Origin of the sequence: Labrys sp. LIt4, assembly GCF_017813775.1 — a bacterium.
Taxonomy (GTDB): domain Bacteria; phylum Pseudomonadota; class Alphaproteobacteria; order Rhizobiales; family Labraceae; genus Labrys; species Labrys okinawensis_A.
In genome coordinates this window covers 170000-397961 of record NZ_JAGIPY010000004.1, presented here as the reverse complement: position 1 = coordinate 397961, position 227962 = coordinate 170000, and the positions used below count along the sequence as shown (strand labels likewise).

Here is a 227962-nt window from a genome sequence, read left to right as displayed (position 1 = left end):
GGGTGGTGACGGCGATGTCGGCGATGGCATGCTCGGCGCCGGCCTTGCGCAGCCCTTCCATCAGGAAGCGCCAGATCGCCTCGACATCGGCATGCGGATAGGGCGGGCCGGCCAGTGTCCGGTTCGGCATCGAAGCCTGCCAGAGGCTGGCAGCGCCGTCGAACAGGACCAGCTTCACATTGGTCTTGCCGACATCGAGCACGGCGGTGACGGACATGGTCGGCTCGCAGGATTACGTCTCACCAAAGCATTTTCCAAAGAAGCCGGCAGACTTCTCGATTAAGAAAATGCGCCAAAACAAAGAGTTAGAGCAAAGCGCGATTCGAAGGAATCGCGCTTTGCTCTAGAGATCGGCATATTTGTCGAAATTCCTGGCGTCGACGATGAAAGGACGCAGGGTGAGGACGCCGTTCTCGCCGAGGGCGATCTGGCCGAGGCGGCCGGCGGTGACCAGGCTGCCCGTGCCGGTGGTCATGGTGTTTCTGGCCAGCGCCGCGGCAATCTGCATGGCGGCATAGCCGATATCCACCGGATTGGAGGCGGCGAAGCCTTCCACCGCCTTGGCCGACATGGCGGCCTTCAGCGCGGCCGGCCGGCCGAAACCGGTTACGAAGACCTTGCCGGCGAGACCTCTGTCGGAAACGCATTGCGCCGCGCCCACCAGGGCCGCCGGGTTGAAGACCAGCAATCCCTTGAGATTGGGGTGCTGCCTCAGCACGAAATCCGCGCTGGCGTAGCCGGCCTTCTCGTTGTCGTTGTCATAGAGCGTGTCGGCGAGCTTGAGCTTGCCATAGCCTGGTTTGAGCCATTGCTGCATGGTCTCCGAAACCAGCCCCTGCCCGTCCGCGCCGCTGCGCCCACCGGCCAGGATGGCGATGTCGCCGCCATCTTTGGCGTCGTCGGCCAGCATCGTCAGGAAGCTTTCCGCCTTGCCCCGGTTACCGACGGGATCGACATGGGCCGAGCGCGAATTGGCCGGAAGGGCCTGTTCGAAAGAGACCACCTTGATGCCCCGGATCATGGCGCGCTTGCACAGCGGCGCCAGGAGGCCGGCATCGACGGGGCTGATCAGGATGGCATCCACCTTCTGCTTCACGAAACCGTTGAGGAACAGGGCCTGTTCGCGCACCTGGCGCTTTTCCGGCGCAGCAACGGCCATGTCGAGATTGCCGATCTGCGTCGCCGCTTCCTGGGCCCCGTCGGCGCACGCCTTGTAGAAGGGATCGTCCTTGACCGGCACGATCACCCCGACGCGCAATCTGCCTTCGGTCACCGGCAGCACGGGCGTCGGATCGGCCTTGGGCTTGGGTTTGGGATTGGGCGCCGAAAGGGCCGATGACGACATGCCGGCCAACCCCAGGCCCCCCAGCAGCGTGACGATCTGGCGGCGGCTGAAGGTATCGGTCATGGGAACTCCGTCCGGGGGTGGTACGAGAAAAGCAAGAACGCCGCAGGCCCGATCGAACGGCCGGACCGGCAGCGAGAGCGGCCGAATCACGGCCGCGCCCATCTCATCACATGCCATGATCTTTGCAATCACGGCGTTACCGCGAGGTCGGTTAGAGCAGCCCCGGAACCTTCTCAGGCCATCAGTTCGCGGGCTTGCCGCCCGGCCGCCTGCAGCACTTCGTAGACCTTGAACTTCTTCTCGTGGAAGGCGCGGATCTCGCCTTGGCCGGGCGCGTAGGTGGCGCCGAGCGCGGACATGCCGCTCATCGCCTCGGCCAGCGCTGGGTAGGCCTTGCCGGCCACCGCGCCGAGCATGGCCGCGCCGAGCAGGACGGGTTCCGGCGTCTCCGCGACCGCCACCTCGATGCCCGTGGCGTCGGCGATGATCTGGCGCACCAGCGGGCTCTGGGCTGCCCCGCCCGAGATGATGATCTGCTGGAGCACAATGCCCTTGGCCGCCATCGCCTCGACGATCTGCCGCGCGCCATAGGCCAGGCCGCACAGACCGGCGACATAGAGCCTGACCAGGCTGTCGAGATCGTCCTCCAGGTCCAGGCCCGCAATCACGGCCCGGGCATCGGGATCGGCATGGGGCGCGCGATTGCCAAGGAACTCGGGCACGACATGGATGCTGCGTGCCAAAGTGGCATCGCCGGCGAGATTGGCCTGCGCCTCCAGCCAGGCCAGCAGGGGGCGCCCCGCGGTCTCGGCCCGTTCCACGGCCTGGGCATAGGCCGGATGCAGGGTGAGGAGATGGTCGAGCGCCGCGCCGGCCGCCGATTGCCCGCCCTCGTTCAGCCAGAGGCCGGGCACCATCGCCGAGAAATAGGGACCCCACACGCCTGGCACGAAAGCGGCCTCGCGCGTGCTCGCCATGGTGCAGGCCGAGGTACCGAAGACATAGGCGAGGCGCGCCGTCACGTCGGCCCCCTCGCCGTCCTTGCCAGCCGCGCCGACGGTGCCGATGCCGCCGGCATGGGCATCGATCAGCGAAGCCCCGACGGGGATGCCGGCCGCCAGCCCAAGATCGGCGGCGGCCGCCTCCGTCAGGCCCGAGCCCAGCGGCGTGCCGACATCCACGATGGTGTCGCCGATGCGGGCGAAGCCTTCGTCGGCAAGCGCGCCGAGGCCGATCTTGTGGAAATAGCCGGCGTCCCAGCGCTTCTCATGCGCGAGATAGGTCCATTTGCAGGTGACGGTGCAGACCGAGCGCGACAGCGAGCCTGTGGCGCGCCAGCTCAGATAGTCGGGCAGGTCGAAGAAATAGCCGGCCGCCGCGAAGATCTCGGGCTTGTGCTCCCTCAGCCAGAGCAGCTTGGGCGTCTCCATCTCCGGCGAGATCACGCCGCCGACATAGCGCAGCACCTCCTCGCCCGTCTCATTGATGCGCCGGGTCTGGTCGAGCGAGCGATGATCCATCCACACGATGACGTTGCGATTGGGATCGTCAGACGGACCGACCGAAAGCGGCTCGCCCTGCTTGCCGACCACCACCAGCGAGCAGGTCGCATCGAAACCGACGCCGGCGATGGCGCCCGGCTCGACCGCAGCCTCTGCCAGCGCTCCCTTCACGGCCGTGCAGACCGCCTGCCAGATGTTCTCGGAGGATTGTTCGACGATGTCGCCCGGCTCGTGCCAGATCGTGATCGCCTGCTTGGCCGAGCCGAGCAGCTTGCCCTTGCTATCGAAGACGCCGGCCCGCGCCGAGCCCGTACCCACGTCGACCCCGATGAAATATTGATCGCCCATCGCTATTGACCATCCATGTCGCGGTTCGCTCCCAGATATTCTACAGCTTTCCGCTGCTCTGAGCCCTTAGCTTAAAGGGGTGCCCCAGCTTGGCAACCTCGATTGGCGGGCAGAGCTGATAGGAATTTCACCGGCACAATGGCCTTCGGTGCGGAACGCTATGCAGACATGTCCGTCCGAACTTCTCACACGCCGCGACTACGCCCCACCGCATTCGGGGGCGGCGGCGGCTCAGATCCAGGCATACGACCAAACAGGCGAATGCATAGTCTCGAATGGCTCGCTGCTGACGATTGCCTTTGAATCAGCCAAGAGCGTCCCGGCCACACCGCAGGCATTTAGCAGCCGGCTCTACGCCGAACTGCGGCGTACCACTTCAAAACCGATATCGACGATCCGCACCGGAACCGTCTCGTTGCGTATGCGCGCCAGCACCAATTCACCGGCGCGCGTTCCAATATCACGCCCGGCGATGCGCACAGTGGTAAGGTCGAGGCCGCTAGGCTGGGCGATCGCAAAATCACCAAAGCCGGCGACGGCGAGCTCTTGCGGTGTCGCGATGCCGCGCCGCTGCGCGGCCAGCAGCACACCCGCAGCGATGGCATCGAGCGAGCAAAACACCGCATCGGTATCGGGAAAACGGGCCAGCAGCTCATCCAGCAGTGCCGGGCCGCTTTCCATGCCGGCGACCACTGCGGCTACGGCGACTTCGCGCGGTGCCATGCCCAGAGCCGCCAGCGCCGTGCGATAGCCCTCGCGCCGCTGCAGGCCGCGCTGATCCTTCTCGTCACCCGGACCGATGAAGCCGATGCGTCGATAACCATAGCCATGCAGAGCCATCGTCATCGCGCGACCCGCAGCCGGATTGTCGAAGCCGACGGCCATGTCGACCGGCTCGGCCGGCAGTTCCCAGGTCTCGACGACAGGCACGCCGGCCATGCTCAGCAGGCGGCGTGCGCGGGGCGTATGCAGCGTGCCGGTCAGCACGACTCCATCCGGGCGGCGGCCGAGAATCGCACGCAGCAAACGCTCCTCGTCGGTCGCCGAATAGTCCGACGAGCCCAGCAGAATGGAAAAACCAGCCGCTTCGACGCAGCGCGTGAGCCCGGCAATGGTCTGTGAGAAGATCGCGTTCTCGAACGTCGAGACCACCGCCGCGATCAATCCGCTCCGCCGTGCAGCAAGACTGCCGGCCAGCAGGTCCGGCACATAGTCCAGTTCGGCCATGGCCGCTTCGATGCGGGCCCGCGTTGCCACGGCAACAAGCTCCGGCGTGCGCAGCGCGCGCGACACGGTCATCTGCGAAACGCCGGCGCGTTCCGCCACATCGTCCATACGGAGCCTGCGGTCCGTTTTGGGCTGTGATTTGGGGGCTGCCATGCGCTTTTTTCGTTCCATCCGGCTCTGCGCATCGTCGCGCAAAAGACCGCCTTCGCCTCGTATTATTTTTTTCCGCACAACTCAATGCGCTTGACTCGAGGTGATGTTATCGCAAACATGTTTGCGCAATCATGTTTACGCAAACAGATGCTGGCCCGTTCACGAAGAAACGCCGCGCCTGAAGGAGGAAAAATGCTCAGCGAAGCCCAGATCCAGGCTTATCACGACGACGGCTACATCCTTGTCGAGGATGTCGTCACGGGTCAGGAGCTCGAAGAACTGCGACGGTTGACCTACGAAAAGATCGATCAATCGCGGGCCGTATCCGTAAGCGACGAGGTGTTCGACCTCGACGAAGGACACTCGAAAGACAATCCGAAGTTGACGCGCATCAAGATGCCGCACATTCAGATGCCGGCGTTCTGGGACGTGTTGAAATCCAGCAAATTCCGCTCGGTGCTGGAAGCCCTTCTCGGCCCAGCCGTGCGCTTGCAGACCTCGAAGCTCAATACGAAGGCACCAGGCGGCGGAGCCGCCGTCGAATGGCACCAGGACTGGGCGTTCTATCCGCACACCAATGATGACGTGCTCGCGATCGGCCTCATGCTTGAGGACGTCGAGGAGGAAAGCGGTCCGCTGCTCGTCATACCAGGCACACACAAGGGCCCGGTGCTCAGTCACTTCGTCAACGGTGTATTCGCCGGCGCGATCGATCCAAGTGATCCGCTGTTCGAGAAGGACAAGATCGTCACGCTGACCGGCAAGGCCGGTTCGATGACAGTACATCATTGCCGCACATTGCACGGGTCAGCGCCGAACGTGTCGAACCGGGCGCGTCTCATTTGTTTCTATGAGATGTGCGCAGCAGATGCCTGGCCACTTGCGGGCGGCGCCGGCGCCTTCCTCAACATGAATCAGCGCCAGGTCTATGACACTGTACAAAGCCGGATCATCTTCGGTGAGCAGACGATGCGCCCGCGCCTGAAAGACGTGCCGGTGCTCCTGCCGTTGCCGCCGGCGCCTGACGCGACCTCGATCTTCAAGACACAAAAGAGCGCGGGCGCGGTCAGTGCCTTCGCCAAGGCCGATCAGAAGGCCGGGCGCGCGGCCTAGCCGCGCCGCTTGCGAGTGCGCAAAGCGCAGCCGGCGTCCAACGAGGCGCCGGTCATTCGATACAAAACAAATGCCTCCGGGAGGATCCTCTATGCCAAAAGCTGCGATGGAAATGCATCCGCGCAAGGTCATTGTCGCGTCTTGCGTCGGCTCTGCGCTCGAATGGTACGACTTCTTCATCTATGCGACGGCCGCCGGACTGGTGTTCGGCAAGCTGTTTTTTGCCGATTTCGGCGGCAAGGGCACGCTGATAGCCCTCGCAACGTTCGGCGTCGGCTTCATCGCTCGCCCTTTCGGCGGCCTGTTCTTCGGCTATCTCGGCGATCGCATCGGCCGAAAACCGGTGCTGCTGATCACCTTGATGATGGTCGGCATCGGCACAGTTTTCATCGGCCTGCTGCCGACTTACGAACAGATCGGCATCTGGGCGCCAATCCTGCTCGTCACCATGCGTCTGATGCAGGGTTTCGGTGCAGGCGCCGAATATACGGGCGCCGTCATCCTGCTCGCCGAGTATGCGCCGGTCGGCAAGCGCGGCTTTTGGTGCTCATTTGCGCCCGCCGGAGTCGGCCTCGGAATGATGTTGGCATCGAGCGCGTTCTGGCTCGTCTCGCAACTGCCGCAAGAGCAATTCATGGACTGGGGCTGGCGCCTGCCATTCCTGGCCAGCATCGTCATCATCGCGTTCGGCTTGTTCGTGCGCTACCGTATCGATGAAACACCGGTGTTCGAAAAGATTGCGGCCGAGCCGGAAAAGAAATCGAAAAATCCCATCATCGAGTCGCTGACGAAGCAGCCGCGCAATTTCTTGGTCGTTCTCGGCGCGCGTCTTGCTGAGAACGGCTTTGGCTATTTATTTCCGGTATTCGGACTTAGCTACGCGGTGAACACGCTCGAATTCCCAAAGGATCAGTCATTGTTCGTGCTGATGACGAGCTATGTCGTACAGATAGCTTGCGTGATCGGCTTTGCGGCGCTGTCGGATCGCATCGGCCGACGGCCGGTCTACATGGCGGGCGCGTTGTTTGGGTGTCTCATTGCGTTTCCATTCTTCTGGCTGCTCGAGTCGAAATCGTTCCTGGCCTCGATCGCAGCGTTCTGGTTGGCGCAGATATCGGTCGGCATGATGTTCGGCGTACAGGCTGCATATTTCTCAGAACTTTTCGGGCCGGCGCGTCGCTTCTCGGGTTTCGCTTTCGCGCGCGAGCTCGGATCGCTTCTCGCCGGCGGCCCGGCACCCGCATTGGCAACCTTGATGGTGTCGTGGGCTTCGGGCTCGTCGTGGCCGGTAGCGCTTTATTCCGTCTTCCTCGGTCTCTGCACGGCTTATGCCGTATGGATGGGTCCGGAAACCTATCGTGATGATATCGCAGCCGACCAGCTTGAGACTGACGCCACAACTTTGCGGGCGCGGGCGCAAGTTGCGTAGCGGAAAATAGGAGCGAAAAGCATGACAAAAACCCGGGTTTGCGAGCCTCGTTAGGCCCGGGCGTCCGCGGCGGCTTCGCTTGGACTTGGCGCTTGGCCTTGGTGCTTGGACTTGGTGCTCGGCCATGCGGTCGAGTTCGCCACTGCCGTCATGCCCCATTGCTCCCGATGCTGCAGCCTTCCTCTGCTGCCATCCAGCGGCGCGAAGAAGCTCTCATTTGGCATCTTCGACCAGCACATAGAACTGGACCGAATGACGGAGAACTTCTTCATCAGCCTGCCACGGTGACCACCTCGACCTCCACCCCGGCCTCCGCCAGCATGTCGCGCGCGGCGGGTGGAATGCCGTCATCGGTGATCAGCCGGCGGATACGCGACAGCGGCGCCACCGCCATCGAGCCGCGCGGCTCGAACTTCGAGGAGTCCGCCAGGACGATGAGATCGGCCGCGCGCGTGAGCAGCTTGGCTTCCGCCCGCGCGATCAGCGGATCGCTCTCGATCAGGCCGAGCGGTCCGATCGAGGCCGCGCTCATGAACATTTTCGAGGCCGTGTAGTGCTGGATCGAGTCCTGGTCGAAGGGCGAGAGGATCAGGCTCTGGTCGCGATAGATTTCGCCGCCCGGCAGGATGATGCGATTGTCGCTGTCCTGCATCAGCGCCGCGGCGATCGGGAAGGAATTGGTCAGGATCTGCAGGCGCGAGGTCCGCAGGAACTCGACCATGTGGAAGGTGGTCGATCCGCCGTTGATGATGATGGATTCGCCATCGCGGCACAGCGCCGCCGCCCGCTCGGCGACCGCTCTCTTGCGCTCGGCATTGAGGGCCTGGCTGACCCCGAAGCGCCGCGCCTCGAGCGTGCTCCCTTCCGGCGAGGCCAGCGCCCGGACGCCGCCATGCATGCGCCGGACCATGCCCTGTGCGGCAAGATGGGTGAGGTCGCGGCGGATGGTTGCCGGCGAGGCCCTGGTGACGGCCGCAAGCTCCCGCGCCGAGATCACCGAGCGTTCCTGTACAAGCCTGACGATGGCCTGCCAGCGTTCCTGTTCGTGCATGCCCCCTCCAATTCGCTCATAGCCTTGCCCATTCGCTCATTCATGTCAACAAAACGCGCATTTTGCTGCACTGCACGACAAATTATGCGCATGTGATGAGCGATATTGATTGACCATGAGCGAGAGCGTTCATAAGCTCTGGAAACAATGACACAGGAAACGCACGCCATGGCCTCAGCACGACTCACAGATCTCTGGGACGACGCGGTCGCCGCCTCCCTCGACGAGCCGGGCAAGCTGCTCTATCGCTCCAACCTGCTGGGCTCGGACCTGCGCATCACCAATTTCGGCGGCGGCAACACTTCCGCCAAGGTCAAGGCGGCCGATCCGCTGACGCGTCAGGAGGTCACCGTGCTCTGGGTCAAGGGCTCGGGCGGTGACATCGGTTCGATGAAACTCGACGGCTTCTCGACCCTCTATCTCGACAAGCTCGAAGCGCTGAAGGGGCTCTATCGCGGCCTCGCGCATGAGGACGAGATGGTCGGTTATCTGCCGCACTGCACCTTCGACCTCAATCCCCGGGCGGCCTCCATCGACACGCCGCTGCACGCCTTCGTGCCGAAGATCCATGTCGATCACGTCCATCCCGACGCCGTGATCGCCATTGCCGCCTCGCAGAACGCCGAGAAGCTGACAAAGGAGATCTTCGGCGGCGAGATCGGATTCCTGCCCTGGCAGCGCCCAGGCTTCGACCTCGGCCTGAAGCTCTCCAAGCTGGCCACGGAGAACCCCCATCTCACCGGCGTGGTGCTCGGCGGCCATGGCCTGTTCACCTGGCATGACGATGCCAAGGCCTGCTACCAGCTCACTTTGCGCATCATTCAGAAGGCCGCGGACTGGCTGGAATCCAAGGCAAGCAAGCCCGCCTTCGAGGGCGAAAAAGTCACCTCCCTGCCCGCTCCCGAGCGCGCCGCCATCGCCACCCGCCTGATGCCGGCCATCCGCGGCCGCATCGGCAAGGCCCAGGCCAAGTCGGGCCATTTCACCGACGCCCCGGAAGTGCTGGAATTCGTCAATTCGAACGCGCTCGCCAAGCTCGCGCCGCTCGGCACCTCCTGCCCCGACCATTTCCTGCGCACCAAGATCCGCCCGCTGGTGATCCCCTTCGCCGGCGATATCGAGGCCACCATCGCCTCGCTCGATACGCTGATCGAGGCCTATCGCGCCGACTACGCCGCCTATTACGAACGTTGCAAGCATCCTGACTCCCCGGCCATGCGCGACCCCAATGCCGTGATCTATCTGGTGCCGGGTGTAGGCATGCTCTCCTTCGCCGCCGACAAGGCGACGGCCCGCATCGCTGCCGAATTCTACGTCAACGCCATCAATGTGATGCGCGGCGCCAGCGGCGTCGACACCTATGTCGGCTTGCCCGAACAGGAAGCCTTCAACATCGAATATTGGCTGCTCGAGGAAGCCAAGCTCCAGCGCATGCCCAAGCCCAAGGGCCTCGCCGGCCGCACGGCCCTGGTTACCGGCGGCGCCGGCGGCATCGGCCGGGCGATCGCCGCCCGCCTGATGCAGGAAGGCGCCAATGCCGTGCTGGCTGATATCGACCAGGCCTCGCTCGACGCGGCCGTCGCCGATTTCGGCAAGCTGTTCGGCAAGGACAGGGTGCGTGGCATCGCGATGGACGTCACCGACGAGGCCAGCGTGATCGCCGCCTTCGAGGAAACGGCGCGCAGCTACGGCGGCATCGACATCGTGGTCAACAATGCCGGCATTTCCTCGGCGGCTGCGGTCGAGGACACTTCACTGGAACTGTGGAACCGCAACATCTCCATCCTCGCCACCGGCTATTTCCTGGTGGCGCGCGAGGGCTATCGCCTGATGAAGACCGAAGGCAATGGCGGTTCCCTGGTGTTCATCGCCTCCAAGAACGGCGTCTCCGCCTCGGCCGGCGCCTCGGCCTACTGCACCGCCAAGGCGGCGGAGATCCATCTCGCCCGTTGCATGGCCCTGGAAGGGGCCCCGCACGGCATCCGCGTCAACGTCGTCAATCCCGACGCCGTGCTGCGCGGCTCCAAGATCTGGCAGGGCGAATGGCGCCAGCAGCGCGCCGCCTCCAACAAGATCGGCGAGGACGACCTGGAGGAGTTCTACCGCAAGCGTTCCCTGCTGCAGCGTTCGGTCTATCCTGAGGACATCGCCGAGGCCGTCTACTTCTTCGCCTCGGACCTCTCGGCCAAGTCCACCGGCAACTTCCTCAATGTCGATGCCGGCAATGTGGTGAGCTTCACGCGCTGAAGCGAGCGCTTTGCCAGCCTGGTTGCTCGACAACCAACCCGGCCCTATATTAGGGGCCGAGTTGGAGGCATCCATGAGACAGGATTGGACGACGGCCCAGGCTGCCTTTCTCCTGAACAAGCCTATCGAGGCCATAAAGAAGGCAATCGAGCGTGGCCCAGTCAAGCCGCGCGTGGCACGCGCGGGCGGCGTACGCACGCGCCGCCTTGCGCTCGGTGATCTCGTCTTTCTGCATGCAGAAGACACTCTGAAGGCCGAACTCACCCCCAGGGGACGGGCCGAACTTTACAGTGCGCTGGTGAAGGACCGGCGAACCATTCGCTCGGAAGTCAGTTTCGGTGACGTCACCATCAAGCTATTTCGACATATCCACGAAATCGAGGCGCGGCTGCGTGAACTCGAGCAGCTTTCCAGCGAGATTGAGATTCGCACCGGCAAGGCGCTGATCAAGGGTACGCAGATTGAAGCCTATCGCATCGCCGCCCTGCTTGAAGCAGGTATGAGCGTCGAAGCCGTTCTGCAAGACTATCCGTCACTAGGTGAGAATCAACTCCGGGCCGCCCGGGCCTACGCAGTGATCAATCCTAAGATCGGCCGACCCTACCCCAAGATGACGGCCAAGGCGGCCCTCCGCAACAGTGGGCTCGACGTCTTGGATGACGAGGTGTGAAATATCTGCTCGATACCAATCTATTGAAGGAGATAGGCAAGGCTGTTCCCCACGCCAACGTCCAGTCATGGCTCGACATGGTGGACGACTCAGACCTCGCCATATCGGTGGTCAGCATTCGCGAAATCTGGAAAGGCATTGAACGAAAACGAGCGGGTAACCCCGAACTGGCAACGCGGCTCGAAGCAGCCGTCCTTAGTATCCAGGCTGCGTTTACAGGCCGCATTCTGGCTGTAGACGAAAACGTCGCGCGGCAATGGGGTATCATGCTCGGACAAAGCGACAAGCATGTCGATGATACCGGTCTGGCCGCGACCGCCAAGGTTCATTAATTGATCCTGGTTACACGCAACGTATCGGATGTCACCAGCCGCGGCATCAATATCCTCGATCCCTTCAAGAGCCCACCGAAAATGTTTGGCGCATGAGCGTTCTTCTTTGAGCTTGCAGATCGATGGTTTTCTACTCCCTGCGACAGCCGAGCCATCACGTGGGATTGTATGCCGGCGAGTGGCAAGATAGAGCCCACTGTGAATCATGCCACACATTGCCTTTTACGCCCCGCTCAAGCCCCCTGACCACCCGACACCCTCGGGCGATCGGGAAACGGCGCGCCTCTTCCTCGCCGCGTTGCAGGGCGCCGGCTTCGAGGCCGATGTCGCTTCGACGCTGAGGACGGCGGATTCGGCCGGGGGGTGGGATTTTTCGGAGCCGGCACAGGCGGAAGCGAGCCGCCTGCTTGCCCTCTATCGCGAGCAGCCGCAGGAACGGCCCGCCCTGTGGTTCACCTACCACGTCTATTACAAGGCGCCCGACCTCGTCGGTCCGGCGATCGCCCGCGCCCTCGGCATCCCCTATGTGATCGCGGAGGGATCACGGGCTCCCAAGCGGGCCCAGGGAGCCTGGTCAAGGGGCCATGCCCAGGCGGAGGCCGCGCTCGACGCAGCCACCCTCATCCTCATCCTCAACCCGAATGACCGCGCCATGCTGGAAGCGGCAAGGCCCGATGGACAGGCGCTGGTCGACCTGCCCCCCTTCATCGATGCGGCGGGCTGGCCGTTGCTGGAGCGAAGCCGGCCCGCGCCCGGCTTCTGCCGCCTTCTCAGCGTCGCCATGATGCGCGAGCGCGACAAGCTGGCGTCCTATGAAATCCTGGCGGCAGCCCTTGCCGGGCTCGGCGGCGATCATCCCTGGCATCTCGACATCGTCGGCGATGGCCCTGCCCGGCCCCACGTCGAGGCGCTGTTCGCCCCCTTCGGCGAGCGGGTCGCCCTGCATGGCCGCATCGACGACCGCGCCAGACTGGCCTTGCTTTACGCCCAGGCCGATCTGCTGGCCTGGCCAGCCGTCAACGAAGCCTTCGGCATGGTCTTCCTGGAGGCGGCCCTGCAGGGCTGCCCCGCGGTCGCCGGCGCTTTCGGCGGCGTCGGCTCGGTGGTTCGCGATGGCCATACGGGCCTGCTGACCAAGCCCGGCGACATCGCCGATTTCAGCGCCGCTTTGGCCAGGCTGATGCGCGACACCGCGCTGCGGCAGCTTTTCTCCGGCCAGTCCCTCGCCTTTGCCCGGCAGGAGCGCTCGCTCGCCTCCGCCTCCGGCCGCCTGCGCGAGCTCTTGCTGCCGCTTGTCCAACCGGGAAAGCCCGCCGCATGAGCCGCTCGGTCCTTATCCTCGTTACTCATCTGCTCGGCGTCGGCCACCTCGCCCGTGCGGCCGCCCTGGCGCGCGGGCTGGTCGCCGCCGGCCATCGCGTCACCCTGGTCAGCGGCGGCCGGCCTGCTCCCCTGATCCGGGTCGAGGGGGCAACCTTCGTGCAATTGCCGCCCGTCCATTGCGTCGGCGTCGATTTCCGCACCCTGCTCGACGCGGATGGCAAGGAAATCGGCGATGATGTCCGGCAAGCCCGCATCGAGGCGATCCTGGCGGCACTCGCCTCTGCCGACCCCGACGTGGTCGTGACCGAAACCTACCCCTTCGGCCGGCGCCAGCTCGCCGCCGAATTCCGAGCCCTGCTCGAGGCGGCGCGCGATCGGCCCAGACCGGTGGCCATCCTCTCCTCCATCCGCGACATCCTCAACCCGCCGGCCAAGCCGAGCCGGGTGGAGGAGACGGAGGCCGTCCTCGCCCGCTTCTATGACGGCGTGCTGGTGCATGGCGATGCCGTGGTCACGCCGCTGTCGGCGTCCTGGCCCACCAGCCCGGGGCTGGAGCGCATCCTGACCTATACCGGCTACATCGCCGACACGGCCGAACCCGTAAAAGGCGTCCCCTCCGGCGAAATCCTGGTCTCGGGCGGCGGCAGTGCCGCCAGCCTGCCGCTCTACCGCGCCTCCATCGAAGCCGCGGCGCTTGCCGACACGCCCGCGCGCTGGCGCCTGCTGGTCGGGCACGGCGTCACCGAGGCCGATTTCGAGGCACTGGCGGCCAATGCCGGGCCACGGGTCATCGTCGAGCGCGCCAGGCCGGACTTTCCAGCCCTGCTGGCAGGGGCGGCCGCTTCGGTGAGCCAGGCGGGCTACAACACCATGATCGACCTCGCCCGCGCGGGCGTACCGGCGGTGGTGGTGCCGTTCGAGCAGGGCAAGGAGGCCGAACAGCGCCTGCGCGCCGAGCGTTTCCATGCTCTCGGCCTCGCCGGCATCGTCGGCGAGGCCGATCTCTCCGGTCCCGCCCTCGCGGCAGCCGTCAAGGCCGCCCTGGCGCGCACGCCCGGTGAGGCGCCGGTCCTTGCCCTCGACGGCATTGCCGCCAGCGTGCGGGCGGTGGAGGCGGCGGCGCAGCGTGCCGAAGAGCTGACCCAGGCCTGGACGCGCCTCGACGAGGCCCTCGCTGCCCGCCGCGAAATTCGCCTGTGGTGGCGCGACGACGACGCCGTCGCCGCCACGCCGGCGCTCGACCGCCTGCTCGCCCTGGCGCATCGGCACGCCCTGCCGCTGTCGCTGGCCGTCATTCCGGCCGCCGCCTCACCCAACCTCGCCGGGGCGATCGCCGAAGAACGGCATGTCGATGTGCTGGTGCATGGCTATGCCCATGCCAATCATGCCCCACCCGGCGCCAAGAAGCAGGAACTCGGCCACCGTGCCGTCGCCGAAATGCTGGCGGAACTCGGCCGGGGCCTCTCGACATTACGCTCCCGCTTCGGGGAGCGCTGCCTGCCCGTCCTCGTGCCGCCCTGGAACCGCATCGATCCGGCACTGATCGGCGGCCTCGCCGCCCTCGGCTTTCGCGGCCTGTCCGTCGCCGGCCCGCGGCTCGCCGCCCGCCTGCATGATCTTACCGCCGTCAATATTCACGTCGATCCGATCGCCTGGAAACAAGGTGGCGGCCTCCTCGATCCTGTTTTGGTATTGTCACAATGCATCCGCGCCCTTGAACATGACGAACCCTTGGGCATACTGACCCATCACCTCGTACACGACGCCTGGATTTGGAGTTTCCTGGATAGATTGTTCGACAGGCTCAAGAAGCACGCGAATATACGCTTCATGCCAGCATGCGCGTTATTTGCATGAAGCACTGGATCGAAAAACGATACACACGCCAGATAGCAGTGGCGCGCGATTGCGCGTGGGAATAGTCTGGCAACCGACAAGCACCGGAAAACGGGCATCGGAGAGACTGCGGAGCGGGAATGATCAACCAGCCGTTGCTGAGCGTGCGCGATCTCAGCGTAGACTTCCAGGGCGACACCGGTCTGGTTCACGCGGTGAAGAACGTGTCTTTCGACGTCTTCGAAGGGCAGACGCTGGCGGTGGTTGGTGAGTCCGGATCCGGCAAGTCGGTGACGGCCCAGGCCATCATGGGCCTGCTGTCCAAGACGGCGCGGATCACGGGCGGCAGTTGTCTGTTCAGAGACCCTGCCACCGGCACGACGACGGATCTCGTCAAGCTCAGTCCGAACGGGCCTGAAATGCGCGCCATCCGGGGTGCGCGCATCGCCATGATCTTCCAGGAGCCGATGACCTCGCTGTCGCCGGTGCACACCATCGGGGACCAGGTTACCGAAGCGCTGATGGTGCATACGAGCTGTTCCCGGCGCGAGGCGAATGAACGGGCGCTCGATCTCTTCGCCAAGATCCATTTCCGCAATCCCAAGCGCATGCTCACCACCTATCCCTTCGAGCTGTCGGGCGGCATGCGCCAGCGCGCCATGATCGCCATGGCCCTGATCTGCCGGCCCGCCTTGCTGGTCGCGGACGAGCCAACCACGGCGCTCGACGTCACCACGCAGGCGCAGATCCTCGCCCTCATCAAGGAAATCCAGGACGCCAAGAGCGCCGTGAACCAGAGCATGGCGGTGATCTTCATCACCCACGATCTCGGCGTGGTCGCCAACATGGCGGACGAGGTGGTGGTGATGTATCGCGGCGAGGTGATGGAACTCGGCGGCCGCGACGCCATCTTCCAGAACCCGCAGCATGACTACCTCAAGGCTTTGATGCGGGCCGTGCCCCATTTCAATATGAAGCCGGGCGAAAGACTGAAGCCCCTGCGGGAAATCGCCGTTCCGCCCCGCGGAGCGGCGGCGCCCGCCCCGGCGTCGGCAGGCGGCGGCCCGGTGCTTCAGGTCGAGAATGTCTCCAAGACGTTCACGATGCGATCGGGCATGTGGTCGGGCCGCAGCGAGACGATCCAGGCGCTGACCAACGTCTCGCTCTCGCTCGAACGCGGCACCACGCTGGGCCTCGTCGGCGAATCCGGCTCGGGCAAGACCACCCTGTCGCGCATGATCATGCGCGCCCCCGGCAGCGCCCCGGATAGCGGCGAGGTTCGCTTCGATGACGGCGATGGCCCGCGCGACGTGTTCACGCTGGAAGGCGAAGCGCTCAAGGCCTACCGCCGCTCCGTCCAGTTCGTGTTCCAAGATCCCTTCTCCAGTCTCAACCCGCGCATGACGGTGTTCGACATCCTGTCGGAACCCCTGCGGATCCACGGCATCGGCACCTCCGACGAACGCCATGAACGGGTCAAGTCCCTGCTCGAACTGGTCGGGCTGGAGCCCCAATATATGCGCCGCTACCCGCATTCCTTCTCGGGCGGCCAGCGCCAGCGCATCGGCCTAGCCCGTGCCCTGGCGCTGGAACCCAAGGTGATCCTGTGTGACGAGCCGACCTCGGCTCTCGACGTCTCGGTCCAGGCCCAGATCCTCAACCTGCTCAAGGATTTGCAGGCGGCACTCGGCGTCTCCTACCTGTTCGTGTCCCACAACCTGGCCGTGGTCGAATACATGGCCCGCGATATCGCCGTGATGTGCCGCGGCCATATCGTGGAGCAGGCCCCGCGCGAGGTGCTGTTCCGTTCGCCCCAGCACCCCTATACCAAGGCCCTGCTGCAGGCCATTCCGGACGTCGACCTCGCCAGCCCGCTCGACTTCGCCAAGCTGAAGACCGGCGGCGCCTCCCAGCCCGAGCACTGGCCCGCTCCCTTCACCATCGCACCGAATGCACCGCCGCCTGTCATGGTGGAGGTCGAGCCCCGCCATTTCGTCCGCCTCGGCGCCACGGCGGCCGACCAGCGCAGGGGAGAAGCGGCGTGAACACCCTCCTGAAGCGACTTGCGGCCGCACTGGGCCTCGCCTTCCTCCTGGCCGGCCCGGCCGTCGCGGATCCGCCGCCGGCGCCCGCCGAGCCGCCCTCCCTGGTGGCCAAGATCGCCAGCGGCGCCCTGCCGCCGCTGCTCGACCGCATGCCGAAGGTGCCGCTGGTGGCCGACATGCTCGCCCGCAACCGCAGCCTCGGCGACTATGGCGGCGAAATCCGCACCCTGGCCGCCAAGGCCCGGGACCTGCGCTACATCAACGTCATCAGCTATACTCGGCTGGTCGGCTACGACGAACACCTCAACCTCGAGCCGGATATCCTGCAGGCCGTCGACAGCAAGGACGACAAGGTCTTCACCTTCACGCTGCGCGAGGGTCATCGCTGGTCTGACGGCGCGCCCTTCACCACCGAGGACTTCCGCTTCTACTGGGAGGACGTCGCCCTCAATTCGAAGCTCAATCCCACCGGCCCGCCCGCCTTCATGCTGGTGGACGGCGAGAAGCCGAAGGTCGAGGTGCTCGACGCCACCCATATCCGCTACACCTGGTCCAAGCCCAATCCGGGCTTCCTGCCGTCATTGGCCGGACCACGGCCGATCTGGATCTATGCGCCGGCGCATTATCTCAAGCAGTTCCACAAGAAATATGGGGATGCCGACAAGCTCGCCCAGATGACCGCGGACCGGCAGATGACCTCCTGGGCTGCGCTCTACAACAAGCTCGACGATCCCTATGAGAACTCCAACCCCGACATGCCGACGCTCGACCCCTGGCATGTGGTGACCAAGGCGCCGGCCCAGCAATATGTGTTCGAGCGCAACCCCTATTTCCACCGGGTCGACCCGCGCGGGCGACAGCTGCCCTATATCGACCGTATCGTGGTCTCGATCTCGTCCGGCGGCCTGTTCGCCGCCAAGGCCAATGCGGGCGAGGTCGATCTGCTGGCCTGGGGACTGAGCACCAGCGACATCCCCACGCTCAAGGAAGGCGAGGCCAGCCACGCCTATCGCACACTGGCCTGGCCGATCGCGCGCGGTTCCGCCTTCGCCTTGTTTCCCAACCTCACCTGCAATGACCCGGTCTGGCGCGGCGTGCTCAGGGACGTGCGCTTCCGCCGGGCTTTGTCGCTGGCCATCGACCGGCACACGCTCAACAATTCCCTGTGGTTCCGGCTCGGCATCGAGGGCAACAACACGGTGATGCCTGAAAGCGCGCTCTACAGCGAGGACGACCGCAAGCGCTGGGCCACCTACGACCCGGCGCTGGCCAAGAAGCTGCTGGACGAAGCCGGCCTCAACAAGCGCAATGCCGCCGGCTTCCGCCTGCTGCCCGACGGCCGGGAAGCGGAACTGATCGTCGAGGTCGCCGGCACCGCCCGCGACATCGCCGATGCGCTCGAGATCACCAGCGAGTTCTGGCAGGATGTCGGCCTCAAAGTGGTGGTGAAGGCCGAGGACAGCAACGACCTCAACAAGCGCTCCTTCTCGGGCGTCACGCTGATGGTGGCGAGCGAGGGCCTGGAGAACGCCATTCCGACCGCACTGATGCCGCCCAGCGGCCTGGCTCCCCTGCGCCAGGACAATTATTCCTGGCCCAAATGGGGCCAATATGCCGAAACCGGCGGCATGGCCGGCGAAAAGCCCGACATGCCCGAAGCGATCGAGCTGATGTCCCTGTGGGAGCAATGGATGAATGCAACCACCCTGAACACTCAGGCGGCGATCTGGCGCAACATGCTCTCCCTCCATGCCGACCAGCAATTCAGCATCGGCACCGTGCAGGGCGCGCTCAAGCCCATCGTCGTCAACAAGGCCATCCGCAACATTCCCAAGAAGGCGGTGTTTTCGTGGGAGCCGACGGCGCTGCTAGGTGTCTATCGCGTCGATGAATTCTACTATGACAACATCGTCGTGACGGGGAACGCGCCATGATGCGCTACGTGCTGCGGCGCTTCGCCACCATGGTGGTGACGCTGCTCTTGATTTCGCTTCTGATCTTCATCGTGATCAAGCTGCCCCCCGGCGACTTCCTGACCAACAAGATCAACGAACTCAGGGCCCAGGGCGAGGCTGCCAGCGTGGCCAAGGCCGAGGCGATGCGGGCGCAATACGGCCTCGACAAGCCGCTGCTCCACCAATACGCCACCTGGCTCGGCATATTGCCCGGCCCCAACGGCTTCAAGGGCCTCATCCAGGGCTATTGGGGCTGGTCGTTCGAATATGAGCAGCCGGTGAAGGCGGTGGTGGGTGACGCCCTGCTGCTAACCGTCCTGCTCAACCTGGCGGTGATCGTCTTCATCCACCTGGTGGCCATCCCGATCGCCATCTATTCGGCCACCCGCCGCAATTCCGTCGGTGCCCATCTGGTGACGTTCCTGGGTTATATCGGCCTGGCGACGCCCAGTTTCCTGCTCGCCCTCGCGCTGCTGTTCTATCTCAACCGCTGGTTCGGCATCTCGATCGGCGGCATGTTCGGCCCCGATTATACCGACGCGCCCTGGTCGTTCGGCAAGCTCGGCTCCTTCCTCAGCCACATGATCGTGCCGGTGGTGGTGATCGGCCTCGCCGGCACTGCCGGCATGATAAGGCGGCTGCGCGCCAACCTGCTCGACGAGCTCGCCAAGCAATATACGGTCACCGCCAAGGCCAAGGGGCTGCCGCCCGGCCGGGCTCTGCTGAAGTACCCGTTCCGCATCGCGCTCAATCCCTTCGTGGCCGATATCGGCAATCTCCTGCCCAGCATCGTCTCGGGCTCGGCCATCGTCTCCATCGTGCTGAGCCTGCCGACGATCGGCCCCATCCTGGTGCAGGCCCTGCGCATCCAGGACCAGTATCTGGCCGGCTTCATCCTGCTCTTCGTTGCCTTCCTCACCGTGGTCGGCATGTTCATCGCTGATCTCGCCCTTGCCGTGCTCGATCCGCGCATTCGTATCGGCACCGGCAAATAGGACGATCCATGACCGAACTGCGATCGCCCCATTACGTCAATCCCGCTCCCTTCGACCCCTATGTCGCCAAGAAGATGACGGCCGAGGAGGAGCGGTTCTATCGCGCTTCCTCGGCCACGCTGATCTGGTGGAAATTCCGGCGCAATCGGCCGGCCCTATTCGCCGGCATCTTTCTGGCGCTGATCTATCTGTCGCTGCCTTTCGTGGAAGTCATCGCTCCCTATTCCCTGAACCAGCGCAATGCCGACTATCTCTATACGCCGCCGCAGAGCGTGCATCTGTTCCATGACGGGCAGTTCGTCGGCCCCTTCGTCTATCCCGTGAGCTTCGCCATCCGGGATATCGAAAGCCCGCAATTTCCCGGCATCTATCAGGTCGACAAGACCAAACCCCAGCCGCTGCGCTTCTTCTGCCATGGCGAGCGCTACAAGATGTGGGGTCTGTTCGAAGGCAACTTCCACCTGGTCTGCCCGCCTGAAAACGGCACCGCCTTCCTGCTCGGGACGGACCGGCTTGGCCGGGACATGCTCTCGCGCATCATTTACGGCGCCCGCATCTCTCTGACCGTGGGCCTGATCGGCATCGCGGTCTCCTTCACGATCGGCCTGACGCTGGGGGGCCTCGCCGGCTATGTCGGCGGCATCGTCGATGCCCTGGTGATGCGCCTGATCGAGGTGCTGCGCTCGCTGCCCGAACTGCCGCTTTGGCTCGCTTTGTCCGCGGCCCTGCCGGCCAATTGGAGCCCGGTGATCGTCTTTCTCGGCATCACCATCATCCTCGGCCTGCTCGACTGGCCGGGCCTGGCTTTGGCAGTGCGCTCGAAGGTGAAATCGCTGCGCAACGAGGATTTCGTGCATGCCGCCGAGATGATGGGAGCCTCGCGCGCCCGCATCATCGGCCGCCACCTCCTGCCCAATTTCATGAGCCATCTGATCGCCAGCGCCACCCTATCGATCCCGGCGATGATCCTGGGCGAGACGGCGCTGTCCTTCCTCGGGCTCGGCCTGCGCCCGCCCGTGGTGAGCTGGGGCGTGCTGCTCAACTCCGCCCAGAATCTGGGCGCCATCAACCTCTATCCCTGGCTGCTGATCCCGATGATCCCGGTGATGCTGGTCGTGCTCGCCTTCAATTTCTTCGGCGACGGCCTCAGGGACGCGGCCGACCCCTATCATTGAGCCGGAGAACGGTCAGTCAGGATCGGAAAGGCTGATGCGGGACGGAGAGCCCCGCCGCGTCGTTTTGACATTATTATCAGTTTATACTAATCATAAGTCATGGCTGTTGATAGCGTGCAACTGGCCGCATTGGGCGACCAGACCCGTCGAACGATCTTCGAGTTGATCGCAGAGCATCCGCGCTCCGTTGCCGAGATCACCCGGCATGTTTCCGTCTCCCAGTCGGCTGTCTCGCAGCATCTGAAGATATTGCGTGAATCGCGGCTCGTGCGTTCGGAGCCAAAGGGGGCGAGCAACGTCTACCACATCGATCCGCATGGGCTTGGCCAGATGCGCGCCTGGCTCGACCGTTTCTGGAGCGATACCCTCGCGGCCTACAAGATTGCCGCCGAGCAACCGGCAGAGGAACAGTAATGAGCTCTCATGTAACACCCTCAACCGTGAAGCAATCCATCGTGGTCGAGGCGCCGATCGAGCGCGCCTTCAAGGTCTTCACCGAGCAATTCGGCAGCTTCAAGCCCCGTGAGCATAACCTGCTCGGCGTCGACATCGCCGAAACCGTGTTTGAGCCACGGGTCGGCGGCAATATCTATGACCGTGGCATCGACGGCAGCGAATGCCGCTGGGCACGCGTGCTGGCTTATGAGCCACCTCATCGGGTGCTGTTGAGCTGGGACATCAGCCCGCGATGGCAGATCGAGACCGATCCGGAAAAGACCAGCGAATGGGAGGTGCAGTTCATTGCCGAAACGGCGAGCCGCACCCGAGTCGAGCTCGAGCACCGGAAGCTCGAACGCCATGGCCAGGGTTGGGAAGGCGAGCGCGACGCCGTTGCCGGCGACCAGGGCTGGCCGCTCTATCTGCGTCGCTTCGCAGAATTGGTGGCCGCACAGGCCTGATACCCGCCGCCGGTTGGATGGCGATCGTTCGGCCGCCTGCCTGCTTCATCCCCGCGCTCACCATGGCTCTAATCCGTGGAGATCACATGGCAGCCTACACCTTCAGCATCATCGGAGTGCTCGTGCTCTGCCTGGTCTCCGTCGTCTTGGCCGTCACTTCAGGATATTCCAAGGGCAGGGCCGGAGCGCTCTCCGGCCCGGTGCTGCCGGCGGATGACGAGAACCTGCTCTACCGCATCGATCGTGTGCATCTGAACTCGGTAGAGGCGATTGCCCCTTTCGTCGTGCCGGCCGTACTGGCGATGATGGTGGGCGTCGGGCCGACCTTGCTCGCCGTTTTGGTATGGCTCCACGTAGCGATCCGGCTGGCTCATGTTGCAGTCTACCTGCGAGGCGGCAACGCGGCAAAAGGCGGCAGCGTGCGAACCGTTCTCTATGTCTCAGGCGCTGCGATTACCATGATCCTCATCGTGGTGATTGGATGGGCCGCCATCGTCTGAGGAACCGGTGCCGGACCATTCCTGGCCTCCGGTCCCGCACAGTCTCAGGCCGCATCCAGACCGGGAAGGAGTGAGATAGCGGCAGGCTTTCGGATCGAAAGGCTGCCGCCCCGGTAGAGGAAGCTCTGAATCCCTTGTTCCTCGGTTTCCGGCACATCCTCGGCCTGCTCGACTGGCCGGGCCTGTCGCTGGCGGTGCGCTCGAAAGTGAAATCGCTGCGCAACGAGGATTTCGTGCATGTCGCCGAGATGATGGGTGCCTGCGCCCGCCGGTGGTGAGCTGGGGCGTGCTGCTCAATTCCGCGCAGAATCTGGGCGCCATCAACCTCTATCCTGGCTGCTGATGCCGATGATCCCGGTGATGCTGGTCGTGCTCGCCTTCAATTTCTTCGGCGACGGCCTCAGGGACGCGGCCGCCTCGTAACCGATGCTCGGGAAACTTTTCGAATCGGTGATCCTAATTGTTCCGCCGTCACGGATGCGCTAGGATTTGTGATTATGGCCGCGATGAGAGCGGGATCCCATGGCCTTGCAATCCAAGCTCTTTCGCGGCGATCCCAAGCTGGAAGCAGCCGCGCAACTTGATGCCGCGCATATCATGCCCGGCTCCCGCGGCCCCCATGTCGGCAAGATCCAGCAAGCCCTGACCGAGCTCGACAGCGCCAGGCTGGCGCGGGACGAGATTTATGGACCGGCGACGGCTGCGGCCGTGCTGTCCTACAAGCAGAAGCGCAACATCATCAATCGCGCCTATCAGACTCAGGCCGACAATATCGTCGGCAAAATGACCATCGCGAGCCTGGATAGCGAAATGCTGGCAAGGGAAAACGGGCCTGCTCCTGTCCCTCCATCCCCTCCGTTTCCGCCTGATCCTCCCGAGCCGCCGCCGCACCCGATACTCAATTTCGCGATGACCGACCCTTCGATCTATGTGACCGTCGAAGGCTCGGTTACGCCGGGAACGGCGCCCTCCAGGAAAGCCATCGATCCAGGATCCTTCCTCGGGAGTGGCAAGACCAGATGGATCGATCTGCCCCAGATCAGTGGGAAAACGGCACGTCTCAAGGTCGAAAAGAAAGGGGCTATCTTCTGGGTCGTCGCCTTCGTGCCCGATGGCACCATCGTTTCCCACAAGCTTCACGTCTTCTTCCACCCCACACCGGTTCAGGTCTATCCGGATAAGCCGGGGGGAAAGCCCGTCGCCCACATCATCGCCGACGATCGAAATTATGACAGCTGGGGAAGCGACTGGAAGGATCTTGCGCAGAGATATCTCAATATAACGGCCCCGCAATTGGGGGCGGCACGGAAGTTCCCATTGCTCATTGCGATGATGCGCAACGCGGCCGCTAACCATCCGACAGCCGCCAACGATGTCTTCGCGGACCGGCCGCTCGATACGCTGTATGAAATCCTGACGGTGGTCCGTGACAAGGTGATCAATCCGCCGGCGGACGCGCCGGCGCTTCCCCTGTCGATGAATCACGTGGAGATCGGCTCGACCAGTTTCAGCTCCGGCATCGCCTACCATGCCAATTTCTACAACCGGATCTCGACCCACGGCAGCTATCTCGAGGCCATCGATCTCGACAGCACGTATATCAGGAGCGCGCACGCCGACATCTCGCCCCAAAAGGGCGGCCCGACGATCAAGAGACATACGCAGAAAGAGGGTCTGCCGAGCACGCTCACCGAGGTGCATTTTCCGCCCTCCCCCTGGGATGGGAACGCCTCCAACGCACCAACGGGCGCGGACAAAATTGCGGTGCCCCCTCCGACCGGCCACGTCCATCACCTCATCATGGACTACACATATCATGGCGCCATGAAAAACAGCCGGCTCGCGCCATAACACCTCTGCGCGGCGGCATGGCGGCCAGCGTCGGCGTGAAACGCGGATGCATCCGCATTGCACATCGGCTATGTCGAGCCGCGCTTTCGTCGAGGCCGTCGAACCCGCCTCAGTGACGCTCGAACCTCCCGCAGGCGCAACGCCCGCTTGCCTTCCGCCCGGCCCTGGCGGATATGCAGGACATGCAGTCTCCGCTCGCCTCCGCCCTCCTCGCCCGCATCCAGGCCAGACAGGCCGTGATCGGCATCATCGGCCTCGGCTATGTCGGCCTGCCACTCGCCATCGCTATCGCGCGCGCGGGCTTCAAGGTGCTCGGCTTCGACATCGATACCAGGCGGGTGGCGGCGCTGAACCAGGGCGACGGGCTGATCAAGCACATCTCCAATGCGCCGATCCGCGAAGCCATCGCCATGGGCCTGTTCTCGGCCACCGCCGATTTCGTCCGGCTCGACGAGCCGGACGCCATCCTGATCTGCGTGCCGACGCCACTGACGCGCCAGCGCGAGCCCGACATGTCCTATGTCGCCAACTCGACCGCCTCGATTGCGGCCAGGCTCCGGCGCGGCCAGCTCGTCATCCTGGAATCCTCGACCTGGCCCGGCACCACCGAGGAACTGATGAAACCGGTACTGGAGGCCGACGGCCTCGTCTCGGGCCGGGACTTCTTCCTCGCCTTCTCGCCCGAGCGCGAGGATCCGGGCAATCCCGTCTATGGCACCCAGAACATTCCCAAGGTGGTGGGCGGCGACGGCGCCGACGCGCTCGCCCTGGCAAAAACCCTCTATGACGCCTTCGTCAGCGCCACCGTGCCGGTCTCCTCCCCTGCGGCGGCGGAGGCGGTCAAGCTCACCGAGAATATCTTCCGCTCGGTGAACATCGCCCTCGTCAACGAATTGAAGGTGATCTACGACGCCATGGGCCTCGACGTCTGGGAGATCATCGAGGCCGCCAGGACCAAGCCCTTCGGCTACATGCCCTTCTATCCCGGCCCCGGGCTCGGTGGGCATTGCATTCCGATCGACCCCTTCTACCTGACCTGGAAGGCGCGGGAGTTCGACATCGCCACGCGCTTCATCGAGCTGGCCGGCCAGATCAACGCCGCCATGCCGCGCCATGTCGTCGACCGGCTGGCCGAGGCCCTCGACAAGCGCTTCAGGCGCGGGCTCAACGGTGCCCGCATCCTGCTGATCGGCATCGCCTACAAGAAGAATGTCGACGACACCAGGGAGAGCGCCTCGTTCAAGCTGATCGAGATTCTCGAGGAACGCGGCGCCGAGACCGACTTCCACGATCCCCATGCCCAGGTGATCCCGAAAACGCGCGAGCATGCCGCTCTTGCCGGCCGGCGCTCCGTGGCCCTCACGCCTGAAACGCTCGCCGGCTACGACGCCGTACTGATCGCCACCGACCATGACGACATCGACTACGCCCTCGTCGCCAGTGCGGCCCGGCTGGTGGTCGACACCCGTAATGCCTGTGCCAAGGCGGGCGCCGACATGGCGAAGGTGGTCAAGGCCTAGAGCAAAGCGCGTTCAAGCGTGAACGCTAATTTGCTCTAACTCATTGTTCTGACGCGTCTTTGCGATTCTAGGTGACTCCGTCTAATCGCAAAACGCTATAGCATCGGGAGCGATACATCCTTGCATGCGGCACCGCGTGCGGGTGGACCAAATCGACGTTCATCCGATTGCCCCATCTTGGTTCTTGACGAAGCGTCTGGCGATCTCTATAAATGAGCATGTACTCACTCAAATGAAGTTGAACCGTGGCACGGCCCCTCAGCGAAGCGAAGCGTCAGGCGATCCTGGAATCCGCCACAAGGTTGGTGGCGGCCATGGGGATCGGCGCGCCGACGGCGAAGATCGCCCAGGGCGCAGAGATCGCCGAGGGCACGCTGTTCAAATATTTCGCCAACAAGGACGAGTTGCTCAACCAGCTTTATCTGACCCTCAAGACCGAACTTGGCGGAGCCATCATGCAGGGCTTCATCCCCGATGCCAGCATCAGGGAGCGCGCCTGGCACATCTGGAGCCACTGGATCAACTGGGGCGCGAAATATCCGGTGAAACGCAAGGCCATGCGCCAGCTCGGCGTCTCCGAGCGCATCACCCCGGCCACCAGGCAGGCTGGCAGCTCGGCATTTCGTGATGTCAGTGCCGCTTTCGAACAGGCCCACGCGCTGGGTCCGCTCCGGGACCAGCCCATGGCGTTCCTGAGCGCCTCCTTCGAGGCGCTCGCAGAGACGACCCTGGAATTCACGGCGCGCGATCCGGAAAGGCGGGATGCCTACAAGCAGGCCGGCTTCCAGATCTTCTGGGGCGGCCTGGGAAGCTGACGCCACCTCGGGAAACCGAGTTCTCTTGCACGTTAGATGAGTGAGCGCACACTCTTTATTCACCAAAATGGGAAGTGAACCATGTCTAAGATCTGGCTGATCACGGGTGCCGGCCGCGGGCTGGGACGTTCGATCCTCGAGGCGGCGCTCGCCGCCGGCAACAAGGTGGTGGCGACGGCGCGCGATCCGGAACGCCTTGCCGACCTCAAGCAGCGTTACGGCGACAGCCTGCTCAATCCGGCGCTCGACGTTACCAATCCGGCCATGGCCCGGCGTGCCGTCGACGTTGCCGTCGCCGCCTATGGCCGCCTCGACGTGCTCGTCAACAATGCCGGCTTCGGCCATCTCAGTCCTTTCGAGCAGACCGAGGAGGAGGATTTCCGCGCCCAGGTCGAGACCAATTTCTTCGGCGTGGTCAATTTGATCCGGGCGGCCCTGCCGGTGATGCGCAGCCAGCGGTCCGGCCACATCATCAACATTTCCTCCGTCGGCGGGCGCGTCGCCACGCCCGGCCTCAGCGCCTATCAGGCCGCCAAATGGGCGGTGGGCGGCTTCACCGAGGTGCTGGCCCAGGAAGTCGCGCCCTTCGGCGTCAAGGTCATCGCCCTCGAGCCCGGCGGCATGCGCACGGATTGGGGCTACACCGCCCGTGACGCCGCCAGCGACATCCTGCCCGACTACGAACCCAGCGTCGGCGCGGTCCTCAACCGCATGAAGGCCTATGTCGGCAACGAAGTCGGCGACCCCGAAAAGATCGCCCGGCTTGTGGTTGATCTCTCCACCCGTGAGACGCTGCCGGCCCACCTGCTCCTCGGCAGCGATGCCCTTCACGTCTTCCGCCAGGCGGAGGCGGCCAGGCAGAAGGCGGCGGCCGAATGGGCCGAGGTCAGCGCCTCCACCGATTTCGACGGCGCCGAACTCCCGGCCTTGCTGAGGGCCTAGCCATCATGAGCGGTGCCGATAGACCCTGGACCACTCGCGACATGCCGCCCCAGCGGGGGCGGCGTGTCCTGATCACCGGCGCGGCCGGCGGTCTGGGCTATGAGACGGCGCTGGCGCATTGCCGACTCTATTCGCAGCGACATCGCCCGAGGCCAGGCCATCGGGCTATTACGGGCCGCAGGCCATGTTCGAACTCAAGGGGCCGGTCGGGGACGCCAGGGTCGGCGAAAAGGCCCGCGATCCCGCCCTCGCAGCCCGCCTCTGGGGCATCTCCGAAGAACTGACAGGTGTGACATGGCCGAACCATCAGCCGAGCTTCGTTTGACCGATCCCGGCACGTCCTGTGCCGATTTCTCCCGCTTCTTGCGGGCCTGGGTGACCAACCCGCTGCGCGTGGCCGCGGTGGCGCCCTCCAGCGGCGCGCTCGCCCGGGTGATGACTCACGAGATCTCGCCGGCACTCGGTCCCGTGCTGGAACTCGGACCCGGCACCGGCGTCTTCACCCGGGCCCTGCTGGCGCGCGGCATCGCCGAAAGCGACCTGACCTTGATCGAGTTCAGCGCCGACTTTGCCCGCATGCTGGAAAGCCGCTTTCCGCGGGCCCGCATCCTGTCGATGGATGCCGCCCGTCTCGCCCGGCACGAGCTCTATGAGGGCAGCCCCGTCGGAGCCGTGGTCAGCGGCCTGCCGCTGCTGTCGATGCCGCCGGACAAGGTCGCCGACATCGTGGCGGGCGCCTTCCACTATCTGCGCCCGGACGGCGCCTTCTACCAGTTCACCTATGGGCCGCGCTGCCCCGTCCCCCGCGCCATTCTCTCCGGCCTCGGCCTCCAGGCGGCGCGCATCGGCGGCACTTTCTGGAACCTACCGCCCGCCGCGGTCTACCGGATCAGCCGGGTTCGCCAGAGCGGCTGATGCCGCGTCGCGAGAAAGCCGGCTGACGAAATATCGGCGGCCGGCGGCCGGTCCCGCCCGGGATCACCGCTGTCCGCAGGCCGCCGGCGAAGTGTTTAGACGGGATCGTCGAGAAGAGTTTGTTTGCCTGGCGCGCTCAACGGGCCATAGCGTCCTTTTGAAATCGCGGACGATATTCGACCCGACGTGATCGACTATCGTCCTAGAGTGTTTTGCGATTAGACGGGGTCACCTAGAATCGCAAAGACGCGTCAGAACAATGAGTTAGAGCAAATAAGCGTTCACGCTTGAACGCGTTTTGCTCTAGGCCAAGCGCCGATAGAGAAAATAGCGCCCGGCGGGCACGCCAGGCGGCAGGTCGAGATGCCGGAGCGCGGAATGCTGCAAGGGAAGCCCGCTGGCCACGATGCCGCCGGGCTGCAGCAGGTCGGCCGCCAGGGACGGCAGCCAGAGCACCGTCTCCGCATCGACTTCCGCATAATTGGTCTCGATGTCGGCATGCACCAGCGCGGCGCCGATGCCGGCAAAGCGTGCGGCGGTTTCCCGGATTTCGCCGAGCACGAGGTCTTCCTCAGGGGGGATCGAGCTCTTATGCGCCCCGAGAACCCGGTCGAAGGCGACGATGCGGCGGCCCGGCAGCCTCTCGCGCAGATGATCGAAGGTCCGCCCATTGCCGAGCCCCAGTTCGAGCACCGGGCCGGGCAGGCCGGCGATCAGGCTGCAGACATGGTCGAGCACGTCGCGTTGGGCGCTGACCCGGCGGATGAAGCTGTCGAGACGGCTCACGAGCCCTGCCCCGCCAGCGCCGGTGCCGGCGCGGCGGCCGCGTGTGGTCCGGCCAGCACCGCGTCGAACTTGCCGGCCAGCACCGCAATGCCGGCCTCGAAGGAGAAGGCTTCGCGCACCCGCCGATAGGCGCCCGCTCCCAGGCGCTGGCGCAAGGCGGGATCCGTGGCCAGGGTCCACAGCCCTCCGGCAAGGGCCGCCGGATCGCTCGGCGGCACCAGCAGCCCCTCCTCGCCTTCGCGCACGAATTCCGGCACGCCGGCAAAGCGCGTGGAAAGGATGGGCAGGGCCTGCGTCGACGCTTCCATGATCACATTGGGCAGCCCGTCACGGTCGCCGCCTTCGCCTTCCTTGCAGGGCAGCACGAACAGGTCGGCCGCGCGCAGCGCTTCGATCACCTCGCCTTGGGCCAGCGCCCCCCGCCAGGCGATGCGATCGGCCAGGCCCAGTCGCTCGGCCTGGGCCTGCAGCGCCTTGCGCAACTCGCCCCCGCCGATATGGGTGAGGCGCCAGGAGAGGCTCGGGGGCAGCTGCGCCAGGGCCGTGAGCAGATCGTCGAAGCCCTTCTTGGCCACGGCGCGCCCCACGGTGACGAATTCGACCGGCGCTTCGGCGGTGCTGCCGTCGCGCCACGGCCGTTCGGCCGGCGGCGCGGGAAAGCGGCCGAGATCGAGGCCGTGGTAAACGAGGCTGACCCGATCGGGATCATCCGCCGGCGCTAGGCGCTGCAGGGCCTCGACCCCGTCGCGCGTGCAGGTGACCCCCCATTGGCTGTCGGCGATCTTTTCGCGCTTCTCCCAATCGGTGGTGGTCCAGATGTCCTTGGCGTGCGCGGAGAAGCTGAAGGTCCGCCCTGTGAGCAAGGCGGCATAGCGTGCCACCGAGGCCGGCGTATGCAGGAAATGCACATGGATGTGACGAATGGCCGGATCGAGCTCACGCGCCATCACCAGGGCCTGGCCGAGGCGACGGCCGCGGCTGGCGCTGAAATCGCGCCGGAGATCGCGCAGGAACAGTCTGATCAGCTTGAACAGCCCGGGGCGCCTGCAGGCGCTGAGCGCCCCCGCCAGCACCCGCAGCGGGGCCTGATGCAGATATTCGGGCAGATAGACCGGCCGCGCCTTGATCTGCCGGTTCAGCATGTGCACGGCCCCGTCGGTCGGCTGGCGCAGCGACCAGATCTCGAAGGCAAAGCCCGCCTGTTCCAGCGCCAGGATCTCCTGGGCGATAAAGGTCTCGGACAGGCGGGGATAGCCCTTGACGACGATGGCGATGGGAGATCGGGTGGAAGGCATCAAGATCCGTTGGAGAGAAGCTGGGTCGGGGGACAACCCGTGTCGAAGGGATTTTCCGGGTGCGCGGGCATCCTGCCCGTTCTCCCTATCCTGCAAAAGCCGAGCATCCAAGAGAACGGGCATCGCAACATGCAAGCATGTTGCTGTGATGCCCGCGCACCCGGAGAAAGGTCAGCTCCCGGCAACACGCCCCAGTGGAACCGCGCCCAGCTTGGCCTCGAACCAGGGCGTGGCCAATTGCTCGATACGATCGAGGCCGTCGAGCAGATGGGGCAGGAAGGCCTTGGACGGCAGGGGCTGGTTGGGCAGGTTGCGGATCGCCTGCGCCATCTCCAGCGGATCGCGGCGGGCGCCGGGATTGAGGTTGTTGCCGTCGAGCATGGAGACCAGCCCGAGGCGGGTGGCGTGCTCGGCCCGGATCGACTGCTCGCGCCGGGGCGTGGTGCGCGGCACGATCAGCGCCCGTTTGTCGAGCGAAAGGATCTCGCAGAAAGTGTTGTAGCCGCCCATGGAGACGATGCCCTGTGCCTTCACCATCAGATGCTCGATCTTGGCGTCGAAGGTGATGGCGTCCACATGCGGCAGCCGGGCGATGCGCTCCATGAAGGGGCCGCGCCGGTCGCGTGCGACGAAAGGCCCGAACACCAGCAGGGCCGGCGTCGGGATGCCGGGGTCCCGCTCATAGGCGGAGAGCACCCAGTCGACCAGTTCATGCCCGTCGCCGCCGCCGCCGGTGGTGACCAGCACGAAGGGGCCCTTGGTCAGCTTGGGATAGCGGATCAATTGCGGCTGGGGCGGCAGTTCGCGGCGCAGGAAGCCGGTATAGACGATGCGCCGGCGGACATGGTCGGGCAAATCGAGCCCGGCCAGCGGCTCGTAGATCTCGCTCAGGCCGTAGACCCAGATGTCGTCGTAATAGCGCACGAGCGCGTCGACGGCGCCCTTGCGCTCCCATTCGGGCGCCAGCACCGAGGGTTCGTCCATCACGTCGCGCACACCGAGCACGATGCGCGCCCCGGCCCGGCGCAGTTCCTCGAGCGACGGCAGCAACTCGCCGCGGAAACCCGTCGGCTCCTTGTCGACGATCACCAGATCCGGCTTCAGCGTGCGCGCCGTCTGCAGGATGATGCCCTCGCGCATCGCCACCGCTTCGTCGAGCGTGAGATTGAGGCTGAGAGTGGTGTAGTTGCCGTCGGCATGTTTGACCACGCCCGGCACGCGCACGTAATCGACCCCATCGCCGAATTCGAAGCTGCCGATCACCGGCGAGCCGGAGATGATGATGATCGAGGCGTCCGGATGGCGTTCGACCAGGCGGTTGGCAATGGCGCGCGAACGCCTGAGATGGCCGAGGCCGAACGTATCATGGCTGTAGATCATCACGCGCGGGCCGCCGGAGCTGCGTTGCGCGCGTCGGGATAGTCCCGGCCCGGGCTGATGCAACATGACGACTAGCCCCCCGAGCCTGTGCTGGATGCTCTACGCATGAATACCGAATTCAGTTCTGATCGATGCGGCCGACTGGCGGCCGAAACCAAGCGTAGCAGCCGGAGGCCGATACCACTCTGGGTTCATCATAAACATACCGTGCCACAGCGACAACGGGCGATGACGGCTTTCCTAGCGCCGCCGAAGCCGCGCCGCAATGCCGACAAGCCACGTCATTTTCACGCTGCTCTATCGCGGCGTGGACATTGATTCTAGGCACGATTTCGTGACAGGCTTTTGTCGATCCGGCCGCTCGCCTCGTTGACGGACGGCCTGCAAGCTCTTAACTGCACGACACTGGAAACAGGTGTCACCCGTTGGACCCTAGCCTTTTTCGATATGTCTGGCGGCATTCGCGAGGCGAGCAGATCTTTCTGCTGCTGGTGATTCTTGCGTCGCTGCCCTTCTATTGGATATCGCTGGAAGTTCCCAAGCACATCGTCAACCAGGCGATCCAGGGCGGCGCCTTCGAGGGCGGCAAGCAGACGGCGCGCCTGTTCGAGATGTCGCTCTCCCTGCCCGATTTCCTCGGCGGCGCCACCTGGCGAATCTACGAGGGCATCGAACTCACGCGGGTCCCCTTCCTGTTCGCCCTCAGCCTGTGGTTCCTGGTGCTGGTGCTGATCAACGGCGCCTTCAAATATGTCATCAACATCCGCAAGGGCATATTGGGCGAGCGCATGCTGCGGCGGCTGCGCTTCGATCTGTTCTCGATCCTGATGCGCTTCCGGCCCGAGGACATCGCGCCGCTGAAGCCGGCCGAGGTGGCGGGGATGATCAAGGACGAGGTCGATCCGATCGGCGGCTTCATCGGCGACGCCTTCATCCAGCCGATCTTCCTGGTCACGCAGGCCGGCACCGCCCTGCTCTTCATCATGATGCAGAGCCCGAGCCTGGGCCTGGCCGCCCTCGTGGTGGTGCTGGCCCAGGCGATCATCATCCCGATCCTGCGGCGCGAACAGATCCGCCTTGGCCGCGAACGCCAGTTGGCGTCACGCCAGCTCGCGGGGCGAATCGGCGAGGCGATCGAGACGGCACCCGCCCTGCACACTTTCGGCGCAACGCGCTATGTCGAGGCCGAGATCGGCGACCGGCTCGGTGGCCTCTACAGGATCCGCGCCGACCTGTTCCGCCGCAAATTCGCGGTCAAGTTCCTCAACAATCTCCTGGCCCAGCTCACGCCCTTCATCTTCTATGCCGCGGGCGGCTATTTCGCCTTGATCGGCACCGTGAGCATCGGTTCCCTGGTCGCCGTGATCAACGCCTACAAGGACCTCCCGGCGCCCATCAACGACCTCATCACCTGGGACCAGCAGCGCCAGGACGTGCAGGTCAAATATGAGCAGGTCTCGGCGCAATTCTCACCGGAGCGCCTGCTGCCGCCCGCCAACGGCAAGACCGCGGCGATTCCGCCCGCCGATACGCCGATCCAGCTCACCTCGGTGAGCGTGCAGGATGCCCGCGGCGTCTCGCTGCTCGACCGGCTCTCCCTCACCTTGGAACGGCCGAGCCATATCGCACTGGTCGGACCGGCAGGAGCCGGCCGCGACATCCTGGCCCGCATTCTCGGGCGCCAGTTCCTGGCCTTCCAGGGCAGCGTGAAGATCGGCGAAGCCGAGATTTCCTCCTTCTCCGACCTCGAACTCAGCCAGATTCTGTCCTTCGTCGGCCCCGATCCCCTGCTCTCGCCCGGCTCCATCCGCGACAACATCCTGTTCGCCGCCCAGCGCCGCCCGCCCTCCCTCGGCGACATCTCGGTGCTGGTGTCCGACAATGCGCAGTACAAGGCCTTCCTGGAAGCGCGGCGCTCCGGCAATCCGCTGGTCTCCGCCGATGCCGACTGGACAGACTACCAGGCGCTCGGCGTAGCCGGCCCCCAGGAGGTCGACGAGGCGATTCGCAGGGCGCTCGACGCTGCCGGCGCCTTCGCGGACATCAACCGCTTCGGCGTGCGCGGCCGCTTCGACGACAGCCATAGCGACGCCTTCCTCGAGCGTTTCGTGCGGGCACGCCAGGTCGTCCGCGAGCGCCTGGCGAACAAGGGCATGTCCCACCTGGTCGATCCCTTCGACCCGCAGCTCTACAATGCCGGCGCATCGGTCGGCGAAAACCTGCTCTTCGGCGTGCCAAAGGGCAAGAGACTGCATATGGACAGCCTGCAGCGCGACAGTTTCATGCGCTCCATCCTCGAGGCCGAAGCCCTGCTGGAGCCCCTGATCGATTTCGGCCTGCGCGTGGCGGAGATGGCGGTGGAGACCTTCGCCGGCCTGCCGCCCGAACATCCCGTGTTTGAGCGCTATTCGGCGATTCGCCCCGAAGACCTGCCGCGCTTCCAGGAAATCGTCGATTCCGTGCATGCGCGCGGCACCACGCGGGCGCTCTCGTCCTCGGCCCGCACGCGGCTGCTCGGCGCGGGCCTTGCCTATATCGAACCGCGCCATCGCCTGGGCCTGGTGACCGAGGCCTTCACGGCACGGGTGCTCAGGGCGCGGCACAGCTTCCGGAGCCATCTGCCCTCGCATTACAGCGACGAGATCGAGTTCTATGATCCCGCCCGCTACATGCGCGCGGCGCCGGTGGGCGACAACATCCTGTTTGGACGCATCAGCTACGGCATCGCCAACGCCCCGGAACGCGTCTATGCGCTGGCGCGCAGCGTCGTCGAGGAACTCGGCCTCGACAAGGACATCTTCGCCCTCGGGCTGAATTTCGAAGTCGGCAAGAATGGCTGGCAGCTGCAGCCGGCCCAGCGCGCCCGCATCGCCATCGCCAGGGCGCTGGTCGCCAATCCCCAGATTCTGGTGATGGAGAATGCGCTTCTGGCTTTTTCCAGCTCCGAAGCCGAGGAACTTCTGCACGGCGTGCGCAACGCCATGCAGGGCCGCACCCTGATTGCAACTCTGGCGAGCAGCACCCAGGCCGAGGGATTCGACCGGGTCATCGAATTCGAGGGACCAAGAATCGTCACTCGCGATATTGTTACTCTTGCGCAGAGCGCCTAAATGATGCTTGGATTGCATCTGGATTTTGCCTCGATTGCTCAACGAGGGGTTGCTAAAGCGTTTTGCGATATGAGGGAGTCACCTCGAATCGCAAAGACGCGTCGGAACAAGGAGCTAGAGCAAACGGGCGTTCACACCTGGACGCGCTTTGCTCCAGGGTTGAGCGGGGAGAGGGACCTTGGATCTCGATCTGGAAGTCAAAACCATTAGGAACGCGCCGATCTTCACGGGCATAGATCCGTGCAAGATGCGGCTGCTCGCCTGCATGAGCGAGCAGTTGACCTTCGAGAAGGGCGACTATCTCTTCAAGGTCGGGGAGATTCCCGATGCCGCCTACGTCATCCTCAAGGGCGACGTCGAACTTCTCGGCCAGAACGGCGAGAATCTCATTTCCATCGGCACCGAAGGGCCGGGCGCCATGATCGGCGAAGTGGCGGTGCTTTGCGATGCACGCCGCTTCACCTCGGCGCGGGCCCATACCGACATTTCGGTGATGCGCATCAACAAGGACTGCCTGCTGCGCATGATGCAGGATAATCCGCAATTCTCGATGTCGATCGCCAAGGAACTGGCGCGCCGCGTCATGCAGATCGCCACGCAGGACGCGAACATCCTGACGCATTGAGGTCGTTCGCACAGCTGCCGGCTCGCGCCCCGGACCCGCTGCGCGAGCAACGGGCTTGGTCATACCGCCCAATCAAGACGGCTCGGGCTATCGGGTACTGCGTCCGAGGCCGCACTCACAAGGAAGTCCGGCGATCGGCTTACGCCCCGCTTTCGTCATCCCTTCGGTTGATTTGCAGACCGGATAACCGCCATTCGCAAAATGGCCGAGGCTACCCGGTCTGTACCGATCCTCTCGCTAAGCGGCTAATTGCTGCGGGACGAGGTGAGGTTTGCGCCGATCCACGCCGTCACATCGGTGACGGGGATGGCATTCCTCTGATTGAACGTCCCGGCCTTGTCCCAAGCGACTCCGCGCCCTTGGGCAAACGCTGCACGATACTTGCGCATCATGTTCTGGGGGGCGCGTGCCAGCTCTTCCATCAGGAAAGGTTCGGTCCATTCCGATCTGCTGAAGGGACGACCAAGGGCGGCTTCCAGCTTGTCTGCGACTTCACCGTAGGTAATGGTATCACCCGCCAGAAATACGATCTCATTTCGGATGGTCGGTTCAAAGAACACAATCTCGGCGGTTAACACCCCGATGTCATCCGGCGTCGTCAGCGTCACGGCAGTGTCGAGGCTGCCAAGGGCATGAACCGCGCTGTTGTTCAGATCGACAACGCCGAACTCCGGTTCGAATAAATAGCTCATGAACATGCCGGTCGAAATGATGACCCACTCAGTCTTGCTCTGTGAGCGCAGCAGTTCGCGTACGTCGAGCTGCGCGTCGAAGATATCCTGCGGTCCGCCACGACCGATCGCTTCGAAATCGACGCCGAACTGCCACGGAAAATAGCGTGGAACACCGGACCGCAACGCGGCCTCGGCCAGTTTCATAGGCGTGTCGATCCCGGCGGCATAGCCGGTGCATCCGATCACGGTGTCATATTGCTGGAAAACCGACGCAAGCTCGTCGACCGAGCTCTTCACTAGATCGCCTACGACGATCTCTATCCCGAGGTCGCGGATCTCGCTGATATCGCGCCTCTTGGTCGGCTCGTCGGACGCGACGGCGCTGGCGCGTAACAGCACGCTAATCCGGGCTCCCTCCACGTTCTTTGCACGACGCGCCAGGTTGCGCAGTACCGGCATGCCAAGTTCGCCGGCACCCAGCACGAGAATGTTCCGTGACTTCACTGCGGAGACTACATCGTTCATAGTTCTGACCTATTCAAGATTGGTTGCCGCCCTGATCTGGCAATCCATAGACAGGCGCGAAAGAAGGCACATGCGTGATACTGGGGGCAGATCGCTAAACCGGGACGACGTTCTCAGATACTCCCAGACGGTCTGCGACGGTCTTCGGGACGACGACGACGGGTTGCGGCGAGAGGTGCTGGCTCATGCTGGCAATCGCTGGTCGCTCGGTGTCATCCACGCCCTCGGCGTGTACGGCCAGCTACGTCATGCGGAGATCGGCCGGCGCATGCACGGTATTACCCAGCGGATGCTGACGCGCACCCTTCGCCTATTGGAGCGTGACGGATTGGTGATCCGCCATGACTTCGAGGAGGTGCCCCCTCACGTCGAGTATCGGCTGTCCGACTCCGGCTTGGAGCTACTTGTCCGGATGGTTCCTCTATGGACCTGGATCGTCGAAAATGCGGACAGCTTCCGGGCGGCAAGGGAGGCATTTGATACAAACCACCTTAGTGAAGCGTCATAGCCGACGCGAAGTGGGTCCGCTTGCGCAGGTCACCGCGCCCGAAGCGGACAGTCCGACAACCGCCACTTCCGGTCATTGTTCGGCCGATTGGCCTTGATCCAAGGGGTCCGCGGCGGCGAGCTTCCTGCCCAAGACCTCGCGCGGGATACGACAGTCGAGGCACTTGCGGGGCGTGTCGTTGAGCCGATCTGCCTGCTTTGCAGCTGACGCTTGCAGAGCGCTGAGATGTCGGTGTCGAAGGGCAGAATGCGCCGAATCCGCCCGTTGGTGTTTTCGACGTTGCCCTTCTGCCCAGGCGCCGAGGGCCGGCAGAAATATGGGACGAAGTCGCGTCGAAACAAAGAGCTAGAGTAAAGCTGCGTTTTCGCTAAAACGGGCTTTGCTGCAAAGCCCGCATGGGCTCCCGATTTGATAAACGCCGCATCCCGGCACCCATCTTCACGAGTTCGACCGCATGAGCGACACCGAGAGCGCACCCGGGCAAATCGAATGGCGATTGCCGCGGGAGCGCGAATTGCGGCTATGGGCCGGCGTCGTGCTGTTCGCCTTCGTGACCACCCATCTGCTCAATCACGCCCTCGGCGTGTTCGGCGTGGCGACCATGGAGGCCGTGCAGCGCTGGCGCATCTGGGCCTGGCAATCCTATGGCGGCACCGCGCTCCTCTATGGAGCGCTGCTCACCCATGCGACACTCGCGCTCAAGCGCCTGACCACCCGGCGCATTTCGCGCATGCCGCTCGAGGAGCTGGTGCAGATCGCGCTCGGCCTGGCCATTCCCTATTTCCTGATCTCCCATGTAATGGGCACCCGCATCACCTCGCTCTATGGCTACAGCGAAAGCTATGGCGAGGTGCTCGCGCGGATCTGGCAGGGCGGGCCAGCCAAGCAGATCCTGCTGCTGCTCTGTGCCTGGACGCATGGCTGCATCGGCATCGGACAGGTGCTGCGCAGCCGCTCCTTCTATGCACGCTGGCGCGATTTGCTGATTCTGGGGACGGGCATGCTGCCTACGCTCGCTCTGGCGGGCTTCTTCTCCGCCAGCCGCGAGCTCGAGGCGGCCGGACGCACGCCTTCGCCCATCGCGGCCGACCACACCATGGCCCTGCTCGTCGCCGGCCAATGGCTGCTGCTCGGCCTGGCCGCCGTCATCGCCTTCGTGGCGCTGGTGATGATTCTCAGGGTGTTGCTGCGGCTGCGTTCCGGCACCGTCGCCATCCGCTATGTCGGCCACGGCACCTTCAAGATCCCGCGCGGCACCACCGTGCTCGAAGCCAGCCGCGCCAACGCCATCCCCCACCCCGCCCAGTGCGGCGGGCGCGGGCGCTGCTCGACCTGCCGGGTGGCCGTCACTTCGGATGCGAGCGCGCTGCCCTCCCCGAGCAAGGCCGAGCGCACCATGCTGGAGCGAATCTCGGCGCCCGCCAATGTCCGCCTCGCCTGCCAGCTTCGTCCCGATCACGACATCTCCGTGCAGATCCTGCTGCCGATCGTGCCGACGGGCATGCGCGGGCGCAGCGGCGACGATCTCTATCGCTGGGGCGCCGAACGCGAGATCACGGCGCTCTTCGTCGACATCCGCGCCTTCAATGCGATGACGAGGCTGCAGATTCCCTACGACATCGTGTTGTTGATGAACCGCTTCGTGCAGGAAATGACCCAGGCTGCCGAGGCCCATGGCGGGCGGGTCGACGCTTTCGCGGCTGATGGGCTGATCGCGATTTTCGGCCTGGGCGACGAGCCCTCCCGCGGCGCCGCCGATGCCATCAGGGCCGCCAGGGGCATGCTCAAGAGCGTGGAAGGCCTCAATACCGAATTCGGCGCGGCGCTCTCGATCCCCCTCAGGGTGGGCATCGGCATTCATTCCGGCCCCGCCATCATCGCCCGTGTCGGCGACAGCGAACGCGGCATGCGCCTCGTCGCGCTGGGCGACACCGTCACCATCGCCGGCCGGCTGGAGGCCGCCACCAAGGATTACCTCACCGACTGCCTGATCTCGGAAGAGGCGATGCAGCGTTCGGGCATGTCGCTGCGGCGCCAGAACGGCAAGCATCTGCACATCGTCGGCCGCGACAAGCCGATCACGCTCTACACCCTGGAGGAAACGCCCGTGCCGGCGGAGTGAGGCGGGACTGCAGACGCCATGGGAGACGGGTCTTCGGAGCCGTCCGGCACGGCGCCTTCTGCCGGGTCGGCCATCACTCGAATTTGAGCGCCGCCTGTCGCACTCCCGCCAAATCTGCGCTACACACGGGCTCAAGCCACCGGCCTTGACCCGGTGCGCCGACAGGAGAAAACCGTGCTTGACCTGACTGCGATTGGAACCAAATCCGCCGCCCCCAAACTGCTGCACCGCGTGCGCGACAGGGTGACGGACCAGATCCAGAAATCGCCCTTGGCGCGCAAGGCGTTCACCTACGCCGCCAGCCGCATTCCGCTTCGATATTTCAAGAAATTGCCGACGATCATCGTCGTCGACGTCACCAATTCGTGCAATCTGCGCTGTCCCGTCTGCCCGGTCACCTTCGCCATGACCCGTCCGCGCGGCCTGATGAAAATGGAAATCTTCCGGCAGATCGTCGACGATTTCGTCGACGAGAAGCAAAAGCCGGCGATGTATTTCAACTTCTCCGGCGAGCCGACCATGAACAAGGCGCTGCCCGAGATGATCGCCTACGCCAATGAGCGCGGGCACGACACCTTCGTCTCGACCAACGCCACCAAGCTCTCGTCCGAACTGATCGAGAAGATGCTCCAGGCCGGGCTCGGCCGCATCAATCTGTGCATCGACGGCTTCGATGCCGAGGCGCAGGAATCCTATCGCGTCGGTTCGAAATTCGAACAGGTGAAGGCCAATATCGAGAACTTCCTCGCGATCAAGCAGCGCCTCGGCAACACCAAGACGGTGACCGTGCTGCAGACCCTGCTGACCTCCTATTCGGAAAAGCAGATCGACGCGATGGTCGAATGGGCCGACAATATCGGCTTCGACCAGGTGCGCTTCAAGACCTTCAGCCTCGGCTCCTATACCGACGACGACCAGCAGACGAAATATGGTCACCTCGTACCGAAGAATCACGATCTTCAGCGCCATCAGAACGAAAAGATCAGCCTGCTCTGCGACGTGCCGCTCTACCAGACCGTGGTCTTCTGGGAGGGGGACCTGGGCCTGTGCTGCATCGACTATGACCGCATGATCAAGCTGCCCAATGTCGACAAGGTCGGCTTCAAGCAAGCCTATCTGTCGGACGAGGCCGCCAAGGCCCGGCGCCACGGCTACACTAAACAGTTCGACATCTGCCAGAGCTGTTCCTACTCCAATGCCGACAATATGGGCTTCAAGATCAAGCTCAACAAATTGCGCCGGCAGAGGGCCGCCGAACTGCAAAGCAAAGCGGCGTGAACGCCCGGGTGCGCAATGTCGCCGGCGCGAGCTTTGCCGTCGCCGACGACAAGGACGGTTTCTGGGACAAGGCGGAGAGCGGCGCCTGGGAGCCGGAGACGCTGGCGAGCGTGCATGCCCTCGCCGGTCCCGGCACGCTGTTCATCGATATCGGCGGCTGGATCGGACCGATCACCCTGACGGCAGCCGCCCTCGGCGCCGAGGTTCTCGCCTTCGAACCCGATCCGCGCGCCTTCGAGCTCATCAGTGCCAATGTCGCCGCCAATCCGGCCCTGGCACCACGCATCCGCCTTCACCATGCCGCGGTGTCGCCGACCCCGGGGCGTGTCAGGCTGGGCTCGCCCAAGAAGCCCGGCGACAGCATGGGCAGCATCCTGGCCGCCGACAGCGGCGTCGCGTTGTGGGAGGCGCAGGCCATCCTGCCGGCCGAGATCGCCGCGATGGCGGGGGACGCCGGGCGCATCGTGCTCAAGATGGACGTGGAAGGGGCCGAGTATCAGCTCCTGCCGCACCTGGCCCCTCTCCTCGGCCCGCGCACCGCGGCGGCGCTGATCGCCTTCCACCCCCGCCTGCTCGCCAAGGCCGGCCGCTCGGCGGCGGAGATCGAAGCCCTGACGGCGACGGCCCGGTCGGCGCTTGCCGACTACACGCTGCGCAACCTCGATTGCGAGGAACAGCCAATATCCCGGCAGGCGAATTCGACCGTGCTGGCCACGCGAAAATAGCGATTTGCCGACACAGAGCCATTGACCGGCCCTCCTGGCTGTGTCGTGAATTGGCTGACCTTCGGCGAGGAACGCAGACCCATGCGCGCCAGCCGGCGGCAATTGGCGCAAAGCGTGTTCATGACCGAATGCCCTTTGCCCTCACTCTTTGTTTCGATGCGTCCTTGCGATTCTCGCCGCAACCGGCAAATCGCAGAACGCTTGGGGGGCGTTCGTGTTGAGACTGCCTGGCGCCTTGCGTTGGCTCTTCCTGGTTTTCGCCCTGGCCAGTTCGCCGTGCCGGGCACAGGGAACGCCTACGCCGCCCGCCGCTGCCCCGCCCCCTGCCGCCATGAGCCAGCAGCAGATGGATACGATGGTGGAAGCCATCAGCCAGTCCGTCATGAAAAAGCTGCAGGCGCAGGGTGCCCAGGGCGCCCAACCCGCACCGCCCAGCCCCGACAGCAGCGGCATGCAGATGGCGAGTGCCCAGCAGACAGAAATGTTCATGCATGTCGGCAGCCTCGTCACCGGCCTGCCGGCTCTGTGGGCCGAATTCGGCAAGCTGGCCGCCAGGCTCGATGCCGATTTCAACAATGGCAGGGGCCTCGGCCGCTATTTCCTGCTGCTGATCGGCGCGCTGGCTGCGGCCCTCGCGGCAGAATGGGTGGTCAGGTGGCTGCTTGCGCCTCTGCGGCGGCGCCTGGTGACCCGGATGCACGGGCTGCATGGCATCCGGGCCCTGCTCGGTCTCGGAGCCCTGGAACTGCCACCCCTGATCGCGCTGTGGATCGTCGGCAATGCCAGCGAGGCCGCCCGCTTCATGGGTGATCTGCCGCAGACCCGCTTCTCCATCGCCATGCTCAAGACCATGCTGATCTGGCGCCTGCTCCAGGCGGTGTTCCGTTTCACCCTGCAGCCCCGCCTGCCCGAGGCCCGTCTGCCCGATCTCGGGGATGCCGATGCGCGGGCCATCTATCGCGGCGCCTCCTTCGCGATCCTGCTGCTCTTGTTCAACGCTGTGCTGGCCGATGTGCTGCGCGCGCTGCAATCCCCGCCTCTGGCCGTCGGAACCGCCCAGCTCTACGGTGCCGTGATCATGATGCTGGGCATGACGGCCGTCTGCATCCGCCTGAACGGTCCGATCGGCCGCTGGTTCATCGGCGTCGCCAATCCCGCCCATGCCAGCCCGGTCAAGACCGCGATCGCCAAGCACTGGCTTCTAGGCGCCATGCTGCTGTTCGCGCTGTTCGTCACCGCCGACATCTATGCGGCCGTGGCCGGCCAGACGCGCATCTCCGGCGCCCTGATGCTGACGCTGGCGATCCTGGTCGCCCTGCTGGTCATCGAATCCCTGGTGCACCGCATCCGCATCATGCTCCAGCACCAGTCCGACGGCGTCCATCTGATTCACCCCAGGGGCGCCGAAGCGCTGGCGCGCTGCGCCCGCTTCGGTGTCCTGATCCTGGCGATCGGAGCTCTGGGCCGCACCTGGGCCGTCGACGTCAGCGGCGTCATGGCGGGTGATGATTTCAACACGGTGGCGCGCAACCTCTTCTCCGCGGGGCTGACGGCTTTCGCCGCCTATTGCGCCTGGGAGCTGGTGCGCTACGTCACCGACCGCTATTCCGCAGGCCGCAGCGGTCCCTCCCTGCCGGGTACCGGCGAGAACGAGGACGAAGCACCGGTTTCCACCGCCTCGCGCATCGCCACCATGATGCCGGTCTTCCGCATCGGACTGGCCATCGCCATCTCCATCCTGGCCGTGCTGACCGTCCTGTCTCAGCTCGGTGTCAACGTGACGCCGCTGATCGCCGGCGCCTCGATCTTCGGTCTCGCCATCTCCTTCGGGTCGCAGACCCTGGTGAAGGACGTGGTGTCGGGCGTCTTCTTCCTCATCGACGATGCCTTCCGGGTCGGCGAATATATCGATGTCGGCAAGGCCAAGGGCACAGTCGAGGGCTTCACCCTGCGCTCGCTGCGCCTGCGCCATCAGAATGGACCGGTGCACACCATCCCCTACGGCCAGCTCGGTCAGGTCACCAATTACAGCCGCGACTGGGCGACCATCAAATTCACGCTGCGCTTCGCGCGCGAGACCGATCTGGAAAAGCTGCGCAAGGCCGTCAAGAAGATCGGCCAGGAGATGCTCGAGGACCCCGAGATGAAGGAGGAATTCCTCACCCCGCTGAAGATGCAGGGCGTGTTCGACATCACCGACAACGCCATCGTCGTCCGCTTCAAATTCACGGTCAAGCCGAACAAGCCGACCTTCATCCAGCGCGAGGCGCTCAAGCGCCTGGTCCGCATCCTCCCCGAACAGGGCATCGAGTTCTCCACCGGCACCGTGGCGGTGCGCACGCTCGACGGCGAGGGTCGCGCCGGCCTCGGTGCCGCCGTCGCCGCCAATGCGGCCCTGACCCTGCCTCCCGCCGCGACCGGATAGGCCCGTTGGGACAGAGGGGCGACGTTGCCGCCGAACCCTTCCCCAAACACCGATCTCAGTGTAGCAGACACAGACCCAGCATGTGCCGGCGGAGTCGCGATGACCTTTCTACCCGACCTCCATACACTCGCCCTCTATTCGGCAGCCTGCGTATTCCTGTTCATCACGCCCGGCCCCGACATGAGCCTGTGGCTGGCCAAGACCATCTCGGGCGGCCGGCGCGGCGGCACCGCCGCCATGCTGGGCACGCAGGCGGGCTGCCTGTTCCACACCTTCTTCGCCGCGGTCGGCCTGTCGGCCGTGCTGGCGGCCTCGGCCACCGCCTTCACCGCATTGAAGATCGTCGGCGCGCTTTATCTGCTCTGGCTCGCCTATGGCGCCATCCGTTCTGGCTCGGCCCTGAACCTGCGCGACGAGGCCAGGTCGGAGGCGGGTTTCTGGCCCACTTTCATGGTCGGCCTCGGCATCAACCTCACCAATCCCAAGGTGGTCCTGTTCTTCCTCACCTTCCTGCCGCAATTCGTCGACGCCGCCGACCCGCATGCCTCCCAAAAACTTTTCTTTCTGGGACTCTATTTCATTGCCATCAATCTGCCGTTTGCGTTTCTATTGATTCTCGGGGCTGAGAAAGTGGTGTCGTGGCTGAAGGCCCGCCCGCGGGTCTTGCGCGGCATCGATTTCACCTTCGCCGGTGTCTTCGGGCTTTTCGCCTTCAAGATTCTGACCACGCAGACCCGCTGAAGGGGCTTCGCCTGAAGCGGTTTCGGATTTGACCGAATCGGTTCAAGTCTCGAAATCGCAGTGAATCGGAGAGTTGGAGTAAAATCGTTTCCGTTGAAGACACGCTTTGCTCTGGGGAGTTGTTGCTTGCCGTCGTTTCTGCGCCGGACCCTGCTGGGCCTGGCAATTATCGCCGCCCTGATCGGATCGGCCGTCGCGGCCGAGGCTGCCTGCGAGGACACGACCTCGAAGGGGCGCAGCTACATCGTGTGCCGCTTCGATCTGTCGAACGACAGCCTCGCCCTCTATTGGCGCGGCGCCGACGGTACGCCGCTCGGCAGCCCCAGCCGGCTTGCCCAGGAACTGGGCGCCCAAGGCAAGAAGCTGATCTTCGCCATGAATGCCGGCATGTATGACAAGGCGCTCGGCCCGGTCGGCCTCTATGTCGAGAATGGCCGCATCCTGCACAATGCCAATACGCGCAACGGCTTCGGCAATTTTCACCTCAAGCCGAACGGCGTGTTCTATTTCGGCGACGGCAAGGCAGGCGTGATGGAAACGAGCCGTTTTCTGAAAGCCCGCATCAATGCCCGCTTCGCCACGCAATCGGGACCGATGCTGGTGATCGACGGCCAGATTCATCCCAAGATCCAGCCGGACGGGCCGTCGGAGAAGATCCGCAATGGCGTGGGCGTGCGCGACGGCAAGATCGTGATCTTCGCCATTTCGGCCGAGCCGGTCAGTTTCCACGATTTCGCCGAGCTGTTTCGGGATCGCCTGGGCACTCAGAACGCCCTCTTCCTCGACGGTTCGATCTCCACCCTCTACGCGCCCCCCATGCCGGCCATCGGCGGCTGGACCACGCTGGGGCCGATGGTGGGTGTGACGGAAGGGCCGTAGCGTTTATTCGAGAACGATCTCGCGATAGATCTCGGCCAACGATAGTTCCGCACCGATCTCCGGCAACCCTACGATTGCCCTGGCGCCGACGAGTTCCTCCCCAGGCTGCCAAGCCTGCTCGTTACGGCGATGCACCAACACCCGAGCCTCGTCTTGCCAGAATATCAAATAGGCGGCGATATCCGGCACTGATTGATAGTCCCGCAACTTGATGAGGAAGTCCGTGGCTTTGGTCGAATCCGAAAGAACTTCGATGACAATGCGAGGTTCGCTTGCGAGCAGGTCCCTCGGACGATAGGGGCCGCAATGCACTGCCACATCCGGATAGCGAACATTGCCGTTTGGGCAGGCGATCTTGACATCGAGCGCGAGGCGACAAGGTTTACCCTGCAACTGGTTACCGAGAGCGAGTGCGATTCTCGAACGCACATAATCATGCGCCACCGTGCCGCCGGTCATCATCACGGCCTGGCCGTCTACGAGTTCGTAGCGCAGTTCCTGCTCGTTTTCCCAGGCAAGGAACTCATCCAGCGACATCGGCTGGTGCCGCACTTCAGCCATTTGCAACCTCATCGAGGGAAGCGCAACCTACCACACGAGGCTGTTAGTTTTTACACTCTTTTCCAGGCGGGCATTTTTGACTACATCAGCCGTCAAATCGACATTCTAGGAAAATCCAATGGCTCCCCGCACGCTCTACGACAAGATCTGGGACGACCACGTCGTCGAAACTTCCGCCGACGGGACGAGCCTGCTCTATATCGACCGCCACCTGGTGCATGAAGTGACGAGCCCGCAGGCTTTCGAGGGCCTGCGCGTTTCGGGCCGCCGGGTCCATTCGCCCCAGCGCACTCTGGCCGTGGTCGACCACAATGTGCCGACCTCCGACCGCTCCAAGGGCATCGACGATCCCGAAAGCGCCATGCAGGTCTCGACGCTCGCCCAGAACGCCAAGGATTTCGGCGTCGAATACTATTCCGAACTCGACAAGCGTCAGGGTATCGTCCACATCGTCGGCCCCGAGCAGGGCTTCACCTTGCCCGGCACGACCATCGTGTGCGGTGACAGCCACACCTCCACGCATGGCGCCTTCGGCGCCCTCGCCCATGGCATCGGCACGTCCGAGGTCGAGCATGTGCTCGCCACGCAGACGCTGATCCAGAAGAAAGCGAAGAACATGCGCGTCACCGTCGACGGCGTGTTGCCGGAGGGCGTGACCGCCAAGGATATCATCCTGGCCATCATCGGCGAGATCGGCACCGCGGGTGGAACCGGCCATGTGCTGGAATATGCCGGCGAAGCCGTCCGCGCCCTCTCGATGGAGGGCCGCATGACCATCTGCAACATGTCGATCGAGGGCGGCGCCCGCGCCGGCCTGATCGCGCCCGACGAGAAGACCTACGCCTATCTGAAGGATCGCCCCAAGGCGCCCAAGGGCGAGGCCTGGGACCGGGCTTTGGCCTATTGGAACACGCTGTATACCGAGGAAGGCGCGCATTTCGACCGCGAGGTGAAGCTCGACGCCGCCGCGCTGCCGCCGATCGTCACCTGGGGCACCAGCCCCGAGGACGTCGCTTCGATCACCGGTTCCGTGCCGCGCCCCGAGGATGCGCCCAACGAGCACAAGAAGTCCGCCATCGAGCGCGCCTTGGCCTATATGGGCCTGAAGGGTGGCGAACGTATCCAGGACCTCAAGCTCGATCGCGTCTTCATCGGCTCCTGCACCAATGGCCGTATCGAGGATCTCAGGGCCGTCGCCAAGGTCGTCGCCGGCCATCATGTGAATGCCAAGGTCAACGCCATGATCGTGCCGGGTTCGGGCCTGGTCAAGATGCAGGCCGAGGCCGAGGGCCTCGACAAGATCTTCCGGGCCGCCGGCTTCGACTGGCGCGAGCCGGGCTGCTCGATGTGTCTGGCCATGAACGCCGACAAACTCAAGCCGGGCGAGCGCTGCGCCTCGACCTCGAACCGCAATTTCGAGGGTCGCCAGGGCTATAAGGGACGGACCCATCTGGTCTCGCCGCAAATGGCCGCCGCTGCCGCGATCGCCGGCCATTTCGTCGATATCCGCGAATGGGAAAAGATCGCGGCCAACGCCTAAGAGGGCAGCGCCCTCGGGCGCTTTTCTCATCTGCGGGAAGAGAGTAAGGGTGAGGGGCGGCGCGACCGTGCACGAACAAGTCCCTATGCCCGAACTCTCGCCCGCCGATGCCCGCCGCCTGCCGGCCTTTGCCCCGGGCATGACCATCGGGCTGTTCGGCGGCAGCTTCAACCCGCCCCATGAGGGCCATCGCCACGCCAGCCTGGTGGCGCTGACGCGGCTTGGACTGGACCGGGTCTGGTGGCTGGTGACACCGGGCAATCCCCTCAAGGACAACCGCGCCCTTCCCTCGCTCGAACTCAGGGTAGCGGCCGCCCGCCGGCTCGCCGGCCACCCCCGCATCGAGGTGACCGGCATCGAGGCCGACATCCACACCCGCTATACCTACGACACCATCGCCTGGCTGCAGCGCCGCTGCCCGGGCGTGACCTTCGTCTGGATCATGGGGGCCGACAATCTCGCCGGCTTCCACCGCTGGCAGCAATGGCAGGCCATCGCCTCGCGGGTGGCCATCGCCGTGGTGGCCCGCCCCGGCGCCACCACCAAGGGCCCGCTCGCCAAGGCCGCTCGCGTGCTTGCCGCCTATCGCGTTCCCGAGCACCAGGCCGCGACGCTGAAATATCGCCGCCCTCCCGCCTGGACCTTCCTGCACGCGCCGCTCGACGCCAATTCCTCCACGGCGTTGCGGGCCAGCGGCCGCGGCTTGCCCATAAGGTAAAAATTAACCGCTTATTAACCATGTCGGCGCAGGCTTAATTTCATCGACGTCATTGAATCGACGCGATGGCTTGCTAATATTGTGGAGCGAGTGGAATTCGCGGAGGTCCGCGAATCAATGAGCAAGAGGGTGTGCCCCTGACCACGTTGGTGAGACGCGAAGCGGACGTGATTCCGCTTCATCCCGTGAGCCGAGCGATCCGCCCGGACGTTGAAGCTACGGTTCGCCTGATCCTCAATGGCCTCGACGACATGAAGGCCGAGGAGATTGTGGAGATCGATCTGCGCGGCAAGAGTGCAATCGCCGACGTCATGATCATCGCGACAGGCCGGGTGGCCCGGCATGTTGCCGCGATCAGCGATCGCATCGCCAAGGATCTCAAGGAAAACGGACACGGCAATCCCCGCATCGAAGGCGTCCCGGTCTGCGACTGGGTGCTGATCGACACCGGGGACGTCATTGTGCACGTGTTCCGCCCCGAGGTCCGCGCCTTCTACAATCTCGAGAAGATGTGGTCTTCGGGCCGCCCGAACGAACTGCTTCCGAGCTGATCTGAATGCGCCTGATGATCTGCGCCGTCGGCCGGCTCAAAGCCGGCCCGGAACGCGATCTCGTGGCCCGCTACGCCGAGCGGCTGAATGCGAGCGGCCGCAGCCTCGCCCTCGGCCCGCTCGACATCGTGGAAATCGACGAAAGCCGCGCCCGGCGGCCTGAGGACCGCAAGGCCGAAGAGGCCGACAAGCTGCTCGCTGCCGCCGGCCAAGCCGCCATCATTGCCCTGGACGAAACCGGCAACTCGCCCGGCAGCGAGGCCTTCGCCGCAAAAATCGCCGGCTGGCGCGATAATGGAACCCAATCACTGGCCTTCCTGATCGGCGGCGCCGACGGCCATGGCGACGCGGTCCGGTCGCGCGCGATCCTCTCGCTTTCCTTCGGCAAGATGACCTGGCCGCACCAGATCGTGCGTATCCTCCTGGCCGAGCAGCTCTATCGCGCCGCCACCATCATCGCCGGCCACCCCTATCATCGGGTGTGAAGACCGGGGCGTTTCGCAGAAAAGCAGGATTTGAGGTTCCCTACGACCCGATCGCCGCCTTGATCAGCGCCTTGGCATCCTCGCTGGCCCATTCGGCCGGGCCCGCCATGGCGCCGATGCGGCAGCCCTGCTTGTCGATCAGCACCGAAGTCGGCAGGCCCTGGCCGAGGCCTTCGTTGCGCAGGCTCTGCAGGATGCCGGTCGAGGGATCGGCGTAACGGTGCAGCTTGTCGATCTTGATCTCGTTCAGGAAGGCGTCGACCCGCTCGGGGCCCTGCGTGTCGATATTGACGGCCACCACCTCGAAATCCTTGCCACCCAGATCGGCCTGCAGCTGGTTGAGGGCCGGCATTTCCTTGCGGCAGGGCACGCACCAGGTCGCCCACAAATTGAGCAGCACGGTCTTGCCCTTGAAATCGGCCAGGGTCGTCTTGCTGCCATCCGCCTTCTGGAAGCTGATCGGCACCAGCGGCTGCGGCACCTTGGAAACGGCGAGGGCCGCCACTTCCCCCTTGGCCAGCGGGTCGACGCGGGCGGCAATCGCCGCGGAAGCAGGGCAGGACGCGCTTTCCTGATTGCCCGAGCCGCCCTTTGTCCCGTATACCGCGCCGACACCCACCACGGCTCCCGCCAGGATTGCCGCGCCGATCAGCCAGCGCCGGTTCGATCCTTGTGGTGGCTGAGCCTGCGAATGTTCCTGCCGACTATTCTCGTTCACTGAAAGCCTATCCGGATGAGCAACAAAATGTGGGGCGGCCGGTTCCAGTCGGGACCGGACGCGATCATGGAAGAGATCAACGCCTCGATCGACTTTGACAAGCGCCTGTGGGCCCAGGACATCCGCGGCTCTCTGGCGCATCTTGCCATGCTGGAGAAGCAGGGGATCGTCGCCGCCGCCGATGCCAAGGCCATCGCGGACGGTCTAGAGGTGGTCCGCGGCGAAATCGAGAGCGGATCGTTCACTTTTTCGCGCGCGCTCGAAGACATCCATATGAATGTCGAGTCGCGGCTTGCGGCCATCGCCGGGCCGGCAGCCGGCCGCCTGCATACCGCCCGCTCGCGCAACGACCAGGTCGCCACCGATTTCAAGCTGTGGGTGCGCGACACCATCGACGATCTCGACGCCCAGCTGAAAGACCTGATGACAGCGCTCGCCGAAAGGGCACTCGCCTTTTCCGGCGCGGTGATGCCGGGCTTCACCCATCTGCAATCGGCCCAGCCGGTCACTTTCGGCCATCATCTGCTCGCCTATGTCGAGATGCTCGGCCGCGACCGCGGCCGCTTCGCCGATGCGCGCAGACGCCTCAACGAATGCCCGCTCGGCGCTGCGGCGCTCGCCGGCACCTCCTTCCCGATCGACCGCCATGCCACGGCAAAGGCACTCGGCTTCGACCGTCCCACCGCCAATTCGCTCGATTCGGTCTCCGATCGCGACTTCGTGCTGGAGGCGCTCGCCGCCGCCTCGATCACCGCCATGCACCTCTCCCGCTTCGCCGAGGAGATCGTGATCTGGACAACGCCGCAATTCGCCTTTGTGGCGCTGTCGGACAAGTTCACCACCGGCTCGTCCATCATGCCGCAGAAGCGCAATCCCGATGCGGCCGAGCTGGTTCGCGGCAAGGCCGGCCGGGTCGTCGGGGCGCTGGTCGGCCTCATCACCATGATGAAGGGCCTGCCGCTCGCCTATGGCAAGGACATGCAGGAGGACAAGGAGCCGGCCTTCGACGCGCTGCAGACCCTGTCGCTGTGCACGGCGGCGATGGCCGGCATGGTCAGGGACATGGTGCCCGATCTCAAGCGCATGAAGGCTGCCGCGGGCTCGGGCTATGCCACGGCCACCGACCTCGCCGACTGGCTGGTGCGCGAGCTCAACCTGCCTTTCCGCGAGGCCCATCACGTCACCGGCCGCCTGGTCGGCATCGCCGCCGATGCCAAGCTGCCGCTGGAGAAGCTGTCGCTGGCCGAAATGCAGGCGGTGGAGCCGCGCATCCATCAGGGCCTGTTCGCCGTGCTCGGCGTGGAGAAGTCGGTCCGCAGCCGCACCTCCTATGGCGGGACGGCGCCGGCCAACGTCAAGGCCCAGGCCAGGAAGTGGCTGAAGGCGTTGGCGAAGTAGTCGGAGCGCTGCCTCTCAACAAGCCCGCATGGTGCCGAGATGTTCGCGTTCCCAAATCGAAATTCGTGCTACACAGCGTCAAACACTGGAGTTCCCCATGGCTGGTAATGCGTTCCGCATCGCGCTTGCTTTGACGCTGGTCACGACCCTCGGCCTCGCCGGTTGCGGCCGCAAGGGCAAGCTCGAGCCTCCGCCCGAGCAGCATGTCACGGATGGCGATGGCAATGGCTACAGCAAGAAAAAGGATCCGGGCTATGTGAAACCGGACCGCAAGCTGCCGATGGACTTCCTGTTGAACTGATTTCGAACCGGCCTGACCATGCATTACTTTACCTATCGCGACGGCGTGCTTCACGCCGAAGATGTCGCCCTGCCGGCGATCGCCGCCGCCGTCGGCACGCCCTTCTACTGTTATTCGGCCGCTACGCTGCGCCGGCACTACAAGGTGTTCGCCGGCGCTTTCGCCGACGTGCCCTCGCTGGTCTGCTTTGCGGTGAAGGCCAATTCCAATCTCGCCGTGCTGCGCCTGCTCGCCAAGCTCGGTGCCGGCATGGACGTGGTCTCGGAAGGTGAGCTGCGGCGCGCGCGCGCCGCCGGCGTGCCCGCCAGCAAGATCATGTTCTCGGGCGTCGGCAAGCTCGTGCGCGAGATCGACTATGCGCTCGACGAGGACATCCTGTGCTTCAACGTCGAGTCCGAGCCGGAACTGGAGCTCTTGTCGCAGCGCGCCAGCGCCAAGGGCCGGACAGCCCGGGTGTCGCTGCGCATCAATCCGGACGTCGATGCCAAGACCCACAAGAAGATCTCCACCGGCAAGTCCGAGAACAAGTTCGGCATCCCGATCGCCCAGGCCCGAGCCATCTATGACCGCGCGGCCAAGCTGCCGGGTGTCCTGGTCACCGGCGTCGACATGCATATCGGCAGCCAGATCACCGCACTGGAACCCTATGACGCCTCGATCGAGCGCCTGGTCGGGCTGGTCAGGGACCTCAGGGCCGACGGCCATGTCATCGACCATATCGATTTCGGAGGCGGCCTGGGCATTCCCTATCGCGACGACAACGAGCCGCCGCCCCACCCAGACGACTATGCCGCGGTGGTCAAGCGCTATGCCAAGGATCTCGGCGCCACTTTGGTGTTCGAGCCCGGGCGCCTGATTGCCGGCAATGCCGGCATCCTGGTGAGCGAGGTCGCCTTCGTGAAGGAAGGCGAGGGCAAGACCTTCGTCATCGTCGACGCCGGCATGAACGACCTGATCCGCCCGACGCTCTATGAAGCCTATCATGCGATCTGGCCGATCAAGGAACGCCCCCTCGGCGGCGCCATGGTGACGGCCGACGTGGTCGGCCCGGTCTGCGAGACCGGCGACTATCTCGCCCTCGACCGCGACATCCCGGTGGTGGAGCGCGGCGACCTGGTGGCGGTGATGTCCGCGGGCGCTTACGGCGCCGTGCAGTCAGGTACCTACAACACCCGCCCCCTCATCCCGGAGGTGCTGGTGGACGGCGACAAGTTCGCGGTAATCCGGCCCCGCCCGAGCTATGACGAACTGCTCGGGCTCGACAAGGTGCCGGACTGGCTGTAACCGGTGGAACAGGCGGGTTCGCGGCGCCGCGCTAAAGCATTTTGCGATTTGGCGGAATCGCCAGGAATCGTAAAGACGCGTCTAATCAAAGAGTTAGAGCAATGCCGCGTTTCCGTCTAAATGCGCTTTGCGCTAGAATGAAACGCGATGTCTTCGAATTGCGGTTTCTCTCCAACTCATTGCTTTGATGCGTTTTCTGGTCGAATAGCCGAGCGGCTTTTCGGGAAGGTGTTTTAGCGGCGGGGTGCGGGCATGGGGCAGATGAGAGGCATAAGCGTGGCCTTGCTCGGCGTATTGCTGTGCGTCGGGCCGGCGCGAGCCGCCGAGAGACAGTGGCAGGTCCGCCAATTTCCTGAAAGCGGTTCGGTGACGCTAGTCTATGACACACCCGGCGGCGGCGAAGAGCTGCTCGGCTTCTATTGCAACGAGCATGGCAAGCAGTTCTCCATCGCCTATTACGTCAGCGCCAAGCGGTTTCGGGACAATGAGAAGACAAAGATGACGCTGTCTTCCGAAGCAGGGACTCTATCCTGGCCGATGACCGCCGGCTCCAGCCAGACAGGCAATGATCTCGGCCTCTCGGCCGAAACCACGCTCACCCCGGCACTCATCTCCCTGCTCTCGGCCGGGAGCCAGCTCACCATCGCCGCCAAGGGGCGCAAGCAGCAAATCCCGCTCGCCGGCATAGAGTCGGGCCTCGCGGACCTCAAATCAGTTTGCAAATCCTGACATTCCGACCGTTGGAGACATTATGCCGGCCCCCCTCGTTCTGTCCCTGCTCGCCTCCCTGGCCCTAGCCGGCCCTGCCCTGGCGGACGCCTATAGCTGGCAGCTGCGCCAGTCGCCGGAATCGGTAGTGCTGGCCTATGAAGTGCCCGACACAGACGACCAGCCGCTCGGCCTTTTTTGTGAACCCGAGGGCAAGGCCTTCTCGATCACCTATCGGCCTGGCGCCGACAAGATCCGCAAAGGCTGGAGCGGCGTGGTCAGTTTCAGTTCCGACGGCGGACAGGTCGATGTGCCCATGCAGGCGGTCGATGACGAGCTGAGCGGGCTCACCTTGGAAGCCAAGACTGCCTTCGACCCGGATTGGACCGTCGTCCTCGGCAAGGGCCGCACCCTCAAGATCGCCTTCAGCGGCCAGAGCGAGAGGATCAAGCTGGCCGGCATCGCCAAGGGCGCCGCCGCGCTGGCCAAGGCCTGTGGCCACTGAGACCAAGCTAGAAATACCCACCTGTCATGGGGGCATAGCTTCCTGGGAGCGCGGGCGTCCTCGTTCGTTCTCGGAAGCGTACTTTAGCGGCATTGATGCTTGACCGATCAAGCACTGTCGTTGCGAGCGTAGCGAAGCAATCCAGGGCTAGTAGACGCGGTGGCCATGGCTCCTGGATTGCTTCGCTACGCTCGCAACGACCCATGGGTTAAACTCGCGGGCACGGGTATGAACCCTGGAGATGGCAAGGGCGGACGAGGATGTCCACGCTCCCAGGAAGAGCCGAGTTTCTAGAAGCTTAGTTTGAGGCAATGCCGAAGCACTTGGCCAGTCTGGCGGCTACGGCGTCATAGGTCGCCGCTTCCTTGGCCGGATAGGTCAGGCGGAAGGCGCGGATGGTCTCGATCGTGCCTTTGGCGTCCTTCTCCAGCAAGAGCTTGGCATAGAAGCTCTCACCGCCCTTCCGGCCGGAGACCACCACCCAATCCTTGGTGGCGCTGCGATAGGTGATCTTGCCGTCATCGGCGACACCGGCGACGATCGCATCGATGTCTTCTTCCGCAGCATTGTAGGAACCCCAGACCCGCAGGCTGGCGCCGGAAGGGGCCGAGAAGACGCGCCCGTCGCCATTGTCGGCCTCGGGCTGCGCCGTCATGAGATCGGCGGGGTAGCAGATGCGGTAGCCGAAACGCGCATTGGCATAGTCGCTCCAGTCCCGCGCGGCCGCCGGGCCGGTGAGAACAGCCAGGCCCATAAGCGAGACGAGCATGGCCCAGGAACCGATCAGGCGGCGCATCGGCCTCTCCCTGTCTATGAAAACACCGGCGATGTGCCGAACCCCTCGGGGCAAACGCTTTGAGGCGTTCGGCGCGTCACCGGTCATTCTCTAGGCTGCCGCCGCCCGGAGAGCTGTTCTGCAAGGAACGCACCGGCAGCGCGCCTCTATGCCGTCGCCCGGGTCAGGTCCGGGCGTGACAAGGGTCAGCTCTCAATGCCGGCGCCGGCGCCGCGCCTCTTCGCCGCCGCCGGCCTTGGGCGGGGCGACCAACGGGCCGATTTCGGCGATCACCTTGGCCGCGTCCGGGCGCTCGGCGCGGACATGGCCGTCGATGGCCTGGCGCATGGCGGCAAGATGGGCCGGCGAGGTGCCGCAGCAGCCGCCGATGATGCGGGCACCCGCGTCGATGGCAAGGCGCGCATAGTTCGCCATCAGCTCCGGCGTTCCGGAATAGTGGATATGGTCGCCATGGAACTGCGGAATGCCGGCATTGGCCTTGGCGATCACGACCGCTCCGGGATTGGCCTCGGTCATCGACAGCACGGAGACCAGCAGGTCCGAAGCGCCGACGCCGCAATTGGCGCCCACCGCAACGGGATGGGGATCGACGCCGTCGGCAACCTCCGGCATGGCCGAAGGCGGGATGCCCATCATGGTCTTGCCGGCCGTGTCGAAGCTCGCCGTCACCGTATAGGGCATGCCGGCCTTGACCGCTGCCTTGGCGGCGGCGCGCATTTCCTCGGCAGCCGACATCGTCTCGATCCAGATCACATCGACGCCGCCTTCCTTGAGCCCTTCGATCTGCTCGACGAAGATCTCCACGGCCTCGTCCTCGGTCAGCGGGCCGAGCGGCTGGAAGAGATCGCCGGTCGGGCCGACGGACCCGGCCACCACGACGGGGCGGCCCGCGCCGTCGGCGACCTCACGGGCGTTGCGCGCGGCGGCGGCATTGAGCTCCTTCACGCGCCCGTCGAGCTTGTGCAGCGCCAGCCGCCGGCGATTGCCGCCGAAGGAATTGGTGAGGATGATGTCGGCCCCGGCATCGACGAAAGACTGGTGCAGCGCGTGGATGCGGTCGGGATGGTCGAGGTTCCACATCTCCGGCGGATCGCCCGACATCAGGCCCATCTCGAACAGATTGGTCCCGGTGGCCCCGTCCGCGAGCAGCACGGGCTTTTGAGCCAGAAGTTCGGTCAGGCGCATGGCGTGTCCTTCATGAAGAAACCATGTTTCCACATAGGCCTTTGCGGAAACGATTCAAGCGGGAATTTCCGGGTGCGCGGAGGTCACGGCGACATGGTTGCAGGTGGCGATGTCCGCTCTTCCGTTCCGCCGGCACCGTGTTTCCAAGTGCGGACGAGACGTCCTCCACCCGGAAAACAGCAACGCCGGGACAAGCCCGGCGTTGCAGAAGCATGGAGCGGACGAGACGGCCTCAGTTCGGCACGCCGGCCTTCGGATCCGGCGGGAAATAGGCGCTCTTCTGCACGCCATGCAGCAGGTCGATCGCCTTGTTGAGCTGGGTATCGTCCTTCTCGTTGGCCGGCACATAGGCCGAGGAGCCACCTTCTTCGGTCTTGTCGGCATCCGGATTGGCCAGATGCCCCTTGAGGCCGGACTCGCCCTTGGTCTGGTCCTTGCCCTTGAGATCGTCGGGCACGTTCTCCTGCACCACGATCTCCGGATCGATGCCCTTGGCCTGGATCGAGCGCCCGGACGGGGTGTAGTAGCGCGCCGTGGTCAGGCGCAGCGCGCCATTGCCCTGCAGCGGGATGATGGTCTGCACCGAGCCCTTGCCGAAGGAGCGCGTTCCCAGGATGGTGGCGCGCTTGTGATCCTGCAGGGCGCCGGCGACGATCTCCGAAGCCGAAGCCGAGCCGCCATTGACCAGCACGATCACCGGCTTGCCGCCGGTCAGGTCGCCGCCGCGGGCGGAATAGCGCTGCACGTCGTCGGCCTGGCGGCCGCGGGTGGACACGATCTCGCCGCGCTCGAGGAAGGCATCGGAGACCTGGATCGCCTGATCGAGCAGGCCGCCCGGATTGTTCCTGAGGTCGATGATGTAGCCCTTGAGCTTGTCCGGGCCGATTTCCTTGCTCAGCTTGTCGATGTTCTTCTTCAGGCCATCGAAGGTCTGCTCGTTGAACTGGGTGATGCGGATATAGCCGATGTCATCGCCCATCTTCTTGGCCTTGACCGACTGCACCTTGATGATGTCGCGCACCACCTTGATGTCGATCGGCTCGCCCTTGTTGCGCAGGATCTTCAGGGTGATCGGGGTGTTGACCGGCCCGCGCATCTTGTCGACGGCCTGCTGCAGCGTCATGCCCTGAGTCGCTTCGCCGTCGATGCCGGTGATCAGGTCGCCCGCGAGGACGCCCGCCTTGGAAGCCGGCGAGTCATCGATCGGCGAGACCACCTTGATGGCACCGTCCTCCTGGGTCACCTCGATGCCGAGACCGCCGAACTCGCCCTTGGTCTGCACCTGCATGTCCTGGAAGCTCTTGGCATCCATGTAGCTGGAATGCGGATCGAGCGAGGTCAGCATGCCATTGATGGCCGCTTCGACCAGCTTGCCGTCCTCGGGCTGCTCGACATAGTCCGAACGCACCCGCTCGAACACGTCGCCGAACAGGTTGAGCTGCTTGTAGGTGTCGGTGACGGCGGCATTGGCACCGCCCATCAGCAGCAGGTGGGGCTGCGTTACCGCGATCGTCGCGATCGCGCCCATGGCCACGCCGCAGAACAGAATGGGAAGCTTGCGAATCATCCGCGTGCCTTTTCGCCTTGATTGGCCCACCACGGGGTGGGGTCTATGGAAACACCGTCTTTCCGAAACTCGATATATAGGGCGGCTTGGCCGGCACTTGAAGCACCGCCGAATGCCGCAGCCGTCGCCTGCATTCCCGAATCTGTCTTGCCCGAATCTGTCTTGCCCAAGCCCGCCTGTGATCCCGGACCGGCATCCGATCCCAGAGACGGACCTGAACCCATGGCGGCAACAGGCTCGCCCGTCAAGACAAACTGGCCCAGCCCCACATTGATCTTGTCCATGCCGGCCATCACAACATGATACCCGCCACCGGCATTGATGATCAAGAGTTGGCCGTAGGAGCGGAACTTGCCGGCAAAGACGACCCAGCCGTCGCAGGGCGCGGTGACGCTCGCGCCGGGCGCCGCCGCCAGGGTCATGCCCTTGGTTGCGCCGCCATTGCCGTCGTCGGCACCGAAGCCGCGCAGCATCGTGCCGGTCACCGGCAGGCGCAGCAGGCCCTTGGCCTGGTCGAAGGGCATGGCGGGCGTCAGGCGGCTCGGATCCTGCAAGGCGGCGAGGGACGGCCGGGCTTGGCCGTTCGCCGCATCGGCAGCCCGCTTGGCCGGCGCCACTTCGCGTTCCATGCGGGCGATCAGGTCCTTCAGATTGGCCGCTTCCTGCGCCAAGGCGGTGGCGTGGGCCTGTTCGCTGGCGAGGGTATTCTGCTCCTGTGCCAGCACCTTCTGGCGCTCCTCGACCAGGAGCTGGGTGCGGGTGCGCTGCTCGGCAAGGGTGATCAGGGCCTGTTTGAGCGTGTCGCGTTCGACGGTGATCTCGCCTCGAACCCGCGCCAGTTCCTTGAGATCGGCCGCCAGCGCCTGCATTTCCTGGCGCATTTCCGGCAGCACCGCCCCCAGCAGCATCGCCGTGCGCACCGCCTCCAGCGCATCGTCGGGGCTGACCAGCAGAGCCGGCGGCGGGTTGCGCCCCATGCGCTGCAGGGAGGCCAGCACCTCGATCAGCAGGCCGCGCTTGCTGTCGAGCGAGACGTGGATATTGTCCTCGTTGCTGTCCAGCGAAGCCAGTCTTGCCTCGGCCCCCAGCACTTTGGCCTCGGTCTCATGGGTCTGGTTGCCGGTATCGACCAGTTGCTGGCGCAGCTTCTCGCTGTCGGCCCCGATGGCCTGGATCTCCTTGCGCAGGCGTGCCAGCGTCTCGTCGGACAGCTTGATCTCGCCCTGGATGCGGGCGAGGTCCTGACGCATCGTTTCCTGACGCTTGGCAGCCGCCTCGTCGACGGCGGGCGGGCCCGCGGCCGGCGTCTCGGCTCCTGCTGCCGGCCAGGCCACGCACAGCGCCAGCAACGCCCCGGCAAGGACGGAGCCGATGATCGAGTTTGCGCTGTCGTGGGTCATTCCAGATTGATGCGGCCAATATGGTTAACGAAGTTTCAATCGTTAACGATTCTTCATTGTTGTCGAGGGATAGTGGCGCGCCATCCCGTCTTTTCTGGGGCACGCCGGCCATAGCCGACGGAAATTGCTCACCCGATTCGCGTTAGCTGAGGCCCGTCCGGCTCCTGCCAATCGCGATTTTTTCCCAATTTGGCGCTTTGACGCATTTTCTCAACCGAAAATGCTGTAAGGGGCCTCATCCCGCCGCGAACATGCCGCAATCGCACTGCCGTCATGCGCGCCTGCCATTCAACCGTGCAGCCTCTTCGACGGCTGCATCGAACAAAGCGCGATTTCCTCGAATCAAACTTTGTTCAAACTACTTGTTTTGACGCGCTTTCTTAATCGAAAAGTCTGCCGGCTTTTCTGGAATGCGCTTTAGGGACGATCATGCTGCGCCGCTTCTACGACTGGATGATCCGCATTTCGGAAAGTCCCCGGGCCGTCTGGGCCCTCGGCATCGTTTCCTTTGCCGAAAGCTCCTTCTTCCCGTTTCCGCCCGACGTCATGCTGTTGCCGATGGCGGTCGCCAAACCGAAGAAGGCCTGGTTCTACGCCGCCGTCTGCACCGTCACCTCGGTGCTCGGCGGCGTGTTCGGCTACATGATCGGCTGGCTGCTCTACGACACCGTCGGCTCCTGGCTGATCAGGGCCTATGGCTATGAGCACGGCGTCGAGCAGTTCCGCTGCCTCTACGCCCAGTATGGCAGCTGGATCATCCTGATCAAAGGCCTGACGCCGATCCCCTACAAGATCGTCACCATCACCTCGGGCTTCGCCGGCTACAGCCTGTTCTGGTTCGTCCTGCTGTCGCTGCTCACGCGGGGGGCGCGCTTCTTCATCCTGGCGGGGATCCTCAATCTCCTCGGCGAGCGCATCCGAACCTTCATCGAGAAGAACCTGACGCTGGTGGCCATCGGCTTCGTGGTTGTGCTGGTGGGCGGGTTCTTCGTCGTCGAACATCTCATGCCGTCGAGTGGAACTGCCACATGCCAATGAATTTGAGCTCCCGCGCCGCGTTGGCGGCGGGATTGATCGGCCTGGTCGTCATCGTCAGCGCGCTGGTGCTGCAGCACGGCTTCGGCTACGCCCCCTGTCCGCTCTGCCTCGAGCAGCGCTGGCCCTATTATATCGGCGTGCCCATCGCCTTCATTCTTGCTTTCACCGGCGACAGGCTGCCGGCGAAGGCCATGGCTGCGGCGTTGCTGCTGCTGGCCATCCTGTTCGCCTATGGCTGCGGGCTCGGCATCTACCAGGCGGGCGCGGAGTGGGAATACTGGCTCGGCCCCGCCAATTGCGCCGCCGGCAATATCGGCGCCAACCCGGCCGATGTCGGCGGGCTCTTCGATGCGATCGACAGCTCCACCGTGGTGTCCTGCACCAATCCGAGTCTGCGCATCCTCGGCCTCTCGCTGGCCGGCTGGAACGCCATCGTCATGGCCGTGATGGTGCTGATCACGCTGAAGGGGGCTTTGAGCGCGGCCAGGTCGCGGTGAGGACACGGCGAGAGCTTATCCGCGTTTGGATTGGCTCGAGCTTTGTCATTGCCGGGCTCGACCCGGCAATCCAGCCTCTGCCGGTGGTGACGAGGCCCCTCTGGATGCCCGGGTCAAGCCCGGGCATGACAAGAGTCCGCGTGTCCAACTCTCGGGTCAGACAGGCCAGAGCTCGCAACGTTGGCGCTTCACATCGCCCCGCCCTCAAATCACATTCAGCTCGAACACCGGCTTGTTCTCGATCACGCGCTGATAATCGAACACCGAGAGGTCGAGCGTCTGGAAGCGGCCCGTCGTGATCAGTTCGGCGACGGCGCGCCCGGCAGCCGGGGCCTGCTGCAGGCCGTGGCCGGAAAAGCCGTTGAGAAAGAAGAAGTTGGGCATGGAGGGATGGGGGCCGATCACCGCATTCTGGTCGAGCGTGTTGTATTCGTAATGGCCGGCCCAGGCGCGCACGAGCTTGAGCTCCTCCAGCGCCGGGACATGGGTCGCGAGCGCCGGCCAGACCGCCTCCTCGAACAGGTTGTAATCGACCTCGAAATCGCCGTCTGCCCGCTTCTCGCCGCGTTCGTCCTCGGCGCCGCCGCAGATATAGACCTCGCCTTCCGGCCGGATGTAGATGCCGCCTGGTTCGACCAGCAGCGGCATGCGCGGCAGCTCGGTGCGGCAGCGCACCACGAAGACGGAACGCTTGCGCGGCTCGACCGGCAGGTGGAGGCCGGCGAGGGCAGCAACGTCGCCGCCCTGCGGCCCCGCCGCGTTGACGAGCGCGCCGCAGGCAATGCGCCCGCCCGATTTCAGCCTGACCGCCTCGATCTCGCCGGCCCGGTGATCGATGCCCACCACCTCGTCCTTCACATAGACGGCTCCGGCATCCCGGGCAGCCTTGCGGAAGAGATCGAGCAGGGAATGGGCGTCGAACCAGCCCTCGCCCCGCCGGCCATAGGCACCGGCGGCGATGCCCTCGACATTCAGCCAGGGAAACTCTTGGCTGAGGGCCTCGGGGCCGAGCAGTTCGATCGCCGTGCCCTCGGCTTTCTGGACTTGCCAGTTCTGCTCCAGGATCGCCTTGCCGCCCTCGCTCGCCAGCAGGAGATAGCCGCCCTCGTGGAAGCCGATATCGGCGCCCGGCCCGAAACGCTCCTCGAGGCCGCGCATGATCTCCAGTCCGAACAGGCTCATGCGGATGTTCTCGGGCGTGGAGAATTGCTGCCGGATCGAGGCGGCCGACAAGGTGGTCGAGGAATGGGTGTAGGTGGGATCGCGCTCGATCACCGTGACGGAGCCGGCAAAGCCGAGCTGGACCTTGAGGAAATAGGCGGCGGCCGAGCCCATGGCGGCGCCGCCGACGATGACGATGTCTGAAAAGGAGGGGGTCACGAGAAACTCGCTGGCAGAAGGGGCGATTGCGCCCGGGGGTCAGCCTTTCTATGATCGGAGGCACGAGATGCGCAATATCCCCGGGTGCCCTCGCAAGATCGCGGGAGAATTTTCGTGAGCGGATGGCGGCCACAGCCGGCGGGCGATCTTCCCGATGGGCTAATCCTGTTCGACGGGGTCTGCGTCCTGTGCTCGGGCATGGTCGCCTTCGTCATTCCCCGTGACGCCGCCGGCCGTTTCCGCTTCGTCACCATTCAGAGCGAGGCGGGCGCCATGCTCGCCCGCCGCTTCGGCATCCGGCCCGACGATCCCGAGGCCGTCGCGGTCGTTTCCGGCGGGATGGCCTATTTCAAGGCGGACGCCGCCATCGCCATCGGCCGGGGCCTGCCGGGCTGGCGCTGGGTGATCCTGCTGAAGGCCATACCCCGGCCTGTCAGGGACTTCCTCTATGACTGCATCGCCCGCAACCGCTATCGCCTGTTCGGCAAGCACGAGAGCTGCCTGATGCCGACCCCGGAGATTCGCTCGCGCTTCATCGCCACCCTGCCCGATCTTGCGAGCGCGGCATGATCGAGGCCGACATCACCGTCCGGCGCGCCGGCTTCACGCTCGAATCGGCCTTCACCTCCGACGGTGGCATCACCGCCTTGTTCGGGCGCTCGGGTTCGGGCAAGACCACGCTGCTCAATGCCATGGCCGGGCTGATCCGGCCCGACAGCGGCCACATCCGCCTGGATGGGCAGACGCTGTTCGAGGCCTCCACGCGCATCTTCCTGGCTCCGCATCGCCGCCGGATCGGCCTCGTCTTCCAGGACGCCCAGCTTTTCCCGCACCTGACCGCCCGGCAGAATCTTCTGTATGGCCGCTTCTTCAACCGCAGCTCAAGCCCGAAACTCGACTTCGACGCGGTGGTCGGCGTGCTCGGCATCGAAAAACTGCTGGGGCGCCGTCCGAACGCGCTGTCGGGCGGGGAGAAGCAGCGCATCGCCATCGGCCGCGCCCTGCTGGCCTCGCCGCGCCTCCTGCTGATGGATGAGCCGCTCGCCGCCCTCGACACCCCGCGCAAGCTCGAAATCCTGCCGCTGATCGAACGCGTACGCGACGAGATGAAGGTGCCGATTCTCTATGTCTCGCATGCGGTGGAGGAGGTGGCGCGCCTCGCCGCCCGCGTCGTGGTCCTGGAAGCCGGCAAGGTCAGCCGCATCGGCACGCCGCAGGAAGTGCTGGCGCCGGCACCGGATTCGCTCTTTGGCCCGCTCTCGAGGCAACGCTTCGAGACGGTCTCGCTGCTGGAGGCGCGGGTGCGCGGCTATGACGAGCATTACGGCCTCTCGACCCTGGATCACCCCGCCGGCCCGATCAGCATTCCCGGCCGCGCCGGCCTGCCCGGCGCCAGGGTGCGCGTGGTGGTGCGCGGCTCCGACGTGTCGCTCGCCATGAAGCGCCCGGGCAGCGTTTCGATCCGTACCATGCTGGGAGCGCGAGTGAAGGCGATCGAGACCGACGACGGCCCGGTCGCCCGCATCGACCTCACCCTGACCGGCGGCGACATGCTGTCAGCCTTCATCACCCGCAACGCCGTGGATGAACTGGGCCTAGGCGAGGGCGACACCGTGCTGGCCATGATCAAGGCGGCCTCGATCGACGCGCGATAGAATAGCCGCGACCCCTCATCCCCCTGCCGGGACCTTCTCCCGCAAGGGGAGAAGGGAATAATTCGTCGAGCGTTCGGAATCCCTCAATCGACCCAATTTCAGCACCTTCTCCCCTTGCGGGAGAAGGTCCCGGCAGGGGGATGAGGGTTGGACACGTCTTTGCGATTCTTGGCGTGACCGCCAAATCGCAAAACGCTCTAGCGCTTCCCCTTCACCTCATCGAGCCAGCGGCGGGCCGCGTCGTGATGGCGTGGCTGGATGGCGCCGGATACCATGCGGATGGCGGCATAGAGAATGGCGGCATCATCGGTGAAGCCGAGCCCGGCGACGAAGTCGGGAACGACGTCGAAGGGCAGCACGAAATAGGCGAGCGCCCCCGCCAGCGTCGCCCGCACCTTGAAGGGCGTGTCGCGGTCGAGCACCGCGTAATAGGCGGCCAGCAGATCGGAAGCGAAGGGAACATGGGCGAGCGCCAGCTTCAGCTTGGGCAGGAAATCGGCCTTGAGCTGCTCCTTGCGCCGCTCGAAACGGCGACCGGCATCGTCATACATGCGGGACTGTGTGACCATGGTACCCTCCTCAACGCGAGAGCATGTGGCCCTGCCTGTGGCGGTTTCAAGCATTGCATGCCCTTGCGTCACTAAAATATTTCATTCTGCATGGCTGGTCTGCGCCCAAAATCCGCCAGGATCTCCGGATTCGCGTTCTAATCCATTGCACTGCGCCCGCCGACAGGATATCGCATCGCAGCAAGATTATAACGGGTCGAAACTGGAGGTCCTTCCGATGGCCGATCCAAACGCGTCCGCCGGCAAATCTGGCTTGGCTGATTCGCGTCCCTTGTCGCCGCATCTGCAGATCTATCGCTGGCCCATCACCATGACGATGTCGATCCTGCACCGCGTGACCGGCGGGGCTCTCTATGTCGGCACATTGCTGCTCGCCTGGTGGCTTCTGGCCGCGGCGACCAGCCCTTCGGCCTTCGCCTGGGTACAATGGTTCCTCGGCAGCCCGCTCGGCCTCCTGATCCTGTTCGGCTATACCTGGGCGCTGATGCATCACATGCTCGGCGGCATCCGCCACTTCATCTGGGACTTCGGTCACGGCCTGGGGCCGGGCGAGCGCAACACCTATGCCTGGGCCAACATCATCGGGTCGGTGGTAACAACCGTGCTGATCTGGATCGTCGGCCTGCTGGCCTTCAGCGGCGCCAACTGAGGACCCGACATGAGCAAGAGCCTAAAAACCCCTCTCGGCCGCGTGCGCGGCCTCGGTTCGGCCAAGTCCGGGACCCATCATTTCTGGCTGCAGCGGCTCACCGGCGCGGCCATGGTGCCGCTCACCATCGCGTTCGTGCTGACGGTGATCTGCCTGGCCGGCGCCAGCCAGGCCACGGCGATCGCCACCCTCTCCTCGCCGCTCGTCGCCATCCTGCTGTTCCTGTTCATCGTCGCCGGCATCGTGCACATGCGGGTCGGCATGCAGGTGATCATCGAGGATTATGTGGAGACGGAAAGCCTGAAGATCCTGGCCGTTCTCGCCAACACCTTCTTCTCGCTCCTGTTGGGGGCTGCCTGCCTCTACGCTCTGCTGAAATTGAATTTCGGGATGTAACCCAGTTTCGGGGTATAATTTATGGCCGAAGGCACCGTTAACCAACCCTCCGCTCTGGGCACCGCCTATCCCATCACCGACCACACCTATGACGTCGTGGTGGTCGGCGCCGGCGGTGCGGGCCTGCGCGCCGTGGTCGGCTGTTCCGAGGCCGGACTGCGCACAGCCTGCATCACCAAGGTCTTCCCCACCCGCTCCCACACGGTGGCCGCCCAGGGCGGCATCGCCGCCTCGCTCGGCAATATGGGCCGCGACGACTGGCGTTTCCACATGTACGACACCGTCAAGGGATCGGACTGGCTGGGCGACCAGGATGCCATCGAATATCTGGTGCGCAACGCGCCGGCCGCCGTCTACGAGCTCGAACATTGGGGCGTGCCCTTCTCGCGCACCGAGGACGGCCGCATCTACCAGCGCCCCTTCGGCGGCATGACCACCGATTTCGGCAAGGGCATCGCCCAGCGCACCTGCGCGGCCGCCGACCGCACCGGCCACGCCATGCTGCACACGCTCTATGGTGCGGCGCTCAAGCACCAGGCCGAGTTCTTCGTCGAATATTTCGCCCTCGACCTGATCATGGACGAGGAAGGCCGCTGCCGCGGCATCGTGGCGCTGAAGATGGACGACGGCACCATCCATCGCTTCCGCGCCCACCGCACCATCCTGGCCACCGGCGGCTATGGCCGTGCCTATTTCACCGCAACCTCGGCCCATACCTGCACGGGCGACGGCAATGCCATGGTGCTCAGGGCCGGCCTGCCGCTGCAGGACATGGAATTCGTGCAGTTCCATCCCACCGGCATCTATGGCGCCGGCTGCCTGATCACCGAGGGCGCCCGCGGCGAGGGCGGCTATCTCACCAATTCGGAAGGCGAGCGCTTCATGGAGCGCTATGCTCCCTCGGTGAAGGACCTCGCCCCGCGCGACATGGTCTCGCGCGCCATGACCATGGAAATCCGCGAAGGCCGCGGCGTCGGCAAGCGCAAGGACCACATCTTCCTGCACCTCGACCATCTCGACCCCAAGATCCTGGCCGAGCGCCTGCCGGGCATCTCGGAATCGGCCCGCATCTTCGCCGGCGTCGACCTCACCAAGGAACCGATCCCGGTGCTGCCGACGGTGCACTACAACATGGGCGGCATCCCCACCAATTATCACGGCGAGGTGCTGACCAAGAAGGGCAACGATCCCGACGCGATCGTCCCCGGCCTGATGGCCCTGGGCGAGGCGGCGTGCGTGTCCGTGCATGGCGCCAACCGCCTCGGCTCCAATTCGCTGATCGATCTCGTGGTCTTCGGCCGCGCGGCGGGTTTGCGCTGCGCCGAAATGCTCAAGCCCGGGGAGAAGCATGCCGATTTGCCGGCCGATTCGGCTGAGCGGGCCCTCTCCCGCCTCGATCGCCTGCGCTACGCCAAGGGTTCGACCCCGACGGCCGAGCTGCGCCTGTCCATGCAGCGTGTGATGCAGAGCGACTGCGCCGTCTACCGCACCAGCGCCTCGCTCGCCGAAGGCAAGGAGAAGATCCACAAGGTCTGGCAGAGCGCCGACGATGTGCGCGTCACCGACCGCTCGCTGATCTGGAACTCGGACCTGATCGAGACGCTGGAATTCGACAATCTGATCGGCCAGGCCGTGGTCACCATGGATGGCGCGGAAAACCGCAAGGAAAGCCGCGGCGCCCACGCCCATGAGGACTTCCCCAACCGTGACGACCAGAACTGGATGAAGCACACGCTGGCCTGGGCCGACACGGAGAAGAAGTCTGTCACGATCGATTACCGGCCGGTGCACACCTACACCATGTCGAACGACGTCCAGTATATCGAGCCGAAGGCGCGCGTTTATTGAGAAAGGCAGCTCGCTGAAGCGAGCTGTCGCCAGCCTGACATCCATCGACTTATCCGGGCGCCTTGCCGCAGCCCACGAGAGACCCGAAAATGGTTCAGCTCACACTTCCCAAGAACTCCCGCATCGTCAGCGGCAAGGTCTGGCCGAAGCCGGAGAACCAGAAGAATCTGCGCGAATTCAAGATCTACCGCTACGATCCGGACGGCGAGACCAACCCGCGCACCGACACCTATTTCGTCGATCTCGACGATTGCGGCCCGATGGTGCTGGACGCCATCATCTGGATCAAGAACACCATCGATCCGACGCTGACCTTCCGCCGCTCCTGCCGCGAAGGTATCTGCGGCTCCTGCGCCATGAACATCGACGGCGCCAACACGCTGGCCTGCACCAAGGCGATGAGCGACATCAAGGGCGTGATCAAGATCTATCCGCTGCCGCATATGCCGGTGGTGAAGGACCTGGTGCCCGACCTCACCCGCTTCTACGCCCAGCATGCCTCGATCGAGCCCTGGCTGAAGACCGATACGCCCAAGCCCGAGAAGGAATGGCGCCAGAGCCATGGCGACCGTGAGAAGCTGGACGGGCTTTACGAATGCATCCTGTGCGCCTGCTGCTCCACCTCCTGCCCGAGCTATTGGTGGAACGGCGACCGCTATCTCGGCCCCGCCGCGCTGCTGCAGGCCTATCGCTGGCTGATCGACAGCCGCGATGAGCGCACCGGCGAGCGCCTGGACGAGCTGGAGGACCCCTTCAAGCTCTATCGCTGCCATACCATCATGAACTGCGCCCAGACCTGCCCGAAGGGCCTGAACCCGGCCAAGGCGATCGCCGAAATCAAGAAGATGATGGTGGCAAGGCAGGTCTAGAGGCGGAGCCACCACCCCTCATTTCCCTGCCGGGGCCTCAAGCCAACGCCAAAGGCGTTAGCGACACTCGCACGGGGAGAAGGGGCCTTATCCGGTCCGATCGCCGAACGCTCTCACCGCACCGGGCCGGTGACATCGACGTCTTCCACCGGCGGCTGCTTGCCGAGTTCGTTGCGATCGAGCCGGGGCGAGGCCGCGGCCGGAACGGTGGCGGGTGCGTGAAGCGTGAGCTTGGGCAATTCGAGATTGCTGTCGACGCGGCCGATCGGAGCGGCTGCTGACGTCATCGTCGACAGGGCAACCAGCACTGCAACGGCGCTTGGGGCAGCCATGGGTTCTCTCCGGGACGTGTGACGTTCAGGCCACACCTTGGCGGAATTGATTTAAGCAAGCCTTAAGATCATCGGGCCTATCAAAGAATCGACACAGAACCAGCTCAACACGGGAGTGCGTTCTCGCAATCCGATTTACCCTACGGTATGCGGGATCGTTCGCCCGATATCGCCTGCGGCATCGCGCTTCTTGCTGTCGCCGCCTGCCTCGATCTGATATTGGCAGTACCGAGCAACTCTGACTGGGACCGGATGGACCGATGAGATTTTCCGCGCTGGCAATTCTACCCTGTGCCCTGCTGCTGGCGTCGTGCGCGTCATCGACTCGTCTTGGCGACGCCTTCGATTTCGGCAGTTCCCGCCGTCCTCCGCCGGATGCCGGCCGGCCCGTGCCGGCGCCGGAGCCGCTGATGGCGGCGCCGACGGAGGACGTGACCTCCCAGCCCCTGCCGCCTGCCGGCAGCGAGGCTACGCCCGGCGGAACCGCCGCTGCGCCTTCCAGCTCGCTCGCGCCGCCCGGCAACCAGGTCGCGGCCCTGCCGGCCACGCCACGCCCGCCTTCCACCGGCGGCATTGCCGGAAGCTGGAAGATTTCCGACGCCGCCCGCGGCAGCTGCAACATCTCGCTGACGCGCCAGGCCCTGCTCGACGTCTACCGCGCCTCCCCCTCGGGCTGCCAGGCCGGCTCGCTCGCAAGGGTCAATGCGTGGCAGCAGCGCGGCCAGGAGATCGACCTGCTCGAGCCGGGCGGCCGTACGGCCGTGCGCCTGTTCCCGACGGGCGACGGCGCCTATGAAGGCGCGGCCACGCTGTCGGGCGCCAAGATCCGGATGACCCGATAGGCCCGCTGGACGGTGATTGCCGTTGACGGGAGAGGTCGCTTGGCGCGTTCGGCCGGTGCATGAGCGGTTGCGCTGCGCCGGCGCCGCTTCGTGCCGAAAGCCTTCCATCTCGCCCACCCGTTGGGCGAGATGAACGGACTGTGCATCAACTACAACGCCTGTGCCTCTTCGCATCGTTCTTACGGGGAGAGCCGCGGTGAGGGCCGCGCGGCTCCGGCGGGGCATGGCGAGCCAGGACCGGCGCCGTTTCCGTCTATCTATCCTTCGCGCGCCAGCGGCGCCCGCCCATAGGGGTGGATCAGCGTGTCGTGCTCGGTGATGAAATAGCGCCGGGCCACGTCCCAATAGCCGTCATAGACTAGGCCGCCATTTTCGCGAATCACTCGCTCGCGATTGGCGCGGTACCAGGCCGGGATCTCGTACCAGGGCATCATTGGGTTGTCGTGATGCACGACATGCAGATTGTTGTAGAGGAAGAGCAGCCCGAAGATCGGTGCGTTCTCGACGATGGCCGTACGCTCCTCCACCTCGTTCTCGGCGCGGTGCTCGGCAAAGGAGCGCACCAGCATCAGCGCCGTGCCGGGATAGACGATAGCCACGAAATAGACGAGCGGATTGAGGCCGCAGACCAGCACCAGCCAGGCCAGGACCGCCAGCAGCTGCAGGGCGTGGCTGGTCCAGATGCGCCGATGCATCGGTTCGTTGCGCCACACTGCGCGGGCTTCCCGCGCCAGGAAGGTCGACATGGCCCGCGCCGGACCGATGGTCATCCGGCCGAGAAAGGTGGAATTGGCGCGGATGGTCCAGGCATGGAAGCTGCCGAGCCGGTCCCACTGCTCCTGTGTCCAGTAGTGTGATTCGGGATCGTCGAGCGGGTCGGTCAGCCTCTCGTCCCGGTGATGCAGCAGGTGGCTGATGCGATAGGACTCATAGGGCAGCCACAAAAGCAGCGGCCAGCAGCCGATCCAGCGGTTGAGAGTGCGATTCGCCGTCGGGTGGCCATGAATGACTTCGTGCTGGAGCGAAGCGTGCCAGGCGACCGTCCAGGCGCCGAGCGGGATCCAGATCCAGAGCGGAATCACCGCATGGAAATAAGTCAATAACCCCCAAAGACTATAGATTATAGACGCAAGAGCGACAGTCGGCCATTCGACTGCCTTCCGTCTCCGCTGCGCCCGAATCTCGGCCTTACGCATTCAAATCACTCCATAATTACAGTGATGATGCGGCGAAAGCCTAAATCACACAAGGATTGTGTTGTCGCATAACATTGACATTTGTCGTCTAATAATCTCTCCTGTAGATAATTTCATTATATGTTGACTATTATAAACAATCCTGGTGAAAAATGGCACATCCTAGCGCGGCACAGAGCTTTCGCGACCGGCTCGAACGGGTCATCGCTCAGACGGGCCTCAACCAGGCCGGCTTTGCCCGCCATGTCGGCATCGATCGTTCCACCCTGTCGCAATTGCTGTCGGCGGAGAACGACCGCCTGCCCCGGGCCGAGACCCTGGCCGCCATCGCCAAGGGGTGCCGCATCTCGATCGACTGGCTGCTCGGCCTCAGCCAGCGCGAACAGATCGGCGCCGAACTGGTGGAAGCGGTGCTGACCATCGAAACCCAGGCCCACGCCCCTTTCAACGAACGTTTCCTGCGCTGGCATGCCGAGGCGGCCGGGCGCAAGCTGCGCACCGTGCCGATGAGCTTTCCCGACTTCCTGAAGACGGACGAGGTCATGCAATTCGAATATGCGGCGGCGCTCGGCCTGGACACCAGCCCGGCCCTGGCCGAACGCAGAAGGCTGATCATCGCCTCGATCCGCGATGGCGGCGAGATGGAAGCCTGTGTCTCCGTTCAGGCACTGGAGCTCTTCGCGCGGGGCCAGGCCCAATGGGAGGGTTTCGATGCCGCCGGCCGCCGGGCCCAGTTCAACACCATGGCCGCCCTGGTGGATGAGCTCTATCCGACGCTTCGGCTCAACCTCTACGATCTCCGGCAGACCTATTCGGCACCCTTCACCATCTACGGCAATTCGCGTGCCGCCGTTTATCTCGGGCCGACCTATCTGGTCCTCAATGCCAGCGAGCATATCCGCATGCTGACGCGCCGTTTCGAGGATATCGTGCGCACCGCCACGGTACAGCCCCATGTCGCGGCGGCCTATCTGCGCGACCTCGGCGCCTCTCTCGACTGAGCGGAATTGGCGCGGGCCGCAGCCGGACCGGCGGCAGGTCCGGGCCAGCACGACGACAGCCGCATTCTCCCGCGCAAGATGAACGCCACGTGAACAGCGGCTTGCAGGATTGTTCACACAAATCCAGTTATGGTCCCCCGCAACAAACGCCTCATGACTGAATGCCCGTCTGCGCCAACTTTTGTTTCGATCCCTCGTTGCGGGGCGTGGGGACGGGTCGCAAAACGTTCTAGGATCCGGTCTGGAGAAGCTTCATGCCCTGCCGAACCCTTTTCGGGGTTATTGCCGGTCTGGCCTTCCTGACCCTGGGCCTTCAGACCGATGTGAATGCCGCCTTCGCCCAAAACTCGCTGAATAATTACGCCCAGACGCCGCAGCAAGCGCCGATGCTGGGAAATGATCGAAGCCTTCCGCTTGCACCCGAGGAAGTCGGCCAGGGCCCGGACGAGGCGGGGAATCCGCGCCTGCTGCCACCGCGGGCCATCGTTTCCAGCCTGGCCGGACGGGGATATCGCAATGTCGTCATCAAGCGGGTGCGCGGCGACAGCTATATCGCCGAGGCGGAGGGTTCGGAAGGCGGGCGCGTGCTCATCGTCATCGACGGCCATACCACCGAAATTACGGGATTGCGGCAATTGGGCTGGGCCAGGCCTCCCCGGCAATGGGACAATGACGGCTGGGTCCCGCCGCGTCCCTGGAGTGGTCCACGCTGGTAGGCTCGAGCCACAGTTCAGTTCCCGACTCGATAGCTCGGCGTGCTCCGGAGCGGTCCGGCAGCCCGCCTGCGCCCCTGGCGCTGGCGGGCTCGTTATTTGACGCTGCCGTCGCAAAAGATGCTAAGGAGCACGTCATGCTCCAGCCCACAGGCCCCCGTCTCCACGACAGCCCCGACAATCCCTGCCCGGCCGGCGCCATCGTCGAGGCGCTCACCACCCGGGACGGCATCACGCTGCGCACGGCACGCTGGCCTTCGCTGTCGCCATATCCCAAGGGAACCATCTGCCTGTTCCAGGGGCGCTCCGAATTCATCGAGAAATATTTCGAGGTGATCCGCGACTTGCGGGCCCGGGGCTTTGCGGTGGCGACGCTGGACTGGCGGGGGCAAGGCGGATCCGACCGCCTTCTGCGGGACGGGCGCCTCGGCCATATCGACGATTTCGCTGATTTCGGACCCGATCTCGACGCTTTCATGCGCAAGATCGCCTTGCCCGAATGCCCGGGCCCCTTTTACGCGCTGGCCCATTCGATGGGCGGCGCCATCCTGTTCGCCAATCTGCCGCCCGGCTCGATCTGGTTCGACCGCCTCGTGGTTACCGCGCCGATGATCGAGATCGACCGCAAGCCTCCCGGCGCCCGCTGGCTCGCCCGTGTCCTCGGCGGGCTTGGGCTGGGACGGCTGATCGTGCCGGGCTGGTCGCCGCGCCCGGTCGGGCTCAAGCCTTTCGACGGCAATCCGGTGACCTCTGACAAGGCTCGCTATGAGCGCGCCGCGCGCATCGCCCGCGACGCGCCAGAACTGGCCATCGGCGGGCCGACGATCGGCTGGGTCCGCGCGGCCTTTCGGGTGATGGACCGGCTGGCCGATCCGCGCTTCGGGGCTGATTGGCGGATCCCGACCCTGATCCTGCTGGCGGGCGACGATCATGTCGTCTCCTCCCCGGCGGCCCGGCATTTCGCGGCCAAGCTCTATGCCACGCGGACATTGACCCTGCCCGGCTCGCGTCACGAGATCACCCAGGAACGCGACGCCATCCGCGAAGCCTTCTGGGCCGCCTTCGACGCCTTCATCCCCGGCACGCAGGCTTAGGCCCGGCGGCACAGCTTTGCGGATGAGATGCGAAGACACGGAGGCCGATCTCCAGATCGACCGTCTTCGCTCTCTGTCGCACTCAACGTTTCCAAGGTGGTCGATCTGGAGATCGACCCTCCTCCTCAGCCGGCCTGCAGCAGGGAGAGGGCCGCCGCATGCACGCGCGCATCGCCCGCCGCGACGACACGGCCGCCCGCCTGGGCGGGGCCGCCGTCCCAGGTGGTGATGACGCCGCCGGCGCCTTCCACGATCGGGATCAGAGCCGTGATGTCGTAGGGCTGGAGATTGGCTTCGATCACCAGATCGACCAGGCCCATCGCCAGCATGGCATAGGCATAGCAGTCGCCGCCGTAACGCGAGAGCTTCACCTTCTCTTCCACCGTCGAGAACAGCGCCCGGTCGGGCTCGGCCATCAGGCGGGGGCTGGTGGTATAGAGCACGGCGTCCGCCAGGCCCGCACAGGAGCGGGTGCGCATGGTGCGCTCGCCGCCGGGGCCGCGATATTTCGCCGAGCCGCCATCGCCCGAGAAACGCTCGCGCGTGAAGGGTTGGTGCATCATGCCATAGCAGGGCTGGCCGTTGCGCAGGAGGCCGATCAGCGTGCCCCAGCCGACCATGCCGGAGATGAAGGATTTGGTGCCGTCGATCGGATCGAGCACCCAGACGAATTCGGCATCGAGGCGTTCGGAGCCATATTCCTCGCCCATCACACCGTGGCTCGGAAACATCGCCCGGATCTTCTGGCGAATCACCGCTTCGGCGCCCCGGTCGGCCTCGGTGACGGGATCGAAATTGCCGCCGCCGGACTTGTCTTCCGTGGCCAGCGCCGACCGGAAGAAAGGCAGGATCGTGGTGCCCGAAACATTGGCGAGCTCGTCCACGAAGGCTTCGAAATCCACCGGTGCCATCTTTTTCTCCGCGCGGCCAGAGCGCTTCGTCTGCGCCGGTCTCCCCTAGAGCATAAGCGTTCAGGCGTGAACGCTTTTTTCTCTAGCTTGATCCGACGCGTCTTTGCGATTCTTGGCGATTCCACCAAATCGCAAGACGCTTTAGAGTCTTTTGCGCTCCGGCGAAATCGCTGGGGAACGCAAAGGCACGTCAACCAGGAGTTGGAGCAAAGCGCGTCTCGGTCTGAACGGGCTCTGCTCTAGAGCAGATTCCCGCCGGAGCAAACCGGTTTTTGAAAATGAAAACCCCGCCTTGCGGCGGGGTTCCGGGGGCCCTGCTGCCAGCCGCCTGTCGGGGCCGGTGCCGGGACGCTACCGTGAAATTCGATCAGCGGCAGACGCGCACGCGCTCGATGTGATAGCCGTAATCGTACTGGTTCGGCACGCGCTGGCGCTCGAACCAGCAGCGGGGCTGCACATAGACCGGAGCGGGCTCTTCGTAATAGCCGTCGTCATAATAGCGATCGCGGTTGGTCAGCGCGCCGCCCAGGAGCAGGCCGCCGACAAGGCCGGCTGCCGCACCGCCGGCAAAGGCGCCGCCACGGCCATAACGAGCTTCCGCGGTACCGGTGGTCGCCATCGAGGCACCGGCAACGGTGGCAACAACCAGGGCCGATGCGAGAATTTTCTTCAACATGATCAATTCCTCACGTGGGGCGCTCCAGAAGCGCCACCATCGGTAGCTGCTTTGTGCCCTTGAACTCATGGGATGCACTTTAGGGGGTACAAGCTGAATGGACAATGAACGCTTCCGTCAGCTTTCCGGAGGGTTTTGCGGGTCCAGTGTGACGATGTCGACGGCCGGTCCCAGGCGTTCGCGAGCGATCTCCATCACATGCCGATGATGGGTGAACAGGATCTTCTGCAGCCCCGACCCCTTGAGCGCCAGCACCTGCAGAGCGGCGGCGACGCGCTCCTCGTCGAAGGTCATCACCAGATCGTCGCCGACGAAGGGCGGTACCTCGCGCCGCGCCGCCATGGCTTCGAGATGGGCAAGGCGAAGCGACAGGTAAAGCTGGTCCCTTGTGCCTTCGCTCAGGCCGCTAATGTCGGTGGTGCCGCCATCGGGCCGGCGCGCGGCGAGGCGCAGCCTGTCGGCCTCGTCATAGAGGGTGGCGATGCCGGAAAAGCCGCCGGCGGTAATGGTGGCGAACAGGCCGCCGGCCCGCGCGATCAACGGCCCCTGCTCGGAGCGGAGCTGGCGCTCCAGCCCCGCCTCGAGCAGCAGGGAAGCGGTCTTCAGCACCAGATAGTCGCGCGTAATGCGGGCAAGATCGCTGCGGGCGTCCTCCAGTGCCTGGGCGGCCCCGGCCGCGCCGGCCTCCCGCTCGATCGCCTCGCGGCGCCGGCGCAAATCCCCGAGGGCCAGGGCCGCCTGCTTGTCCGCTTCGATCAGGCCGTTGAGCTCGGCCTGCACGGCCTCGCTCTCGCCCGCGGCCTCGTCGACGCCGATCTCGGCGGCTTCGGCCCGCAGCGCCGCCTCTTCTAGACCGTCGCCCTGCCCGCTCAGTTCCGCCCTCGCTGCGGCAAGTTCACGCTCGAGGCCGGCGCGCAGCGTGAGATCGGCGGCAAGTGCGGCCAGGTCCGCCGTTTCGCAGCCGGCCTTGGCGGCCAGGCCGGCAACGGCTTCGTCATGGCCGCGCTCGGCTGCCTCCGCCTTGGCCAGCGCATCGCGGTAGCGATCGAGACTTTCCCGTGCGGTGCGCCGGCGGATCGCGGCGTCGCGGGCCGCCGTCAGGGCCGCCATCAGGTCGAGAGCGGTCTCCGCCGGCTCGCCGCTCGCCTCGGAAGGAAGCCTGTCGACGAGGCTGGCGGCCCGTTGCGCGAAGGTGGTGCGATCGTCGAGAATGCTGGCGATCCGGTGCTCCAGACTCCCGAGCTGGGCCAGCTTGCCCTGCACGGCGATCCACAGCTCGCTCGCCTTGGCGGCTTCCTGGGGGCTCGCTCCCGGCGCCAGCCCGAGAACGGCGAGTGCGGCTGCCCAGTCCGACTGGGTGGCGGCGCGGGCGGTCTCGGCCGCTTCCCGGGATTTTTCCGCCCGGGCCAGCTCGGCCCGGCTCGCCTCGAGCTGGTCGGCGAGCGAGCGGGCCTCGCGAGCCCCCAGTTCGAGCGCGGCGAGGCCATCCTCGATCAGCCGCACCAGGCTGGGCAGGCTTTGCGCCGACGCGCCCGCAATGCCGATTTCGGCGGCAAGGGCCTCCAGGCCGGGCCGCTCCCCGGCCAGACGCCGCTGGCCGCGCTCGATCTTGAGCTCCAGGTCCCGCAGCGCCTGGCGCTCCTCACGCAGCCGCGCGAGCTCCACCAGAAAGCGGCGCATCGCCGCCGGCGCCTCCGCCGTGCAGCCGAGCGGGGCGAACAGGGCCTGCCAGGCCTGCCAGGCCTGCTCGCTTTCGTGCAAGCGCGCCGCGATCCCGGCCTCGGCCCGCGCAAGAGCCGCAGCATCCCTGTCGCGCGTGCGGCGCGCCACCTCGCGGCGCGCCAGATGCTCGGCCTGTGCCAGCCTGCGGTCGGCGAGATCGTCCACGGCAGCGACGATCTTGCGATAGGCCCTCGCCGCCGCCGCGGAGGGTTCGCTGACGACAGCCTCGAACAGGGCATCGCGCTCCGCGCGTTCGCGTGCCAGCATGGCATCGTCGATCAGCCCATCCCTGCCTCCGCCCTCAGCCAGGAGCGCGTCGGCTTCCGCCAAGGCTTCCCGCAGGCGCCGGACTTCGGCTTCCTGTTCGCGGGCCGTGTTCTCCAGTGCCGCCAGCGACCGCTCGGCCCGGCCGATCTCCTCCTCGGAGGGCTCGCGCCAGGCCCAGAGCTTGTGCTCGTCCTTGACGGCCGGCGACAGCCGCGCCAGCCTCTCCTGCTGCAGCGCGCGGCGGCGCGTCAGTTCGCCTTCCTGCTCCTCGATGGCGCCGGCTTCCGCCAAGGCCGGCTGCATGGCTTTCAGCCGCTGGCGCAGGGGGCTGGGATCGGCGCTGGCCCGGACGGCGGCCATCTTGCGCTGCAGTCCCTCGATGGTTTCGCGGGCCCGTTCGGCGGCACGGGCGCTTTCGCCCGCCTCCCGCTCGATCTCGCGTCGACGTTCGGCCAGCACGCGGATGCGTTCGAGGGCGAGATCGTCCGGGCTCAGTGCCGAAAGGGCGGCCCGGTCCTTCTGGCCGAGCCGCCGGGCGAGATCATCGAGATCATCGGCGATTTCCCGCGCCTCCGCCTCCCGGCGCGGCAGGTCCAGCATCGCCTTGGCCAGGGCGGCACGTTCTTCGTTGAGGGCGGTGATCGCCTCGCCCGCGGCCAGCACATCGTCGTCGACGGAGATCGCGGCCAGAGCCCGCTCGGCATCCTCCACCTCCCGCGCCAGGCGGGCCATGGTCTCCCGTCCCGTCTCGGCCCGGGCCAGTGCGGTCTCGATCTCGGCGGCAAAGCCATCGGGCAGGTCCGGCCGGGCCTCGACGGCGGCCAGGGCCGTCTCGGCCTTGCCGATCCGGGCGAGCAGGGGGGCCACGCGGCGGACGCGATCGATGCGGGCGCGCCGGATGCCGGCCTGGCGCAACTGTTCGGCCAGGGCGCGCGCCCGCGCCTCGCCAGCTTCGATCTCGGTTTCGAGAGCGCGCACGTCGTCGGCCCGCAGCGATTGCTCGCGCAGCGCCCGGCGGGCCTGGTCGTAACGCTCCTGCGCCTCATAGAAGGCGCGCTTGTTCGACCTGCGCGCCCCGAATAGCGCGTCCGCCTCGCTCTCCAACCCGGCGCGGACCGAAACCAGGGTCTTCAGGCCGGAGGCGGCGGCGAACAGGCTTTCGCCCACCTCGCCCTCGGCAGCCAGCATCTGGCGGGCGCCCTCGCGCAGGCCGCCCTGGTCGAGCCCGAAGGCGGCCAGGAAGACCTCGCGCGAAATGCCGCTCAATAGAGGTTCGAGCAGTCCATCGTCGAGCGGCGCGTCTTCGGCATCGGTAAGGGAATTCTTCAGCCGCTTGCGGCGCCAGAACCGCAAGGAGCCGCCATTGGCGCGCTGCATCTCGGCACCGATCTTCAGATCCTCGTAGCGATGCCTGAAATTGGCGGGGCTGCGCGGCTCGAAGCCATAGAGCAGGTCGGTGATCGCCGACAGCGCCGAGCTTTTTCCCGCTTCGTTCGGGCCGTAGACGATGTGCAGATCGGCATCGGGGCGGAAATCGAGACGTGCCCCGGTAAAAGGGCCGTAGCGGTCGAGATCGAGGCGGGTGAGTTTCATGCCGCCTCCCCGGCGCCGGCCTTGCCGCCGCGGCGCAGCCGCGCCAGGGCGACGGCGCGCGCCTCGTCTACCAACGCAGCGCCGATCTCCTCGCCGCGCACGGCCTGGCGGACCTCGTCCGGCAATTTGGCGAGAATGTCCTCGACGATACCGGCAAGCGCCTCGCTGAATTCCGGTTCCGCCTCCAGCCCGGCCAGCAGGCCCTGGGGGTCGGCAAAGCCGACGGTCTCGTCCAGCGCGCTCCGCGGCGCGGTGGTGGCAAGTTCGACGCGCTCGATATAGAGCCGTTCGCTCACCCTGTCGGCCGCCGCCTGGATCTCGGCCCGCAAATGCTGGGCGTCGGCGGCAAGCCCGTCATGAACAGGCGTCTCGCCCGTCAGCGTCAGGCGCAGGGCGAGCGGACGCTCGCCCGCCGCGTCGATTTCCTCCCGCAAAGCCGGCTCGACCAGGGCCAGCACCTCGGCCAGCGTCGCCGCCTCGCCGATTGCGATACGGCGATGGCCCCAGCGGGCCTTGTCGAGCACCAAAGGCGTGAGCGAGGCGACGGCCCCGTCCTCGACTTCCACCAGCATGGCGCCTTTCGGCCCGCTCTCGCGCACATGGCGGCCCTGGATATTGCCGGGAAAAACGACAGGGGGATCCGTGGCGACGATTTCGGCCGCATGGATATGGCCGAGCGCCCAGTAGTCGTAGTTGCGCGCCTTGAGATCGGCGAGGGTGCAGGGCGCGTAGGAGGCATGACCGGCCCGGCCGTCAAGCGAGGTGTGAAGCAGGCCGAGATTGAACCAGCCCGCGCGCGCCGGAGGAAAATCGCGCACGATATTATCGCTCAAGGAGCGCTCCGCGAAGCTCCGGCCATGCAGGGCGACCTTCAGCTCGGGCAGTTCCATGGTCTCGGCCTTGCGGGTGCCGAAGGAATGCACCAGCGAGGGCAGCGTCACCTTGCGCGAGATCTGGCTTTCGGCGTCGTGATTGCCCTGGATCAGGAAGGTGGGAATGCCGGCGCGCGACAGCCGGGCCAGCTGGGCGGCGAAGAACAGGCCGGTGTGATAATCGCGCCAGTCGCCGTCATAGACGTCGCCCGAGATCACCAGGAAGGCTGCCTGCCGGGCCAGCACCTCGTCGATCAGTGCTTCGAAGGCTTCGCGTGTCGCCCGCCCGAACAGCGCCGCCAGCTCGGGCTGGCGGGCCGTCAGTCCATGCATGGGGCTGTCGAGATGCAGATCGGCGGCGTGGACGAAACGAAAGCGCATCAGCGCTTTTAGGATCGATTGCAGCGCTTTGTCGAGGCGCTCCTGGGACCGCCTTCAGCCGGTTCCTGGAACCGCTGCTCTTGCGGATGGGAAGAGCCGGCTGAAAGCCGGTGGTCCCACGGACGCTTCAGTCGAACAGCGGGCCGAGATAGTCCTTCTTGCTGAGTTCCACGCCGTTGGCGCGCAGGATCGCGTAGGCGGTGGTGGCGTGGAAGAAGAAATTCGGCAGGGCATAGAAGTTGAGATAGTCGTCGGGCTTCAACTCGCGCTGCGCGCCGGCGATCTTCAGGCTGATCACGCGCCCGCCGCCGGCCTCGACAGCAGCCTGGGGGACGGAGCGGATGAATTCCAGCGTCCTTGCGATGCGCGAGCGCAATTCGGCGAAATCCTTCTCGTCGTCGTTGAATTTCGGCGCCTCGACCCCGGAAAGCCGCGCCACGCACAGCTTGGCGAAATCGCAGGCCGTGCTGACCTGGCGCGAGAGCGGCAGCATGTCGGCGGTGAGTCTGAGCCCGCACATCACGGTCGGTTCGACCTTCTTGGCCTCGGCAAAGGCGGCTGCCTTGTCGAGGATGGCCGAAAGCGCCTCCAAGGTGTGCACGAAAACCGGCACGGTTGCCTGGTAGTATGAAAGCGACATGATTTCCTCCGGGCCTGTCTGGGCGATGGGGCTGTTTTTACTTGGCTCGAGGCCCGATGGCCACGGGTTCTTCGCCTCACGCCCCGAAGATCGACCAGCCCATGCGGCGGGTGAGAGCCTCGAGGGCGATGCGGCCGAGATGGGAATTGCCGTTGGCGTCGAGGCCCGGCGCCCACACCGCGATGGAGGCCTTGCCCGGTGCCACCGCCAGGATGCCGCCGCCCACGCCGCTCTTGCCGGGCAGGCCGACGCGGTAGGCGAATTCGCCGGAGCCGTCATAATGGCCGCAGGTCAGCATGATCGCGTTGATGCGGCGGGCGCGCTCGGGTTGCACCACACGATGGCCGGTCGAGGGATTGCGGCCCTGCGAGGCGAGAAAACGCCCCGCCATCGCCAGTTGCCGGCAGGACATGGCGATGGCGCAGTGATGGAAATAGACGCCAAGCGTGTAGTCGACCGGGTTGTCGAGCACGCCGAAGGATTTCATGTAGTTGGCGAGAGCCGCGTTGCGGAAGCCGGTGCGCTGCTCGGAGGCGGCCACCGCCTCGTCGATGGCGATCGAGGGATCGTCGGCGAGGAAGCGCATGAAATGCAGGATCTCGCCGAGCGCCTCGCGCGGCTGGTGGCCGGACAGAATCAAATCGGTGACGGCGATGGCGCCGGCATTGATGAAGGGGTTGCGCGGAATGCCCTTCTCGTTCTCCAGGAGCACGATGGAGTTGAAGGCGCTGCCGGAGGGCTCGCGTCCCACCCGGCGCCACAGCCGGTCGCCAGCCTTGCCGAGGGCGAGGGTCAAGGTGAAGACCTTGGAGATGCTCTGGATCGAGAAGGGCATGTCGGCATCGCCGCCGACATGGGCATTGCCGTCGGCATCGATGACGGCGATGCCGAAATGCCTGGGGTCGACGCGGGCAAGTTCGGGAATATAGCTCGCCACCTCGCCACGTTCGCTATAGGAGGCCATCTCCTCGGCGATTTCGGCGACGATCTCATCAAGCAGGGGCAAGGCGGGCCTCGGGTTTGGATGGTGGTCTTCTCCCTTAGCGCAAATCGGCGGCGGTTTGGGAAGAGGTGTCGACGAACGAGCGCTGTGCTTCACCCCTCATCCGGCTGCCGCCACCTTCTCCCGCAAGGGGAGAAGGGGTTTTATTGGGCTTGAGATAGAGCATCTATCGTAGGGCACCAAATGAGCCGAGCTAATCTCCTTCTCCCCTTGCGGGTGTCGTCAACTCTCTTGAGTTGACTAGAGGTCCCGGCAGGGGGATGAGGGGTGAAACACCCGCTTTCCTTGACTCTCGCCCCCATATCCCCTACATCCCGCCCCGTTCTTACATGGGTAAGACGCCCTTCCGCCGACCATCCCGAGAGGATGGAGGCCAACGCCCGTCAGCGCGATGCGCCCACGGGCGTGTTTTGCGTTGTGCGCCTTGCCTTGCGGGACGATGGCTCCGATATCTGCATCCAAGATGCAGATATCGGCGTGTTTTGCGATACTTGACGATGGCGTCAAATCGCAAAACGCCATGGCCAAACAGGAAAAGACGAATGTTCGATGGTCTCTCCGCACGTCTGTCCGATGTGCTCGACAAGCTCACCCGGCGTGGCGCCCTCACCGAGGCGGATGTCGGCGAAGCCATGCGCGAGATCCGCCGTGCGCTGATCGAGGCGGACGTCGCGCTCGACGTCGTGCGCTCCTTCACCGACAAGGTCCGCACCCGCGCCGTCGGCGCCGAGGTGCTGAAATCGGTGACGCCGGGGCAGATGGTCGTCAAGATCGTCAACGACGTCCTGATCGAGACGCTCGGCGGCGAAGGCCAGGCCATCGACCTGCAGGCGGTGCCGCCGGTGCCGATCCTGATGGTGGGCCTGCAGGGCTCCGGCAAGACCACCACCACCGCCAAGATCGCCAAGCGCCTGACCGACAAGTTCGGCAAGAAGGTGCTGCTCGCCTCGCTCGATACCCGCCGGCCCGCCGCCATGGAACAGCTCGCCGTGCTCGGCAAGCAGGTGGGCGTCTCCGTGCTGCCGATCGTCGCGGGCCAGTCCGCCGTGCAGATCGCCAAGCGGGCCATGGATGCCGCCCGCTTCGGCGGCTACGACGTCGTCATGCTCGACACCGCCGGCCGCACCACGGTCGACGAGGCGCTGATGGCCGAGGCGGCCGAGGTCAAGGCCGTCACCGAGCCGCATGAAGTGCTGCTGGTCGCCGACGCGCTCACCGGCCAGGACGCCGTCAACACCGCGCGCGCCTTCGACGGGCGCCTCGGCATCACCGGCATCGTGCTCACCCGCCTCGACGGCGATGGCCGCGGCGGCGCCGCCCTGTCGATGCGCGCCGTCACCGGCAAGCCGATCAAGCTGGTCGGCACCGGCGAAAAGGTCGACGCGCTCGACGATTTCCATCCCGCCCGCATCGCCAACCGCATCCTCGGCATGGGCGACATCGTCTCGCTGGTCGAGAAGGCCGCCGAGACGATCGACGCCGAGAAGGCCGCCAAGATCGCCGCCAAGATGCAGAAGGGCGCCTTCGATCTGGAGGATCTGCGCGACCAGCTGATCCAGATGGAGAAGATCGGCGGCATGTCCGGCGTGCTCGGCCTGCTGCCCGGCATGGGCAAGATCAAGGACCAGCTCGCCGGCGCCAATCTCGACGAGAAGGTGTTCAAGCGCCAGCGCGCCATCATCGATTCGATGACCCCCGAAGAGCGCCGCAAGCCCGAGATCCTCAAGGCCTCGCGCAAGCGCCGCATCGCCGCCGGCTCCGGCACCACGCCCGAACAGATCAACCGCCTGCTGAAGATGCATATGCAGATGGCGGACATGATGAAGAAGATGGGCGGGGCCAAGAAGGGCGCGCTCGGCAAGATGGCCTCGATGTTCGGCCTGGGCGGCGGCATGCCGCAATTGCCGCCCGGCGCCCTGGACGCCATCGCCAAGGGCCAGATGCCGCCGGGAATGCCCTCCGAAATGCCGAAACTGCCGCCGCAGATGCCGAATTTCGGCCCGGGCGGCCCTAAATTGCCAGGCTTTCCCGGCCTTGGCGGACCGAAATTGCCGGGCGGCCTGCCGCCGGGCTTCCCCTTCGGCGGCAAGAAGAAATAGCCGCCCGAAACCCTTTCACCTCACCGACGAACAAACTGACAAACGGAGTTACCCATGTCCCTCAAGATCCGTCTCGCCCGTCGCGGCGCCAAGAAGCGCCCGTTCTACGCGGTCGTCGTTGCCGATTCGCGCTCTCCGCGCGATGGCCGCTTCATCGAGAAGCTCGGCACCTATGACCCGATGATCGCCAAGGATTCGGGCAAGTCGCGCTGGACCGTCGATCTGGAAGCCGCCAAGACCTGGATCGCCAAGGGCGCCCAGCCGACCGACCGCGTGCTGCGTCACTTCGCCGAGGCCGGCCTGCTGACCCGCGAGACCCGCAACAACCCGGTCAAGGCCGTTCCCGGCAAGAAGGCGCAGGACCGCGCCGCCGAGAAGGCCAAGAAGGCCGAGGCCGCGGCCAGCGAAGCGGCCGAGTAAGGCGATCCTGCTCCCCTCTCCCCGCTGGGGAGAGGGGTTCCCGCGCTCTTCGCCAAAGGCTCCCCATGCCCCCTGCCCCGCAAAACCTCGTTGTCCTCGGCGTTTTCGGCGCGGCCCATGGACTCAAGGGCGAGATCCGGCTGAAATCCTATACCGAGGAACCGCTGGCCATTGCCAATTACGGCCCCCTCCTCACCAAATCCGGCCGCCAGATCAAGCTCGCCAGCCTGCGCCAGGCCAAGGACGTGCTGATCGCCCGGGTCGAAGGTGTCAGCGACCGCACGGGCGCCGAACAACTCGTCAATCTTCAGCTTTTCGTCGCGCGCGACGCGCTGGGCATGCCCGAGGACGAGGACGAATTCTTCCACGCCGATCTCATCGGCCTCGTCGCGCGCGATGAGGACGGCAACAGGATCGGCACGGTCACCGGCCTGTTCGATTTCGGCGCCGGCGACATCATCGAAGTGACGCCGGATGACGCCAAGAAGGCACCGGAGGGCGCCAAGGAAGCATCCGGCAGCGCCAAGCCCCTGCTGCTGCCCTTCACCAAGGCCGTCATTCCCGTGATCGACATCAAGGCCGGACATATTGTCGTCGTGCTGCCCGAAGAGACTGGCGCGGCTGATGAGAACGAGGAGACAGGCGACGATGAGCGCTGACCACATTTTGAGCGGCAGCCTGGATGGCGATTTCAGGAGTCTCGCCGGGATGCCGGTCGCCGGCCTGATCTTCGACATGGACGGTACGCTGGTCGACAACATGCATGTGCACAACGACGCCTGGGAAACCTGGCATCAGCGCCATGGCCTGGCCTTCGACCGCGAGCGCTTCTTCCGCGATACCGCCGGCCGCGCCAATCGCGAAGTGGTCGGGCTGGTCAAGCCCGATGCGAGCGAGCACGAACTCGACACGCTGGGCCTGGAGAAGGAAGCGATCTACCGCGAGATCTATCGCAGCCAGATGGTGCCGATGCCGGGCCTGATGGCATTGATCGCGGCCTGCGAAGTCCGCGGGCAGAAGATGTCGGTCGCCACCGCCGCCACGCCGGAGAACGCCGCTCTGGTGCTCGACGGCCTCGATTTGCGCCGCCATTTCGTCACCGTGGTCTCGCCCTCCATGGGCTATCGCGGCAAGCCCCATCCCGACCTCTTCCTCGCCGCCGCCGACGCCATGGGCCTGGCGCCCGGCCAATGCGTGGTGTTCGAGGACGCGCCGCTGGGCATCGAGGCCGCCCGCAACGCCGGCATGCGCGCCGTGGGTGTGAAGACCATGCTCGACGACGCGGCCCTCGACGGCCCGAACACCGTGTTCTCGATCAAGGACTTCACGGACGACAGGCTCAAGGGGCTGTTGGGATGAGGGCTATTTCTTGCCCTTGTGCATCTCCCCTCATCCGGCTGCCGCCACCTTCTCCCGCAAGGGGAGAAGGGAATTCATCTGGCCAAGCTGGCACCTTCTGCACCATTCCGATTTCGTTCGCCCCCTCCCATTCGAACCCCTTGGGTATCGCCAACTCCCTCGTGTTGGCTGGGTCCCGGCAGGGGGGCGAGGGGTGGAGCACCTAACACATGTGGCGCGCCTCCATCCTCACCCTCTATCCGGAAATGTTCCCGGGGCCGCTCGGCGTCTCGCTGTCGGGTGAAGCCCTGGCGAACGGCAGCTGGGCGCTGGAGACACGCAATATCCGCGATTTCGGCCAGGGGCGTCATCGTTCGGTCGACGACACGCCGGCCGGCGGTGGCCCGGGCATGGTGATTCGCGCCGACGTCCTGGCCGATGCCATCGATGCCCTCGGCGACGACGGCCGCCCGCGCCTCCTGATGTCGCCGCGCGGCCTGCCCCTGCAGCAGGCGCATGTGCGCGCGCTGGCGGCCGGAGAGGGCGCGGTGATCGTGTGCGGTCGCTTCGAGGGCGTCGACCAGCGGGTAATCGAGGCGCGGGGCCTCACCGAGGTCTCGATCGGGGACTATGTGCTCTCCGGCGGCGAACTCGGAGCCATGGTGCTGATCGATGCCTGCGTCAGACTGCTGCCGGGCGTGATGGGCGGCGCCACCTCCGGCGACGAGGAGAGCTTCGAGAACGGCCTGCTCGAATATCCGCATTATACCAGGCCCCTCCTCTTCGAGGATCGCGCAATTCCCGACATCCTGCGCTCGGGCCATCACAAGAACATCGCAGCCTGGCGCCGCAGCGAGGCCGAGGCCCTGACGCGTGAGCGCCGGCCGGACCTGTGGGCGGCCTATCAGGCGCGCCAGCCGCCGCAGAAGAAGAGAAAGTAGTCATCCCGGGCGCGTCGCAGCATGCAGTGACGCGATGCAGATCCGGGAGTGGGAGAGGAAAAGGCGCCTTGTCCTGATCGCTGTCCCGGATCTGCGACGCATCGCTTCGCGCTGCATCGCGTCCGCGATGACCATCCCTACCGAATTCGGTGGACTCGCCTTGCGTAATGGCGTATTGGCACGCCTCCACTTCAAGCAAGAGCAAGATGCGTCCTTCGGGTACGCGCGGAGATCGATCATGAACCTGATTCAGACTATCGAGCAGGAAGAAATTGCCCGCCTTTCGGCCGGCAAGGACATTCCTGAATTTCAGCCCGGCGACACGGTCATCGTGAACGTCAAGGTGAAGGAAGGCGAGCGCACCCGCGTTCAGGCCTATGAAGGCGTCTGCATCGCCCGCGACGGCGGCGGCCTGCAGGAGAGCTTCACCGTCCGCAAGATTTCCTACGGCGAAGGTGTCGAGCGCGTGTTCCCGCTCTACTCGCCGATGATCGATTCCATCAAGCTGGTCCGCCGCGGCAAGGTCCGCCGCGCCAAGCTCTATTACCTGCGCGATCGCCGCGGCAAGTCTGCCCGCATCGCCGAGCGCGTCGACTACAAGAAGTAAGTCCGGCGCTTCTGACGGATTTCGACGCCGGCCTGGCAACGGGCCGGCGTTTTGCGTTTCCTGGGACTGACGGCTTCCGGCGGGCGATCCCAGGATCTACCCCTTCCTCTTCGGCCACCATAGATCGGGGATGCCGCGGTCGTAGATCACACCGGGATCGCCATGTTCGAACTCGTCCCAATAGGCCAGCCAGTGGTTCGGGCGGTTGTACATCGGCACCCAGTAATAACCCGAGCGCAGCACGCGGTCGAAGGCGCGGCACGCCGCGACGAGCGCGGCCCGGCTGTCGGCGGCGACGATGGCGTCGATCAGTGCGTCGAGCACCGGATCGGCGATGCCGGAAATATTGGTCGAGCCAGGCACGGCGGCCGTCCGGCTGGAAAAGGGCCCGCGCATGTCTTCGCCCGGGGTCAGGCCGTAAGTGGCACGGCGGGAGATGACGTCATAGTCGAACGCGTCGGTGCGGCGCTGATATTGCGAGGAATCGACGGCGCGAAAACTCGCCGCGATGCCGAGCCGGCCGAGATTCTGGATGAAGGGAGCCGTGATCTTGTAGAGGAAGTCGCTCTCCTCCAGGAACTCGATGGTGAAGACCTCGCCCTTGGCGTTCTTGAGGACGCGGTTGTCGAGGCTCCAGCCAGCCTCCTTGAGGAGCCCCAGCGCCGTGCGCAGATTGGCGCGGTCGAAGCCGCTCCCATCCGAGACCGGCGGCAGCAGGGCTTCGCCGAAGACGGCGTCGGGCACCTTGCCGCGATGCGGTTCCAGCAAGGCGAGTTCGTCCGGCCCGGGCTTGCCCTCGGCCTTCAGCGGCGAATTCTCGAAGATCGAGGCCGTGCGCTGGTAGGACGAGTACATCACGTTTCGGTTCACCCATTCGAAATCGAAGACGAAACCGAGGGCCTGGCGCACGCGGGGATCGGAAAACTTGGCGCGGCGCGTGTTGAAATACCAGCCCTGGGCGCCCGAGGGCGTGTGGTCGGGCACCGTTTCGCGCTTGATGCGGCCTTCGCGCACGGGCGGAATGTCATAGCCCTTGGCCCAGTTCTCGGAGCTCGATTCCTCGCGGAAACGGTAATTGCCGGCGCCGAAGGCGATGAAGGACACCGAGGGATCGCGGTAATATTGCCAGGTCAGGCGGTCGAAATTGTTGGTGCCGATCTGGGTCGGCAATTTCTCGCCCCACCAGTTCGCCACGCGCTCATAGCTGATCGCTTCGCCCACATCGACCTTGCCCACCTTGTAGGGCCCGCTGCCGAGCGGGGCTTCCAAGGTGGATTTGGTGAAATCGCGGCTCGACCACCAGGCCTTCGAGAAGATCGGCAAGCCGGCGACGATCAGGGGCAGCGAGCGCCCGCGCCCGGGCAGCAGCGTGACGCGCACGATGTCGGGGGCTTCCGCCACCGCCTCCTTGAAGAAGCGCAGCGGTTCGGTGATGAAGGGATGTCCCTTCTCCTTCAGCGTGTTGAACGACCAGGCGCAGTCCTCCGCCGTCAGTGCCGAGCCGTCATGGAAGCTGAGGCCGGGGCGTAGACGGAAACGATAGGTCTGCCTGTCGGCCGAGACGGCCACCGATTGGGCCGCATAGCCATACACCGCATCCGGCTCGTCCAGAGCCCGCGCCATCAACGTGGCGAAGGTGGCGTCCATCCCCACCGCGCCCGTGCCCTTGAGGACGTAGATGTGCAGGCTGTCGAAAGAGTTGAAGGATTGGTTGTAGCCGGTCTGGTAGACCAGCTGCGAGAAGGCGCCCCCCTTGGGTGCATCCGCGCGCACATAGTCGAATTTTTGGAAGCCGGGCCCGTATTTGAGATCGCCGAAGGTCGACAGGCCGTGGCTCTCGATCTCCTGCCCCCGCGCTCCCGCTGGCAGGAGGGCGCAGGCGGCGCCGAGAAAGCCGGTCTTGAGGAGCATACGGCGGTCGAGGTCGGCCATCGGCGGGGTCCTTGATACACGGGTCATCCCGGACGCGCTGCAGCACGAAGCGATGCGGCGCTGATCCGGGATCGCAAGACGAAAAGAGCCCCCTATCCGGAGCCCGCTCCCGTGTCTGCGTCGCACCGCTTCGCGCTGCGCCGCGCACGGGATGACGATGTCTACTTCGCCGCCCCCGTCTTGGCGGCCAGGGCCGAGTCATACCACCAGACGGTCGGAAAGCCGCCCGTCGGGCTCTGGCTCGGCAGCACGGCCGGCTGGCCGAAGCGGTTCCAGCGCAAAGTGTGCCAGACATCGGAATAGAACATCGGCACCACATAATTGCCGGCAAGCAGCACCCGGTCCAGCGCCTTGGTGGTGGCGACCAGCTCGGCCCGGTCCTTGGCGTAGACGATACGGTCGGCCAGCGCATCCACCGCCGGATCCTTGATGCCGATGATGTTGCGCGAGGTCAACTTGTCGGCGGCGGCAGAGCCCCAATAATCGCGTTGTTCATTGCCGGGCGACTGGGTCTGGCCCACGCCGAACAGAATCATGTCGAAATCGCGATTGTTCTCGCGCTGGTTGAACTGCGTCTCGTCGACCACGCGCACCGAGGCCTCGATGCCGAGGCGCTTGAGATTCTCGACATAGGGCAGGGTGATCTTGGTGAAGGTGTCGCTGGAGAGAAGGATCTCCACCTTCATCACCTCGCCGTTCCCGACATTGGTGAGCTTGCGGTCCTTGAACTCCCAGCCGGCTTCCTTCAGGAGGCCGATGGCCGCGCGGATGTTGGCGCGCTGGGCCTCGTCGCTGCCATTGACGGGATTGGCATAGGGCGTGGTGAACACCTCAGGCGGCAGCTTGTCCTTGATCGCTTCGAGGATGTCGCGCTCCTGGCCCTGCGGCAACCCGCTGGACGAGAGTTCGTCGAGCCCGGCGAAATAGGAGCCGATGCGCTTGTACTTGTTGAAGAAGATCGTGCGGTTCAGCGTCTCGAAATCGAAGACCAGGTTGAAAGCCTTGCGAACCCTGACATCCTGGAATTTCGGCCGCCTGATATTGAAGGCGAAGGCCTGCATGCGCCCGATGGTGTTGGACGGGAAATCCTGCTTGACGATGCGTCCTTCCGTCACCGCCGGGATGTTGTAGAGCGTCATCCAGTTGGCGATGACGTTCTCCAGCCGGAAATCGTAGGAATCGCTCTTGAACAGTTCCGGCAGTTGCTGGGCATTGGTGTAGTAGTCGTAACGGATCTCATCGAAATTATAGTGGCCCTTGGCGGTGGGCAGGTCGGCGCCCCACCAGTCCTTCACGCGCTCATAGACGGCCCCGCGCCCGGCCTCGAAGCTCTTGAGGCGGTAGGGGCCGGAGCCGAGCGGCGGCTCGAGCGTGGTGTTGGCGACGTTGCGCGGCTTGCCGTCCGGTCCGTTGGCCAGCCACCAATGCTTGGGCATGACATAGAGCTGGCCGAGGATCTGCGGCAGCTCGCGATTGCCCTTGCTGGAGAAGGAGAACGTCACCTGGTCAGGCGCGCTGACCTCGGCCTTGGTGACGTCGTGATAATATTGCGCGGTCTGCAGGTTGTTGGCCTTCTGCACCTCGAAGGACCACACCACGTCCTCCGGCGTCAGCTTGGTGCCGTCGTTCCAGCGCGCCTTGGGATTGATGCGGAAGGTCACCGAGGAGATGTCGTCGGGAAAGCGCACGGCATCGGCGATCTCGCCATATTCGGTGGAAGCCTCGTCCTGCGCCGATGTCATCAGGTTCTGATAGACATTGGTGACGCCGGCCTCGATGTTGCCCTTCACCGAGACGCCGTTGATCGCCATCAGCGCGATGTTGAAATTGTCGAAGGTGCCGCTGATCGCCAGCCGCACCCGGCCGCCCTTGGGCGCATCGGGATTGACATAGTCGAAATGGTCGAAAGCCTCCTTGTGCTTGGGCTCGCCCAGCAGGGACAAGCCGATGCGCCAGGGGGGCGTCGCGCCCGCCGCCGCGCCGGCAGGGGCTTGGGCCGGCTTGGCTGCCTCCTGCGCCAAAACCTGCTGAGGCGCGAGCAGGGCCAGGGTCGCGAAGGCGGCGAGGGCGGCCGAGGCGAGAGGGGAACGGACGGGGCGCATGGGATCTCCGTGGGTTTCCCTTGCCATCGGCAGGGAGACGGGGCCGGGGGCGGCCGGGACTTGTAGGGCACGGCCTGCAGGCGCCGCTGGCGGGCAGCGGCGGCAAACCATCGAGGATAGGAGCCAATGCGGCGGAAATGCAGCTGATTCGGCAAGATGACATCGTGTTCACCTTGCAGGGCATTCGGCGATTGGATCACCCGCACCCAACCGTAAGAGGTGCCGAATCCGCCGGGAGAGCACAAAGCGTTCGCGGCTGGACGCGCTTTGCGCCCGCCACGGGCCTCAAAAGCGCGTGCCAACACGTCCGGCCGGGCTTATCCTCATGGACGCATCCTGCATCGCATGGCGGCGCCCCCCGGCGCGGGCCGGTGCGGCGGGACTGCAAGAGGCGCGATCCGGAGGCACCGCCATGCTGGGAGCAAAGCTCGCCGTCGCCACCCTGCCCGTGCGCGATCTCGCCACGACCCGGCGCTTCTACGAGGATCTGGTCGGGCTGGAGGTCGCCTTCGAGCACGAGGGCAGCGCCATCGCCTACAAGGCCGGCCCCTCGATCGTGCTCGTCTATGTCTCCGCCAATGCCGGCACCAACCACGCCACCGCCGTGACCTGGGTGGTGGGCGACGACATGCCCCGCCTGGTCGAGGCCCTCAAAGCCAAGGGCGTTGCCTTCGAGCATTACGAGATCCCCGGCACCACGCTCGACGGCGACATCCACCGCACCGGCGACCTCGAACTCGCCTGGTTCCGCGACCCCGACGGCAACATCCACGGCCTGACGAGCGGGTGAAGAGGTCTTGTCATCCCGTGCGCGTTGCGGCACGCAGTGCTGCAGCGCAGATACGGGATCGTTTGCCGGAAAAAGCGCCTCATTCGTCTTGCGATCCCCGGACCAAACCTCTGGTTTGGCCTGACTGCGCAGCGTCATTTCATGATGCAACCCGCACGGGATGACATATTCCTTTCCACGCGATTGCACGGAGAGAGCCCGCAATCGCGGATTGACGCCGCTCCATCCCTCGCTATAGTGCCGCCCGCGTTGCCCCTATGGCGGAACTGGTAGACGCGTCCGACTCAAAATCGGATTCCGCAAGGAGTGCTGGTTCGATTCCGGCTAGGGGCACCACTTCCACTTTCGACGATGTTCGCGGAAGTTCAAAATCCTCCAAAAATCAAAGACTTAAGCACAAAAACCGTTCGCTGCGGTTCGTTTCCGTGCGCCTACAGCCGGACTGCGTGGTGGTACGGATGGTGGTATCACCCTCGGAATCTGCTAGGATGTGGTGGTACGCGATACCACCATTCGGGCGCCGCCATGCCGCTGACAGACATCGAATGCCGAACCGCCAAGCCGACAGAATCGGTGCGCAAGCTCTCGGATGGCCAGGGTTTGCAGCTCTGGATCATGCCGAACGGCTCGAAACTTTGGCGGCAGGACTATCGCTTCGCCGGCAAGCGCAAGCTTCTGGCGATCGGCCCCTATCCCGCGATCACGCTGGTGGCGGCTCGCAAAGCCCGCGGCGAAGCCCGTGCGCTGGTCGCTGGTGGTATCGACCCCTCTGATGCCAAGCAGGAAGCCAAGGCGGCCCGCATCGCTCAGGAAGCCGCCGCAGACAGCTTCAAGGCGGTAGCGGAAGGCTATGTTGCCAAGCTCAAGCGCGAAGGCCGGGCGCCCGCCACTATGAAGAAAATAGAGTGGCTGCTCGACTTCGCCTTGCCTGACCTCGGCAAGCTCAAGATCGGCGAGATCAGTTCGGCCAAGGTGCTCGCCGTGCTGCGCAAGGTGGAAGCACGCGAGGCCTATGAAAGTGCCCACCGCCTCCGCTCCACCATCGGCGCCGTGTTTCGGTATGGCATTGCCAGCGCCCTTTGCGAGAATGATCCGACACAGGCCCTAAAGGGCGCGCTGACAACACCGACCGTGACTCCCCGCGCCGCGTTGCTCAAGCCGACCGCCTTCGGTGCACTGCTACGCTCGATCGAAGATTTCGACGGCCAGCCCACGACGCAAGCCGCCTTGCGATTGATGGCCTATCTGTTTCCCCGGCCGGGCGAACTGCGCATGGCGGAATGGGCCGAGTTCGACCTTGCGGCGGCTGCCTGGGAGATTCCGACAAGCCGCATGAAAATGCGCCGGCCCCATCGCATCCCATTGTCTCAGCAGGCCGTCGCGATCCTCAAAGATTTGCAGGCGCTAAGCGGCAAGGGGAGGCTGGTGCTGCCCTGCGTGCGCACATTCGCTCGCCCAATCAGCGAGAACACGCTCAACGCCGCCCTGCGCCGGCTCGGCTATGCGAAGGAGGAAGCAACTGCGCATGGCTTCCGCGCCACTGCCTCTACCCTGCTCAACGAAAGCGGCAAATGGCGCCCGGACGTGATCGAGGCCGCTCTCGCCCATATTGGCGCCGACGAAATCCGCCGCGCCTATCTGCGCTCCGATTTTTGGGAAGAGCGCAAGGCGATGATGCAGTGGTGGGCCGATTACATTGATCGGCTTCGTGAAGGCGGCAAGGTCCTGGCGATCGTCAGAGGAAGCTAGATGCAATTCGCTAGTGCTGCTTCGAAGCTGACGCCCTACTGTCAGAATACCGCCGCAGCACAAAATCCCACACCGCGCCACCTTCGCGTCCGCACCTCATGTCCGATTTGCGTTCGGGCGAGAGCTTGATACATTGAGAACAACCGGAGAACTTCGATAGTGGACATCGTTGACAAGGCGACGAGGTCGCGAATGATGAGCCGGATAAAGGGAAAGGACACCCGCCCGGAGCTGGCGGTGCGCCGTGCGGCCCACACGCTCGGCTACCGGTTTCGGCTGCATCGCCGCGATCTGCCCGGCAGCCCCGACTTGGTGTTTCCTGGACGTCGCAAGGTAATCTTCGTCCACGGCTGCTACTGGCATCGCCATCCGGGCTGCCGGTTCGCCACTACTCCTGGAAGCAACGTGGAATTCTGGACCGACAAATTCAATCGTAACATCGCGCGCGATGCCGCGGCCATTGCTGCGCTCGAAGGGCAGGGCTGGCGGCCGCTGGTATTGTGGGAATGTGAGACGTTTGATTCCGAGGTGCTGGCCGCGCGCCTCTCGGCACATCTGGAGAGCGGACGGGAACAGGAATGAAGAGGCTGCCGGAAGTCCGTCTGCAAAAACTTGAGCGACTGCGTGGAGGCCACGCGCCTCGCGCGCTTGAGCTGTGTTCGGGCTGTGGCGGCCTCTCCCTGGGAATGGAAGCCGCTGGTATCGAGCTACTCGCCCACGTCGAGTTCGACTCGACGGCGGCCGCCAGCTACGCGCTCAACTTCAGGCCACCGCACGAGGACAGCGCCGAGGCCTGGGCCAGGGCGCGAGATATGGTTGCCTCGGACCCAGCGACTATCGCCGAGGAGATAGGACTCAAAGGCAAGGTCGAGGACCATTTCGACATTCTCGCGGCCGGACTGCCCTGTCAGGCTTTCGCACGCATTGGTCGCTCCAAGCTGCGCTCGGTCCGAAAGGACGAGGAAGCTTTCAAGAACGATCCCAGGGCCCAGCTTTATCAACGGTTTCTACAATATGTTGAGGCGGTCCAGCCAGTCGCCCTCATCATTGAGAACGTTCCCGACATCCTCAACTTCGGCGGCCACAACGTCCCCGAGGAGATTTGCGAGCACCTGGAGGAAATGGGATACCGCGTCCGCTATACCTTGCTCAACGCCGCCTACTACGGCGTGCCGCAAATGCGGGAACGGCTTTTCTTGGTGGCGATCGACGAGTCGCTCGGGTTCGATCCATCATTTCCCCAGCCCACTCACGCCGCCAAGCTGCCGTCAGGATACGAGAGCGCTCGATCGACGGCGCTCAAGCACGTGCCGGCGGAGGGATCGCGTTTCCATCCGATTCCGCAAGCGGTGCCCGGTCTGCCCCCGGCCGTGACGGTGAAGCAGGCACTCTCGGACCTGCCTGTCATCACCGAGCACTTCGCCGAACCAGCGATTATGCGCCGTCGGAAGACATCGGACGTCCTGCCATATGCCGCCTACGACGGCCTGGAGTCCTACGCCAAGCTTATGCGCCACTGGCTAGGGCATGACCGCGTGATCCTTGGCACCAGCGGCCATGTGGTGCGCATAACACCACGCGACTTCGAGACCTTTGCGCGCATGAAATCCAATGGCGAGTATCCGCACGCCTTCAAGGTCGCCCACGAGCTCTTTGAGGAGCATCTTTCCAGCTTGGCTGCTAGTGAGAAGCCACGCAACAATTCCGCGGCCTGGAAGAGTCTCCGCGCCACCTTCGTGCCGCCTTACGACCCCGGAAAGTTCCCGAACAAGTGGTGGAAGCTGGATCCAAAGATGCCTTCGCGCACGCTCACGGCACACATGGGCAAGGACACGTATTCGCATATCCATTGGGATGCGACCCAGAAACGGACCATCTCGGTACGTGAGGCCGCGAGACTTCAGTCGTTCCCGGATAGCTTCCGGTTTGCTGGCGCCATGAATGCGGCGTTCCGGCAGATCGGCAACGCGGTGCCACCGCTGCTCGGATTGGCCATTGCCGAGCGTCTGTGCAAGGACCTCGTGCGCAAGCCGGTGGCGGCACCCGTCGTGACAATCAAACTCGAGGCGACCGCCAAGGTCGCCTGATCAGGCTGGCTCGACGACGGGCGCGAGCCCCTCGCTCTCAAGGCGGGCTTTGATCTGCAGTAGACGCAGGCTCTGCTTGTCGGTCGGCAGCCCCTGTACGAGCCCGGCGGCGACCTTAACTAGCCGCTCCTCATCGGGGGCGAGTAGCCGGCGCGCCAGGGCCCATTCGCGCACTCCGGACCAGTAGGGGCGGCCAAGACGCACCACAGTAGCCTGGGCGGAGATGCCCGAGTCCACCCTCTGTTGGGATCTAGCAGTGCGATCCGTCGCCTGGACCTCGCTGACATCGAGCAGCTCGGTCAGGAATTCAGGCTTGATCTCGACTGACACTTGCTTGGCGCGTTCCCAGCATAGATCGCGCTTGCACCACTCGGTGACGTTCTGCACGCCGGCTGGCGGCTCGACGATCACCCCATGCATTGCGCATGCGATGCGCTCGATCTGGCCACTGAGCGCTGCGGTCAGCCCCTGCCGCTGCCAGACGCCGAGGAGGTCCACCGCCTTGCCGTCGGCACTGGCGACAAGCTGCGCTAGACGCGCGACCGTGTAAGCCACGACGTTGGCGCGGTACCCGCCCGAATACCAGGGCTGGGTCGAGACCAGTCGCTCCGTGGCACGGAAGATCATCACCCGGGCCACTGCGACGCGGAAATAGTCCTCGTGGAACTTGTCCGGCGCCACCTCCCACCTTTCTGTGATGAAGGTCGCGAACTCTATGAAGTTCTTCTGGGCGCCCCGGCTCACGATCTGGGGCAACTGCCGCCAAGCATTCTCGCTCTTCGCCAGATCGGTCTTGGTGATCACTTGCTCGCGCGGGTTCATCTCCAGGAAGCGCTTGCGTTCGGCGGGGCCGAGAACCGCCTGCTCGTTGAGGTACTGGCCTCGGGCGCGTTCATAGAACCAGTGGGTCTCGTGTTGAGCCCCTGTCAGGGCGGGCGCCCAGATCCGCCGGGAAATCTGTTCCAAACGACGGTGATAATCGTGGTTGGAGAAGAAGTCGGCGTCACTGACCTTGTTCTGGCTGTTGGCGTACCGGGCGATGAGCGGGATCATCTCCCCCGACTTCTCGGGACTCACCACCGACAGCTTCATCGGCACGAAAATGCCCTGAAGCGACACCTTGTCGGCGCGTCGCGTGGCGGCCAGCGACGCCGTCGTCTGGCCGCCATTGACGATCTGCAAGTCGGTGACACTGGTGATCCTGTCACCGTCGGCTGTACGTGTGACAATCACCGCTGAGGCCGTGGCGGCGATCCCGTTGTTGTAGGCGAAGAACATCTCGGGCTGCTGGACTGCGGTGTTGCGGATCCCCTTGTTGATCCGGCCCTTGGCGCTAAGGAACGAGCGAACATTGCCCTCCAGCAGCCGGCTGCCATGGTTGTCGTATATCTGGGCCAGGACCTCTCCGGGCACGATGCATAAATAGGCGGTGTACTGGTTGCCGCCCGTCCCAGCCTTGACGCAAGGCAACCCGCCGCCTGACACCCTCCCGAAGTCGACCACGAGCTCGTCGCGGCCGCTGCGCGAGGCATGAACGCGGTGGAGGCGGGCGATGTCCCAGATATGGAATTCCACCGGCACGTTGGCGATCTCACCCTCAGGCCAGTCTCGGGCCCTGGTGCTCAGCGTCGCATCGGTCAGAATGTAGGCTCGGATGCGGGCCAAATGGGGCGCTCGGCGGCGCAGCTCCGAGGCGAGGCCATGCGCGGGGTGGCTCTCGTCGATGTCGGCCTCGAGCCGTCCGGCGATTGCCTCCTCGACGAAAGCGCGAAGACGTCCGAAGGCCGCTCGGGCGTCGGTCTGGGTTAGGGTGGTGATCTCGGTGCCGAGTATAGGTTCTGCTAGCAGAAGGCGGACAGAGCCGTCGGCGTCGTCGAACGCATAGCCGTCGACCGCCAGGTTGCGGCGCTTGGCTCCCATTCCTCGGAAGAAGCAGGGTTCGAAGTCGGCGATCTCGCCCGCTTCCTCGAGATAGTGGACAGCGACTTCAACGAATGCCGAATGTCGGAAGTTGGCGTCGGCCGTCGCCCAGATTGCCACTTGGTTGATCAGGTCTTGCCGAAAGTCGTCAATCTCCATGGTCAGGCCTCAATGTGACGAGATGGGGATGGCAGCGGGCCAGCTCGATATCGTAGGCGGCCTCGTCGATTCCAGCGGGCGTCAACCCGCGGACAAGGCGTGGGAAGTCTCCCTCGACCTGGAAATACCGGATGCCGTCGAGGCGATAGAAGCGTTCGTCGTAGCCTGTTGCGCCGTCGTAGCCACCTCGCTGCAGTCTCGCCTCCAGCTCAAGAAGCGCCCCATGGGCCTCCCGCGTCAAAAGATCCTGCCGCAGATCGTCCACAAGACGAGCCGCCGATCGCCCGTCGACATCGTCGGAAGGCGCCAACGTCACGACGGCCAGGAGCAGTCGGGTGTCTACGACGTCCAGCTGATCGAGAGAATTGATCCGGGTGGTCGACGCACCAGGACGGATCGTCTTCACCTCGATTCGCAGTCCGGGAAGCACCACATCCTGGTGACCGCCCATCGGACCGGCCCATCCGAGAAGGACAGTCGCCGGCGGCCAGTGCGCGAGACATTCTCGAAGCACAAGTATCTCGCCCAGAAGACCGCGCAGCTCATGTTCGTCCAGCAGGCCGGACCCGCCCGAGAGCAGACGTCGCCAACGTAGTAGGTGAGCCAGCAGATATCCTGACGCGCCGCCCGGGCCGATCGCGCGCAATGCCGCGATCACATCATCGCACAGACTCGCGAAGGGACCGCGCAGCGCAGGCTCGGTTAGCCAAACCCCCGTCGACCAGCGTTCGTCGAGGCGCTGTCCGATCTCGACGGCCACAACCTCGAACACGGGTGACTGTGGAGGGCGTTCGTGGGTGAGCAGAACGAGCCCCGGACGCCCGACGCCGTCTAACGCCGCGTAGAGATCGCAAGCATGGACGGCGTCGACCCGACGTGCACCACCCACGCCGCGGTCCCGAGCCAGGGTGTCCCAGAGATCACCGATCGACATCGCCGTTGCCAAGATCGTCGTCGCCGTCCTCGGGCTCAAACATGGAGCGCCATTCCACCAAGTTGACCTTGTAGATCACCTTACCGCGGACCTCGGCGTCATCGAAGCTGGGGAAACTGAGTCCGAGCGCGACGAGGGGCGGTCCCTCTGGGTTCAGAGGCTTCTGCTCGTCCCGAGGCGCTCCCTTCGGCCTCGTGAACCCGCGTAGGAGGTGCAGGAGAAGCAGCGGGCGTTCACGGACCGCCCTCCAGGCGCTATCGGGAATGTTGGCGTCGACGGCCTCAGCCTCCACCGCGGCGATCTGTTCCTCGCTCAAGCCCTCGCGCTCCGCGCCGCGCGATCCGACGCGGGCGCTCGATCCCGAGACTAGCAGCGATGGCGGATCGGACTTGACGACGACGTTGCGCTTCTGCGGCCGAATCTTGAGGCCGCCGAACGTTACCTCATCCAGACTGCCGTTCGGGATGACGACGTCCCAGGTCTGAAGGCTCGGCTCGTCGGTCTCGTCGAGAAACTCGGCGAGCTGCCCGGACTGGAAGTCGTGGTTGAGCGGGTGGGTCTCGAAGTCGGCCAGGAGCGCGGCGACCTCATCTTTAGAAATCCGGCACCAGAGATGGTTGCCGTACGGCGAGACCTCGGGATCGCCATGGCGTTCAATCATGCGGCGGATGAAACGATCCGCAGTCTCGGCGTTGGCGTGAATGACCGGCGCCGCGCTGCGCAGGCGAGCGGTCTCGATGCCCTCGCCGTCGAGCGCGACTTCTCGGATAATGGTCCTGGCGGTGCGCATCTTGTTGCGCGCCGTAACCAGCAGGGAATCGGGGTGGCCGCGGACCTTTAAGCCGAAGTCCCGCGGCACAAGCCGCAGGCGCTTCATGCGCTTGAGTTCTCGGCGCAGCTCCTCAGAGGCTACGGTAATGTGCTCGTACCAGAGGGCGGCTTCCTCCGTCAGCCACAGTCGGCAGAGATCGAGATAGCCGTCGCGATAGCCGAACCAGCGTCCCATTTGCAGCAGAGTGTCGTACATCTGGGTACTGCGGAAGAAATAGCTGTGGCTCAGTCCCTCGAGCGTCAGTCCTCGCGCTAAGCTGTTGCCACCGACGGCGATGACTCGCAGGCCTTTCTCCTTATGTGAGAGGAAGTCGAGACTGCCAGAACGCTGGTTGACCGACTTCACGACTATTGGGAGCGCGCCCTCGAGCAGGGCCTTCTGGACTGTTGCCCACTCGAAGCCGAGGTCGGCGTACTCCTTGTCGAACGTCGCCTTGAGGCCCGCCAAACGCGGGATTTCCAGCGCTTCATTCGGCGGCAGCTGGCTGTAGTTGCGGATGTCGCGTTGTAGGTCGCGGATCTCGACGTCAATCAGGTCGCGCGTGACGTCCTGGACATTGGTCCAGGCGCTGACGTTGACCAGCATCGACCGGTGCGTGGGACCCTCGCTGCGAAGATCGCGCAGCGTGCTGGCCACGACGAACTGCCGAATCGCCTCCACCAGGCTCTCGGGCAGGGCCGTCACCGAATGATGCGACTTGTGCTTGGGCGGGTAGTGCGCCTCGGCGTCGTCGATCCAGCGCACTATTTCGGAGATACCGCTACCGAAGAGCTTCCTGGCACCCACATAGTTGGTGGGTGGCTCCAGTGCGTAGATGAAGTCGCGCGGAAACAGATCCTCCAGCATCGCCTCGGGCGTGTCGGGATTGATGAACACGTTCGCGAAAGGAGTCGCCGTGAAACCGACGTAAGAGGAACGCTGGAAGAGAGCCAGTAGGGATCGGATCCGTAGGTTGATCTTCGTCGGGTCGTTGTCGGGATCGTTGGTATTGACCGACGCGGCGTCGGCCTCGTCGTCGATCAACAGAACCGGGCCCCGAATGTGTCCGTCAGGCCCGGCGTTCTTGGCCCTGAGCCACCCTTCGAGGTTCTCGAGGATCTTCTTGTTCTTCTTCAGCACCAGGAGCACGGGCTCCTTGAAGGCGTCAAGACGGAAGTTATGCACTGTCATTATCTGTCGACTAAAGTCGCGTGACCGCGACGTGAAGACCCCGGCCATCCGGCGCTGATCGATCGCGCCGACCCCGACCACCTTTGACGTTGAGATCTGAGCACCTTGGAGGAAGTCGGAACTGTCCAGACCGACGAAGCCCTCATCCAGGCGTTCCTGGGTCTGGCGGCGCAGGCTCTCCAGCGTGCCGGTGAGAAGGATGATTAGCCGAAAACCGGCGTCAGCCGCCTTAGCGCAGAGCGCGGTATAGGTCGCCGTCTTGCCCGACTGCACGTCCCCGACCACCATTCCGAGACGGTTCCAGGATCCCGGTCTGGCGGGGTCGCCGACATAGTCGAGGATTTCGTCGGTCACCGAATCGAGTGTGGTGACCACGTTCTTGGGCCAGGAGCGCAGGAGCAGTCGTCGATAGCGCTCCCAGTAGAAGGGGTCGATCGAGGCCTTCCGATCGAGAAGCCAGGGAACGTGATCGCCAGCGTCGATGGCCGTGCCCGACTCCATGGTAATGGCGAGATTTGCATGAAGGCTGCGGATCAGTTGGTCGAACTCTGAGTCCTCGACCGGCATGGCCAGCCGGAAGCTCTTGGCAAGACAAAGCAGCTCATCCTCAGTCGGCCGTCGGTCGTCGGGCAACACCGCCACGATCGCCAGCTCGAGTTTCTTCAGGTTGTCAGTCGACATCGGCGAGGCCTTGCAGAATTCGTTCGGTCTGGGTGGGATTGGTTGAGAATGGTTCGAGGGTGGGGAGGGCCTTCAGGATGTCGGACCGTCGAGCCGGATCTCCTCCGGCCGCGTCGAGCATCCGCCCTGCCAGATCTTGCAGGAACGCTTCGGACTCGCCAGCGTCTGTCGAAGGCGGCACTCGTCGTTCCGACGCAAGGTCGGCGTAGAGCGCGTCCGTCGGCAGTGACATCTCCACGGTGCGGAGCATTTGGTCGACAAGTCCCTGATCGGCCGGATCGAGGGCGCGTCGTAAGGCTTCGACGATGGGGTGATCACGATTGACGGTGTAGTCGACGCCACCTCTAACAACGAGGCGGTGCCAAACATGGATGACCGAGCCACCTGCCGCGCGACGCCCTCGGAATCGATAGACATGGCGACTGGTCTCGGCGATCCGTTCCACCACGCGCTTGAGCCCCGTACGGATCACCTCCGGTGGATTGGCGGCCGACTTCTTCACGTCCAGCGCCCACAGGTGATCGAGAGAGTTGGGAATGTCGACGCGGACGCGGGCCAGCTTGGTCAGCTCCTCCTGCCGCACGAGCCTGAACCAAGTCCCGGACGTGATGAGGCGGCGATTGCGGTAGACATAGAATCCCTGCCCACGTCGGAGCCCTTCCTCCCCGCCGGCGAGCGCGAGATCGGCGGCAGTCAGCTTGCTGATATGCGGCAGGACGTAGGGCGTGAAAACTACATCGACGCCCTCTACCGACAGACGCTCCTCCGGCAGCTGCTGGGTGGCCCTGTTGGCGCGCAGGAACGGGTCGAGGGGTTTGAGCACCAAATTGTTGACGCTAAGCGCTAGCCGGCCGGCGCCCTCGTCGCCGGCGATGTAGCGGTGGAACACCAGTCCAAGATGTTCTCGTCCTCGATCGACGAGCTCGTCGAGAGCTCTAGTTTCAGACGCCTCGCCAGCTGTGGCGCGATCGAATTTCTCCCAGATCACCACCGTACCGCTCGCGAGATCGGCCAGTGGCGCTGCCTGCGGGATCTGGCTGGCCTCCTCCTCCCCGAGCACGTCGAGGGCCCAGTCGCCGGACCGCTCTACTTCGTCCAGGTCCCATCGCGCCGCGCACCAGCCAGCGCCGGTCTTGCTTACGACGGTCAGACGGCGGCATTGCGAAAGCGTAGCGGTCTTCAGGCCGAGGCCAAAGCGGCCGAGATCTCCTGGTCGCCGTTCCCGATCAGGGCCGACCCCGCCGTGGCGCATGGCCTCGACCAGCTGATCCTCCGTCATCCCATCTCCATCGTCGATGAAGGCAAGGTAGGGGCTTGGCAACGTGCGAAACTGGATGCCCACCCTTTTCGCGCGAGCGGCCACGCTATTGTCTACGATGTCGGCGAGCGCAGCCTCGAATGAATAGCCGATCGCCCGCAGGGAGTTCATCATCGCCGGTGCCGACGGTGGATGGATAAGCCGTCTCATGTTCTCTTCGAGCCGGACGGCCGCCGCCTCCGAAATGCTCCCCCAACTACAGAGGCCAGTAGATCAGAAGTTGAACCTTGGCCGCAAGTGCGTTTTGCGCGAGATAGTTCTCGATATCACCTTATATCACCTTTGCCGTCCAGATCGTCTGATCCTTGTAGGACGCACCCGAATGTCGCGTTCCTGGAGCTGACCGATGTCGGTTGATGTAATGCCTCACGACACCATGAAAACCAAACAGAACACATAGAGAACATTTTCTTGCTATCGGCCTGCGACATTCGCCATAATCCGCCGATATTCAGAGACGAGGCAAGGCGATGGAACTTCCGCCGAACGTAACTCCCACCGGCAAGAACGGCAGCATTCCGACCAGTCTGGATCTATGGCGTCTGTGTGACGCGCTCACCGTAGTGCAGGCAGCGCTGCTCATAATCGGTCAAGATCCAAGCGAAGATGGCCTCGAAGAGCTGGTCGAGGAGTGGGAAGCATATCGGCAACCGACCCGTTACAGGACTGCCAAAATTGCTTTGGAGCATGCCATTCGGCGTTATGAATTGGATGCGAACATCGTTTACATTGGCGAACCCGAAAAGAAATTTAATGGGCATCAACGGGAGGTCGATTTTATCATTTTCTCCCGGACAACAATCGAGGTCTCCGATCTTCGCTCTTGGTTGTTTTCGAAAGGCTTCACCACCGGGTTTTTCTTCCCCGACAGGCGACAGGAGGCGGATTATCTCGATCCGGACCATCCCCGCTTCGCACCGAAGCTTGCGGCGGCCGTCCATGCTTGGCAAGCGGTCGAGAACCCCGGAAGCAAATCGCCCAAATCGGCGCTGGAAAAATGGTTGCGCGAAAATGCAGCGAAACATCGGCTGACGGATGCGGACGGCAACGTGAATGAAACCGGCGTTCTGGAATGCGCGAAGGTGGCGAACTGGGAGCCCAAGGGCGGGGCACCGAAAACACCGACCCAGGCGCTCATTCCCGCACCGCTCGTGAAACCCTCTCCTCGGTTGGCGGTGGTCGCCAAAAGCAAGTTCTCTTCGGCCGATATGGATGACGATATCCCGTTTTGACGGGTTGGGGCGAAACATTGGGGAGGGTTCGGTCGAAACCCTGCCAGGTTCCGCGTCGTTCGTCCCAAGATCGGTCGAAATGCGACGAGGGTTTTCTGAAACCCGTCTACCTATTCGCCAGCCAGTGCTTTCGCCAATGTTTCCTGACACCCGGCACGACCCGGGCAACCATCAGGAAACACAGATGAACGCGAACGACCGGACTTCATCACAACCCGCCTTGCTCCATCGCATCCACGACGTGGTGCGCATGACCAATGTCGGCCGTACCACCATCTATGGCGAGATCGCCAGCGGACGACTTCGCATCGTCAAGCTCGGCCGTGCCACCTTGATCCGGGACGACGATTTACGGACTTGGCTCGATAGCCTGTCGTCGAGCGAGCGCCATGCAGCTTAACCTTCATGGCGCTCGCGACCAAGCAGCGGGACCGGCCGCATGCCCGGCTCTATGCCGAATGGCTACACCTGCCGGCCTGGGACGCCTTGAGCCCGGAAGCCATCACCTTGCTCGTCACGCTGATGGCGCGCTTCCGCCCCTTCGATGGCAATTGCATCGCCCTGTCGGACCGGCAGGCGGCCGCACTGGCGCATTGCTCCCGCCCGACGGCAGTGAAGGCAATCGCGAGCCTGGTGGAACTGGGCTGGCTCGAAATCGAGGCCATCGGCTCATTCCGGGGCGCCCGCGACAAGCGTGTCTCGCGCTATTCGCTCACCTGTCAGCCGCGCTATGCCGGCGAGCCCGCAAAGATGACTTTTCTCCATTGGCGGCCATTGGCGAGCGGCCAAAAGGAAAACCGCAAACGGCCTCAATCTGTACCACCGAGGGCCAAGGAACAGACCAATGACAGCAAACTCCACACGACAACGCTCGACGCGCAAATCGTTGATATCGCGAGCACTTCGTCCAGCTCCGGCCGGCCCGTGCATTAGGTTCGACATAGCTAGTATTGCGGCTGCCCCGCTGAGGATCGAAAGCCGTCGCCCAATTATGTCGGGCCGTAAAAGGAGCGCGGCATGAGCACGAAGACAAAAACGGCTCCGCACAAGGCGCCGAAGGTCGAAGACGACGTCGCAAAGAGCCAGGCGATCCTCATGACGCATGCCGGCGTCAATGCCGCCGCGATCATCGAGAAATTCAGCGCTTCCGCCATGGGCGAGCCCGGTATCGAGTTGATCGCCGCAGCGGTGGGCGGCAACATCGATAAAGTACAGTCCGGCAGCATGAGCGGTTGCGAGGCCATGCTTATGGGGCAAGCTGTAGCACTGCAATCCCTATTCATGAGCCTGTCGCGGCGCGCAGCCGCGCAGGACTACCTCAAGCAATACGAGACTTATCTTCGCCTTGCCTTGAAAGCCCAAAGCCAATGCCGCGCCGCGCTGGAAACGCTGGCGGCCATCAAGAACCCGCCGGTGGTTTTCGCCCGGCAGGCTAATATCGCCAATGGCCCTCAGCAGGTGAACAACGGCCTTGCCAACCCGCACGCGAGCAAAACTTTATCTGATCGAAACGAACTATTGGAGCATGGCAATGAGCAGCCCATGGACCTTGGAAAGACGGGCGAAACAATCGGCGACGATCCGGCAACACCGCCCCTGGTTGAAGTCTACAGGCCCACGTAGTGCCGAAGGCAAAGCCAGAGCCGCCCGCAACGCCTTTAAGGGGGCGACGTGGCACGCCTTACGTGAAGAGGTGCGAGAGATGCGGCAGATCTTGCGTGAGCAGGCCGATTTCCGGAGAGAATATCGGTGCGAATGAAGAGAGCGGGCGCTGGCTATTTCTTCATTCCTCGCTAGTGTCCGCTCCTATGGTGATTGTTCATATTGCGTCCTGGAGATGAGATGACATTGTGGTTGGTGCGTGCAGGCAAAAACGGTGAACGTGAAGCCCTCGCATTGGAAAAGGATGTTGCTGTAATTGGATGGGAGCAGCTTCCTGATCTTAGCAAACCAGCTACCCGCGACGAACTCACCGCCCTTCTTGCCTGGACATATCCAAATGAGAAGCCAAAAACGCTATCAAACTGGGAAAGTCAGGTTTGGCCCTTCGCAAGGGTGATTGTCGAAGGCGATCTTGTCGTTTTGCCGCTTAAGACCAGGTCAACCATTGCTATCGGACGCGTGACCGGGCCTTACCAATATCGGTCCGGCCTAACCAGTGATGGATCTTTGCACACGCGGCCGGTTAAGTGGCTTGGTGAGTTCCCTCGTAGCGCCTTCGACCAAGACTTGTTGTACTCCCTTGGCGCATTCATGACGGTTTGCCGAATTCAACGGAATAAGGCTGAAGAACGCGTCAATGCCATTATTGCTGGAAAGTCAATTAAACCCACCCTGCAGGATGCTCCAAGGGATAAAGAGACATCAGCCGAAGACGCGATACCAGACATTGAGCAGTATGCGAGCGATCAGATCCGCAACTTCATTGCACGGCGCTTCAAGGGGCACGCACTGTCGAAGTTGGTCGCGGCAATTTTGACTGCTGAAGGCTACCACGTTCAGATTTCACCCGAAGGGCCAGACGGCGGCGTAGACATTATCGCAGGCAAAGGGGCACTCGGCTTCGACGCGCCACGACTGGCCGTGCAGGTAAAATCAAGCGAGAGTCCAATAGACGTGAAAATCCTCCGTGAGCTTCAGGGTTCCATGAAGAGTTTCGGTGCGGATCAAGGTTTGATTGTCACTTGGGGTGGCTATGGTAGGGCCGTCGCAAAAGAAGCCAGCCGACTTTTCTTTCAGATCAGGCTCTGGGATTCCGGCGATCTGGTCCGCATGATCCAAACTCACTATGACGCGATCTCTGATGATATTCAGGCGGATCTACCACTACAACGAATCTGGACGCTCGTACCAAGCGACGAATAGAAGCTTCGAAAACGGCTCCTATCCTGTGGCGGGTCGCCTGCGTTTGCTCACGACCGCCTTCAGACAGGCCTTTTGGTGGTACTATTGGTGGTATCGTTGCACTCAACAATATTTATTAACTAGCAATAACAATACATTAAGCACCAAATTCGATGACGGCTAGGGCACCAATCTCACTTCATGCTGAAGGACGTGCCGCCGCGATCAGCCACGCGCTGCGATCCTCGCCCTTCCATCCTCCGCCCACCCGTGACACTCTCCCGGTCCAGCCACACCAGGGAGCCATGCCATGTCCTCGTCCCCCGCCATCATCGTCACCGGCGCGGCCGGCAATCTTGGGGCCGCAGTGGTGCGCGAGCTTGCCAAAGGCAGCACTCCGCTCGTGCTGATGGAGCGCTCGGCGGAGAAACTCGAAGCCCTCGTCGCCTCGCTGCCGTCGGGCAGTGAGGTGCTGTCGATCGCCGGCACGGACATGACCTCGCAGGAGGCCTGCGAGGCGGCGGTGGCCGAGGCGGTGGAGCGGTTCGGGGCGGTGGGCGGGCTCGCCAATACCGTGGGCGGCTTCGCGATGGCGCCGGTCGCCAAGGCGCTTTCTCAATGGGATGCCATGCTCACCGGCAATGCCCGCACGGCGCTCGCCATCAGCGCCGCGGTGCTGCCGGCGATGCAGGCCGCGCGCCAGGGCCGCATCGTGCATGTGGCGGCGCTGGCCGGGCAGAAGGCGTCGGCCGGGATGGCCGCCTATGCCGCCTCCAAGGCGGCGCTGCTGCGGCTCACCGAGGCCATTGCCGAGGAATATCGCAAGGATGGCATCACGGCCAATTGCGTGCTGCCCGGCGTGATCGACACGCCGCAGAACCGCGCCGCCATGCCCAAGGCCGATACCAGCTCCTGGGTGGCGCCGGAGGCGATCGCGCGGTTGATCGCCTTCCTGCTCTCGCCGGAAGGCGGCGTGGTGACGGGCGGAGCGATTCCGGCCACGGGCGTGCCGGCGGTTTCCACGTAAAGCAGCGGGTTCCTTCCTGGGAGCGCGCATATCACGGTGACATGCCTGCCTGTCGCGATCTCGGCGGCCGGAAACACCGAACTGGCCAAAAGAACAGCGGACGAGGACGTCCGCGCTCCCGGGATGTTGTGCCACGGCCGATGTCGCCCCCCGGGCCATTGCCGCGCAATCTTCCGGCGCTATAGTTCCGCCCAAAAGCCCTGCCGGAGGAGGAACCGCATGCCGAAGCCTTTCATCCGTCTTGCCAAGGCGGCCATGCTCGCCCTGCCGCTCGCGCTCGGCCTCGCAATGGGCGCCGCCCCCGCCAGCGCCAAGGGCTGCGAGGATCTGGCGGCCGGGCGCTGCAAGGTGAAGCTGCCCGGCGGCATCACCATGGCCTATGTCGAGACCGGGCCGAAGGACGGGCCGGCGGTGCTGCTCATCCACGGCCTCACCGACAATATCCGCTCCTGGTCGACCACCATGGCGGCGCTGCACAAGCGCGATCCCGGCCTGCATATCCTCGCCATGGACCTGCGCGGCCATGGCCAGACCTCGATGCCGCCCCGAGCGACCTGTTCGCCCGCACCGGAGAAATGCTTCCGAACCAGCGATTTCGCCGGCGACATCGTCGCCTTCATGAAGGCCAAGAAGATCGCCAAGGCGACGCTGGCCGGCCATTCGCTCGGCAGCTTCGTCGTACAGGAAGTCGCCCTCACCCACCCCGAACTGGTGGAGCGTGCCGTGCTGGTGGCGAGTTCCACCAAGGGCGCCGACAATGTCGCCCTGCGCGACTACGTGCTGAAGGAGCCGGTGGAAGGCTCCTGGAAGAAGGCCCTGGAGGCCAAGGGCTGGAAATATCCCGCCGGCTTCTACATGCTCACCCCGCTCAAGGCCGATCCCAAGGCCGAGGACTGGATCGCCAAGAACTGGGTGGTGGATCCGGCGGCCGATCCCGCCTTCCTCAAACCCTATGTGCCGGAGACCGCCAATGTCCGGCTCGGCACCTGGATCGGCGCCAGCAAGGCCCTGCTGGCCACCGACAACACCGAGCGGCTGAAGGGCTTTTCGGTGCCCGTGCTGGTGATCTGGGCGACGCAGGACAGCATCTTCCTGGAGGCCGACCAGACCTGGCTGAAGCAGTCCCTCGGCGAAGCGGCCAGGGACAAAGGCATTCCCGCTTTCTGGAAGCGTTACGGCGTGCTCCCGCTGCCGGCCTCCGGGGCGCAGGTCAGCGATATCGGCCATAACGTGCAATGGGGCGCGCCGGACGCTGTCGCCGCCGACATCGAGGCCTTCATCAAGACGGGCGCGCCCACCAGCGATCTCCTGCACAGCGACAAGCCGCCGGCGCTCGACCACATCGTCACCGAGCCGGGCAAGGCCGAGGTGATAAAGCTCGACCAGCCGGCTGCGGGGAATTGAGGGAGCGGGACCGGCAGGTTCGGTGAGAAGCGTAACGGTTCCGGGCCGACCTGGAGAGACTGACTCAGCAATCGTAACGAGGCCGGGAAAAGCTCAATTTTGTCATGCCCGGGCCTGTCCCGGGCATCCAGCTTCCTCTGTTCGTTGAGACTGCGGCCCTGGATTGCCGGGACAGGCCCCGCAATGACAAAAGTCGAGTTCCGTCGATCTTCGGTCGGTCTCTTCAGACCGGCCTATCGAAACGCGTCTTCGCGCATTCACTTTAAGGCTTGTTAAGTACGGCAATTCACTTTATGACTTGTTAAGTGAACCTGCCGAGGCCGTGATGAAGCGTGCGGACGATCACAATGCCGACAGCGGCGCTGCGCCCAATCTGGAAGCGCGGCGCTCCAGCATCCTGGGCCAGCGCGTCAAGGCCTTCCGCACCGCGCGCCGCCTGACCCTGCGCGAACTCGGCGACCTCACCGGCACCACCGCCAGCTTCCTCTCCCAGCTCGAGCGCGGGCTTTCCGGCGCCAACACCTCCACGCTGATGGGGATCGCCAACGCGCTCGGCATCAATGTCGCCGACCTCTTCGACGAGGGCGAGGCTTCGCCGCACAAGGTCGTCTCCCGTTCCGAGCGCCCGGCCCTGCCGGCCAGCGGCGGCTGCCACAAGACCTTGCTGTCCCGGCGCCCGCTTCGCGACCTCGAAGTCTATTCCGGCGAGTTCGACGTCGGCGGCTCCACCGGCGACCAGCCCTATACCCACGGCAATTCCCACGAAATGTTCCTGGTGCTGCGCGGGCGCCTGCAGCTGACGCTCGGCCAGGAGAGCTTCATCCTCGAGGAGGGTGACAGCATCGAATATTCGTCCTCGACGCCGCACAAGACGGCGAACATCGGCGACACGCCGGCCGAGGTGGTGTGGATCATCTCCCCGCCGACCAGCGGCGCCGCCGACCTCGATCAATATGTGATCCGGAAATCGCTCGCATCCGGATCGCCAGAACAGACAAGCGAGTCTTCAGAGGGATAATGGGATGACAACTGCAACGGCATTTGCCCAACGATCTTGCGCAAAAGCGTTTTGTGCCGGCCTGGCCGGCGCTGCCTTTACCCTGCTCGCGGCCTTCCCGGCCCTGGCCCAGAGCGCGCCGCCGGCCGGCACCATCGCCGAGGGGTCGCTGAAGGACAAGACGCTGACCTTCGTCTCCTATGGCGGCATCTACCAGGACGGGCAGAACGCGGCGCTGAAGGAATTCGCCGAAAAGTCCGGCGTCAAGCTCCTGAACGACGGTCCGACGGAGCTCGCCAAGCTCCAGGCCCAGATCGAATCGGGCAACGTCACCTGGGACGTCGTCGACACCGGCGACCTCGCCCCCTTCGCCTATTGCGGCAAATATTTCCAGAAGCTCGACTTCACCAAGATCGACGTCTCGCACATCCCGCCCGGCCAGGTCGGCCCCTGCAGCGTGCCGGCCATGAATTACGGCATCGTGCTGATGTACAAGACCGACAAGTTCAAGGACAATCCGCCCAAGAACTGGAAGGACTTCTTCGACACCAAGAATTTCCCCGGCACGCGCGGCATCGACGGCAGCGGTGACCCGCCGGTCGGCCTGCTCGAACAGGCGCTCCTGGCCGACGGCAATCCGGTGGACAAGATGACGCCGGCGGATATCGACAAGGCCATCGCCCGCATCAAGGCCCTCGGCCCCGACACCGTGTTCTGGAAGACCGGCGCCGAATCCCAGCAGCTCGCCGAGTCCGGCGAGATCGACATGCTCCTGATGTGGACCGGCCGCGCCATGACCGCCGTCAAGAACGGCGCCAAATACACCCCCGTCTGGCAGGACTGGCTGGTGGTCAAGGACCAGCTCGCCATTCCGGTCGGCGTCAAGGATCCCGCCGCCGCCCATGCGCTGATCAATGCCTATCTCGGCAAGAGCGCGCAGGAGGCCCTGACCCAGAAGACCTCCTACTCCCCGGTCAACAGCGAGGCCAAGCCCGAGGTCGACGCGCAGGTGGCGGCCTTCCTCACCAACACCCCCGAACGCGTCAAGCAGGGCTACGGCTTCAACACGGCCTTCTGGACCGAGAACTTCGAGGCCCTGAACGAAAAATGGGGCTCCCTGCTGGCGGGCAACTGAGACGGAGCAGAAAGAGGCGAGCCTCCCTTCTCCCCTTGCGGGTATCGTCCACTCCACTTGGAGTGGACTGGGTGCCCCGAAGGGGTGGATGAGGGGGACACGCAACCTTGATGGTTGTCCGCCAACACCCCTCATCCGTCATTGCTTCGCAATGCCACCTTCTCCCGCAAGGGGAGAAGATTAGTCGTGCCTTGCTCGTCCCGGCCGAACCGTTTGAACTCAGGAGCCGCGCGTGACCGACACCATGCAATCCTCCATGGCCATTGGCCGGCAGCGCAGGTTGAGGCCGCTTTCGGCCTATCCGTCGCTGCTGACGGTGCCGGCCGTGCTGCTGCTGATTCTCGCCATGGGCTATCCGCTCGCCACCGTGGTGGTGCGCAGCTTCGCCGAGCCGGGCTGGGGCCTGCAGAACTATGTCTGGTTCTTCTCCACCCCGGCCAACCTCACCGTGCTGGCCCGCACCTTCTCCATCGCCGCGTGGGTCACGCTGGTCTGCGTGATCGCGGCCTATCCCTATGCCTATCTGATGACGGCGGTCGGGCCGAAATGGCGGCTGGTGCTCATTCTGTGCGTGCTGGTGCCCTTCTGGGTCAGCGGCGTGGTGCGCACGCTCGCCTGGGTCGTGCTCCTGCAGGATTCCGGCGTGATCAACAGCGCGCTCCAGGCGCTCGGCTTCGACGGCATCAAGCTGATCCGCACCCCCCTCGGCGTGGTCATCGGCATGGCGCAAGTGCTGCTGCCCTTCATGATCCTGCCGCTCTATTCGGTGATGCGCAGCATCGACCTGCGCCTGATCCAGGCGGCCCGCAGCCTAGGCGCCAGCCCTGTCAGGGCCTTCTGGCAGATCTACCTGCCCCTGTCGCTGCCCGGCGTCTTCGCCGGCGCCATCATCGTCTTCATCCTCTCGCTCGGCTTCTACATCACCCCGGCACTGCTGGGCGGGCCGCGCAGCACCATGCTCTCCACCCTGGTACAGAACCAGGTGCTGAGCCTGCTGGCCTGGGGCCGTGGCGGCGCCATGGGGGTCATCCTGCTGGTGGCCACCTTCCTGCTGCTCGCCATCGCCGCGCCCTTGATGCGCCAGCGCCACAAGCAGGCCTCGAGGAGCTGACGATGAAGCCTGTTTGCTCACGAAGTCATCCCGGACGCGCTGCAGCACGCAGTGATGCGGTACAGCTCCGGGATTGCAACCCGGATAAAGCGTGTTCTCGTCTCGCGATCCCGTGTCTGCGACACAGCATTTCATGCTGCATCGCGCACGGGATGCCCCAATGAGGAACTGACGATGAAACCGCTGCGTCTCTTCCTCGCTTTGTTCTGCCTGCTGGTCGCGATCTGGCTGGTGCTGCCGACATTGGTGATCATCCCGATGTCGTTCAACCAGAACAAGTCGCTGGCCTTCCCGCCCTCCGGCTTTTCCTGGCAATGGTACGAGAACTTCCTCACCAATCCGGACTGGTCGTCCAGCTTCTTCAATTCGCTGCGCATCGCCACCATCGTCGCCCTCGTCGCCACGCTGATCGGCACGCTCGCCGCCCTCGGCCTCAGCCGCATGAAGCATGCCGGCGGCGGCATCCTGCGCGCCCTGCTGATCACGCCCATGGTGGTGCCGGGCGTGGTGCTGGCGGTGGGGATCTATTCGGTCTACCTCACCTATAAGCTGGTCGGCACGGATCTCGGCTTCGTCATCGCCCATACCATGCTGGCCGTCCCCTTCGTGCTGATCGCCGTCTCGGCCAGCCTGGAGATGTTCGACGTCAGGCTCGAAAAGGCCGCCGCCAGCCTCGGCGCCAACCGTTTCACCGCCTTCCGCACCATCACGCTGCCGCTGATCGCGCCCGGCATCCTCTCGGGCCTGCTCTTTGCCTTCGTGACGTCCTTCGACGAGATCATCGTCGCGCTGTTCATCACCAATCCCTACCTGAAGACGCTGCCGGTGCAGATCTTCACCTCCATCACCCGCGACGCCGATCCCACGGTCGCCGCGGTGGGAACCATCGTCTTCCTTGCCACGACATTGCTGATCGCCGCCGGCCTCCTCCTCGGCGCGCGCTCGAAGAGGAGCTGAGATGTCCAACGCAGCCGCCATCTCCACCCCCGCCTCATCCGCCCAGGGCGCGGCCGGCGCCGCCATCGACATCTGCAATGCCAGCAAGCGCTATGGCAGCTTCACCGCGCTCGACGATGTCAGCCTTCATATCGAGCCCGGCGAGTTCATGACGCTGCTCGGCCCTAGCGGCTCGGGCAAGACCACCACGCTCAATGTGGTGGCCGGCTTCACCGAGCTCTCCAGCGGCGCCCTCGCCGTCGGCGGCGAGGACATTGGCGGCCTGCCGGCGCATAAGCGTAATATCGGCGTGGTCTTCCAGCATTATGCCCTGTTCCCGCATATGACGGTCGGCAAGAACGTTGCCTATCCCCTCGCCTTGCGCGGCATTCCCAAGGGCGAACGCGAGGTCCGTGTCCGCCGGGCTCTCGACATGGTCAAGATGGCAGATTTCGCCCACCGCTATCCCAGCGAGCTTTCGGGCGGCCAGCAGCAGCGCGTGGCGCTGGCCCGCGCCATCGTGTTCGACCCGCCGCTTCTGCTGATGGACGAACCGCTCGGCGCGCTCGACAAGAAGCTGCGCGAATGGCTGCAGCTCGAGATCAAGCGTATCCACCGCGAGCTCGGCACCACCTTCGTCTATGTCACCCACGACCAGGAAGAGGCGCTGGTGCTGTCCGATCGCATCGCCGTGTTCAACCATGGCCGCATCGAGCAGGTCGGGACCGGGCGCGAGCTCTATGACGAGCCGGCCACTTTGTTCGTCGGCAAGTTCATCGGCGAATCCACCACCCTGCGCGGGGCGGTGGAGACCTCCGGCAGCGAGACCTGCCTCACCATCGCCGGGCAGAAGGTCGTCTCGCGGGACAGGCTCGCCGATGGCCGGCAGCCGGTGATGCTCCTGCGGCCTGAGAAGCTCTCGCTCGCACCGGCCGCCACGGGCGCGCGCGACGGCCACAACAGCCTGTCCGGCCAGGTCAGCGAGGCGATCTATCTCGGCTCCAGCTCTAAATACCAGGTGGTGCTGGCCGACGGCTCGGTCGCCATCGTGCGGGCCCCGCTGGAAAGCCGGCCCTTCGCCATCGGCGAGGCCGTCGACCTCTGCTGGGCAACCGGCGATGCCAAGCTATTGGCCGACGACGAGCGTGCCGACCTGACCCTGACCTAAACGAACGGCGTTAACCTCTGCCCTCCCCTTGATGGGGAGGGTAAGCGCCACCTTCACACCGCATATTGCATCTCTTTTACGCGAGTCCCCCCATCATGGACGTCAAAGTCAACGGCAACATCTCGTTCTGGTACGCCGACATCGGCGGCGTGCCCGGCTATCGCCCGGCGCTGCCGGGCGACCGCAGCGCCGATGTCTGCATCGTCGGCGGCGGTTTCACCGGGCTGTGGACGTCCTATTATCTGAAGAAAGCCAATCCCGGCCTCAACATCATCGTGGTCGAGAAGGAATTCGCCGGTTTCGGCGCTTCCGGGCGCAATGGCGGCTGGCTCTCCGGCGGCTTTGGCTGGTCGCGCGAGAAATATCTGAAGACCTCCTCGCGCGGCGCGGTGGTCGACATGGAAGCGGCGATGCATGGCTCGGTGAACGAGGTGATCGCCGTCACCGAGCGCGAGGGCATCGACGCCGATGTCCGCCGCAACGACGCGCTGACGGTGGCCGTCAACCAGGCCCAGCTTGGCCGCATCCGCGAGTCCTACGCCTATGAGAAAAGCTGGAGCGTGCCGGATGCGCGCGTCAGCCTGATCGGCCGCGAGGAGATGCGCAAGCGCATCGAGATCCACAATGTCGAGGGCGCCTTGGTGCATCACGACACCGCCCGCGTGCAGCCGGCCAAGCTGGTGCGGGGCCTCGCCGCCGTGGTCGAGCGCCTGGGCGTTTCGATCTACGAGCAGACCGAAGTGACCCGTATCGAGAAAGGGGCGGTGACCACCAGGCGCGGCACCGTGCGCGCGCCGATCATCATCAGGGCAACGGAGGGCTTCACCGCCGGCATTCCCGGCTTCGAGCGCCTGTGGATCCCGATGAACAGCGCCATCCTGATGACCGAGCCCCTCAGCGAGGAGCAGTGGAGCCGGATCGGCTGGGACGGCTACGAACTGCTAGGCGACGCCACCCACGGCTATTGCTACGCCCAGCGCACGCGCGAAGGCCGTATCGCCATGGGCGGGCGCGGCGTGCCCTATCGCTATGGCTCGGCCACCGACGTGCGCGGACAGACCCAGGCCGAAACCATCGCGCAGCTCTATGCCATCCTGATGCGCCATCTGCCCCAGACCAAGGGGCTGAAGATGGACCATGCCTGGTGCGGCGTGCTCGGCGTGCCGCGCGACTGGTGCACCACGGTCGGCCTCGACCGCAAGAGCGGCATCGGCTGGGCCGGCGGCTATGTGGGCCTCGGCGTCTCCACCTCCAATCTCTCCGGCCGCACCCTGGCCGACCTGATCCTGGAGCGCGACACGCCGCTGACCCGGCTGCCCTGGGTCAACCGCTCCGTGCGGGAATGGGAACCCGAGCCCTTCCGCTGGCTCGGCATCCATTCGATGTACCGGCTCTATCACATGGCCGACCGGCGCGAGGCGGCAGGCCTGCCGCAAACCTCGCGCCTCGCCACCTTTGCCAACAGGATCACCGGGCGCTGAGAAGGCTCGGCTCAAGCTATTTCAACGTGCCTGAATTGGAATGACCATGATCGACAGCAAGACGTTCGCCGATCTCTCCTCCCTCGATCTCGGCCCCTTCGGCCCCAAGCCCACCACGCTCAGCGAAGGCCAGGTCGAGGCGGCAAGAACCTTGTGGAAGTCCGAGGACGGGCTGATGGAAGTCGGCGTGTGGGAGTGCACGCCGGGCCGCTTCACCGCCTCCCGCGAGCGCAATTCGGAAACCTGCCATATCGTGTCGGGACGGGTGTCGCTGCATGACGCCGGCGGCCAGACCCGTGAGGTGCGGGCCGGCGAGGCCCTGGTCCTGCCCAAGGGCTGGAAGGGCGAGTGGACCATCCACGAGACCACCCGCAAGCTCTACATCATGCATTACGACGCGGCTTGAATGCGCTTGTGGCGCCGCTCGGCCAGGATGGCGTTGATCTCCGCCCCGAGCAGGAAGGCCAGCGCCACCAGCCAGAGGAAGAACAGCGCCGCGAAGACGCTGCCCAGGCCCGCATAGAGTTTGGAGTAGGCAGCGAAGTCGCTGATATAGATGCTGAAGGCGTAGCCGCCGGCGAGCCAGAGCCCCAAGGTGATCAGTACGCCGGGCCAGATCACGCTGAACGAGGGGCGGCTCGCCACCAGGAACAGGTGCACCAGGATGATGGCGCCGCCCAGCACGAGCATGGTGACGCCGTAACGGGCGACTTCGATCAGCGGCAGCAACGGCGCCAGCACCGGTACGAAGCTGATCGTCGCCTCCCATATCACCGGCCACAGCACCACCAGCAAAGCGAGCGTGACCAGAGCAAGCGAGGCCACCAGCACGAAGAACAGGCTCTGCAGCCGGCACCACCAGAAGGACCGCATCTCGACCAGCCCATAGGCCCGGTTGATGCCGACGCGGATGGCCTCGACGCCATTGCTGGCCAGCACCACGGCCACGATGGCGCTGACGGTGAGCAGGCCCGGCCGGGCCGTGCCCAGCACCCTGTTGACCTCGCGGGCGATCGGTTCGGAAACCTCGTGCGGCCAGGTTTCGAACAGCAGGCGCACGATTTCGGCCTGCAGGTCGGCCGTACCGAGGACGCCCGCCAGGGAAGCCACGAAGATCAGGAAGGGAAACATCGCCGTGAGCAGGGACAGCGCCATATGGCTCGCCAGCGCGTAATCGTCGTGATCGGTGACCCGTTGCGTGAGATCGCAAATGAATTTGTACGCCCGCATGCGGCAACCATGCCATTGCATCTCGAGATTTGCCAGAAAGGGCCGCGAGACATCCCGAGAAAACGCCGATCGCCTATCTGGACCCGGCCTGGCGCGCTCTTCGGGTGAATAGCATGGGGGGGCGACTGCAATCGCTCGATATCACGCCCCTTCACGAATCGCGGAGGCGCCGTTCTCTCACCACTGTGTTACTCGCCCGTTCATCTTCGATGGGCTATGGCTTGCCGGTGTTTCCAATCGGAGCAAGCGCGGTTCAGCGAGAATGCACGCTTCTCTGACTCCCTGTTTCAACCCGTCCTTGCGATTGCCGGTAGTTCGGCAGGATCGCGAGGCGCTTTAGGCCTGGACGAGACCGATGCGGCGAAACCTGGTTGCAGCTCTGTTGTTGCTGGCCGCGAGCGGCCCGGCGATGGCGCAGCCGCGTGCCGTGGTGGAGCTGTTCACCAGCCAGGGCTGCTCCTCCTGCCCGCCGGCGGACAAGATGATGGGCGAGCTCGCCCGTGATCCCAGCGTGATCGCGCTGTCCCTTCCGGTCGATTACTGGGACTATGTCGGCTGGAAGGACACCCTGGCCGACAACACCTTCACCCGCCGCCAGCGCGCTTATGCCGAGGTCCGTGGCGACAGGGCCGTCTATACGCCGCAGATCGTGGTGGATGGCGTGCAGCACGCCGTCGGCTCCAATGGGCAGGAGGTCCACCGAGCCATCGAAATGGCCGCCACCCATCCCAATGTCCTCAGTGTTCCCGTCGCCATTTCCGGCACGAAGGGCGCCTACAGCATCTCGCTGGGCAAGAGCGCTCACAAGGGCGAGGTCTGGGTGGTCCCCATCGAGACGAGCGCGGAAGTCAAGATCGAGCGCGGCGAGAATACCGGCAAGACGGTGACCTATTCCAATGTCGTGCGCTGCTTCCGCAAGGTCGCCGATTACGACGGCAATGCCGCCACGCTGGCCCTGAAGCCGGACGTCACCAATGCCCCCGGCGCCGACAGTTTCGCCGTGCTGGTGCAGGCCGATACCGCAGGCCGCCCGGGCGCCATTCTCGGCGCCGCCATGCACAAGCCGTGAGGACTGTGGGAGTGTCGACCTCCTGGTCGACATCTCTCTCCTACACACGCGACGTTTCAGGAATGTCGACCAGGAAGTCGACACTCCAGTACAACCCGATCTTGGAAGCGGCACGGCTTGCGGTTAGGAAGGAAGCATTGACGGCCTGTGAGCCGACCTTCCGTTTCCTTTCCAACGAGCTTCAAATGATTGATCAGAATGATATTCGCGCCGCCTATCGGCGCGTCGCCGCCCATATTCGCCGTACGCCGCTGCTCGACACCCAGGCCGGAACCTTCGGCCTCGACCACGGCGTGCAGCTCAAGCTGGAATTCCTGCAGCATGCCGGCTCCTTCAAGCCGCGCGGCGCCTTCAACAACCTGCTGTCGCGCGAGGTGCCGGCAGCCGGGGTGGCCGCAGCCTCGGGCGGCAATCACGGCATCGCCGTCGCCCATGCCGCCCGCGCGCTGGGCCATAAGGCCCGCATCTTCGTACCGGTGATCTCCAGCCCCGCCAAGATCGCGGCGATCCGCGCTCGCGGGGCCGATCTCGACATCGGCGGCGAGCGCTATGCCGATGCCCTGGCGGCCTGCGAGCGCTATATCGCTGAGACCGGCGCGCTCTCGGTACACGCCTTCGACGCCTGGGAGACCATCGCCGGCCAGGGCACGCTCGGGCTGGAATGGGAAGAGCAGGCCGGCGGAGCGCTCGACACCGTGCTCGTCGCCACCGGCGGCGGCGGCCTGATCGCCGGCATCGCGGCCTGGTTCGCCGGCAGGGTCAAGGTCGTCTCGGTGGAGCCGGAAGGCTCACAATGCCTCAAGGCGGCCCTGGAGGCCGGAGGCCCCGTGGATGTCGGCGTGGAAAGCGTGGCGGCGGATTCGCTCGGCGCCCGCAATTGCGGACCCCGGGTCTATGCCGTGGCCAGCCGCCATGTCGCCGAAGCCATAACCGTTCCCGACAGCGACATCGTGGAAGCGCAGAGGCGCGCCTGGGCCGATGCTCGCCTCGCCCTCGAGCCCGGCGGCGCCACCGCCCTGGCGGCCCTGGTCGGCGGCGTCTACCGGCCCAAACAGGGCGAGCGCGTCGGCGTGCTGGCCTGCGGCGCCAATGTGGATCTGACCACGATCACGGGGTAGGCGTTTCAGTCCCTGTCGGGCGCGCCGAGCGGAAAGAGCTTGCGATAGGGGCGAGCTTCGTCGACGGCGCGCCTGACCGAAGGACGGGCGAGTACACGCGAGCGATAAGCCCGCACGGTCGGGAAAGCTTGGCTGATGGGATGCGTCCAGTCGGCGTAGAACAGGAAGGGAGCCGCTGCGCAATCCGCCATCGAGAAGGCCTCTCCAGCCGCCCAGTGCCGGCCCTGCAGCCGGCTTTCGAGCCAGCCATAGGCGGTTTGAAGCAGGCGCTTGGCCTCCTCCACGCCATAGGGGTCGCGATGTTCCGGCGGTCGCAGCGCGTCGTAGACCACCCTGCTCTGGGGGGTCGAAACATAGTTGTCGAAGAAGCGGTCCATCAGCCGGACTTCGAGTGCCGCGTCGGGATCATCCGGCAGCAGCCGCACCGGCCCCGGGTGATGGCGCTGCAGATATTCGATGATGATGCTGGTCTCCAGCACCACATGCCCGTCATCCTCCAGCACGGGAAACTTCTTCAGGGGCCAGAGCTTTTCGAGGGCGGCCATGCTGGCGGCATCGGCCAGCATGCGAAACTCGAACGGCAGGTCGTTCTCATAGAGTGCGATCAGCACCTTCTGGCAGTTGGAGGAAAAGGGATGCGCGTGCAGGACCAGGGACATTGCCGTCTCCTTCGATGGCATGGAACGTCAGCGCGTCCGCCGATAATGCAGGATCACCGCGCCGGTATCGAGCGAGCGGTTCTCGATCAGGTCCAGCCCGAGCTTGGGCAGGCCGGGCTCGAACAGGCGCTTGCCGTCACCGAAGATCGTCGGCGTCACCATCAGGCGATATTCATCGACGAGATCGCGGCTGATGAGACTGTTGGCGATGCCGGCGCCGCCGAAGCAGTAGATGTCCTTGCCCTGAAGGCTCGACTTCAACGTGCCGATCGCGGCGGCAAGATCCGCCCCCGCCAGGGTGGCGTTCCAGCCAGGATCGCCCGACAGCGTGGAGGATACCACGGTCTTGGGCAGGCGGTTCATCACCACGGCATGGGCAATGCCGGCGGCGGGGCTGGAGGGATCGGTTTCGGCCGGGCTCCAGAAGTCCTTGTTGAACAGGAAGTTGACGCGGCCATAGACGAGATGCCCGGCCCGCTCCAGGGCATAGCCGGACCAGTGGGTTTCCAGGTCACCCGACCAGGCCGGCGGCACGAAGCCGTTCGGGCCCTCGATATAACCATCCAGACTCGTGAACATCGCCAGCACCAGTTTGGTCATCGTCATTCCTCCCATGCATACCAGTTGCAATAAGCAAGCAGTTGCTTTCTAACTCAACTGATCCTATTTTGCAAGCGGTCAAGGAGCGAGATGATGAATGCAGGTCATCGGTCGGGTTGTCCGATCAATCTGACGCTGGAAATGCTGGGCGATCGCTGGAGCCTGATCGTCATCCGCGACGTGATGTTCGGCAATCGCCGGCACTATCGCGAGCTCCTGACCCAGTCGGAGGAGAAGATCGCCTCCAACATCCTGGCCGACCGACTCAAGCGGCTGGTCGAGACCGGCCTGCTCAGCCGGCGCGACGATCCCAGCCACAAGCAGAAGGCGATCTACAGCCTGACGGAGCCGTCCATCCAGCTGGTGCCTCTGCTGGCGCATATGGGTGCCTGGGGCCGCCGGTACACGCCGGTTTCGCGCCCCTTGTCGATCCGCGCGCAATTGCTGGAGGAAGGCGGCCCGCCCCTATGGGAGGCCTTCATGGAGGAATTGCGTGCCCTGCATTTGGGCACGCCCGCGCCCGCGCGCTCGGTCCTCGCCGAATTGCAGGCGGCCTATCTGGCCGTGATGGCGCAGGAGGAAGGGACGGCGGCGTGAGGGAGCGATTCACCCCTCATCCCTTGCTGTTGGCCTTGTAGCGCTCGATCGCCTCGAGGATCATCGTCTCGGCTTCCTTGGCGTCGCCCCAGCCTTCGACCTTGACCCACTTGTTCTTCTCGAGGTCCTTATAGTGCTCGAAGAAGTGCTCGATCTGCTTGAGGGTGATCTCGGGCAGGTCGGTGTAGTTGTTCACCTTCTCGTAGCGCCGGGTCAGCCGCGGCACGGGCACGGCGATGATCTTCTCGTCACCGCCGGATTCGTCGCGCATCTTCAGCACGCCGACAGGGCGCACCGCGATCACGGCGCCGGGAATGATTCCGCGCTGGTTGGCGATCAGCACGTCGATGGGGTCGCCGTCATCCGACAGGGTGTGCGGCACGAAGCCGTAATTGCCAGGATAGCGCATCGGCGTGTAGAGGAAGCGATCGACCACGAGCGCGCCGGAATCCTTGTCCATCTCATATTTGATGGGCTCGCCACCGACGGGAACTTCGACGATGACATTCACCTCGTGCGGTGGATTGCGTCCGGTCGAGATCGCTTCGATACGCATCGTAGATCACATCCTGTAAGGCCGGCTCTGGCGCAGGATGCCTCCAGACCCCGATCAGACAGCAGCCTTAGGCGGAACGCGCATGGGTTTCAACCCGAAGATCACAAGAATATGATGCTGGTTTCTCGGGAAACACAGTAAATGGCCGCCCCGTCACGGCAGCGTCACAAGGGAAGCTGGCGCGGCGGCATCCTTCTATGCTTCGAAGACATGCGCCGGCCCGGCCACGCTCAGGCGCACGCGCGTGCCGGTCGGCGGCAGATCGAGGCCCGTGCCGCTGATCCGGAGCCGATTGCCATCGGCCAACTCCACCGTCACCGCCCGCAGGGCACCGCCGAACTCGACGTCCACCACGCTGGCAAAGCAGCCCTGCGCGGTTTCGTCCGCGCTGGGCGTGAACTTGACCTGCTCGGGGCGCAGCATCAGTTCGATGTCGCCGCGCTGGCCATGCGTCCCGGCCGCGAGACGCCCAAGCACGCAATCGACCCAGCCGACCCCAGCCTCTCCCTTCAGCAGGATGGCCTCGCCGAGGAAGAGCGCCGTCTCGCGGTCCCGCGGCCGGCGGTAGAGATCGTGCGGCGCGCCGGCCTGCACCAGCCGGCCCTCGCGCAGCACGGCGACCTGATCGGCGAAGGACAGCGCCTCGGTCTGGTCGTGCGTGACCAGGATGGTGGTGACGCCGGCCGCCTGCAGCAGGGCCGCCACCGCCTTGCGGGTCGCCTCGCGCAGGCCGGTGTCGAGAGCCGAGAAAGGTTCGTCCAGCAGCATCAGCTTGGGCTGGCGCGCCAGGGCCCGCGCCAGGGCCACGCGCTGCTGCTGCCCGCCGGAGAGCTGGTGCGGCCGGCGCTCGAGCAGGCGCGGATCGAGATCGACGGTGCGCATCAGCGCGCGGATGCGGTCTTCCCGGTTCGCCGTCCCCCGCTCCAGGCCGAAGCCGATATTGTCGGCGATGGTGAGGTGGGGAAAGAGTGCGCCGTCCTGGGTGACGAAACCGATGCCGCGCCGGTGCGCCGGCACGATGGCAGGGCCGTCCGCCAGGACGGTACCGTTCAGGGCGATGCGGCCTGTATCCGGCCCCTCGAAACCAGCGATCAGCCTGAGCAGCGTGGTCTTGCCGGAACCGGAGGGACCGACGATGGCGGTGCGACTGCCGGACGCGACCTCCAGGCTGACGCCATCGAGCGCCACCATGGCGCCATAGCGCTTGCCGGCCTTGTCTATACTCAGGAAACTCATTGGCCGATCGATCGTCTGGACTGGTAGTGAAGCAGGAGGGTGAGGGGCAGCGACAGCAGCACCATCAGGAGCGCGAAGGGCGCCGCGGCGACATAGTCTATGTCGTTGGTCAGCGACCAGAACCGGGTCGACAGAGTGACCGTGCCGTTGGGCGCCAGCATCAGCGTCGCGGTCAGTTCGGTGGTGATGCCGAGGGCGACCAGCGCCATGCCGGCGGCGACGCCCGGTGCCGACAGACGCATGGTGACCTGCCAGATCGCCTTGAAAGGCGGCCGCCCCAGCGCCATTGCAGCCCGCTCGAGCTCGACGGGAGCCTGCGCCAGGCTGGCCCTCAGCCCGACCACCGCCCGCGGCAGGAACATCAGGCCATAGGCCAGCAGCAGGGTCGTCATGGTCTGATAAAGCGGCAGGGCGACGCGCACCGTGATCGTCACCAGAGCCAGCGCCACCACCACGCCGGGAAGCGAGCCGACATAATAGTGGCAGGCTTCCAGCACCTTCTGCAGCCGGCCGGGAGCACGTACCGACAGCCAGGCCATCGGCAGGGCGGCCAGCGTGGTCGCAGCCCCGCCGATCAGAGCGAGCCCGAGCGTCTGGACGAGGGCCGTGCCGATATCGCCCGAAGACCAGGCCGCCGCGCCGCCGAGATAGAGCCAGCGCGAGAGCGTCAGCAACGGCACCCCGAGCGACAGCAGGGCGAGGCCGAGCGGCAGCGCCAGCCAGACCAGCGTGCCGCGGCCGAGCCGCGCGCGGGCGGCCGGGCGGGCAGCGCCGGACCCGACGCGGGCATACCGCTCCTGGCCGCGCACCCGGTTTTCGAGCCCCAACAGCACGAGGCAGGCGAGCACCAGCACACCGGCCAGCATGTTGGCGGCGGGGCCGTTATAAGCCGACTGGAACTGGTCGACGATGGCGGTCGAGAAGGTGTCGAACTCGATCATGGCGTAGAGGCCGTATTCGGCGAGGAGATGCAGGCCGACCAGCAGCGAGCCGCCGCAGATCGCCAGCCGCAATTGCGGCAGCACCACCCGGAAAAACACACGCAGGGGGGATTGGCCCAGGCTCGCCGCCACATCTTCGAGCGCCGGGTCCAGCCGCCGCATCTGCGCCGCCACCGGCAGATAGAGGAAGGGCAGATAGGCCATGATCGAAACGAGGACACCACTCCACAGGCCGCGCATGCCGGGAACGAGGCTGATCCAGGCATAGGAATGCACGAAGGCCGGTACGCCGAGTGGCGCCACCGCGAGCCATGACCAGATCCGGGCGCCTGGCAGGTCGCTGCGTTCGGTCAGCCAGGCCAGCGCCACCGCCAATAAGATGGCGATGGGAATGGTGACGGCTTCGAGCAGGACGGTATTGACCAGCAATTCGCCGACGCGCGGACGCACCACCAGTTCATAGACGGTCTGCCAGCCGGTCTGGATGGTGATGAAGATCACGAAGCCGAGCGGCAGCAGGGCGACCAGGGACACCAGCACCGCGGCCACGGCAACCGCATCGCGCCCGGTGAAGCCGGGCGAGGCAAGGCGCATACTGCCGATTTCGGGCTGGGGTGACGAGGATGACACGAGGTGTCCTGAAAAGCGAAGGCCTCCGGCGCGGAGCCGGAGGCGCGATGATGTCAGGTTTGCGACAGCCGCGCCATATCGGTGCGGCGCGGTGTTCCGTCGCTCAAAGCAGGCCGGCCGCCGTCATCAGGTCGGAGACCTTCTTGGAGTTGAGCTGCGCCGGATCGAGCTTGGGGGCGTTGAGATCGGCCAGCGGCACCAGCTTGGGATTGGAGGCGGCATCCTTGCCGACAGCATATTCGAAGGAGTTGCCGGTCTTGAGAATCTCCTGACCGCCCTTGCCGGCAATCCACTTCACGAAGGCCTCGGCTTCCTTCTTGTGCTTGCTGGAAGCGAGCACGCCGCCGCCCGAGATGCTGACGAACGCGCCCGGGTCCTGATTGCGGAAATAATGCAGTGCCACGTTCTTGGAGTTCTCGCCGGTCTTGGCCTGATCGCCGAACCAGTAATACTGGTAGATGATCGCGCCATCGACCTCGCCGTCATTCACGCCCTTCATGGCGATGCCGTTCTTCTTGAACGGCTTGACATTGGCCTTCATGCCTTTCAGCCAGGCGGCGGTGGCTTCCTCGCCCTTCAGGGCCAGCAGGGCGCTGACGATGGCCTGGAAATCGGCACCCGCCGGCGCGGCGCCCCAGCGACCCTTCCAGGCCGGATCGGCCAGATCGAGCAGGGACTTCGGCAGCTTGTCCTCGGTCAGCTTGGTCTTGTTGTAGGCGAACACGGTGGTGCGGGCGGCAATGCCGATCCAGCGGCCATGCGAGGGCTTGAAGGCCTCGGGCACTTCTGCCAGCGTCTCTGCCGAGAGCGGTGCGAACAGCTTGGCGTTGTCGACCAGCACCATGGCCGGCGAATTCTCGGTGAGGAAGACGTCGGCGGGCGACTTGTCGCCCTCCTGCACCAGCTGGTTGCCGAGCTCGGTATCGCCGCCATTGCGCAGCGTTATCTTGATGCCGGTTTCCTTGGTGAAAGCCTCGGCCCAGGCCTTGGTCAGGCTTTCATGCTGCGCATTATAGACCGTGATGCCCGCATCCTCGGCCTGGACGGCCAGGGGAGCAGCGAACAGGGCGGCGGCGAGGGCCACGGCCCCGGCAAGCGCTGCACGGCGATGCGGCAGGAAAACTTTCATCAGAACCTCTATCGGTTGGCTTCAGCCAAGGGATTGATTGAACACCCGATCTCTAGGCTCACCGAGAAGTTCCCGTCAAACTCTTTAGATTAGAATTGGAATTATTAAAAACTACGAGAAGGGATTGTTTACTGCAGGAACAACATTCTCCCTCTCGGGAATGGCGGGAAGAGACCTTCCGTCTGCCCGATATGCATCGAACTAGACATCGAGTTTTCTACCGGCCGACGCGGCCATATCCGGGATTACAAATAGGTAATGGGCGCGACGGCCCCGAAGCCGGCTTGCGTCACGCCGTGGCATGCCTGCCCGTCCCCCAATGGTGGCAACCCGCGGGTCGCCGAACGGTGGCCGTGGAGTTCGAATGGCGGGAATCGAAGGAGCCAGGGGCGGGCCAACGAGCGAGGCGGACAAGCGGTGTTTCGCTCAGGGGCCCCAGGCGAAGGCGATCTTCTGCAGCTTCACTTCGCCGAAGCGCTCCACCATGCTGTCCACGGATTCGCCGCCGAGGCGCCGGTAGAAATCACAGGCCCGCACATTGTCTGCCAGTGCCCACACCACCATGCCCCTGACGTCGTGGCCGTTGAGATCGCGGCGCACCGCGTTGAACAGCCGTTTGCCCAGGCCGATGCCCTGATATTCGGGACGCAGATAGAGCTCGAAGATCTCGCCCTGATAGGGCAGACCGACGGCCCGGTTGCGGCCATAGGTGGCATAGCCCGCGATCACGCCGCCAAAGGACATCACCACGATGCGGGTCTTGCGGTCGATGGCGTAGCGCCACCATTTGGCACCGCGTCGCTCCACCAGGCGTTCGAGCTCCCGGCCCGGAATCACGCCGCGATAGGCATAACGCCAAGCGGCGTCATGCACATCGGCGATGGCGTGGGCGTCGTCCGGGCGAGCCAAACGGATTTCGATGGCGTCGGTGCTCATGGGAAGGAGGATAAGCGGGCGTGGCCGGTTCCTGCAAGTGAATTGCTCGTAGGAAAGCACTTCCCGAAGCAATGCCGGTTGCGGCGGCCATGCCATTTTCCTTCAGGGCCTTGTTTGTACACGCCTTTGTGATTCAGGCGATCCCGCGATCGCAAAGCGCCATGGCGTCGCGCCGCCCCGTCACGGCACACAAATCTGTTGCAAGCCGGGCGCCCAGCCTGTTGAAAGGCCGGGAAAGGACCCGGCATGACTTCTCACCTCGCAAGCGCCCTTCCCGTTCCGTCGGACCATCCCGTGGCGGCCAGCGGAAAGATCGGCGTTCTCCTGGTCAACCTCGGCACACCGGACGCGCCGACCTACTGGCCGATGCGGCGCTATCTCAAGGAATTCCTGTCCGACCGGCGGGTCATCGAGGTCTCGCGCCTGCTGTGGTGGCCGCTGCTCAACGGCATCATCCTGACGACCCGGCCAGGCAAGAGCGGCGCCAAATATGCCTCGATCTGGGACAAGGCGGAGAACGCCTCGCCGCTCCTCGTCATCACGCGGCGCCAGACCGAAAAGCTGGCGCAGACCTTCGCCGCCGAGCCGCGCCTCGTGGTGGATTTCGCCATGCGCTACGGCAAGCCCTCCATCGCCTCGCGCATCGACGCCCTGCGCGCCAAAGGCTGCGACCGCATCGTGATCGTGCCGCTCTATCCCCAATATGCGGCGGCGACCACCGCCACGGTCTGCGACAAGGCCTTCGAGCACCTGATGACCCTGCGCTGGCAGCCGGCCGTGCGCATCGCGCCGCAATGGCATGACGATCCCGTCTATATCGAGGCCCTCGCCAGTTCGGTGCGCCAATCCCTTGCCAGGCTCGATTTCGAGCCGGAAGTGCTGCTCGCCTCCTTCCACGGCGTGCCCAAGAACTACCTGATCCAGGGCGATCCCTATTACTGCTTTGCCATAAAGACGGGGCGGTTGCTGCGCGAGGCGCTCGGCTTCGGCGAGGATCGCTTCAAGATCACCTTCCAGTCCCGTTTTGGCAAGGAGGAGTGGCTCAAGCCCTATACGGACGAGACCGTGGAGGGGCTCGCCAAATCCGGCGTGAAGCGCCTTGCCATCGTGGCGCCTGGCTTCGTGGCCGACTGCCTGGAAACGCTGGAAGAGCTCGGCGAGGAGAACAAGGAGATCTTCCAGCACAATGGCGGCGAGCATTTCGCCTATCTGCCCTGCCTCAACGACAGCCCCGAGGGCCAGCGCGTGCTGGAACATGTGGTCACGCGCGAATTGCAGGGCTGGATCTGATCGCCCTGGGAGGGCGGACGAGGACGTCCGCGCTCCCGGGAAGAACGAGCTATAGCGTTTTGCGATTAGACGGGGTCACCTAGAATCGCAAAGACGCGTCAGAACAATGAGTTAGAGCAAATAAGCGTTCACGCTTGAACGCGCTTTGCTCTAGTGCCGCTCGGCGTTACTTCAAGATGGCGACGGCCCGATCGAGGGCAGGGCCGAAGCCCTTGAGCGAGACGGTAAAGACGAGCGGCTTCACGCTGTCGTCGACCGATTTGGCCGTGAGCTTGAGCTGCTTGCCGGCCTTCAGCGCCGTGACGGTGTTGGCATCGAGCGCCAGCGGCACCAGGCAGCCGGCGGGGATGCAGGTCTTGTAGTTCAGCGGCTTGCCGCTGGTCCCGGCATCCAGGGCGAGGGACACGCCAGCATCGAATTGCAGGCCGAACGGCATCACGAGATTACCGCTGGTGCCGCCATCAGCCGTGGGGTTCAGCTCGACAGCCAACACGCGCTGGCCGGTCTTGGTATCGCTCTGCACCTGCTGGACCGCGCATTGCTTGGCGTTGTTGACGACATTGCAGAGCACGCGCCAGTCCTCATAGCTCTCCTGGATGGAAGAGGCCCCGCCGGGCAGCGGCGATTTGGCGGGCGCGGCGTCCTGGGCCTGAGTCTGGGCCTGGGCGGCACTCACCAGAAGGGCAAAAGCGAGACTAAGGCTGGTCTTCAGCATCGATTCCTCACGGCAGAAGGGCATCATGCCCGATGAGGGCAATGGCCGCAGCCATGACACGAATATCGGCGTCTGGCGATAGGCTCCGGCGGAAAATCGCGCAGCTTTCGACGCTTGAATGCCGTAACGGTAGGATAGCACGCCCCAGCCCCCGGCAGCCGGCCCTTTCTCCTTGACTCGTCCCGGTTTCGCGATCCAACTGACCGGGGGACATCCCACGCGAGGTGACGACCATGGACGTCGACAAGGCCATTGCATTGGTTTCCGCGGCCGGTATCGAACTCACCGATCGGCGCCGCAACGGCAACGATGACGGCTGGTCCCTCAGCTTCTCCAACGGCGCCGCGTTGGAGGTCGGGGACGATGGCAAGGTTTCCGCCTCCGGCAAGGGCGCCGAGGCGGTCGCGAGTCTGCTGGGACCGCAGGCAAAACCCGCCGGGAGCTAGCCAAAGCCCCGCGGCGGCTGCAGTTTCATGTGAAGGCCTTCATTTTGCCGGCTCATAACCGTCGGTGAGCGTGCCGAGGAAGGCCACGACGTCGTCGATCTCGGCCGGCGTCAGGGCCGGTTCGTCGCCGGCCTTGCGATCGAAGGGCGGATCCGTGTTGATGTTCGCCTTCGCCGCCTCGGGCAGATCGTCATATTTGTCGATGCCGCCATCGGCCTTGCGCGGGTACCAGCGCTCAGGCCGGGTCTCGCGCTCGACATAGAAACGCACGGCATCGCGCAGGGAATGCACGGCGCCGTTGTGGAAGAAGGTCTTGCGCAAGGCGACGTTGCGCAGGGTGGGGGTGCGGAACAGGCCGCAATAATCCTCGCGCTTCAGGAAGTCGGTGCGCAACGGGCCGCACAGTCCCAGATCGTGATAGCTGGGATCCTTATTGGCGGGAATGTCGGGGTTGCGCGGCACCGCGAGCGCGATCTGGCCGTAATCGGTGAATTGCGGCGGCGTACCGTCATTGCCGCGCTGGCTGATGTGGCAGGAGGCGCAATTACCCTTGTCCGCCGCGTTGAACAGGTCGAGCCCTCGCGCTTCCTGGGGAGAGAGTTCGGCCTTGCCGGCCAGCACCGCGTCATATTTGCTCGAATAGGGATAGAAGGTCCGGTAGTCCTGCTGGAACACTTCCAGCGCCTTCAGGGCCGTCTTGTAGACGAGGCCCGGGTCGCCGGCCGCCTTCGGCCCGGCAATGGCGGCGATGGCCTTGCCGTGCCCGGCGGCGAGCACGCGGCGGGCCACCTCCGCGCCATCCCGATTGCCCATCTCGAAATCGGAGAGCAGCGGGATTTTGGCCTGATCCGCACCGCGATCGACGCGCCCGTCCCAGGTCAGGCCTCCCGTGGGGCCATTGTCGACGCTCTCGTCGGCCTCATCCTCGGAATCGTAGAAATGCTCGGTGAAGGGCGGCACCACCTGCAGATATTTCAGCGACGGCACGGCGCGCACGCCCGGCTGGTGCATGTCGCCGCCGCCGAGCTGCACCGCATGGTCGTTCGCCGGCCCGAAGGCATGGGCGGGATCGTGGCAGGAGGAGCAGGCAAGCTTGCCCGACCCCGACAGGGAAGGATCGAAAAAGAGGGTACGGCCGAGTACGCTCAGCGCCTGCGCCTGCTGGCGCGCCTGGGCGCGAGACATCTCCTGCCCGGCTTGGACGGAACTCATCGCCAGCACTGGCAAGGCGAGCCCCAGAACGCCGCCCAATCGCCTCACACGTCTGTTGCAAAGAAAGCTTATGGCTGCATTCCTTCATTGCGATGGGGGGGTGGTGTCCGCCGCCAGCCCGGCTAAGATGAGAGGCTGCGGGGGACGATAGCAACAAGCAAATCGAGGCAGGAGACCCAGATGCGCATGAAATCGGCGGCGGTCGTGTATGCGTTGAGCCTTTCCATCGGCGCCCTCGGATCGGCATTTGCCGCCGAAAGCACCGGCGGCCAGAAAGCCAAGCCAGCACCCGAAGCGTCCGCAGATCTGAAGCTGATCGATACCGTGGTGGTGATCTATGCCGAGAACCGCAGCTTCGACAATCTCTATGGCAGCTTCCCGGGTGCCAATGGCGTGGCGAAGGCACCGGCAAGCGCGCGCATCCAGCGCGATCGCGACGGCAAGCCCTTCCGCGAATTGCCGCCGATCTGGGAAGGCCTGACCGCCAAGGGCGTGACGCCGCCGGTAACCCAGGCCGAGACCGAACACCTGCCCAACCGCCCCTTCCACGCGGACGACCCCAAGGGCTTCAACCTCGGCTACGGCACCATCACCCGCGACCTCTGGCATCGCTATTACCAGAACCAGATGCAGATCAATGGCGGGCGCAACGACAAGTTCGTCGCCTATGCCGATTCGGGGGCCCTTTCGGTCAGCTTGTGGGACGGCTCGAAAACCGCCATGTGGAAGATTGCCCAGAAATATGTGCTGGCCGACAATTTCTTCATGGGCGCCTTCGGTGGTTCCTTCTTCAACCATCAATGGCTGGTGTGCGCCTGCGCGCCCTATTACCCCAATGCCGATACCGCTCCCGCCAAGCCCTCGATCGCCGTGGTCGAACCCGACGGGGTGACGCTCAAGGCCGCCGCCAATTCGCCGAAATCGGCGATGGACGGCATCCCGAAATTTGCCGGCGACGGCAATCTCACGCCCGATTTCTATGCCGTGAACACCATGCAGCCGCCCTATCAGCCGAGCGGCAACGAGCCGGCGAAGGATGGGGACAAGGCGTTTGCCGATCCCGGCAAGCCGACGACGCTGCCGCCCCAGATCGAACCGACCATCGGCGATCTCCTCAGCCTCAAGCATGTGAGCTGGGCCTGGTATGGCGGCGCCTGGCAGGACGTGCTCGACCACGGCAACAAGACGCCGATCCCGAACTTCCAGTATCACCACCAGCCCCTGAACTATTATGCCAGCTTCGCACCGGGCACGGAGGCCCGGGCCGAGCACCTGCGTGACGGCGGCCTGGCGGGCGTGGAATTCATCAAGGCGATCGACGCCGGCAAGCTGCCGCAGGTGTCCTTCTACAAGCCGCAGGGCGACCTCAACGAGCATTCGGGCTATGCCGACATCCAGGCCGGCGATGCCCATATCGCCGATGTGATCGCCCATCTCGAGAAGAGCCCGCAATGGCCGCATATGCTCGTCGTCGTCACCTATGACGAGAATGGCGGCCTGTGGGACCACGTCGCGCCGCCCAAGGGGGACCGCTGGGGCCCGGGCTCGCGCATCCCGGCGATCATCGTCTCGCCCTATGCCCGCCGCGGCTTCGTCGACCACACCCCGATGGACACCACCTCGATCCTGCGTTTCATCACGCGCCGCTTCGAACTGCCGACCCTGCACGGCATCACCGTGCGGGACACGGCGATGGCAGCCCGCAAGCAGAGGCCTCTCGGCGACCTGACGAGTTCGCTGGTGTTGAAGGACAAGTGAGGGCGGCGGCCTATCGCGACTGCATCGAATGAAGCGCGACTATCCCTCCCCGGCTTCGGGGAGGCCGCGCGCACAGTTTGTGCACGCTGAACGAGAGCAGCGAGATCGGGCGGGAGAGCGGCGCGAGTTCGCTCTTAACGGCCTGTTCCACGCCCCTTTTCTTCCAAGTCGGAGAGGCAATTGATCATGCGCCATAGCGCGGGATATTCGACGACAAGGCCGAACTCGCTCACGCTCAACTCGGCCTGATATTCGTGCAGCGGGGAGCTGTAGTCATAGGTATTGGCATCCAGCCGCCGGTAGACCTGCGGCAATGCCTTCACGCTCCAGTCTTCCGTATCCAGCCACACTGCTACTGATTCTGACTGCCGGCCCTTTTCCAAATTCATTCGACGGATCGCATTGGTATTGCTGGCCGGGGTGAAGCCAAGGTCTATGTCCACCAGCCCGCGAAAATCCACGTTCTTTTCGCCATTGACATACCAGTGCCCATCCGCTGCCCGCTCGATCAGGATGTGAATATCCCGCGACCCTATCCAGCCACCGATGGTTGCTTTCCGGCTCAACCACGATCGATCGCAATTCAGGCGATAGGCCAAATTCGCAGCGTCCCCTTGATGATCGAAAACCGCGTTACCCGCGATATCCCAGCCATCGTCGCATTCGACAATTCGACAAGCGTCATGCCCTTCAAGGTCCAGGCGCTTCCAGAGGATTGAAGGCATTGGATCTCCTTCCTCGACCTCACCGCTTTTCTAGCCCGCCAGCGCCAGGAACCTTTCGACCTCCTCCTCCTTCGTCGCGAAGGAGGTGACCAGGCGCACGAGGTCGGCATCGGCAGCGGGCCGCCTGTCGGCCGGGAGGCCGTGGACGGGCCATTCGTAGAGGCGGGCGCCGGCCTGTCTCAACCTGGCGATCACGGCTTTCGGCAGGATGGCGAAGACTTCGTTGGCCTGCGTCTCGTAGCCGAGCCGGTGGCCCGCCGCGACGAGGCCTTGCGACAGGGCGCTCGCCATGGCATTGGCGTGGCGGGCGAGATCGAGCCAGTGATCCTTCTCCAGCATGGCCAGGAACTGGGCGGCGATCGGCCAGGCCTTGGAGACGACATGGCCGCTGCGCTTTCGCAGCCATTCGATCTCGACGGCCTTCTCCGGTTCGAACAGCAGGACAGCTTCGGCCACCAGGGCGCCGTTCTTGGTGAGGCCGAAGGCGAGGGCATCGACACCCGCTTTCCAGGTGATGTCGGCGGCGCTGTTGCCATCGGCCTTTTCGAGGAAGGCGAAGGCATTGGCGAAGCGTGCGCCGTCCATATGCACCTTGAGACCGCGTGCCCTGGCGATGTCGGTCAGGGCGGAGATTTCGTCCCGGCGATAGACCGTGCCGCTTTCCGTCGCCTGGGTGATCGACAGCACGGCGGGCCGGGGTATGGCGGAACCGGAGCCCGAGCCCCGCGCCAGCGCGGCCGTGAGCCCGGCCGGCGTCAGCTTGCCGCCGGCGCCGGCGATCGGCACCAGGCGCGCACCCTGGGTGAAGAACTCGGGCGCGCCGGCCTCGTCGCCGACGATATGCGCCTCTTCATAGGCATAGATGGCGCCATAGGGCGGGCTGAGGGCGCTCAGGGCCAGGGAATTGGCGGCGCTGCCGGTGGCGGCGAAGAGCAGCCCGACCTCGCGGCCGAACAGATCGGCCAGGCGCGCCTTCAATTCGCGGGTGAGATCGTCCTGCCCATAGGCGGGGGCAATGCCATCGGCGCCACGTGCGAGCGCCTCGATGATTCTGGGGCTGGCTCCAGCCCAATTGTCGCTGGCGAAATTCATGCCTTGAAGTAGAGCGCTCCCGCCCTGATGCGCAAGGGCAAACAGGAAACGGCAGGCTCGACGGCGGCTAGAGCAAAGCGCGTTAGACGAAAACGCTGTTTTGCTCCGGCTCTTTGGTTCGACGCGTCTTTGCGATTCGAGATAATTCCGTCTCATCGCAAAACGCTTTAGCGTTCCCAGCCTCGGCCGCGCGGCCAGGGCAGCAGCACGAAACCCGTAAGGCCCGCCGCCAGCAGGGCCGATATCACCAGGAAGGCCGGCAGCAGCGGATCGCCGCCCCGGACGGCTGCCAGCGCTCCTGCCAGCCCGGTCAACCATTGCATCAGGGCTACGCCGAGGAACACGGCCGTGTTGAAGAGCGCGAAGGCGCGGCCGGCGACCTCCTCGGCATAGGCGGCGCGGATATCGGCATATTGCAGGATGAAATAGCCGGTCAGGAAACCGAGCAGGACCACCAGCGCGACGTCGACGACGCCCGACCCGGACAGGGCCAGGATAGCAAAGGCCAGGACATAGGCGGCTGCGCCGGCGATGATCCACAGCCGCCGCCCGCGATTGCCGGTCTTCAAGAGCCCGAAGGCCGGCGGGCCGAGCAGAGCCGCGACCGACGCAGCCAGCATGACGTGGCCGCTGGCCACCAGCCCGTAACCGTGGCGCTCCATCAGCATCGGCACGGCCCACAGGCCGCGCAGGGTCAGGAAGGCGGCATAGCCGACGATGCCGAGCAGCAGGATGCCGATCGTATGCCTCTGTGCGAGCAGGGGCCCGATCTCGGCGAAGGCAGCGAGCAGCCCCGGCTGCCTGCGCTCCGGTTTGGTTTCTTGGTCCGAAACCAGCAGGACATTCGCAGCGAGGACGATCGCCGACAAAATGGCCAGCACCAGGAAGCCGGCCCGCCAGGACCAGGTTTCGACGACGAAGGCGAGCGGCGTGCCGGTGATCAGCATGCCGATGCCGCTGAAGCTCAGCACCAGGCCGGAAAGCCGTGCGAATTGCCCGGCCGGATAGCGGCTCGTGATGAAGACGATGGCGCCGAGGAAGGCCGGCGCGCAACCGATGCCGATCAGCACCTGGCTGGCGACGAGCACAGGCAGGCTGGGCGCGAAGACGGACAGGAAGGAGCCGGCACAGGCCAGCAGGAAGGCCGCGCCCACCGTACGGCGCGGGCCGAAGAGATCGAGCGCGACGCCGATCGGAATCTGCGCCATCGCAAAGGACAGGTGGAAGGCGCCGGCGAACAGGCCGATCTCTTCGGTGGAAGCGCCGAACTCCCGCTGCAGCGCGCCGGCGAACAGGGTGGCGACGGTACGGAACGCCTGGCTCATAGCCGCCACCGCCGAGAGGGCCGCGAGCATCGCCCACAGGGGAATCGTGGGGTGCGCCCTGCGATGGCGCGTGGATCGCGGCTGTTTAATCGGCTGGGCTTTGCGAGCTTCGGTCAGCATGGCGCTCTCCTCGCATTGGCTTTGGTTGCCGGTTTATAACCGTCATGATGGTTACAGTGTCGGCCTCCTTGCCTTGACCGTCAACCCCCTTGGGGGTTAGAACGCATTCCTGCGACCCGCTGCGGCGGCCAGCGCCGGGCGGGTACGAGCGGGGAGGGGAGCGACCATGCTGATTTCGCCGGTGCGCGCCGATCTCTGCATCGACTATGCCAATACCCGCTCCTGGCGAGGCCGGGAGAGGCCCATCGAGCGCCTGAACGGCATGGCGGACCTGCTGGCCTGGACGGCGCGGCAGGGCGGCGAGATGCCCCGATTGGCCGAACAGGCGACACGCTGGTCGACGAAGCATCCCGTGGCGGCGGACCGGCTCTTCGACGAAGCCATCGGGCTGCGGGAGGTGCTCTATCGCAGCCTCTGTGCGGTAGCGGAGAAGCAGGCGGTGGCCGAACAGGATTTCAACCTGGTGGCGGAGAAGATCGCTCTGGCGCCGGCGCGCGGCCGGCTGGTACGCTCACATGGGGGCTATGCCTGGGAGATCGGCCCGTTCGAGCCCTCTCTCGCCTATCTTCTCGGATCGGTCCTGTGGTCGGCCGGCGATCTCATTCCCGCCGCCGACCGACACCGCATCCGGCGTTGCGCCAACCCCGAATGCCGGTTCCTCTTCCTCGACGAGAGCAAGAATGGCACCCGTCGCTGGTGCGACATGGCCACCTGCGGCAATCGCGCCAAGGCCCGCCGGCATTACGCCAAGATCAGGCAAGGCGACATCGGCGCGTAGGCCACGCGATATCGCCTCAGGCGAACGAGACCTTCCGGCCGGTCCAGCGGGCGATCAGGGCATCGAGCGAGAAGAAGCCGCCGCCGAACTTGGCGAGATAGAGGGCACAGACCATCCAGGGCAGATGCTCGTTATAATGGTCGGGATAGACGAAGAGCTGGATCACCAGCGCCATGCCGAACAGGCCGAGCCCGCCGAGCCGCGTCGCGAGCCCGACGAGGACCAGGATAGAGAACACGCTTTCGCCCAGCAGGGCCAGATGGGCGGCGAGCTCCGGCGGCAGCAGCGGCAGCTTGTATTCCTCTTGGAAGAGATAGACGGCGCTGTCCGACAGGGAGAACAGCGTGCCGTCGGCCACCTTGGTGCGGGCCGACCACCAGAACACCCGGAACAAGGCGATGCGGGCGATCAAGGCGATCAGCCAATGCGGGATAAGGGCGAAGAGACCGATGAGGCGATCCACCAGCCCTGCCGAGGCCGGATCGGGGGATGCGAATGTCGTGCGGGTCATGGCAACACTCTCCGGCTGTTCAGATCTGGAAGCGGCAGGCGATGCCGGCCGCAACCAGCCCCGCAATGGCGGCGGCTAGGTTGAAATCAGGGGTTTCGGCAAAAGCGGCCTCCGCAGCCGCCTCCAGAGGTTGTCCGGCCAACAGGGTGGCCAGGAAGGCGTGGCCGCCCGGCGGCAGGATCTGTACCTCCACATCGAGGTGGGGACGGGTCACCAGCACGTCTTCGCCGGACCAATCCGTGATCTCCCGCGCCTCGCCGCCGGCATTCATCTGCCAGATCGTCGCCACCGGAAAGGCCGAACGAAGGAGCCGCATGGCCGGATGGGTCTCGACCCGCACCTCGTGCAACCGCGCGGGATCGAGGGCGGTGAGCGCCGATGGCGGGGCCGGCTCGGCATCGGCGGCGTGATAGGCCTGGGCACGGGCGATTTCCAGGCGCATCACATCGGGCAGATAGGGAACCTCCCGCGCCGGCTCGAAGGTTTCGGTGAAGGCCGGCAGGTCATCGCCATAATCGAGAAGGAGCGGTGAGCGCGGCGGATGCTGGCGCGCAAAGCCGATGGCCAGGGCGCGGAAGAAATCGGCACCAACGATGGCGATCGAAGCGGGAAAGCGGCTCTCCAGCGCCGCGGCGAGGCCGAGCGCGACATTGTCGCGATAGACCGCGAAGCGCCGGTGCGGCGCCACGCCGTTATGAGCGGCAAGCCCCGCGGGCAGCGCGGCTGCGGGATCGAGCACGGCCAGGCGAAACGAGGATTGGGTGTCGGCGAGCATCAGGCGGCCCTCGCCCTGATGACGCGCGACATCGCCGCCTCGGCGAGCGCCGCCTCGCGGGCCAGCACCGGCCAGTCCGGCACGTCATTGTCCCATTCGATCAGGGTCGGCAGCCGCCCGGTCAGCGCGATCACGCGTTCATACAGCGCCCAGACCGGATCGGCGACCGGCCGGTCATGGGCGTCGATCAGCAGCGGCGCGCCCGCGTCGTCAACCGTCTCGGCATGGCCTGCGAGATGGATCTCGCCCACCAGGTCGAGCGGGAAGCGATCGAGATAGGCTTCCGCCGAGGTCGCGTGATTGGTGGCGGAGACGAAGACATTGTTGATGTCGAGCAAGAGGCCGCAGCCGGTCCGCCGGGCGATCTCGCGCAGAAAATCGGTCTCCTCGATGGTGCTCTCCTCGAACAGGAGATAGGTCGAGGGATTCTCAAGCAGCATGCGCCGTCCTAGCGCTTCCTGCACCTCGTCGACATGCGCGCAGACCCGCTGCAAGGTCTCGGGCGTATAGGGCACGGGCAGGAGATCGTTGAGGAAGACCTCCTCATGGCTCGACCAGGCCAGATGCTCGGAAAAACTCGCCGGGCTGTAGCGCTGTTCGAGCGCCTTCAGCCGGGCGAGATGGTCCTTGTCGAGGGGCCGCGCCGCGCCGATGGACAGACCGACGCCGTGCAGCGACAGCGCGTAGCTTTCACAGATGGCCCGAAGCTGTGCATGCGGCGGGCCGCCGGCTCCCATGTAATTCTCGGCATGGACCTCGAAGAAGCCGATTTCGGGCCGGGTGGCGAGAATGGTCTCGACATGCTCCGGCTTGAGCCCGGCGCCGGCGCGCAGTGGCAGTCTCGTGCGGGCGGGATTGTTCATGGCGCTCTCCGAGAAACCGAGGGAAGGCGGGAACCGCCGCGACGAGTCGGCGGCTCCCCTGGCGCTAGGCGCTATCAGCTCTTGACCGGCGTCAGCGAGCCCATGCCCTTCGGCGTCTTCATGGTGACGCAGCTTCCCTTCGGCACCAGCTTGAAGGACTGGCCGTCATAGTCGATCGTCGAGGTGCCGGCGCAGGAATGCGCACCGGCGGCGCAATCATTCTGCCCCTTGAGGGCGACGCCGTAGCATTTTTCCTTGGAGTCGTCGGCCTTGGCGGGAGCCGACAGCAGAGCGGCGGCGCTGGCGACGGCACCGGCGAGAGCGAAGGCGGTGCTGGCCTTGGTGAACATGGACATGGGAGTTTCCTTCTGTTGGCTGGAAGGCGGAAACGGCTTGTTGCCGCTCCGCATGGCCTTGACTATGACCGGCCCCGGTATCGGAGCCAAATCAAGTGAGCGTGCCGAAAACCACACTTTTTGCGCTAAAACATGTGATTCCAGCCGCTGTAACGATATTCGTCGCTGCGGCGTAAGTTGTTACCCGTCGGATTTGAAGGAAATGCTGGCGACGCGCTTTCCGGTGCATGGACGTCCCGCCCCATCGGCGCCGACCCCGGGGCTTTGGGGATGGTCGATCTGAAGATCGACCCACCCAAAGAGCGCCAAACTCCGCAAAGTCGACGCCTATGGGCGTCTCGCCCGTATTTTCCTTTGAGGAAGCAAGATGCCTCCAAGAGCGCCTCCAAGAGCGGGCCGTCCCCGCGTAGCCGCAATACGCTCCGGCATTGACAGTGACGGCTCTTGCTCCGATATAGCCAGCGTTCCCGACAGCCCGCCTCTCCTCAAGGAGGATCAGACATGGCCGCCCTCTCCGACCTCGCCGAAAAGCCGCACCAGGCCGGCGCCGTCCGCACCGTCTTCATCGACGGCGAAGCCGGCACCACGGGTCTCGGCATCCGCGAGCGATTGGCGTCGGTAGCGGGCGTTGCCCTGCGCAGCATCGCGCCCGAATTGCGCAAGGACGTCGCGGCGAAGAAGGCGCTGCTGGCCGAGGTCGACCTCGTGGTGCTCTGCCTGCCCGACGCCGCTGCCAAGGAAACCGTGGCGCTGATCAGCGAGCTCGACGGCAAGAAGCCGAAAGTGCTGGACGCCTCGACCGCCCATCGCGTCGCCCCGGGCTGGGTCTACGGCTTTGCCGAATTGGCGCCGGGCCAGGCCGAGGCCATTGCCAAGGCGAGCCATGTCGCCAATCCCGGCTGCTATCCCACCGGGGCGATCGCCCTCATCCGCCCTCTGGTCGATGCCGGCGCGATCCCGCCGGATTATCCCGTCACCGTCAATGCGGTGAGCGGCTATTCCGGCGGCGGCAAATCGATGATCGAGGCCTATGAGGCCGGCACCGCGCCTTCCTTCGAGCTCTACGGCCTGACGCTGGAGCACAAGCACGTGCCGGAATTGCAGGCCTATACCGGGCTGACCCGCCGGCCGATCTTCGTGCCTTCCGTCGGCAATTTCCGCCAGGGCATGCTGGTCTCGGTGCCGCTGCATCTGGACACGCTGCCGGGCAAGCCGAAGGCAGCGGACCTCCACGCCATCCTCGCCGCCTATTATGCCGGCGCCAGGCTGGTGAGCGTCGAGCCGCTGGACGGCGCAGCCAAGATCGAGGCGGAAGCACTCAACGACACCGACCGGCTCGAGCTTCGCATCTTTCCGCACGAGGCCCATCGCCAAGCCGTGCTGGTGGCGAGGCTCGACAATCTCGGCAAGGGCGCTTCCGGGGCGGCGGTGCAGAACATCCAGCTGATGCTGGGCGTCTGAGAGCGGCATCGGCCGCCCTCTTTTCCGTTCCCGGCTAGAGCGCCCTGACAGAATGGGGCGTACCATGCCTTCTCCACGAAGTGGGGAAGGTTTGTCGCGCTTCGTGTTGCCGGGATAACGTGAGATTCCCCTCACCCCGCCAAGACCTGGTCCAGCCAGGCCAGCAGCGCCGCCTCATCGAAACCGGTGCTGGTATCGATATCGAACAGGGGGCCGCGCCTGAGCGGCTCGGCACGCTGCGCCAGCAACGGCAGCTCGGACAAAAAAGCCTGGCCGGGATGGCCGGGATGGCGGGACGACAGGCGCGCGCGATAGCGCTCCACCAGAATGTCCGGCGGGGCATGGCACCAGATCTCCGCCGTGAGGCCGATTCCGGCCCGGGCAAGATGATCTTCCAGGACGTCGCGGGGCTGGAAGCCGAACCAGGCGTCCACCACGAAGGTCATGCCATCCGGCGCGGCGGCGACGATCGACCAGATCGCCTGCGAGCTCGCCCGGCCGAGTTTACGGTTATAGTCGCGATCGCCCACGCCGAGATGGTCGAAGAACGGCTCCTTCACCGTGTCGAGGCCGAGAATGGCCCAGCCGCGCACATCGGCGACGAAGCGGGCGACGGAACTCTTGCCGCTGGCGGGAACGCCGTTGACCAGCACCGCCTTCTTCATGGCACGGCCTTCTTCTCGGGATCGGCCTCCCGCCTGCCGGCCAGGGCGGACCCGATCACGCCGGCATCGTCGCCCAGAGTCGCGGCGGCGACCGGGCATTGATACCAGGCCGACAAGGCGGGCGCGGACTGCAGGGCGAGTGCGGCCGCCTTGCCGAGCCCGCCACCGAGCAGAACCAGTGCCGGGTCGAAAGCCGCCACCAGGCTGTCGATGGCGGCCCGCAGCGGCTCGGCCCAGGCTCTGATCACGGCCTCGGCCCGCCTGTCCCCTTCGAGGCGCAAGCCGAGCAGCTGCCCGGCCGTCATGTCTGCGGGCAGGCCGGCTTCGCGGATATGCCGCCCCAGCGCCGTGCCGGAACTGGTAGTCTCCACGCAGCCGCGTCGGCCGCAGGCACAGGGCAGGCCGCCGACATCGACGGTGACATGGCCGAACTGGCCGGCGCTGCGCTGGCCACGCAGCACCCTACCATCCAGCGCCACGGCGCCGCCGATACCTGTTCCGATCGTCAGCATCGCCACATTGGCGGTTCCCCGCGCCGCGCCTGCCGCCATCTCGCCGACCAGCGCCATGTTGCAATCATTGTCGATGAAGATCCGCTTGCCGGTACGCTGCGCCAGCGTGGACGCCAGCGGCAAGCTCGACAAATCGACATAGCCGCCGGAAAGCACCTCGCCGCGCAGGGCATCGACCCGGCCGGGAACGCCGATGCCGACGCTGTCCACATGAGGATTGTCGAGACGGCCGATCATCTCGACCAGCCTGTCGACGAGGGCAACGGGCTCCGCCACGCTACGCTCGGCGAACCATTGCAGGATCTCGCCTCCGGCCGCCACACGCGCGGCCCGGAGATTGGTGCCGCCGATGTCGATGCCGATTGCCTCTGGCTCTGCTGGCATGGCCGGTTTCTCAGGCGGCCTGCGCCTTGGCGAAATGTCGTTCGATCACCGCCTGGATCTCGCGCAGGCGCGGCACGGCGATGTTGCGCAGCCTGTCGGCCTGCGCCGCCCGGTCGAGCGAGATGCAATCCTTCCACAGCGCCCGGCCGGCGATCACGCCGGATGCACCATTGCGCATGGCAGTCTCGACCTGGCCGAGGAAGGTGGCGTGGTCGACGCCGGCCGACAGCACGGCCCAGGGCACGTTGCCGGCAAGGCGGGAAACCGCCGCGCAGGCCTCGGCATGGCCGGGAAACGGCAGCTTCAGCACCTTCGCGCCGAGATCGAGGCAGATGCGCGTGCCCTCCACCACCAGCTCCGGGACCTTGGCCGCATAGTCCTCGCGGCTTTCGCCCTGCAAGTCATAGGTGAGGAACTCCACCACCAGCAGCAGATCCTCGCGGGCGAAATCCTCGATGCAGCGGCGCAGGATCTCGATGTTGTGCGTGTTGGCCTCGGGCCTGTCCGCCCTGAGATAGACCATGATCTTGCCGCCGGTGCCGCCGAGTTCCCGCACGCGGCGCGCATCGACGCCGGGCACCAGGCGCGAAAGGCGATAGCCCTCGGGCGAGCGGTCGAAGCCGGAGGCGTCGAGCCCGATCAGCAGCGCGACGTCCCGCGCCAGCACGCCATCATCCACCACTTTGGGCACCGCGCAGAGCGGATCGAGCAGCACGCAGGACGCCTCGTTGGCGAGGTGGCGCACGATGTCGGCCTTGGTCTCGCCCAGCATGGCATCGCTGATCGCCGCCTGTTCGGCCGGATCGCTCGCCAGGATGGTGCGCATGCCGCCGCGCTGGTCGCAGGCGATCACCGTCATGGCGCCATTGCCGCCGCAGATCTGCCGGTAGCCGCGATATTCCGCCGTCGTCATCGCCGCCATGGCGCTCTCTCCCCTTGCGCGGCTGCCTCGATCGCGGCCGTTGCTTGTTTCCTGTCGAGCGGGTAGCGATCTTGCCATGGCGGGCGTGGGACCGGCCAGCGATGCTCTTCCCACTGCGTCGTCATGTATGTAACATATTTCTGAAAGGAATTGCAAACTGCCGGACACCTCGCCCAGTGACGCCACGGCCACCCGCAAGACGCTGCATATGGTGGCGCGCCTTCATTACGAATCCGACCTCTCCCAGGTCGAGATCGCCCGGCGCCTCGGCCTGTCGACGGCCACCATCTCGCGGCTGCTGCGCCGGGCGCGGGAGGAAGGCATCGTCCGCATCGAGATCCGCGATTTCACAGCTCCCGAGGATCTGACCCGCAAGCTCGTCGAGACCCTCGGCCTGCGCAAGGCGGCCCTGGTGGAGACGACCGAGGTCGGGCTGCTGGCGGCCCTGGCCCAGCCCGTCGGCACGCTCTTGAAGGAGGCGGGGCTGAAGGACGGCTCGGTGCTCGCCATCGGCTGGGGCCGCGCCATCCGCGAGGTGATCCGCGCCGGGCTGCCCAGCATACCGGGCGTGATCACGGTGCCCGCAACCGGCGGCATGCAGCAGCCGGCGCCCCATTTCCAGATCAGCGAATTCGTAAGGCTGGCGGCCGAACAGCTCGGCGGCACGCCCCAATTCATCCACGCGCCCTATCTGCCGTCGCAGGAATATCGCGACGCCTTCGTCAATGATCCCACCATTCGCGATCAGATCGCCCTATGGGACCGCATCGATGCCGCCCTGGTGGGGGTCGGCCTGCCGCATGGGGTCGATCCCGTGCATGCCGGCGCCGCCACCTCGAGCGAACGCGCCCTGGTACACGCGGCGGGCGACGTGATCCGGCATTATTTCGACGAAGACGGCTATCTCGTGCCCTGGGACGGGGATGAGCGGCTGATCGCGGTGTCGCCCGAGCAGTTGCGGGCTGTTCCCCTCGTCATCGGCGTGGCCGTTTCCCCCGCCAAGGCGAAGTCGATCATCGGCGCTGTGCGGGCAAGGCTGATCAATGCGGTGGTGACCGATACCGCCACGGCCGAAACCATGCTCGCCTTGCTGCGAAAATAGAGCGCGGGCTGGTCGCGGCATCCCGGAGGCGGGTCTGAAGACCCGCTGCCCGCTACTTCACATATTCCCGCGCGGCCTGTTCGAGCTGGCCGTGCAGATAATCGGTGAAGGAGCGCCAGACCTCGACGTGGAAGTCACTCGCGCCCTTGCGCCACAGCACGATTTCCGCCTTGGCGAACAGCGTGCGCGTGGCGGTGCCGACGGGAAAGACCTTGGGGTCGAGATCCAGCATGACGCCGGCATTGAGCACGTCGGCGGCCAGCGAGCCGGAGACCAGGATGCCAACATTGCGATGGCTCACATCCACCAGCGAATGCGGCTCCTGCACGGCGGCCTCGATGGCGGCATAGGCCTCGGCTTCGGTATTTTCCGGCGCGAGCAGCAGCCATTCGTCCGGGCCGAGCTTGAAGGCGGTGCGGACGCCATCGGTGGCGGCGGTGTTGATCGCGGTTGGCAACGCCAGCCCGAAGGCCTGGCCGGCCGCGACAGCGGCGCTGTCTGGGCCGCGCAGCACCAGGCGGGCGCCACGCGGCGCCGCCTCGATGGTGAGGCGGCTGCGGGCGGTGATCGGCGCGATGCCGTCGAGCGGATCGCGGCGGGTTGCGATATCAGCCATTGAGCCGCGCTCCTTCCTTGTCGATGAAGATAGGATCGACCACCTTCGCGGCGATCGAACCGCCGGGCATCGGCACATAGACCGTCTCGCCATAGCGCGAGCGGCCGCGCTCGAGATTGCACAAGGCGATGGAACGGCCGAGATTGGCGCTCCAATAGGCCGAGGTGACATGGCCGAGGGCATGCTCGCCGATGGCGGGTTGCGCCACCTCGGTGATCTGCGCGCCCTCTTCCAGCACCACGCCGGGATCGACGGTGAGGAGGCCGACGAACTGCTTGCGGTTGGGATCCTGCAGGTCCGGCCGCATCAGGCCGCGCTTGCCGACGAAATCGGCCTTGGCCTTGCCCACGGCCCAGCCGACGCCCGCCTCGTCCGGCGTCAGCGTGCCGTCGGTGTCCTGGCCGACGATGATGTAGCCCTTCTCGGCACGCAGCACGTGCATCGCCTCGGTGCCGTAGGCGCAGCCGTCATATTTGACGACCTCGGCATGGATGGCCTGCCAGACGGCGCGGCCATACGCCGCCGGCACGTTCACCTCGAAGCCGGCCTCGCCGGTGAAGCTCATGCGGAACAGCCGGGTGGGTACACCGCAGATGCGGCCTTCCTTCACCGACATGTGCGGCATGCCCTCCCTGGAGATGTCGATGCCCTCGACCAGCGGCGCCAGCACATCGCGGGCATGCGGGCCCTGCACGGCGATCACCGCCCACTGCTCGGTGGTGGAGGTGAACCAGACCTTGAGGTCGGACCACTCGGTCTGGAGATAGTCCTCCATGTGCGAGAGCACACGCGGCGCTCCGCCCGTGGTGGTGGTGACATGGAAGCGATCGGGCGCCATGCGGCCGACCACGCCGTCGTCATAAACGAAGCCGTCGTCGCGGGTCATGATGCCGTAGCGCAGGCGGCCCGGCTCCAGCTTCATGAACGGGTTGACATAGATGCGGTGCATGAACTCCGCCGCATCCGGGCCGACCACCTCGATCTTGCCGAGGGTGGAGGCGTCGAACATGCCGACCTTTTCGCGCACCGTCTTGCATTCGCGGTTGACTGCATCGTGCATGCTCTCGCCGGTGCGCGGATAGTACCAGGCGCGCTTCCACAAGCCGACATCCTCGAACACCGCGCCCATCTCGACCTCGGCCTCGTGCATCGCGGTCTTGCGGACGGGATCGAACAGGTCGCCGCGCGCCGTGCCGGCGAACAGGCCGAACGTGGTCGGCGTATAGGGCGGGCGGAAGGTGGTCAGGCCGACCTGCGGCACCTTCTTGTCGATCGCCTTGGCGGCGATGGCCAGCGCGTTGATATTGGAGGTCTTGCCCTGGTCGGTCGCCATGCCGGTGGTGGTGTAGCGCTTGACGTGCTCGATCGAGCGGAAACCCTCGCGCGTCGCCAGCTTGATGTCCTTGGCGGTGACGTCGTGCTGGAAATCGACGAAGGCCTTGACCCTGTTGGCATTGCGGTCATGCGGCAGGGCGCCGGTGTAGAACCCTTCCTGAGAGGTCTCGCCAGCGACGTCGAAGGTCTTGAGCGCGCCCTTGTCGAAGCCGGCGTCGCGCCCGGCGTCATGGCCGGCGGCAAAGCCGTCATTGATCACAGCGCCGAAGTCGAACACGCCGCGGCAGGCACCGGCCGAACGTTCCTCGTCCCGGGCGAAGCCCGGCACGAAGATCTGCTTGGCTTCGTCATAGCGCAGCTTGCCGCGCGACTGCGAAAACAGATGGACCGTCGGCGTCCAGCCGCCCGACATCAGCACGAGGTCGCAGGAGACCGTCTCCCGGTCCCTCACGGTACCGTCGGTTCCGACACGGCCGAGCCTGACGGCATTGACGCGCAGCCGCCCGCTGGTGCCCATCAGCGTCGCGCCGAGGCTGACGCGGATGCCGGCCTCCCGGGCAGCGGCGGTAAGCGCGCCGCCATCGGGCCTGATGTCGGCGATCACGGCGATATCGATGCCGGCGGCCTTGAGGTCGAGTGCGGCCTGATAGGCGCTGTCGCAGGCGGTGAACACCACTGCCCGATTGCCCGGCTTGACACCGTAACGGTTGACATAGGTGCGGGCGGCATCCGCCAGCATGATGCCCGGGCGGTCATTCTCCGGGAACACCAGGGGACGCTCGATCGCGCCGGCGGCGATGACGACCTGCTTGGCGCGCACCTGCCAGAGCCGCTCGCGCGGCATGCGGGCTTCCGGCTGGGCGACATGATCGGTCAGCCTTTCGGCCAAGGCGACGAAATTGTCGGAATACCAGCCGAAGGCGGTGGTGCGCGGCATCAGCCGGACGCGATCGTTGAGAGCCAGCGACATGATGATGTCGGTGGCCCAGTCGCGTGCGGCCCGGCCTTCGATGGTCGCCGTGGTCTCAGCCAGCAGGGAGCCGCCGAGCTCGGCCTGCTCGTCGACCAGGATCACCGAGGCGCCGGTCTCGGCCGCCGCGATGGTGGCCGCCAGGCCTGCCGGGCCCGAGCCCACCACCAGCACGTCGCAATGGGCATAGCGGTTGAGGTAGCGGTCGGGGTCGGCCACCTTGGGCGCCTCGCCGAAGCCGGCCGCGGCGCGGATCTTCGGCTCATAGACCGTTTTCCAGAAGCTCTGCGGCCACATGAAGGTCTTGTAGTAGAAGCCCGAGGCGAAGAAGGGCGACATCGCGTCGTTGACGGCACCGGCATCGAATTTCAGCGAAGGCCAACGATTCTGGCTGATGGCGACGAGGCCCTCATAGAGCTCGACCTGCGTGGCGCGCAGATTGGGCGTGGTGCGTCCGGCGTCCCGGATCACCGTGACCATCGCATTCGCCTCTTCCGAGCCTGCCGACATGATGCCGCGCGGCCGGTGATATTTGAACGAGCGCCCGATCAGGTGTACGCCATTGGCGAGCAGGGCCGAGGCGAGCGTATCGCCGCGCACGCCCTGATAGGCGATGCCGTCGAATGTGAAATTGATCGGCTTGGCGCGGTCGATGCGGCCGCCGGCCGCCGTGCGGAGAGAGGCGGTCACGAGCGCGCCTCCGAGTTCCTGGCTTCACGATTGGCGGGCGTGGCGGCGGCAAGCTCGGCGGCGAGCGCCGCGAGATCCGGCTTGGGCTCGCCCTGCTTGTAGGTCTTCACGAACTTGTCGGTCACGGTATGGCGCACGGCGTTGAAGAAGCGCGCGCAACCATGCACATGGCGCCAGCGCTCGGCGATCAGCCCCTTGGGATTGGAGCGGGTGTAGAGGAAGCCTTCCCAGACCTCGTCCGTCGGATTGTCGGCAAAGGCAGGGCGGGCGATATGGGCCTCGCCCATGTTGCGGAACTCCAGTTCCGGGCGATCCTGTTCGCAATAAGGGCAGCGAATGAGCAGCATGGCGGTCCCTAGAACAGCGATGTGATGCGGGAAAATGAAAAGCGCGGCGCCTTACCCTCCCCTCGATGGGGAGGGTCGGCCCGAAGGGCCGGGGTGGGGTGGGACCCACCTGCCAAGGCAATTACTCGGTATTTCATCGGGAAGGCACGGCACCAAGCCACCCCACCCCGACGCTGCGCGTCGACCCTCCCCATCGAGGGGAGGGTAGAAACCATGCACGTCCTACCCAACGCTCCCTCCCTCAGTGCGCGACGGCGGCGGCCGCCGCTTCGTCGATCAGGCGTCCGGTGCGGAAGCGATCGAGGGTGAAGGGAGCGGCGATCGGATGGGGCTCGCCCGTCGCCACCGTATGGGCGAAGACATGGCCCGAGCCCGGCGTCGCCTTGAAGCCGCCCGTGCCCCAGCCGCAATTGACGAACAGGCCTGGCACCGGGGTCTTGGACAGGATGGGCGAGCGGTCGGGCGTGACGTCGACGATGCCGCCCCAGTTGCGCATCATGCGGGTGCGGCGCACCACCGGGAAGAGTTCGCAGATCGCGTCCAGCGTGTGGGCCGCGATGTGCAGGCCGCCCGTCTGCGAATAGGAGACATACTGGTCGGTGCCGGCGCCGATGACGAGGTCGCCCTTGTCCGATTGCGACATATAGGCATGCACGGTGTTCGACATCACCACGCAGGGCATGATCGGCTTGAGCGGCTCCGACACCAGCGCCTGCAGGGGGTAGCTTTCCAGCGGCATGCGCACGCCGGCCATTTCCATCACAACCGAGGTGTGGCCGGCGGCGACCACGCCGAGCTTCTTGGTACGGATCGTACCCCGGGAGGTCTCCACCCCGGAAACGGCGCCGGAGGCATCGCGCAGGATACCGGTGACCTCACAGTTCTGGATGATGTCGACGCCCAGCGCGTCGGCGGCGCGGGCATAGCCCCAGGCCACCGCGTCGTGACGGGCGACGCCGCCGCGCCGCTGCAGGGCGGCGCCCATGATCGGGTAGCGGATATCCTTGGAGATGTTGAGGATCGGGCAGAATTCCTTCGCCTCTTCGGGCGTCAGCCATTCATTGTCGATACCCGCCAGGCGATTGGCATGGATATGGCGCTTGAAGACCTGGATATCATGCACGTTGTGCGCCAGCATCATCACGCCGCGGGCCGAATACATCACGTTGTAATTCAGCACCTGGGACAGGTTCTGCCACAGCTTCATCGCGTGGTCGTAGAGCTTGCCGCTCTCCTCCCACAGATAGTTGGAGCGGATGATGGTGGTGTTGCGGCCGGTATTGCCGCCGCCCAGCCAGCCCTTTTCGAGCACGGCGATATTGGTCATGCCATGCTCGGCGGCCATGTAATAGGCGGTGGCGAGGCCATGGCCGCCGGCACCGATGATGATGGCGTCGTAGCTGGCCTTCGGTTCGGGCGAGCGCCATTGCTCGGGCCAGTCCTGATGACCACGCAGCGCGTTGCGCGCCAGGGAAAAGACAGAAAACCGCACGTGTTGCCGCCCGTTGGATGGAGTCTTGAATGGCGCGACTATCATCATTCCGCCCAGGGGCAGTCTAGCACGGAAGCGACGCGCCTTTTGTCGCATTGGAAGAAATTGCGCAAAACGCCCCCATTCGCCCGAGCCCGAACAGGACGCATTTGGGATAGTATTTGACCATTAGGTCGCATGCCAATGCCTCACATTTGTCAATTTACGACATTAAAGGCGACATATGGTCGGGCCCACATCAGAATTCTTCAAAAAATGTCGCAATATCGTCTCGGTTCGTCGTTTCGGAGAACGCGGTAAAAGCCGCCCCGCAACCGACGTTTTGACCAGAATGGGCGCGTAGACGCCCGATGCCATCATGAGGGCGAGCGCTCCATCCAGTGCGCTTTCCCGCCTCCGTCACGCTTCGTACCGCCGGCCAAGCCGGCGGAGGTCCCAGGGAGAACTGCGTATGAATATCCGGCCGGATATCGGCGCCACGCATACCGTCGGCTTTCTGCTCACTCCGAATTTCTCGATGATCGCCTTCGCGGCGGCCGTCGAGGTTTTGCGCCTGACGAATTACGTCACGGGCGCGAAGGCCTTCGCCTGGCGGCTCTACTCCCCGGACGGCCAGCCGATCGAGGCCTCGAACGGCGTGGCTTTGGCGGTCGACGGCTCCTATGGCGATGTCGGGCCGATGCCGGAGATCATCGTGTGTTCCGGCATGGACGTGCAGAAATATGACCATGGTCCTCTGATCGCCAAGCTGCGCAAGCTCGCCTTCTACGGCGTCTCGATCGGCGCCGTGTGCACGGGCACCTACATCCTGGCCCGGGCCGGCCTGCTCGACGGTCATCGCTGCGCCATCCACTGGGAAAATTACGACAGTTTCCGCGAGGAATTCCCCGAGATCGACGCCACGCAGGAACTGTTCGAGATCGACCGCAACCGCTTCACCTGCGCCGGCGGCACCGCTTCGATCGACATGATGCTGGCGCTGATCACCGCCAAGAAGGGCGCGGTCATCGCCGCCCTGGTCACCGACGAGCTCATCCATCATCGCATGCGCGATTCGCATGAGCGCCAGCGCATGGAACTGCGCGCGCGCCTGGGCGTCTCCCATCCCAAGCTGCTCGCCGTGATCGGCGAGATGGACAAGCGCCTGGAGCGCCCGGTTTCCTGCGCCCAGCTCGCCCGCACGGTGCGCCTGTCGCCCCGCCAGCTCGAGCGGCTGTTCCAGCGCTATCTCGACACCACGCCGACCCGCTATTACCTCGAAATGCGCCTCAACCGAGCCCGCCAGCTGCTGCGCCAGACCTCGATGCCCATCCTGTCGGTGGGCCTGGCCTGCGGCTTCGTCTCCGCCTCGCATTTCTCCAAATGCTATTCGGAACATTTCGACCGCACCCCCTCCGAGGAGCGCAAGGGCATGCGGGTCGAACGCAACGTGGCGACGGCGATCGCCTGACCTATGGAGGCATTCTCGGCCACCGCCATGGTCGAGGAATTCGATGAGCCGGCGGCAGGGAGGCCGGCGATCGATGCAGCGTCACGCTGCCGGTCGCGGCGGCCCCGCAAAGGGGACGGCGGTTCTTCGTCGTGCCCCGGCGGCGACAATGGTCGAGCCGATCAATTCCCACCCAGCAATCCGGCGGCGATATTGATCGCCAGGGCCAGGATGGTGGCGTTGAAGAAGAACGAGAACACCGCATGCGCGGCGACGATGCGGCGCATCGGCCGCGAGCGCAGATTGGTGTCTGATGTCGCCGAGGAAGCGCCGATCGCCACGGAGAAATAGACGAAGTCCCAATAATCCGGCGGCTCGGGATCGCCGCCGAAATCCAGGCTCGGCTTACCCGGGCGTCCGCCGTCATTGTAGTAGATATGGGCGTAATGGATGGCGAAGATGGTGTGGATGAAGAACCAGGAACAGACGATCGTGGTCACCATCAGCGGCAGCGACAGGACGTTACCGCCCACCTGGCTCTTGGTGGCCTGAAGCTCGAAGATCACACCGGCAAAGCTCGCCGCCGCGGCCAGCATCGACAGGATCAGGATGGTGACGGCCCCTTCATCGAGGGAATCAGCCTTGTGGCTGAACCGTTCCGGCGGCAGGCGCGACAGCCTGTAGCTGACGATCACCACGAAAAGGACCGTGGCCAGGCACCAACCGGCCAGCAGGCGTTCGAGCCAGGGCAGGCCCGGCACGACAAGACCGAGAGCCATGCCGGCGACCAGGCTCCAGAGCAGGACCGGCCTGGTGGTCAGCGGACGCAGAAAATGCCTCACTCCAGAGGTTCCACTCGCAGCCTCGGTTGGAAGCTCATTTGCGCCTGTCCGCCGTGAAGCGGGCGGCGGCGCGCAGAATATCCGCCTCCGCGCCAAATCCGGCAAGCGCGGCGAGGGCATCGCCGGTAAGACGCTCGAGCTCGGCCCGCGCCTTCTCGACGCCCCACAGGCCGACCAAGGTCGCCTTGCCGCGCCCGGCATCCTTGCCGGTGGCCTTGCCGAGCTCGGCGCTGGAAGCCTCGATGTCGAGAATGTCGTCGGCGATCTGGAAGGCGGCGCCCAGTGCGCGGCCATAGGAGAGCAGGGTTTGGTAGACCGGCGCGTCGGCGCGCCCGATCACCGCTCCCATTTCCACCGCGCACGAGAGGATCGCACCCGTTTTCATCGCCTGCAGCTTGGCGACGGCAGGGGCTGAAAGCTCGGCTGTCTGCTCGAATCGGCCCTCCGCTTCGAGGTCCAGCATCTGGCCGCCGGCCATGCCCGCCCCTCCGGCGGCTCTTGCCAGCAGTCGCACCAGTTCGGCCCGCATGGCCGCAACCAAGCTGGTGGCGCCATCGGCCAGGGTCTCGAAGGCCAGGGTCTGCAATGCGTCGCCCGCGAGGATGGCGGTGGCCTCGTCATAGGCCAGGTGCAGCGTCGGCTTGCCGCGGCGCAGTTCGTCGTCGTCCATCGCCGGCAGATCGTCATGGGCGAGGCTGTAGACATGCACGAGCTCGATCGCCGCGCCCGCCCGCAGGGCCGTCGCCTGATCGCCGCCCAGCAGGCGGGCGGTTTCGACCACCAGGAAGGGACGAAGCCGCTTGCCCCCGCCAAGGGCGGCATAGCGCATGGCGCTCAGCAGCCGCGGCGGCACCGGCGGATCGGTGGCCACATCGAAGATCGCCACCAGCACATCTTCGATCTCACTGGCCACGGAGGCGAGGCGGTGATGGAAATCGACGGTCATGAAACGCCCATGGAAACTCTCCTCTCCCGACCCGGGAAAGGATCACGCAAGAGTATCGGGAAACAGCGCAGGCTGGCCGCGATGATGGAACGCGAAACGGGTCGCCGCGTTCCATCGATCGTCGCCGCCTCCGCTGACAGGCGGTGCACGCCCGGCCTCAGGCCAGATATTGCCCGCCATTGATGCTGAGTGTCGAACCGGTGATGTAGCCGGAATCGTCGGAGGCCAGAAATACCACCGCGCGGGCGATTTCGTCCGGCTGGCCCAGCCGGCCCGTCGGAATCAGCGGCAGAATGCGGGTCTCCAGCACTTTGGGATCGATCGCCTGCACCATCTCGGTGCCGATATAGCCGGGCGCGATCACATTGGCGGTGATGCCTTTGGCTGCCCCTTCCAGCGCCAATGCCTTGACGAAGCCGATGTCGCCGGCCTTGGCGGCGGAATAGTTGACCTGCCCCGCCTGTCCCTTCTGGCCGTTGATCGAGGAGATCACGATCACGCGGCCAAAACCGCGATTGCGCATGCCCTCGATGACCGGGCGGGTCATATTGAACAGGCTGTCGAGATTGGTGCGGATGACGGCGGACCACTGGTCCTTGCTCATCTTGTGGAAGAAACCGTCACGGGTGATGCCGGCATTGTTGACCAGGATGTCGACCGGGCCGAGGTCCTTTTCCACCTGCGCCACGCCGGCGGCACAGGCATCGAAATCGCCGACGTCCCATTTGTAGGTTGCAATGCCGGTTTCGGCCTTGAACTTGGCCGCCGCTTCGTCATTGCCGGCATAGCTGGCGGCAACCGTGTGGCCGGCCGCCTTGAGCGCCTTGGAGATGGCAGCGCCGATGCCGCGCGTTCCGCCGGTGACGATTGCAACTCTGGTCATGGTGCCTCCTTGGTAACGATTGGTGTTCTTTTTGGAAATTTAGTCATTCCGCGCGCGATGCGGCACACAGTGACGCTTCGCGGACGCTGAATCGTAAGCCGAAGATACCCCTTCCATAATGCCGTCCCGTGTCTGCACTGCACCCCCGTGGATGCAGTGCGCACGGGACGACTCGCGATCACCGCTCGACGGTGAGGGCGATGCCCATGCCGCCGCCGATGCACAGCGTGGCGATGCCCTTCTTGCCGCCGCGGCGGGCAAGCTCGTGCAGCAGCGTGACCAGCACGCGAGCGCCGGAGGCGCCGATCGGATGGCCGATGGCGATGGCGCCGCCATTGACGTTCACGATGGACGGATCCCAGCCCATGTCCTTGTTGACGGCCAGGGCCTGCGCCGCGAACGCCTCGTTGGCCTCGACCAGGTCGAGGTCCTTGACGCTCCAGCCTGCCTTTTCGAGCGCCTTGCGCGAAGCCGGGATCGGGCCCGTGCCCATGATGGCGGGATCAACGCCCGCAGTGGCCCAGGAAGCGATGCGCGCCAGCGGAGTGAGGCCGCGCTTCTCGGCATCCTTGGCGCTCATCAGCACCACGGCGGCGGCGCCGTCATTGATGCCGGAAGCGTTGCCGGCAGTCACCGTGCCTTCCTTGCTGAAGGCCGGACGCAGCTTGGCCATGGCATCGAGCGTGGCGCCGTGGCGGGGATATTCGTCGGTATCCACGATGACATCGCCCTTGCGGCCGGGCACCGTGATCGCGACGATCTCGTCCTTGAAGCGGCCTTCCTTCTGGGCGGCCTCGGCCTTGTTCTGCGAGGCGACGGCGAAGGCGTCCTGTTCCTCGCGGGTGAGCTGCCAGCGGGCCGCGATGTTCTCGGCGGTCGTGCCCATGTGATAGCCCTGGAAGGCGTCGATCAGGCCGTCCTTAAGCATCGAATCCAAGAACTTCACGTCGCCCATCTTGGCGCCGGCGCGCAGATGCGCGACATGCGGGGCGAGCGACATCGACTCCTGGCCGCCGGCCACGATGACGGAGGCGTCGCCATTGGCGATCTGCTGCAGGCCGAGGCCGACGGCGCGCAGGCCCGAGCCGCAGAGCTGGTTGAGGCCGAAGGCGGTCTTCTCCTGGGGCACGCCGGCCGCCATTGCCGCCTGGCGGGCCGGATTCTGGCCCCCGCCCGCGCTCAGCACCTGGCCGAGGATGACTTCGTCGACCTCGCCGGCCTCCACCTTGGCGCGAGCCAGCGCTTCCTTGACGGCCGCCGCACCGAGCGTGTGGGCCGGCGTTGCTGCGAAGGCGCCGTTGAAGGAGCCGACCGGCGTGCGCGCGGCGCTGACGATGACGACATCACTCATGGCAATTTCACTCCTCTAGTGTTCCGTTCTGCGACTGCCCGGCGGACCAACTCTTTCCGAAGCAGACTTTGCCTGCTTCATCCGCCCTGGGAATGAAGCAGGTCTGGGCATGAAGCAGGTAAAGTCTGCAAATCTTCCAAGTCTACCGATTGCAGTCGAGCCGATCTCAGATCCACCCGAGCGCAATCTGCCTGGGCATATGGGACGCTTGGCGCGCCGCCGTCAATGCGCCAGGTGAGTTTACCGCGCTTGCACAAAGATGTTTTCGCGACCGCGAAAAGAGCCTAGATTTGTCAGACCGTGGGGGTGATCATCCTTCCGGAAGAGCAATTCCGGAGCGGGGTACCGTCGTCGGACGGAAAGCCGTCGCGGCAACCCGGGATAGTTCGGAATTTCCAGGCTTGTGCAGGCGAGCCCGTTCGGAAATTCTGCAAGGCAGGGAAGAGCGTAAGGGGCAGTAGGATGGCGAAAGCAAAAGAGCCGACCACGATCAAGAAATACGCCAACCGGCGCCTCTACAACACGGGTACCTCGACTTATGTCACGCTCGAAGATCTCGGCGCCATGGTCAAGGCCGGCGAGGATTTCGTGGTCCATGACGCCAAGACCAACGAGGACATCACCCGCCAGGTGCTCACCCAGATCATCTTCGAGCAGGAGAACAAGGGCCAGAACCTGCTGCCGATCACCTTCCTGCGCCAGCTGATCCGCTTCTATGGCGACAGCATGCAGGCGCTGGTGCCGAGCTTCCTCGAATTCTCCATCGACAATCTCACGAAGGACCAGCAGAAGCTGCGGGAACAGATGACGCAGCATCTTACCAGCGGCTGGGGCCAGGCGCCCTGGGTCAATGGCGGTTTCGGCGCGCTCGAGGAACAGGCCCGCAACAATATGGCGGCCTTCCAGCGCGCCTTTCGCCTGTTCTCGCCCTTCGCCCAGACCGAGAGCGAGGACGTGAAGGAACCGGCCGCAACCGCGACCTCCAAGAGCAGCGACGATCTCGATACGCTCAAGAAGGAGCTGGCGGAGATGAAGTCGCGCCTCGACCGCATCAGCGACGAGAAGAAGTAGAACGCAGCGCCCGTCTCCCGCAAAGGCAGAAGGCGTCTGCAGTTCAGGTCCCGGTCAGCGCCATCGGCGCCTGGCGGCCGGCATCGCGCAGGCGTGGCAGTTCCAGCCGGAGCGTGCCCGCCACCGTTCCCATCAGGCGGCTGCAGCCCCAGGTCAGCAGCTGGCGGGCGATCACCTCGTCATCCACCCATTCCGCCGCCATGTCGAGGCCGTGCCGCGCGCCGGTTTCGATCAGGCAGCGCAGCGTGAAGCGCCCCTGCGCAACCTGGTCGGCCATTTCGACCAGCACGCCGTTGAGCGTCACCTGGCGGACTTCGAGGGCCTGGAGTTCGGCGAAATCGAGATGGCCGCCGCCGAAACCGCCAATACCGAGCCGGGCGCCTGAGGCGCGGATCGCCCGGCAGTAGCGGCCATTATTGTCGAGATCGGCCTTGGCCAACGCCTCGTCGAGTTCGATGGTCAAACGTTCGAAACTGTCCCCCGGCCCCCGGCGCGGATCGACGACGACCGGCAGGGGCAGGATCAGTTCGATACCGGAATGGCGGTCGAGCACCATGCCGGCCAGGTCCACCAGCCGCAGGGCAAGCCTGCGGACGAGCGCGCGGTCGCAGGCCGGAGTCAGCCAGGCCGGCTGCAGGGACGCCGATGCCAGGGCAATGCCGGGCATCCGGATGAAGGCCCGAGCCCGGAAAGCCTGCCGCCCTTCCGCCTGGACTGCCAGCACCGGCTCGAAACCGAGGAAGATGCGGTCTTCGTTGAGCGCCAGCGCCAGGCGCTGCGCCGCATTGGCCGACGCGGCCTGGTGGTCGCCTTCCGCGAAGATCGCGATGCCGCCCGGCGTTTCGCGTTCGCAGCGGTCGAGGGCCTGCTGGGCTGAATGGAGCGCCGTGCCGGCGGTCTCCGCCGAAGGCGCGATGTGGACGGCGCCGATCGAGACCGTTGGCTGGATCGCGCCAGCCTCTGCTTCCACGGTGACGCGCTCGATCGCGAGCTGGAAGCGTTCCGCCGCCGCCCTGATATCCCCGGCCTGGCATCCGGGCAACATCACGGCAAACTTACCGTCCGCAATGCTGGTGAGGCTGTCGCCGATGCGCAAGACACTGCGCAATCCGCGCATCACCTGGGCGCAGACGCGATCCGCCACCACGGCGCCAAAGGCGCCGTGGATGGCACCGAGCCGGTCGATGGTCGCCAGGAACAACCCGGCCTGCCGGCCCGCCGCACAGGCCTCGGCCAGGGCTGCGGCGAAGACGCGGTCGTGAATGCCGATCACGGTATGGGTGGAGCCGGCAGCCTCCTCCTCCGGGCATTCGGCCACGACACGCACCAGGCCACGCGCGACAACAGGGCGGCCGTCCGGCCCGGCGAACCAGCGTCCGCGATCTTCGATCCAGCGCTTCCGGCCCGCCGCATGCGGACGATAGCTGTAGCGCAGGCAATAGGGCGCCCCTTCCGTCGTCCCCCCGTGGGCGCTCTGGAGGATGGCCTCGTGCCGACCGCCGGGCCGGTCGAGGTCGATCAGGCGGGCAAAGGCCTTGCCGTCGGCGATGTCGGCTGCAGCGCGCACGCCGAGTACGGCAGATGCCCCCGCTCCCCAGGCGAGGCGATCGGTCTCCAGGCACCATTCGTAGCTGGCCTGGCCGAGGGCGCCGAGAAGGGCGCCGGGATGAAGGATCGGCTGGTCGACACAAATGCCGGAAACCGGCACGGCACTATCATACATGCTTCGCGTCCTGCGCCCGCTGCATCGGGCGTGAAAGGGGAAGCAAGAACAATGCCGTGGAATGATTAATAGGTCGGAAATGGGGGCGGAGAACGCGGACTCTTACCCTCGCTCTAACGAAGGCAGAGGACCGTCCAAGAGTAAGCGCCCTGTCCTCCCCGGCCGAGCTTCTCGCGAGCGCCGCGAGAGAGGGCGAGGGGAAGGAGTCCAAGGGCCGAGGCACGATGTGTGGCCCCTGGATCCCCTTCCCGCCGCCGGTGGCGGCGCCGGGGATGACAGAGCGCTTGCTTTTAAGCCATCGCTAAGAGCCGGCTCCCCCCGCGAAAGCCTCTACACGCTGCCGGCCACCATGGCGCGGATCACCACGCGCAGCAGGCGGGCGAGACGCTGGTCCAGTTCGAGCCGGTTGGCATCCCGATCGGCAGCGATGGCCGCCGGATCGATGAAACGATGCAGGGCATCGCCGAGAAAGGCGATCAGCCTCTCGTTCGAGCGGGCGCGGAACAGTTCGATGGAGCGCCCCTCGTCGACGACACGTTCGATCAGGCTGCGGATACGGCGCCGATGCTTGCGGACCACCGCGCGGTTCTCGCCGATCGCCGACAGCCAGGCCGCAAAGAGATTGGGTTCCTGGTCGAGGCGCTCGCGATAGAGCCGTGCCAGCAGCAGCATCATGCGCTCCAGCTTATCGTCGGCCGGATCGGGCGCGTCGGCGACCACGGCGAGCTGGGTCTCCACCGCCTTGTGCCAGTCGGCGGTGACGGCATCGATCAGCGCGTCCTTGGAGGCAAAATAGCGATAGACCGCGGCATGACTGACCTGGGCCTCGCGCGCGACCGACACCACGGACGTGCGTTCCAGCCCGTGCTTGCGCACGTGATCGGTGGCAATATCGAGGAGACGCGCGCCGGTCGGTTCACTCTTGCCGCCCATGCCCTGCCTCCCTGCCGGCTCAGCCGTCGACCAGCGAGGTCTTCGCCGGCGCCCGATGCGGCTGTGCGAGATAGACTTCCGAACGCATCTCGATCAGGCGCGAGATGGTGCGCTGGAACTCGAAGCCCTCGCGCCCTTCCTGATAGGGATAGATCCCGGTCGGCTCCGCCGCCGCTGAGGCCACCAGCTTGGCGCCGCGATCATAGAGGCAGTCGATGAAGAGGATGAAACGCTTGGCTTCGTTGCGCTGCTCCTGTCTGAGCACCGGGATGTCGTCGACCAGCAGCGTGTGGAAATGCTCGGCCAGGGCGAGATAGTCGGCCGAACCCAGAGGCTGGCCGCAAAGTTCGGCGAAGGAGAAACGGGCGACGCCCATGGCGGCCTGCGGCACTTTCAGGGCACGGCCCTTGACGGTCAGCACCAGCGGCAGGCCCTCTTTCCTGCCCGTAAGGCGCTCGAAGGCCGCATCCATCCCGGCGCGGACCCCGGGTCCGCTGCCGACGAGATAGGTCTCCCCGCCCGAAAGCTTCTCCAGGCGATAATCGGTGCGCGCCTCCAGCTTCACCACCTCCATATGCTGCTGCAGCAGCGCGATGAAGGGCAGGAACAAGGCGCGGTTCAGGCCATCCTCATAGAGCCGGTCGGGCACCACGTTGGAGGTGGCGACCACCACCACGCCATGCGCGAACAGCTGGGTGAAGAGACGGCCGAGAATCATGGCATCGGCAATGTCGGTGACGGAGAATTCGTCGAAGCACAGGAGCTTGGCCTCGTTGGCCAATATCTCGGCCACCGGGCCGATCGGATCATCGCCCTTGACCCGCCCTGCCCGGATCTCGCTGCGATAATGGAAGATGCGCTCATGCACGTCGTTCATGAAGGCATTGAAGTGCACACGGCGATGGCTGATGCCGGCCGGCACCGCCTCGTGGAACAGATCCATCAGCATGGTCTTGCCGCGCCCGACCTCGCCCCAGATATAGAGCCCCTTCGGCGCCGGTCTGGGCTTGGCACGCCCGAACAGCCAGCCGAGGGCGCCGGGCTTGCGTGCTGCGGGCATCTCGCCCAACTCGTCCATAACGCCCTGCAGGCGGGCGAGGACCGCCTCCTGGGCCGCATCGCGTTCGAGCCCGCCGGCGGCGACGAGGGCGAGGTAGCGGTCGAGAAGGGGAGTCGGGGCGGGTGCGTGCAAGGAAATGTCCCGTTCGGTGGTGGCGGCAATGCCCGGTCGGCGCGCAGTCTTAACCAATGCTGCAGCACTGGCATAGGGGTGGCGTTGCAGGGCGATCGGGTGAAAGCCTCTCGATCATCCCGGACGCATTGCGGCGCGAGGGACTTCCGGATGCGCGGGCATCTTGCCCTTCCTTCCTATGCCGCGAATGCCGTGTTTCCAGGAACGGGCAATGCGCATACATTCGGAACTTGCCTTCCGGCGAGGTCGTCAACCCGAATTCGGAGCCCTGATGTATCACTTCCGCCGTTGACATCCGGCCCCCTCGTCGCTAGAACCCCGCATCTTTCGAATTTGGGAGCTCTTGCGTCTTCTCGCGTGCTCCAATCTGAGGCACGGGAATCATGAAGATCCGCAATTCGCTCAAGTCGCTGCGTACGCGTCACCGCGACAATCAGCTGGTCCGCCGCAAGGGCCGCGTCTACATCATCAACAAGACCCAGAAGCGCTACAAGGCCCGCCAGGGCTGATTTCGCGCCGAATTTTCGGGTCTGCCGCGTTTGAACCCGGCCGCAGCGATGCGGCCGGGTTTTTGTCTTTGAATCCGCCACAATCTCGCGCCACTATCCAGGCATGAGGATCGCGATTCTGGCCCTGATCGGCATGCTTGCCGCCCCCGCCGCCGCTTTGGCCGACGCCAGGCCGGCCGGCGATCCCGAGCTCGACCGCCTCTATGAACGCCTTGCCAAGGCCCAGTCGGAAAAGGAAGCCGACAACATCGCCCTTGCCATCGAACGGGTGGAGCTGCGCTCGGGCAGCGATACCACCGACCTCTTGATGGACCGGGCGCTGACGGCGATCAAAGCCTCGAATACCGACAAGGCCATCAAGATCCTGAATGCCGTCATCCATCTCAAGCCCGATTACGCCGAGGCCTGGAACAAACGCGCCACCGCCTATTACCTGAAAAAGGACTATGCCCGCTCGATCGCCGACGTCGCCGAGACGCTCAGGCGCAATCCGCGCGAATATGGCGCCTGGAACGGGCTGGCCATGATGCTGGTCGACCTGGGCGACAAGAAGAATGCCTATGAGGCACTCAAACATGCGCTGGCGATCAATCCTCATATCGCCGGCGCGCGCAAGATGATGGACGAGCTCAAGTCCGAAGTCGAAGGACGCGATATCTAAGGCTCCGGGACAGCAAGCTTCGGCCGGCCTGGGGGACGGTGCTTGTAAAGCAGCATACGAGATGCTCGCCGGACAGCTTGGCGACCCGCCATAATATTGGAGGGTCGATCTCCAGATCGACCGTCTTCGCCCACAATCAAGCATGACCTTTCCTGGAGCAAAGCCTGTTCGAGCGTGAACGCTTATTTTCTCTAACTCATTGTTCTATCGTCTTTGCGATTCTTGGTGACTCTGTCTGATCGCAACACACTAGAGATGGTCGATCTGGAGATCGACCCTCCATGCTCCTGCGTCCTTGCCGGAAAGCTGGCACCCATAGGCTGGAAGCTTGCGATCCCGGGGGACTTTCGACCTCACGGCAAAACGGCTAGAAGCATATCTCCTAGCGATACCAGCACGCCAAAAGGCCGCGATTGACCCTCTTTCTGCTCTTTATCGGCATCCTCCTCCTTGCCCATGTGCTCGGAGCCATCCAGGCCACCAATGTCATCGCCGCCCGCATTGCCGAGGAAAATCCGCCCGAAGGGGTCTTCGTGCCCGTGCCCGGCGGACGGCTGCACCTGATCGATCTCGGGGCTGGCCATGGCAGCGAGAGGCTGCCGGTCCTGCTCCTGCATGGCGCCACCTCCAATGCCCGCGACATTGTCCACGGCATCGGCGAGGACCTGGCGCGCCAGCGCCGGGTGATCGCGGTGGACCGGCCCGGACATGGCTGGAGCGACCGGCCGAACGGCAGTCGCGATGCCGCCACCGCGGCGCAGGCCAAGCTGGTGATGGCCGCCCTGGACACGCATGGGATCGATCGCTTCATCGTCGTCGGCCATTCCCTCGCCGGCTCGCTCGCCACATTGTTGGCCGTCGAACACAAGGATCGGGTTGCCGGCCTGGTGGTGCTGGCCGGGGCTACCCATCCCTGGCCGGGCGGCATCAACTGGTATTACCGTCTCGCCGCCCTGCCGGCGCTCGGGCGGCTCTTCGTGCACACCGTGATGACCCCGGTCGGCAGCTGGGGCCTGAAGAAGGCGGTCGAGGATTCCTTCCGGCCGGGTAAGGCACCGGCCGACTATGTCCGCAAGGCCAGCGCCGCCTTGGTGCTGCGGCCGAACGAGTTCCGCTGGAACGGGCAGGATGTCGCCGCCCTCAAGGCCTGCCTGATGGTCCAGTCTCTCCGCTATCACCGGATCACGGTCCCCACCGCCATCATTGCCGATCCGGCCGATCACGTGGTGTCGACCAGCATCCATGCCGAGGCGCTGCACCGGCAGGTGCAGGGGTCCCGGCTGGTCCTGGTTCCCGGCGGTGGCCATCAGATCCACTACACGGCCAAACAGGTGGTGCTGGAGGAGATCGGCCGCGTCGCCCAGGCAGCCGACGAGCTCCACTCGATGCGACAGGCTGCGCAATAGTTAGCTGCCTATTTAAAGGCAAATCCGGAGTCGCTGCTTCCGCAAGCACCGCAACCCGAGGTGGGCCCGGCCGACGCTCCTCCCCTCTATTGCGGACTTTTGGTTGAATTTCTTGGCTTTAAACCAGAATAAAAAATATTAGCCGGCAATTTTATTGCCGGCTAATTTGTCTACGGAACCGTCGCGAGGGCGATCAGGGTCCTTCGCCACCATCGGCGCCGATCACGGCGATGCGCACCATATTGGTCGCGCCCGGCGTGCCGAAAGGTATGCCCGCCATGATCAGCACACGCTGACCGGTTTGCGCGAAGCCGTCCTGCGAGGCATGGCGGCAGGCGCGGTCGACCATGTCGTTGATGTCGCGGGCATCGTCGGTAAGCACGGCATGCACGCCCCAGACCAGGGCAAGCCGGCGCGCCGTGCCGACATTGGGCGTCAGCGCCAGCAGAGGCTTCTCGGCACGTTCGCGGGCGATACGGATACCGGTCGAGCCCGAGGCCGTCCAGGCGATCAGGGCGGAGAGGTCGAGCGTTTCGGAGATGGTGCGCGCGGCCGCCGCAATGGCGTCGGCACCGGTCTGCTCGGGCTCGCTGCGCTGAGCGTTGATGATGGTACGGTGCAGGGCGTCGCGCTCCACCTCCTCGGCGATGCGGTTCATCGTCGCCACCGCCTCGCGCGGAAATTCACCGGCGGCGCTTTCGGCCGAGAGCATCACGGCATCGGCGCCCTCATAGACGGCCGTCGCCACGTCCGAGACTTCGGCGCGCGTCGGCACGGGGGAGGTGATCATCGATTCCAGCATCTGGGTGGCCACCACGACCGGCTTGCCGAGCTTGCGCGCACCGCGCACGATGCGCTTCTGCAGGCCCGGCACCTTTTCGAGCGGCAGTTCGACGCCAAGGTCGCCGCGCGCCACCATCAGGGCATCGGAGGCTTCGAAGATCTCGTCGAGACGCAGGATGGCCTGCGGCTTTTCGATCTTGGACATCACCAAGGCGCGGCCCTGGATGATCTCGCGCGCCTCCAGAATATCCTCGGGACGCTGCACGAAGGAGAGGGCGACGATGTCGACGCCGGCGCCAAGTCCGGCCTCCAGGTCAGCATGGTCCTTGGGCGTCATCGCCGAGACGGCGATTTCGGTGTCGGGCAGGGAAACGCCCTTGCGGTTCGACATCTTGCCGCCGACGACGACCTCGGTGACGGCGCGGTCGCCGGTTGCCTCGGTGGTCTTGAGCCGCACCTTGCCGTCGTCGAGCAGCAGCGTATGGCCGGGCCGCAGGGCCGACAGGATTTCCGGATGGGGCAGGTAGACCCGGCTGGCGTCGCCCGGCGCCGGGTCCGAATCGAGGGTAAAGCTGGTTCCATTGACCAGTTGCACAGCGCCACCGGCGAATTCGCCGATCCGCAGCTTGGGGCCCTGGAGGTCGAGCAGGATGCCGATCGGCCGGCCACATTCCTTTTCGACGTCACGGATCAGGCCGACCATTTCACGCATGCGGTCATGCGAGGTGTGGCTCATATTGATGCGGAACAGGTCCGCACCGGCGCGGAACAAATGGGCGATCATCTCCCGCGACGACGAGGCAGGACCCAAGGTGGCGAGAATTTTTACTTTTCGCTGGCGTCGCATACGACTGTTTCTTTCTTGTCTTGGTATTTTGCGCGGATCTCGGCGCGCTGATGCAGCGCATCCGCAAGGATGAGATGGCACTCTAGTCCGATTTTCACGCCAGTTAAGTGACATAAATGCCACGCTGGCCCGCTAATTCGCCCATGGCGTTTTGCAAGTGAGTGAAATCACCCCGGATCGCAAGGACACGTCGAAACCCCATCCATGGTCCGTAACAGCTTCTAGGGTGCCGAGGTCGGTCGCTCCGGCGGCAGAGGGGGGGCGGGCGTGCCTGGCGTGCCTTCCGCAGGGGGAGGTCCGTCGGCGCCGGGCTGCGGTGGAGCCGTATCCTGCGGCGGCTTGTCGGGAGTCGGCGGAACGGGGCTTGGCGGGTTCGGCGGCGGCGCGCCTTCGCCGGGAGGCTGCGCCGGCGCCGCGGGAGCCGGCGCGTCCTGCGGCGTCATCGGCGACGGCGTCGCGGGCGAGACCACCGGCGGCGTGGTCACGGCCGGCGGATTGGCCGGAGCGGGCGCCGCACCGGAAGCAGGCGGAACGGCGGGCACCGGCGCCGCGGGAGCCGAAGGCCCCTGCGCGGGCGGGGTGTCGGCCGGAGCGTTCGATTTGGGCTTCGCCCCGTTCTGGGCCTGCTCGGAAAGCTGGACCGTCCAGGCCTTCTGCTCGCCGGTGTCGATCTCGAAATAGCCGGTGCGGTTATAGCCGCGCGCCAGGCAGTTCTCGAAACCGCGAATGGTGAATTCCTTGTCGCGCGAGCACATGAAGGCGTTGCCGCTCCATTCCCCGCCCTGGTCGTAGTCGACCGCATAGACATAATAGAACCGTGCTGCCAACGGACCCTTCAGGATGGACTCGCAGCTGCGTGCCGCGACGTTCCACCAGCCCTCGGTGAGCCAGCCCTGCTTGTCGCGATAGCCGACGGCGACGCCCACCCGGCTCGACGTATTGTTGCACAGGCGGAAATCGGCCATGGCCGGGCTGGCTGCAAGCAACGGCGCTACGCAGATTACGGCTGCAGCAAACGGGAGACGAAGAGAGGAAGAGATCATCCGGAGCGATTCGACCTAGAAGCAGTGATGGACCATGGCTAAGGTTTCGTTCGGACGCAAGAAAGGCGGCAAGAAGGCGTAAATCTTGGTTGCCGCCCCCTGAGTTCCTGTCCCGGCGCCTTCCTCAGGCCTGTCGCGGGCGCGAGACCCAGATGCCGGCGATGATGACCAGGCCGCCGAGCGCCTGCAGCAGGGAGACCGGCTCGTCCAGGATCAGCCACCCGAGCGCCGCTGCCGCCACCGCCTCCAGGAAGATCACCAGCGAAGAGAACACCACCGGCAGCGAGCCGAGCGCGACCGACAGCAGCCCCTGTCCGCCGGCATGGCTAACCCAGGCGAGAGCGATCAGGACGAGCCAGCCCGTCGCTCCGGCCGGCAGGAAGCGCTGACCCAGGGTCTGCGTGGCCCACAGCGCGGCCCCGGCCAGAATCACCACGGTCACCACCGACATATAGAAAGTGAGTCGCGCGGCGCGGTGGCGAAGCCTCGCCTTCTCCACCGCCAGGAAATAGGCGCCGAAGAAGAGGCCCGTCACCCCGGCAAAGCCGTCGCCGACGAGATGGCCAGGCGCCAAGCCGAGCGATTGGGCGACCAGCGCCAGCCCGCCCAGCAGGCACAGGCCGAGGCCGATCAGCGCGGCACGGCTCGCCTTGCGCCGATAGACCAGCCATCCCAGGACCACCACCCAAAGGGGCGCCATGGTGGCGAAGAAAGTGGCGTTGGCCACCGTGGTATTGGTGATGGCGAGATGCCAGAAGAAGAGGTCGGCGGCAAAGAACACGCCGGTGGCGATCACCGGCAGGGAGAAGGCGGGGCCGGTGTCCGGCGCGCCCGCCTTGCTTTCTTCGATGCGCATCCAGGCGTAGAGCACCGGCAGCGCCAGCAGTACCCGGTAGAAGGCGCTGGCGAAGGGCCCGACATCCGTCAGCCTCACCAGGATCGGCGAAATGCCCATCGCTATGGCACCGGCGATCAGCGCGGCAAAAGCAGGCCAGAAGGCGCTTGGCGCCGGGGCTGCGGACTGGGCTGCAGTGGTCATCCGATCACGGTTCCTGGCGAATCAATGCTGCCGGCAAGTCGCCTTCGAAGGGTTGGTTCTCACGCCGCCGCGAGAAAACACGGGCGGGAAAGGCGCATTGGCGGTGGCGCCAGCTCCGGCACGTCTTTATGCTGCCTGCTTCGATACCACAATGTCAGCATCTCCCTTGCAGTCCGATTTTTCGCCCATCGAAAGGCTGGATGGCCAGCCCGACTCCGGTCTCATCCTGCTATGCGACCACGCCTCCAACGCCCTGCCCGCCGAATATGGCACGCTGGGCCTGCCGCCGGCGCAGCTCGAGCGTCATATCGGCTACGATATCGGTGCACGGGCGGTCACGCTGGCCCTGTCGGCGCGGCTGAGGGCTCCTGCCTTGCTCACCCGCTTTTCGCGCCTGCTGATCGATCCCAATCGCGGTGCCGACGATCCCACATTGGTGATGCGCCTGTCCGACGGCGCCCTGGTGCCCGGCAATGCCCGGGCCGATCATGCCGAGATCGCCCGGCGGATCGAACGCTTCCACCGCCCCTATCATCGGGCGATCGGCGATCTCGTGAACGACAAGCTCGCCCACGGCATCGTGCCGGTGCTGTTTTCGGTGCATTCCTTCACGCCGGTCTGGCGCGGCGTGCCACGCCCCTGGCACGTCACCTTGCTCTGGGACAAGGATCCGCGCATCGCCAGGCCGATGATCGAGGCCTTCAAGCGCGACCCCGCCCTGGTGGTGGGCGATAATGAACCCTATGACGGCGCCCTTGAAGGCGACACGCTCTATCAGCATGCCACGCTGCGTGGCCTGCCCCACGCCCTGATCGAATTGCGACAGGACCTGATCGGCACCCAGGAGGGTGCCGAGGATTGGGCCGACCGCATCGCCCGCGCCCTGTCGCCCCTGATCATCGATCCCGCCATCCGGCGCATCGAGCATTGGGGATCGCGCACAGGACCTCTGGCCCAGCCCTCGCACCGATGAGGGACGGTGAGGAAATCCCTAGAGCAAAGCGCGTTCAAGCGTGAACGCTTATTTGCTCTAACTCATTGTTCTGACGCGTCTTTGCGATTATAGGTGACTCCGTCTAATCGCAAAACGCTCTAACCTTTGTCGGAAACTCTGGACCCTGGTTTCAAGGCGCCTTTGCGATTCTCGGCGGCTCCGTCAGGGTGCGAAATGCGGTGGGACTTGACCCGACTCGGCTTTATCAGCCACATCCGCCCCCAAATTTGTCTCAGGAGTAAGCAATGACGGACGCAACATCGGTCGCCGCGGACCAGCTCAAGTCGATCATCGAGCGCATCGAACGTCTCGAAGAGGACAAGAAGGCGATCGCCGACGACATCAAGGAAGTCTATGGCGAGGCCAAGGCCAACGGCTTCGATGTCGCCATCCTGCGCAAGATCGTATCCCTGCGCAAAAAGCCGGCCGCCGAGCGCGCCGAAGAAGATGCCATCCTGGAGCTCTACCTCCAGGCTCTCGGCATGGAGTAAGGCTTCGTCCGTCAATAAGCGGACCGGCTTGGCTCGAACTGTGCCATGCCCGCGCCAAGCCGGGCCCGACAGAGGCGGCGCTTGGATTGTTCGCGGACAATGGCTATCGGCGGGATGATCCCTGGCGATGCCTGCTGACTAGAGCAAAGTGCGATTTCTCGAATCGTACTTTGCTCTCCAGCTTTTTGTTTGACGCGTTTTCCAATCGAAAAACCGGCCGGCTTTTCCGGAAAACGCTCCGATGGCCTCAATTGTGGCGCGTGGTGACCCAATAACGCGGGCCGGGGCCGAGCCGGCCGGCGCGATCGTCCGGATTGGCGAGCTGGCAGAATTCCAGCGACAGGCAGCCGCAGCTGATGCAGCGCGTGAGGCCGCTCTTCAACCGCTGAAGCTCGGCGATCCTGGCATCGATCCGCTCGGTCCAGGGCTGGGACAATTGCGCCCAATCCTCGCCGCCCGGAACATGATCGGTGGGCAGCCTCGCGAGTTCCTGCCCGATCTCCTCCAGCGACATGCCCAGGCGCTGGGCGAAAACGATGAAGGCGATGCGCCTGAGCGTCGAACGCGGAAAGCGCCGATGCCCGGAACCGGCGCGTTCGGCCCGGATCAGGCCACGCTCCTCATAATAGCGCAGGGCCGACGCCGCGACGCCCGACCGGCGTGAAATCTGATTGATGGTAAGGGTCGGATCCATGCCGGCATGAAAGCATATTTATCGCTTGATCTCAAGTTCACTTGAACTTGTAGAAGAACTCTTCCTTCCATTGGAGGCTGAGTTTGATGACAATTCGAGCGACCGAGCGATCGGAAAACGCGAAATATTCCGGCTTTCGCTGCGTTGAGCCGGAAAGCCAGGGGAGGCCGGCATGAGCGGGCAACCCCTGCGCCTCGGCCTGATCCATGGCAGCAGCCGCCGCGGCCGCTTCTGCGACACCGTCGCCGGATGGACGCATTCGCGGATTGCCCGCACCCGGCAATTCGACATCGACATCATCGATCCGCAGCAATTGGACCTGCCGGCGCTGCTGCACCAGGAGGATTGCCCGGCCAGACAGGCACTGCGCGGCCGGCTGGCCGAGGCCGACTGCTTCGTCCTGGTGACGCCGGAATACAATCACGGCTATACGGCCGCCGCCAAACTGATCATCGACGCCGCCAGCCGTGAATGGGCCGAAAAGCCGGTCGCCTTCGTCTCCTATGGCGGCATTTCCGGCGGATTGCGGGCGGTCGAGCAATTGAGGCTGGTCTTCGCCGAGCTGCATGCGATCGCCCTGCGCGACTGCGTGAGCCTTGCCAATGCCTGGCGGGCAATCGATGGCGAGGGCCGCCTCATGCCCGGCCCCGAGGCCAGCCAGGCCATGGACATGCTGATCGGGCAGCTTCACCGCTGGGCAGGCACGCTCAGGCAGGTCCGGCAGATGGATGCCGCCATGGCTTCGGCATAGACCTGGCGAACCTCGGCCGTGCCGCAGCCCGCCACATCAAATAGGTGTCAATCTTCATGAGGGGTGATAGTACCTCCAGCCAGTAGCGAAGCAGCCGCGAATTTGCTCAGATGGCACGACAGGCTCGCGCCCGGCGGCCTGCGGGGAAGACGGCACAATGGTCAGCGATGTCGCCATCATCGGCGCAGGGGTCGTGGGTTGCGCGATCGCCCGACGCTTTGCGCTGGAAGGGCTCGCCGTCACCCTGATCGAAGCCGGCGGTGATATCCTGTCCGGCGCCAGCAAGGCCAACAGCGCCATATTGCATACGGGTTTCGACGCCCCGCCCGGCAGTCTGGAACACGCCTGCATCCGCGACGGCTATGCCGAGTATCTCGAGATCCACCAGGCGCTCGGACTGCCGCTCCTGCGCAGTGGCGCCCTCGTCGTCGCCTGGGACGAAAGCGAGGAAGCCGGCCTCGAAGGCATCCGCGCCAAGGCGTTGGAGAACGGCATCGACAATGTGGCTGTGATCGGCCGGGCGGAGCTGCGCGCCAGGGAACCGGGCTTGTCCGAATCGGCACGCGCCGCCCTTTTCGTGCCGGACGAGGCGCTGATCGATCCCTGGAGCCCCTTCCTCGCCTATGTCGAGCAGGCCATGGCGCATGGCGCGACCGTCCTGCGCGGCACGCGCGTCACCGGCGGCCAGTTCAATGGCCTGCTGTGGCGCCTCGAAACCACGGCCGGGCCTGTCGAGGCCTCGAGCGTGATCAATTGCGCCGGCAATCATGGCGACGAGATCGACAAGGCGCTGCTCGGCCACAGCGCCTTCGAGATCCGTCCGCGCAAGGGCCAGTTCGTGGTGTTCGACAAGGCGGCCTACAGGCTGGCTTCGGCCATCATCCTGCCGGTGCCCAATGAGCGCACCAAGGGTGTGGTGGTCACGCGGACCGTCTTCGGCAATCTGCTCGTCGGTCCCACCGCCGAGGAACAGCAGGAGCGCGACCGGGCCGATGTCGACCGCGGCGCGCTCGAGGCCCTGATCCGCCGCGGCATCGAGATCCTGCCGGCCCTGGCCGGCATGCCGGTGACCGCCTGCTATGCCGGCCTGCGGCCCGCCACGGAAAAGAAGGACTATCGCATCGACGCCTATGCCGAGCGCAACTGGATCAGCGTCGGCGGCATCCGTTCGACCGGCCTGTCCGCCTCGCTCGGCATCGCCCGCCACGTACTGAGGCTTTACCGGGAGGCAGGAGGCACCATCGCGCCGGTCCCGCCCGCTCCTGCCTCTCCGGTTCCCAATCTCGCCGAGCATCTGCCGCGTGACTATGGCCGGCCGGGCTATGAGGAAATCATCTGCCACTGCGAGCTGGTGACGAAGCGCGAGATCGAGATCGCCTTGTCGCGTCCGCTGGCCGCCCGCGATTTCGGAGGCCTGAAGCGCCGCACCCGTTGCGCCATGGGGCGCTGCCAGGGCTTCAACTGCAGCGCCAGGCTGGCAAGCCTGACACAGGGCCGTTTTGCCGTACCCCTCGACAGCGGAGCGGCGCGATGAGTGCGGCCGAGAGGATGGCGCCGGATGTTCTCGTGGTCGGCGGCGGCCCCGCCGGCCTGTCGGCGGCGACGACGCTCAGGGAGCTGGGTGTGGGCAGGGTCGTGCTGCTCGAACGCGACACGGTCGTGGGCGGCATTCCGCGTCATTGCGGCCACTCGCCCTTCGGCATGCGCGAGTTCCGCCGCATCCTCTCGGGCACGCGCTATGCCGCCCGGCTCGAGGCCCGGGCGAAGGACCGGGGAGTCGAGATCCTCACCCGCCACTCCGTGCTCTCGGTCCAGGACGGCGCGGTGAAAGCGGTGTCGCCCGACGGATCCGTCGAGTTCAGGCCGAGGCGCATCCTGCTCGCCACCGGCACGCGCGAGGCCTCGCGGGCCGCGCGGCTGGTATCGGGCGAGCGCCCGCTCGGCATTCTCAACACGGCGGCGCTGCAGGCCTATGTGCATCTGGAAAAGCTCGCGCCCTTCCGCCGGCCGGTGATCGTCGGCACCGAACTGGTGGCGATGTCGGCTATCCTCACCTGCCTATCGGGCGGCATCCGGCCAGCCGCGATGATCGAGCCGAACGCCCGCCCGACGGCCCGCTTCCCCTTCGGGCTGCTGCCGCGCCTGCTCGGCATTCCCGTGCATTATCGCAGCGAGATCGGCACGATCAGCGGCAAGGGCCGGGTGCAGGAGGTCGTCGTGCGCTCGGAAGCGGGAGACCGCAGCATCGGCTGCGACGGCGTGCTGTTCACCGGCGCTTTCACGCCGGAATCGGCCCTGGCCCGCCTGGCGGGTCTGCCCATCGACGCGGGCAGCGGCGGCCCTGTCGTCGATGCCTTCGGCCGCACCCGTGACGGTGCGATCTTCGCCGCCGGCAATCTGCTGCGGCCGGTGGAGACCGCCGGCTGGTGCTGGGCGGAGGCGCGACGCATCGCCGGCAGCATCGCGCACGACCTCGAAAACGGGCTGCCTGCCCGCCAAGCCACGATTCCCCTGCGTATCGGTGCGGGCATCAAGCTGATCCTACCCCAGGAAATCGATCGCGGGGGAATCGGGCACGCCGATCTGCCGCGCGCCTTGCCGGAACTCCAGTTGCGTCTGTCGGAACGGCTTAGAGGGACCCTCACCCTTTCGGCCGGCGGCGCCGTGCTGTGGTCGCGGGCCATCGCCTCCGGGCCGGAACGGCGAATCCTGATTCCCACCGCGCGTCTCGCCATTCCGCCCGCAGCGGCCGAGCTGACATTGCAAGTGGTCCAGAGCAAAGCGCCATAGGAGCAGTTCTCGATGGCAAATATCGTGGCAATCGACCAAGGCACGACCTCCACCCGGTCCCTCCTGGTGGGCGAGGACGGCGCCATCGCCATCGTCAAGGCGATCCGGCATGGCCAGCGCCATCCCCATCCGGGCTGGGTCGAGCATGATCCGGAAGAATTGCTGGCCAATATCCGGATCTGCCTGGAAGCAGCCGGCCCGGCGGCGGCGATCGGCCTTTCCAACCAGGGAGAAAGCTGCCTGGCCTGGGACGCGGAAACCGGCAAGCCTCTCTCGCCGGTGATCGTCTGGCAGGACGGCCGCACGGCGGATATGGTCGAAGGACTGCGGGCCGCCGGCAAGGCCGCTGCCGTGCTGGAACGGGCGGGCCTGCCGCTCGACCCCTATTTCTCCGCCACCAAATTCCGCTGGATGCTCGACAACCTGCCGGAGGTCGCCCAGGCCCGCGCTGCGGGACGGCTGCGCCTTGGCACCACCGATGCCTTCTTCCTGCAGCGCCTGACAGGCGAATTCGCCACGGACGCGACCACGGCTTCCCGCACCTCGCTGATGAATCTGGCAACCGGGGCGTGGGACGAGGAACTCTGCGCCCTGTTCGGCGTGCCCCTCGACAGCCTGCCGCCGATCCGGCAGACCGTGGCGGCTTTCGGGAAGACGCAGACCGGCCCGATCACCGCCTCGCTGGTCGACCAGCAGGCCTCCCTCTACGGACATCGTTGCCGCCGCGCCGGCGACCTCAAGATCACCTTCGGCACGGGCGCCTTCTGCCTGGCCGTCACCTCGACAATTCCCAAGGCGCCCGCGCTGACCGGCGGCCTCCTGCCGACGGTGGCGTGGCATATCGGCGATCGCCCGACCTATGCCCTCGACGGCGGCGTCTATGATGTCGGCTCGAGCATCGAATGGGCGATCAAGACCGGGGTCGCCAGCGGCGTCGACGATTTCCATCAATTCCGGCGGCCGCCGGCAATCGAGCGCGGACTCGTCTTCGTGCCGGCGTTTTCAGGCCTCGCCTGCCCGCATTGGGACCGCACCGCCGCCCCCGTCATCATCGGCCTGACACCGGCCTCCGATTTCGCGGATCTGCGTCAGGCCCTGCTCGAAGGCATTGCGCTGCTCACCTGCGACATCCTGGCGGCCATGGAGGCCGAAGTGCAGACGGGCGATGTGATCGCCATCGATGGCGGCTTGTCGCGCAGCCCGTATTTCTGCCAGTTCCTGGCCGACAGCGCCGGCAAGGCCGTCGCCTTGTCCGATTTCGACGAGACCACGGCCTTGGGCACGGCCCAGCTCGCGGCCCTCGGCATCGGGGTGGAGATACCCGCCGTCTCGGCTTCGAACCGGAAATTGTACGAGCCCAGGGATGCGCCCCGCGAGCGCTGGCGCGGGCGCTTCCGCACCGCCGTCGAGCGCACGTCGGGCTGGCGCTGAGAGCCCCTGGAACATTGCCGGGAAAAGTTGGCTAAATGTGCCTTCCCTGATTTTGGTGGGGCCTTGGCGACAGCGGCGAGCAAGGTGGTGGTTTTCAGTTCAGATCCGGCAAGACCCGTCACACGGCGGATTGCGCGCTCAGCAGGCCCAGGGCACCCAGGTCGCGGCGCAGGGTTTCGGGGTCGCGGAAGCGGATCGCCTTGAAGCCGAGGCGTGAGGCTGCGGCGATATTCTCCGCATTGTCGTCGATGAAGACGCAGGCGGTGGCCGACAGGCCCGTTTCCTGCAGGAACAGCTCGAAGATCGCCGGATCCGGCTTGGCCAGTTTTCTCTCGCCCGAGACGATCAGCACCTCGAAATAGGACAAGAAAGCGTAGCGCTCGGCTGCGATCGGAAAGGTTTCGGACGACCAGTTCGAGATCGCATGCAGGGCCACTTCCGCCCGGCGCAGCTCCTCCAGAATGGCGACCGTCCCCTCGATGGCACCGCCCAGCATCTCGGGCCAGCGCGTGTGAAAGGCCGAGATCAGCTCGCCATGATGGGGAAATTCTGCGGAGAGCTCGGCCACCCCTTCGGCGAATGGCTTGCCCGCATCGAACTGGCCGTTCCACGCCGGCGTGCAGACCTCGGCGAGGAAGCGGCGGGCCGCCTCCTCGTCCGGCAGAAGCCGGCGGTAGAGATAGAGGGGATTCCAATCGATCAGCACGCCACCGAGATCGAACACCACCGCCTCGATTGAATCTGCCACAGCCTTCTCCATTGCCTGTTTATGCGCTAATCTGCATGATTATGCGCTTTTACGCAAATTCATGCGTGAACGCAATACCTCGCCACGCCCGCCTTTCCGGCATGCTGCCTAATATCGCGCCTTGCCTCGCCGACGCTCTCGCCTGAAATTGCGGGCATGAATGACGCGCCCCTGCATGTCCTGCTGATCGACGACAATGCGATGAGGGCTTCCATCATCGAGGAAGGCCTGCGCGAGGCTGGACATCAGCGCGTCACCATCATTACCCAGATGCGCCACTTGTTGCGGCAGGTCGTGGACGCGGATCCCGACGTGATCTTCATCGACCTGGAGAACCCCAATCGTGACGTCCTGGAGCAAATGTTCCAGGTCTCGCGCAGCGTGCACCGCCCGGTGGTGATGTTCGTCGACCAATCCGACAAGGCCGCGACCGAGGCGGCCATCGATGCCGGCGTCTCGGCCTATGTGGTGAACGGCCTGCGCAAGGAGCGCGTCCGGCCGATCCTCGACATGGCCATCAGCCGCTTCAACGCCTTTCATCGCCTGCGCGAGGAATTGGACCGCACGCGCCAGGCGCTGGAGGACCGTAAGACCATCGACAAGGCGAAAGGAATTCTCATGAAAAGGCGCGGTATCAGCGAGGAGGAGGCCTATGCCCTGCTGCGCAGCACGGCGATGAACGAAAGCCGGCGCGTGGCCGAGGTGGCACGCAGCCTCGTCACCGCCGCCAGGCTGCTGGACAAATAGGCCGATGATGAGCGGTTACGCGGACGGCGACGAAATCCGGGAGTATGCGCGATGAGAAACAAGGGCAGGGATGGCGCCGCAGACCTGACGCTCGGTTTCATTCCGCTCGTCGACGCCGCGCCCCTGGTCGTCGCCAGGGAAAAGGGCTTTGCCGCTGCCGAGGGCCTCGATCTCACGCTGGCGCGCGAGACCTCCTGGGCCAATATCCGCGATCGCGTCATGCTCGGCCATTTCGATGCCGCCCATATGCTCGGGCCGATGCCGATCGCCTCCACGCTCGGCATCGGGCATGTCGAAGTGCCGATGATCGCGCCCTTTTCGCTGGGCCTGGGCGGCAATGCCATCACGCTCGCGCCGCCGCTCTTCGCCCAGATGGAGGAAGAGGGCGCGGTTCTTGCCGCCGGCCCGGCCGCCATCGGCACCGCCCTGGCCAAGGTCGTCGTCAAAAGACAGGCAGCGGGGCAGTCTCCCCTCACCTTCGCGGTGGTGCATCCCTTTTCGGGGCATAATTACGAGCTGCGTTATTGGCTGGCCGCCGCCGGCGTTGACCCCGACAGGGATATCCGGCTGGTCGTCCTGCCGCCCCCCTTCATGGTCGACGCCATCAGCGAAGGCCAGATCGACGGTTTCTGCGTGGGCGAACCCTGGAACTCCCTCGCGGTCGAGGCCGGGGTTGGCGTGATCGCCGTGACCAAATCCACCCTCTGGCGCCAGGGCCCCGAGAAAGTGCTGGGCTTCCGTGCCGATTTCGCCGAGCGCGCCCCGGACCGTCTCGCCGCTTTGCTGCGCGCCCTGCATGCCGCGGCCCGCTGGGCGGGCGAGGCCGGCAATCGCGAGGAACTTGCCCATGTTCTAGCGGCGTCCGTCTATCTCGACAGGCCGCCCGCCATCATCGCCCGAGCGCTGAGTGGCAGGCTGGTGCGACGCGAGCGCGAGGCCGCGGCCGAGATCCCCGATTTCCTGGCCTTCCATGACCACGCCGCCAACTTCCCCTGGGCCAGCCACGCCCTCTGGTTCTATTCGCAGATGGTGCGCTGGGGCCAGGTGGACTACAGCGCCGCTCTGGCCCGCCGGGCTGGCCAAGTCTACCGCCCGGACCTCTATCGTGCTGCCCTCGCCGGCACCGGCATCGACCTGCCCCGGGCAAGCGCCAAGGTCGAGGGTGCCTTGCGGCAGGCGACGCCGGTCGCCTCGCGCCACGGCACCATGGTGCTCGGTCCGGATGGCTTCTTCGACGGCAGGCTGTTCGATCCCGACGACATCGAAGCCTATCTGCGCTCCTTCGGCGTGTCGGCCTCCGGCTGACATATCGGCCGGCTAGCCGTCGCCGGAGGCCGACACTCCGTCGTTTCCTGCTTGGCGCTGAAAATATCGGCAAATCCATGCTGCGGCGCACAATATTTGATCTTGCCTAAAAAAGCAGCCTGCTTCTAAACTGCACATAATGAGAGACAGAGGTCTCTTTCCGCGTCTGGGTCAATGACGGCCCGATAAGCGGCTTTTCCTTGAAGATTCTGGGCTCAAGAGCCCGGCGTCCATCGATGGACGCGAAACGGCAGCGCCGCCGAACGATTCCTGCTGCCCTTTTGATCGGCGGGAATGGTTCGGCGGCTTTTTGTTTTGGCGCATTCAGCACGCGGAACACGACGATGCAGACGCGGGACTTTCTCAAGGCCGGGCACTGGCCCACCCTCTTCGCCGCCTTCTTCTATTTCGACATGAGCTTCATGGTCTGGGTGATCCTCGGGCCCCTCGCCGTCCAGATCGCCAGCGACCTTCACCTCGATGCCGCCCAGAAGGGCCTGATGGTGGCGCTGCCGGTGCTCGCCGGTGCCTTCCTGCGCGTGGTCAACGGCTTCCTGGTCGATTATCTCCGGCCCAAGCTCACCGGCATCCTGGCGCAGCTCGTGGTGATCGGCGGCCTCGTCGGCTTCTGGGCCGTCGGCATCGGCTCCTACAGCCAGCTGCTGTTCCTCGGCCTGATCCTGGGCATGGCCGGAGCGTCCTTCGCCGTGGCGCTTCCCCTCGCCTCGCGCTGGTATCCGCCGCAGTATCAGGGCATAGCCCTGGGCATCGCGGGCGCCGGCAATTCAGGCACGGTGTTCGCCGCCTTGTTCGCACCGCTGCTCGCCACCATGGTGGGCTGGACCAATGTCATCGGCCTTGCCGCCATCCCGCTGGTCGTCGCCCTCGCCGTCTATCTCGCCTGCGCCAAGGACAGCCCGAACCAGCCGCCGGCTAAATCGCTCGGCGAATATGCAACGATCCTGCGCCAGCCCGATGCCTGGTGGTTCATGTTCTATTATGCCGTCACCTTCGGCGGCTTCTCGGGCCTCGCCTCCTCGCTCGGCTTCTACTTCAATACGCAGTATGGGCTGGACGCCGTCACGGCAGGCTATTGCACGGCCGCCTGCGTGTTCGCCGGATCGCTGTTCCGCCCCATCGGCGGCGCGGTCGCCGATCGCTTCGGCGGGATCCGTGTTCTCAGCGCGCTCTACGCCATCGCCGCCGTCGCCCTGATCCTGGTGAGCTTCGGCTTCGCCCAGCTCTGGCTCGGCCTCGGTATCCTCGTCGTCGCCATGCTCGCTCTGGGCATGGGCAATGGCGCTGTGTTCCAGCTCGTGCCGCAGCGCTTCCGCGCCGAAATGGGCGTCATGACCGGGCTGGTCGGCATGACGGGCGGCGTCGGCGGCTTCTATCTCGCCTCCAGCCTCGGCCTCTCCAAGCAGTTCACCGGCAGCTACCAGGCCGGCTTCCTGATCTTCGCCACGCTCGCCGTCCTCGCCCTTGTCGCGCTCACCCGGGTCAAGCGCCGTTGGCGCGCGACCTGGACCCTGCAGGACGGCGTCGCGACGGCCCGCATCTGAGGACGAGACATGACGGAAAAGCTCCTGATCATCGGCAACGGCATGGCCAGCGTCAGGCTGTGCGAGGAACTCGCCGCCCATGCGCCGGGCCGGTTCGAGACCAGCGTCGTCGGCGCCGAGCCGCGGCCGGGCTACAACCGCGTGCTGCTCTCCGCGCTGCTCGCCGGCGATATCGGCCGGGACGCCATCGCGCTGCGGGACGAGGCCTGGTATGGCGCCCAGGGCATCCGCCTGGTCACGGGACAGACCGTCACCGGCCTCGATCCGGCCGCCCGCACGGCCCACCTCGCCAACGGCACCGCCCTGTCCTTCGACCGGGTGGTGCTGGCAACCGGCTCTTCCGCCATCCGCCTGCCGATTCCCGGCATGACGCTGCCGGGGGTGACAACCTTCCGCGACTTCGCCGACCTGCCGGCCCTGCAGGAAGCGGCCCGCCTCAACCGCCGCATCGCCGTGATCGGCGGCGGGCTGCTCGGCATCGAGGCCGCCTATGGCCTGGCCAAGGGCGGGGCCAAGGTCACCCTGGTCCACGTCATGGACCGCCTGATGGAACGCCAGCTGGACCGACGGACAGCCGCCTTTCTCAAGCGCGCGGTGGAGCGCAAGGGCATCCGCGTCCTGCTCAATGCCCAGACCCAGGAGGTCGAGGGCGAGGACAAGGCGCAGGCTCTCCTCTTCGCCGACGGTTCCCGCCTGCCCGTCGACATGGTGGTCGTGGCCGTGGGCGTGCGCCCCAATACCGGCCTCGCCAAGGCCGCCGACCTGCCGGTTGGCCGCGGCGTCCTGGTGGATGACGGCCTTGCCACCGTGGTGCCCTTCATCCACGCCATCGGCGAATGCGCCGAGCATCGCGGCCAGGTCTATGGCCTGGTCGAGCCCGCCTATGAACAGGCGCGCGTGCTGGCGCGCCGCTGGGGCGGCGACACCAAGGCCGCCTATGAGGGCACCGCCCTGTCGACCAATCTCAAGGTCTCCGGCATTCCGGTGTTCTCGGCCGGTGACTTCCTCGGTGACGGCAATGACGACATCCTGCTGGAGGACCGCGGCGCCGGGCTGTGCAAGCGCCTGGTGCTGAAGGACAACCGCCTCATCGGCGCCGCCATGGTCGGCGAGGCCGAGGATGCCGTCTGGTACAAGGAGCTGATCCGGGCCGGCAGCGACATCTCCGCCATCCGCGAAAGCCTGATCTTCGGCCGCGCCTTCTGCGAAACCGCCCCCTCGCGGGTTCTGAGGGAGGCCGCATGATGGGTGGCGACTTCACCTCCGACCAGAAACGCTATCTCGAAGGTTTCGTCTCCGGCATGCAGGCCGTCGGCGGCGCCAAATCGGCACCCGCTGCGGCAGCGCCGGTCCCGATGGGCCCGGACGCCACGCATCTTCAGGCGCAGGACGCCGTGACCGCCGGCGGCGGCAAGCTCGTCGACCAGGAGAAATGGAAGCGGGCCGAACATCCCTTCGACGCCTATCCCCGCCTGAAGGCGCAGGCGAAGGACGGTGCATTTCCCAAGCCCGAGGACAATTTCCGCTGGCGCTATTTCGGCCTGTTCTATGTGGCGCCGGCCCAGTCGAGCTACATGGTGCGGCTGCGCATTCCCAACGGCATCCTCAACCATTGGCAGTTCGCCGGCATGGCCGATGTCGCCGAACGCATGGGCGGGGGCTATGCCCATGTCACCACCCGGGCCAATCTGCAGATCCGCGAGGTGATGCCGGACAATGCGCCCCGCGTGGTCGAGGCGATCCAGGATCTCGGCCTGTGCTCGCGCGGTTCGGGCGCCGACAACATCCGCAACGTCACCGGTTCGGCCACTGCCGGCATCGATCCCCAGGAGCTGGCCGACACCAGGCCGCTCGCCCGCGAATGGCACTATCACATCCTCAACGACCGTTCGCTCTACGGCCTGCCGCGCAAGTTCAACGTCGCCTTCGACGGCGGCGGGCGCATCGCTACGCTCGAGGAGACCAACGATATCGGCTTCCAGGCCGTGCGCATCGGCGGCGAGATCTGGTTCCGCCTCGTCCTGGGCGGCATCACCGGCCATCGTGACCTCGCCCGCCCGACCGGCGTGTTCTGCAAGGCCGAGGAATGCTGCGCCATCGCCGATGCCATCGTGCGGGTGTTCATCGACAAGGGCGACCGCACCAACCGCACCAAGGCGCGCATGAAATATGTCCTCGATGCCATTGGCTTCGAGGCCTATCTCAAGGCGGTGGAGGCCAAGCTCGGCCGCAAACTCACCCGCCTGTCGGAGGACGGGGCCGAGCCGCGCCCCGCCTTCGACCGCCTGGCCCATATCGGCGTGCATTCCCAGAGCCAGCCCGGCCTGAACTGGATCGGCGTCACTCTGCCCGTCGGCCGCATGGACGCTCCCCAGATGCGCGGGCTCGCGGCCATTGCCCGTGATTTCGGTGATGGCGACGTCCGGCTCACCGTCTGGCAGAACCTGCTGATCTCCGGCGTGCCGGATGGCAAGGTCGAGGACGCCAAGGCCGCGATCGAGGCTCTGGGCCTCGATTGGAAGGCGACCTCGCTACGCGCCGGCCTGGTGGCCTGCACCGGCGCCACCGGCTGCAAGTTTGCCGCCGCCCACACCAAGGAGCACGCGCTGGAGATCGCCGATCACGTCGATGCCAGGCTTGCGCTCGACGTGCCCGTCAACGTGCATCTCACCGGCTGCCATCATTCCTGCGCCCAGCACTATATCGGTGATATCGGCCTGATCGGCGCCAAGGTGACACTGAACGAGGAAGGCGACCAGGCCGAGGGCTATTCGATCGTCGTCGGCGGCGGTTATGGCGACCAGGCCAGGATCGGCCGTGAACTCTGGAAGGAGATCCGGGCCGAGGATTGCGCCGGCAAGGTCGAGGGGCTGCTGCGGGCCTATCTGGAGCGCCGCAAGGGTCCGGCGGAGAGCTTCCAGGCCTTCACCAGCCGGCACGAGCCGGAGGCCCTGCGCGGCCTGGTCGACGACAGGGAGCATGCCAGCGTATGAACATGATCGCCATCCCGCCCCAACGTTCGCTCATCCCTGAAGGCGCGCCCTTCAGCCCGGAGCAGAGAGCCTGGCTCGACGGCTTTTTCGGTGCTGTCCTCGCCGCCCAGGGCGGCATGGCTGTTGCCGACCTGCCGGCATCGGATAGCCCCGGTTCCGCTCAACCCGCCGGCCCCACTTTGGCCGACAATGACGAGGCTCCCTGGCACGATCCGAGCATGGGCCTCGAGGAGCGGCTTGCCTTAGCCAAGGACAGGCCGCTGGCACCACGCCTGATGGCGGCAATGGCCCAGCAGGATTGCGGCCAATGCGGCTACAACTGCGCCGACTATGCCAACGCGCTCTTTCTGCGCAAGGAAGAACGCCTCACCTTGTGTGCGCCCGGCGGCAAGGAAACCGCCCGCATGCTCAAGGCCCTGGCGCAGGAGATCGGGCAGGACGCCATCGCTTCGCCCGCGAGCGCCGCCGCGAGGGCCGAGAATATCCAGGCCGAGGTCGGCGAGCCCCCGGCTGCTGGCCTGCCCGGCCGCTCGCGCGACAATCCGGTCGCGGCACGCTTCCTGTCGCGCCGCCGGCTCAATGGCGAGAAATCCGCCAAGACGACCTGGCACGTCGAGTTCGACCTCTCCGATAGCGGGCTCGATTATGTCGCGGGCGATAGTTTCGGGGTGATTCCCCGTAATCAGGCGGGCCTCGCCGACCAGATCATCGCCCTGCTCGGCGCGCGCCCGGAGGCGCTGATCGATGGCAAAAGCCTGCGCGACAGGCTGATCGAGGACGTTTCGCTCGGCACGCCGCCCGACCCCCTGTTCCAGCTCCTGTCCTATCTCAGCACCGGGGACCTGCGCCGCAAAGCCCGGGCGCTGGCCAATGGCGAGGACCCGGACGGCGATGCGGCGACGCTCGACGTGCTCGCCGTGCTCTACAAGTTCCAGGGCATCCGCCCCGGCGCCGAGGCTTTCCTCGAGACCCTCGATCCCCTGCAGCCGCGGCTCTATTCGATCTCCTCCTCGCACAAGGCCAATCCGGGCCGGATCTCGCTGACCGTGGATACGGTGCGCTACCGCATCGGCGCGCGCGACCGGCTGGGCGTTGCCTCCACCTTCCTGGGCGAACGCATCGCCGAGGGCGAGGAACTCAAGGTCTATGTGCAGAAGGCCCATGGCTTCCGCCTGCCGGAGAAGGGCGACACCCCGGTGATCATGGTCGGCCCGGGCACGGGCGTCGCCCCGTTCCGCGCCTTCCTGCAGGAGCGCAAGGCAGAGGGCGCCTCCGGGCGCAACTGGCTGTTCTTCGGCCACCAGCATCGCGACCATGATTTCTTCTATGAGGAGGAGTTCGCCGCCATGCGCGAGAGCGGTCTGCTCACCCGCCTGTCGCTGGCCTGGTCGCGCGACGCCGAGGGCAAGTTCTACGTGCAGGACCGCATGCGCGAGGTCGGCGCCGATCTCTGGCGCTGGCTGGCCGAGGGCGCCCATTTCTATGTCTGCGGCGATGCCAAGCGCATGGCGCGCGATGTGGAGCGCGCTTTGGTCGACATCGTGGCGCAATGGGGCGCGCGCTCCACCGAGGAGGCGGCCAGCTTCGTCAACGCGCTGAAAAAGGCCGGCCGCTACCAGGCCGACGTCTATTGAGGGGGAGCGGCGCGATGATACCCTTACCCAAAAAAAAGGCGCGAATACCCTTCTCCCCTTGCGGGAGAAGGTGCCGTAGCGTGGTCCTTTCAGGACCACGCGTTCAGGTTAAGAAATTGGGGGCGGATGAGGGGAGAAACGCAACCTTGGTAGGTATCCGCCGCCCCCCCTCATCCGACCTCGCTACGCTCGGCCACCTTCTCCCGCAAGGGGAGAAGAGTACTCGCGCCTTCTCGTGCAGGCCCCGGAGACCTCGTCCATGAACGTCTCCATGCCCACCCCCGATCCTTCGACGATCACGCATGCCCCCGCCCCCGTGCGCACCACCTGCGCCTATTGCGGGGTCGGCTGTGGCGTCGTCGCCACCGCCGACGGCAAGGGTGGTGCCACCATTGCCGGGGATGCCGCCCATCCCGCCAATCAGGGCCGGCTCTGCGTCAAGGGGGCGGCGCTCGGCGAGACGCTGGCCACCGGCCATCGCCTCCTCCATCCCACCATCCACGGCGTGCGCACCACCTGGAACCGCGCCCTCGATGCCGTCGCCAAGGGATTCAGGGACACCATCGAGCGCCATGGCCCCGATGCGGTGGCGCTCTATCTCTCGGGCCAATTGCTGACCGAGGACTATTACGTCGCCAACAAGCTGATGAAGGGCTTCATCGGTTCGGCCAATGTGGACACCAATTCGCGCCTGTGCATGGCCTCCACCGTTGCCGGCCATCGCCGCGCCTTCGGCGCCGACATCGTGCCGGGCTGCTATGAGGATCTCGATGAAGCCGATCTCGTCGTGCTGACGGGCTCCAACACGGCCTGGTGCCATCCCGTGCTCTGGCAGCGCATCGAGCAGGCCCGCACCCGGCGCGGCACCCGCGTCGTGGTGATCGACCCCCGCCGGACGGTCACGGCCGACAGCGCCGACCTGCATCTTGCCGTGGCGCCGGGCATGGACGCCGTTCTCTTCGCCCGCCTGCTGGTCGAGATCGCCGAGGGAGGGGCCGTCGACACCAACTATGTCACCCGCCACACCGACGGGTTCGAAGCCGCTCTTGCCAATGCCCGGGAGATCGCACCCAGCCGCGCCGATGCTGCCGCCCGCTGTGGCCTCACAGAACAGGCCCTCGCCGCCTTTCTCGACTGGTGGATCGAGACGCCGCGCGTGGTCACCTGCTTCAGCCAGGGCATCAACCAGTCGGCCCAGGGGACCGACAAGGTCAACGCCATCCTCAACGTCCATCTCGCCGCCGGCCGCATCGGCAGGCCCGGCTGCGGGCCCTTCTCGCTCACCGGCCAGCCCAACGCCATGGGCGGGCGCGAGGTGGGCGGGCTCGCCAACCAGCTCGCGGCCCATATGGGGTTTTCGCCGGACGAGGTGGATCGCGTCGGCCGCTTCTGGCAGGCCCCTGGAATGGCTGGGAAGGAAGGCCGCAAGGCTGTCTCGATGTTCGAGGCGATCGAGCGCGGCGAGATCCGCGCGCTGTGGGTGCTTTGCACCAATCCGGCCGCCAGCCTGCCGCGCGCCGACGCCATGCGTTCGGCCCTGCGCCAGCTCGATTTCCTCGCCGTCTCCGAGGTCAGTGCCCATGTCGACGGCCTCGCCGAGGCCGCGACCGTGGTGCTGCCATCGGCCGCCTGGGGCGAGAAGAACGGCACCGTCACCAATTCCGAGCGGCGGATCTCGCGCCAGCGGCCCTTCCTGGCGCCTCCCGGCGAGGCGCAGCCAGACTGGTGGCAGATCTGCGAGGTCGCCAGACGGCTCGGCCATGGGCAGGCCTTCGATTTCGCCTCGCCCGCCGCGATCTTCCGCGAGCATGCCGCCCTGTCCGCCTTCGAGAATGACGGCGCGCGCCTGTTCGACATCGGCGCCCTCGCCGACCTCACCGACCAAGCCTATGATGCCCTGGAGCCCGTGCAGTGGCCGCTGCCGTCGGGCCGGGATGCCGGCACGCAGCGCCTGTTCGCCGATGGCGGCTTCGCCCATGCCGATGGCCGCGCCCGCCTCGTCCCGCTGGCGCCGCCGGCGCTGTCGGCTCCGCCGACCGCCGAGCATCCGCTCCTGCTCAACACCGGCCGGGTGCGCGACCACTGGCACACCATGACCCGCACCGGGCTCAGCCCGCGCCTGGCCCAGCACCGCAACGCTCCCTTCGTGGAAGTGCATCCCGCCGATGCCGAGCGCTTCGGCCTGGAGGATGGCGCCTTCGCCGCCGTAAGCACCCGGCAGGGCCAGGTCGAACTGCGCGTGGTGGTCACCGACAGCCAGCAGCCCGGCTCGATCTTCGCGCCGATCCACTGGACCGATGCCAATGCCGCGCGCGCCCGCGTGGGCTCGCTCGTGCATGCCCGCACCGACCCCGTCTCCGGCCAGCCCGATTCAAAGACGGTGCCGGCCTCGATCCGGCCCTGGGCGATGCAGGCGGAAGGTTTCATCGCCTCGCGCCGCCGCCTGCCCCTGCCGGCCTGGCTCAGCCATGCCCGCATGACGGTCGCAGATGGCGAGATCGTCCATTTCGCCAGCCCGCGTGCGCCGGGAGCGCTGCACGATCTGCTGTCGAACTGGCTCAATCTGTGGACGAGCCCGCTGCATCAGCGCAATCCCGCCGCCGATCTCTACCGCTCGGCCTCGATCGTCGATCATCGCCTCGAGATCCTGCTCTCGACCGGGCCGCGCCGTGACGAGGACGCCATAGCCTGGGCCACGGACCTGCTGGCCCGCGAACGGATCGACGCCGCCACGCGCCGTTTCATCCTGGCCGGGCGCGCGCCCGACCCGGGCTTGCGGCCGAGCCGGCAGGTCTGCGCCTGTTTCGGCGTCGACGAGGCTCGCATCGAGGCGGCCGCCCGCGGCGGCGCCGACAGCGTCGAGGCGATCGGCGCGGCCTTGAAGGCCGGCACCAATTGCGGGTCCTGCCGGCCGGAAATCCGCAAGATCCTGGAAGGCTGTCGTCAGCCGGCTTGAGCAAGCCTCAGCGTCGTGGCAGAGACAGCCCGGCATCGGGAAGGAGGCGGACGAGACGTCCGCCCTGTCTTGTTCACTCGCCCCGAGCGATCCAGCGGGATGCCTTCTCGGCGATCATCAGCGTTGGCGAATTGGTGTTGCCGCTGGTGATCGCCGGCATCACGCCGGCATCAACCACGCGCAGGCCCTCGACGCCGCGCACGCGCAGATGGCTGTCGACCACCGCCTCGGGATCATCGGCCCGGCCCATCCGGGTGGTGCCGACCGGGTGGAAGATGGTGCTGGCGATGTCACCGGCCAGGCGCGCCAGTTCCTCGTCGGTCTGGAACTCGATGCCCGGCTTCCATTCCACCGGCTTGTAGGGGGCCAGCGCCTTCTGGCTCACGATGTTGCGGACATGGCGCAGGCTGTCGGCGGCGACCTTGCGGTCCTCCTCCGTCGAGAGATAGCTGGGCGCGATGGCCGGCGCATCGCCCGCGCGGTTGGAGCGGATGCGTACGCTGCCCCGGCTGGTCGGATTGAGATTGCACACGCTCGCCGTGAAGGCCGGAAAATCGTGCAGGGGCTCGCCGAAGGCGTTCAGGCTGAGCGGCTGCACATGATATTCCAGATTGGCGTAGGGGCGGCCGGGGTCGGAACGGCTGAAGGCGCCGAGCTGGGAGGGCGCCATGCTCATCGGCCCGCTGCGGCGGAGCATATATTCGAGGCCGATGCCCATCTTGCCGGTCAGGCTGCTCGCCAATGTGTTGAGGGTGCGGGCCCCCTCGATCTTGAACACCGCCCTTATCTGCAGATGGTCCTGCAGGTTCTCGCCGACGCCCGGCAGGTCATGCACGACCTCGATGCCATGCGACTGCAGCAGGCCGGCCGGCCCGATGCCGGAAAGCTGCAGGATCTGTGGCGAGCCGACCGCGCCGGCCGACAGGACGACCTCGCGCCTGGCCTGGACCTCGACGCGCTCGCCGCCGCGCCGCAAGATCACGCCGGTGCAGCGGCGACGGCCGTCATCCCCGGCCGCGAAGGTCAGGCGCTCGACCTCAGCCTGCGTCCACACGGTGAGATTGGGACGCGAGCGCACCGGCCGCAGGAAAGCCTTGGCGGTGTTCCAGCGCCAGCCGGCCTTCTGGTTGACCTCGAAATAGCCGACGCCTTCATTGTCGCCGCTGTTGAAGTCGTCGGTGCGGGGCACGCCGGCCTGCACCGCCGCCTCGGCGAAGGCATCGAGGATGTCCCAGCGCAGGCGCTGCTTTTCGATGCGCCATTCGCCGCCATGGCCGTGCATGTCCGAAAAGCGGCTATTGTCGCCGGTGACAGGGTCGGCGCCGCCGTCGAGGCGATAGTGATTCTCATGCGCCTTGAAGTCGGGCAGGCTGTTGGCCCAGTTCCAGGCCTCGTCGCCGGTCGTGGCGGCCCAGCCGTCATAATCGCGCGCCTGGCCGCGCATGTAGATCATGCCGTTGATGGACGAGCAGCCCCCCAGCGTCTTGCCGCGCGGATAGCGCAGCGAACGCCCGTTGAGGCCCGGCTCGGCCTCGGTCTGGTAGAGCCAGTCGGTACGCGGATTGCCGATGCAATAGAGATAGCCGACGGGAATATGGATCCAGGGATAATTATCCGGCCGCCCCGCTTCCAGCAGCAGGACATGGCGGGCCGGATTGCTGGAGAGCCGGTTGGCCAGCAGGCACCCGGCCGAGCCGGCTCCCACCACGATGAAATCGAACGGGCCCGCCAAAGAGCCGGACTGCTCAGCCTTGCCGCGCGACATGCTTCCACCCTCGATAGTTCAGCCATCAGTCATAGCCGGGCTTGGCGGTGCTCTCCAACCGGAAATGCACGGGTCGCCCGGCGCCGCCCTGCGAGAGGGCGCGACCTTGGAAGAACGGCCTGGAAGCATGACCTGGACGGGAGTGAAGCCCCGCCGGCTACCGCGACGAAAACCGGCAGGGCCACACCCGCTCAAACCCCTTCGAGGGGAAAGGGGTCTGCACACTTTGCTTGTCGCTCTCGCCGGAGGCTATTTCCGGCGGAACAGCAGCGATCAGATGCCCTTCTCGATGGCCTCGTTCAGGTCCTGATATTCTTCGCAGCCGGTGCCGCAGAGCGTCTTGATGGTGTCGAGCTGTTGTTTTGCCAGATCGAGCCGGCCCTTGATCACATAGGCCTCGCCCAGATATTCGCGGACCTGGGCATAGTGGGGATCGGCCGCCACCGATTTCAGATAATAGCCGATGCCCTCGTCGGTCCGGCCGAGCTTGCGCGTGGCATAGCCGCGATAGTTGAGGGCCTTGGCGGTATTCGGATCCTTGAGCAGATCCAGCACCTGCAGCGATTCGTCGTAGCGGTCGGCCTTGGCGAGCACCCAGGCATAATTGGCCATGTCGTCATCGGGCAGCGCTTCGGATTTCAGCTTGAGGCAGGCTTTCTTGCGGGTGCTCCAGACCTGCCCGCGCGGGCAGGTGGTCATGTCGGTGATCGGCTTGCCCTTGGTGACACCGCCCCCGCCGCTGGAGCCACTGCCGCCGCCTCCACCACCGGCACCACCGCCGGAACCACCCCCACCGGAACCGCCACCGCCGCCGCCCCCGCCCGCGGCAAGAGCCGCACCCGCGGCCAACAGGAAGGCTGTCGAAAGAGCGGTGACCGCCAGGCGGCGCGTCGAGGATCGGTTCAAGGACATGCTGTCTCTCCCTTGCATGGATGTCGGGAAAACACATGGGGAGGGAAATTATTCGCCGGCGGGCTGTACTGGGTCGCCGGCAGTCGGACCGCCGGACGCTCTTGCAGAAAATAGGCTTTACTTCCTTGACTCTGCGGCTCTCGGCTGTATAAGCCACGCCAGCGCGCGGCCTTTGGGCCGCGTGCCTTTTTTCGTGGCCGTTCATTCCTGCGGGGAAGGACGGCGAATATCAACGACTGGAAAAGCCGGCCGCTGCGGGGACTTTGCTCAGGCAAGGACCCGATCCGTCGCGTTCCCCTTCAGGAAGGCAAGGCGGGCGAAAGCCGGGTCCGAACGAGGAAAAACATGTTCGCGGTCATCAAGACGGGCGGTAAGCAATACCGCGTCAATCAGAACGACGTTCTCCGCATCGAGAAGCTCGATGCCAAGGTTGGAGAAGTCATCGTATTCCCCGAAATCCTGGCCGTTGGCGGTGACGCCGGCCTGACTTTCGGTACTCCCACGGTTGCCGGTGCTTCGGTTGCCGCCGAAGTGGTCGAACAGGACCGTGATGACAAGGTCATCGCTTTCAAGAAGCGTCGCCGTCAGAATTCGAAGCGCAAGCGCGGCCATCGCCAGCACCAGACCGTGGTGCGGATCTCCGAGATCCTCACCGGTGGCGCCAAGCCTTCCAAGGCTGCCGCCAAATCGTCGGAGAAGGCCGCCGCCAAGGCTGCCAAGGACGAGGCTCCCGTTGCTGCCGCCGCCGTTCCGGCCGGTGATCTCGACGCCTCCAACCTCTCGCTGATCTCGGGCATCGGCCCGACCATCGAGAAGAAGCTGCGCGCCGCCGGCATCAACAGCTGGAACGACATCGCCGCCTGGACCGAAGCCGATATCGCCAAGTGGGATGAAGAGCTCTCGCTTCGCGGCCGCGCCACCCGCGAAGAGTGGGTCGTCCAGGCCAAGGAACTGCTGGACGGCAAGCCGCCCCGCGCCAAGGTCGACCAGGCCGAGCAGGCTTCCGGCAAGGACCTCTGAGCCGATTTCGGACGGATGGGGTCGACAACAGCCCGGCTTTCGGGCATTGTCGCCCCCGATTGATGGATTTCACCGCCGTGTCACAGCACCGGCGTAGATAGAATTCGAGGAGTTATCGCCATGGCTCACAAAAAAGCAGGCGGTTCGTCGCGCAACGGTCGTGATTCGGCCGGTCGTCGCTTGGGTGTGAAGAAGTTCGGTTCGGAAGCCGTCGTCGCTGGCAACATCATCGTGCGCCAGCGTGGCACGAAGTGGCATCCGGGCGTCAATGTCGGCATGGGCAAGGATCACACGCTCTTTGCGCTTACCGACGGCCGAGTGGATTTCCGCACCCGAGCCAACGGCCGAATTTACGTCAACGTCGCCACGACCAAAGTAGCAGCAGAATAATCCCGGCGGGACTTGAAAGCTCCGCCGGCTCCACTGGACCGGCGGACCTGAAAAGACCCCATTTGGGACTCCAGGTTGACGCAGGGGCGGTGGAGAAATCCTTCCGCCCCTTCTTCTTGCCAGGAGCCCATCATGCCCCCCTTCAAGTCTCTCCCGGCCACTGTCGTTACCTCGATCGAGATCGAGACCCTGCGCCTCGTGCTGCGCAAGCCGCATCAGGGCGACGTGCCCAGCATGGCGCGCCTCGCCAATGATTCGGCCGTGGCGCTGATGACCGGGCGCCTGCCCTTTCCCTATGGCGAAAGCGACGCGGCGGATTTCGTGCGCTATCAGGACGAGGCCCGCAGGACGGGCAAGGAGCTCGCCTTCGCCATCGAGTGCAGGGAGACCGGCGCCTTCTTCGGCTGCATCGGACTGCGTTTTCCCAAGCGGGAGGTCGCGGAGATCGGCTATTGGCTCGGCCGTCCCCATTGGGGCCAGGGGCTGGCCACGGAAGCGGCGCGGGCCCTGATCGATCATGGCTTCTCGACGCTGCCGATCACCTCGATCACCGGTGAATGCCGGGTGATCAACGAGGCCTCGCGGCGGGTGATGGAAAAGTGCGGGCTGCGCTATGTCAATTCGGGCCTGCAGCATGCGCCGGCCCGCGGCGGCGCCCTGCCGATCGATCGCTTCAGCCTGGCCCGCCCCGATTGGGCGAGCTTCAAGGCTTGGGTGCCGGCCGTCGTCCGCGAGGCAGCGCCGCTGGCGGAGCTGACTCCATAGAAGCTCCGCCGATCACGGAGGCTTCCGCCTGGGCGATGCGCAGCGTATTCCAGCTCGTCGGTTCGGACGGCGCTTGCCGGGCGTTGACGAGGTTGGTACCGAGGCCATTGGTGAGGGTCACCTGGCCGCCCTTGGTGGCGACGGTGACCACACCATGCTCGACGAAGACGCCGAAGACCCCTTCGCTGGGGCCGGCGAAAAACTTGGTGCCGCGGGCGGCGATCAGGCCGAATGGCGTGGTGACATTGAGCGGACCGGACGGCTGGTTGTCGGGCCGGTCGAACAGCATGGCGCCGCGCTCCAGCACCAGCTCCCCGCCCCGGTCCACCAGAAACTTGTCGATGCGCACCCTGGTACGCTCGCCCAGGGACAGGCGGGTGGCATCCCCGAGCCGGGCCGCCAGCCGGGCACCCTCGCCGGTTACCAGCATATCGTCGATGAAAACCGGCTCGCCGGCCTGGAGGGCGCGTTTCTCGCCCCGCAACTGCCCGGTGGTCTGCCCCGTGACGGTCAGCACGGTGCCGACCTCGACGATCTGCATCGCCGAGGCGACACCGGGCCGCAGCCCGGCGAGGGCCAGGCCTGCAAGCACGGTACGGCGGTGAATCAGCATGACGACGCTTCCTTGTCTCTAACCACCCCGCGGGCGGAAAAGCCACGAAACACAATCCTTGTCCGAATGCCATAGGCCAAGGATTGTGTCTGGGCCGTGACAAGTGGCACGTGGCTGCACCGGATCCCATTCCCGGTCGAGCCCGGTGCCGCAGAAGGTGACTTAGAGCATTTTGCAATTCGGCAGAAGCACCCGGAATCGCAAATGCGCATCGAACCCGGTTTGGAGATCGGGCTCGATGCTGTGGAGCAAAGCCGTGTTCGGTTAAACGCGCTCTTTATTAGTAGCCGCTGCGTTCGCAGACGCGCTGCCGCCGCTTGACGTAGCGCCCGTAATAATCGTCATACACCCGCACGACGCGATAATAGCAGCGGGGACGATATTGCCGGCGATAACCGCCGCCATAGTCGTCATCGTCATAGCCGCCGCTGTCGTATCCGCCACCGCCATATCCCCCGCCACCATATTGGGCGGAGGCCGGCAATGGCGCCAGGGCGGCCGCGCCCAGCACGGCGCCCAGCAGCAGATAACGGAGCTTCAGGCCGGAAATCGTCATCGCAGTTCTCCTCGTTCGAACACGATTCCGAAAAGCAAGGCCCGGTAAGCCGTGCGGGCAGGCTTTCGGATGATGATTGCTCAAAAGCGCTGCCTGCCTGGAGGAGAAATCGCACGAAACCATTCCGGCCATGCCGTCCGGCATGGTCGTTGCCTTCTTCCCCCCGGACGCGAAACGGATCGCAGGACCCGTCCCGGCGACGCCGATCGGCTCCCTTGCGCCGCAAGGAGCAGACGAACCCGATCAAGCCATCATCACGCCGTCAGTCTAACCTGTCTGTTCCCGCTGAAACAGATCAACTTTTGCGGGAGTCGGCCTTTCTTCTCTACCGTCATCGGGAGGGAGCCGTCAGGACGATACGCTCGACCTATCCTGGCCGCGCGTCTTCCACAACGAGAAGAGGATGCCGCCGACGATGATCGCAACGGTCACGATCAGGGCGAGAGCCGGATCGACCTTGCCGACGAGATGGCCCCAATAGATCTTGCCGCCGATGAAGACGAGCACGAGGGCGAGCGCATATTTGAGGTAATGGAAGCGATCGATCATCGCCGCCAGCGCGAAGTAGAGCGCCCTCAGGCCGAGAATGGCCATGATGTTGGCGGTATAGACGATGAAGGTATCGGTGGTGATCGCCAGGATGGCCGGCACCGAGTCCACGGCGAAGACGATGTCGGCGACGTTGATGACGATCAGGGCCAGCAGCAGCGGCGTGGCGTGCAGCAGGTTCCTGCCCGTGGCACGGTCCGGCTGGCGCACCACGAAGCGGTTGCCATGCAGGCTCTCGCTGATGCGCATGTGGCGGCGCAGGAAGCGGACCAGCCAGTTCTCCTTGAATTCGGTATGGTCGTCCGAGGCCACCAGCATGCGCAGGCCGGTCAGGATCAGGAAGGCCGCGAAGATATAGAGCACCCAGCCATAACTCTGCACGATGCTGGCGCCGGCCGCGATCATGATGCCGCGCAGCACCACGGCCGCCAGGATGCCCCAGACCAGGGCGCGATACTGGTAAGCCGCCGGCACGGCGAAGTAGCGGAAAATCAGCGCGATGACGAAGACATTGTCGATCGACAGCGATTTCTCGATGAAATAGCCGGTGAAATAGTCGAGCGCCGGGCTTGTGCCGTCGGGGCGGGTATCCATGCCCCACCAGATGGCACCGCCGAAAGCCACGGCGATCGCGATATAGACCGCCGACAATTTGAAGCTGTCGGCAACGCTCAGCACCTTGTCGTCGCGGTTGAGCACGCCGAGGTCGAAGGCGAGCAGCAACGCCACGAAGGCGAGAAAGGCCAGCCACATCCAGGCGGGCTGGCCGGCAAAGTCGGAATACAGGAAATCGAGCATGACGCCGGACCCTTTTGCTTCGAAAAAACAATCGAAGCCGGCTCCGACATCACGGCATGCTTGCGCTAACCGTCAGAGGGGCCCGGTAACCGGCGCTCCTGCATCGCCGAAACAGGGGGCCGCCGTCAAGGCCGAGCACATTAAGCTTTGCTCATCTGGCGCAAGACAAGGCAGTCGCGCTGGAGCGTTTTCCAGAAAAGTTGATGGACTCTTCGATTAGGAAAACGCGCCAAAACAAGAAATTGGAGAACAAAGTGCGATTCGGAGAAATCGCACTTTGCTCTGGGCGCCCGGACAACGAAAAAGGCCGGAGCGCAAGGCCCCGGCCCGAAAAGTCAGAGATGCAACCAGCCTTAGTGGGCGGTCGTCATTTTCTTTTCGATTTCGCGCTTCAGGCGCAGGGCCGGCGCGGTAAGCTCATGGTTGGAGGCCTTGATCAGCCAGGCGTCGAGGCCACCATTGTGCTCGACGGTGCGCAGACCGGCAGCCGAGACGCGCAGGCGCACGGAGCGGCCGAGCACATCGGAGATCAGCGTGACGTTGTGCAGGTTCGGCAGGAACTTGCGCTTGGTCTTCACGTTCGAATGGCTCACCTTGTGGCCGGTCTGAACGCCCTTCTCGGTCAGCGAGCAACGGCGGGACATGGGTCTATCCTTCTCGATTCGGAACGGCCTCGCTGCGGCGGGGCCAGGGCAGATCCGCAGGGACCTGCCGGTGTTAAGAGGGTCCGGCAATCCTGCCCGGCTTGCGCCGACAGGACCGCTTGGGCAAAAAGAAAACCGCCACCCCTGTTGGGGGCGGAACCTCCCGCCAAAATTTGTGTGGCTTGCTATAGTCGGGAGCTTGTGCCGCGTCAAGAGTTTGACTCTAAACTTACGGCGCATGCGCGAGAGGGCTTGCCTTCCGCTGTGCTTGCCTGTATCAGGGCGGCGCATCCGAAAAGGATCGCCTTCTGAAGACCGTTGGCGCCGCTTTAGCTCAGCCGGTAGAGCACATCATTCGTAATGATGGGGTCGCGTGTTCGAGTCACGCAAGCGGCACCACTCTCGCCATTGAAACCACCCGACATTTCTGATCCGCCAGGGACCGCGAAGCAGCTCGCCGGCAGTCGCTGCGGCGTATGCGTGTGGTCCATGAGGGGGAGGTCGCCTCCGGCCGACGGGCGCAGGCCGCGACGCGCCGCTCTCCGAGCCCCGGCGAAAGCGACATATGGCGGCTTACGCCGTCATATGTCTGGGCTTTTACCGTCGGTGCGCTAAAGCGATGCTCCGTCGTGCCGCCGGTCGAGCACCCGGATGCGGCTCTCGAACTCGCCCCTGTCGACATAGCAGCCCTGCAGGTGGCGGAAACCCGTCGCCGGGTTGAAGGCTTCGCGCCCATGGAGCGTCCGCCGGTTGTCGAATACCACCATCTCGCCACCACGCAGACGCAACGCAATGACGAAGGCGGGGTCCCGAGTGCGCTTCATGAAGGCCCGGTAGGCCCGATAGAACGTGCCCAGCTGGTCCGCCGGCAGGTCGATAAGATCCGTCAGGTGGGCGTTGTAGCGGATTTCGTCGAGCCGTCGATCGGGACGCAGAGTGATGACCGGGCGGCGCAGACGAATGTCATAGGCCCGGTCGTGGAAGCGAAAAGGCAAGGCAACGGTCGAAAGCACGCGGAACGCCTCGGGGTCAGTCTCCCGCAAGTCCTCGGCGATGGCAAAGCTGTCCGCGAAGACGGAGCCGCCGCCTTTGGCTTCATTCGCGATGCAATGCAGAAACTGGAAGCCGGGAGGAATTTCCTGGTTTGCCAGATCGGTATGCAAGGCGAGCGCCTGGGCGGTGTAGGCGAGATTGTTGGGGTCGGGCTTCGAAACGACATCGAAGACCTTGCCGAAATTGGTCTCGCGCAGGAAGCCGATGCGCTGTGCAACGTCGAGGCCTTGTCCGGGGGCCAGGCCGTCCACCAATGAAAGGCCGAGGCTCTGCGTGGTGACGAGAAAGTCGAGGAGAACCCTGTCGTCGGCGAGAATCTCCGCACCTGAAAAGCGCGGCAGTTCCGGCATGTCGGCAGCCCGCCAGATCTTGCGAGGTAACGCGGCTGCATCGGGACGAGGCACTCCGGGCTGATGTGCCAGGAGCCAGCTTTGCTCGAAGCGGCTCACATGCCCGTCCGGCCAGGTTATCACCAGTTCATCGTCGCAAGTCTCCGCGCTGGCCGGCTTCAAGTCGTCAGGAACGGACAGAAGGTCGAAGTTCCTCTCCTTGGTTTGCGGATCGAAGGCCGTGGGGCAATTGTCGCGGAGCCAAAGGAATGGAAAGACAATGGGAGAAGCACCGTCATGGCGCAATTCGAGAGCCTGATCGCTCAATCGTGCAATCTGCATGGGAAACTATCCTGTGATGTGGGGTGAGAGACACGCGCACGGCTTCACCGTGGCGGCGGCCACCACATCTGGGGTTTGCCGTAGCGAAACCCGCGCAAGCGCAACAGGATGATGAGCGTCTTGGGCACGCAGGCCTTCCGTGAAGGGACGCAGCAAATTGCTGCCAGGATCACGGGGTGTCAAGCCGGGCCATGCCCGAGATCATTGCCTGCCGTCCAGTCCCGGTCATCCTAGAGCAAAGCGCGTTCAAGCGTGAACGCTTATTTGCTCTAACTCATTGTTCTGACGCGTCTTTGCGATTCTTGGTGACTCCGTCTAATCGCAAAACGCTATAGCCAGAATTCCGGATAGGTCGCCGGGCTTAGGCAGTTGCGATCAGCCTGCGGCGGGTCGATCAGGCGATTCGCCAAGGGCAGAAGAAAAGCCTCCACGGCCTCGGCTGACAAAATGACGGCCTGCGTGACCTCGAAGGGCGACTCGACATCGCTCATGCTGAGCTCGAGCCGGCCCGGATGTAGATAAACAAAAACCGTATGCCCGCCGAGGGTGACATGGCCGGGCTGCCGGATGCGCAGCGGCCCGGGCGCGATGCGGACGAAACGCTCGAACGCCTCGGCCGTATAGCTCACGCCTGGGATCGGCTGAGGAGCGTCGACGGGAACGGGATCGGCGGCGATGCCGAGTATCCCGAGAACCTCCCTGATGTCCGGGACCGTGCCGGCGAGTGCGATCGCCGCCAGAAGCCGGTCGCCGTCTCCCGCATGGCCGCCATAGGCCCGGCAGAAGCGGAAATAGCGGAGCCGGCGAGCCCACTCCGCGATTTCCGCACGGCTGTGGCGCTCGAACAGATAGCGATTCCAGCGCTCGTCGTTCACCGGCCTCCAGCCCCGCTCACCCGCCGATATTGGCCGCCGCCAGCACCGCCATGTTGACGAGGTCGGTGTCCTTGGCGGCCAGCGGCACGATCTGCACCGGCTTGTCGAGGCCGACCAGGATCGGGCCGATCACGGTAGCACCGCCGAGTTCCTGCAGCATCTTGGTGGAGATCGAGGCCGAGTGGAACGCGGGCATGATCAGCACATTGGCAGGCCCCGACAGGCGGCAGAACGGATAGAGCGCCATGGCTTCGCGGTTGAGCGCGACATCGGCGCCCATCTCGCCGTCATATTCGAAATCCACGCGCCGGCGGTCGAGGATGCGCACCGCCTCGCGCACGCGCTCGGCCCGCTCGCCCTCCGGATGGCCGAAGGTGGAATAGGCCAGCATCGCCACGCGCGGCTCATAGCCCAGGCGCTTGGCCACCGAAGCGGCTTCGATGGCGATGGCAGCGAGTTCCTCCGAGGTCGGCATATCGTGCACGGCGGTGTCGGCGACCAGCACCGTGCGCCCGCGGGCAATGGCGATGGAAAGGCCGAGGACGCAATGGCCCGGCTTGTCGCTGACCACGCGCCGGACATCCTCGAGGGCGATCGAATAATTGCGCGTCAGGCCGGTGACCATCGCGTCGGCATCGCCCATCGCCACCATGCAGGCGGCGAAATGGTTGCGGTCGATCGAGGCCAGGCGCACGCAATCGCGCATCAGATAGCCCTGGCGCTGCAGCCTGTCATAGAGATATTGCGCATAGGCATTGGTGCGCGGCGAGATGCGGGCGTTCTGGATCACCATGCCCTCGCGCAGCTCGACACCGGCAAAGGCGGCGGCGGCTTCCACGCGATCCTCGCGGCCGACCAGAATGGCGGTCCCCAGTCCCTGATTGACGAAGGAGGCGGCGGCGCGGATCACGGCCTCCTCCTCGCCCTCGGCGAACACTACGCGCTTGGGCGAACGGCGGACCCTGTCGAAGATGCCGGCCAGCGTGCCGGCGACGGGATCGCGGCGCGCCGAGAGCGCCGCGCGATAGGCGGCAAGGTCGGGGATCGGCTTGCGGGCGACGCCGGTCTCCATCGCCGCCTTGGCCACGGCCACGGGCACGCGCGTCATCAGGCGGGGGTCGAAGGGCGCCGGGATGATGTAGTCGCGGCCGAAGCGCGGCCGCGCGCCCTGATAGGCGCTCGCCACCTCGTCCGGCACCTCTTCCTGGGCAAGCTCGGCCAGGGCCTGGGCTGCCGCCACCTTCATTTCCATGTTGATGGCGGTGGCATGCACGTCGAGCGCGCCGCGGAAGATATAGGGAAAGCCCAGGACGTTGTTGACCTGGTTGGGATAGTCGGACCGGCCGGTGGCGATGATGACGTCGTCGCGCACGGCGTGGGCCTCGTCCGGCGTGATCTCCGGATCGGGGTTGGCCATGGCGAAGACCACCGGATTGGGCGCCATGGAGCGCAGCATCTCGGTGGTGAGGGCGCCCTTGACCGAAAGGCCGAAAAAGACATCGGCACCGTCGAGTGCCTCGGCCAAGGTGCGCCGGTCCGTCTCGGCGGCATGGGCGGACTTCCACTGGTTCATGCCGTCGCTGCGGCCCTTGTAGACCACGCCCTTGGTGTCGCAGAGCAGGACGTTGTCCGGCGCAAAGCCCATGGCCTTGACCAGCTCGACGCAGGCGATGCCGGCCGCCCCGGCGCCGTTGACCACCAGGCGGGTGGAGGTGATGTCGCGCCCGGTCAGCTTCAGGCAGTTGAACAGGCCGGCGGCGGCGATGATGGCGGTGCCGTGCTGGTCGTCGTGGAAGACCGGAATGTCCATCAATTCCTGGAGACGCTGCTCGATGATGAAGCATTCGGGCGCCTTGATGTCCTCCAGATTGATGCCGCCGAAGCTGGGCCCGAGATAGCGCACGGCGTTGACGAAGGCGTCGGCGTCCTTGGTATCGACCTCCAGATCGATCGAATCGACGTCGGCAAAGCGCTTGAACAGCACGGACTTGCCTTCCATCACCGGCTTGGAGGCCAGCGCGCCGAGATCGCCGAGGCCGAGAATGGCGGTGCCGTTGGAGATCACCGCCACCATGTTGCCCTTGGCCGTATAGTCGTAGGCCAATGCCGGATTCTCCGCGATCGCCCGCACCGGCACCGCCACGCCCGGCGAATAGGCGAGCGAGAGGTCGCGCTGCGTCGCCATCGGCTTGGTCGGCACCACTTCCAGCTTGCCGGGCTTGCCCTGGGCGTGGAACGCCAGAGCCTCCTGGTCGGTGAAGCTGGGGCGGGCTTGATTGGAGCGGACCGGGGTCGAGCCGACTTGGCGCGGCGGTTTCTTATCCGTCATTGCAGGGGCGTTTCCATTATCAGGGGAACCGACCCTAAGCAGAATTCCCGCCTTCGTCCACGGACGATCCGGCGAAAATCCGCGGCATTGAAGGCCTCCGGCCCGGACAATTCATGTCCGCAAACATCTTTGGTGCGACGCGTTCTTGCGATTCCCGGCAATTCCGCCAAATCCCAAGCCGCGCCGGCGAGGAGGCGTCAGGCCGCCCGGCGGCCGTCGCGATAGCCCTCCAGCCGGCCCTTCAGTGTGTTGAGGTAATAGATCGCCCGGCCGCGCTGGCCCCGCGCCCGACTGAGCACATAGCCGCCGAAGGAGCGCAGCATGTAGTTGAAGGAATAGAGCGCGCCCATGCGGTGCTTGGCCAGCACATAGCCCATGCCGCGGCCATAGCCGCGCGCCTTCTGCTGCATGCGAACATCCATCATGTCGATGCGGATCTCGGGATGATGGCCATAGATGGCGTCGTCGTAATAGGAGCGATAGCCGCGCTCCAGCATGCGCAGCACGATATCCGGCGCTTCGCAGGCCTGCCATGGCGAGGTGGCGCCGACACCGACATCCTCGTCATAGCCGCCGACGGCCTCGAAGGCCTCGCGCCTACAGAAGGACACCCATTCGATCAGCGTGTCGAAGACGTCGCGGGCGCCGGTCCAGCGGGCGCCCTCGGCGAAGCGGCCATTGATCGAGCGCCCCGTCTCGTCCGCGGCCCGGCCGTTGACGATGTCGGCCCCCGTTTCCGCGAAGGTCTTCAGCACCTTTTCCAACAGCCAGGAGGGGTAGGTGCAATCATCGTCCGGAAAGCCGAGCAGTTCGCCATGGGCGACCTTGGCGCCGTTGTTGCGCGCCCGGCTCGCACCCGGCACGCCCGGCGTGCGCAGATGGCGGATCGGGAAGGGACGCGTCTTGCGCGCCAGCACCTCGGTGACCCGTTCGTCGCGATTCTGGTCGACGATGATCACCTCGAAATCCTTGAAAGTTTGGGTTTCCAGGCTGTCGAGCATCAATGCGATCTCCTCGGAGCGTCCGAGCGTCGCCATCACCAGTGAGAAATGTACGGTCATCGTCTGCGCCTTGACCTACAATTTGAGAATCCGCGCAGGATCGAGACGCCCCCGTACCAGATCCCACAAAGCCAGAAGATTGCCGGCGAGCCGCCCGCGCCGGTCGGTCCAAGGCTCCGGAAAGGCGCTCTTGACCAGATTGGAAGCCAGGTTCTCCATGCTGCCCTCCAGCACGCCGCGCAGGCTCATATTGCCCTTGCGCATGATGTAGACGCGATTGGCGATCTGCGAATAGCCGAGCCGCCGGCCGGGGCTGCGGCCGCCGGACTTGGTGCCCAGATGCACGCCGCGCAGGCGGCCGCTCTTGACGATGCGGCCGAAGGGCGCGAGCTGCCGGGAGAAGTCGACGTCCTCAAGCCAGGCATAGAGCGGCAGCTTCTCGTCGAAGGCAAGCCCGTGCCGACGCACCGGCTCGAGCCGCACCGCCATGTTGCAGCCATAGCCGTTATAGACCGGCTCCAGCGTCTCCGCCCCCCGATTGGGACCGGCCGCCTCCAGCCTGTCGAGGCCCTCGCGCATGCCGAGGCCCGCGCCCGGCGCGCCATCGGCCAGCACCGTGCCGGTCACCATGACCACGTCGGGATTCTCGGCGAACAGCCTCACCGTCTCGGCCAGGAAATCGGGAGCAGGCAGAAAATCGTCGTCGAAGAACATCACGATGTCCGCATCGGTGGCGGCCATCAAGGCATTGCGCTGATGCGGAAGGCCCACCGGGCCCGCGATCATCTTCAGGCCCGGCACGAGCTCGCGGAGGGCGGCCTCGTCGGCATCGGCAGGCTTGGCCGGGCAGATCAGGAAATCGTCGGGCCGGCGCTCCTGGCCCATCATCACCCGCACGGTTTCGGTCAGCACATCCCGCCGGCCCGCCGTCGCGATCGCGACGGCAATCCGCATGTTGTCATGCGCCTTCACGCCGGTCTCTCCATGATGCAGGTCTTCCTTGCCATCGCCACGCATGTCGTCACGTCCTGAACCGAAGCCGTGCCCGGGACATGAGCTGGTCGACCAGCCCGGTCAGCCCAAGTGCGTCGCCGAACCAGCGCGACATCAGATAGACACTGCAAACATAAGTCACGACATAGACCGCGCCGGCAGCGCCGATCCGGACCAGATTCATGACGATGTCCGTACTGTCTTGAAACAGGGTCGAAACATAGACCAGGAAAAGCGCACTGATCACCAGGGCTGCACAAGGCCCGACAAAAGCGGCAAGCTGGGCGCGATAGCCCAGCCCGATCATCGATTTCACCGCCATCATGGTCGAGACCAGCACCGCAAGCGTGGCGAGCGCCTTGGCGGCGATCGCTCCCATCACCCCGAAGGACAGGATACCGGCGATGGTGAGGGGCACGCGCACGGCAAACTCCACCAGGTTCCTGAACGTGATCTGCCGCGACTTGTTGAGGCTGACGGCCAGGGGCGCCATCGGCAGCGCCGGGATGGAGCCGATGCAGGCCAGCGCGATGCCGGTGAGGATGGGGGCGGCCTCGGCCCATTGCGCGCCGAGAAAGACATGAATCAGGTGCTCGGCCATGATGGCGCCGAAGCACAGGATCGGCGCCATCAAGAGGAAGATGCCGACGCTCGCCTTGAGATAGCTGTTGCGAAGGCTGCCATTCTGATGCGCATTGACGAAGGCCACGTTCAGCGGCGTCCCGAGCGGGGCAGCCAGGACCTGGAACGGCAGCGAGGAAAGATCATTGGCCATGACATAGCGGCCGAAGGCGGCGGGTGGAATGAAACGGGGCAGAATGAACCGGTCCGCCTGCCAGTTGATGGCCGAGAGGATCTGCGACATCAGGTTCCAGGTCAGAATGTCGGCAAAGACCGGCCAGGCCTTCAGCGTCAGGCGCGGGCGCATCGGGGCGAGCCAATAGGAACCGGCCAGGGCGACGAATGCCACCAGGATGGTTCCGAGCGCGATCGCCCAATAGCTCCGCGTCAGGATCGCCACGATGATCGCGGTGGTCACGGCAATGGTCTTGCTGGCGATGTCGAGCCCTGCCTGGCGGCGGAAATCCATGCGCCGGTTGAATTCCACCAGTTTGGGGCTGACGCAGCCGCGCATGGCGGGCGCCAGGGCCAGGCACATCACCAGTGGCACCAGCCGGGGCTCGCCGTAGAAGATCGATATCGGCCAGGCACAGAGAATGAAGAAGGCGGCAATGATCAGCCCGCGCAGGGCTCCCAGCGTGAAGGCGGTGCTGTAGACCTCCTCCGCCGGCTCGGGGACGCGCAGCATGGCGGCGCCGAGCGGCAGCTCCATCACGGCCTCGACGATGAAGATCAAGGTCATCGCCATCGCGACCAGGCCGAAATCGCTGGGCCCGAGGAAACGGGCCAGCACGATCAGCGCAACGAAATCCACCGACTTGCCGGCAAGCCGCGCTCCGGCCGTCCAGGCACCGGCCTTGGCCGTCTGCTTGGAGAGAGCCCCGATCTTACCGTTCATGACGACGAAGGTCTCCTGCTCCCCGCCCTCGTGGGGGCCGGGCAGTTTCAAAGCCGGCGCTCAAGGCACCGCGCCGCCAGTGAGGGTGTGCGATCGGGATCATCATCGAGGTTGGATTATATGGAACGTGAATGTCACGGCGCGACGACCGAGGCCTTTCATCACTGAGTTAAAAAAATCTCGACCTGGACGTGCATCTCCCAGGTCGAGCATCAAAACAAGCTGCGGCCGGTCAAGCCGCGGATGACCGCCGATCATGACGGCTGCTACCAGCGACAGCCATTTTATGCAAAGGCCTCGCAGGCTGACAGCTATCCATTCGAAGGATCGCCAAAAGGGAGTGACTCCCCCCCTTTTGGGAGGTGGCCCGCGCCACGGCCTCTGGGCTATCCTCGCGCAGCCCGGCAAAGACCGGCGGCTCCCAATCATCACACATCCGCAGCCCGTTGCAACGCTCCGTCGATGGGGCATCCGCGAGCCTGAAAGGAATTCGTACCCATGAGCCCCATCACCCGGCGCCTGTTCCTGGCTCTTCCCGCCCTGGGCCTGTTCGCCGCACCGGCATGGGGGCAGGCCGTACCGGATCTCAGCGGCTACAAGCTCATCTTCAAGGACGAGTTCGACGGTACCGAACTCGACCGCGACAAATGGCATATCGGCACCAATCCCAAGGGCGAGCAATGGGGTTCCGACAGCTATTTCGTCACGGCCAGCCAGGCGGACGCCGAACTGTTCGGCCAGGTCTACCAGGTGGCGGACGGCAAGCTGCGGATCCGGGCCAACCACAAGGCCGACTTTGCCGATCCCACCGGCTGGAAGCGCAAATGGTATTCCGGCATGATCAGCACGGCTTTTCCGAACGGAAAACCGCCCAGCGCCGCGTTTCGGCGCGGCTATGTCGAGATCCGCCAGAAATTCCCGGCCGGAAAGGGCGTGTGGCCGGCCAACTGGGCCCTTAATCTGAAATCGCAGACCCCTGAGGGCGATCCGCTCGGTTCCATCGAGATCGACGGGCTGGAAGCCTATGGCGTCGACATGACCATCTTCCACACCATCGTCCACAATTGGGGGAACAAGACCTCCTCCCCCGCTATGTCGCGGAAGCTTCCCGACCTGAGCGCCGACTTCCACACCTATGGCTATCTGGTGGAAGACGACAAGGTTTCCGCTTTTCTCGACGGCAAGCTGGTCCAGACGGTTTCGCTGTTGCGGGCCGACAGCGTCGACCGCTTCTTCTGGATGTTCAATCTGGCCATGGGCGGCGGGTGGCCGATCACTGTTCCGGAAAGCGGCCACTATGACATGCTGATCGACTATATCCGCATCTATTCCAAGGATTCGGACGCGGTTGCCATCAACCCCTGATCTCTAACCGGTGATCTCTAACCCATGACCTCGGCTCTGGCCGGCCGAACGGTCTCCGCCGTCTGCTTCCTGGCCCCCGTTTCGAGATCGCAGGTGGCGCAGGCAATGCCGGCCAGCATGTAGAAGGGCAGTCCGAGATCGATCAGGGTACCCGAGATCGTCGCCATGATCAGGCCGACGAGGCAGCCGATCCGCACGGCGGCACGCACCTGGATCGTCGCCCAGTCGAGAGGGCGGATCGCCGGCTTGAACAGCACCATCAGGATGAAGATGCCGTAGGTGAGCGCACCGATGGCGCCGAGATTGGCCAGAACCGCCAGCGGGAAGCTGGAGGCGCGCACCGTGCCGATGCCGGCTCCCAGCCCATAGGTCGCGAAGAATGTTTCGAGCGCCGTCTGGTTCCACATGCCGCGCTCCGCCGCCGACTGGCTCGTGCCCTTGTTCAGCACGAAGTCCTGCATCATGCCGTAGATCGTTTCCGCCAAGGAGGGCGTAAGCAGTACGGCTGCGGTGATCACGGCAAGCAACAGGGGTGCGAAGGCGAGATAGGCATAGACGCTGCGGGGCAGTGGCCCGCCGCGCACCAGGCGCAGCAGGGATTCGGCATAGATGATCGCCAGCACCACCGGCAAGGCGACATAGCCGCTGGTAGAGGTGCAGAAGATCACCAGCAGCATGTTGATCAGTGCCAGCCAGAAGGTGAGCTGGGGACGGATATTGCCGAGCCAGAGCCGGAAGGCAAAGCTGCCGGCCCACATCGACGAGGAGGCGAAGGCCGCGGCCTCGGTGAAGGAGCCATTGATGCGCTTGAGGCCGTTGACCACCGTATCGTCGTGAATGGTGTAGGTGGCGTTGCGCATGAAATCGAGCAGGAAGGCGGTTCCCGTCCAGAAGGTCGCGAGATCGACGACCGCGAAGAAGATATTGAGGGCGCAATAGGCCAGGGCCGCCTTGGTGACGGCTTCCAGGCCTTCCCTGGTCCGGGCGACGATATAGCAGACCAGAAAGCAGACGATGTCGCCGATGAAATAGACGCTCTGCGTCAGATTGCCGGTGGTGGGAGAAAGCGGCACCAGAATTGGCGCAGAAGGGCCATCGGTGGCGCCGATGGCGGCCACATAGGCCGCACCGGCGAAGAAGCGCGGCAGGATGAAGGCGCCGACGATGCCGACAGCCGCAGTGGCGACGAACCAGAATCCCTCGCGCGGAAAGGTGAGCCGCGCCGTGACGACCGACCAGATGCCCGGGCGCGTCAGGACGGATGCCGCCGTGAAGCCCAGCAGCAAATGGGCCGGTTGGATCGTGGTGCCCGCCAGAATCAGCGCGGCGGAAGAACCGAAGATCATCGACAGGATGAGCATGGAGACGCCGAAAACCGGGCCCCGCCTCAGGACCATGATCCCGAGCAGAATGAAGAAGATGCCGATGGGTTCCAAACTCACGCCAGGCCCTTTCTGTCTGCCCCACAGGCCCGTTTCGGCGGAAACGCACCCTGCCCTCACTCCTAGCCTCGGCCCGGCCCTGCGGCATTCGAAATCGCGTCACGCCGCGGGAGAACCTGTCTTCCGGCCGAGGGAAAACCTTCCGGAATGGGCCCGCTCGCGCAAGAGATGCGGGCCGGTTCCGCTGAGGGGACAGTATCACATCATGGCGCGCGATGATTCCGGCTCGAGCGCCCCGCCGAAGCATGGCAACGCCGCGGCGACACCGGCCCCGCAGGGCGGTCCAGCGGGCTTTTCTAGACAATGGCGCCTCCAGCCGACAGATACCCATTCGACGGATATCAAAAAGGGAGGGAGCCCCATCCCTTTAGCCAAGTGGCTTGCGCCGCGCTTTTGTGGATTATTCTCGCATCGTCTTGGCCATGCTGCCGCCTGTTTCGCGTGTTGAAACTTGACGGAGGGACCTTGCCATCGCGGTCGGCCCCGGCGACGCAACCACTCCATGGCGACGAGCTCTTCGCAAGCCGCATCGACAATGAACCGTTTGGCGTTTGCCACTTCCAACGAGAGCCGGCCTTGCGCATCCTTCATGTCCTGAACCATACGCGTCGCCTCAACGGGCACGTGCACCTCACCATCGATCTCGCCTGCATGCAGGCGCAGCTCGGGCATGAGGTGGCCATCGCCAGCGGCGACGGTGACTTCGACGCCTTGCTGGCCGCCCACGGCGTGGAGGTCATCAGGATCGACCAGCGCCAGAAGCCCCTGGTCGCGCTGCGTGCGGTCGCCGCGCTGACCCGGCTGCTGCGTTCCCGCCGTTTCGACATCGTGCATGCCCATATGATGACGAGCGCCGTGCTGTGCTGGCCGGCCTGCAAGGCGGCCGGCGTGCCGCTGATCACCACCGTTCACAACGAGTTTGCGCGCAGCGCCGTCGCGATGGGCGTCGGCCGGCGGGTCATTGCGGTGAGCGATGCCGTCGCCCGTTCGATGGCCCGGCGCGGTATCCCCGCTTCCCGCATCCGCACCGTGCTGAACGGGAATATCGGCTCGCCGCGCCTCTCGGCACCGGCCGGCCCGCCCGCGGCCCTGGGTACGCCGTCGATCCTCTATGTCGGCGGCCTGCACCCGCGCAAGGGCGCCCCCGTTCTCCTGCAGGCCTTCGAACGCGTCGCCAGGGCGGTGCCCGAAGCCTCGCTCCATTTCGTCGGCGACGGACCGCATCGTGCCGAATACGAAGCCATGGCAGCGGCCATGCCATGCGCGGCGGCGATCACCTTCCATGGTGGCTGGGACGACCCGCGGCCTTTCTTCAGGGGAGCTGATGTCTTCGTGCTGCCGTCCCTGGCCGAGCCGGCCGGGCTGGTCCTGTCCGAAGCCAGCGAAGCGGGCTGCGCCATCGTCGCCTCCGATGTCGGCGGCGTGCCGGAAATGCTGGATGGCGGCAAGGCCGGCCTGCTGGTGCCGCCCGATGATCCCACCCGCCTGGCCGAGGCCCTGGTCTCCCTGCTCACCATCCCGGGAGCCCTGGCGGAGGCCAAGAGCCGCGCAAGCGCCAATGCCGCGCGCATGACCCTGGACCGCGTGGTCGAGGAGACCTTCGCGGTCTATCGCGAATGCCTGCCGGCCTCAGCCCCAGGCAGGTCTCAGCCCCAGGTCAGCGGATCGAGGCTTAGATAGAAGTCGAGCCTCTCCCGGTCCGGCCGCTCCAGCCCGAGTACCTCGAACAGGCTGGCGAAGGCCGCTTGCGCCTGATCCGGGCCGGACCAGCTCTCGCCGGCGTTGGCCAGCATCAGCGCAAGATCGACATAGCGATCTGCCGTGCCGAGACGGCCGAGATCGATCATGCCGGTGCAGCGCAGCGTGGCGGGATCGACCATGAAATTCGGCATGCAGGCATCGCCGTGGCAGACGACGCGATCCCCGGCCTCTTCCGCCAGGCGTTTTTCACGTTCTGCCTCCAGCGCAAGAAGGAGATCGGCCGGATCCGTCTCCTGCTGCTCCGGCCGCAGGAAATCCGGATTGACGGCGCCGCGCGACACCACGTCGGCCGCGCGCGCCAGCATGGTCGACAGGCCGCGTTCGAACGGACAATCCTCCGCCGCCAGCGCATGCAGCGCGCCGATCCGCGCCGCGATCGACGGCCAGGCCTGCAACAGTTGGCGGCCATCGAGGTCGCTTGCCGGCACGCCGGGCACCGCACTGGTGATGAGGCAGGCACCCTCCTCCCCTATGCGCCAATCGAGCATCTGCGGCGAGCCGAGATTGAAGCGGCTCAGCCACTCGATCCGTTGACGTTCCCCTTCCAGAGCCAAGGCGCCCCGGCCCTGTGATATTTTGGCGAAGGCTGCGCCATCGCTGCGGCGATAGACGCTGTCGCCCGACTCGCCGTGGCTGACCGCCAGCCATTCTTTTCCCGATGGCAGGGACGGCAGCAGGTCGCGGATGAAGAAGGTCGAAGGCATGGCGAATCGCTCCGAATCGGGAGCCGCGACCATAATGCAGAATAAGGCGGCAGCCGGACGGGCGCGCCGCAAGCCGACTGCCCTCGAACGATCATGGTTGGATGCCACGGGAAGGAGACCTGCGCATGGAGCTGACCACCCGCCCCCTTACCGCCGGACTTTGGCCCGCCTTCGAGACCCTCTTCGGCGAGAAGGGTGCAAAATCCGGCTGCTGGTGCATGTATTGGCGGATCGGGAGCCTCTATCGCCGGCAGGCAGGCGCCCAGAATCGCGACGCCTTCCGGGCCGTGGTCGAGGCTGGACCGCCGCCGGGCCTGCTGGCCTTTGTCGCCGCGGACCCTGTCGGCTGGTGCCAGATCGGGCCGCGCCGTTCCATCCCCCATATCGACCGCCTCTGGCGGCTGCGATCTCCGGACCGCAAGCCGGTCTGGTCGATTTCCTGTCTCTACGTCGCCAAGGACGTCCGGCGGCAGGGCGTCGCTTCCCACCTGGTCAAGGAGGCGATCGACTTCGGGCGCAGCGGCGGCGCCACCATCATCGAGGCCTATCCGATCGACCGACGCATGTCGCCTTCCTCATCCTCCACGGGCTTCATGACCACCTTCGAACGGCTCGGTTTCCGGCCTGTCCCCTCTCCGACGCCGGAGCGGCCGATCCTGCGTCTCGAACTCGGGCATGCCACGGGCTGAGCGGCACCCCATTGGTTCGCAGGGGCTTTTGCCCTATATCAAGGGCCTTCAACCACTCGGAAGCACCATGTCTGGCCTCGCCAACCGCCCCTATCTGAAGATGAACGGCATCGGCAACGAAATCGTCGTGCTCGATCTCACCGATGGGTCGCATGCCGTCACGCCGGCGGAGGCCCGCGCCATTGCGGCGCATGAGCCGTTCGACCAGCTGATGGTGCTCTATCCGCCGCAGCAGGCGGGAACAGACGCCTTCATGCGCATCTTCAACAGTGACGGTTCCCAGTCCGGCGCCTGCGGCAACGGCACGCGCTGCGTATCCTGGTATCTGATGCCGGTGCTCGGCAAGGACCGCCTGATGCTGCGGACGCCGACCAGCCTGGTCGAGGCCCGGCGCGCGGGAGCGGATTTCGCCGCCGACTACTTTACCGTCGATATGGGCCCGCCGGCCCTGGACTGGCAGGCGATACCCCTGGCCCGGGACGCCGGCGACACCAGGGCGATCGACTATGCCTATGGCGCGGCCGAGGCTCCCCTCCTGCAATCGCCGAGCGTGGTGAGCATGGGCAATCCCCATGCGGTGTTCTGGATCGACCGGGACCCCGCCGAGATCGACCTCGCGGCCATCGGCCCGGCCATCGAGCACGATCCCCTGTTTCCCGAGCGGGTGAATGTCTCGATCGCCCAGGTGCGCGACAACAGCCAGATCGTGTTGCGCGTGTGGGAGCGCGGTGCCGGCCTCACCCGCGCCTGCGGCTCGGCCGCGTGCGCCACCGGCGTGGCTGCGGCGCGGCTTGGTCTCACCGGACGAAAGACCCGCATCAGCCTGCCGGGTGGCGACCTCCTGATCGAATGGCGCGAGGCCGATGGCCACGTGCTGATGACCGGTGCGGCGGCACTCGAGCATGAAGGCCGCTTCGCGGCCTCCTGGTTCGCCGACGCGGCATGACCGAGATCGTCACCTTCGGCTGCCGCCTCAACATTCACGAATCCGAGGCGATGAAGACGGCCATCGGCTCGCGTGACGATCTGACCGTGGTCAATTCCTGTGCGGTGACGGCCGAGGCGGCGCGCCAAGCCAGGCAGACCATCCGCCGGCTCAAGCGCGAGAACCCGGAGCGGCGGATCGCCGTCACCGGCTGCGCGGCGCAGACCGATGCCAGCCGCTTCACCGCCATGCCGGAAGTCGACTTCGTGGTCGGCAATGCCGAAAAGCTGAAGGCCCGGACCTGGGCATCCCTGAACGAGATTTCGGGCAAGCTCGTAACCTCCGACATCATGGCGGCCGACGACATCGCCCTACCCGAGATCGAGCGCTTCGAGGGCCGGGCACGCGGCTTCGTGCAGATCCAGAATGGCTGCGACCACCGCTGCACCTTCTGCATCATTCCCTTCGGCCGCGGCAATTCGCGCTCCCTGCCCCCGCAGACGGTGATCGCGCAGATCCGCCGCCTGGTCGAGGCCGGTTACAAGGAGATCGTGCTGACCGGGGTGGACCTCACCAGCTATGGCCCCGATCTCGCCGATCCCCTGCCCCTGGGCACGCTGGTGCGCCGCATTCTGCGCGAGGTGCCGGAACTGCCGCGCCTGCGCCTGTCCTCCATCGATTCGATCGAGGCCGATTCCGATCTGATGCGGGCCCTGGCCGAGGAAGACCGGCTGATGCCGCATCTGCATCTGTCCCTGCAGGCCGGCGACGATCTCATTCTCAAGCGCATGAAACGCCGGCATTTGCGCCAGGATGCGATCCGCTTCTGCGCCGAGGCCCGGCGCCTTCGGCCCGACATCGTATTCGGAGCCGATTTGATCGCCGGCTTTCCCACCGAGGACGAGGCGATGTTCACCCGTTCGCTCGATCTCATCGAGGAGTGCGGCATCACCTATCTGCATGCCTTCCCTTTCTCGCCCCGCCCCGGCACGCCGGCGGCGCGCATGCCGCCCGTCGACGGGACCGAAGTGAAACAGCGCGCCGCCCGCCTGCGGGAGGCTGGCGACCGAGCGATGGCACGCTTTCTTGCCGGCGAGATCGGCGAGACCCGCGAGATCCTGATGGAACGCGGCGGCATGGGCCGCACCATGCAATTCGCGGCCGTGCGTCCCGACAGGCCGGATGCCGCGGGCAGCTTCATGCGTGTGCGGATCGAGGCGCACCAAGGCCGGGAGCTGACGGCGACGGCTTTGTAGGCGGCGCCAGCGGGCGTTTCACCGAACGGCGTACGTCTCAGCCTATGATTGCATGTCGCGATGTCCGCATTTTGGAACGGGCCGAGCGGCGGCAGGAGGGCGATCCGGATGCCCGCGCTCCTCATGACACAATTGCGCCATCTCTGATTCATCGGCCATTCAGCCAATGGGCGCCAAGATAGCTTCGGCAGCAATGGCATCGGCAAGATTTACGCAACGTTTACCTTGTTAGAATGTATGTGGAAGATTCCATGCGCATGACGGACTCGCCGACTGCAGCCTCGTGCCGAAAAGTGGACGCCGTTTTCGGCGAGAATGACGCGACGACAACAACCTATGGCGCCGGGCCCCGAACCCGAATTCGGATCCGTCGCCATAAGCGGCTCCCGGAGACCGGCGTGACGATATCGCATTTCTTTCGATCGGCGCTCGGCGCCAGCCTCTTGATCGCCGCCGGCCTGGCGCCTTCCCTGGCGGTGGCAGCCAGTACCAGGACAGCGATAAACTACGGTGTCACCCTTGCGGGCTTCCCCATCGGCACGGCGAACCTCGCCATCAATCTGAGCGATGGCGGCCCCTACAAGATCGACGCCTCCGCGAAGGTGGGCGGTCTGATCCGGCTGATCAGTGACGGGCGCGGCTCGGCCTCCTCGTCGGGAAAGCTCGGTTCCAGCCAGGTCCGGCCGACGGCCTATACCCTCACCTCCGTGGCGGGCAAGAAGCCGCAATCCGTGCAGATGGCGCTCGCAGGCGGCAATGTTACCGCCCTCCAGCTGCAGCCGGACCTGCCGCCGCGCAAGGATCGCGTGCCGCTCACGGACGCCGACAAGCATGGCGTGATCGACCCGCTTTCCGCCGTGCTGGTCCCCGTCAACGGCGGCGCGGTCCTGGATGCCTCGGCATGCCGGCGCTCGCTTCCGGTGTTCGACGGCGCGCAGCGTTTCGACATCAAGCTCTCCTATGCCCGTACCGAGCAGGTCAGCGGCAAGGGCTATGCCGGCCCCGCCATCGTCTGCTCGGCGCGCTATGTGCCGATCGCAGGGCACCGGCCTGCGCGCTCCCAGACCAAGTTCATGGTCGATAATCGCGATATCGAACTATGGTTGGCGCCGATTGGCGAGACCCATGTGCTCGCTCCGTTCAAGATCATCATCGGCACCCAGATCGGCCGTCTGACCCTCACCGCCTCCCGCTTTGGAGGCGACGCAGACTGAAACGTATAGGGCTGTCCCGAAGCGGGACAGCGAGGTTAAGCTCGGGTGCGTCGATCCCGGCACAGTTGGGATTTGGTCGTCGGCGGGGCCAGGTCCGCGCTCTTTTTAGCCGACTATCGATTGGCTTGTGTCCACTCGGCGGAGAACCGGCCATCTCCCCCGCTAGGTAGCGCTTTTGGTACATTCCGCACGGAATCGAAGCGGGAATGCCCATTTGCCGCGTTCCGGTGTGCTACTTTACGTCCGCGGGGCCAGTATCGCTCGATCGCGCGACCACTGGGAAAAGCCTGGGCCCTTGCCGATTCGTCGGTGATTCGTTCAGGGTTCGGCTGCACTTTCCGCGGGGATTAACGGCGGGCGCCCTACGTTACCTTGCCGGCTTAGTTTTCTGTCAACCATGTCGAGGCGGACAGAACCGCGCCACAGGACGTCCTTGTCCGCTCCTGCCAGCCAATTAGCCCCCGCCTCGAAGGGCGGACGAGAACATCCGCGCGTCCGAGAAGAGCTCATCAGGTGCTTCCCCAAATGCTGTCAGTCGATTTCGAAGACGCCGGTGACGGGTACGTGATCGGAAGGCTTCTCCCAGCCACGGGCTTCGCTGAGAATCTCGATTGACCGGGCCGTGCCGGCCAGGCCAGGGCTTGCCCAGATATGATCGAGTCGCCGGCCGCGATTGGAGGCGATCCAGTCGGCGGCGCGATAGCTCCACCATGTGTAGAGCTTGGCCGGTTCGGGCGTGAATTCACGCATCAGGTCGATCCAGCCCCCGACGGCGATCATCGCCTTCATCGCCTCGGTTTCCACCGGCGTATGCGAGACGACGTCGAGAAGCTGCTTGTGGCTCCAGACATCATGCTCGAAAGGTGCGATGTTCAAATCCCCCACCAGCAGAGCACGACCATTGGCTTGGGGAAAGTCGCCGGCAAACCAGGCATGCATCTCCGCGAGAAAATCGAGCTTGTGCCCGAACTTCGGATTGAGCTCGCGATCGGGAATGTCCCCGCCCGCCGGCACGTAGAAATTGTGAACGGTGAGGGGCTGCTTCAGTCCGGCCGCGGCCCCGAGGCGGATCGAGATATGACGCGCATCTCCCTTCTGGCAGAACTCGCGCTTGTCGACCGTTTCGAAAGGCAGGCGCGAGAAGATCGCCACGCCGTGATAGCCCTTCTGGCCGTTGAAGGCGATATGCTCGAAGCCCAGCTTGCGCACATCGTTGAGGGGAAACTTGCCGTCCTCGACCTTGGTTTCCTGCAGACACAGGATGTCCGGGTTCTTCTCCCTCACGAACCGCTCCACCAGCCCCATGCGCAGGCGGACCGAATTGATATTCCAGGTTGTCAGCGTGATCTGCATGAAAAATGGCACTCGATGGGGTGGCGCGACGCCTGAGATGAGGCGTCTCGCCGGTGATAACAGGTGGCCGGGCGGTGATTTCGAGGCGAGAGGCGAAGCCGCTCTCGCCGGCCCCATGGCCTCTGGGGTGCTAGGGTCGCGCCCAGGCTCTGTTCAGCCTGGTCCCGCATGTTCTCCGCTATCGCCTTTCGACTCGCCGGATGGCAAAACCTCTAGCCACGTAGCCGGCGGCAGAGATCGTCGAGCTGCTCGAGCGATTTGTAGCGAATCTTCAGCTCGCCGCCATCGCCACGATGATCGAGCACGACCTTGAGACCGAGAACGTCCGAGATCGTTCGCTCCAGGGCGATGGTATCGGGATCTTTCTCGACACGGCTGCGCGCCCTCAACGTCTTGCCGGCACTTTGTGACTGATCCTGCACGATGCTCTCGGCATCGCGCACCGACATGTTCTCATCGATGATCAGCCGGGCGACACTTTCGGGATCCGAAACTGACAGGAGCGCGCGAGCATGCCCCGCCGTCAACTTGCCATTGACCACATTGGCTTTGATCGTATCGGGAAGCTTGAGCAGACGCAGCGTGTTGGCCACATGGCTGCGGCTCTTACCGATCACCTTGGCGAGATCGTTCTGAGAATAGGAGAATTCCTCGATCAGGCGGTCATAACCGATCGCTTCTTCGATGGCGTTGAGGTCAGCCCGCTGGACGTTCTCGATGATGGCAAGTTCAAGCGCCTCCTTGTCGGATGCCTCGACGATCGTTACGGGTACATCATGAAGTTCGGCGCGCTGTGCGGCGCGCCACCGCCGCTCCCCGGCGATGATCTCGTAGGCATCCATGCTGCCTGCCACGGCACGAACCAGGATGGGCTGGATGATACCTTTCTCTCGAACGGAATTGGCGAGATCTTCGAGTTCTTCCTCGCTGAAATTCTGACGCGGATTCTTGGGATTGGGCCGCAGGAAACCCGTCGGCACCCGGCGCTGGCCGCGTGCCCGCTCGATCGCCGCGCCTTCATCACCTGCATCGCCGATCAGGGCGGCCAAGCCGCGTCCAAGCCTTGGGCGCATTTTATCGTCGGACGTCATGGTCGTTCCTTACGCGGCACGCAGCAATTTCTCGCGCTGAATCACTTCGGAGGCGAGACGAACATAGGCCTGGCTGCCCGGGCATTTGAGATCGTAGAGCAGCGACGGCTTGCCGTAGGAAGGGGCCTCCGACACGCGAACATTGCGCGGAATCACCGTCTGGTAAACTTTTTCCCCAAGGAAGTCGCGGACATCTGCCATAACCTGCCCGGAAAGATTGTTACGGGCGTCATACATGGTCAGCACGACGCCGTGAATGCTGAGATGCGGATTCAGCGAGTTGCGTACCTGCTCCACCGTACGCAGCAGCTGCGACAGCCCTTCCAATGCGAAGAATTCGCATTGCAGGGGAACCAGTACAGCATCGGCAGCTGCCATCGCATTCACGGTGAGAAGATTGAGTGAGGGTGGGCAGTCCACCAAGACATAGGAGCAGGGGACATCACCTGAGGAAGCCAGGGCGTGAATGGCCTTGCGCAGACGGAACGCGCGGTCGCGCTCACCGGCGATTTCAAGTTCGACACCGAGCAGGTCCATATTGGACGGTGCGATATGCAGGCGCGGCACCACAGTTTCGACGATCGCCGCCCGCAAATCGCAATCGCCTACCATCACGTCGTAAGTGGTTCTTACCCGCTGCTTCATGCCGATGCCCAGGCCCGTTGAAGCGTTGCCCTGGGGATCCAGATCGATGATCAGCACGTCCTCGCCAATGGCGGCGAGCGCCGTGCCGAGATTAATGGCCGTCGTGGTCTTGCCCACCCCACCCTTCTGGTTGGCAATAGCGAGAATACGCGGCAACGTCATGGCACCCATCTTTCCTGCAGCCTAAAGCGTGGAAACGGTATCTAAATGTCACTCGCCCGGGCGCTTTGTCGCGGTGTTGATCGAAACAATTCGCCCGGCCGAGTCAGTAAGGCTCGGTATCAATTGCGCCTGGATATTCCAATATTTGGTTGCTTGGGTCAATTCCTGCTCTACATCTTGACCCTTGAGAAACAGAGCCCGGGCCCCCGTTTTCAACAGCTCCGCGCTGTAATCGAGCAATTCGGGTAACGACGCCAAGGCGCGGGCCGTGACTAGATCCACCCGGCCCTGCCAGTTCGAAACGAAATCCTCGATCCGTATCGCATGCACGGTCGCGGGCGCATGGGTTATCCGCGCCACCTCGCGCAAGAAGGACGCCTTCCGGCCGTTTGACTCGACCAGATGCACGCGGAAACCCGGAACAGCCTTGTTCGCAATCGCCAGAACCATGCCAGGGAACCCCGCGCCACTGCCGAAATCGACAACCGTCCTGGCATCGCCGAGTAAGGGAAGCAATTGCGCGCTATCAGCGATATGCCGGCTCCAGATCTGAGAAAGGGTCGATGGCGCCACCAGGTTCTTGATTTTCTGCCAGCGCTGCAGTGCCTCGACATAGAGATCCAAGTCTCCAACTGTTTCACGTGAAACAGGGAGCGATTGCAGCGCTTCTTGGCGATCGAGATCGAGTGTCATGCCCCGGACCATGGCTGATACCACTCGTTGAGGCAAGCAGGACCTGGAGTAATCCAACGCTGCGGCTGTCGGGCATCAGCAATCAGGATACGGGTGTCAGTCCCTAGCTTGACCCCCATTCGGCTTCAGCCGAATGACTGTAGATCCCCGCCGGGCGGTCCACTCCTGAAATAGGATCTAACTGTACTGTCAGTTCGAGCGCCGTTGATCAGGATTCGATACGAGTCCGAATCGATCACAAGGCCGTCCTCTGTTTGCGTTTGCGAAGGGCGGCAAGCAAAAGAGTGGTGGCTGCAGGCGTGATGCCGTCGATCCGGCTTGCCTGACCGATGGTACGCGGCTGTACGCTGGCGAATTTCTGTCGGGTTTCGTTAGAGAAGCCGACCACGGACTGAAAATCGAAATCGCTAGGAATTTCAATGTCTTCATCACGACGAAAGGCGGCCACGTCCGCCCTCTGCCGCTCCAGATAGACCGCATATTTGGCTTCGATCTCGACCTGCTCCAGCACGGCATCATCGAACTGGGCCGCCTCCGGCCACAGACGGGCGAGATCGGAGAAACCGACATTGGGATAGGCAAGGAGATCGAAAGCGGAGCGCCTGACGCCATCGCGATTGATACGAATACCGGCCACCTCGGCCTGATTGGGCGTCACCGAAACGGATCGACTCCAGGCCGAGGCTGTATCGAAAGCCGCCTGCTTGGCCTTCCAGGCCGTCTCCCGCTCTGCACCGACCAAGCCGAGGCCAAGGCCGCGATCGGTCAGACGCCGGTCGGCATTATCCGCCCGCAGGGTCAGGCGATATTCGGCCCGCGAGGTGAACATGCGATAGGGCTCGCTGATGCCGCGGGTGACGAGGTCGTCGATCATAACGCCGATATAGGATTCGTCGCGACGGAAAACGACGCCGTCGCCACCGCCCGCCCGGCGCGCCGCATTGAGACCGGCGACCAGACCCTGAGCGCCCGCTTCTTCATAGCCGGTGGTGCCATTGATCTGGCCAGCCAGGAATAGCCCGCGCACTCGCCGCGCCTCCAGCGTGGCATCGAGCTCGCGCGGATCGATGTGGTCATATTCGATGGCGTAGCCGGGACGGATCATCCGGACCTTTTCCAGGCCCGGAATGGTCGCGAGCATGGCCTGTTGCACGTCTTCGGGCAGGGAGGTCGAGATGCCGTTGGGATAGACGGTATGGTCGTTCAGGCCCTCCGGTTCCAGGAAGATCTGATGGCCGTCCCGCTCGCCGAAGCGCACCACCTTGTCCTCGATCGACGGGCAATATCGTGGGCCGCGGCTTTCGATCTGTCCCGAATAGATCGGAGCGCGATGGATATTCTCTTGGATGACTTTGTGGGTCTGCGGCGTGGTACGGGTGATGCCACAGGAAACCTGCGGATTGGGCAGATGCGTAGTCAAGGTCGAGAACGGCTCCGGTGGCTCATCGCCGGGCTGCATCTCGAGCGAGGCCCAGTCGATGGTTCGGCCGTCGAGACGGGCCGGGGTGCCGGTTTTCAGTCGCCCCAACTCGAAGCCGATGCGGGCGAGGGTCCGGGAAAGGCCGAGCGCGGGGGCTTCGTCGACACGGCCGGCCGCGATGCGGATATCCCCGATATGAATGACACCGCTCAGAAAGGTCCCGGTGGTGAGAACAACCGATCCGCATCCGAATCGATCGCCCTTGGTGGTCGATACGGCCCGGACCTGGCCCTCCGCGATTTCGAGATCGTCGACCTCGGCTTCGATCACGGTCAAGTTGGCCTGCCCGGCAATCGCCGCCTGCATGGCGGCGGCATAAAGCGCACGGTCCGCCTGCGCGCGCGGACCGCGCACGGCCGGTCCCTTGCGCCGGTTGAGGACGCGGAACTGGATGCCGCCCTGATCGGCGACCCGTCCCATCAAACCGTCGAGCGCGTCTATCTCGCGCACGAGATGTCCCTTCCCGAGCCCGCCGATTGCCGGATTGCAGGACATGGTGCCGATGGTCTCGGCCCGATGGGTAATGAGCGCTGTCCGCGCGCCAAGCCGCGCAGCCGCCGCCGCCGCCTCACAGCCGGCATGACCCCCACCTACCACGATCACATCGAATTGCCGGTTCATCATCGAATCCATTCGCCCGTCATCCGGGGCTGCGCTCGCAATGACGCGCAAAATATCCGTGTTTCGGCTGCAGCTATTACGCCGAAGCAGCCTCCGCGTCAAAACCCCAGCCCTGGTGGTAATTTTGTTATTCCACCGCCATTGCGAGCGAAGAGAAGCAATGTTGAAGCCATGGATGCAGCGTTTCTCTGCCCCGGATTGCTTCGCTTTCAATCACATCCTGGAAATCGGAATGCCGGGGCGGGGCGGCTGGATCGGCTTCGTTCCGCTCACTTGCCGATGCAGAATTCGCGAAAGATCACGTCATAGATCTCGTCGATATCGACCCTACCTGTCAGACGGCCGATGGCCCGCACGGCCAGGCGCAGATCCTCGGCGACGAATTCCACCGGAGTCGTCTCATCAGCCGCCTGCACCGAGGCCAGATGGGCCTTCACGATCTCGAGTTCCCGGCGATGCCGCTCCCGCGTCACCAAAGCCGTCTCGCCGCTTTCCAGAGCTGCTCTCGCCGCCTCTTCGAGCCGCTTGAGCAAAGCCGGCATACCGGCGCCGCTGCGGGCCGACAAGCCAAGCTCAAAGGCTGCCGGCAGCGTCTGGGGCAGGGGAGCTTGGCCGCCGTCCTGCTTGGTGAAAACGCGCAGGAGAGGAACAGGCAGATCGGGTGGGTCGGCGCGGGCATCGCCGGCCTCCAGCCAGATCACCAGATCGGCGCGGTCCAGGCTTGCCCGCGCCCGCTCCACGCCGATCGCCTCCACCACATCCACCGTCTCGCGCAGGCCGGCGGTGTCGATCAGGGTCACCGGGTAGCCGCCAAGGTCGAGATGCACCTCCAGCGTATCGCGGGTGGTGCCGGCAATCGGCGAGACAATGGCGACATCGCGTCGGGCGAGGGCATTGAGCAGTGTGGATTTGCCAGCATTGGGCGGGCCCGCAATCACCATCACTGCACCCTCGCGCAGCCGCTCGCCACTGCGTGCGCCCTGCAAGGCCGTCTCGATCTCCGCCAGCAAGCCCCCGGCGCCGGACCGGACCGACTGGAACAGGACAGGGACGTCCTCTTCGTCGGGAAAGTCGATCTCGGCCTCCATCAGCGCCAGCAGGGCAGCAAGGCGCTGCCTCCAGGCCGTCGCCGCCCGTTCCAGCGCGCCGCCCGCCTGGCGCAGGGCCTGCCGTCGCTGGCTCCCTGTCTCGGCCTCGACCAGGCTGGCAATGCCCTCTGCCGAGGTGAGATCCATGCGGCCATTGGCAACGGCCCGCCGGGTAAACTCGCCCCGCTCGGCCAGGCGAAAGCCGGGCAGGGCGGTCAGGGCAGCGATCACCCCGGAAATGATCGCCCGGCCGCCATGCACCTGCAATTCGGCGACATCCTCGCCCGTGAAGCTGGCCGGCCCCGCAAAAAACAACACCAGCGCCTCGTCGAGCACTTCTCCGCTTTCGGGATCCTTCAGGCGCCGCAATGCAGCGCGGCGCGGCTGCGGCACACCCCCCGCAATCGTTTCCAGTCCGAATCGAACCGAGGGACCCGACAGCCGGATCACGGCTATGCCGGCGCGGCCGACCCCGGACGCAAGCGCGACAATGGTCTCAGCCATGCCCAAAGCCTCCGCCGATCCCGGCGGATTCCGCCCCTGGCGACGCCGCCGCGCTTTCACTTCCCGGCTGGCGACCCCATACTCTAGTCAGAAAAGGGAGGCTGTCCTCATGTCCAACGCGCTGCAAAACAACCTCGCTCATGAAACCAGCCCCTATCTGATCCAGCACGCCGGCAATCCCGTGCATTGGCAGCCCTGGGGGGAAGAGGCCCTGGCGCTGGCCCGGACCCAGAACAAACCGATCCTGCTCTCCGTCGGCTACGCCGCCTGCCATTGGTGCCATGTCATGGCGCATGAGAGTTTCGAGAATCCCGACATCGCCGCTGTCATGAACGAGCTTTTCATCAACATCAAGGTGGATCGCGAGGAACGGCCGGATATCGACCAGATCTATATGACGGCCCTTCATGCTCTCGGGGAGCAGGGCGGCTGGCCTCTCACCATGTTCCTCACGCCTGGCGGCGAACCTTTCTGGGGCGGCACCTATTTTCCGCCTGAATCGCGCTATGGCCGTCCCGGCTTCGTCGACGTGCTCCGGGCCATCGCCAAGGCCTATCACACCGATTTCGAACGGGTCGGCCGCAATCGCGAGGCGCTGCTCGGCGTGCTCAACCGCATCCCCCAGCGCGGCGATCGCGCTTTCGGAGCCGATAGCCTCGCCCAGGCGATCAGCGCGTTGGCCGGCATTACCGATCCGGTCGATGGCGGCACCAAGGGGGCACCGAAATTCCCGAATGCCTCCTATCTCGAACTGCTTTGGCGCGGCGGGCCGGGCAGCGAGGCCCGCAAGCTGATGCTGCTGACGCTGGAGCGCATCTGCCAGGGCGGCATCCGCGATCATGTCGGCGGCGGTTTTGCGCGCTACAGCGTCGATGAACGGTGGCTGGTGCCCCATTTCGAGAAGATGCTCTACGACAACGCCCAATTGCTCGAGCTGCTGGCCCTGGCATGGCTGGAGACCGGACGCGATCTCTACCGCCAAGCGGCCATCGAGGTGGTCGAGTGGCTGCAGCGCGAGATGATGGCGGGTGACGGTCACGCTTTCGCGGCCTCTCTCGATGCCGATTCGGAAGGCCACGAAGGCCGTTTCTATGTCTGGAAGCCCCATGAACTCATCGAGATCCTCGGCATGGACGATGCCGAGTTCGTCGCCCACGCCTTCGACATCGCCGATGGCGGCAACTGGGAGGGCCAGTCGATCCCCAATCGCCTCGGCAAGCCCGACCTCGAACCGGCCCTCGCGATCGGCTGGCAGGATCTGCGGCCCAGGCTGATCGCCGAGCGGGCCAAGCGTATTGCCCCCGCCCGCGACGATAAGGTCCTGGCCGACTGGAATGGCCTCGCCATTGCGGGGCTTGCACGCGCCTCCGTGATATTCGAAAGGCGGGACTGGCTCACGCTCGCTCGCGATGCCTTTCGTTTCGTCGCCGAATCCATGGCCGACGGAGCGCGACTCGGCCATTCCTGGCGCGAGGGGCGATTGCTGAAGCCGGGTCTGGCCACCGATCTTGCCGCCATGATCCGTGCAGCGCTCGCCCTGTATGAAGGCGGGGCGGGGCCGGCCTATCTCAATCACGCCCTCGGCTGGGCCCAGGCCATCGAGCATGACTACGCCGATGCCGAGGGGGGCGGCTATTTCCTCACCGCGGCGGATGCCGCGGCCTTGGTTACCCGGCCGCGTTCCACGCTCGACGACGCCGTTCCCAACGCCAATGGCATCATGGCGGATAATCTTGTCCGTCTCGCCGCCCTGACCGGCGAGGATCGCTGGCTCCGCCGCGCAGATGAGGTGCTGACGGCCCTGTCGCCAGCCATGGCCGGCAATGTCTTCGGGCATGCCTCCCTGCTCAACGCCCTCGACCTCAGGCTCCACGGTCTGGAAATCGTGGTGGTGGGCACTGGGCAGGCCGCGGATCAGCTTTACCGGGCCGCCCTCGATCAGCCTTTCCCAGGCCGGATCATTTTGCGGGCGACCAGTGCCGACGAGCTACCGGCCGGACACGCCGTGCGCAGTGCCGGGATCGATGGTCATCCCGCAGCCTTGGTCTGCTCCGGCCAGCGCTGCTCACTGCCCATCAGGGATGAGGCGGGCTTGTCGGAAACCATCAAAGCCATGCGAGCCGAGGGCGGCTGAGTGCGATCGAGGCTTGTTTCACGTGAATCATCTTGCGCCTGTTTCACGTGAATCAGGCCGTGAGGGTGATTCACGTGAAACAGGGTTAATCGCGGACAGCTCATTTTTATCGTCAGGGTAGGCCGCAGCTGCTTCCTCCCATTCGGCAATGACGAATAAGGGTGTTGGCCCATATCTCGAGAGTTGCCCACCGCCCCTCATCCGCTCCTTCCTGGCACTTTCCCCCGCAGGGGAGGAAGGTGCCTACGACTCATTCCACTGTCATTTCCCGTTCCGCGTCCGAATCGATGCCCATAGCAAAACGGCCCGGGCATTCGCTGCCGGGCCGTTCGCAAGCCATCCGGGTTGGACGCCTCAGGTATTCATCGAATCGAAGAAGTCCGCATTGAGCTTGGTCTGCCGGAGCTTGTCGAGCAGGAACTCGATGGCATCGACCGTGCCCATCGGATTGAGGATGCGGCGCAGCACATACATCTTCTTGAGGATGTCGTTCGCTACCAGCAGCTCTTCCTTGCGGGTACCCGAGCGGGTGATGTCGATCGCCGGGAAGACGCGCTTGTCCGAGACCTTGCGGTCGAGGATGATTTCCGAGTTGCCGGTGCCCTTGAACTCTTCGAAGATGACTTCGTCCATGCGCGAGCCGGTCTCGATCAGGGCCGTCGCGATAATGGTCAGCGAGCCGCCTTCCTCGATGTTGCGCGCCGCGCCGAAGAAGCGCTTGGGCCGCTGCAGGGCATTGGCGTCGACACCACCCGTCAGCACCTTGCCGGAAGACGGCACCACGGTGTTGTAGGCACGGCCGAGGCGGGTGATCGAATCAAGCAGGATCACCACGTCGCGTCCATGCTCGACCAGGCGCTTGGCCTTCTCGATCACCATTTCCGAAACCTGCACATGGCGGGCGGCCGGCTCGTCGAAGGTGGAGGAGATCACCTCGCCCTTCACCGAACGCTGCATGTCGGTCACTTCTTCCGGACGCTCGTCGATCAACAGCACGATCAGATAGCATTCGGGGTGATTGGCGGTGATCGATTGGGCGATGTTCTGCAGGAGAACCGTTTTGCCGGTACGCGGCGGCGCCACGATCAAGGCGCGTTGACCCTTGCCGATCGGGGCCACGATATCGATGACGCGCGAGGAATAGTCCTTCTTGGTGGCGTCGCCGATTTCGAGCTTCAGCCGCTGGTTGGGATAGAGCGGCGTGAGATTGTCGAAATTGATCTTGTGCTTGGTCTTGTCCGGATCTTCGAAATTGATCGTGTTGACCTTGAGCAGGGCGAAGTAGCGTTCGCCATCCTTGGGAGAGCGGATGATGCCCTCGACCGTATCGCCGGTGCGCAGACCGAATTTGCGGATCTGCGAGGGCGACACATAGATGTCATCGGGGCCGGGCAGATAATTGGCTTCCGGCGAGCGCAGGAAGGCGAAGCCGTCCTGTAGCACCTCGACGACACCCTCGCCGACGATCTCGACCTCGCGATTGGCGAGCTGCTTGAGCACGGCGAACATGAGTTCCTGCTTGCGCATCGAGGAGGCGTTCTCGACCTCGAGTTCCTCCGCGAAGGCAAGCATTTCGATTGGGGTTTTGGATTTGAGATCCTGAAGTTTGATTTCCCGCATGGGGGTCCTTGTTGGGGATCGATTCGTTTCATGACGCGCATTGAAAAGCGCGGTCAGAAGGATTTTCGGGGGGAACAGGTCTTGTTATCGCCAGACTTAGTCTTGCGTCAGCGCCGTGGCCGGGTTCGACACCCATACCCTCAAGACGCCAGCCTGCAATGGAAGGAGAAGCGCTTTATACAGCCGGCCCCGCGCCTGGGCAAGCGGGCGGACCGGCCAAATATCGAAAAAGCGCGAAATCCTCAGAAGGGCTTCACCACCACCAGGATGACGATCAGGATCATCAGCACGGTGGGAATTTCATTGATCATGCGGAAGAACTTGGCAGGACGCACATTCCGGTCTTCGGCGAATTCGCGCGTCAGCTTCGAAAACCAGCCATGCACGCCCGAAAGCACCAGTACGAGCAGGAACTTCGCATGAAACCAGGGCTGGTGGTAGAAGCCCGAAGACCACACCAGCAGCAGGCCGAAAATCCAGGTCGCGCCCATGGCTGGGTTGATGATGGCCTTGAGCAGGCGGCGCTCCATCACCTTGAAGGTTTCGCTCTGGATCGAGCCCTTGGCAGCTTCGGCATGATAGACGAACAGCCGCGGCAGATAGAGCATGCCCGCCATCCAGGCGATCACGGCGATGATGTGCCCCGCCTTTACGAGATCATAGGCCGTGCTGCCATATTCCATCACGTCGTTCCTGCTATTCGAACCAACCCGAAAGGATCGATTTCCTTCTCTCCTCGCGGGACCTGGCACTCCCACGGAAGTGCCTCGGGTCCCGGTAGGGGGATGAGAGGTCGTGCGATCCCGTGCCAGCGAGGCGTTTCTCCCCTGATCCGCCCCTTTGGGACACCTCTAGTCGACAAGGGAGTTGACGACACCCCCAAGGGGAGAAGGCGGTAGCGTCTTCGCGGCTCTGGCAGCACCTTAGCAACCCTAGCCCCTGATTCGCTTCAGCATCTGTTCGACATGGGCGATCGGCGTCTGCGGCACGATGCCGTGCCCGAGGTTGAAGATGAAGGGCTTGGCGGCGAGGCCGTCGAGGATGCGGTCGAGCGCCCGGCTCAGAGGATCGCCGCCCGCTACCAGCGCCAGCGGATCGAGATTGCCCTGCACCGGCTTAACGGACTGCACCTCGCGCGCCGCCCAGGCCGGATCGGCTGCCCAGTCGAGCCCGACAGCATCCACCGCCACAGCCTGCGCATAATCACGATAGAAGGAACCGGCACCGCGCGGAAAGCCGATGATGCGCGCCTCGGGATGGCGCGCCCTGACGCCTTCGACGATGCGCCTGGCAGGTCCGATCACCCAGCGCTCGAATTCATCCGGCGGCAGGATGCCGGCCCAGCTGTCGAATATCTGGACAGCGTCGACACCATTTTCAAGCTGGGCCGACAAATAATCGATGGAAGCCGCAACCAGCCGATCGATCAGGGCGGCGAAGAAGGCCGGATCCTGATAGGCGGCGAGGCGCGCCGGCATCTGGTCTTTCACCCCGCGGCCGGCGATCATATAGGTCGCCACCGTCCAGGGCGCTCCGCAAAAGCCGAGGAAGGTCACGTTGGCCGGCAGCGCTGCCTTGACCTGGCGGATCGTCTCGAACACCGGCGCCAGATGGTCGAGATCGACCTGGGTCTTGAGCCTGGCCAGGCCGGCGAGATTGGTGACCGGCTCCAGCCGCGGGCCTTCGCCTTCCTCGAACCAGACCGTCTGCCCCAGGGCATCGGGCACCACCAGAATGTCCGAGAACAGGATGGCTGCATCGAAACCGAAGCGCCGGATCGGCTGCAAGGTCGCCTCGACGGCGAGATCCGGCGTGTAGCAGAAGTTCAGAAAGCCCGAGGCCTTGGTCCTGATCGCTCGATATTCCGGCAGATAACGGCCCGCCTGGCGCATCAGCCAGATTGGCGGCACCGGCTGGGCCTTGCCGGCAAGAACGTCGAGGAGAGGTTTGGTCATGTCGGTCAGGCTTTCTCGGCAACACCAAACAGGGCCAATGGATCGAACCGACGCTTCGGCCGGTTGGCCCCGCTGAAAGATTGAAACGTGGCTGGCGTGTACGGATCCACTCATAGGGGCGCTCGGGAATTCAGCCCGGCGAAAGGGTTCGCCCGATCCGACCTACCGCCAAAGAAAATAAAAGAGAGAGATATGAATCTTCATTCTCTTTCTTCTTAACGCTTCGTTTACCGTGCTTCCTTGCCGTCCACAATCTATTCACAGGCGACACAGGTGTGACGCCGGAAATTCGGTGCGAAAAATCGGGAGAGAACAACGCGGATTCCGGCTATTGAATCAAGGTGCTGGCGGCAAGGCCGGGGGGAGGGCGCAGAGTCCCACTTAGCGCCTTATGAGTCTTTTGCAGCCGAGCGCGCGGAATCCCATCCCAAGCGATCAGCCTGTTGATGAAAGATCGAGTTCTTCCACAGCCCTTCTTAAGATCGGGTTAAGGCCCTTCTCCTGTCCCCACTTGTCCACAGCGCCATCCCGCGCTACGTCCTGTCATGGCCACAAGAAGCTTCTTCCATCTTCACCTGGTTTCGGACTCCACCGGCGAGACTTTGATCATGGCCGGGCGGGCTGTCGCTGCCCAATATCCGGCGGTCTCGGCGCTCGAGCACATCTATCCGCTGGTGCGCAGCGAGCGGGATCTCGATCGCACCATCGCCGAGATCGAAGCCAATCCCGGCGTGGTGCTCTACACGCTGGTCGAACCCGAACTGGCCGAGCGCTTGGAGCGCAGCTGCCGTGAGATGGGCGCGCCGGTGCTGTCGGTGCTGCAGCCGATCTTCGATCTGTTCAAGTCCTATCTCGGCACCGAGGTGATGGTGAAGCCCGGTGCCCAGCATGTGCTGAACGCCGATTATTTCCGCCGCATCGACGCTCTCAATTACACGATGATGCATGATGACGGCCTGATGCCGACCGATTACGAGGAAGCCGACGTGCTGCTGCTCGGCGTCAGCAGAACCTCGAAGACGCCGACTTCGATCTATCTGGCCCATCGCGGCGTCAAGACCGCCAATATTCCGCTGGTGCCGGGCGTGCCGTTGCCGCCGGAGGTCGAGCATCTCAAGAACCCGCTGATCGTAGGCCTGTTCGCTTCGCCCGAGCGCATCGTGCAGATCCGCGAAAACCGCGTGCTGACCCTCAGTCCGCATCACGATGTCGATACCTACACCGACCGCATGGCCGTGGCCGAGGAGATTGCCCAGTCCCGCCGCCTGTTTTCCCAGCGCGGCTGGCCGATGATCGACGTCACCCGCCGTTCGATCGAGGAAACCGCGGCGGCCATCCAGGGCCTGCTGCGCGCCCATCGCCGCGCCCGCATCGTGGAGACGTGAGGGCAGGTGCATGCACCTCTTGCTGTTGCGCCGGATACAACGTCGAGGAGACGGGGCGGCTATGTCTGTGCCGACAGGAACTAGCGGGGTCGCTGGGATTCGATTTCGGACCGTGGATTGCTTCGCTCCCAACAGCGACCGGGTAGTCCGATTGCGGTAAGGGCCGGTTTGATAGGGTCAGGAACATTGACGATGATGGCCGATGCAACCCCTGCGGCGCCGAAGCCCCGCCCGGTTCTGAATTTCTTCGTCCACCTCGCCTTCACCATCATCGGCATCGGCGTGGCTTCGCTCACCGCGGCCCTGATCTATATCGGCGCAATGATGGTTCACTCTGACACCAGCCTCGGCGATGCCGGCGATATCCCGACCCTGGTCGGCTTCCTGGCTTATATGACCGTGCTGCTCGCAGGCCTGCCGGCGCTGCTGACGCGCGCCCTCATGCATCTGCTCGGCTGGCGGGCAGCCTGGCCTTACATGGCGGCGGCTGCGATCGTCGCGGCCGTAAGCTCGGTCTATCTGATGTTCGGCACCGAGTGGATTTCCAACGTGAGCCCCGAACTGGCCGGGGTAGCCAGCGGGTTCGGCTTGATGGGTGCTCTCTGCGGCCTGGTATTCTGGCTGGTGGCGGTGCGGCTCCCCGCCGGCCTCGCGCTCAAACCCTGGTGGCCAGGGCCTCGAACAGCTGGAGATTGAGCTTGTCGGTGGCGTCGTCGACCGGTTCGGGCTGCGACGACATCTTGACGATCACCACCTCGGCGGCCGGGTTCACATAGAGCCATTGGCCGTGAATGCCGATGGCCAGGAACGCGCCATTGGCGTAGCCGGTCTGGTACCATTTGTTGCGGTAGCGGCCCTGGCCGAGCAGATGTACGAAATCGCCCTGCTGCCAGGCCTCGGCGCTGCCGCCGCTCCGGCAGGTATCCTCCACCCAGCGCTGCGAGACGATGCGGCTGCCTTCGAGATCGCCGCCCCGGCGCATCATTTCGCCGACACGCGCAAGGTCCCGCGCACTCATGCTCACGCCGCCGGCGGCGCGCGCCGTGCCCGCTGCATCGACGGTGACGCTGCCGTCCTGGCGGGCGCCGAGCTTTTGCCACAGGCGCGAGGAGGCGTAATCGGCATAGCGCTCGCCGCTGGCTCGTTCGACCACAAGGCCGAGCAGGTCGGAATTGGGCGAGCGGTAGCGGAAGGGGCCGCCATGCGCGCCGGCACCCTTGGGCATGGAAGCGATGAAGCCGAGCAGCGTGCCGGGATCCTGACCCGGCGCGGAGGGATTCCACAAAGTGGCGCGCCGATAACGGGCGAATTCGCCGGTTGGGTCGAGATAGGCTTCCTCGAAAGCGAGGCTGACGCGCATATCGAGCAAATGGCGCACGCTGGCATCTGCAAAGGCCGAGCCGGCGACCTCGGGCACGTAGTCGACGATGGGCGCTTCGGGATCGAGCAGGCCCTCGTCCTCGGCGACACCGGCCAGGATCGCGGTCAGCGATTTGGAAATCGAAAAGACGATGTGGCGGCTCGCGCTGGTGAAATGCGCGGCTTGATAGTCGGCCACGAAACGGCCCGCCTTCATCACCACAAGGGCATCGGTGGAGGTCATGGTGAGGAAATCGGCGATGGAACGGCTGTCGCCGCCGATCGTCAGGCTCTCGCGCAGCAGGCCGGAGGGATCGGCATCCGGTGTTTCGGGCTTAACGATGCCGGCCGAGATCCGCGCCGACGGGACCAGTTCGGAAACGTTGCGGAAGGCCCAGACATTCCAGGGCGCCTGGCGCCAATTGGAGAGCTGTACGGCATTGCGGGAAAAACCGTAGGCGGATTCGAAAGCTGAATGAGGCATGGGTGCTGAAGAGGCGTCAATAATTGATGGGAGATCAGGGTGCGGCGCAGCCAGCCTTCTCCCCTTGCGGGAGAAGGTGCCGCAGCGTGCTCCTTTCAGAGCACGCGTCCGGGTAAGAAGCCTGGGGGCGGATGAGGGGAGAAACGCAACCTTGCCGAGAGGGCGGTGCGGACCCCTCATCCGGCCCGGCTGCGCCGGTCCACCTTCTCCCGCAAGGGGAGAAGGGAATAGCGCTTCATTTTGCTCGGTCGAGACGTCGAGCCCTTACTTCTGCAGCTCGGTCCAGATCTTGCTGTAGAGCTCGGTTACTTCGGGCGGGCAGGCATGCGAGAATTCGGCGGTCTTCATGATCGCCTCGGGCACGTTGACTTCAGGCGCATCCTTCATGTCGGCCGGCATGAACTTCTCCGAACCCGCGATACCGTTGGCATAGCGGTGGAAGGCCGAGTTCAGCGCCGCGTTTTCCGGGTCCATCATGAAGTTCATGAACAGCTTGGCGTTCTCGACATTCTTGGCCTCCTTCAGCACAACGATATTGTCGCTCCAGAGCTGCACGCCCTCCTTGGGATAGCCGTAGTGGATCTGCGGATGGGCCAGGCGCTGGCGCAGGGCCGAGCCGTTCCAGTCGCTGGTGGCCTTGAAATCGCCGGCGCCCATCTTTTCGATGGTGTTGTATTCCATGGCGATCCAGTTGGGCTTGGCCTTGACCAGCGTGTCTCGCACCTTTTTGAGCAAGGTCTTGTCGCCGTCGCACATCTTGCCGCCATTGTAGCGGATGGCGGCGTGGATGACGTCGTTCATCTCCGGCACGACATTGGTCTTGCCCTTCAGCTCGGGCGGCGTGTCGAAGATGATGCCCCAGGTGTTGATGTCGCCCTTGTAGACGTCGGTATTGACCGCGACGCCGACCGTGCCCCAGGCCCACGGCACGGAATATTTGCGGCCGGGATCGAAGGGCGGATCGGCCCATTCCTTGGCGACGTTCTTGAAGTTCTCCATCTTGGACGGATCGACTTCCTGGACGAGGCCCTCGGAGATCCAGATCGGGATGAAGTTCTGCGAGGGCACGGCGATGTCATAGCCGGTGCCGCCCTGGCGCACCTTTGCGAGCGCCGTGTCGTTG

205 protein-coding genes, 2 tRNA genes and 2 pseudogenes (2 of these 209 cut by a window edge) are annotated in these 227962 nt (G+C 65.0%); 117 read left to right on the top strand and 92 right to left on the bottom strand.

All coding sequences use genetic code 11. The features are described from left to right. From J8I29_RS10200 to J8I29_RS10185, 4 genes are all read right to left on the bottom strand, one after another. Window positions 1-217: the 5' portion of a sugar kinase gene (locus tag J8I29_RS10200; protein WP_209431552.1), read on the bottom strand. It extends 1154 nt beyond the left edge of the window; the window shows 217 of its 1371 coding nt (coding positions 1-217); the start codon lies at window positions 215-217; its stop codon lies off the left edge, out of view. A gap of 126 nt (window positions 218-343) precedes the next feature. After that, window positions 344-1408: a substrate-binding domain-containing protein gene (locus J8I29_RS10195; protein ID WP_209431551.1), complete on the bottom strand. Its 1065-nt coding sequence runs from the start codon at window positions 1406-1408 to the stop codon at window positions 344-346. 173 nt (window positions 1409-1581) lie between these two features. Beyond that, window positions 1582-3198: an FGGY-family carbohydrate kinase gene (locus J8I29_RS10190; RefSeq protein WP_209431550.1), complete on the bottom strand. Its 1617-nt coding sequence runs from the start codon at window positions 3196-3198 to the stop codon at window positions 1582-1584. 351 nt (window positions 3199-3549) lie between these two features. Beyond that, window positions 3550-4620, bottom strand: a complete 1071-nt coding sequence (locus J8I29_RS10185) for a LacI family DNA-binding transcriptional regulator (protein WP_105861113.1) — start codon at window positions 4618-4620, stop codon at window positions 3550-3552. A gap of 150 nt (window positions 4621-4770) precedes the next feature. Here J8I29_RS10185 and J8I29_RS10180 point away from each other — a divergent pair, with 150 nt between their 5' ends. Further along, window positions 4771-5691, top strand: a complete 921-nt coding sequence (locus tag J8I29_RS10180) for a phytanoyl-CoA dioxygenase family protein (RefSeq protein WP_105861112.1) — start codon at window positions 4771-4773, stop codon at window positions 5689-5691. Between the two features lie 91 nt (window positions 5692-5782). Further along, window positions 5783-7120 (top strand): MFS transporter, encoded by a 1338-nt coding sequence (locus tag J8I29_RS10175; RefSeq protein ID WP_209431549.1) that lies wholly within the window; start codon window positions 5783-5785, stop codon window positions 7118-7120. Between the two features lie 271 nt (window positions 7121-7391). Here the strand turns inward: J8I29_RS10175 and J8I29_RS10170 are convergent, their stop codons facing one another. After that, window positions 7392-8171: a DeoR/GlpR family DNA-binding transcription regulator gene (locus J8I29_RS10170; RefSeq protein WP_209431548.1), complete on the bottom strand. Its 780-nt coding sequence runs from the start codon at window positions 8169-8171 to the stop codon at window positions 7392-7394. 168 nt (window positions 8172-8339) lie between these two features. Between J8I29_RS10170 and J8I29_RS10165 the strand changes: the two genes are divergently transcribed. The 19 genes and pseudogenes from J8I29_RS10165 to J8I29_RS10075 all read left to right on the top strand — a co-directional run bounded on the left by J8I29_RS10165 (window position 8340) and on the right by J8I29_RS10075 (window position 28191). Beyond that, complete coding sequence (locus tag J8I29_RS10165) at window positions 8340-10418, top strand: bifunctional rhamnulose-1-phosphate aldolase/short-chain dehydrogenase (protein ID WP_245196829.1); 2079 nt, start codon at window positions 8340-8342, stop codon at window positions 10416-10418. A 73-nt stretch (window positions 10419-10491) separates the two neighbouring features. After that, window positions 10492-11088: a DUF433 domain-containing protein gene (locus tag J8I29_RS10160; protein WP_209431546.1), complete on the top strand. Its 597-nt coding sequence runs from the start codon at window positions 10492-10494 to the stop codon at window positions 11086-11088. After that, window positions 11085-11420, top strand: a complete 336-nt coding sequence (locus tag J8I29_RS10155) for a VapC toxin family PIN domain ribonuclease (protein ID WP_209431545.1) — start codon at window positions 11085-11087, stop codon at window positions 11418-11420. Before J8I29_RS10160 ends, J8I29_RS10155 begins: the two co-directional genes overlap by 4 nt. A 205-nt stretch (window positions 11421-11625) precedes the next feature. Next, window positions 11626-12741 carry a glycosyltransferase family 4 protein gene (locus J8I29_RS10150; RefSeq protein WP_209431544.1) on the top strand — a complete coding sequence of 372 codons (1116 nt, stop codon included), beginning with the start codon at window positions 11626-11628 and terminating at the stop codon, window positions 12739-12741. Next, entirely contained in the window at window positions 12738-14600 is a 1863-nt protein-coding gene (locus J8I29_RS10145) for a glycosyltransferase (RefSeq protein WP_209431543.1), read from the top strand. Before J8I29_RS10150 ends, J8I29_RS10145 begins: the two co-directional genes overlap by 4 nt. Window positions 14601-14719: 119 nt before the next feature. Then, on the top strand, window positions 14720-16624 hold the full coding sequence (locus J8I29_RS10140; protein ID WP_209431542.1) for an ABC transporter ATP-binding protein: 1905 nt from the start codon (window positions 14720-14722) through the stop codon (window positions 16622-16624). After that, complete coding sequence (locus J8I29_RS10135; RefSeq protein ID WP_209431541.1) at window positions 16621-18558, top strand: ABC transporter substrate-binding protein; 1938 nt, start codon at window positions 16621-16623, stop codon at window positions 18556-18558. The genes J8I29_RS10140 and J8I29_RS10135 overlap by 4 nt, the downstream gene beginning before the upstream one ends. Beyond that, a complete protein-coding gene (locus J8I29_RS10130) occupies window positions 18555-19574 on the top strand; it encodes an ABC transporter permease (RefSeq protein ID WP_209431540.1) in 1020 nt (339 codons plus the stop codon). The genes J8I29_RS10135 and J8I29_RS10130 overlap by 4 nt, the downstream gene beginning before the upstream one ends. 8 nt (window positions 19575-19582) lie before the next feature. Next, window positions 19583-20749 (top strand): ABC transporter permease, encoded by a 1167-nt coding sequence (locus J8I29_RS10125; protein WP_105861102.1) that lies wholly within the window; start codon window positions 19583-19585, stop codon window positions 20747-20749. A 99-nt stretch (window positions 20750-20848) separates the two neighbouring features. Then, window positions 20849-21163, top strand: a complete 315-nt coding sequence (locus J8I29_RS10120; RefSeq protein WP_209431539.1) for a metalloregulator ArsR/SmtB family transcription factor — start codon at window positions 20849-20851, stop codon at window positions 21161-21163. After that, window positions 21163-21648 carry an SRPBCC family protein gene (locus J8I29_RS10115; RefSeq protein ID WP_209431538.1) on the top strand — a complete coding sequence of 162 codons (486 nt, stop codon included), beginning with the start codon at window positions 21163-21165 and terminating at the stop codon, window positions 21646-21648. Before J8I29_RS10120 ends, J8I29_RS10115 begins: the two co-directional genes overlap by 1 nt. Before the next feature lie 86 nt (window positions 21649-21734). Next, a complete protein-coding gene (locus J8I29_RS10110) occupies window positions 21735-22148 on the top strand; it encodes an MAPEG family protein (protein ID WP_105861099.1) in 414 nt (137 codons plus the stop codon). A 155-nt stretch (window positions 22149-22303) separates the two neighbouring features. Beyond that, window positions 22304-22571, top strand: a pseudogene (locus J8I29_RS10105) (ABC transporter permease); the annotation flags it as partial. A gap of 99 nt (window positions 22572-22670) precedes the next feature. After that, a complete protein-coding gene (locus J8I29_RS10100; protein WP_209431537.1) occupies window positions 22671-23999 on the top strand; it encodes a peptidoglycan-binding domain-containing protein in 1329 nt (442 codons plus the stop codon). 173 nt (window positions 24000-24172) lie between these two features. Further along, a complete protein-coding gene (locus tag J8I29_RS10095) occupies window positions 24173-25519 on the top strand; it encodes a nucleotide sugar dehydrogenase (RefSeq protein WP_209431536.1) in 1347 nt (448 codons plus the stop codon). 245 nt (window positions 25520-25764) lie between these two features. Beyond that, window positions 25765-26334, top strand: a complete 570-nt coding sequence (locus J8I29_RS10090; protein ID WP_209431535.1) for a TetR/AcrR family transcriptional regulator — start codon at window positions 25765-25767, stop codon at window positions 26332-26334. 81 nt (window positions 26335-26415) lie between these two features. After that, the gene (locus tag J8I29_RS10085; protein ID WP_105861095.1) at window positions 26416-27276 is read left to right on the top strand and encodes an oxidoreductase; all 861 of its coding nucleotides are present in this window, start codon (window positions 26416-26418) and stop codon (window positions 27274-27276) included. 118 nt (window positions 27277-27394) lie between these two features. Next, window positions 27395-27601: a hypothetical protein gene (locus J8I29_RS10080; protein ID WP_209431534.1), complete on the top strand. Its 207-nt coding sequence runs from the start codon at window positions 27395-27397 to the stop codon at window positions 27599-27601. Then, entirely contained in the window at window positions 27571-28191 is a 621-nt protein-coding gene (locus J8I29_RS10075; protein ID WP_209431533.1) for a methyltransferase domain-containing protein, read from the top strand. The genes J8I29_RS10080 and J8I29_RS10075 overlap by 31 nt, the downstream gene beginning before the upstream one ends. Before the next feature lie 303 nt (window positions 28192-28494). Here the strand turns inward: J8I29_RS10075 and J8I29_RS10070 are convergent, their stop codons facing one another. The 3 genes from J8I29_RS10070 to J8I29_RS10060 form a co-directional block, all read right to left on the bottom strand. Next, the gene (locus J8I29_RS10070) at window positions 28495-28977 is read right to left on the bottom strand and encodes a class I SAM-dependent methyltransferase (RefSeq protein WP_209431532.1); all 483 of its coding nucleotides are present in this window, start codon (window positions 28975-28977) and stop codon (window positions 28495-28497) included. Beyond that, window positions 28974-30272: a glycosyltransferase family 4 protein gene (locus J8I29_RS10065; protein ID WP_209431531.1), complete on the bottom strand. Its 1299-nt coding sequence runs from the start codon at window positions 30270-30272 to the stop codon at window positions 28974-28976. Before J8I29_RS10065 ends, J8I29_RS10070 begins: the two co-directional genes overlap by 4 nt. Before the next feature lie 171 nt (window positions 30273-30443). Continuing rightward, window positions 30444-31652 (bottom strand): glycosyltransferase, encoded by a 1209-nt coding sequence (locus J8I29_RS10060; protein WP_245196828.1) that lies wholly within the window; start codon window positions 31650-31652, stop codon window positions 30444-30446. A 425-nt stretch (window positions 31653-32077) separates the two neighbouring features. Between J8I29_RS10060 and J8I29_RS10055 the strand changes: the two genes are divergently transcribed. Both J8I29_RS10055 and J8I29_RS10050 read left to right on the top strand, forming a co-directional pair. Then, window positions 32078-34762 (top strand): ABC transporter ATP-binding protein, encoded by a 2685-nt coding sequence (locus tag J8I29_RS10055; RefSeq protein ID WP_209431529.1) that lies wholly within the window; start codon window positions 32078-32080, stop codon window positions 34760-34762. Between the two features lie 178 nt (window positions 34763-34940). Beyond that, window positions 34941-35387 carry a Crp/Fnr family transcriptional regulator gene (locus J8I29_RS10050; protein WP_105861088.1) on the top strand — a complete coding sequence of 149 codons (447 nt, stop codon included), beginning with the start codon at window positions 34941-34943 and terminating at the stop codon, window positions 35385-35387. A 245-nt stretch (window positions 35388-35632) separates the two neighbouring features. On the opposite strand, the gene J8I29_RS10045 is transcribed toward J8I29_RS10050, so the two are convergent. Continuing rightward, the gene (locus tag J8I29_RS10045; RefSeq protein WP_105861087.1) at window positions 35633-36586 is read right to left on the bottom strand and encodes an aromatic alcohol reductase; all 954 of its coding nucleotides are present in this window, start codon (window positions 36584-36586) and stop codon (window positions 35633-35635) included. A 70-nt stretch (window positions 36587-36656) separates the two neighbouring features. Between J8I29_RS10045 and J8I29_RS10040 the strand changes: the two genes are divergently transcribed. The 7 genes from J8I29_RS10040 (at window position 36657) to J8I29_RS10010 (ending at window position 45264) form a co-directional block, all read left to right on the top strand. Continuing rightward, window positions 36657-37094, top strand: coding sequence for a helix-turn-helix domain-containing protein (locus J8I29_RS10040; protein WP_209431528.1), 438 nt, complete (start codon window positions 36657-36659; stop codon window positions 37092-37094). A gap of 454 nt (window positions 37095-37548) precedes the next feature. Continuing rightward, window positions 37549-39216 (top strand): adenylate/guanylate cyclase domain-containing protein, encoded by a 1668-nt coding sequence (locus J8I29_RS10035; RefSeq protein ID WP_209431527.1) that lies wholly within the window; start codon window positions 37549-37551, stop codon window positions 39214-39216. Window positions 39217-39390: 174 nt separating this feature from the next. Continuing rightward, window positions 39391-40494 (top strand): radical SAM protein, encoded by a 1104-nt coding sequence (locus tag J8I29_RS10030; RefSeq protein WP_209431526.1) that lies wholly within the window; start codon window positions 39391-39393, stop codon window positions 40492-40494. Beyond that, window positions 40491-41219, top strand: coding sequence for an FkbM family methyltransferase (locus J8I29_RS10025; protein ID WP_209431525.1), 729 nt, complete (start codon window positions 40491-40493; stop codon window positions 41217-41219). The genes J8I29_RS10030 and J8I29_RS10025 overlap by 4 nt, the downstream gene beginning before the upstream one ends. A gap of 214 nt (window positions 41220-41433) precedes the next feature. Then, window positions 41434-43644: a mechanosensitive ion channel family protein gene (locus J8I29_RS10020; protein ID WP_146126843.1), complete on the top strand. Its 2211-nt coding sequence runs from the start codon at window positions 41434-41436 to the stop codon at window positions 43642-43644. Between the two features lie 99 nt (window positions 43645-43743). After that, complete coding sequence (locus J8I29_RS10015) at window positions 43744-44385, top strand: LysE family translocator (RefSeq protein ID WP_105861082.1); 642 nt, start codon at window positions 43744-43746, stop codon at window positions 44383-44385. Window positions 44386-44553: 168 nt separating this feature from the next. Next, a complete protein-coding gene (locus J8I29_RS10010) occupies window positions 44554-45264 on the top strand; it encodes a phosphodiester glycosidase family protein (protein WP_348536001.1) in 711 nt (236 codons plus the stop codon). Window positions 45265-45267: 3 nt separating this feature from the next. Here the strand turns inward: J8I29_RS10010 and J8I29_RS10005 are convergent, their stop codons facing one another. After that, window positions 45268-45825 carry a Uma2 family endonuclease gene (locus J8I29_RS10005; protein WP_209431524.1) on the bottom strand — a complete coding sequence of 186 codons (558 nt, stop codon included), beginning with the start codon at window positions 45823-45825 and terminating at the stop codon, window positions 45268-45270. A 118-nt stretch (window positions 45826-45943) separates the two neighbouring features. Between J8I29_RS10005 and leuC the strand changes: the two genes are divergently transcribed. The 4 genes from leuC to rlmH all read left to right on the top strand — a co-directional run bounded on the left by leuC (window position 45944) and on the right by rlmH (window position 49119). After that, window positions 45944-47365: a 3-isopropylmalate dehydratase large subunit gene (gene leuC, locus J8I29_RS10000; RefSeq protein ID WP_209431523.1), complete on the top strand. Its 1422-nt coding sequence runs from the start codon at window positions 45944-45946 to the stop codon at window positions 47363-47365. A gap of 85 nt (window positions 47366-47450) precedes the next feature. Next, a complete protein-coding gene (locus J8I29_RS09995; RefSeq protein ID WP_105861079.1) occupies window positions 47451-48083 on the top strand; it encodes a nicotinate-nucleotide adenylyltransferase in 633 nt (210 codons plus the stop codon). Between the two features lie 146 nt (window positions 48084-48229). Continuing rightward, window positions 48230-48634 carry a ribosome silencing factor gene (rsfS, locus tag J8I29_RS09990; RefSeq protein ID WP_105861339.1) on the top strand — a complete coding sequence of 135 codons (405 nt, stop codon included), beginning with the start codon at window positions 48230-48232 and terminating at the stop codon, window positions 48632-48634. A 5-nt stretch (window positions 48635-48639) separates the two neighbouring features. After that, window positions 48640-49119: a 23S rRNA (pseudouridine(1915)-N(3))-methyltransferase RlmH gene (gene rlmH, locus J8I29_RS09985; RefSeq protein WP_209431522.1), complete on the top strand. Its 480-nt coding sequence runs from the start codon at window positions 48640-48642 to the stop codon at window positions 49117-49119. Between the two features lie 40 nt (window positions 49120-49159). Here rlmH and J8I29_RS09980 read toward each other — a convergent pair whose 3' ends face one another. After that, window positions 49160-49837, bottom strand: a complete 678-nt coding sequence (locus J8I29_RS09980; RefSeq protein WP_209431521.1) for a TlpA disulfide reductase family protein — start codon at window positions 49835-49837, stop codon at window positions 49160-49162. A gap of 15 nt (window positions 49838-49852) precedes the next feature. Here J8I29_RS09980 and argH point away from each other — a divergent pair, with 15 nt between their 5' ends. From argH to J8I29_RS09955, 5 genes are all read left to right on the top strand, one after another. Continuing rightward, window positions 49853-51235 (top strand): argininosuccinate lyase, encoded by a 1383-nt coding sequence (gene argH, locus J8I29_RS09975; RefSeq protein ID WP_105861077.1) that lies wholly within the window; start codon window positions 49853-49855, stop codon window positions 51233-51235. A gap of 97 nt (window positions 51236-51332) precedes the next feature. After that, window positions 51333-51536, top strand: coding sequence for a lipoprotein (locus J8I29_RS09970; RefSeq protein ID WP_105861076.1), 204 nt, complete (start codon window positions 51333-51335; stop codon window positions 51534-51536). Window positions 51537-51554: 18 nt separating this feature from the next. Beyond that, window positions 51555-52820, top strand: a complete 1266-nt coding sequence (gene lysA, locus J8I29_RS09965; protein ID WP_209431520.1) for a diaminopimelate decarboxylase — start codon at window positions 51555-51557, stop codon at window positions 52818-52820. A gap of 261 nt (window positions 52821-53081) precedes the next feature. Continuing rightward, window positions 53082-53549: a hypothetical protein gene (locus J8I29_RS09960; protein ID WP_209431519.1), complete on the top strand. Its 468-nt coding sequence runs from the start codon at window positions 53082-53084 to the stop codon at window positions 53547-53549. A 22-nt stretch (window positions 53550-53571) separates the two neighbouring features. Continuing rightward, a complete protein-coding gene (locus tag J8I29_RS09955; protein WP_209431518.1) occupies window positions 53572-54033 on the top strand; it encodes a hypothetical protein in 462 nt (153 codons plus the stop codon). A gap of 298 nt (window positions 54034-54331) precedes the next feature. On the opposite strand, the gene J8I29_RS09950 is transcribed toward J8I29_RS09955, so the two are convergent. The 4 genes from J8I29_RS09950 to J8I29_RS09935 form a co-directional block, all read right to left on the bottom strand. Then, the gene (locus J8I29_RS09950) at window positions 54332-54829 is read right to left on the bottom strand and encodes a hypothetical protein (protein WP_209431517.1); all 498 of its coding nucleotides are present in this window, start codon (window positions 54827-54829) and stop codon (window positions 54332-54334) included. A gap of 192 nt (window positions 54830-55021) precedes the next feature. Next, window positions 55022-56014, bottom strand: coding sequence for a betaine--homocysteine S-methyltransferase (gene bmt / locus J8I29_RS09945; protein WP_209431516.1), 993 nt, complete (start codon window positions 56012-56014; stop codon window positions 55022-55024). 232 nt (window positions 56015-56246) lie between these two features. Then, the gene (locus tag J8I29_RS09940) at window positions 56247-57581 is read right to left on the bottom strand and encodes a S41 family peptidase (RefSeq protein ID WP_181161036.1); all 1335 of its coding nucleotides are present in this window, start codon (window positions 57579-57581) and stop codon (window positions 56247-56249) included. After that, complete coding sequence (locus J8I29_RS09935; protein WP_209431515.1) at window positions 57578-58981, bottom strand: peptidoglycan DD-metalloendopeptidase family protein; 1404 nt, start codon at window positions 58979-58981, stop codon at window positions 57578-57580. The genes J8I29_RS09940 and J8I29_RS09935 overlap by 4 nt, the downstream gene beginning before the upstream one ends. 429 nt (window positions 58982-59410) lie before the next feature. Between J8I29_RS09935 and J8I29_RS09930 the strand changes: the two genes are divergently transcribed. Next, entirely contained in the window at window positions 59411-60019 is a 609-nt protein-coding gene (locus J8I29_RS09930) for a YqaA family protein (RefSeq protein WP_209431514.1), read from the top strand. After that, the gene (locus J8I29_RS09925) at window positions 60010-60516 is read left to right on the top strand and encodes a disulfide bond formation protein B (RefSeq protein WP_105861068.1); all 507 of its coding nucleotides are present in this window, start codon (window positions 60010-60012) and stop codon (window positions 60514-60516) included. Before J8I29_RS09930 ends, J8I29_RS09925 begins: the two co-directional genes overlap by 10 nt. 204 nt (window positions 60517-60720) lie before the next feature. Here J8I29_RS09925 and J8I29_RS09920 read toward each other — a convergent pair whose 3' ends face one another. After that, complete coding sequence (locus J8I29_RS09920; protein WP_209431513.1) at window positions 60721-61896, bottom strand: FAD-binding oxidoreductase; 1176 nt, start codon at window positions 61894-61896, stop codon at window positions 60721-60723. 114 nt (window positions 61897-62010) lie between these two features. On the opposite strand from J8I29_RS09920, the gene J8I29_RS09915 reads away from it, so the two are divergent. Together J8I29_RS09915 and modC are read left to right on the top strand one after the other, a co-directional pair. Beyond that, window positions 62011-62466, top strand: a complete 456-nt coding sequence (locus tag J8I29_RS09915) for a thiol-disulfide oxidoreductase DCC family protein (protein ID WP_348535998.1) — start codon at window positions 62011-62013, stop codon at window positions 62464-62466. Then, window positions 62463-63551 (top strand): molybdenum ABC transporter ATP-binding protein, encoded by a 1089-nt coding sequence (gene modC, locus J8I29_RS09910; RefSeq protein WP_209431512.1) that lies wholly within the window; start codon window positions 62463-62465, stop codon window positions 63549-63551. Before J8I29_RS09915 ends, modC begins: the two co-directional genes overlap by 4 nt. Before the next feature lie 197 nt (window positions 63552-63748). Here modC and J8I29_RS09905 read toward each other — a convergent pair whose 3' ends face one another. Continuing rightward, complete coding sequence (locus tag J8I29_RS09905) at window positions 63749-64120, bottom strand: YkvA family protein (RefSeq protein WP_105861065.1); 372 nt, start codon at window positions 64118-64120, stop codon at window positions 63749-63751. 217 nt (window positions 64121-64337) lie between these two features. Between J8I29_RS09905 and sdhC the strand changes: the two genes are divergently transcribed. The 4 genes from sdhC to J8I29_RS09885 all read left to right on the top strand — a co-directional run bounded on the left by sdhC (window position 64338) and on the right by J8I29_RS09885 (window position 67882). After that, a complete protein-coding gene (gene sdhC / locus J8I29_RS09900) occupies window positions 64338-64769 on the top strand; it encodes a succinate dehydrogenase, cytochrome b556 subunit (RefSeq protein ID WP_105861064.1) in 432 nt (143 codons plus the stop codon). Between the two features lie 9 nt (window positions 64770-64778). After that, window positions 64779-65165, top strand: coding sequence for a succinate dehydrogenase, hydrophobic membrane anchor protein (gene sdhD / locus J8I29_RS09895; RefSeq protein ID WP_105861063.1), 387 nt, complete (start codon window positions 64779-64781; stop codon window positions 65163-65165). 21 nt (window positions 65166-65186) lie between these two features. Then, window positions 65187-67013 (top strand): succinate dehydrogenase flavoprotein subunit, encoded by a 1827-nt coding sequence (gene sdhA, locus J8I29_RS09890; RefSeq protein WP_105861062.1) that lies wholly within the window; start codon window positions 65187-65189, stop codon window positions 67011-67013. An 89-nt stretch (window positions 67014-67102) separates the two neighbouring features. Then, on the top strand, window positions 67103-67882 hold the full coding sequence (locus J8I29_RS09885; RefSeq protein WP_105861061.1) for a succinate dehydrogenase iron-sulfur subunit: 780 nt from the start codon (window positions 67103-67105) through the stop codon (window positions 67880-67882). 113 nt (window positions 67883-67995) lie between these two features. On the opposite strand, the gene J8I29_RS09880 is transcribed toward J8I29_RS09885, so the two are convergent. Then, window positions 67996-68214 carry a hypothetical protein gene (locus J8I29_RS09880; protein ID WP_105861060.1) on the bottom strand — a complete coding sequence of 73 codons (219 nt, stop codon included), beginning with the start codon at window positions 68212-68214 and terminating at the stop codon, window positions 67996-67998. Between the two features lie 260 nt (window positions 68215-68474). Between J8I29_RS09880 and J8I29_RS09875 the strand changes: the two genes are divergently transcribed. Then, window positions 68475-69056: an AprI/Inh family metalloprotease inhibitor gene (locus tag J8I29_RS09875; protein WP_209431511.1), complete on the top strand. Its 582-nt coding sequence runs from the start codon at window positions 68475-68477 to the stop codon at window positions 69054-69056. Window positions 69057-69313: 257 nt separating this feature from the next. On the opposite strand, the gene J8I29_RS09870 is transcribed toward J8I29_RS09875, so the two are convergent. Continuing rightward, on the bottom strand, window positions 69314-70156 hold the full coding sequence (locus tag J8I29_RS09870) for a fatty acid desaturase (protein ID WP_245196827.1): 843 nt from the start codon (window positions 70154-70156) through the stop codon (window positions 69314-69316). 248 nt (window positions 70157-70404) lie between these two features. Between J8I29_RS09870 and J8I29_RS09865 the strand changes: the two genes are divergently transcribed. The 3 genes from J8I29_RS09865 to J8I29_RS09855 all read left to right on the top strand — a co-directional run bounded on the left by J8I29_RS09865 (window position 70405) and on the right by J8I29_RS09855 (window position 73060). Beyond that, the gene (locus tag J8I29_RS09865) at window positions 70405-71253 is read left to right on the top strand and encodes a helix-turn-helix transcriptional regulator (protein ID WP_209431509.1); all 849 of its coding nucleotides are present in this window, start codon (window positions 70405-70407) and stop codon (window positions 71251-71253) included. Window positions 71254-71507: 254 nt separating this feature from the next. After that, on the top strand, window positions 71508-71969 hold the full coding sequence (locus J8I29_RS09860; protein ID WP_209431508.1) for a hypothetical protein: 462 nt from the start codon (window positions 71508-71510) through the stop codon (window positions 71967-71969). A gap of 134 nt (window positions 71970-72103) precedes the next feature. Then, window positions 72104-73060: an alpha/beta hydrolase gene (locus J8I29_RS09855; protein WP_209431507.1), complete on the top strand. Its 957-nt coding sequence runs from the start codon at window positions 72104-72106 to the stop codon at window positions 73058-73060. Between the two features lie 125 nt (window positions 73061-73185). On the opposite strand, the gene hisN is transcribed toward J8I29_RS09855, so the two are convergent. From hisN to J8I29_RS09825, 6 genes are all read right to left on the bottom strand, one after another. After that, on the bottom strand, window positions 73186-73971 hold the full coding sequence (gene hisN / locus J8I29_RS09850; protein ID WP_209431506.1) for a histidinol-phosphatase: 786 nt from the start codon (window positions 73969-73971) through the stop codon (window positions 73186-73188). Window positions 73972-74338: 367 nt separating this feature from the next. Beyond that, entirely contained in the window at window positions 74339-74590 is a 252-nt protein-coding gene (locus tag J8I29_RS09845) for a hypothetical protein (protein WP_245196859.1), read from the bottom strand. Between the two features lie 174 nt (window positions 74591-74764). Next, window positions 74765-78229, bottom strand: coding sequence for a YhaN family protein (locus J8I29_RS09840; RefSeq protein ID WP_209431505.1), 3465 nt, complete (start codon window positions 78227-78229; stop codon window positions 74765-74767). After that, the gene (locus J8I29_RS09835) at window positions 78226-79482 is read right to left on the bottom strand and encodes a DNA repair exonuclease (RefSeq protein ID WP_209431504.1); all 1257 of its coding nucleotides are present in this window, start codon (window positions 79480-79482) and stop codon (window positions 78226-78228) included. Before J8I29_RS09835 ends, J8I29_RS09840 begins: the two co-directional genes overlap by 4 nt. A 127-nt stretch (window positions 79483-79609) precedes the next feature. Next, window positions 79610-80122 (bottom strand): DUF1993 domain-containing protein, encoded by a 513-nt coding sequence (locus J8I29_RS09830; protein WP_105861049.1) that lies wholly within the window; start codon window positions 80120-80122, stop codon window positions 79610-79612. A gap of 76 nt (window positions 80123-80198) precedes the next feature. Next, complete coding sequence (locus J8I29_RS09825; protein WP_209431503.1) at window positions 80199-81128, bottom strand: glutaminase; 930 nt, start codon at window positions 81126-81128, stop codon at window positions 80199-80201. 539 nt (window positions 81129-81667) lie between these two features. Here J8I29_RS09825 and ffh point away from each other — a divergent pair. The 6 genes from ffh (at window position 81668) to rplS (ending at window position 86530) form a co-directional block, all read left to right on the top strand. Next, the gene (gene ffh, locus J8I29_RS09820; RefSeq protein WP_209431502.1) at window positions 81668-83224 is read left to right on the top strand and encodes a signal recognition particle protein; all 1557 of its coding nucleotides are present in this window, start codon (window positions 81668-81670) and stop codon (window positions 83222-83224) included. A gap of 54 nt (window positions 83225-83278) precedes the next feature. Beyond that, entirely contained in the window at window positions 83279-83644 is a 366-nt protein-coding gene (gene rpsP / locus J8I29_RS09815; RefSeq protein ID WP_105861046.1) for a 30S ribosomal protein S16, read from the top strand. A gap of 65 nt (window positions 83645-83709) precedes the next feature. Beyond that, window positions 83710-84303 carry a ribosome maturation factor RimM gene (gene rimM, locus J8I29_RS09810; RefSeq protein WP_209431501.1) on the top strand — a complete coding sequence of 198 codons (594 nt, stop codon included), beginning with the start codon at window positions 83710-83712 and terminating at the stop codon, window positions 84301-84303. Beyond that, window positions 84293-85003, top strand: coding sequence for an HAD-IA family hydrolase (locus J8I29_RS09805; protein ID WP_209431500.1), 711 nt, complete (start codon window positions 84293-84295; stop codon window positions 85001-85003). Before rimM ends, J8I29_RS09805 begins: the two co-directional genes overlap by 11 nt. Before the next feature lie 209 nt (window positions 85004-85212). Continuing rightward, window positions 85213-85923: a tRNA (guanosine(37)-N1)-methyltransferase TrmD gene (gene trmD, locus J8I29_RS09800; RefSeq protein ID WP_105861043.1), complete on the top strand. Its 711-nt coding sequence runs from the start codon at window positions 85213-85215 to the stop codon at window positions 85921-85923. Window positions 85924-86161: 238 nt separating this feature from the next. Beyond that, window positions 86162-86530 (top strand): 50S ribosomal protein L19, encoded by a 369-nt coding sequence (rplS, locus tag J8I29_RS09795; RefSeq protein WP_068291206.1) that lies wholly within the window; start codon window positions 86162-86164, stop codon window positions 86528-86530. A gap of 96 nt (window positions 86531-86626) precedes the next feature. Here rplS and J8I29_RS09790 read toward each other — a convergent pair whose 3' ends face one another. Both J8I29_RS09790 and J8I29_RS09785 read right to left on the bottom strand, forming a co-directional pair. Further along, the gene (locus J8I29_RS09790) at window positions 86627-88462 is read right to left on the bottom strand and encodes an extracellular solute-binding protein (protein WP_209431499.1); all 1836 of its coding nucleotides are present in this window, start codon (window positions 88460-88462) and stop codon (window positions 86627-86629) included. A 161-nt stretch (window positions 88463-88623) separates the two neighbouring features. Then, entirely contained in the window at window positions 88624-90564 is a 1941-nt protein-coding gene (locus J8I29_RS09785) for an extracellular solute-binding protein (protein WP_209431498.1), read from the bottom strand. Between the two features lie 412 nt (window positions 90565-90976). Between J8I29_RS09785 and J8I29_RS09780 the strand changes: the two genes are divergently transcribed. The 5 genes from J8I29_RS09780 (at window position 90977) to J8I29_RS09760 (ending at window position 95190) form a co-directional block, all read left to right on the top strand. Further along, a complete protein-coding gene (locus J8I29_RS09780) occupies window positions 90977-91354 on the top strand; it encodes a VOC family protein (RefSeq protein ID WP_209431497.1) in 378 nt (125 codons plus the stop codon). A 251-nt stretch (window positions 91355-91605) separates the two neighbouring features. Continuing rightward, window positions 91606-91690 (top strand) — tRNA-Leu (locus tag J8I29_RS09775). Between the two features lie 189 nt (window positions 91691-91879). Beyond that, window positions 91880-93103 carry an integrase arm-type DNA-binding domain-containing protein gene (locus J8I29_RS09770; protein ID WP_209431631.1) on the top strand — a complete coding sequence of 408 codons (1224 nt, stop codon included), beginning with the start codon at window positions 91880-91882 and terminating at the stop codon, window positions 93101-93103. Window positions 93104-93259: 156 nt separating this feature from the next. Further along, window positions 93260-93685, top strand: a complete 426-nt coding sequence (gene vsr, locus J8I29_RS09765; protein WP_348536000.1) for a DNA mismatch endonuclease Vsr — start codon at window positions 93260-93262, stop codon at window positions 93683-93685. Then, window positions 93682-95190, top strand: coding sequence for a DNA cytosine methyltransferase (locus tag J8I29_RS09760; RefSeq protein ID WP_209431495.1), 1509 nt, complete (start codon window positions 93682-93684; stop codon window positions 95188-95190). The genes vsr and J8I29_RS09760 overlap by 4 nt, the downstream gene beginning before the upstream one ends. Here the strand turns inward: J8I29_RS09760 and J8I29_RS09755 are convergent, their stop codons facing one another. From J8I29_RS09755 to J8I29_RS09740, 4 genes are read right to left on the bottom strand one after another with little or no spacing between them, the layout of a single operon-like run. Further along, complete coding sequence (locus J8I29_RS09755) at window positions 95191-97269, bottom strand: AIPR family protein (RefSeq protein ID WP_209431494.1); 2079 nt, start codon at window positions 97267-97269, stop codon at window positions 95191-95193. It lies immediately after the preceding gene. Then, the gene (locus J8I29_RS09750) at window positions 97259-98203 is read right to left on the bottom strand and encodes a PD-(D/E)XK motif protein (RefSeq protein WP_209431493.1); all 945 of its coding nucleotides are present in this window, start codon (window positions 98201-98203) and stop codon (window positions 97259-97261) included. Before J8I29_RS09750 ends, J8I29_RS09755 begins: the two co-directional genes overlap by 11 nt. Continuing rightward, entirely contained in the window at window positions 98190-100886 is a 2697-nt protein-coding gene (locus J8I29_RS09745) for a Z1 domain-containing protein (protein ID WP_209431492.1), read from the bottom strand. The genes J8I29_RS09750 and J8I29_RS09745 overlap by 14 nt, the downstream gene beginning before the upstream one ends. Next, window positions 100876-102354 (bottom strand): ATP-binding protein, encoded by a 1479-nt coding sequence (locus tag J8I29_RS09740; RefSeq protein ID WP_209431491.1) that lies wholly within the window; start codon window positions 102352-102354, stop codon window positions 100876-100878. Before J8I29_RS09740 ends, J8I29_RS09745 begins: the two co-directional genes overlap by 11 nt. A gap of 320 nt (window positions 102355-102674) precedes the next feature. Between J8I29_RS09740 and J8I29_RS09735 the strand changes: the two genes are divergently transcribed. From J8I29_RS09735 to J8I29_RS09670, 14 genes are all read left to right on the top strand, one after another. Beyond that, a complete protein-coding gene (locus J8I29_RS09735; protein WP_209431490.1) occupies window positions 102675-103436 on the top strand; it encodes a hypothetical protein in 762 nt (253 codons plus the stop codon). A 184-nt stretch (window positions 103437-103620) separates the two neighbouring features. After that, on the top strand, window positions 103621-103836 hold the full coding sequence (locus J8I29_RS09730; RefSeq protein ID WP_209431489.1) for a helix-turn-helix domain-containing protein: 216 nt from the start codon (window positions 103621-103623) through the stop codon (window positions 103834-103836). Between the two features lie 5 nt (window positions 103837-103841). Further along, the gene (locus tag J8I29_RS09725; RefSeq protein WP_209431488.1) at window positions 103842-104369 is read left to right on the top strand and encodes a hypothetical protein; all 528 of its coding nucleotides are present in this window, start codon (window positions 103842-103844) and stop codon (window positions 104367-104369) included. Window positions 104370-104453: 84 nt separating this feature from the next. Next, window positions 104454-105059, top strand: a complete 606-nt coding sequence (locus J8I29_RS09720; RefSeq protein ID WP_209431487.1) for a hypothetical protein — start codon at window positions 104454-104456, stop codon at window positions 105057-105059. Between the two features lie 219 nt (window positions 105060-105278). Further along, the gene (locus J8I29_RS09715) at window positions 105279-106301 is read left to right on the top strand and encodes a restriction endonuclease (RefSeq protein ID WP_209431486.1); all 1023 of its coding nucleotides are present in this window, start codon (window positions 105279-105281) and stop codon (window positions 106299-106301) included. Window positions 106302-106590: 289 nt separating this feature from the next. Further along, window positions 106591-107307 carry an SDR family NAD(P)-dependent oxidoreductase gene (locus tag J8I29_RS09710; protein WP_209431485.1) on the top strand — a complete coding sequence of 239 codons (717 nt, stop codon included), beginning with the start codon at window positions 106591-106593 and terminating at the stop codon, window positions 107305-107307. Between the two features lie 219 nt (window positions 107308-107526). Then, window positions 107527-108711, top strand: coding sequence for an alpha/beta hydrolase (locus J8I29_RS09705; RefSeq protein ID WP_209431484.1), 1185 nt, complete (start codon window positions 107527-107529; stop codon window positions 108709-108711). Window positions 108712-109036: 325 nt separating this feature from the next. Beyond that, on the top strand, window positions 109037-109729 hold the full coding sequence (locus J8I29_RS09700; protein ID WP_209431483.1) for an XRE family transcriptional regulator: 693 nt from the start codon (window positions 109037-109039) through the stop codon (window positions 109727-109729). 4 nt (window positions 109730-109733) lie between these two features. Further along, a complete protein-coding gene (locus tag J8I29_RS09695) occupies window positions 109734-110843 on the top strand; it encodes an extracellular solute-binding protein (protein ID WP_209431482.1) in 1110 nt (369 codons plus the stop codon). Between the two features lie 256 nt (window positions 110844-111099). Then, a complete protein-coding gene (locus J8I29_RS09690; protein WP_209431630.1) occupies window positions 111100-111954 on the top strand; it encodes an ABC transporter permease in 855 nt (284 codons plus the stop codon). 168 nt (window positions 111955-112122) lie between these two features. Continuing rightward, entirely contained in the window at window positions 112123-112911 is a 789-nt protein-coding gene (locus J8I29_RS09685; protein ID WP_209431629.1) for an ABC transporter permease, read from the top strand. Window position 112912: 1 nt separating this feature from the next. After that, window positions 112913-114058 (top strand): ABC transporter ATP-binding protein, encoded by a 1146-nt coding sequence (locus J8I29_RS09680; RefSeq protein ID WP_209431481.1) that lies wholly within the window; start codon window positions 112913-112915, stop codon window positions 114056-114058. Window positions 114059-114153: 95 nt separating this feature from the next. Further along, on the top strand, window positions 114154-115539 hold the full coding sequence (locus tag J8I29_RS09675) for an FAD-binding oxidoreductase (protein ID WP_209431480.1): 1386 nt from the start codon (window positions 114154-114156) through the stop codon (window positions 115537-115539). A 46-nt stretch (window positions 115540-115585) separates the two neighbouring features. Beyond that, window positions 115586-115945 (top strand): cupin domain-containing protein, encoded by a 360-nt coding sequence (locus tag J8I29_RS09670; protein WP_105861032.1) that lies wholly within the window; start codon window positions 115586-115588, stop codon window positions 115943-115945. Here the strand turns inward: J8I29_RS09670 and J8I29_RS09665 are convergent. Next, window positions 115930-116769, bottom strand: coding sequence for a YihY/virulence factor BrkB family protein (locus J8I29_RS09665; RefSeq protein ID WP_209431479.1), 840 nt, complete (start codon window positions 116767-116769; stop codon window positions 115930-115932). The genes J8I29_RS09670 and J8I29_RS09665 overlap by 16 nt on opposite strands. A gap of 355 nt (window positions 116770-117124) precedes the next feature. Between J8I29_RS09665 and J8I29_RS09660 the strand changes: the two genes are divergently transcribed. Next, a complete protein-coding gene (locus J8I29_RS09660) occupies window positions 117125-117838 on the top strand; it encodes a DUF1223 domain-containing protein (protein ID WP_105861030.1) in 714 nt (237 codons plus the stop codon). 185 nt (window positions 117839-118023) lie between these two features. Beyond that, a complete protein-coding gene (locus tag J8I29_RS09655; protein WP_209431478.1) occupies window positions 118024-118956 on the top strand; it encodes a threonine/serine dehydratase in 933 nt (310 codons plus the stop codon). A gap of 5 nt (window positions 118957-118961) precedes the next feature. On the opposite strand, the gene J8I29_RS09650 is transcribed toward J8I29_RS09655, so the two are convergent. Both J8I29_RS09650 and J8I29_RS09645 read right to left on the bottom strand, forming a co-directional pair. Continuing rightward, window positions 118962-119615, bottom strand: coding sequence for a glutathione S-transferase family protein (locus J8I29_RS09650; RefSeq protein WP_209431477.1), 654 nt, complete (start codon window positions 119613-119615; stop codon window positions 118962-118964). A gap of 27 nt (window positions 119616-119642) precedes the next feature. Further along, window positions 119643-120215 (bottom strand): dihydrofolate reductase family protein, encoded by a 573-nt coding sequence (locus J8I29_RS09645; protein ID WP_209431476.1) that lies wholly within the window; start codon window positions 120213-120215, stop codon window positions 119643-119645. A gap of 93 nt (window positions 120216-120308) precedes the next feature. Here J8I29_RS09645 and J8I29_RS09640 point away from each other — a divergent pair, with 93 nt between their 5' ends. After that, a complete protein-coding gene (locus J8I29_RS09640; protein ID WP_209431475.1) occupies window positions 120309-120812 on the top strand; it encodes a helix-turn-helix domain-containing protein in 504 nt (167 codons plus the stop codon). A gap of 16 nt (window positions 120813-120828) precedes the next feature. On the opposite strand, the gene ppa is transcribed toward J8I29_RS09640, so the two are convergent. The 5 genes from ppa to J8I29_RS09615 form a co-directional block, all read right to left on the bottom strand. Further along, entirely contained in the window at window positions 120829-121368 is a 540-nt protein-coding gene (ppa, locus tag J8I29_RS09635; protein ID WP_105861026.1) for an inorganic diphosphatase, read from the bottom strand. Window positions 121369-121563: 195 nt separating this feature from the next. Then, entirely contained in the window at window positions 121564-122604 is a 1041-nt protein-coding gene (locus J8I29_RS09630; protein ID WP_209431474.1) for an ABC transporter ATP-binding protein, read from the bottom strand. Further along, complete coding sequence (locus J8I29_RS09625) at window positions 122601-124139, bottom strand: iron ABC transporter permease (RefSeq protein ID WP_209431628.1); 1539 nt, start codon at window positions 124137-124139, stop codon at window positions 122601-122603. The genes J8I29_RS09630 and J8I29_RS09625 overlap by 4 nt, the downstream gene beginning before the upstream one ends. 139 nt (window positions 124140-124278) lie before the next feature. Beyond that, window positions 124279-125304 carry an iron ABC transporter substrate-binding protein gene (locus tag J8I29_RS09620; RefSeq protein WP_209431473.1) on the bottom strand — a complete coding sequence of 342 codons (1026 nt, stop codon included), beginning with the start codon at window positions 125302-125304 and terminating at the stop codon, window positions 124279-124281. Between the two features lie 426 nt (window positions 125305-125730). Beyond that, window positions 125731-126240 (bottom strand): GNAT family N-acetyltransferase, encoded by a 510-nt coding sequence (locus tag J8I29_RS09615; RefSeq protein WP_105861022.1) that lies wholly within the window; start codon window positions 126238-126240, stop codon window positions 125731-125733. 246 nt (window positions 126241-126486) lie between these two features. Here J8I29_RS09615 and hemH point away from each other — a divergent pair, with 246 nt between their 5' ends. Further along, complete coding sequence (gene hemH, locus J8I29_RS09610) at window positions 126487-127530, top strand: ferrochelatase (RefSeq protein ID WP_209431472.1); 1044 nt, start codon at window positions 126487-126489, stop codon at window positions 127528-127530. 166 nt (window positions 127531-127696) lie between these two features. Here hemH and J8I29_RS09605 read toward each other — a convergent pair whose 3' ends face one another. After that, on the bottom strand, window positions 127697-128245 hold the full coding sequence (locus J8I29_RS09605; protein ID WP_181161032.1) for an invasion associated locus B family protein: 549 nt from the start codon (window positions 128243-128245) through the stop codon (window positions 127697-127699). Between the two features lie 233 nt (window positions 128246-128478). Between J8I29_RS09605 and J8I29_RS09600 the strand changes: the two genes are divergently transcribed. Further along, window positions 128479-128691, top strand: coding sequence for a hypothetical protein (locus tag J8I29_RS09600; RefSeq protein WP_209431471.1), 213 nt, complete (start codon window positions 128479-128481; stop codon window positions 128689-128691). Between the two features lie 39 nt (window positions 128692-128730). Here J8I29_RS09600 and J8I29_RS09595 read toward each other — a convergent pair whose 3' ends face one another. Next, entirely contained in the window at window positions 128731-129903 is a 1173-nt protein-coding gene (locus J8I29_RS09595; protein WP_209431470.1) for a cytochrome c peroxidase, read from the bottom strand. A gap of 186 nt (window positions 129904-130089) precedes the next feature. Between J8I29_RS09595 and J8I29_RS09590 the strand changes: the two genes are divergently transcribed. Continuing rightward, entirely contained in the window at window positions 130090-131661 is a 1572-nt protein-coding gene (locus J8I29_RS09590; RefSeq protein ID WP_209431627.1) for an acid phosphatase, read from the top strand. A 134-nt stretch (window positions 131662-131795) separates the two neighbouring features. Here J8I29_RS09590 and J8I29_RS09585 read toward each other — a convergent pair whose 3' ends face one another. The 3 genes from J8I29_RS09585 to J8I29_RS09575 all read right to left on the bottom strand — a co-directional run bounded on the left by J8I29_RS09585 (window position 131796) and on the right by J8I29_RS09575 (window position 134923). Next, on the bottom strand, window positions 131796-132386 hold the full coding sequence (locus J8I29_RS09585; protein ID WP_209431469.1) for a putative glycolipid-binding domain-containing protein: 591 nt from the start codon (window positions 132384-132386) through the stop codon (window positions 131796-131798). Between the two features lie 30 nt (window positions 132387-132416). Further along, window positions 132417-133478 (bottom strand): beta-eliminating lyase-related protein, encoded by a 1062-nt coding sequence (locus J8I29_RS09580; protein WP_209431468.1) that lies wholly within the window; start codon window positions 133476-133478, stop codon window positions 132417-132419. A 167-nt stretch (window positions 133479-133645) separates the two neighbouring features. Then, window positions 133646-134923: an MFS transporter gene (locus J8I29_RS09575; RefSeq protein ID WP_209431467.1), complete on the bottom strand. Its 1278-nt coding sequence runs from the start codon at window positions 134921-134923 to the stop codon at window positions 133646-133648. 166 nt (window positions 134924-135089) lie between these two features. On the opposite strand from J8I29_RS09575, the gene J8I29_RS09570 reads away from it, so the two are divergent. Next, window positions 135090-135701 (top strand): CGNR zinc finger domain-containing protein, encoded by a 612-nt coding sequence (locus tag J8I29_RS09570; RefSeq protein ID WP_209431466.1) that lies wholly within the window; start codon window positions 135090-135092, stop codon window positions 135699-135701. Window positions 135702-135717: 16 nt separating this feature from the next. On the opposite strand, the gene J8I29_RS09565 is transcribed toward J8I29_RS09570, so the two are convergent. The 4 genes from J8I29_RS09565 to J8I29_RS09550 form a co-directional block, all read right to left on the bottom strand. Beyond that, entirely contained in the window at window positions 135718-136212 is a 495-nt protein-coding gene (locus tag J8I29_RS09565) for a DoxX family protein (protein WP_105861016.1), read from the bottom strand. Between the two features lie 19 nt (window positions 136213-136231). Next, the gene (locus tag J8I29_RS09560) at window positions 136232-136987 is read right to left on the bottom strand and encodes a DNA-binding domain-containing protein (RefSeq protein ID WP_209431465.1); all 756 of its coding nucleotides are present in this window, start codon (window positions 136985-136987) and stop codon (window positions 136232-136234) included. After that, window positions 136987-137850 carry a DUF692 domain-containing protein gene (locus J8I29_RS09555; RefSeq protein WP_209431464.1) on the bottom strand — a complete coding sequence of 288 codons (864 nt, stop codon included), beginning with the start codon at window positions 137848-137850 and terminating at the stop codon, window positions 136987-136989. The genes J8I29_RS09560 and J8I29_RS09555 overlap by 1 nt, the downstream gene beginning before the upstream one ends. Before the next feature lie 74 nt (window positions 137851-137924). Continuing rightward, on the bottom strand, window positions 137925-138206 hold the full coding sequence (locus J8I29_RS09550) for a DUF2282 domain-containing protein (protein ID WP_105861013.1): 282 nt from the start codon (window positions 138204-138206) through the stop codon (window positions 137925-137927). Window positions 138207-138707: 501 nt separating this feature from the next. Here J8I29_RS09550 and argC point away from each other — a divergent pair. Further along, window positions 138708-139667 carry an N-acetyl-gamma-glutamyl-phosphate reductase gene (argC, locus tag J8I29_RS09545; protein WP_209431463.1) on the top strand — a complete coding sequence of 320 codons (960 nt, stop codon included), beginning with the start codon at window positions 138708-138710 and terminating at the stop codon, window positions 139665-139667. 131 nt (window positions 139668-139798) lie between these two features. Here the strand turns inward: argC and J8I29_RS30005 are convergent, their stop codons facing one another. From J8I29_RS30005 to J8I29_RS09535, 3 genes are read right to left on the bottom strand one after another with little or no spacing between them, the layout of a single operon-like run. Then, window positions 139799-140332, bottom strand: coding sequence for an AAA family ATPase (locus J8I29_RS30005; RefSeq protein WP_245196826.1), 534 nt, complete (start codon window positions 140330-140332; stop codon window positions 139799-139801). Beyond that, a complete protein-coding gene (locus J8I29_RS30000; protein ID WP_245196825.1) occupies window positions 140329-141228 on the bottom strand; it encodes an ROK family protein in 900 nt (299 codons plus the stop codon). The genes J8I29_RS30005 and J8I29_RS30000 overlap by 4 nt, the downstream gene beginning before the upstream one ends. A gap of 10 nt (window positions 141229-141238) precedes the next feature. Further along, window positions 141239-142150, bottom strand: a complete 912-nt coding sequence (locus tag J8I29_RS09535) for a tagatose-bisphosphate aldolase (protein ID WP_209431462.1) — start codon at window positions 142148-142150, stop codon at window positions 141239-141241. A gap of 208 nt (window positions 142151-142358) precedes the next feature. On the opposite strand from J8I29_RS09535, the gene J8I29_RS09530 reads away from it, so the two are divergent. Further along, a complete protein-coding gene (locus J8I29_RS09530) occupies window positions 142359-143252 on the top strand; it encodes a sugar-binding domain-containing protein (RefSeq protein ID WP_209431461.1) in 894 nt (297 codons plus the stop codon). 52 nt (window positions 143253-143304) lie between these two features. Here J8I29_RS09530 and soxG read toward each other — a convergent pair whose 3' ends face one another. From soxG to J8I29_RS09510, 4 genes are all read right to left on the bottom strand, one after another. Continuing rightward, window positions 143305-143868 (bottom strand): sarcosine oxidase subunit gamma family protein, encoded by a 564-nt coding sequence (gene soxG / locus J8I29_RS09525; protein ID WP_105861009.1) that lies wholly within the window; start codon window positions 143866-143868, stop codon window positions 143305-143307. Next, window positions 143861-146863: a sarcosine oxidase subunit alpha family protein gene (locus J8I29_RS09520; RefSeq protein WP_209431460.1), complete on the bottom strand. Its 3003-nt coding sequence runs from the start codon at window positions 146861-146863 to the stop codon at window positions 143861-143863. The genes soxG and J8I29_RS09520 overlap by 8 nt, the downstream gene beginning before the upstream one ends. Then, the gene (locus tag J8I29_RS09515) at window positions 146860-147210 is read right to left on the bottom strand and encodes a sarcosine oxidase subunit delta (RefSeq protein ID WP_105861007.1); all 351 of its coding nucleotides are present in this window, start codon (window positions 147208-147210) and stop codon (window positions 146860-146862) included. The genes J8I29_RS09520 and J8I29_RS09515 overlap by 4 nt, the downstream gene beginning before the upstream one ends. A gap of 241 nt (window positions 147211-147451) precedes the next feature. Beyond that, on the bottom strand, window positions 147452-148702 hold the full coding sequence (locus tag J8I29_RS09510) for a sarcosine oxidase subunit beta (protein WP_348535997.1): 1251 nt from the start codon (window positions 148700-148702) through the stop codon (window positions 147452-147454). A 451-nt stretch (window positions 148703-149153) separates the two neighbouring features. Between J8I29_RS09510 and J8I29_RS09505 the strand changes: the two genes are divergently transcribed. After that, window positions 149154-150152 carry a GlxA family transcriptional regulator gene (locus tag J8I29_RS09505; RefSeq protein ID WP_082979449.1) on the top strand — a complete coding sequence of 333 codons (999 nt, stop codon included), beginning with the start codon at window positions 149154-149156 and terminating at the stop codon, window positions 150150-150152. A gap of 161 nt (window positions 150153-150313) precedes the next feature. On the opposite strand, the gene J8I29_RS09500 is transcribed toward J8I29_RS09505, so the two are convergent. From J8I29_RS09500 to J8I29_RS09485, 4 genes are all read right to left on the bottom strand, one after another. Beyond that, a complete protein-coding gene (locus J8I29_RS09500) occupies window positions 150314-150973 on the bottom strand; it encodes a DUF1345 domain-containing protein (protein ID WP_209431458.1) in 660 nt (219 codons plus the stop codon). A gap of 34 nt (window positions 150974-151007) precedes the next feature. Beyond that, window positions 151008-151919: a polyprenyl synthetase family protein gene (locus J8I29_RS09495; RefSeq protein ID WP_209431457.1), complete on the bottom strand. Its 912-nt coding sequence runs from the start codon at window positions 151917-151919 to the stop codon at window positions 151008-151010. A gap of 157 nt (window positions 151920-152076) precedes the next feature. Continuing rightward, window positions 152077-152802: an acetoacetyl-CoA reductase gene (gene phbB / locus J8I29_RS09490; RefSeq protein ID WP_105861003.1), complete on the bottom strand. Its 726-nt coding sequence runs from the start codon at window positions 152800-152802 to the stop codon at window positions 152077-152079. A 178-nt stretch (window positions 152803-152980) separates the two neighbouring features. Further along, window positions 152981-154153, bottom strand: coding sequence for an acetyl-CoA C-acetyltransferase (locus J8I29_RS09485; RefSeq protein WP_105861002.1), 1173 nt, complete (start codon window positions 154151-154153; stop codon window positions 152981-152983). A gap of 462 nt (window positions 154154-154615) precedes the next feature. Here J8I29_RS09485 and phaR point away from each other — a divergent pair, with 462 nt between their 5' ends. Further along, on the top strand, window positions 154616-155224 hold the full coding sequence (gene phaR, locus J8I29_RS09480; protein WP_105861001.1) for a polyhydroxyalkanoate synthesis repressor PhaR: 609 nt from the start codon (window positions 154616-154618) through the stop codon (window positions 155222-155224). Window positions 155225-155267: 43 nt separating this feature from the next. On the opposite strand, the gene J8I29_RS09475 is transcribed toward phaR, so the two are convergent. The 3 genes from J8I29_RS09475 to zapE form a co-directional block, all read right to left on the bottom strand. Continuing rightward, window positions 155268-156947 (bottom strand): EAL domain-containing protein, encoded by a 1680-nt coding sequence (locus J8I29_RS09475; protein ID WP_209431456.1) that lies wholly within the window; start codon window positions 156945-156947, stop codon window positions 155268-155270. A gap of 330 nt (window positions 156948-157277) precedes the next feature. After that, window positions 157278-157880 carry a TetR/AcrR family transcriptional regulator gene (locus J8I29_RS09470; RefSeq protein WP_209431455.1) on the bottom strand — a complete coding sequence of 201 codons (603 nt, stop codon included), beginning with the start codon at window positions 157878-157880 and terminating at the stop codon, window positions 157278-157280. Window positions 157881-157899: 19 nt separating this feature from the next. After that, entirely contained in the window at window positions 157900-159072 is a 1173-nt protein-coding gene (zapE, locus tag J8I29_RS09465; protein ID WP_245196824.1) for a cell division protein ZapE, read from the bottom strand. A 383-nt stretch (window positions 159073-159455) separates the two neighbouring features. Between zapE and ykgO the strand changes: the two genes are divergently transcribed. From ykgO to J8I29_RS09450, 3 genes are all read left to right on the top strand, one after another. After that, window positions 159456-159581 (top strand): type B 50S ribosomal protein L36, encoded by a 126-nt coding sequence (ykgO, locus tag J8I29_RS09460; protein WP_068283257.1) that lies wholly within the window; start codon window positions 159456-159458, stop codon window positions 159579-159581. 103 nt (window positions 159582-159684) lie between these two features. After that, window positions 159685-160242, top strand: a complete 558-nt coding sequence (locus J8I29_RS09455; protein WP_209431454.1) for a tetratricopeptide repeat protein — start codon at window positions 159685-159687, stop codon at window positions 160240-160242. A 413-nt stretch (window positions 160243-160655) separates the two neighbouring features. Then, window positions 160656-161648: an alpha/beta hydrolase gene (locus J8I29_RS09450; protein WP_209431453.1), complete on the top strand. Its 993-nt coding sequence runs from the start codon at window positions 160656-160658 to the stop codon at window positions 161646-161648. A 193-nt stretch (window positions 161649-161841) separates the two neighbouring features. Here the strand turns inward: J8I29_RS09450 and pyk are convergent, their stop codons facing one another. The 3 genes and pseudogenes from pyk to J8I29_RS09435 form a co-directional block, all read right to left on the bottom strand. After that, the gene (gene pyk, locus J8I29_RS09445) at window positions 161842-163278 is read right to left on the bottom strand and encodes a pyruvate kinase (protein WP_105860996.1); all 1437 of its coding nucleotides are present in this window, start codon (window positions 163276-163278) and stop codon (window positions 161842-161844) included. 626 nt (window positions 163279-163904) lie between these two features. Next, a pseudogene (locus J8I29_RS29995) lies at window positions 163905-164321 on the bottom strand (DUF1036 domain-containing protein); the annotation flags it as partial. A gap of 124 nt (window positions 164322-164445) precedes the next feature. Further along, window positions 164446-165360, bottom strand: a complete 915-nt coding sequence (locus J8I29_RS09435; RefSeq protein WP_209431451.1) for a DMT family transporter — start codon at window positions 165358-165360, stop codon at window positions 164446-164448. 151 nt (window positions 165361-165511) lie between these two features. Here J8I29_RS09435 and J8I29_RS09430 point away from each other — a divergent pair, with 151 nt between their 5' ends. Both J8I29_RS09430 and J8I29_RS09425 read left to right on the top strand, forming a co-directional pair. Continuing rightward, a complete protein-coding gene (locus J8I29_RS09430; protein ID WP_209431450.1) occupies window positions 165512-166333 on the top strand; it encodes an N-formylglutamate amidohydrolase in 822 nt (273 codons plus the stop codon). Window positions 166334-166599: 266 nt separating this feature from the next. Continuing rightward, window positions 166600-166845: a DUF2312 domain-containing protein gene (locus tag J8I29_RS09425; RefSeq protein ID WP_105860992.1), complete on the top strand. Its 246-nt coding sequence runs from the start codon at window positions 166600-166602 to the stop codon at window positions 166843-166845. A gap of 247 nt (window positions 166846-167092) precedes the next feature. On the opposite strand, the gene soxR is transcribed toward J8I29_RS09425, so the two are convergent. Then, a complete protein-coding gene (gene soxR / locus J8I29_RS09420) occupies window positions 167093-167539 on the bottom strand; it encodes a redox-sensitive transcriptional activator SoxR (protein WP_105860991.1) in 447 nt (148 codons plus the stop codon). 172 nt (window positions 167540-167711) lie between these two features. Here soxR and J8I29_RS09415 point away from each other — a divergent pair, with 172 nt between their 5' ends. The 4 genes from J8I29_RS09415 to J8I29_RS09400 all read left to right on the top strand — a co-directional run bounded on the left by J8I29_RS09415 (window position 167712) and on the right by J8I29_RS09400 (window position 172511). Continuing rightward, window positions 167712-168290 (top strand): NAD(P)H-dependent oxidoreductase, encoded by a 579-nt coding sequence (locus tag J8I29_RS09415; protein ID WP_209431449.1) that lies wholly within the window; start codon window positions 167712-167714, stop codon window positions 168288-168290. A 157-nt stretch (window positions 168291-168447) separates the two neighbouring features. Next, window positions 168448-169824, top strand: coding sequence for an NAD(P)/FAD-dependent oxidoreductase (locus J8I29_RS09410; protein ID WP_209431448.1), 1377 nt, complete (start codon window positions 168448-168450; stop codon window positions 169822-169824). Then, complete coding sequence (locus J8I29_RS09405; RefSeq protein ID WP_209431447.1) at window positions 169821-171080, top strand: FAD-dependent oxidoreductase; 1260 nt, start codon at window positions 169821-169823, stop codon at window positions 171078-171080. Before J8I29_RS09410 ends, J8I29_RS09405 begins: the two co-directional genes overlap by 4 nt. Before the next feature lie 12 nt (window positions 171081-171092). Then, window positions 171093-172511 (top strand): FGGY family carbohydrate kinase, encoded by a 1419-nt coding sequence (locus J8I29_RS09400; protein WP_105860987.1) that lies wholly within the window; start codon window positions 171093-171095, stop codon window positions 172509-172511. Between the two features lie 118 nt (window positions 172512-172629). On the opposite strand, the gene J8I29_RS09395 is transcribed toward J8I29_RS09400, so the two are convergent. Continuing rightward, entirely contained in the window at window positions 172630-173259 is a 630-nt protein-coding gene (locus J8I29_RS09395) for an HAD family phosphatase (protein WP_348535996.1), read from the bottom strand. Between the two features lie 156 nt (window positions 173260-173415). Between J8I29_RS09395 and J8I29_RS09390 the strand changes: the two genes are divergently transcribed. The 7 genes from J8I29_RS09390 to J8I29_RS09360 all read left to right on the top strand — a co-directional run bounded on the left by J8I29_RS09390 (window position 173416) and on the right by J8I29_RS09360 (window position 184456). Continuing rightward, window positions 173416-174006: an ANTAR domain-containing protein gene (locus tag J8I29_RS09390; protein ID WP_209431445.1), complete on the top strand. Its 591-nt coding sequence runs from the start codon at window positions 173416-173418 to the stop codon at window positions 174004-174006. 51 nt (window positions 174007-174057) lie between these two features. Continuing rightward, window positions 174058-175311: a CmpA/NrtA family ABC transporter substrate-binding protein gene (locus J8I29_RS09385; protein WP_209431444.1), complete on the top strand. Its 1254-nt coding sequence runs from the start codon at window positions 174058-174060 to the stop codon at window positions 175309-175311. Between the two features lie 344 nt (window positions 175312-175655). Further along, window positions 175656-176873: a nitrate/nitrite transporter gene (locus J8I29_RS09380; RefSeq protein WP_105861327.1), complete on the top strand. Its 1218-nt coding sequence runs from the start codon at window positions 175656-175658 to the stop codon at window positions 176871-176873. A gap of 9 nt (window positions 176874-176882) precedes the next feature. Further along, window positions 176883-178118: an FAD-dependent oxidoreductase gene (locus J8I29_RS09375; RefSeq protein WP_105860983.1), complete on the top strand. Its 1236-nt coding sequence runs from the start codon at window positions 176883-176885 to the stop codon at window positions 178116-178118. Then, window positions 178118-179866, top strand: coding sequence for a NirA family protein (locus J8I29_RS09370; RefSeq protein WP_209431625.1), 1749 nt, complete (start codon window positions 178118-178120; stop codon window positions 179864-179866). Before J8I29_RS09375 ends, J8I29_RS09370 begins: the two co-directional genes overlap by 1 nt. Further along, window positions 179863-181500, top strand: coding sequence for a sulfite reductase subunit alpha (locus J8I29_RS09365; protein ID WP_209431443.1), 1638 nt, complete (start codon window positions 179863-179865; stop codon window positions 181498-181500). Before J8I29_RS09370 ends, J8I29_RS09365 begins: the two co-directional genes overlap by 4 nt. 259 nt (window positions 181501-181759) lie before the next feature. Beyond that, window positions 181760-184456, top strand: coding sequence for a nitrate reductase (locus J8I29_RS09360; RefSeq protein ID WP_209431442.1), 2697 nt, complete (start codon window positions 181760-181762; stop codon window positions 184454-184456). Between the two features lie 73 nt (window positions 184457-184529). Here J8I29_RS09360 and J8I29_RS09355 read toward each other — a convergent pair whose 3' ends face one another. Both J8I29_RS09355 and J8I29_RS09350 read right to left on the bottom strand, forming a co-directional pair. Then, window positions 184530-186221, bottom strand: coding sequence for a GMC family oxidoreductase N-terminal domain-containing protein (locus J8I29_RS09355; RefSeq protein WP_209431441.1), 1692 nt, complete (start codon window positions 186219-186221; stop codon window positions 184530-184532). 273 nt (window positions 186222-186494) lie between these two features. After that, on the bottom strand, window positions 186495-187133 hold the full coding sequence (locus J8I29_RS09350; protein ID WP_181161030.1) for a hypothetical protein: 639 nt from the start codon (window positions 187131-187133) through the stop codon (window positions 186495-186497). 345 nt (window positions 187134-187478) lie between these two features. Between J8I29_RS09350 and J8I29_RS09345 the strand changes: the two genes are divergently transcribed. From J8I29_RS09345 to J8I29_RS09335, 3 genes are all read left to right on the top strand, one after another. After that, a complete protein-coding gene (locus tag J8I29_RS09345) occupies window positions 187479-188153 on the top strand; it encodes a 50S ribosomal protein L21 (protein WP_105860977.1) in 675 nt (224 codons plus the stop codon). Window positions 188154-188273: 120 nt separating this feature from the next. After that, the gene (rpmA, locus tag J8I29_RS09340) at window positions 188274-188543 is read left to right on the top strand and encodes a 50S ribosomal protein L27 (RefSeq protein ID WP_068283371.1); all 270 of its coding nucleotides are present in this window, start codon (window positions 188274-188276) and stop codon (window positions 188541-188543) included. A 132-nt stretch (window positions 188544-188675) separates the two neighbouring features. Then, window positions 188676-189308, top strand: a complete 633-nt coding sequence (locus J8I29_RS09335; protein ID WP_209431440.1) for a GNAT family N-acetyltransferase — start codon at window positions 188676-188678, stop codon at window positions 189306-189308. Here the strand turns inward: J8I29_RS09335 and J8I29_RS09330 are convergent. Continuing rightward, window positions 189247-189921, bottom strand: a complete 675-nt coding sequence (locus tag J8I29_RS09330) for a FecR family protein (RefSeq protein WP_209431439.1) — start codon at window positions 189919-189921, stop codon at window positions 189247-189249. The genes J8I29_RS09335 and J8I29_RS09330 overlap by 62 nt on opposite strands. A gap of 280 nt (window positions 189922-190201) precedes the next feature. Beyond that, complete coding sequence (locus tag J8I29_RS09325) at window positions 190202-190477, bottom strand: sulfur globule protein precursor (RefSeq protein ID WP_105860974.1); 276 nt, start codon at window positions 190475-190477, stop codon at window positions 190202-190204. Between the two features lie 76 nt (window positions 190478-190553). On the opposite strand from J8I29_RS09325, the gene J8I29_RS09320 reads away from it, so the two are divergent. Next, complete coding sequence (locus tag J8I29_RS09320; protein WP_209431438.1) at window positions 190554-190748, top strand: hypothetical protein; 195 nt, start codon at window positions 190554-190556, stop codon at window positions 190746-190748. Window positions 190749-190825: 77 nt separating this feature from the next. Here J8I29_RS09320 and J8I29_RS09315 read toward each other — a convergent pair whose 3' ends face one another. Then, complete coding sequence (locus J8I29_RS09315; protein WP_105860973.1) at window positions 190826-191824, bottom strand: TerC family protein; 999 nt, start codon at window positions 191822-191824, stop codon at window positions 190826-190828. A 353-nt stretch (window positions 191825-192177) separates the two neighbouring features. Continuing rightward, window positions 192178-192468 carry a 50S ribosomal protein L28 gene (gene rpmB / locus J8I29_RS09310; protein ID WP_105860972.1) on the bottom strand — a complete coding sequence of 97 codons (291 nt, stop codon included), beginning with the start codon at window positions 192466-192468 and terminating at the stop codon, window positions 192178-192180. A 323-nt stretch (window positions 192469-192791) separates the two neighbouring features. Between rpmB and J8I29_RS09305 the strand changes: the two genes are divergently transcribed. Then, window positions 192792-192867: transfer RNA gene (locus tag J8I29_RS09305), tRNA-Thr, on the top strand. 212 nt (window positions 192868-193079) lie between these two features. Here J8I29_RS09305 and J8I29_RS09300 read toward each other — a convergent pair. The 6 genes from J8I29_RS09300 to J8I29_RS09275 all read right to left on the bottom strand — a co-directional run bounded on the left by J8I29_RS09300 (window position 193080) and on the right by J8I29_RS09275 (window position 200909). Continuing rightward, window positions 193080-194192, bottom strand: a complete 1113-nt coding sequence (locus J8I29_RS09300; RefSeq protein ID WP_209431437.1) for a TauD/TfdA family dioxygenase — start codon at window positions 194190-194192, stop codon at window positions 193080-193082. 329 nt (window positions 194193-194521) lie between these two features. Further along, a complete protein-coding gene (locus tag J8I29_RS09295) occupies window positions 194522-195067 on the bottom strand; it encodes a hypothetical protein (protein WP_209431436.1) in 546 nt (181 codons plus the stop codon). 16 nt (window positions 195068-195083) lie between these two features. Beyond that, on the bottom strand, window positions 195084-197396 hold the full coding sequence (locus J8I29_RS09290) for an NADP-dependent malic enzyme (RefSeq protein ID WP_105860965.1): 2313 nt from the start codon (window positions 197394-197396) through the stop codon (window positions 195084-195086). A gap of 197 nt (window positions 197397-197593) precedes the next feature. After that, complete coding sequence (locus J8I29_RS09285; RefSeq protein WP_105860964.1) at window positions 197594-198457, bottom strand: glycosyltransferase family A protein; 864 nt, start codon at window positions 198455-198457, stop codon at window positions 197594-197596. Window positions 198458-198472: 15 nt separating this feature from the next. Next, window positions 198473-199414: a glycosyltransferase gene (locus J8I29_RS09280; protein WP_245196823.1), complete on the bottom strand. Its 942-nt coding sequence runs from the start codon at window positions 199412-199414 to the stop codon at window positions 198473-198475. Window positions 199415-199418: 4 nt separating this feature from the next. After that, on the bottom strand, window positions 199419-200909 hold the full coding sequence (locus tag J8I29_RS09275; protein ID WP_209431435.1) for a lipopolysaccharide biosynthesis protein: 1491 nt from the start codon (window positions 200907-200909) through the stop codon (window positions 199419-199421). Between the two features lie 498 nt (window positions 200910-201407). On the opposite strand from J8I29_RS09275, the gene J8I29_RS09270 reads away from it, so the two are divergent. Then, a complete protein-coding gene (locus J8I29_RS09270) occupies window positions 201408-202274 on the top strand; it encodes a glycoside hydrolase family 16 protein (RefSeq protein ID WP_209431434.1) in 867 nt (288 codons plus the stop codon). Between the two features lie 17 nt (window positions 202275-202291). Here J8I29_RS09270 and J8I29_RS09265 read toward each other — a convergent pair whose 3' ends face one another. Continuing rightward, complete coding sequence (locus J8I29_RS09265; protein ID WP_209431433.1) at window positions 202292-203716, bottom strand: hypothetical protein; 1425 nt, start codon at window positions 203714-203716, stop codon at window positions 202292-202294. Window positions 203717-204292: 576 nt separating this feature from the next. Here J8I29_RS09265 and J8I29_RS09260 point away from each other — a divergent pair. Beyond that, window positions 204293-205396 carry a glycosyltransferase family 4 protein gene (locus tag J8I29_RS09260; RefSeq protein WP_209431432.1) on the top strand — a complete coding sequence of 368 codons (1104 nt, stop codon included), beginning with the start codon at window positions 204293-204295 and terminating at the stop codon, window positions 205394-205396. On the opposite strand, the gene J8I29_RS09255 is transcribed toward J8I29_RS09260, so the two are convergent. After that, window positions 205363-206181 carry an APH(3'') family aminoglycoside O-phosphotransferase gene (locus tag J8I29_RS09255; protein WP_209431431.1) on the bottom strand — a complete coding sequence of 273 codons (819 nt, stop codon included), beginning with the start codon at window positions 206179-206181 and terminating at the stop codon, window positions 205363-205365. The two genes, J8I29_RS09260 and J8I29_RS09255, sit on opposite strands and share 34 nt — an antisense overlap. 125 nt (window positions 206182-206306) lie before the next feature. Here J8I29_RS09255 and J8I29_RS09250 point away from each other — a divergent pair, with 125 nt between their 5' ends. The 4 genes from J8I29_RS09250 to J8I29_RS09235 all read left to right on the top strand — a co-directional run bounded on the left by J8I29_RS09250 (window position 206307) and on the right by J8I29_RS09235 (window position 210265). Further along, window positions 206307-206870 (top strand): GNAT family N-acetyltransferase, encoded by a 564-nt coding sequence (locus J8I29_RS09250; protein ID WP_209431430.1) that lies wholly within the window; start codon window positions 206307-206309, stop codon window positions 206868-206870. Between the two features lie 67 nt (window positions 206871-206937). Next, entirely contained in the window at window positions 206938-207816 is an 879-nt protein-coding gene (dapF, locus tag J8I29_RS09245; protein ID WP_209431429.1) for a diaminopimelate epimerase, read from the top strand. Beyond that, window positions 207813-209051: a tRNA (N(6)-L-threonylcarbamoyladenosine(37)-C(2))-methylthiotransferase MtaB gene (gene mtaB, locus J8I29_RS09240; RefSeq protein WP_209431428.1), complete on the top strand. Its 1239-nt coding sequence runs from the start codon at window positions 207813-207815 to the stop codon at window positions 209049-209051. The genes dapF and mtaB overlap by 4 nt, the downstream gene beginning before the upstream one ends. A gap of 398 nt (window positions 209052-209449) precedes the next feature. After that, a complete protein-coding gene (locus J8I29_RS09235; RefSeq protein ID WP_209431427.1) occupies window positions 209450-210265 on the top strand; it encodes a DUF3108 domain-containing protein in 816 nt (271 codons plus the stop codon). Window positions 210266-210796: 531 nt separating this feature from the next. Here the strand turns inward: J8I29_RS09235 and xth are convergent. The 6 genes from xth to mnmE all read right to left on the bottom strand — a co-directional run bounded on the left by xth (window position 210797) and on the right by mnmE (window position 217902). Further along, window positions 210797-211618, bottom strand: coding sequence for an exodeoxyribonuclease III (xth, locus tag J8I29_RS09230; protein ID WP_209431426.1), 822 nt, complete (start codon window positions 211616-211618; stop codon window positions 210797-210799). Between the two features lie 212 nt (window positions 211619-211830). Next, a complete protein-coding gene (locus tag J8I29_RS09225; RefSeq protein ID WP_105860954.1) occupies window positions 211831-212709 on the bottom strand; it encodes a ParB/RepB/Spo0J family partition protein in 879 nt (292 codons plus the stop codon). Window positions 212710-212718: 9 nt separating this feature from the next. After that, entirely contained in the window at window positions 212719-213525 is an 807-nt protein-coding gene (locus J8I29_RS09220) for a ParA family protein (RefSeq protein ID WP_280870104.1), read from the bottom strand. Between the two features lie 39 nt (window positions 213526-213564). Continuing rightward, complete coding sequence (gene rsmG, locus J8I29_RS09215; protein ID WP_209431425.1) at window positions 213565-214209, bottom strand: 16S rRNA (guanine(527)-N(7))-methyltransferase RsmG; 645 nt, start codon at window positions 214207-214209, stop codon at window positions 213565-213567. A 235-nt stretch (window positions 214210-214444) separates the two neighbouring features. Next, complete coding sequence (gene mnmG / locus J8I29_RS09210; protein WP_209431623.1) at window positions 214445-216310, bottom strand: tRNA uridine-5-carboxymethylaminomethyl(34) synthesis enzyme MnmG; 1866 nt, start codon at window positions 216308-216310, stop codon at window positions 214445-214447. A gap of 269 nt (window positions 216311-216579) precedes the next feature. After that, window positions 216580-217902 (bottom strand): tRNA uridine-5-carboxymethylaminomethyl(34) synthesis GTPase MnmE, encoded by a 1323-nt coding sequence (gene mnmE / locus J8I29_RS09205; protein ID WP_209431424.1) that lies wholly within the window; start codon window positions 217900-217902, stop codon window positions 216580-216582. 109 nt (window positions 217903-218011) lie between these two features. On the opposite strand from mnmE, the gene J8I29_RS09200 reads away from it, so the two are divergent. Beyond that, window positions 218012-220036 carry a thioredoxin domain-containing protein gene (locus J8I29_RS09200; RefSeq protein ID WP_209431423.1) on the top strand — a complete coding sequence of 675 codons (2025 nt, stop codon included), beginning with the start codon at window positions 218012-218014 and terminating at the stop codon, window positions 220034-220036. 354 nt (window positions 220037-220390) lie between these two features. On the opposite strand, the gene rho is transcribed toward J8I29_RS09200, so the two are convergent. The 3 genes from rho to hemE all read right to left on the bottom strand — a co-directional run bounded on the left by rho (window position 220391) and on the right by hemE (window position 223611). After that, window positions 220391-221656 (bottom strand): transcription termination factor Rho, encoded by a 1266-nt coding sequence (gene rho / locus J8I29_RS09195; protein WP_105860950.1) that lies wholly within the window; start codon window positions 221654-221656, stop codon window positions 220391-220393. 242 nt (window positions 221657-221898) lie between these two features. Beyond that, complete coding sequence (gene hemJ / locus J8I29_RS09190; protein WP_105860949.1) at window positions 221899-222339, bottom strand: protoporphyrinogen oxidase HemJ; 441 nt, start codon at window positions 222337-222339, stop codon at window positions 221899-221901. A 249-nt stretch (window positions 222340-222588) separates the two neighbouring features. Continuing rightward, window positions 222589-223611 (bottom strand): uroporphyrinogen decarboxylase, encoded by a 1023-nt coding sequence (hemE, locus tag J8I29_RS09185; protein ID WP_209431422.1) that lies wholly within the window; start codon window positions 223609-223611, stop codon window positions 222589-222591. 545 nt (window positions 223612-224156) lie between these two features. On the opposite strand from hemE, the gene J8I29_RS09180 reads away from it, so the two are divergent. Beyond that, window positions 224157-224996, top strand: coding sequence for a pyruvate, water dikinase regulatory protein (locus J8I29_RS09180; protein WP_105860947.1), 840 nt, complete (start codon window positions 224157-224159; stop codon window positions 224994-224996). 192 nt (window positions 224997-225188) lie between these two features. Beyond that, window positions 225189-225692, top strand: coding sequence for a hypothetical protein (locus J8I29_RS09175; protein ID WP_209431421.1), 504 nt, complete (start codon window positions 225189-225191; stop codon window positions 225690-225692). On the opposite strand, the gene J8I29_RS09170 is transcribed toward J8I29_RS09175, so the two are convergent. Both J8I29_RS09170 and J8I29_RS09165 read right to left on the bottom strand, forming a co-directional pair. Then, entirely contained in the window at window positions 225652-226839 is a 1188-nt protein-coding gene (locus J8I29_RS09170; protein WP_209431420.1) for a serine hydrolase, read from the bottom strand. The two genes, J8I29_RS09175 and J8I29_RS09170, sit on opposite strands and share 41 nt — an antisense overlap. A gap of 264 nt (window positions 226840-227103) precedes the next feature. Then, window positions 227104-227962, bottom strand: the 3' portion of a protein-coding gene (locus J8I29_RS09165; RefSeq protein WP_105860944.1) for an extracellular solute-binding protein. Its footprint extends 176 nt past the window's final position; 859 of the gene's 1035 nt are visible here — the last part of the coding sequence; the start codon falls outside the window, past its right edge; the stop codon is at window positions 227104-227106.

Excerpts from the sequence above, each read along its gene's own strand:
- J8I29_RS10195 (WP_209431551.1), bottom strand. The coding sequence starts at position 1,408 with ATGACCGATACCTTCAGCCGCCGCCAGATCGTCACGCTGCTGGGGGGC.
- J8I29_RS10190 (WP_209431550.1), bottom strand. The coding sequence starts at position 3,198 with ATGGGCGATCAATATTTCATCGGGGTCGACGTGGGTACGGGCTCGGCG.
- J8I29_RS10180 (WP_105861112.1), top strand. The coding sequence starts at position 4,771 with ATGCTCAGCGAAGCCCAGATCCAGGCTTATCACGACGACGGCTACATC.
- J8I29_RS10175 (WP_209431549.1), top strand. The coding sequence starts at position 5,783 with ATGCCAAAAGCTGCGATGGAAATGCATCCGCGCAAGGTCATTGTCGCG.
- J8I29_RS10170 (WP_209431548.1), bottom strand. The coding sequence starts at position 8,171 with ATGCACGAACAGGAACGCTGGCAGGCCATCGTCAGGCTTGTACAGGAA.
- J8I29_RS10165 (WP_245196829.1), top strand. The coding sequence starts at position 8,340 with ATGGCCTCAGCACGACTCACAGATCTCTGGGACGACGCGGTCGCCGCC.
- J8I29_RS10160 (WP_209431546.1), top strand. The coding sequence starts at position 10,492 with ATGAGACAGGATTGGACGACGGCCCAGGCTGCCTTTCTCCTGAACAAG.
- J8I29_RS10150 (WP_209431544.1), top strand. The coding sequence starts at position 11,626 with ATGCCACACATTGCCTTTTACGCCCCGCTCAAGCCCCCTGACCACCCG.
- J8I29_RS10145 (WP_209431543.1), top strand. The coding sequence starts at position 12,738 with ATGAGCCGCTCGGTCCTTATCCTCGTTACTCATCTGCTCGGCGTCGGC.
- J8I29_RS10140 (WP_209431542.1), top strand. The coding sequence starts at position 14,720 with ATGATCAACCAGCCGTTGCTGAGCGTGCGCGATCTCAGCGTAGACTTC.
- J8I29_RS10130 (WP_209431540.1), top strand. The coding sequence starts at position 18,555 with ATGATGCGCTACGTGCTGCGGCGCTTCGCCACCATGGTGGTGACGCTG.
- J8I29_RS10125 (WP_105861102.1), top strand. The coding sequence starts at position 19,583 with ATGACCGAACTGCGATCGCCCCATTACGTCAATCCCGCTCCCTTCGAC.
- J8I29_RS10120 (WP_209431539.1), top strand. The coding sequence starts at position 20,849 with ATGGCTGTTGATAGCGTGCAACTGGCCGCATTGGGCGACCAGACCCGT.
- J8I29_RS10115 (WP_209431538.1), top strand. The coding sequence starts at position 21,163 with ATGAGCTCTCATGTAACACCCTCAACCGTGAAGCAATCCATCGTGGTC.
- J8I29_RS10110 (WP_105861099.1), top strand. The coding sequence starts at position 21,735 with ATGGCAGCCTACACCTTCAGCATCATCGGAGTGCTCGTGCTCTGCCTG.
- J8I29_RS10100 (WP_209431537.1), top strand. The coding sequence starts at position 22,671 with ATGGCCTTGCAATCCAAGCTCTTTCGCGGCGATCCCAAGCTGGAAGCA.
- J8I29_RS10095 (WP_209431536.1), top strand. The coding sequence starts at position 24,173 with ATGCAGGACATGCAGTCTCCGCTCGCCTCCGCCCTCCTCGCCCGCATC.
- J8I29_RS10085 (WP_105861095.1), top strand. The coding sequence starts at position 26,416 with ATGTCTAAGATCTGGCTGATCACGGGTGCCGGCCGCGGGCTGGGACGT.
- J8I29_RS10075 (WP_209431533.1), top strand. The coding sequence starts at position 27,571 with ATGGCCGAACCATCAGCCGAGCTTCGTTTGACCGATCCCGGCACGTCC.
- J8I29_RS10065 (WP_209431531.1), bottom strand. The coding sequence starts at position 30,272 with ATGCCTTCCACCCGATCTCCCATCGCCATCGTCGTCAAGGGCTATCCC.
- J8I29_RS10060 (WP_245196828.1), bottom strand. The coding sequence starts at position 31,652 with ATGATCTACAGCCATGATACGTTCGGCCTCGGCCATCTCAGGCGTTCG.
- J8I29_RS10045 (WP_105861087.1), bottom strand. The coding sequence starts at position 36,586 with ATGAACGATGTAGTCTCCGCAGTGAAGTCACGGAACATTCTCGTGCTG.
- J8I29_RS10040 (WP_209431528.1), top strand. The coding sequence starts at position 36,657 with ATGCGTGATACTGGGGGCAGATCGCTAAACCGGGACGACGTTCTCAGA.
- J8I29_RS10035 (WP_209431527.1), top strand. The coding sequence starts at position 37,549 with ATGAGCGACACCGAGAGCGCACCCGGGCAAATCGAATGGCGATTGCCG.
- J8I29_RS10015 (WP_105861082.1), top strand. The coding sequence starts at position 43,744 with ATGACCTTTCTACCCGACCTCCATACACTCGCCCTCTATTCGGCAGCC.
- J8I29_RS10005 (WP_209431524.1), bottom strand. The coding sequence starts at position 45,825 with ATGGCTGAAGTGCGGCACCAGCCGATGTCGCTGGATGAGTTCCTTGCC.
- leuC (WP_209431523.1), top strand. The coding sequence starts at position 45,944 with ATGGCTCCCCGCACGCTCTACGACAAGATCTGGGACGACCACGTCGTC.
- J8I29_RS09995 (WP_105861079.1), top strand. The coding sequence starts at position 47,451 with ATGCCCGAACTCTCGCCCGCCGATGCCCGCCGCCTGCCGGCCTTTGCC.
- rlmH (WP_209431522.1), top strand. The coding sequence starts at position 48,640 with ATGCGCCTGATGATCTGCGCCGTCGGCCGGCTCAAAGCCGGCCCGGAA.
- argH (WP_105861077.1), top strand. The coding sequence starts at position 49,853 with ATGAGCAACAAAATGTGGGGCGGCCGGTTCCAGTCGGGACCGGACGCG.
- J8I29_RS09970 (WP_105861076.1), top strand. The coding sequence starts at position 51,333 with ATGGCTGGTAATGCGTTCCGCATCGCGCTTGCTTTGACGCTGGTCACG.
- lysA (WP_209431520.1), top strand. The coding sequence starts at position 51,555 with ATGCATTACTTTACCTATCGCGACGGCGTGCTTCACGCCGAAGATGTC.
- J8I29_RS09960 (WP_209431519.1), top strand. The coding sequence starts at position 53,082 with ATGAGAGGCATAAGCGTGGCCTTGCTCGGCGTATTGCTGTGCGTCGGG.
- J8I29_RS09955 (WP_209431518.1), top strand. The coding sequence starts at position 53,572 with ATGCCGGCCCCCCTCGTTCTGTCCCTGCTCGCCTCCCTGGCCCTAGCC.
- J8I29_RS09950 (WP_209431517.1), bottom strand. The coding sequence starts at position 54,829 with ATGCGCCGCCTGATCGGTTCCTGGGCCATGCTCGTCTCGCTTATGGGC.
- bmt (WP_209431516.1), bottom strand. The coding sequence starts at position 56,014 with ATGCGCCTGACCGAACTTCTGGCTCAAAAGCCCGTGCTGCTCGCGGAC.
- J8I29_RS09940 (WP_181161036.1), bottom strand. The coding sequence starts at position 57,581 with ATGATTCGCAAGCTTCCCATTCTGTTCTGCGGCGTGGCCATGGGCGCG.
- J8I29_RS09935 (WP_209431515.1), bottom strand. The coding sequence starts at position 58,981 with ATGACCCACGACAGCGCAAACTCGATCATCGGCTCCGTCCTTGCCGGG.
- J8I29_RS09930 (WP_209431514.1), top strand. The coding sequence starts at position 59,411 with ATGCTGCGCCGCTTCTACGACTGGATGATCCGCATTTCGGAAAGTCCC.
- J8I29_RS09925 (WP_105861068.1), top strand. The coding sequence starts at position 60,010 with ATGCCAATGAATTTGAGCTCCCGCGCCGCGTTGGCGGCGGGATTGATC.
- modC (WP_209431512.1), top strand. The coding sequence starts at position 62,463 with ATGATCGAGGCCGACATCACCGTCCGGCGCGCCGGCTTCACGCTCGAA.
- J8I29_RS09905 (WP_105861065.1), bottom strand. The coding sequence starts at position 64,120 with ATGGTCACACAGTCCCGCATGTATGACGATGCCGGTCGCCGTTTCGAG.
- sdhC (WP_105861064.1), top strand. The coding sequence starts at position 64,338 with ATGGCCGATCCAAACGCGTCCGCCGGCAAATCTGGCTTGGCTGATTCG.
- sdhD (WP_105861063.1), top strand. The coding sequence starts at position 64,779 with ATGAGCAAGAGCCTAAAAACCCCTCTCGGCCGCGTGCGCGGCCTCGGT.
- sdhA (WP_105861062.1), top strand. The coding sequence starts at position 65,187 with ATGGCCGAAGGCACCGTTAACCAACCCTCCGCTCTGGGCACCGCCTAT.
- J8I29_RS09885 (WP_105861061.1), top strand. The coding sequence starts at position 67,103 with ATGGTTCAGCTCACACTTCCCAAGAACTCCCGCATCGTCAGCGGCAAG.
- J8I29_RS09880 (WP_105861060.1), bottom strand. The coding sequence starts at position 68,214 with ATGGCTGCCCCAAGCGCCGTTGCAGTGCTGGTTGCCCTGTCGACGATG.
- J8I29_RS09875 (WP_209431511.1), top strand. The coding sequence starts at position 68,475 with ATGAGATTTTCCGCGCTGGCAATTCTACCCTGTGCCCTGCTGCTGGCG.
- J8I29_RS09865 (WP_209431509.1), top strand. The coding sequence starts at position 70,405 with ATGGCACATCCTAGCGCGGCACAGAGCTTTCGCGACCGGCTCGAACGG.
- J8I29_RS09860 (WP_209431508.1), top strand. The coding sequence starts at position 71,508 with ATGCCCTGCCGAACCCTTTTCGGGGTTATTGCCGGTCTGGCCTTCCTG.
- J8I29_RS09855 (WP_209431507.1), top strand. The coding sequence starts at position 72,104 with ATGCTCCAGCCCACAGGCCCCCGTCTCCACGACAGCCCCGACAATCCC.
- hisN (WP_209431506.1), bottom strand. The coding sequence starts at position 73,971 with ATGGCACCGGTGGATTTCGAAGCCTTCGTGGACGAGCTCGCCAATGTT.
- J8I29_RS09845 (WP_245196859.1), bottom strand. The coding sequence starts at position 74,590 with ATGGCGACCACCGGTACCGCGGAAGCTCGTTATGGCCGTGGCGGCGCC.
- J8I29_RS09840 (WP_209431505.1), bottom strand. The coding sequence starts at position 78,229 with ATGAAACTCACCCGCCTCGATCTCGACCGCTACGGCCCTTTTACCGGG.
- J8I29_RS09835 (WP_209431504.1), bottom strand. The coding sequence starts at position 79,482 with ATGCGCTTTCGTTTCGTCCACGCCGCCGATCTGCATCTCGACAGCCCC.
- J8I29_RS09830 (WP_105861049.1), bottom strand. The coding sequence starts at position 80,122 with ATGTCGCTTTCATACTACCAGGCAACCGTGCCGGTTTTCGTGCACACC.
- ffh (WP_209431502.1), top strand. The coding sequence starts at position 81,668 with ATGTTCGATGGTCTCTCCGCACGTCTGTCCGATGTGCTCGACAAGCTC.
- rpsP (WP_105861046.1), top strand. The coding sequence starts at position 83,279 with ATGTCCCTCAAGATCCGTCTCGCCCGTCGCGGCGCCAAGAAGCGCCCG.
- rimM (WP_209431501.1), top strand. The coding sequence starts at position 83,710 with ATGCCCCCTGCCCCGCAAAACCTCGTTGTCCTCGGCGTTTTCGGCGCG.
- J8I29_RS09805 (WP_209431500.1), top strand. The coding sequence starts at position 84,293 with ATGAGCGCTGACCACATTTTGAGCGGCAGCCTGGATGGCGATTTCAGG.
- trmD (WP_105861043.1), top strand. The coding sequence starts at position 85,213 with ATGTGGCGCGCCTCCATCCTCACCCTCTATCCGGAAATGTTCCCGGGG.
- rplS (WP_068291206.1), top strand. The coding sequence starts at position 86,162 with ATGAACCTGATTCAGACTATCGAGCAGGAAGAAATTGCCCGCCTTTCG.
- J8I29_RS09790 (WP_209431499.1), bottom strand. The coding sequence starts at position 88,462 with ATGGCCGACCTCGACCGCCGTATGCTCCTCAAGACCGGCTTTCTCGGC.
- J8I29_RS09785 (WP_209431498.1), bottom strand. The coding sequence starts at position 90,564 with ATGCGCCCCGTCCGTTCCCCTCTCGCCTCGGCCGCCCTCGCCGCCTTC.
- J8I29_RS09780 (WP_209431497.1), top strand. The coding sequence starts at position 90,977 with ATGCTGGGAGCAAAGCTCGCCGTCGCCACCCTGCCCGTGCGCGATCTC.
- J8I29_RS09770 (WP_209431631.1), top strand. The coding sequence starts at position 91,880 with ATGCCGCTGACAGACATCGAATGCCGAACCGCCAAGCCGACAGAATCG.
- J8I29_RS09760 (WP_209431495.1), top strand. The coding sequence starts at position 93,682 with ATGAAGAGGCTGCCGGAAGTCCGTCTGCAAAAACTTGAGCGACTGCGT.
- J8I29_RS09755 (WP_209431494.1), bottom strand. The coding sequence starts at position 97,269 with ATGGAGATTGACGACTTTCGGCAAGACCTGATCAACCAAGTGGCAATC.
- J8I29_RS09750 (WP_209431493.1), bottom strand. The coding sequence starts at position 98,203 with ATGTCGATCGGTGATCTCTGGGACACCCTGGCTCGGGACCGCGGCGTG.
- J8I29_RS09745 (WP_209431492.1), bottom strand. The coding sequence starts at position 100,886 with ATGTCGACTGACAACCTGAAGAAACTCGAGCTGGCGATCGTGGCGGTG.
- J8I29_RS09740 (WP_209431491.1), bottom strand. The coding sequence starts at position 102,354 with ATGAGACGGCTTATCCATCCACCGTCGGCACCGGCGATGATGAACTCC.
- J8I29_RS09735 (WP_209431490.1), top strand. The coding sequence starts at position 102,675 with ATGGAACTTCCGCCGAACGTAACTCCCACCGGCAAGAACGGCAGCATT.
- J8I29_RS09730 (WP_209431489.1), top strand. The coding sequence starts at position 103,621 with ATGAACGCGAACGACCGGACTTCATCACAACCCGCCTTGCTCCATCGC.
- J8I29_RS09725 (WP_209431488.1), top strand. The coding sequence starts at position 103,842 with ATGGCGCTCGCGACCAAGCAGCGGGACCGGCCGCATGCCCGGCTCTAT.
- J8I29_RS09720 (WP_209431487.1), top strand. The coding sequence starts at position 104,454 with ATGAGCACGAAGACAAAAACGGCTCCGCACAAGGCGCCGAAGGTCGAA.
- J8I29_RS09715 (WP_209431486.1), top strand. The coding sequence starts at position 105,279 with ATGACATTGTGGTTGGTGCGTGCAGGCAAAAACGGTGAACGTGAAGCC.
- J8I29_RS09710 (WP_209431485.1), top strand. The coding sequence starts at position 106,591 with ATGTCCTCGTCCCCCGCCATCATCGTCACCGGCGCGGCCGGCAATCTT.
- J8I29_RS09705 (WP_209431484.1), top strand. The coding sequence starts at position 107,527 with ATGCCGAAGCCTTTCATCCGTCTTGCCAAGGCGGCCATGCTCGCCCTG.
- J8I29_RS09700 (WP_209431483.1), top strand. The coding sequence starts at position 109,037 with ATGAAGCGTGCGGACGATCACAATGCCGACAGCGGCGCTGCGCCCAAT.
- J8I29_RS09695 (WP_209431482.1), top strand. The coding sequence starts at position 109,734 with ATGACAACTGCAACGGCATTTGCCCAACGATCTTGCGCAAAAGCGTTT.
- J8I29_RS09690 (WP_209431630.1), top strand. The coding sequence starts at position 111,100 with ATGGCCATTGGCCGGCAGCGCAGGTTGAGGCCGCTTTCGGCCTATCCG.
- J8I29_RS09680 (WP_209431481.1), top strand. The coding sequence starts at position 112,913 with ATGTCCAACGCAGCCGCCATCTCCACCCCCGCCTCATCCGCCCAGGGC.
- J8I29_RS09675 (WP_209431480.1), top strand. The coding sequence starts at position 114,154 with ATGGACGTCAAAGTCAACGGCAACATCTCGTTCTGGTACGCCGACATC.
- J8I29_RS09670 (WP_105861032.1), top strand. The coding sequence starts at position 115,586 with ATGATCGACAGCAAGACGTTCGCCGATCTCTCCTCCCTCGATCTCGGC.
- J8I29_RS09665 (WP_209431479.1), bottom strand. The coding sequence starts at position 116,769 with ATGCGGGCGTACAAATTCATTTGCGATCTCACGCAACGGGTCACCGAT.
- J8I29_RS09660 (WP_105861030.1), top strand. The coding sequence starts at position 117,125 with ATGCGGCGAAACCTGGTTGCAGCTCTGTTGTTGCTGGCCGCGAGCGGC.
- J8I29_RS09655 (WP_209431478.1), top strand. The coding sequence starts at position 118,024 with ATGATTGATCAGAATGATATTCGCGCCGCCTATCGGCGCGTCGCCGCC.
- J8I29_RS09650 (WP_209431477.1), bottom strand. The coding sequence starts at position 119,615 with ATGTCCCTGGTCCTGCACGCGCATCCCTTTTCCTCCAACTGCCAGAAG.
- J8I29_RS09645 (WP_209431476.1), bottom strand. The coding sequence starts at position 120,215 with ATGACCAAACTGGTGCTGGCGATGTTCACGAGTCTGGATGGTTATATC.
- J8I29_RS09640 (WP_209431475.1), top strand. The coding sequence starts at position 120,309 with ATGAATGCAGGTCATCGGTCGGGTTGTCCGATCAATCTGACGCTGGAA.
- ppa (WP_105861026.1), bottom strand. The coding sequence starts at position 121,368 with ATGCGTATCGAAGCGATCTCGACCGGACGCAATCCACCGCACGAGGTG.
- J8I29_RS09630 (WP_209431474.1), bottom strand. The coding sequence starts at position 122,604 with ATGAGTTTCCTGAGTATAGACAAGGCCGGCAAGCGCTATGGCGCCATG.
- J8I29_RS09625 (WP_209431628.1), bottom strand. The coding sequence starts at position 124,139 with ATGCGCCTTGCCTCGCCCGGCTTCACCGGGCGCGATGCGGTTGCCGTG.
- J8I29_RS09620 (WP_209431473.1), bottom strand. The coding sequence starts at position 125,304 with ATGAAAGTTTTCCTGCCGCATCGCCGTGCAGCGCTTGCCGGGGCCGTG.
- J8I29_RS09615 (WP_105861022.1), bottom strand. The coding sequence starts at position 126,240 with ATGAGCACCGACGCCATCGAAATCCGTTTGGCTCGCCCGGACGACGCC.
- hemH (WP_209431472.1), top strand. The coding sequence starts at position 126,487 with ATGACTTCTCACCTCGCAAGCGCCCTTCCCGTTCCGTCGGACCATCCC.
- J8I29_RS09605 (WP_181161032.1), bottom strand. The coding sequence starts at position 128,245 with ATGCTGAAGACCAGCCTTAGTCTCGCTTTTGCCCTTCTGGTGAGTGCC.
- J8I29_RS09600 (WP_209431471.1), top strand. The coding sequence starts at position 128,479 with ATGGACGTCGACAAGGCCATTGCATTGGTTTCCGCGGCCGGTATCGAA.
- J8I29_RS09595 (WP_209431470.1), bottom strand. The coding sequence starts at position 129,903 with ATGAGTTCCGTCCAAGCCGGGCAGGAGATGTCTCGCGCCCAGGCGCGC.
- J8I29_RS09590 (WP_209431627.1), top strand. The coding sequence starts at position 130,090 with ATGAAATCGGCGGCGGTCGTGTATGCGTTGAGCCTTTCCATCGGCGCC.
- J8I29_RS09585 (WP_209431469.1), bottom strand. The coding sequence starts at position 132,386 with ATGCCTTCAATCCTCTGGAAGCGCCTGGACCTTGAAGGGCATGACGCT.
- J8I29_RS09580 (WP_209431468.1), bottom strand. The coding sequence starts at position 133,478 with ATGAATTTCGCCAGCGACAATTGGGCTGGAGCCAGCCCCAGAATCATC.
- J8I29_RS09575 (WP_209431467.1), bottom strand. The coding sequence starts at position 134,923 with ATGCTGACCGAAGCTCGCAAAGCCCAGCCGATTAAACAGCCGCGATCC.
- J8I29_RS09570 (WP_209431466.1), top strand. The coding sequence starts at position 135,090 with ATGCTGATTTCGCCGGTGCGCGCCGATCTCTGCATCGACTATGCCAAT.
- J8I29_RS09565 (WP_105861016.1), bottom strand. The coding sequence starts at position 136,212 with ATGACCCGCACGACATTCGCATCCCCCGATCCGGCCTCGGCAGGGCTG.
- J8I29_RS09560 (WP_209431465.1), bottom strand. The coding sequence starts at position 136,987 with ATGCTCGCCGACACCCAATCCTCGTTTCGCCTGGCCGTGCTCGATCCC.
- J8I29_RS09555 (WP_209431464.1), bottom strand. The coding sequence starts at position 137,850 with ATGAACAATCCCGCCCGCACGAGACTGCCACTGCGCGCCGGCGCCGGG.
- J8I29_RS09550 (WP_105861013.1), bottom strand. The coding sequence starts at position 138,206 with ATGTCCATGTTCACCAAGGCCAGCACCGCCTTCGCTCTCGCCGGTGCC.
- argC (WP_209431463.1), top strand. The coding sequence starts at position 138,708 with ATGGCCGCCCTCTCCGACCTCGCCGAAAAGCCGCACCAGGCCGGCGCC.
- J8I29_RS30005 (WP_245196826.1), bottom strand. The coding sequence starts at position 140,332 with ATGAAGAAGGCGGTGCTGGTCAACGGCGTTCCCGCCAGCGGCAAGAGT.
- J8I29_RS30000 (WP_245196825.1), bottom strand. The coding sequence starts at position 141,228 with ATGCCAGCAGAGCCAGAGGCAATCGGCATCGACATCGGCGGCACCAAT.
- J8I29_RS09535 (WP_209431462.1), bottom strand. The coding sequence starts at position 142,150 with ATGGCGGCGATGACGACGGCGGAATATCGCGGCTACCGGCAGATCTGC.
- J8I29_RS09530 (WP_209431461.1), top strand. The coding sequence starts at position 142,359 with ATGGTGGCGCGCCTTCATTACGAATCCGACCTCTCCCAGGTCGAGATC.
- soxG (WP_105861009.1), bottom strand. The coding sequence starts at position 143,868 with ATGGCTGATATCGCAACCCGCCGCGATCCGCTCGACGGCATCGCGCCG.
- J8I29_RS09515 (WP_105861007.1), bottom strand. The coding sequence starts at position 147,210 with ATGCTGCTCATTCGCTGCCCTTATTGCGAACAGGATCGCCCGGAACTG.
- J8I29_RS09505 (WP_082979449.1), top strand. The coding sequence starts at position 149,154 with ATGAATATCCGGCCGGATATCGGCGCCACGCATACCGTCGGCTTTCTG.
- J8I29_RS09495 (WP_209431457.1), bottom strand. The coding sequence starts at position 151,919 with ATGACCGTCGATTTCCATCACCGCCTCGCCTCCGTGGCCAGTGAGATC.
- phbB (WP_105861003.1), bottom strand. The coding sequence starts at position 152,802 with ATGACCAGAGTTGCAATCGTCACCGGCGGAACGCGCGGCATCGGCGCT.
- J8I29_RS09485 (WP_105861002.1), bottom strand. The coding sequence starts at position 154,153 with ATGAGTGATGTCGTCATCGTCAGCGCCGCGCGCACGCCGGTCGGCTCC.
- phaR (WP_105861001.1), top strand. The coding sequence starts at position 154,616 with ATGGCGAAAGCAAAAGAGCCGACCACGATCAAGAAATACGCCAACCGG.
- J8I29_RS09475 (WP_209431456.1), bottom strand. The coding sequence starts at position 156,947 with ATGTATGATAGTGCCGTGCCGGTTTCCGGCATTTGTGTCGACCAGCCG.
- J8I29_RS09470 (WP_209431455.1), bottom strand. The coding sequence starts at position 157,880 with ATGGGCGGCAAGAGTGAACCGACCGGCGCGCGTCTCCTCGATATTGCC.
- ykgO (WP_068283257.1), top strand. The coding sequence starts at position 159,456 with ATGAAGATCCGCAATTCGCTCAAGTCGCTGCGTACGCGTCACCGCGAC.
- J8I29_RS09455 (WP_209431454.1), top strand. The coding sequence starts at position 159,685 with ATGAGGATCGCGATTCTGGCCCTGATCGGCATGCTTGCCGCCCCCGCC.
- pyk (WP_105860996.1), bottom strand. The coding sequence starts at position 163,278 with ATGCGACGCCAGCGAAAAGTAAAAATTCTCGCCACCTTGGGTCCTGCC.
- J8I29_RS09435 (WP_209431451.1), bottom strand. The coding sequence starts at position 165,360 with ATGACCACTGCAGCCCAGTCCGCAGCCCCGGCGCCAAGCGCCTTCTGG.
- J8I29_RS09430 (WP_209431450.1), top strand. The coding sequence starts at position 165,512 with ATGTCAGCATCTCCCTTGCAGTCCGATTTTTCGCCCATCGAAAGGCTG.
- J8I29_RS09425 (WP_105860992.1), top strand. The coding sequence starts at position 166,600 with ATGACGGACGCAACATCGGTCGCCGCGGACCAGCTCAAGTCGATCATC.
- soxR (WP_105860991.1), bottom strand. The coding sequence starts at position 167,539 with ATGGATCCGACCCTTACCATCAATCAGATTTCACGCCGGTCGGGCGTC.
- J8I29_RS09415 (WP_209431449.1), top strand. The coding sequence starts at position 167,712 with ATGAGCGGGCAACCCCTGCGCCTCGGCCTGATCCATGGCAGCAGCCGC.
- J8I29_RS09410 (WP_209431448.1), top strand. The coding sequence starts at position 168,448 with ATGGTCAGCGATGTCGCCATCATCGGCGCAGGGGTCGTGGGTTGCGCG.
- J8I29_RS09405 (WP_209431447.1), top strand. The coding sequence starts at position 169,821 with ATGAGTGCGGCCGAGAGGATGGCGCCGGATGTTCTCGTGGTCGGCGGC.
- J8I29_RS09400 (WP_105860987.1), top strand. The coding sequence starts at position 171,093 with ATGGCAAATATCGTGGCAATCGACCAAGGCACGACCTCCACCCGGTCC.
- J8I29_RS09390 (WP_209431445.1), top strand. The coding sequence starts at position 173,416 with ATGAATGACGCGCCCCTGCATGTCCTGCTGATCGACGACAATGCGATG.
- J8I29_RS09385 (WP_209431444.1), top strand. The coding sequence starts at position 174,058 with ATGAGAAACAAGGGCAGGGATGGCGCCGCAGACCTGACGCTCGGTTTC.
- J8I29_RS09380 (WP_105861327.1), top strand. The coding sequence starts at position 175,656 with ATGCAGACGCGGGACTTTCTCAAGGCCGGGCACTGGCCCACCCTCTTC.
- J8I29_RS09375 (WP_105860983.1), top strand. The coding sequence starts at position 176,883 with ATGACGGAAAAGCTCCTGATCATCGGCAACGGCATGGCCAGCGTCAGG.
- J8I29_RS09370 (WP_209431625.1), top strand. The coding sequence starts at position 178,118 with ATGGGTGGCGACTTCACCTCCGACCAGAAACGCTATCTCGAAGGTTTC.
- J8I29_RS09365 (WP_209431443.1), top strand. The coding sequence starts at position 179,863 with ATGAACATGATCGCCATCCCGCCCCAACGTTCGCTCATCCCTGAAGGC.
- J8I29_RS09360 (WP_209431442.1), top strand. The coding sequence starts at position 181,760 with ATGAACGTCTCCATGCCCACCCCCGATCCTTCGACGATCACGCATGCC.
- J8I29_RS09355 (WP_209431441.1), bottom strand. The coding sequence starts at position 186,221 with ATGTCGCGCGGCAAGGCTGAGCAGTCCGGCTCTTTGGCGGGCCCGTTC.
- J8I29_RS09350 (WP_181161030.1), bottom strand. The coding sequence starts at position 187,133 with ATGTCCTTGAACCGATCCTCGACGCGCCGCCTGGCGGTCACCGCTCTT.
- J8I29_RS09345 (WP_105860977.1), top strand. The coding sequence starts at position 187,479 with ATGTTCGCGGTCATCAAGACGGGCGGTAAGCAATACCGCGTCAATCAG.
- rpmA (WP_068283371.1), top strand. The coding sequence starts at position 188,274 with ATGGCTCACAAAAAAGCAGGCGGTTCGTCGCGCAACGGTCGTGATTCG.
- J8I29_RS09335 (WP_209431440.1), top strand. The coding sequence starts at position 188,676 with ATGCCCCCCTTCAAGTCTCTCCCGGCCACTGTCGTTACCTCGATCGAG.
- J8I29_RS09330 (WP_209431439.1), bottom strand. The coding sequence starts at position 189,921 with ATGCTGATTCACCGCCGTACCGTGCTTGCAGGCCTGGCCCTCGCCGGG.
- J8I29_RS09325 (WP_105860974.1), bottom strand. The coding sequence starts at position 190,477 with ATGACGATTTCCGGCCTGAAGCTCCGTTATCTGCTGCTGGGCGCCGTG.
- J8I29_RS09315 (WP_105860973.1), bottom strand. The coding sequence starts at position 191,824 with ATGCTCGATTTCCTGTATTCCGACTTTGCCGGCCAGCCCGCCTGGATG.
- rpmB (WP_105860972.1), bottom strand. The coding sequence starts at position 192,468 with ATGTCCCGCCGTTGCTCGCTGACCGAGAAGGGCGTTCAGACCGGCCAC.
- J8I29_RS09300 (WP_209431437.1), bottom strand. The coding sequence starts at position 194,192 with ATGCAGATTGCACGATTGAGCGATCAGGCTCTCGAATTGCGCCATGAC.
- J8I29_RS09290 (WP_105860965.1), bottom strand. The coding sequence starts at position 197,396 with ATGACGGATAAGAAACCGCCGCGCCAAGTCGGCTCGACCCCGGTCCGC.
- J8I29_RS09285 (WP_105860964.1), bottom strand. The coding sequence starts at position 198,457 with ATGACCGTACATTTCTCACTGGTGATGGCGACGCTCGGACGCTCCGAG.
- J8I29_RS09280 (WP_245196823.1), bottom strand. The coding sequence starts at position 199,414 with ATGCGTGGCGATGGCAAGGAAGACCTGCATCATGGAGAGACCGGCGTG.
- J8I29_RS09275 (WP_209431435.1), bottom strand. The coding sequence starts at position 200,909 with ATGAACGGTAAGATCGGGGCTCTCTCCAAGCAGACGGCCAAGGCCGGT.
- J8I29_RS09270 (WP_209431434.1), top strand. The coding sequence starts at position 201,408 with ATGAGCCCCATCACCCGGCGCCTGTTCCTGGCTCTTCCCGCCCTGGGC.
- J8I29_RS09255 (WP_209431431.1), bottom strand. The coding sequence starts at position 206,181 with ATGCCTTCGACCTTCTTCATCCGCGACCTGCTGCCGTCCCTGCCATCG.
- J8I29_RS09250 (WP_209431430.1), top strand. The coding sequence starts at position 206,307 with ATGGAGCTGACCACCCGCCCCCTTACCGCCGGACTTTGGCCCGCCTTC.
- dapF (WP_209431429.1), top strand. The coding sequence starts at position 206,938 with ATGTCTGGCCTCGCCAACCGCCCCTATCTGAAGATGAACGGCATCGGC.
- mtaB (WP_209431428.1), top strand. The coding sequence starts at position 207,813 with ATGACCGAGATCGTCACCTTCGGCTGCCGCCTCAACATTCACGAATCC.
- xth (WP_209431426.1), bottom strand. The coding sequence starts at position 211,618 with ATGCAGATCACGCTGACAACCTGGAATATCAATTCGGTCCGCCTGCGC.
- J8I29_RS09225 (WP_105860954.1), bottom strand. The coding sequence starts at position 212,709 with ATGACGTCCGACGATAAAATGCGCCCAAGGCTTGGACGCGGCTTGGCC.
- J8I29_RS09220 (WP_280870104.1), bottom strand. The coding sequence starts at position 213,525 with ATGGGTGCCATGACGTTGCCGCGTATTCTCGCTATTGCCAACCAGAAG.
- rsmG (WP_209431425.1), bottom strand. The coding sequence starts at position 214,209 with ATGACACTCGATCTCGATCGCCAAGAAGCGCTGCAATCGCTCCCTGTT.
- mnmG (WP_209431623.1), bottom strand. The coding sequence starts at position 216,310 with ATGAACCGGCAATTCGATGTGATCGTGGTAGGTGGGGGTCATGCCGGC.
- mnmE (WP_209431424.1), bottom strand. The coding sequence starts at position 217,902 with ATGGCTGAGACCATTGTCGCGCTTGCGTCCGGGGTCGGCCGCGCCGGC.
- J8I29_RS09200 (WP_209431423.1), top strand. The coding sequence starts at position 218,012 with ATGTCCAACGCGCTGCAAAACAACCTCGCTCATGAAACCAGCCCCTAT.
- rho (WP_105860950.1), bottom strand. The coding sequence starts at position 221,656 with ATGCGGGAAATCAAACTTCAGGATCTCAAATCCAAAACCCCAATCGAA.
- hemJ (WP_105860949.1), bottom strand. The coding sequence starts at position 222,339 with ATGGAATATGGCAGCACGGCCTATGATCTCGTAAAGGCGGGGCACATC.
- hemE (WP_209431422.1), bottom strand. The coding sequence starts at position 223,611 with ATGACCAAACCTCTCCTCGACGTTCTTGCCGGCAAGGCCCAGCCGGTG.
- J8I29_RS09180 (WP_105860947.1), top strand. The coding sequence starts at position 224,157 with ATGGCCACAAGAAGCTTCTTCCATCTTCACCTGGTTTCGGACTCCACC.
- J8I29_RS09175 (WP_209431421.1), top strand. The coding sequence starts at position 225,189 with ATGATGGCCGATGCAACCCCTGCGGCGCCGAAGCCCCGCCCGGTTCTG.
- J8I29_RS09170 (WP_209431420.1), bottom strand. The coding sequence starts at position 226,839 with ATGCCTCATTCAGCTTTCGAATCCGCCTACGGTTTTTCCCGCAATGCC.